Genomic DNA, 230,686 nt, shown 5'->3' with positions numbered 1-230,686 from the left:
GGCGAAAAACCTGCGCGCCCGTATGCGTCAGTACGTGACGCTGCAGGACGAGCGCCAGAAGATCCCACTGATGATGCAGCTGGTGGCGAGCTTTGACTATATCGTGGTGGAGACCGAGCACGAGGCGTTGGTGCTCGAGCGTAATTTGATTGGTCAGTACCATCCGTACTTTAATGTCGACCTCAAGGATGACAAGAGCTACCCCTTTATCGCCATTACAAAGGGTGACCTGTATCCCGCTATCAAATACACGCGTGAGCGTCATAAGCCGGGAACGCGCTATTTTGGACCTTATACCGATAGCCGCGCGGCACGTGAGACGATAGATACGCTGCGCAAGGTTATCCCCATCTGCTCCGCATCCTGTGCGGAGTGGCGTCGTTGTCGCCGTATCGTCGAGTCCCACAAGGGCGAGGAAGACATCGTCAATATGATTTGCGCGCAAAACGGGCGCCCCTGCTTCGACTATCATGTCGGGCGCGGCCCGGGTGCGTGTGTCGGCGCGATTTCCCCGGCAGACTATGCCAAGAACGTCAAACGTGTCGAACGTTTTTTGTCGGGCCATCGCAAGGACGTCGTCGACGAGCTGACATCCGAGATGACGGAGGCCGCCGAGGCGCTCGATTTTGAGCGCGCCGCCCGCGTCAAACGTCGTTTGGAGGTCATCAGGGGTCTGGACGATCGTCAGCAAGTCGTTTTTCCCTCCAGTGTCGATATCGATGTCATCGGTTTCTATCGCGAGGAGACCATCTCCGCCGCTTGCGTCTTCGTCGTTCGCGAGGGCCGAACAGTTCGCACCTGCGAGTTCATTCTCGACAAGGGTCTTGATGTTGACGAGGAAGAGCTCCAGTCGGGCTTTCTTAAGCGCTATTACGACGAGACGGCTGATATTCCAGCTGAGGTCAACCTTTCCGTCGAGCTTGAGGATGCGGAGGCGCTGGGGGAGTGGCTTGCGGGCAAGCGTGAGCGTTCCTGCCATCTCCATAGGCCGCAGCGTGGCGAAAAGCACCGTCTACTCGATATGGCATCCAAAAATGCGCGCCATGCCCTCATGCGCTACATGATGCGAACGGGGTACGCTGACGACCGCACCAATCAAGCGCTCCTGGAGCTCGAAAGTGCGTTGGCGCTGCCATCGCCGCCGTTGCGTATCGAGTGCTTCGATATCTCGACGCTGCATGGCACCTTTACGGTCGCCTCGATGGTGGTGTTTACCAACGGGCGTGCCGACAAGAGCCAGTATCGTCGTTTTAAAATTCAGGCCGAATTGGACGAGGCAAACGACTTCGTGTCGATGTCCGAGGTTTTGGGACGACGCTATGCTCCCGAGCGCATGGCCGACGAGCGCTTTGGCTCGCGCCCCGATTTGCTCGTTGTCGATGGCGGTAAGCCGCAATTGACCGCTGCGATCAAGCAACTTGAGGCTCTTGGGCTCGATATACCAGTTTGTGGCTTGGCAAAGGCCGATGAGGAAGTTTTTGTGCCTTGGGACGAGACTCCCGTCGTGCTGCCGACCGGGTCCGCGTCACTCTATCTAATTAAACAGGTGCGCGATGAATCGCACCGTTTTGCCATCACGTTCCATCGCGAATTGCGCGATAAAGCCATGACGGTTTCGGTACTCGATGACGTTCCAGGCGTGGGACCCACCAGAAAACGTGCCCTTTTGCGCCATTTTGGCTCGATGAAGCGTTTGCGCGCGGCGAGCGAGCAAGAGATCGCGGAAGTTCGCGGCATACCTGCCGATGTCGCCAAAGCGGTTCACGAGGCGCTCGTTGCATGGAATGCCGAGCGCGCCGAGGCGGCGGCTGGCCATTCCGATAGCTAAACACGAGCCTAAACAACTGATATACATGATTGCGCGATTTTCAACCATTTATTTCGCCATGATTGCCCGCTGGTTTCGGGTTTTATTAACGCTAAAACGTTTGACTAACCCAAGCGAAAACCCTGCTATCCTGCGGGTTGACGAAGACTGATATCTCACCTCGCCGATACATACTGTCTGGCGAATCGTTTGTCAATGAATTCGGTGAACGGTAGTAAATACCGTTCAAGCGTATGTATGTATCGGTCGCCGAGCGCGGCACCTCAGTTGGGCTCGTCGGTAGGTAAGGTATATATCGTCCGCAAGTTGCGCGGGGGCACGTCTAGGTGCTCCCGGGTAAGATTCTCTATTGATAGGAGAAGACATGGCCATCATCAACAAGGGTATGTCCAGGCGTTCGTTCCTCGGCCTCACCGGCAGCGTCGCTGCTGTCGCAGGGCTTGGTCTCACCGGCTGCGGTGGCAACTCCAGCGACGAGGGTTCCGCTTCTGGTTCCACCGATTCCGCCAACCGTGGCGGCGGCGTGATCACCGCTGGTTCCGCTTACGCTCCGTCCAGCTTCGATCCCGCCAGCACCGGCTCCGCTGTGGGCCTGGGTGCTAACTGGCACGTCGTCGAGGGCCTCTACGGCATCGATTACCACGACTACAGCACCTTCAACGAGCTCGCCACCGACGATCCCAAGTCTGTGGACGACACCACTTTCGAGGTCACCATCCGCAAGGGCGCCAAGTTCTCCGATGGCACCGAGGTCACCGCTGACGATGTCGTTGCCTCCTACACCGCTTGCGCCGCTTCCGCTACCTATGCTCCGTTCTTCCAGCCCTTCGAGTCCATCGAGGCCAAGGACGCCAGCACCGTGACGGTCAAGACCAAGGTTCCCAACTTCTCCCTGCTCAAGGATCGTCTGGCCATCGTCCGCGTTACCCCGGCCACCCAGACCGAGGAGGATCGCGCCAAGCAGCCGATCGGCTCCGGCCCCTGGATGTACGACTCTATCTCCGATACCGAGATCACCCTGGTTCCCAACCCCGAGTACAACGGTGAGTATGCTGCCGAGGATAAGAAGATCCAGTACAGCATCCTGACCGACCCCACCGCTCGCGTTACCGCTCAGCAGGAGGGCTCCACGCTCGTTATGGAGCTCGTTACCGCTGACGCCGTCGACCAGCTCGAGAGCGCCGGCTGCAAGATCGATAACGTTCAGGGTTTCGGCACCCGCTTCATCATGTTCAACGTCGCCAAGGAGCCTTGGAACAACGTCAAGGTCCGTCAGGCTGTCATGTATGCGCTCGACACCGAGAAGATGGTCAGCAACACCTTCGCCGGCCTTGCCACCGCTGCCAGCTGCTACCTGCCCAAGAGCTTCACCAACTATCATGAGGCTTCCACGGTGTACAAGACCGACGCCAAGAAGGCTAAGAAGCTCATCGAGGAGTCTGGCATCACCCCGGGTGCCATCACCCTGCGCACCACCGACAACGAGCAGATTAAGGGCATGGCCGCCCAGGTCAAGAACGACCTCGACGCTCTCGGCTTCGATGTGACCATCCAGACCGATACCTCGCCGGCCACCTACGCTGCCATCGACGGCGGCGAGGCCTACGATATCCTCCTTGCCCCTGGCGATCCTTCCTGCTTCGGCGCCGACCCCGACCTGCTGCTCAATTGGTGGTACGGCGACAACGTCTGGATGCAGACCCGTTGCCCGTGGAAGGAGTCCGCTGAGTGGCAGAAGCTCCACAGTCTCATGGACGAGGCTCTTGCCGCCGAGGGCGACGAGCAGCAGAAGAAGTGGAACGAGTGCTTCGACATCATTGCCGATAACGCCGTTCTGTACCCCGTTGTCCACGTCAAGACCGTCTCCGCTTCCTGGGACGATCCGTCCACTGCGCCCAACGGCGAGGCCCTCGATGGCTTCAAGGGCATCGGCACGACGAGCATGTCCTTCAGGGGCGTTGCGACCGTCAAGGCGTAAGACTCGCTTGAGTCTGTATGCAGGATGTCGGTCGTTGGGACCGTATCCTCATAGTTGAAACAAAGACCCGGGCGGCAACGATGTCGCTCGGGTCTTGTAATGAGTATCCGTACTCATATACCAGTTGGTCCTACCGACAAAAGAAAGGGGAGAGAACGTGAACAACTTGCTACGTTTGATTGGAAGGCGTCTTGTGGCGCTGCCGATCATGGCATTGGGCGTCACCGTCCTGGTGTTCTTCCTTATGTCGTTCTCCAAGACCGACCCCGCCTACACGGCGTTGGGTGACGGTGCCTCGCCCGAGGCGGTTGCCGAGTACCATGAGAAGTATGGTCTGGACGACCCCTGGCCCGTGCGCTACGTGCGCTATATGGGCGATCTGATTCATGGCGACATGGGCACCTATGGTGCTGCTCGCAACTCCGTTGCCAAGCGCATCTCCACGGCCCTGCCCGTCACGATGCAGCTGACCTTCATCGGTCTTGCCATCGGTGCGGTCGTTTCGTTTTTACTCGGCGTCATCGCGGCACTGTATCGCGATAAATGGCCGGACCAAGTGATCCGCGTCTTTTCCATCGCCGGCTTGGCAACCCCGTCGTTCTGGCTTGCCGTTCTGTTGATCCTGCTGTTCTCTTCCTACCTTAAGGTGCTCCCGGCATCGGGTGCTCTGCCTCACTTCACCACGAATCCGGTTGGCTATCTGGGACGTATGATCATGCCCGCTATCGCCTTGGCATTTCCGCTGACGGGCCAGATGACTCGTATCGTGCGTACCGCCATGGTCGAGGAGCTCGACAAGGACTATGTCCGTATGGCTCGCGGCGCCGGCGTTCCCGAGAAGGTTGTCGTCGGCATCAACGTTCTTCGCAATGCGCTGATCACCCCGGTCACCACCCTCGGTCTTAAGATCGGTTACCTCATGGGCGGCGCCGTCGTCATCGAGGTTATCTTCAACCTCCCCGGCATGGGCACCGCGATTCTGCAGGGCGTTCAGGGCAACGAGGCGAACCTGGTTCAGGGTGTCGTTATCGTCGTTGCTCTTGCCTTCATCATCATCAACATCGTGGTTGACATGCTCTACCTGCTCATCAACCCGCGCATCAGGACGGTGTAGATTATGGTAAAGATTCGAGAGAAGCAAACCGAGCAGCTCGAGAAGGCTGCCTCCAAGGGGCTCAAGCTCGGTGGCTGGAAGAAGATGACGCTGTCTTCTAAGATTGCCGCCGTCGTGCTGGTGCTGGTCGCCCTGACTGCGATTCTGGCGCCCCTTCTTGCCCCCTATAGCCCGGTCGAGATCTTTACGGCTCGCCAGGCTCCCGGCAACGGATTTATCTTCGGTACCGACGATAAGGGTCGCGATATTCTGTCGCGTATGCTCTACGGTGGTCGTTACTCGCTGATTATCGGCTTTGGCGCCACTGCCATGGCTCTGGTCTGCGGCTCGGTCGTGGGCGCCCTTGCAGCGGTTTCGCGCAAGGCCGTCTCCGAGACGATCATGCGTATCTTGGACATCATCATGTCCATCCCGGGCATCGCCCTCGCGGCCGTCTTCGTCTCCATCCTGGGCAACTCCGTTCCGTCGATCATCTTCGCCATCGGCTTTATGTACACTCCGCAGATTGCCCGTATCGTGCGCGCCAACATCGTGTCCGAGTACGGCGAGGACTATGTCCGCGCGGTCATCGTTTCCGGCGCCAAGGCTCCGTGGATTTTGATCAAGCATGTTCTGCGTAACTGCATCGCCCCGATCATGGTCTTCACCGTTACCCTGGTCGCCGACGCCATCATCTTCGAGGCCTCGCTGACCTTCATCGGCGCTGGTATCCAGGAGCCCACCGCTACCTGGGGCAACATCCTCGCCGACGCCCGCGGCGGCGTGCTCGCCGGCCGTTGGTGGCAGGCGCTGTTCCCGGGCCTGGCCATCATGATCACCTGCCTGGCGCTCAACATCCTCTCCGAGGGCATTACCGACGCCATGGCCGCTGCTCCCTCCGCCGCCCTGGATCCGACCGATTCCTCCAAGCGCCGCGAGGCCGACCTGCTGGTCTCCGACCCCGTTCGCGCCTATAAGGAGCAAGCCCAGTCCCTCTCCGCTCGCCTTGGCGCCCTGCGCGATGTCGAGCTCAAGCGTGACGATCGCCATGTGCCCGACGAGTCTGTCGAACCGATCCTTTCGGTCCGCGATTTCTGCATCCAGTTTGAGCACCACGGCGATATCAACGTCGTCGACCATGTCAACTTTGACGTGCGTCCTGGCCAGACTATGGGCCTGGTGGGCGAGTCCGGTTGCGGTAAGTCCATCACCACGCTGGCCATCATGGGCCTGACCGATGAGGACGAGCACCTTTCCGGCGAGGTCCTCTGGGAGGGCCGTGACCTGCTCAAGATGAGCAAGAAGGAGTGGTTCGGCCTGCGCGGTACCGATATCGCTATGGTCTATCAGGACGCCCTGTCCTCGCTCAACCCCTCCATGCTCATCTCTGCCCAGATGAAGCAGCTCACCAAGCGCGGCGGCACCCGCAGCGCCGAGGAACTCCTGGAGCTCGTGGGCCTCGACCCCAAGCGTACGCTCGAGAGCTACCCGCATGAGCTTTCCGGTGGCCAGCGTCAGCGTGTTCTGATCGCTATGGCCCTTACCCGCGACCCCAAGCTGGTCATCTGTGACGAGCCCACGACCGCTCTGGACGTTACCGTCCAGAAGCAGGTCATCAAGCTGCTCAACGACCTTCAGGCCAAGCTCGGCTTTGCCATGATTTTCGTCTCGCACGACCTGGCGCTGGTCGCCGAGGTCGCCCATAACATCACAGTTATGTACGCCGGTCAGGTTATCGAGCAGGCACCCACCAAGGAGCTGCTCACCAACCCGATTCACGAGTACACCCGCGGTCTTCTGGGTTCCGTTCTGTCCATCGAGAGCGGTTCGGGCCGCCTGCACCAGGTGCCCGGCGCCGTTCCGAGCCCGCGCGATTTCCCCAAGGGCGATCGCTTCGCGCCCCGCTCGAGCCATCCGCGTATTGGCCTGGACACCCGTCCGGTCTTCAAGCGCGTTCCCGGCACTGAGCACTTCTATTCCGAGCTCCCCGACGAGGTGCTCAAGGCAAATGGTTTGACCCCTCACGCGGAGGTGATGTAGATGAGCGAGACCGCAGTCAACGGCGTCGAGCCGATCATCTTCCTTGATGACGTCCACGTCACCTTTAGGACCCGTACCGGTTCGATTCTCCACCCTAACCTGGTTCACGCCGTCCAGGGTGTAACGATTAAGCTCATGCCCGGTCAGACGATCGGCATCGTCGGCGAGTCCGGTTGCGGTAAGTCCACCACCGCCAACGTCATGTGCGGCCTGCAGGCCCCCACGAGCGGCAAGGTCTACTTTAAGGGCAAGGACGTTACCAAACGTACCGCCGAGGACCGTCGCCACATGGGTCGCGTTATCTCGGTCGTGTTCCAGAACCCGGCCACGGCGCTCAACCCCCGCATGGTCGTTCGCGAGCAACTGCTCGACCCCATGCGCGTCCACAACCTGGGTACCGAGGCCGAGCAGGAGAAGCGCGTCAAGGAGCTCTTGGAGCTCACCGGTCTGCCCAGCTCTGCCGCTGAGGTTCTTCCCGGCCAGCTTTCGGGCGGCCAGCGCCAGCGCGTCGCAATTGCCCGTGCCCTGTCGCTGAACCCCGATGCCATCATCGCCGACGAGCCCACCTCGGCTCTGGACGTTTCGGTCCGCGCGCAGATTCTGAACCTGCTGACCGACCTTAAGAAGGAGCTCGGCCTGGCCATGGTGTTCATCAGCCATGACATCCAGACGGTCCGCTATATCTCTGATGACATCATCGTTATGAATGGCGGTAAGATCGTCGAGCAGGGCGAGGCCAAGCAGGTCTTCCAGCACCCCCAGGACCCCTACACCAAGATGCTGCTCGGCGCTGCGCCGTCGCTGCTGCATCCCAAGCTCGGCGAGTAGTCTCGCTTTCCCTCCCGTGCGCCCGGTTCCCTTGCCGGGCGCACCTCCGTTGCGATTTCGAAAGGTTGGGTTCACGAGCCATGCCAAGTGCTCAGGAGCTGCAACATCAATTTGGTGAATATCGAGGCGCCATGCCCCGTCCATCAGATTTCGATCTCTTTTGGAAGGACCGCATGGCCGAGGCCGACGCCGTCGGGCTTGACTATGCGATCGAGACGGCATCGGTCACCGATGCCGTGACCTGCCAGCTTTTCGACCTCTGGTATACCGGCATGTGTGGCGCTCGCCTGCATGCCAAGTACCTTAAACCCGTCTCGGACGAGCCCGTGCCATTGGTACTTCAGTTCCATGGGTATCCGGGTGCAAGCCGCAGCTGGTTTGAGCAGGCGTCGTTTGCGGGCATGGGCATGGCGCTCATCGCGCTTGACTGTCCTGGTCAGGGCGGTCCCTCCGAGGATATTGGCGGATTTGAGGGTACGACGGTCGCGGGCCATATTGTCGCCGGTATCGACGGCGATCCGGCCAACCTCTACTATGTCCGCTTGCACCAAGATATTCGCATCCTGTGCCGCATCGTTCGCGAGCTTGAGGGCATCGATCTTGCTCGTGTGTTTGTGAACGGCGCGTCGCAGGGCGGCGGTTTGGGCATTGCGACCTGTGCACTTAACAGCGAGCTTATCAATCGCGCCGCCATCCTCTATCCCTTCCTGTCAGATTTCCGCCTGGTCTGGGATTTGGATGCCGACGATATCGCCTATGAGGGCCTGCGCTATTGGTCGCGTTGGTTTGACGAGGATTCGACTCGTATCGACGAAGCCTATGCCAAACTGGCGTACTTCGATTCCAAGAACTTCGCCCCCATGGTCAAGTGCCCCGTCCTGTTTGGTACGGGCACGGCGGATATCGTCTGTCCGCCGGCAACGCAGTTTGCGGTCTATAACAACCTGACCTGTGAAAAGCGTCATGAGTTCTTTGAGGGCTTTGGCCACGAGGAGATACAGGACTTTGACGATATGATCATTCCGTTTTTCTGCGAGGGAGGGGAGGCTCATGTCTAAGTGCGAGAGCAATGTTGGCGAGCTGATTGTCCCCGACCTTGTGGGGATTCCCGGGACGGTCTCGTCAAGGCTCTCTGATTTCCGGGATTGGCGCGGCGACACTTCTGCGGATGTTTCCGAATTAGAGATAGCCGCTTCGGACCTTGAGGTTTGCGGGCCGAGTATTACGGCGATTGATTTCGCCAATCCGTGCGCGCGCTACTCCGAGGTTTCCTTTGAGCTTGGTGGCGATGTAGTCCACGCACGTTTGATCGAGCCTGCCGGTCGCGCCCGGGCATCCAAGCTTGTGCCGCTATGTCTGATGTTTCACGACATCGACCGACCCGTGCGGGGATGGCATCACATGACGAGGTTTGCGGCTATGGGATATGCCGTGCTTGCGCTGGACGATGAGGCGATTGGACCCAGCGATCTGCGGCAGGGGATTACCTCGCCTGCTTTTGTCAGGCGCGTCCGTTGGGGCTGCGCGTTGGCGGAGGTCGCGCGCAATCTTGATGGCATGGACCCCGACCGCATCTTTGCATGGGGCGAGGGTCTTGGCGGCGGAGTCGCGCTCGCGGTTTCCGCTCTGGACGAGCGGGGCCTCGCCTGCACGGCGGTTGCCAATCCGCTTCCTGGCGGCCTCGAGGCGCTGTCGTCTCGGGTGCGCGGATCGGTGCTCATGGGCACATCGCTTATGGATACCGTGAGCGATCCCAAGGATCAGTTTGCCGTATTCAACGGTCTTGAGTGTGACCGGAGGCATATCATCTATGCAAAATACGCTCACGAGCGCATCAATGCGTTCGAAAACGAAGTCGTAGACTTTTTTAACCAAACGTTCTACTCGTGTTCTTTGGCCTAGACGGCCTGGACACTGCCAACAAGAGTGGGTGGCATAGGGCCGCCCGCCAGACAACTAAGGAGATTCTTGTGACAACTCAGAAATTCACCGGCGTTATCCCTCCCGTCGTTGTTCCCGATACCGAAGATCACCAGCTCGACGTTGCCTCCTTTGAGCGCAGCATCAACCGCATGATCGATGCCGGCGTCGATGGCCTGTTCTTCTTGGGCTCTTCGGGTGAGGTCGTTTTCTCCACCGACGAGCGTCGTCGCCAGATCATCGCCGAGGCCGTCCGCATCGTCGACCACCGCGTGCCTGTTCTGGTCGGCATCATCGATACCGAGACCGAGCGCATGATTGAGCACGGCAAGGTCGCTCAGGAGCTGGGCGCCGATGCCCTCGTCGCCACCTGCCCGTTCTATGCCCTGCAGGGCATGACCGAGGTCGAGGAGCACTTCCGCATCCTGCACGAGGAGCTCGACCTGCCCATCTTTGCCTATGACATTCCCGTCTGCGTTCACACCAAGCTCCCCTGGAAGCTCCTTGCCAAGCTCGGCGCCGAGGGCGTCCTTGCTGGCGTCAAGGATTCCTCGGGTGATGACATCTCGTTCCGCTATCTCGTTCAGGAGAACGAGAAGAACGGCCATCCGATGAGCATCCTCACCGGTCACGAGGTTGTTGTCGACGGCGCTTACCTCGGTGGCGCCGACGGTTCTGTCCCGGGCCTTGCCAACGTTGAGCCCGAGGGCTACGTGCGCCAGTGGAAGGCCGCTCAGGCCGGTGACTGGGCTACCGTCAAGGCCGAGCAGGATCGCCTCAATGAGATTTCGCACATCTGGGATGTCACCTCGGGCGTCCAGGGCTATGCCGGTGGCGTCGGCGCTTTCAAGACCGCTATGAACCTCATGGGCATCTTCGACAGCCCGACCATGCCGCGCCCGGTGAAGGCCATGACCGGCGAGAACGTCGAGGCTATTAAGAAGGTCCTCCAGGACAACGGTCTCCTGTAAAGCTTTCCCAGGCACCCGACCTCGCCGTTCAACCGTGTGGCCATGACCCGTTAGGTCAATGGCCACACGGTTTCTCGGCAATCTCGGGCACCTGGATAACCTTTACCCGCGCTGTGACGGCTAGCCTGACGGCGCATTTCCTGTAGTTGTTTTTATCTCCGAAGGAGAGCGACATGGAGAACAAGTACGTCTGCTCTGTCGATATCGGCGGAACTAAGATCGCGACTGCCATCATGGAGTACCCGGCTGACGGTAGTGTGCCCCATCCCGTTTTTGAGGCCGAGGTTCCCACCGAGGCCCAAGAGGGCGGCGAGGCCGTCTTCCAGCGTATCGAGGCATCCATCAAGGCTGCTCTCGAGGCGAATCCCGATGTCGAGGTCCTTGGCGTCGGTATCGGTGCCGCCGGCGTCGTCGATCCCAAGACGGGCGCCATCGCGTATGCCAATGAGATCATGCCCGGCTGGTCCGGCGTTCAGTTGGGGCCGCGTCTGCGCGAGGATCTCGGTCTTCCCGTTGCCGTTGTAGGCGACGTGCAGGCTCATGCTCTGGGCGAGGCCCACTGGGGTGTCGGCAAGGGCAAGTTCTCCGTCTTGTGTCTTGGCATCGGTACGGGTATCGGCGGCGCATATGTCGAGAACGGCCGCGTGATGCAGGGCTTCCATGGTGCTGCTGGCCATATGGGCCACATCGAGTGCTCGGCTGCCGCCGGCATTCCCTGCGCCTGCGGGCGTTCCGGCCATCTGGAGTCGGTTGCTTCGGGCACTTCCATTGGTCGTATGTACGATGAGCGCTTTGGTCGCGTCGACCCCAGCCGTCCTTCGGTCGGTCGCGATGTGAACGACCTGTGCCGTGCAGGCGACGCAAAGGCGACCGAGGTCATCCATGATGCCGGCTTTGCGCTGGGTGCCAGCTTGGGCTCGCTCGCTAACATCCTGGACCCCGAGGTCATCGTGCTTTCGGGCGGCGTGATTCACCAAGGTCCCGATTGGCGTTCGCAGACGTGGAAGGATTCGGTGCACGAGGGCTATGCCAGCCAGGCGCTCGATCCGCTTCAGGACACGCCGATCCTCATCGGTTCTCTGGAGGGCGATGCTCCGCTCATCGGTGCCGCTGAGCATCTTCTTGCCTCGTTGAAGTAAACGTACCTGCTGTAGGAGCCTCCCGAGACAACACGCCTCGGGAGGCTGTTCTGAGAAAGGTTGCAGCCTTATGACCGTCGATCCTTTGATTCAATCCCTGAAGGGCAAGCTCGTCGTGAGCGTTCAGGCGTATATGGGCGAGCCGCTTCGTACGCCCGAGACCATGGCTCAAATGTCTCGCGCTTGCGAGCTCGGCGGCGCCGCCGCCATTCGCTGCCAGGGCCTTGCCGACATCGCCGCCATTAAGGGCCGCTGTGAGATCCCCGTCATCGGCTTGTGGAAGGATGGACACGAGGGCGTCTACATCACGCCGACGCTGCGCCATGCTCGCGCCTGCGTTGCCGCCGGTGCCGACATCGTGGCGATCGACGCCACCGATCGTCCGCGCCCCGATGGCAAGACGGTCGAGGACACCTTCCGTCCGCTGCACGAGGAGGGTGTGCTCCTGATGGCGGATTGTGCCACCATCGAGGACATTCGCCGTGCGGTTGATATGGGCTTCGATCTTGTATCCACCACGCTTTCTCATGGTGTCGCCGCCATCGACTGCACCATGGCCGATGGCCCCGATCTTCCGCTTCTGCGTCAGGCGACCGAGGAATTCCCCGGTCTTCCCATCATCTGCGAGGGCCGCGTGCACACGCCCGAGGAGGCTCGCGCCGCGATCGATGCTGGCGCCTGGGCCGTTGTCGTCGGCACCGCCATCACGCACCCCACGAGTATTACGAGTTGGTTCAAGGCTGCGCTTGAGGCGTAAGACAGGCTTCGTATCCGCTCGGGGCGGTATACTCAATATAGGCAATTGACCGCGCGGGATCCGGGTTGCTGGGTCCCGCGCTTGTTTTTGGGAGGCAGCACATGCAAAAGGGAGATGCCATGGATGCGGCGGAGCGCTCGGAGCGCATCCCCGATATCGTCATCATCACCGGAATGTCCGGATCGGGCCGCACACAGGCCATGCACGTGTTCGAGGACATGGGCTATTTTTGCATTGATAACCTGCCTCCGCGTCTCATCGCCCAGCTTGCCGAGCTCGTCGGCATCAATACGGGCGTGGGCAGGCATCTCGCCGTTACCTGCGATTTGCGTAGCCAGGGACTGTTTGACGAGTTGCTCGATGCGGTCGCCGCGCTCGAAGAACGCGAGATGAGCTGCGACATCGTGTTCCTGGAGGCTTCTGACGAGGTGCTGATTCGTCGCTACAGCGAAAATCGCCGCCGTCATCCCATTGCCAAGCCGGGGGAGACTACGGCCGATGCCATTCAGCGCGAGCGCCTTCAGCTGCAGGGCGTGCGCGATCGAGCCGATATGATTATCGACACGAGCCGTCTGCGCACCTCTGCGCTGCGCAACAAGCTACGTATGGCATTTTCCGAACTGTCCGACCAACAGCTCATGGACGTCCATGTGTTCTCGTTTGGCTTTAAGCACGGCATGCCCGTCGAGGCGGACATTATGATCGATGTCCGCTTCCTGCCCAATCCGTTCTACGATCCCGAGATGCGCACGATGACCGGTCTCGATAAAAAGGTCTCCGATTTTGTTCTGGACCATCCCAAGACGCAGGAGTTTTGGAAGGCCTGGACGCAGCTGCTCGATACGGTCATGCCCGGCTATATCGCGGAGGGTAAGCCGCAGCTTTCTATCGCCATCGGCTGCACGGGCGGCCAGCACCGCAGCGTTGCCATTGCCGAGGCCACGGCCCGTTACCTGGAAGGCGCTCAGTATCATGTGAGCATCTCCCACCGCGACCTGTCGCGCGCCAACACGAAGGCATAGGCCTGCATGTCGTTTACCGCTGAGGTGCGCGACGAGCTTGCGCGCTGCGAACCCGAATGTGAATACTGCGACTTGTCGACGCTTGCCGCCCTCACGCGCGTGAGTGGTACGCTCTCGCTTACCGGCTCTGGGCGGTATCGTTTGACGGTTGCGACTGAGACGGGAGCCGTCGCGCGCACGATGATCACGCTGACGCATCGCATCCTTAAGCTCAAAACGGAATTTACCGTTCGTAAATCAGTCTTGCATAAGGTCCGTAACTATCTCATTACCCTGCCCGATCAACCCGACCTGGACAAGGCTCTGGTGCTGCTGGGCATTCTAGACCGCAGGGGAGGGCTCGTCGCTGGTGTTCCCCGACACATCGTTGCTCGTCCCTGCTGCAGGCTTGCCTACATCCGCGGCGCGCTCATCGCGGGCGGCTTCGTGGCCGATCCACGCGGCGATTTCCATTTGGAGATCGCGGTGCAGGGCGAGCAATATGCCAAGGGGCTTTGCGACCTGTTGGGGCAGATTGGAGTCCATGCTCGTGTTAATGCGCGGCGGGGGTCATATGCCGTGTACATTAAGAGCGCTGAGGAAATCGAGCATCTATTAAAGCTGATTGGTGCCAAGCGCAGCGTTGCCGAGATTGAGGAGGCGCGCGCGGTCAAGTTGGTTAAGAACGATGTGAACCGTCGCGTGAATGCCGAGCTGGCCAACCAGACCAGAAGCGCCGGAGCTGCCCAACATCAGCTTGCGCTTATCGATGAGCTCGAGCAGCGCGGCCTTCGCGATGCGCTTCCGGATGCCTTGGCGGTCTTTTGCGACCTGCGCGAGCGCTATCCCGATCTGTCGCTGCGTGATTTAGGGGAGATGGCTGACCCTCCCTTGTCGAAGTCGGCCCTCTACCATCGTGTTTTACGGCTTGAAAAGCTCATTGAAGCAAACAGGTAGGTTGAAGTATCGACTTATATACGGATTTAGCTGCTATTTTATTCTTTAAAACGTTTTAACGTAAATTTGATTTTCAATTTCGAGCATTCTCGTGAAATTCAAGTCAAAAAAAAGGTATATTAGGCGAGTGGTTAGTTTGTGGGCCTCAACGGCGGGCGCTGTAGCTCGCGGGGGCCTTACGAAAGGAGACACAATGGCAGTAAAGGTTGCTATTAACGGCTTCGGTCGCATCGGTCGTCTGGCTTTCCGTCAGATGTTCGGTCATGAGGGCTCCGAGATCGTCGCTATCAACGACCTCACCTCTCCCGATATGCTCGCTTACCTGCTGAAGTACGACTCCACGCAGGGCAACTACGCTCGCGATCACGAGGTCGTTGCTGGCGAGGATTCCATCACCGTTGACGGCAAGGAGATCAAGATCTACAAGGAGGCCGACGCCAACAACCTGCCTTGGGGCGACCTCGACGTCGACGTCGTTCTCGAGTGCACCGGCTTCTACACCAGCAAGGCTAAGGCTCAGGCCCACATCAACGCTGGCGCCAAGAAGGTCGTCATCTCCGCTCCGGCCGGCAGCGATCTGCCCACCATCGTGTACAACGTCAACCATGAGACGCTGACCGCTGAGGACAACATCATCTCCGCTGCTTCCTGCACCACCAACTGCCTCGCCCCGATGGCCAAGGGTCTGAACGACTTCGCTCCCATCGTGTCCGGCATCATGACCACCATTCACGCCTGGACCGGCGACCAGATGCCGCTCGACGGCCCGCAGCGCAAGGGCAACAAGCGTCGTAGCCGCGCCTGCGCCGTCAACATCGTCCCCAACACCACCGGTGCTGCCAAGGCTATCGGCCTGGTTCTCCCCGAGCTCAACGGTAAGCTCATCGGTGCCGCCCAGCGCGTCCCGACGCCGACCGGCTCCATCACCAACCTCTACGCTGTCGTTGACAAGAAGGTCACCGTTGACGAGGTCAACGCCGCTATGAAGGCCTACGCTGCCACCATCTCCGAGACCTTCGGTTACAACGAGGACGACATCGTCTCCACCGACATCATCGGCGAGACCCACGGCTCCATCTTCGACGCCACTCAGACCATGTGCTCTGACCTCGGCAACGGCCAGACCCTCGTTCAGGTCACCTCTTGGTACGACAACGAGAACTCCTACACCTCTCAGATGGTCCGCACCATCAAGTACTTCGAGAAGTTCGTTGCTTAATTTAGCTTTTAGCGAATAGCTCGTTGAGCGTCTAAAGAAGGGCGCGGCCTCATAGGGCTTACACCCTAGGGTCGCGCCCTTTTTATAGGAAATCGTCTGCCGTAATGGGAGGCAGACACGTACGAAAGGTAGAAGCAAACATGGCCTTTACCAAGAAGACCGTCCGCGACATCGATGTCGACGGCAAGCGCGTTCTCGTCCGCGTTGACTTCAACGTGCCTATCAAGGATGGCGTCGTTGGCGACACCACCCGTATCAAGGCTGCCCTGCCCACCATCAACTATCTCGTTGAGCACAATGCTCGCGTCATCCTCATGAGCCACCTCGGCCGTCCCGAGGGCACTGGCTTCCAGCCTGAGCTCTCCCTTGAGCCTGTCGCCAAGAAGCTCGCTGAGCTCTCTGGTCTCGATGTTGCCTTTGTCGCCGACACCTACGGCGAGAAGGCCGCCGAGGCTGTTGCCGCCGTTGAGCCGGGCAAGGTCCTCGTTCTCGAGAACGTCCGCTTCGATAAGCGTGAGAAGAAGAACGATCCCGAGATCGCCAAGAAGCTCGCTTCCTATGGTGACGTCTTCGTTCTCGATGCCTTCGGCACCGCTCACCGCGCCCAGGGTTCCGTTGTGGGCCCCGCCGCTTACCTGCCTGCCGTCGCCGGCTTCCTGCTTGAGAAGGAGGTCGACACGCTGACCGGCATTTTCGCCGAGCCCGAGCGCCCCTTCGTCGCTATCGTCGGCGGTTCCAAGGTTTCCTCCAAGATCGGCGTTCTCGATCACCTCATTGACTCCGCTGACACCCTGATCATCGGTGGCGGCATGGCCTACACCTTCTTCCTGGCTCAGGGCCTGACCGTCGGTCAGTCCCTCAAGGAAGAGGACTGGGTCGAGCGCGCCGGCGAGATGCTTAAGAAGGCCGAGGAGAAGGGCGTCAAGATCCTGCTCCCCATCGACAACCGCGTTGCCGATCACTTTGGCGAGGACGCTGTCCCCGAGGTTGTCGCTTCCGACGCTATCCCCGACGATCGTGAGGGCATGGACATCGGCCCCAAGACCGAGGAGCTCTACGCCGAGGCCGTCAAGGGCGCCAAGACCGTGTTCTGGAACGGCCCCATGGGCGTCTTCGAGTTCGACAACTTCGCTCACGGCACCCAGGCTATCGCCGAGGCCGTCGCCGAGGCCGACTGCACCTCGATCATCGGCGGTGGTGACTCTGTCGCGGCTGTCAACAAGTTCAACCTGGCCGACAAGATGAGCTGGATCTCCACCGGTGGTGGCGCTTCCATGGAGCTCGTCGAGGGTAAGGCCCTGCCCGGAGTGGAGGCGCTTCTCGATGCCTAATCGCACCCTTCTTATCGCTGGTAACTGGAAGATGAATAACGACGTCGCCGAGGCCGCCAAGCTCGCCGACGAGCTGGCTCAGGCTCTGCCCGAGGTTCCGGCTGGCGTCGAGGTGCTCGTCTGCCCTCCGACCATTGACATCACCACGGTTCATGACCGCATTCAGGCTGCCCCCATCGCCCTCGGTGCACAGAACGTGTACTGGGAGGCCAAGGGTGCCTTCACCGGTGAGTCCTCTTGCGACATGCTCAAGTCCGCTGGCTGTACCTACTGCATCATCGGTCACTCCGAGCGTCGCGACTACTTCCACGAGACCGACGAGGATCAGAACAAGAAGGCCAAGGCTCTCGTTGCCGCCGGTCTTGTTCCCGTCTTCTGCTGCGGCGAGTCCCTCGAGGTCCGCGAGGCTGGCACCTATGTCGAGCACGTCGTGAACCAGGTCAAGGCTGGCCTTGCCGGTCTTGAGATCACCTGCCCCAAGCAGGTCGTCGTCGCTTACGAGCCCATCTGGGCCATCGGCACCGGCAAGACCGCTACCGCTGAGGACGCTCAGGAGGTCTGCGGCGCTATCCGTGAGACCCTCAAGGAGATGTTTGGCGAGGAGCTCGCTAACGGCATCCGCGTTCTCTATGGTGGCTCTGCCAAGCCCGGCAACATCGCCGAGCTCGTCGCCAAGCCTGACGTTGACGGCGCCCTCGTGGGCGGCGCTTCGCTCAAGGCTGCCGACTTCGCCTCTATGGTCGTCAAGGCAGGCGAGTAGGACATATGGCACAGCGTCATCTTCCTGCACTCCTGATCATCATGGATGGCTGCGGCCTTGCTCCGGCCGATGGCGAGAACGCCGTCGCCGCTGCCAAGACGCCCTTCCTTGATAGCCTGTACGAGAAGTATCCTCACACCACGCTCGGTGCTTCGGGCGAGGACGTGGGCCTTCCCGACGGCCAGATGGGCAACTCCGAGGTGGGTCACCTCAACATCGGTGCCGGCCGCATCGTGTTCCAGGAGCTTTCGCGCATCAACAACGCCATCAAGGACGGCTCCATCGCCAAGAACGAGGTCTTCGTCAAGGCTATGGACGACGTCAAGGCCGAAGGCAAGACTCTCCACCTCATGGGCCTTATGAGCCCTGGCGGTGTTCATTCTCACATGAACCACGTCGAGGCTCTGGTCAAGATGGCTGCCCAGCATGGCGTCAAGACCGTTCGCGTCCACGCCTTCATGGATGGCCGCGACGTCGACCCGCAGTCCGGTGCCGGCTACATGAGCGAGTTCTGCGCCTTCCTGGCTAAGATCTCCGGGGAGACCGGTTGCGACGCTCGCGTTGCCACCGTTTCGGGCCGCTATTGGGCCATGGACCGCGACAACCGTTGGGAGCGCATCCAGCGCGCCTACGACGTCATGGTCAACGCGTCCGATGCCGATACCGATCCCGTTGCCGGTATCAAGGCCTACTACGAGAAGGATCCGCGCGGCGACGAGTTCGTCGAGCCCTTCGCTGCCCACAACGAGGGCATTCACGAGGGCGACGCGGCCATCTTCTTCAACTTCCGTCCCGACCGCGCTCGTCAGATGACCCGCGTGTTCACGGACAAGGAGTTCGATGGCTTTGAGCGCGAGCAGATCAAGCTTTCACACTTTGTGACGATGACCGAGTACGATCCGACGTTTGACGTCGAGGTCGCCTTCCCCAAGACGTTCCCCGAGAACGTCCTGGCCGACGTTATCGCCGCCAATGGCCTGAAGCAGCTGCACACCGCCGAGACTGAGAAGTACGCCCATGTGACGTTCTTCCTCAACGGCGGCATCGAGGAGCCCAAGGAGGGCGAGGAGCGCGTGCTCGTCGCTTCCCCAAAGGTAGCTACCTACGATCTGCAGCCCGAGATGAGCGCTCCCGAGGTTACCGAGAAGCTCGTCGCCGCTATTAACGAGGATCGCGCTGATTTCTACATCGTGAACTTCGCGAACTGCGACATGGTTGGTCACACTGGTGTCTTCGACGCCGCCGTTAAGGCCGTCGAGGCTGTTGACGATGCTCTGTCCAAGGTTGTCCCGGCGATTCTCGCTAAGGGCGGCTTTGCGCTGATTACCGCCGACCATGGCAACGCCGATCACATGTTTGACGTTGCTTCCGACGGTTCCAAGCATCCGTTTACGGCCCACACCACCAACCGCGTGCCGTTCATCATCGTTGATGAGAAGGCACAGCTCACCGGTATCGAGGACGGCCGTCTTTCCGATATCGCTCCTACCATGCTCACCATGGCTGGTATTGAGCCTTCCGCCGAGATGACGGGCCGCGTACTCGCAACCGAGGCATAAGAGAAAACAAGTACCGTTTTCTAGTAAGGGGGTTGTCCACAATCGGACAACCCCCTTTTGGTGTTTCTGCCATTTCTGCCCCGTCCCCAAATGGCGGGTGGGGGAGCGTTGGGGGTTGTGGTACAGTACTGGAGTTTGAATTGTTCTATTAAGGAGCTTATCTATGGGTCCGTTCCAGATTCTTCTGTTTGTCGTTTGGGCTGTCTCTGCCGTTGCGCTGACGATACTCGTCCTGATGCATTCCGGTAAGGGTACCGGCGTTTCGGATATGATCGCTAGCTCGCTGTATAACTCCAGCTCTGCCACAGGCGTCATGGAGCAGAACCTTGACCGCCTGACCGTCATCATGGCTGTCGTTTTTGCCGTGTGTGTCGTCCTGTGCATGTTCTTCTTCCCGCAGGGCATCGTCGGCTACTAAGCATCGGCGTATATACGTTTGTAAAGGGTCCCTCATGTGCGGGGCCCTTTTTGTTTACAGACTTGTTACAGAGTCAAAATATCCCCACATACTTCGCCCAACTAAAGAAATTCTCGACCGTTAACCGGAATTAGCCCCAATTCATGAATAAAATGCGCTACTGTATTGCAAAACGTTGGCCTGTTGTGCATAACCAGCCATAGCAGCGGGCGGCGTTTTGATGGTTCGGATCGGATTGTCTCGACATATGTCCGACTGAACATTTCTTTGTCCTATCTCATAAGGAGGATGGCATGGCTGATTCTATGTTCCACCAGCCCGTTATGGGTCGTCGCGCCTTTGTCGGCGGTACCCTTGCTGCGAGCTCCATGGCTTTTCTTGCCGCATGCGGCAAGAAGGGCGGCGACGCTTCCGGTTCTGAGTCCGGTTCGACGCTGAACTTCTACATCAACAACCCGGTCTGCATCGACCCCTACAACGTCCAGGAAGATCAGGGTACTCAGGTCAACTACCAGCTGTTCGACGCTCTGACCTCTTATGACGCCGAGAAGGGCAAGATCGTCCCGCTGGCTTGCGAGTCGTTCGAGGCCAACGACGACGCCACCGAGTTCACCTTCAAGATCAAGAAGGCCAAGTTCCACAACGGTGACGACGTTACCTCCAAGTCCTTCAAGCTCGCTTGGGAGCGTCTGGTCAACACCAAGTCGGCCATCGCTACCGAGTACGGTCCTTCCGAGGTCTCCTATCACCTTTCCATGGTCGAGGGCTATGACGACCTGCTTGCCGGTAACGCTACCGAGCTCAGCGGTGTTACTTGCCCCGACGATGAGACCCTCGTCGTCAAGCTGTCTTCCGCTTACGCCGACTTCCCCTTCGTCGCCTCTCACCCGGCTCTGTCCCCGGTTCCCGAGTGCGCCGAGTCCGATGTCAAGAGCTTCTACATTGCCCCGATCGGTAACGGCCCGTTCATGATGGACGGCAAGTGGGAGGATGGTCAGGAGATCAACCTCAAGAAGTTCGACGATTACTATGGCGACAAGGCCAAGATCGATGGCATCCACTTCCAGGTCATCAAGGACATGGAGACCGCCTACAAGGAGTTCCAGGCCGGTAACCTCGATATCTGCGACGTTCCCGTTGCTCAGATCGACGCAGCCAAGAAGGATCGCGGCGTGTCCAAGGACGGCTACACCATGGGCGACGGCGAGCGCATGCTGCTCGGCGCCGAGCCTTCCACCTACTACCTGACCTGCAACAACACGGCCGAGCCGTTCAACAACGCCGACCTGCGCAGGGGTATCTCCCTGGCCATTAACCGTGAGGCCATCTGCAAGACCATCTTCAAGGGTACCCGTACCCCCGCCGACGGCATTGTTCCTCCGGGTATCGATGGCTACAAGGAGGGTGCATGGGAGTTCTGCGCCTACGACGTCGACAAGGCTAACGAGTACCTCGACAAGGTTGCTCCTGCCGGCGCCAACGGCGACCGCGGCATTAACGTGACGCTGTCCTACAACCAGGACGGTGGCCACAAGGAGATCATGGAGTCCATCATCGGTGACCTTGCCAAGGTTGGCGTTACCGCTGTCTCCGATACCCCCGAGTGGTCTGCCCTGCTCGAGCAGTACCAGAACTTCAACTATCAGTTCGGTCGTCTGGGCTGGATTGCCGACTACCCGATCATGGACAACTTCCTGTATCCGCTGTTCCACTCCGACTCCCTCGGTGGCGACAACCGCTCCGGTTACAACAACCCCGAGTTCGACGCCAAGGTCGACGAGGCCCGTACCACGGTTGACGACGAAGAGCGCGTCGCTAAGATGCAGGAGGCCGACGCAATGGTCGCTGCCGACTGCCCGGTCATCCCGGTGATGTTCTACACGCACACCATCGCCGGCTCCGATCGCATCAAGCACCTCTATGTCGATCCGCAGAAGCACGCCGATCTGGGTACCGCTGAGCTCGCCTAAGAGTTTGCAGCTTCCGTGAGGGTCAAGTATTTACGTAGACCTCATGGGAAACATACAGTTCTCCCTAACCTGGGGTAAACTGGCTGATGGTAATTTTGGGATGCCGGTCTGGCGATCGGCATCCCATTTAGGTTAATCCCTAGATAGGGGAGTGGTATGGGTAAGTACATCGTTAAACGTGTGCTTCAGTTCATCCCGGTATTTTTGGGCGTTACGCTGATTCTGTTCGCCCTTCAGAATATCGTGCCGGGAGATCCGATCAAGCTGATCGGTGGAGACAAGGCTCTGTCCCCCGAGGTGGAGCTTCAGCTTCGCGTCCGCTATCACCTGGTCCAGTCGGACGAGGACGGCAACGCGATCCTTGACGAGAACGGCGACCCCGTTCAAACGTCGCTCGTGGACCGTTACTTGTATTACATGAACGGCCTGCTTCATGGCGATCTGGGCAATTCGTATCAGCGCAAGCTGCCGGTTACGGAAATTTTTGCCCAGAAGTATCCGTATACGGTCAAACTTGCCGCGTGCGCCATCGTGCTCGAGGCAATCATGGGTATCGGTGCGGGTATCATTTCGGCGGTAAAGCGTTATTCCTTCTGGGATATTTTGGTAACGCTCACCACGTCGATCCTCGTTGCGGTCCCGGCCTTCTGGCTCGGTATGTTGCTGCAGCTGTTCTTTGGCGTCATCCTCAAGGACGCTACGGGCGGTGCAATCTCCATGCCGATCTCGGGTGCCGGCGGTTCCAGCTCTCAGTATCAGGATTGGATGCACTATGTGCTTCCGACCATTACGCTGGCTTCGGTTTCGACCGCTTATGCCGCCCGCATTATGCGCTCGCAGCTGCTTGACGTCATGAACCAGGATTACATCCGTACGGCAAAGGCCAAGGGTCTCTCCAATCGCGCGATCATCGTCAAGCATGCGCTTAAGAATGCACTCATCCCCGTCGTTACCTATATTGGTGTCGACTTTGGTGGCATGCTTTCGGGCGCCATCCTGACCGAGACGGTTTTTAACTGGCCCGGTATCGGCTATGAGGTCTATCGCGCCATTAGCATGCGTGACTGGCCCATCGTTATGGGCGGCGTTACGCTCATCGTCGTCGTCGTCATGGTGATTAACCTGCTCGTCGACATTAGCTATGCATTCCTCGACCCGCGCATCCGCCTTGGCGGTCCGTCGGATAAGGCCTAAGGGAGGTACGTCTCATGCAGGAAACTGATTCTCAGTCTCAGGAGCAGGCTACCGCCACCAAGGCCGCATCTGCTCCCGCCAAGTCCCGCACGCTGTGGGGTGACGCTTTTAAGCGTCTTCGCAAGAACAAGCTCGCCGTTATCGGTGTCTGCTGGATCATCATCGTCGTTTTGGTTGCCCTGACCGCAGATCTGTGGGCTAAGCCCTGGCTCGGTTCGCCGACGGCTTCCGACTCGACCACCATGGCCGAGACGTCGCTGTTGGCTCCGTGTGCAGAGCACCCGTTTGGCACCGACGCCCTTGGTCGCGACATTCTCGTCCGCGTTATCTACGGTGCACGCGTTTCGCTGTCCGTCGGCATTATGGCCACCGCGATCTCCACGGTGATCGGTCTGGTCATGGGTGCTCTGGCCGGTTTCTACGGCGGGATCTGGGATACGATCATCATGCGCTGTGCGGACATCTTCCTGGCGTTCCCGTACGTGCTGTTCGTTGTCGCCATGATCGCCGTTATCGGCCGTGGTCTTCAGAACGTCTTTATCGCCATCGGTATTCTCGGCTGGCCTTCGATTGCGCGCGTCTTCCGCTCTGCAATCTTGACGGTCAAAGAAAACGACTATGTTGACGCTGCGCGCGCGATGGGTGCATCTGATGCTCGTATCGTAGTGCGTCACATCTTCCCGAACTCCGTCGCCTCCATCGTGGTCTACGCGACCATGAACATTGGTGGCGCCATTCTGACCGAGTCCGCTCTGTCCTTCCTCGGCATGGGCGTTATTCCGCCTACGCCTTCGTGGGGCTCCATGATTCAGGACGGTCAGCAGTATCTTCTGACTGCTCCCTGGATGATGATCATGCCCGGTCTGGCAATTCTCTCGACGGTGCTCGCCTTCACCCTGCTGGGTGACGGTCTGCGCGACGCCCTCGACGTCAAGATGAAGGACGCATAAGGATGAAGAAGAACAAGAACTATGTGGACCTGAAGGACCAGCCGGTTCCCGAGGGCCAGCATCTGCTCGAGGTCGATGACCTTAAGATGTATTTCCATACCGAGGATGGTGTCGTTCGCGCTGTCGACGGTGTGTCCTACACGCTCGATCGCGGCGAGACCCTGGGTGTCGTCGGTGAGTCCGGCTCCGGTAAGTCCGTGACCGCCATGACCATCATGGGCCTCATCTCGATGCCTCCGGGAAAGATCGAGGGCGGCGACGTTCGCTATCGCGGTCGTTCTATCCTCGAGATGACCGAGGAAGAGATGCAGCACATTCGCGGAAACGACATCGCGATGATCTTCCAGGATCCTATGACCTCCTTGAACCCGGTCTATAAGATCGGCAAGCAGGTGGGCGAGGGCCTTCGTCTGCACCGTGGCTACTCCAAGCAGGAGGCGCTCAAGCGCGCTACCGAGCTTTTGGACCTCGTGGGTATCCCCGAGCCCGAGAAACGCGTCAATGAGTATCCGCACCAGTTCTCCGGCGGTATGCGTCAGCGTGTCATGATCGCTATGGCTCTTGCCTGCGATCCCGATATCCTGATTGCCGACGAGCCCACGACGGCTCTGGACGTTACCATTCAGGCTCAGATTATCGAGCTCATGCAGGAAATGCAGGAGAAGAACGGCAACGCCATCATCATGATTACCCATGACCTGGGCGTCGTTGCCGATATGGCCGATAAGATCATGGTTATGTACGCCGGCCGTCCCGTCGAGTTCGGTACTGCTGAGGAAATCTTCTACGAGAGTCGCCACCCCTACACCTGGGGTCTTATCCGCTCCATCCCGGAGCAGGCCATCGAAGAGAAGAAGCCGCTTACGCCGATTCACGGCAACCCGCCTTCGCTCATGAACCTGCCTGAGGGCTGCGTGTTCTCGCCTCGTTGTCCCTATGCGACGGACAAGTGCCGCAAGCAGCGCCCCGAGCGCGTTGTCACCGAGTCTGGTCATTACTCTGCGTGCCACTACTCCGGTGACCCCGAGTTCCTCAAGAACGCTCCTGAGACGTCCCGTACGCGCAAGGATTCCAAGAAGGGAGGCGAGGCGTAATGGCAGATACCAACGAGCGTACTCCGCTGCTGAAGGTCGAGCACCTCTCTAAGGAGTTCCCCGCTGAGTCCGGCATGTTCGCCAAGCGCTTCTCCAAGCGTGTTGTCTCTGCAGTAAATGACATTTCGTTCGAGATTTATCCGGGCGAGACCTTTGGTCTGGTTGGTGAGTCTGGTTGCGGTAAGTCCACGACGGGTCGCACCATCATGCGCCTGACCAAGCCGACCGCCGGTAAGGTGTTCTTCCAGGGTAAAGATGTTGCCGAGATGAGCAAGCATGAGATCAAGGACATGCGTCGCGAGATGCAGTTCATCTTCCAGGATCCCTATGCTTCGCTCAATCCCCGTATGACCATCGGCGAGATCGTCTCCGAGCCCATGACCATTCATGGCGTGGGTACCAAGGAGGAGCGTATCGAGCGCGTCCGCGAGCTGCTGGACGTCGTCGGTCTGAATCCCGAGCACATCAACCGTTATCCGCACGAGTTCTCGGGCGGCCAGCGCCAGCGTGTCGGCATCGCCCGCGCGTTCGCTCTGAAGCCCAAGCTGATTATCTGCGACGAGCCTGTCTCTGCACTTGACGTATCCATTCAGGCCCAGGTTCTGAACCTTCTTAAGGAGCTCCAGGACAAGTTCGGTACCGCGTATCTGTTTATCGCTCACGACCTGTCCGTCGTGCAGCACATTTCCGATCGCGTTGCCGTTATGTATCTGGGTAAGATGGTTGAGGTTTCGGACTGGAAGACGCTCTACAGCGAGCCTCACCATCCGTACACGCAGTCGCTGCTGTCTGCCGTGCCGGTTCCCGATCCTGATATCCAGAAGACCCGCAAGCGCATCATCCTCGCTGGCGATCCGCCGTCGCCGCTGGATCCGCCGACCGGTTGCCGTTTCCACACTCGCTGCCCGATCGCTCAGGGTATCTGCTCTGAGAAGCTTCCCGAGTTTAAGGAAGTTGCACCTGGTCACTGCTGCGCGTGCCACTTCGCGGAGCCGTTCCCGATCAAGGAATCGCACATCGACCTGTAGTCGGTTGTTATCGTTCGGGCCCGCCCTGAAGTTATTTTTCAGAACGTCCTCGGACATGCAAGAAACCCCCGCTGCGCACTTCGTGCGGCGGGGGTTTCTTGCGTCCTGCGGAGTGTTCTGAAAAATAACTTCAGGGCGGGCCCTGCGGCAACTCTGCAGGGGGAGTGCGATTCCTCGATCGCTCACTTAATCTGATGAGAAATTGAGTGAGGCCGGAGCTTTAGCTCCGGCCTCCTTATATAAGGGCTCGGCAAGGCCGAGCCACTAAATTCTTATCAGCCCCAGAACATGTTTGAGAACTGTGCTTGAAGTGCGTTAACGCAGGGTCGGAATGGGGGCAACTTCCCAACGCATTCCGCAGGGGGCGGTACATTTTGTAGCGCGAAGCGCGAATCAAAATGTACCGCATGCCCGAGGACGCGTTGGGAAGTTGCCCCCATTCCGACCCGGACATATGGATCTACCTGCGCATTTACAAATTCGTAAACTTTTTTGAAAAAAGTGCTTGCACAGTTCTCGAATCATAGGTTATTATCTTCCTCGTTGAACGCGCGGGTCTAACAAAACGAACCGCGAATCAACAACATAGCATGTCGGAGTGGCGGAATTGGCAGACGCGCTAGCTTGAGGTGCTAGTGACCGCTTTTTGGTCATGCGGGTTCAAGTCCCGCCTCCGACACCATCGCATTTGAGAAGCCTCTTCGGAGGCTTTTTTGTTACCGATAGACGGTGGGGTCCACGATGGAAACGCTTGAACGCAACGAGCGGGCAGACGTTGCCCAACTAGTCGAGATCACGAGCGATGCTGTCATCATCTGCGAGCTCGACGGAACCATTCTGCATGTGAATAATCGCTTACTTGGTTTGATGCGCGAGGAACGCGCCGACGTCATTGGTGGAGATGTTAAAGACGTCCTGTACTCGTCCGCTTTTGAACGTGCGACGGAACATCGTCTGCCATTTGAAACTGATGGCTCCGAGAACGAACTGATGCTCAAGCTGAGTGACGGCTCCTTTATCCCCGTCTTGGTTCGCGCGGGCTCCGTAACGCCTCCACGCATCTTTGGGCGCCGCGCGCCACGTGTCCTGGTGGCGCTCCATAGCATCGAAGAACAGTATTCGCACGACCGTCAGCTCAAGCGTGCTCTTTCGGAGCTTAGAGTGGCTAACAAGCGCCTCTCTGGCACGCTCTCGGTCATTATGAGTACCGTGGGCTCCGATGAGCTGCCCAGCCTACTTGATACCGTTTTGAACCAGCTTGTAGGAACGCTCGATGCTTCGGGTGCTGCTATCTATTTTTCTGAGAGCGGCGGTTTTAAACTTCGCGGTGTTTCCAAGGAGCTGTACGACAGCTACCTGCCTGAGTTTTTGCCGTATGGCGCTGGCATTCCGACGTATGTTCTTCGTGAGTCGCGTGCCTGTCGCTTGTCGATTCAACAGGACCTTAAGGGTGATAAGGCCGCCTCCGGTATGTTTATGGACCTGGACAATCGTTCTAAGCACCTGTTGCGCATGCAGGATATGCCTCCGTACCGCAGCGAGATCTGTCTTCCCGTTTTTTACGGTACGCAGATCCTTGGCGTGCTGGAAGTTGGTTGGAAACGCCCCCAGGCACCGCTCGCCTATGACGTTAATGTACTCGAGGTCATTTGCGATTACTTGTCTATCCAACTGGTCGGCATGGCATCGAGTCTTCGCTCTCGTCGCACGGCCGAGCTTGGCCGCTCGCTCAATGTCTTACGTGATGAGTTGTTTACCTTTCTAGACGATTCCGCCGCGGCTACCCAGGCGGTATCGTCCGAGATCTGCAATATGCTCAACTGCCATTTTTGCCCTATTGAGTATGACGCCAGTCTGGATTCCTACGTCATAGATTTTGAAGGCGGCAGTCGCGTTGCTTTGCCGGACGATCCCGAGAAGCTTTTCTTTTCTACGACGGCGCCGGCGGCACGTCTGGGAGCTGGCCCTGACGGCTTTGAGGCATCTGTTTTGGGCGGCACGAGTGCCGAGGGCCTTAAACACGTCCGTATAACTCGCGTTGACGAATCGATGCCTATGGGAGGCTGGCTTAGGGCGCATGGTCTGCCTTGTCAGGGCCTCTACGTCGACTCCGGCATCGAGGCGGGGCGCCCGCGCTCTGAGGGTGATGGCAAGCACAGTAACGACGCGATTGTTCCTGCTTCTGTTGCGAAGGGGCCGACGACGCGCGCGCTGCTGCTTCGTGATGGCAGCCAAGAGCCGATTGATGACCTTGAATATGACTACTTGGTGCACTTGGCGCATGACTTTGAACTGATCTACGAAGGCGAATCTCAAAAGCGCGAGGAGCGCCATATCGCTCAGACCCTCCAGATCGGCATGAGAAATTCCCTGGGGGATGTTCCGGGTATCGCAACCGATTCGGTGTACCTGTCGGCCACGAACTCGGCGTTGGTCGGCGGCGATTTCTATACGCTCATCCGACTTCCCGACGATTGCGCCGTCATGATTCTGGGTGATGTGTCTGGCAAAGGCATTGAGGCCGCATCGATGTCCGCGCTCGTCAAGACGGCCCTGACGGCATATGCCTGGGAGGGCGCTGGACCGGCCCGCATGGCACGCTCCCTTAACAGCATGCTCATGGGCTTTTCGAGGGTCGAGACGTTCGTGACGGCGTTTATCGCCAAGATTGACCTTAAAGCCGGACGCGCAACGTATTGTTCGGCGGGCCATCCTCCGACCATGGTCATTAGGCCAGAGTCGATGCCGCTGGGTGGCGGCGAGGCCCGTGGGGGAGAGGTCGAGCTGCTTGGATGCCAATCGGGCGTAATCGGTGCTTTTGAGAGCATGGTGTACGAGACAGGCGTGTTTACGTTCGCCCCCGGTGACATGCTCTTCATGTATACGGATGGAACGATTGAGGCCCGCGACCGCGCCGGAGCGTTCTTTGGCGAGCAGCGTTTGCGCGATCTTCTGCTTTCTGTTTCGGGGGAGGGCGTATCGGGAATCTGCGGCAAGGTCTTGGGCGAGCTTGACCGATTTACCGAATCAGCGCTGGACGATGACATCGCGCTGGTTTCCCTTGAGTTTTTACGGGGTCGATCGTAGACCGCGATGCTTGACGGGCAAAATCTGCGCTGTTGCAGATACGTATGCATCGAGCGAGCTCTTTTGGGGAACCATGGTCGTATGAATGAGTGGAATGACATAGCGGTTCTGACGCCACCAGGCGATATCGACATCGCCTCGGTGTCCGTGCTGCGCCGACGGTTGGATAATTTGATCGACCGGGGCGTGCGTCGTGTTGTCATCAATTGCCAGGCCGTAGGCTTTATCGACTCGACGGGTTTGGCGTTTTTGCTTACACGTGCAAGAGAGCTCATGAGGCGAGAGGGCCTGCTTTCGCTCGTTAACGCCTCCGATGAGGTCATTCGATTTTTGGAGATTGCCCGACTTGTCGACATCCTTCATGTTGCGGGTCCGGCGCGTGAGTCGATTCCCGCCATTCCGGTGGGAGAGTTGCCACGATGGGGCAAGAGCATCGAAGTGCAGCGAGGCATCGAGAATCTCCCGTATTATCGGCACCGTGTGGCCGAGCTTCTCGAATCACTTCCCCTGAGGCGTGATGAACGTTATGACGTCGCATTGGCGCTGGGGGAGGCATTGGGTAACGCATATGACCATGCGGGCGGTGTTGGCTGTATCCTGACGGTTCAGGCCTACGGGGACCGTGTTGTGCTCGAGGTGCTTGATCGGGGCGCTGGCTATTCTATCGATGGGGCGAGCGAGCCGGTGGCATCCGAGGAACGCGGACGTGGTATCAAGCTTATGCGCATGCTCGTCGATAATGTGGAGGTTGCCCGTCGTACGGATGGCGCCGGCACGCGCGTGCAGATGGTGAAGCTGTTTAGCGGAGCGCTCGAATCGTGTGCCTAGCCAATCGCTTTGGCGCGTTTAGCTACCAAGAACATGCGGCAGGCAACTTTTTTGAAAAAAGTACTTGCGTCTTTTGGACAACTCGCGTAAATTAATAACCCGCAAGCGGACATGGCTCAGTTGGTAGAGCACAACCTTGCCAAGGTTGGGGTCGCGGGTTCGAGCCCCGTTGTCCGCTCCATTGCATTTACGGACCGTTTAGGCGGTCCTTTTTCGGCGAAGTGGCCAAGTGGTAAGGCAGAGGCCTGCAAAGCCTTTACCCCCGGTTCGAATCCGGGCTTCGCCTCCAGGCAACATCCGGGCGCTCCGGCGCCCGTTTTGTTTTACATATGCGGACATGGCTCAGTTGGTAGAGCACAACCTTGCCAAGGTTGGGGTCGCGGGTTCGAGCCCCGTTGTCCGCTCCAAGCGCAACAGCCCGACTACTACGGTAGCCGGGCTTTTTCGTACCCATCGCCTGGGCTCGAACCCGAGAGGGAGCGAGCGTTAAGCAAACGCGGAGCGTTTGTAGCGAGCTGGCGAGGACGCCAGCAGGCGGCCGAAGCCGGTGCGGATCCGCGAAGCGGATACGCGGACGCCCCGTTGTCCGCTCCAAACGCAGCAGCCCGACTACTACGGTAGCCGGGCTTTTTTGTACCCGTCGCCTGGGCTCGAACCCGTGAGGGAGCGAGCGTTTGGGGCGTGGCTGTGGCGTTGTTTGCCGCGAATGTCCGCTTTGGGCGTATCATCGTGGGCATCTCGCAAAACCTCGTTGCAAGGGAGGCGCACCCCATGGCTACAGAAAAGTCCTCTTCGCGCTCATGGATGTCCGATGCCGCGATTTATCAAATCTACCCGCGCTCGTTTAAGGATTCGACTGGTTCGGGTCTGGGCGATATCGCGGGCATTACCCAGCAGATGGACTATCTTGAGCGGCTGGGTATCGAGGCCATCTGGCTGAGCCCGTTTTATCCATCACCTCTTGTTGATGGCGGCTATGATGTGGCGGACTACTGCGATGTCGACCCACGTCTCGGCTCACTTGACGACTTCGATGACATGATCGCTGCGGCTCACGCGCGCGGCATCAAGGTCATCGTCGACATCGTGCCCAACCATTCGTCCAACCAGCACCCCTGGTTCAAAGCCGCTCTTGCCGCCGGCCCTGGATCGCCCGAGCGCGCCCGTTATATCTTCCGCGATGGTCGCGGCGAGCACGGCGAGCTGCCTCCCACCAATTGGAATGCCAACTTTGGCGGCCCCGCCTGGACGCGCGTCGCGGACGGTCAATGGTATCTGCACATGTTTACGCCCGAGCAGCCGGACTTTGACTGGTCGTGCCCCGAGGTTCGCGCGTTCTTTTGCGACGTCCTGGCGTTTTGGAGCGATCGAGGCGTCGATGGCTTTCGCATTGATGTAGCGCACGGTCTCGCCAAGGATCTCGACCGCGATGATCTTGACCGGTGGCATCTCGCCGAGGGCGATGACATGGTTGAGGACGGCACCCATCCGCTGTGGGACCGCAACGAGGTCCACGAGATCTATCGCGAGTGGCGCCGCGTGTTCGACCGCTATGATCCGCCACGCAGCGCCGTTGCCGAGGCGTGGGTGCTGCCCGAGCGCCAGTATCTCTACGCGCGCCCCAGCGAGCTTGGCCAGACATTCAACTTTGAGTTCGCCAAGGCCACTTGGACCTATGATGACATGCATGCTGCAATCGAGGAGGGCTTGAAGGCGGCCATCGAATCCGACTCTGCCTCGACCTGGGTACTTTCCAACCACGACGTGCCGCGCGTGGCGACGCGCTATGCCCTGCCGCAGATCAAGGCGACGCGCTACCACCAGATTGCGCTCGACTGGCTCTTACGCGACGGGTCGTCTTATGACGAGGACCGTGAACTCGGCGAGCGCCGCGCGCGGGCGGCCCTTTTGCTCGAGCTGGCGCTTCCGGGCTCGGCATACGTGTATCAGGGTGAGGAGCTCGGCCTTTTTGAGGTGGCCGATATCCCGTGGGCCGCACTCGAAGATCCTACTGCGACCAATACGCACGGACCGAAGCGCGAGAAGGGGCGCGACGGCTGCCGCGTGCCCCTGCCGTGGGTGGCAGCGGACGATCCCACGCAGGGCGGATCGTTTGGGTTTTCACCGGCGGACGCCGATGCGGCGCCCCATCTGCCGCAGCCTGCATGGTTTTCCGATTACGCTGCCGATAGGGAAGAAGCGGACCCGACATCGATGCTTGCGCTCTATCGTGACGCCCTCTGGCTGCGGCGCAAGCTGCGCGGGTGCGCCAACGATCTTGCGTGGCTCGATCTTGACGGGCGCACCGGCCTTGCGGATGGTGCCGAGGGCGCTGAGGGCGGCGTCATCGCCTATCGCCGCGACAACGGCTGGGCGTGTGTGACGAACTTCGGTGCAGCACCCGTGGAGCTGCCGGCGGGCAAGGTCCTGCTCACCTCATCACCGCTTGCAGACGGCAGACTTGCGCAGGACAGCTCTGTCTGGATCATGCTCGGTGAGATGTAGAGGCCTCTTGCGGCGAGTTTGCGTTTGCCTGCGCCTTCCGTGGTGTCTGATGCCTTCATGAGGCTCGCGAGGGCGTCGCAAATCTTTTCAAAAAAAGTTCTTGCATAGGATGCGGGCATCACGTAAGATTAATCCTTGTAAGCGGACATGGCTCAGTTGGTAGAGCACAACCTTGCCAAGGTTGGGGTCGCGGGTTCGAGCCCCGTTGTCCGCTCCATTTGGGCGTTTAGCTCAGGGGGAGAGCGCTTCCCTGACACGGAAGAGGTCAGAAGTTCAAATCTTCTAACGCCCACCAAATGTTCGCAGCTCAGAGGCTATGTCCTCTGGGCTGTTTTGTTTTGCCACCAAGCACGCCGCCAAATAAGCCGCCAAATATTGATCCAAGGTCTGTACGCGATGGTCTTCGCATCCCGTAGAGGTGCCGGCAGATTGCATACGTCCTGGCCGATCGTGACCGCAACATGTTGGTCAAGCATAATCTTTTGGATTCTTTTGGCATGAGCGGCTTGGTTTTGGTAGGATTTGTCAGCGGCTTGACTAAGGGGGTTTTATAACTGCCATGCAGGTAGCCGTGTTGGTAACGTTTTACCGACTTGCCAAGAACCCCTCATTTTTAATGCGTCTGCAAAATGACTAATTGCTTTGACCTGCTGAAACACTATATGTTGTGTTTGATCTAAAAAAAGAATACAGGATATAGATGCCTCTTTGTCGTATGATAGATGGCGGACAGAGAACGAAGACCTTAACTGCCTCTTTTGAACGTGTCTTTGAGCCGCTTGATTGGCTCTAGGGAATGTCCGCATGGAGGCTTATGGTTTATCGAGAACACAGATTGCGCGACGGCGCCGCAAGACAGGGGCAAGCCCTGCCGGGCATCGTTTGGCTCTGAAGCGCGATGAGGCTACGAAGCGAAAGAGGCAAGAGGATGAAGATCATCAAGCGCAGCGGCACCGAGGTTGTCTTTGACATCGATAAGATCGTCAATGCCATCCGCGCCGCAAACTTGGAGGTCGAGGAGAGCTCTCGTCTTACCGACCGCCAGGTGGTTTACGCGGCACAAAACGTCGCCGAGGCATGCGAGAACGCGGGCCACACCGTGTCGGTCGAGGAGATTCAGGATCTGGTCGAGGACGAGATCATGCGTCTCGACTGCTACGAGGTTGCCCGCCATTACATCATCTATCGCTATGTTCAGAGCCTGAAGCGCCAGAAGAACACGACCGACGACAAGATTCTGTCGCTCATCGAGTGCAACAACGAAGAGGTTAAGCAGGAGAACTCCAACAAGAACCCGACCGTCAATTCCGTTCAGCGTGACTACATGGCCGGCGAGATTTCCAAGGACCTGACTCAGCGTGTGCTGCTGCCCCAGGAGATCGTGGATGCTCACAATGAGGGCCTGATCCACTTCCATGATTCGGACTACTTTGCCCAGCACATGCATAACTGCGACCTGGTGAACCTGGAGGATATGCTCCAGAACGGTACTGTTATCTCGGGTACGCTGATTGAGAAGCCGCACAGCTTCTCGACGGCTTGCAACATCGCGACGCAGATCATCGCCCAGGTTGCTTCCTCCCAGTACGGTGGCCAGTCGATTTCGCTGACCCATCTTGCCCCGTTCGTCGAGGTGAGCCGTCAGAAGATTCGCGGCGAGGTCGCCCGCGAGCTCGAGGAGCTCGGCGTTTCCGCATCTCCCGAAAAGGTCCGCGAGGTTGTTGAGGACCGCCTGCGTGACGAGATCCGTCGCGGCGTCCAGACGATCCAGTATCAGGTCGTGACCCTTATGACCACCAACGGCCAGGCGCCGTTCGTGACGGTCTTCATGTATCTCAACGAGGCTCGCTCAGCGCAGGAGAAGCACGACCTTGCCATGATCGTGGAGGAGACGCTCCGTCAGCGCTATGAGGGCGTTAAGAACGAGGCCGGTGTGTGGATTACCCCGGCATTCCCCAAGCTTATCTATGTACTCGAGGACGATAACGTTCACGAGAATTCCCCGTACTTCTACCTGACCCAGCTGGCTGCCAAGTGCACCGCCAAGCGCATGGTGCCCGACTACATCTCCGAGAAGAAGATGCGCGAGCTCAAGCTGTCTAAGGGCGAGACCGCTGGCAACGGCGATTGCTACACCTGCATGGGTTGCCGCAGCTTCTTGACGCCCGACCGCTCCGGTAACGGATTTAACAATGTGGCCAACGCGCTGAACTATGACCCGGACAAGCCCAAGTACTACGGTCGCTTTAACCAGGGCGTTGTGACCATCAACCTGCCCGATGTCGCGCTGAGCTCGCATCAGGACATGGACAAGTTCTGGAAAATCTTCGACGAGCGCCTCGAGCTGTGCCACCGCGCCCTGCTGTGCCGTCATGAGCGTCTGATGGGTACGCTTTCGGATGCCGCACCGATTCTTTGGCAGTACGGTGCCCTCGCCCGCCTGAAGAAGGGCGAGACGATCGACAAGCTGCTCGTGGGCGGCTATTCCACCATCAGCCTGGGGTATGCCGGCCTGTATGAGTGCGTCAAGTACATGACGGGCCACAGCCACACCGAGAAGGAGGGCACGCCCTTTGCCATGGCCGTCATGCAGCGTATGAACGATAAGTGCGCCGAGTGGAAGGCCGAAAGCGATATTGACTTCTCGCTGTACGGTACCCCGCTTGAGTCGACGACCTACAAGTTCGCCAAGTGCCTGCAGCGTCGTTTTGGCATCATCCCGGGCGTGACGGACAAGGGCTACATCACCAACAGCTACCACGTCCACGTGTCCGAGGAGATCGACGCATTCGACAAGCTCAAGTTCGAGGGCATGTTCCAGCAGCTTTCGCCGGGCGGTGCCATTTCCTACGTCGAGGTTCCCAACATGCAGGACAACCTCAAGGCTGTCATCCGCGTGATGCAGTACATCTACGACAACATCATGTACGCCGAGCTCAACACCAAGAGCGATTATTGCCAGGTGTGCGGCTACGATGGCGAGATCAAGATTGTCGAGGACGATGGCAAGCTGGTGTGGGAGTGCCCCAACTGCGGCAATCGTGACCAGGAGAAGATGAATGTCGCCCGTCGCACGTGCGGCTACATCGGTACCCAGTTCTGGAACCAGGGCCGAACCGAGGAGATCCGCGACCGCGTGCTGCATCTTTAATACCGCTCCGGGGCTGAGCCGGGAGGGCCGCTTGGGCATTTGCTCGCTATTTCGGACAGTCCTGCGCAAGACGAAGGCCACATTAAGTGGCCTTCTTTGCGTGCGGAACTCATATCGAGCAAATGCCCAAGCGGCCCTCTCGGTTCAGCCAAGTTGACGTAGCTGAGATGCAGCGCGCGGTCTGATCACCCCTCGAAGTTCTTAGCGGAAATGAGTTGACTCGCAACAATGCTTTGCTTGCGAAGTCGGTTGAGCTGCAGCAAAGTATTTATTGGACCTCGAACCCTATACTCGATGTTCGCTTCGTTCATTGAGTTACCCTTTGCATGAGGCCGGGACATATCGTCCCGCCCGCAGTTTCGCAGGCCGAAGGCCGAGAATGTTTGAGGACGGAATGATATACTCCAGACCCCCCAGGAAGGTTACTTATGAACTACGCGAACATTAAGTATTTCGACATTGCTGATGGGGAAGGCGTTCGTACTTCTCTGTTTGTGAGTGGGTGCCGTCGTGGGTGCAAGAATTGCTTTAACTCTGTCGCGTGGGACTTTGCCGCGGGCGAGCCCTTTGATCGCGCCGTCGAGGACAAGATTATCGAGAGCCTCGGCCATCCCTTTATCGATGGTCTGACGATTTTGGGCGGCGAGCCTATGGAACCTGAGAATCAGGCGGGACTCGTTGAGTTTGCCGAGCGTGTTCGTGCCGCTTATCCTGCGGGGTCAGGAAAGACCATTTGGTGTTTTACCGGCGATGTGCTCGAGGAGCTTATGCCGGGAGGACGCCACCATACCGAGGTCACGGACCGTATCCTTACCTGTCTTGATATGTTGGTGGACGGCCCGTTTGTTCAGGACCTGTACGATATCACGCTGCGCTTTAGGGGCTCGAGTAACCAGCGCGTGATCGATATGAACGCCACGCGTGCCCGTGCTGAGCGCGAGGGCGTTGCGCTTTGTGATGCGGTTGAACTTTGGCGTGATGATCCGGTCTATTCGACCCATACTATGTAGCTTGTGGTCGATGCCGGAGGGCGTGGTACCATAGCGCGAACGTGAAATCGGAAAAGTGAGGCCCAGATGGTCGATCAGGAAAAAGTCGAGGCCGCCATTAAGCTGTTGCTTGAGGGCATAGGCGAGGACCCAACTCGTGAGGGCCTGCTGGAGACCCCGGCGCGCGTTGCCCGTATGTATGGTGAGATCGCCGGCGGCATGGACCAGAGTGCCGAGGAGCACCTGTCCAAAACCTTTGCCGTCGCTTCGAACGATTTGGTTATCGAGCGCGACATTACGTTCTACTCGCTGTGCGAACATCATCTGCTGCCGTTTTATGGCAAGGCCGCCATTGGTTATATCCCTAACGGTCGGGTGGCTGGGCTTTCCAAGCTCGCCCGCACGGTTGAGGTTTATGCCCGCCGTCTTCAGCTGCAGGAGCAACTGTGCACACAGGTTGCCGATGCCCTCATGGATTATCTCGCTCCCCAGGGAGCGATTGTGTTGATGGAGGCCGAGCATATGTGCATGACGATGCGTGGCGTGCAAAAGCCCGGCACCAAGACCGTGACGCTTGCTCGCCGCGGCGTCTTTGAGACCGATCCCGCGCTCGAGGAGCGTTTCTTTAGGATGCTGGGCCGCTAACCATGAGAGTCGTCAACGACTTTACATCGAAGACCGATGAGGGGACGTCGCGTCGCGGCTTTATGGCTTCGGGCCTGGCCCCCTTTGGTGCCATGCCTCGCATTGATTACATTTGTGCCAACGGGCTGTTTCGGCGGCACCTGGGCAACATCGTACAGTTGGAATCGGGGCGCATCTTCTGCCGCCACGGTATTGACCATCTGCTCGATGTCGCTCGCATTATGTGGATCAAGAATCTCGAGGAGCAGCTCGAATTTGACCGCGAGGTCATCTACGCCACGGCACTTCTTCACGATATCGGCAAAGATGAACAGTATGAATCGGGTATATCCCATGATGTTGCAAGCGAACGCGTCGCTGATGCGATTCTCGGCGGCATGCCCGATGACGTGGCGTTTGAGCCGGCCGATGCCGCAGCCATTAAGACGGCCATTCTGGGCCATCGAAAGCTGCGCGTGAACAGCCAACCGCTCGAGCGTCTGCTCTATGCAGCCGACAAAGCGTCGCGCGCCTGCTTTGCATGCCCCGCGCGCAATGCTTGCAACTGGAGCGATGATAAAAAGAACCTGTCGATTCGCGTGTAGTTAGTTTGCGCGGTCGGGGTTCTAAACGAAGGAGACGATCGCGTTGAGTAACAAAAAACTGCCCGAGAATGCAACCAAGACTGAAGGTACTGAGCTCGCCCGCCGTGGAAGGGGCGAAATATCCACCGCAACGGCGGTGCCTCACGTGAGCTATGACGATCTGCGCCATGCCGATCGTATTGTTATTGACGGCCTTGAGGTTTTTGCCAACCATGGCGTGTATCCCGAGGAGAACGCGCTGGGTCAGAAGTTCATCGTTTCTCTGGTGCTCTATGCCGACCTGCGCGCGGCGGGGGAGCACGATAACCTGGACGCCTCGATTGACTACGGCTCGGTGTGCCACGATGTCGATGGCTATCTGCGCGAGCACACGTTTAAGCTCATCGAGGCGGCAGCCGAGGGGACAGCCCAGATGCTGCTGCGCCGTTATCCCTCGCTGCTTGGTGTGCGCATAAAGCTCGATAAGCCGTGGGCTCCTGTTGGCCTGCCCCTGGCAAGCTGCGGCGTCGAGATCGAGCGCGTGCGCTAGTCGACGCTAGAGCTTGTTGAGGGGTGGCTGCTTGAGCCGCTGCGACAGAGCTCTATTGTTAGGGCAGTACGTGTCGAGCAGGGCGTGAAACCGCTGATTGTGGCTTGGCTCGAGCAAGTGGACGAGCTCGTGGGCGACAACCATGTCGAGGCATTCGATGGGATAGGCGGCGAGCTCGCGCGCGATGCGAATGGCGCCGGTTTTGGGTGTGCAGGAGCCCCAACGCGTTTTCATGCTGCGCACGGAGACGCGGGCCACGGTGACGTCCATTGCGATTTCGTGCGCGTGCACGATGTCGCGTAGCGCTGCGGTGACCTCGGACGCGTAGAGCTGGTCGATGTGGGCTTGGAGCTCGTCGGACGTTAGGCCGTCGAGGATTGCGTGCCGCTTGGCCTGCGGGCCTTCGTCCGATTCATCGGTACCCATAAAACTTGCGAAGGTGGCCTGTTTGGGTCGCGGTGCGGGTGATGCAAAGTTGTGATCGAGTGCATCCTGTACCGTGATGGGCTTGCCCCAAAGTGCAGTGATGGACGAGGGGCTGAGCGGCTCTCGTGCCGTCGCCTGACGCTGCTCGCGCTGGGCAAGTCGGCTGATAATCCAGGCGCTGTTGCGCTTCACAAACGCTTCGATACGCTCGCGGCTGGCGCCGATCGGTGCGCTGGCGTGGACCTCGCCGCTCGATGTGACGCGTAGGTTGAAGTTCTTGACGCGCTTTTTGGTAACGACGACGGGGATGGTCGTCCCATCCGGTCGGGATGCGGAAATCGTAAACTGCTGCGTCAAAAGCGGTCCTTCAGATCGGGGACGGGCCGGCATGTCGACCGTTCGGCATGCCGGCCCGCTCAAGGGATGTGAAATTAATAACGCTCGAAGAAGGCAAGCGCGTTGTCGCTGCAGAGCTTTTGCATCACGGTCTTGCCAAAATGCTTGGAAAGCATGTTCTGGAACTCGGGCATCTTGCTGGCATCGGAGAGGAAAGCGGGCACAGTGGCACCGTCCCAGTCGCCGCCGAGCGCGATGACGTCCTCGCCGCCCAGGTCGAGCCAGTGCTCGATATGCGCCGCCAGCTGGTCGAAGGTGACGTCTGCGGCGGTCTTGTCGGTTGCGTCGTTGGAAAGGAACTCGCTGCAGTAGTTGAGGCCGACGATGCCACCCATATCGCGAATGGCGCGGAACTGGTCGTCGGTAAGGTTGCGTTTGGCGCCGCAAACCGCACGGGAGTTGGAGTGGCTGGCGACGAAGGGACGCGTGGCGCGGGCGGCGACCTCGTCAAAGCACTCATCGTTGAGGTGGGAGACGTCGAGCACCATGCCGGCGTGCTCCATCTGCGTAAGCGCCTCGATGCCGGCGGCGGTGAGGCCGGCGTGGGTGTCGTGGCCGCTCGCGAGCGGTCCCTGCGCGTTCCAGCTGAGTGACGACATAAGCACGCCCAGGCTCTTGAGCACCTCGATCAGCGCGGGGTCCTCGGCAAAGAACGTGGCGTTTTCGATGGTGTGGATGCAGGCGACCTTGCCGTCCTTGAGCGCAGGGCGAATGTCTGCCGCGCTGCGCACGTTGACCATACGGTCGTGGTTGAGCATCGCCTGGCCGCTCATGTGCGCCATGATCTGCGCCTGGAAGCGCGCGGCGTGGGCGGTGGGAATCTCGTCGGGGACAAATGTGGCGAAGCACTGTGCCCACGGCGTGTTGCCGATCTTTGTGAGCGAGATGGCGCAGGCGTTGCCCTCGATGAGGTCGAAATCTTGCGGATGCGTTTCGTCGCCGGGGAAATAACCGTCGGTGCCGGCGGTAAAGCGCAGGTCGAGATCGAGCGTGGCCCAGCCGATGCGGTCGGCGGTGTCACAGTGTAGGTCAAATACGGGATATGCCATAGTTCCTCCGGTTGCAGCGTTTCTTTGCAAACTGTCTTTGAATTGTATGACTAGGGTATAGTTAGCGCCATATGTTCACGGCGGCCCGCGTTGTGCGCCGCCCTTATCACGGAGGTTACCATGTCCAACCAGGGCAAGAAGGTCAAGACCCATTATCGTGGCACGCTCGACGACGGCACGCAGTTCGATAGCTCTTACGATCGCGGCGAGCCGCTGGAGTTCACCTGCGGCGCCGGTCAGATGATCAAGGGCTTCGACGCCGCTGTTGTCGACATGCAGGTGGGCGAGAAGAAGACCGTGCACATTCCCGCTGCCGATGCCTACGGCGAGCACAACCCCGAGATGGTCCTGACCTTCCCGGCGGAGCAGGTCCCCAATATCGAGCAGATCGAGAAGGGCATGAAGCTCTTCCTGTCCACGCCGAGCGGCATGCCCGTCCCTGCCGTCGTCATCGACGTGACGCCCGAGGCCGTGACGCTCGACGCCAACCACGAGCTCGCCGGCAAGGACCTCAACTTTGATATCGAGCTCGTCGAGGTCGAGGACTAGAGTATGCCTGAACGCTTGGTTTCGACGACATGCTTGGGAAATCTCAACGATCCGTCCTATGAACTCCTGCTTCGCCGGGAGCTGGGCGGTGTCTTTGAAGTTGACGAGCTACTGCTCGATTGGGACCAGGCTGATGCATGCGCGTTTGTGGGCGTGACGGAGCTGGGGCGCACGATCGATGTTCGGTTGGATACTGCCGACGGCGGTCGTCTTGCCGATGGCGACGTGCTCGCCATTGACCGTTCGGGCATGGTGCCCGTGGTGGTTGTCGTGCGCCTGCGCAGCGCCGAGGTCTATTTGGTCGAAGTCGATCGCATGGATCCGATTGCGCTCGCGCATGCGTGCTGGGAGATCGGCAACATGCATGCGCCGCTCTTCCGGGGTGACTCGGATGAGCATACCGTGCGCATGTATACGCCGGTGCAGCCGGTTTTGGGCCGTATGCTTCGCGGCGTCGAGGGAGCTCGAATCTCGATTGTTTCGCACGAGCTCGATGCGGGCCGACGCTTTGCGTCGAGCGCGGCCGATGTTGTCGTGAGCATGGCTCCGGACTTTACCATCGTTAAAAAGACGCGCGACTAAGCGCGCGTATGCGCAAGACGGGCTTTGAGGGGCGACCAATCAAAGTCCGTCTTGCTGTTGATAGGAGGCTTTGGGGGAAGCATATGGGTCTTGAGGGAATCAAGCTGATTGCATGCGATTTGGACGGCACGTTGCTGCATCCGGGGGAGCGCGAGCCGCGTTCCGAGGCCTTTGAGCTTATCGATGAGCTACATCGTCGCGGTATCGTGTTTATGCCGGCGAGTGGCCGTCAATATGCGAGCCTGCGCTACCTGTTTGCCCCGGTGGCCGATGAGCTCGTCTATGTATGCGAAAACGGAGCCCTGGTGATGAGCGAGGGGCGTGCCGTTGTCAAGCGTTCCATGGAGCGTAGCCTTGCTATGGATATCGCGAACGCCGTGGTTGCGTATCCCCATGCCGACGTGACCCTTTCGTGCGAGGGACACCTCTACACCATGAGCGGCAACGATGCGTTTGTTGATCACCTGCGCTATGAGGTCCATTGTGATGTGGCGATAGTCGACCGTCCCGAAGACATTGACGAGGATGTCATTAAGATTGCCTTCCAGACGCCCGAGGCAGAGCAGCCGGCGGCGCTGGAGTATTTCGAGCGCCTCTTTAGCGACCGTGTCGACGTGATGACGTCGGGAACCGAGTGGACGGACTTTATCGGCTTTGATTCGGGCAAGGGTTCCGCGCTTGCCGATTACGGTCGCGCTCTGGGGATTTCGCCCGATGAGATGATGGCGTTTGGCGACAATGAGAACGATCGCGACATGCTCAACGTCGTGGGCCATCCCTATCTGATGGAGAGCTGCAACCCCACCATGCGCGGCATCAACGACCGTGTCCGCTACACGCGCACGGTCGAAGAAGAGCTGCGTCGTCTACTTGCCGAGTAGGCATGTCCCAAACATCTACCGGCAGTCGGGGCAGAGACCCTCGAAGATGGTGTAGTGCGATGTGACGTGCCAGCCGATTTGCTCGGATGCCTTGGCGTCGAGCTGGGCATCGAAGGGGAGCGGTACGTCGATGACGCGGCTGCACGAGGTGCAGATGATATGCGCATGCGGCTCGATCGTGCGATCGAAGCGGCTGCCGCCCGGCGTCTTGATGGAGAGGATCTCGCCGGCGTCGGCCAAGAGATTGAGATTGCGGTAGACCGTACCGCGGCTGATTTTGTCATCCTGCGCGCGCACGACGTTGTAGATTTCGTCGGCGGTGGGATGGTTATAGCTTTGGCGCACGGCGTCAAGAACCAGCTTTCGCTGCCTGGTATTCCTTCTTTGCACCGCCATGCGCCTCGCCTCTTTTCTATCAACGGTCGTAGGTAAATGATACCGTATTTAGCACACAATACTAATAACGAGGACTGAAACCGTCTTCATCGGCAAGTGGGGCTCGGGCCTGGGCGTCTACGAGGCGAAAACGCGTTCCCATGCGCTCGTAGGAGGCATGAAGCGCCTCGAGATGAGATAAGATGTTTGCCGGAGCTCCCTGTATCTCCATCTCGACCGAGCCGTCTTCCATGTTGCGCACCCAGCCGGTGAGTGCGCGTGCCTGCGCGAGGTTGGTGTTGGTAAAGCGAAAACCAACGCCCTGGACTTGCCCCGCCCAGCGCAGGAAATAGCGCAGGGGAGTGTCTTGAGTGGCCTCGTCGCTTGCGAGCACGGTGAGCCTACGGCGCAGCTCGAGCTCGACGCCAGAGGGCTTTTGGGGTTCGCGGCCGCTGCCGGCGACGCCCGAGAAAAGCTTGTCGAAAAAACTCATCGCTATGCCTGCTTGTTAGAGTCAGCGGGGAAGGCGATGCCCGCCTGCTGACGTACGGCATCCATGATGCGCAGCGACACGAGCGTGACATCGCGGTAGTGTCCGAGCTCGTGGCGTCCTGCCGGCGTTTCCCAAATCTCATCTTTAACGTGATGAACGCCGTCGATGGCGGTGATAAAGTCGGCGAGCTCGTATTCCATGGTGTTGCTTGACTTGGGAAGGTCGAGCGCGCGTCCGTTGCCGCCTTGCTCGCGCGGCGCTTCGGTCGCCGATCCGCGCACGACCTCGCCGCGATAGTCGATGCGAACGTCGCGGGGCGTGGACAGATGGTCAATCTGGATAGTGCCACGCTCGCCTTCGATCTGCGAGGGCAGCAGGTCATTCGTAATTTTGGAGTGCGCGAGCTCGACGGAGATACGGCCACCGCCGTAGCTGGCGAGGATGGAACCGCAGCCATCGATGGGGCCGTGCGTGAGCTCTTGCGTTGAGGGGTCAAGCAGCGTGGTCATGCTGGTGAGACCGGAGGGCATGCCGAAGATCTCGACCATGGGCTCGACGGTGTAGACGCCGATGTCCATGAGGGAGCCCGAGGCCATGTGGCAGTCGAAGATATTGGTGGCGCGCCCCGCGAGAATCTCGTTGTAGCGCGAGGAATATTTGCCAAAGCGCAATGAGGCGCGGCGGATGGGGGCGATCTCGCCCAGGGCGTCCTCGATGGCGTGGAAGGCGGGATCGTGGAGGGGACGCATGGCCTCGAGGGCCACGACACCTGCTGCCTCGGCAGCGCGGAAGACTTCCAGCGCCTGCGCTTCGGTGGCGCAGAAGGGCTTCTCGACGATGACGTGCTTGCCACCGGCGATGCAGGCAAGGGCCTGCTCATAGTGAAGTGCGTTAGGGCTGCCGATATAGACGGCGTCGACGTCGGCGGCTGCCGTAAGCTCATCGAGTGAGGTAAAGTTTCGCTCGCCACCGCGCTCGGCGGTAAAGGCGGCACCGCGATTGGCATCGCGTGAAAGCGTGCCCACGAATACGGCCTGTTCGTTGGCATTGACGACTTGGGTAAAGTCGTCGGTGATCATGGATGTGCCGATGGTCGCTATGCGCAGCATGTGTCCCCCTTGCATTGTTTGGTCTACAGGACGAGTGTAGCGCGAGGGGGACGCAAAAACGTGCGAAAACGTCGTTACAGGTCGCTCTCGTTAAAGCCGGTGTCGATATCGAGGTTGCTGCCGTCGGCCGCCGTGGTGGCAAGCTCGTCGCAGCGCTCGTTGAGCTCGTGACCGGCGTGACCCTTAACCCAGATGAACTCAACCTTGTGCTTGCTTTTGGCGGTGAGTAGGCGCTCCCACAGGTCGCGGTTCTTGACGGGTTGCTTGTTGGCGGTTTTCCATCCGCGCTTTTTCCAGCCGTCGATCCAGTGCTTGTTAAAGGCGTTGACGACATACTGCGAATCGGAATGGACTTCGACCTCGCAGGGGCGGTTGAGCGCCTCGAGCGCCACGATGACAGCCATGAGTTCCATGCGGTTGTTGGTGGTCTTGGCGTAGCCGCGCGAAAGCTCGGAGGTGAAGGTCTTGCCGGCGGGGTTGGTGTATTTGAGCACGGCGCCGTAGCCACCGCGTCCCGGATTTGATCGGGCAGAGCCGTCGGTGTAGATGATGACCTTCACGGGCTTCCTTTCGTTGAGTGCGCTTCATGTGAGTGACCATTGTAGCGCCATGCCCGCCGGGGGCTAACAATCTACGATTTCTACCCCGTCTTCCGACAGTTAGTTGGCATGGATGATGCGGTTGAGCTCGTCGAGGTATTGCTGCAAGAGGGGAGAGGGTTTGCGCTCGTCGTGCATGATATAGCCTACGCGCATCGTTGGGGCGTCTGCTAACGGGATCGATGCCATACCCCATTGCATTTCATTGGAGAGGACGCCGGTCGACAGGGTGTAACCGTTCGACGTGATAAGTAAGTTAGTAAGTGTTCCGCGGTCCGAGATTCGTATGTTGCGGTCGCAAGGGATATAGCTAAAAGGTTCCTCGGCGTAATAGAAGGAGTTTGAGGTTCCCTGCTCAAAGCTGTAGCGCGTATAGGGCGTGAGGTCGGCAAGGGACAGCTGAGGGCGGCGGGCGAGCGGGTGGCGCTCGCTAACGAAGACGTGGACCGTCGCGTCGAATAGGGGATGGAAGCTTGCGCGGGAATCGGCGAAGGCCTTCTGCAGAACGCGGGCGTTAAAGTCATCCAGATACAGAATGCCGATATCGCTGCGAAACGCACGGACGTCATCGATGATCTGCGATGTGGTGGTCTCGCGCATGATGAACTCGAACTTGCTGTCGCGGCAGCGCTCGACTACGTTGACAAAGGCCTCGACCGAAAAGGCGTAGTGCTGGGCGGAAATGGCGAGGCGGGCTTGCGGTGTGCCACCGTCCTCGTAGCGTGCCTCGAGCATGTCGGCCTGCTCTACGACCTGGCGCGCATAGCCCAAAAGCTCGGTGCCGTCGTTGGTGAGCGTGACGCCGCGGCTGGAGCGCGTAAAGATCTCCAGATGGAGCTCTTGTTCTAGGCTTTTGACGGCGTTTGAGATGTTGGACTGAGCGGTATAGAGGCGCTGAGCTGCGGCGTTGATTGAGCCGGACTCTGCCACGGCGATAAGAAAACGAAGCTGCTGGAGGGTCATCGGTGCCCGTCCTTTCGATAGCTATCTAAAAAACCGATAACAGGTTAGCGCTTTTAAGTGATTGACCGAGCGAAACAATGCTCGTACTATTCAAAACACACAAAGGCGGTAGGTAATTAAGCCGACCACGGAACCGGGATGTCAAAAGGAGGACCGCATATGAACTGCTTGCCAAGACGAATGCCGGGCTCCTGTTTGCGCCCGTTGGCGTGATCAGGAGACAGCGACTTATTTTTCTCTTATTTATTTACCTTCGTTCGATCAAGGAGATCATCATGAGCCAGTTCATCAACAACCCCGAGCACACCTTTGGTTTCGATACCCTGCAGCTTCATGTTGGCCAGGAGAGCGCCGACCCCGCATCCGACTCCCGCGCCGTGCCTATCTACCAGACCACGAGCTATGTGTTCCGCAACTCCCAGCACGCCGCCGACCGCTTTGGTCTTGCCGACGCCGGTAACATCTACGGCCGTCTGACCAACTCCACCCAGGGTGTCTTTGAGGACCGTATCGCCGCGCTCGAGGGTGGCGTGGCCGGTCTTGCCGTTGCCTCCGGTGCCGCTGCCATCACCTATACCCTGCAGGCTCTTGCCCAGGCTGGTGACCACGTGGTGGCTCAGAAGACCATCTACGGTGGCTCCTACAACCTGCTGGAGCATACGCTCTCCCAGTTTGGCGTCGAGACCACGTTTGTCGATGCTCATAACCTGGAAGAGGTTGAGGGTGCCATCAAGGACAACACTACGGTCATCTACCTCGAGACGCTCGGCAACCCCAACTCTGACATCCCCAACATCGACGCCATCTCCGAGATCGCCAAGAGGCACGGTCTGCCGGTTGTCGTCGACAACACTTTCGGCACCCCGTATCTGTTCCGTCCGCTGGAGCATGGCGCCAACATCGTTGTCCACTCCGCAACCAAGTTCATCGGCGGCCACGGCACCTCGCTGGGCGGTGTGATCGTCGACGGCGGTAACTTCGATTGGAAGGCGAGCGGAAAGTACGCCCAGATCGCTGAGCCCAACCCCTCCTACCATGGTGTTTCGTTTGCCGAGGCTGCCGGTCCCGCCGCCTTCGCAACCTATGTCCGTGCCATCCTGCTGCGTGACGAGGGTGCCTGCATCAGCCCGTTCAACGCCTGGGTCCTGCTCCAGGGCACCGAGACCCTGTCGCTGCGCGTCGACCGCCATGTCGAGAACACCAAGAAGGTCGTTGAGTTCCTGGCTGGTGACAGCCATGTCGCCAAGGTGAACCACCCGAGCCTGCCTGAACACCCCGATCACGAGCTCTATCAGAAGTACTTCCCCAACGGCGGCGCTTCGATCTTCACCTTTGAGATTAAGGGTGGCCAGGAGGCTGCCTGGAAGTTCATCGATCATCTGCAGGTGTTCTCGCTGCTCGCCAACGTGGCCGACGTCAAGTCGCTCGTCGTGCACCCGGCTACCACCACGCACTCCCAGCTCTCTGCCGAGGAGCTCGCCGAGCAGAACATCACGCCCTCCACGATCCGTCTTTCCATCGGTACCGAGAACGCCGAGGACATCATTTGGGATCTGAAGCAGGCCTTCGCCGCGCTGGACGAGTAAGGCGACTTGTGCAAGGACCCCTTGCGACTCGATAGGTATAACTGCATAAATGCCTGCTCAAGGCGCCTGCGCAAGCAATGGTTGCGCAGGCGTCTTTTTTGCATAGGAAGGGCGCTATTACAGGGTTTTTGGCATGCTTTATGCATTTGAGTTGTGGAAAACTCCTGTTGAGAGGATGTGAGTTTTACGCAATTGACGTGCGCCTTTTGAGTAAAACCGCAGGTCGCGATTTGCTCGAGGTACTATGCAGCGCGATCGAATCACACGCAGCTCAAACGCAGCAAAAACGCACTACGGAGGTTTCCAGCTACATGAGGATCGATTCGCGAAAACCGAAAGCCGCCGCCCTTTCCGCCGCTCTGACCGTGGCGCTTTTGGCGGGCGCCGGCGCAACTGATGCCCACGCGGCAACACTGTCCGATACGGTTGGATCTACGCCGTCCGAGACGACGCTGGTACAGCCCGTTGATTATCGCGGCGATGGTTATGGTTCCATGCAGGAGTGGAACGCCTCGATGGAGGCCAAGCGCGATTCCCTTGAGATGCGTGCTCAGATTATCCTAAACATGTATGGTGACTATGCCACCGATGACGAGCGCGCTGTGCTGCAGGGTTGTATCGATGGTGCGGGCAGCCTTTTGACGATGGGGGAGGTCGACGCGAAGTCGACCGAGCTCGATGAGCTGCGCACTGCGCTTGAGAATGCCAAGCGCGAAGCGCTCGAGGCCGCTGCCGCCGAGGCAGAGGCTGCCGAGGCCGCCCAGGCTTCGTACTACAACGCCGGCTACACTCCGTCCTACGCGTCTGCCGCGTCCTACGCGAACGGATCGGGCCTGACGCGCTCTGCGGGTGTCAATAACTACAACGGGCGCCGCGAGACCTATTACAGCAGCAATGTGCTTTATCACTATCGCACGGGCGAATGGACTCAGGATTCTGAGGGCTTCTGGCGCGATTCCGACGGCTATTACGTTGTTGCCGCGGGCGATATGGCCCAGGGCTCGACCTTTACGGGCTCCAAGGGTGATTGCAAGGTCTATGACTCCGGCTGCGCCGCCGGAACCACCGACTACTACACCGGTTGGTAATCTGCCATCAGAGCAAAATAGGCACATGATGGGCGGGCGTCTTTACTGAGCTTTTAGGCAACGTAAAGCCGCCCTTTCTTTATGTGCGTTTGAGTTAACAGAGCCCTTACCGTGGCGGTACGCTGGGCGTATGCATGCGGGGCACACTGGTTCATGAGAAATAAGGTCTTTCTCGTGGAGGAAGTGGTCTCATGAACGCTCGAGATATCGCTATCGCCGCCGTCGCATTGGTACTTGGCTGTCTTGGCCCTACAGCTGCGTTTGTCGCAGGCATGCAGGGCTCGTGCGGGGCTGCTCCTATTGTGGTCGGCGTGCTCATCGCAGCAGCGCTGCTGGGAAGTGCGGGCGTGACCCTTTGCCGCGATGACGAGGACGAGACGCCGCAGGTGCGGCGCTAGCCGTTGTGAAGCTGGTTTTGCCCATAGATGAAGAAGGAAGCCGCCGCAAGGGGAGTGCCCTTTGCGGCGGCTTTTGCTATTGAGGCTGTTGGATGCGGTGCGGCGGCGTTACCAGCTGGCCTCGATTTCGAGGATGCGCGAATAGAGCCATTCGTTTTGCGGCACCTGGATACCGTGCTTGGCCGCGAGGCGGCAGATGGTACCCGCAAATTCCTCGACTTCGGTTCTGCGTTGAGCGATGCGGTCTTGCGCCATCGAGGGCATGCCGGCGGGATCGAGCCCTTTTATGAGACGCACCATCTGCGTCAGGTCTTCCTCGGTGAGCTCGATGCCCTCGGCATTGGCGACTGCAAGCGTCTCGCGCATGGCGGAGACAAAACTGCGGAGCTGCTCGGAGCCCTGCTCCGTAGCGCTTCCGTAGGTGCCGCCGTAGGCCATACAGGTCTGGTTGATGCCGTCGTTGAGCATGAGTTTGGCCCACATGCGATGTGCGATGTCGTGCTCGACGGTATGGGCGATGCCGCAGCGCGTGTAGAGCCCGTCGATAGCGGTGACGGTCGCGGGGTCGGTGCCGGCGGCCGCACCAAAGCGGATCTCGCCCGCATTGGTAAAGGTGAGCGCGCCGTTGAGAAACACAGCGTCCATGCCTTGGCAGATTCCGAGGACGGTGTGCCCCCAGCCAAAGCGCTCGGCAATCTTTTGCTCGCTGGTGATGCCGTTGCATAGGGATGCGATGAGCGTGTCGGGCCCTACGATGCGTTCCATAGTCTTGAGCGCCTGGTCGAGTCCGGTTGTCTTGACCGTGAGGATGACCAGGTCGACGGGCGTCGCCTCGCTCGCGCGGACGGATTTGAGCGCGCAGGGCTTGCCGTTGACGGTGAGCGCATCGCCCGCGTGGCGCTCAAAGCGCGCGTCGTCCATAACGTATTCGACGGCATCGTTGCCGAGTGCCTGGGCGATCATGCTGCCGTAGAGTAGCCCGACGCCGCCCTTGCCGATAAAGGCGACCTTGTTGATCTGCATGTGAATCATCTCCCCATAAAAAGGCGCCCGCGTATGGGGCGCCTGATGGATTGTATGCCGCCGGGCCATGTCGCGTGCACCGGATGGCCGTATTTAGAAGAACAAACGCATGGGAACTTATGACGCGGGGCAGACCGCAAAGACACGTGCGGGATATCCGACGCCATCACGCACCTTGGGGAAGGTGCAGAAGATGATGGCGCCCGTGGCGGGAAGCTCGTCCAGATGGTCCATGACCTCAATCTGGTAACGGTCGACCGAGAGGATGTACTGTTCGCCGGGGTAGGGGTAGGCATCCTCGCGTGTGGTCACGGTTGCGGGGTCGGTGTCTGCCGGTTCGTGGCCGATGGCACCGATGTTGCGCTCTTCTACAAGCCATTTGATGGCATCGAGGTCCCAGCCGGGGTAGTGGGGCTGGCCGTCTTCGTCCTTGTTTTCGAGGTCGGCGAGCTTGGACCAGTCGGAGCGGAAGGCGACAAAGGCGTCCTCGGGAATGCGGCCGTGCTCGTTCTCCCAGGTCTTGAGGTCATCGACGGTCAGAATAAAGTCGGGGTTTGCGGCGCACTCCTCGTGCTTGTCGATCACGCAGAGCGGATGCATAAACTCGATGGGTTCAATCTCTCCAAGGGAACGACCCTCGACATGGAAGTGGCGCGGCGCGTCGACATGCGTGCCGTACTGCGAGGCGACCGAATACTGGAAGCAGCGCATGGGCGCGAGCATGTCCTTGGGCGTGCCGGGCAGGTAGTCGAAGAGCTTTGTGGACTCAAAAGGCTTAAAGCCAAACCAGTGCGGGGTGTCGCACGAGAGCGTGTGGGTGAGGTCGACCCAGCGATAATCGGTGCTTTTGAGCTGGGATGCGAGATTCCAAAGGTCGAGAGCGGGCATGGGTGACTCCTTTCATCGGGCTTTTTGCTGATGTTAAAGCGGTGCCGTGACAGCTCGATTTCTGCTGCGTTACGATACGTTCTCGATTGCGATTCCACGATGTTTCGGCCGCGTGACCATTGTGTTTCGCCTTGCCGGGGCGCTGATGGCGAAAGGAGGGGCCGTGCAATACCGCGTTGACCCCAAAAGTGGTAACCGAATATCCGCTCTGGGTCTGGGCTGCATGAGATTTCCCGGTGCGCCGGGACACCCCGATGCGAAGACAGCCGATACCATCATTTCCCGTGCGGTGGAGCAGGGGATTAATTATCTGGATACCGCGTATCTCTATCCCGGTAACGAGGTGTGCGTGGGCGCCTCACTTGAGCGCTTGGGGCTGCGCGACCGGGTGTTGCTGGCGACTAAGTTGCCGCACGCTTCGTGCAAGTGCGCGGAGGATTTCGACCGGTTCTTCGGCGAGCAACTGCGCCGCCTGCGGACCGACCATATCGACTATTACCTTATGCACAACATCACCTCGCCCGCCCAGTGGGAGCGCGTGGTGGCGTTGGGCATCGAAGACTGGATTGCGCACCAAAAGGCGACGGGGCGCATTCGCCAGATTGGTTTTTCGTACCACGGCAGCGCCGCGGACTTCCTGACGATGCTTGACGCGTATGACTGGGACTTTTGCCAGATCCAGTACAACTACGCTGGAGAGCGCTACCAAGCGGGAACGGCGGGGCTCATGGCGGCTGCGGAGCGCGGGCTCGCGGTGTTTGTGATGGAGCCGCTTTTGGGTGGACGCCTGGCGGGCAAGCTGCCTCCGCGGGCCCGCGCTGTGCTCGATGGCGCCCGTGACCCGCATTTGCGCACTCCTGCCGCCTGGGGACTTTCGTGGGTGTGGAACCATCCTCAGGTCACGATGCTGCTTTCGGGCATGACCGATACCGCACAGGTGGACGAGAACGCGGCATTGGCGGATCGCGCACTGCCGAATTCGATGACGACAGAGCAGCTCGATACCATCGCACGTGTGCTAGGAGAGTTTGAGAAATCGAATCGCGTACCCTGTACGGGGTGCGGCTACTGCATGCCATGCCCCAAGGGCATCAATATTCCCGGCTGCTTTGCCGCCTACAACGCGAGCTACGCGCATAGTTGGTTTACGGGGCTGTCTCAATACTTTACGGCGAGCGCGGTGCGGACGAACGAGCCCAAGCTGGTGAGCAATTGCGTCAAGTGCGGCAAATGCGCACGTCACTGCCCGCAGCACATCGATATTCCCGAGCGTCTCGACGATGTGCGCCGACGTTTCCAGCCTGGCCCCGTAACGGCTGCGCTTAAAGCCTTTTGCAAAACGCGCTCCTCATGACCCTTTTATAACTTGCGGTGGAATAGTTCCTGTTTGCGGCAGAATGGGGCTTAAACAGGAACTATTCCACCGCAACTGAAGGGGGCCGTCGTGGGCCATCGGGATTCATGTGATGATTTGCGCGAGGTTCGTTGGGGCGTTTTGGGCGCTGGGCGCATTTCGCATCGATTTGCATCGTCGCTCAAGGAGGTGGACGGGGCACGGCTTGTGGCTGCCGCCGGTCGCACCCCTTCGCATGTTGAGGAGTTTTGCAGGACGTTTTCGATTGATGCCGCGCACAGTTATGCCACGGCTGACGATAGCGGCGATGCGGCTTATGATGCGCTGATTGCCGATCCCGATGTCGACGCAATCTACTTGGCTCTTCCACATGGTATGCATGCGCATTGGGTCTGTCGGGCACTGCGCGCGGGAAAGGCCGTGCTGTGCGAAAAGCCGGCCGTTTTGAGTGAGGAAGAGGCCCATGCGATTGCCTCCGTTTCCCGTGAGTGCGGCGTGCCGTTTATGGAGGCGATGAAAAATCGGTTTTGTCCGATGCATACTTGCGTGAAGGGTTTGCTTGCGTCGGGCGAGCTCGGCCGTATCGTCTCGATTGAAAGCGTGCAAAAACTCGATTATGGTGAGTCGCCTTCAAGTTATCTGCTCGATCCGTTGCAGGGTGGCTGTCTATATGACATGGGCTGCTACGCGGTCGGGTGGTTTGAGGATCTGCTTGCGGGTGTGTGCGATGTTTCGTCTCGTGAAGTTCGCTGGCGTGACGTATCGGGCGGCCGCGTGGATTGGGCCGATGAGATCCATATGAGTGTCGGCGGTATACCCATTCATATGGTGTGCGATGGCAAAGCAGCATATGAAAGCCGCTTAACGATTGCCTGCGAGCGGGGTTTGTTGGAAATCGAGCGCCTCCATCGCCCCGAGCTTGCCCATGTGAAGTACTCCGACGGACGAATGCTCGAAATAAATGCCCCGTTTGAGGTCGATGATTTCTACGGCGAAATTCAGCATGCGACCCAGCTCATCCGGGCGGGGAAACTCGAGAGTCCCGTCATGCCCCTTGCCGCCACACAGCGCTGTGCGCAGATCATTGATGCGATTCGCTTGACGCTCTAGGTTGCGGTGCTGCTGCTCAAGGGGGCTCGGCGGACCGTGCCCCTGATGCCCCTTTTATATCTTGCGGTGGAATACGGTCTGTTTGCGCCAAAATAAGGCACCAATAGACCGTATTTCACCGCAACTGATGAGGGGGAGCTGGAGATGCTGACGATCGGGTGTCATCTTTCGACGACGAAGGGCTATCGGGCAATGGGGGAGACGGCGCTATCCATTGGCGCCAATACCTTTGCGTTCTTTACGCGCAACCCGCGCGGTGGCAAGGCAAAAGAACTTGACATGGATGACGTGGCGGCTCTGCGCGAGCTTATGGCACAAAACGACTTTGGACCGCTGGTGGCGCATGCCCCGTATACCTACAACCCCTGTTCTGCCAAAGAGCGGGCGCGCGAGTTTGCCTTGGAGGCAATGGCCGAGGACTTGCAGCGTCTGGAAGCACTGCCCGGCAACTACTACAACTTCCATCCCGGTGCGCATGTGGGACAGGGCTCCGACGTCGGCATTCAGATGATTGTCGACACGCTGTGCCAGGTGATGTTTGAGGGGCAGCAGACGACGGTATTACTCGAGACCATGGCAGGCAAGGGCACCGAGGTGGGCCGTAGCTTTGAAGAACTGGCGTGTATTATCGAGGGCGTTGCCGCCAAGCGCCCAGAGCTGTCCGATAAGCTGGGCGTTTGTTTGGACACCTGCCATGTGAGCGATGCCGGCTACGACATCATCCATGATCTGGACGGCGTACTCGACGAGTTCGACCGCGTGGTGGGTATCGATCGCTTGCATGCCGTACATATCAACGATTCGAAGAACCCTTGTGGCGCCCATAAAGATCGTCACGAGTGCATCGGCAAGGGATACCTTGGCAGCGAGGAATTTGGTGGCGGTATGCAGGTTATGCAGAATATTGTATCGAATAGCCGCTTGCGTGCACTTCCATTTATTTTGGAGACGCCGAACGAACTTGCAGGTTATGCAGCTGAAATTAGACTATTAAGGTCATTGCAGCAGTAATGACTGTCACAAAGTAGAGTATTCCATTCACGTTATGGGTTTGTTTCAATCAGTTTTCTCATTGCAGATTCGTAATTCCGGGTGCATAATAGCCAACAGTTTTTGCAGACCTCTGAATCAAACGAGGTCACCGGAAGGAGACTGATTATGAAGCTGAAGAAGCTCGGCGCATTTGCCGCCACGGGTGCTATGGCGCTCGCCCTTGCTCTGACGGGCTGCGGCTCGTCCAACGCCACCTCTGGTTCTGATGCTGGTTCCAGCAGCTCTGACGACGCTAAGGTCGAGAAGGTCGACGGCTCCAAGGAGTACGCGCTCGTCAAGGACGGTACGCTGACCGTCGGCACCTCTGCCGAGTACGCTCCGTTTGAGTACAAGGATGACAACGGCGATTATCAGGGCTTTGACCTTGAGCTCATCAAGGCTATCGGCGACAAGCTGGGCCTGGATGTCGAGTATATCAACAATGACTTTGACACGCTGGTTCCGGGCGTCGCTTCGGGCGCCAAGTATGACGTTTCCATCGCGGCTATCACCGACACGCCCGAGCGTGAGAAGGAAGTCACTTTCTCTGATTCCTACTACATGGACGATCAGGCTATCGTGACCAAGGTCGATAACACCGACATCACGGCCGATAACTTCAGCGAGAAGCTCAACAACGCCGACGCTACCATCATCGTCCAGTCTGGCTCGACCGCCGAGGCCTTTGCCCAGGAGAACTTCCCGAAGGCCAAGATCGTCCCCTACAAGGACGCCACCGAGTGCTTCAGCGCCCTGCAGTCCGATAAGGGCGACGCCGTAGTCACCAACCGCTCCGTTGCCAGCCAGCTGACCGCCGAGCAGTTCAACACCTGCCAGACCATCAAGCAGATCAGCACCGGCGAGGAGTACGCCATCGCCATCAACCAGGGCAACACCAAGCTCAAGGACGACATCAACCAGGCTATCAAGGACCTGACCGATGACGGTACCGTTGATGCCCTCATGGCTAAGTACAACATCAAGTAAAATAGCTACTTGATTGCGCGCGGGCCCTTTCCGTTTTGCGGAGAGGGCCTTTGCGCTTCTCTTGACGGAGAGCGTTTCCGTCTCGTTTTGCCGGCAACTTCTACGATAGGAGCCACCTTGTCTCGACTGAACAAAGGGGCCGCGGAGCAGCGTTTTCCACTGCCCGCCTTGCTCCAAAAGCTAGCCTGCGTCATGGCCGTGGCGCTCGCGCTGGTGTGCGCGGGGGCATATGCGCCCACGACCGCCCAGGCGCTTGAGACCGCAAAGATTACCGCCCGACCCAACACCGGTTCGGGCAGCGATGTGGTCGGCGGCACCGAGACGCGCATTACCTGGGAAGTTCAGGCCGATGCCGACGAGGAGCTGAGCGGTCTTTCGCTGACGTTTGTTGACGGTACGACGTTTGGTACCGATGACACGCGATTGACGATGCTCTCGGGCGAGGACCTCATGGATCGTACGCCCATGAAGCCCACGTGCAAGGCTGACGGCCAGACGCTCAAGATCGACTTTGGCGAGACGGCGCCTGCCGGCGGCTTTTTCCGTGTCGAGGTTTACGGCGTGACGTTTCCCGTCGAGGGCGGCGAAGAGGCCTTTAGCGGCACCTATACGCTCGCCGACGGTTCGACCAAGAAGATTTCTAAGATTCCTTCCGTCGAGATTAAGGGCGTGACGGCTTTCGATAACTTCCTGGCCGATCTTAAGGAGCAGCCGTGGGTCGAGGCCTGGAACTCCAATATGTTCCTGCGCTTGTTCTTGAACCCGGTCATTTTGGTCCAAAGCCTGCCGATCGTCTTCAAGGGCTTCCTTATGTCGCTCTCGATCGTGCTCGTGGCGTTTCCGCTGGCAATTCCCTTTGGCTTTGCCTTGTCGCTCATGCGCATCTCCAAGTCACGCATCCTGCGTTGCCTTGCCGGCATCTATGTGAATATCATCCGTGGTACGCCGGCGTTCCTGCAGATCTATATCGCGTTCTTCGGTCTGCCGTTGGCCGGCGTCAAGGTGGACGACTATGTCTTGGGCGTTATCGTCATGGCCATGAACTCGTCTGCGTACCTGTGCGAGATCTTCCGTGCCGGTATTCAATCAATCCCCAAGGGCCAAAACGAGGCTGCTCGCTCTCTGGGCATGAATGCCTTCCAGACGCTGCTCTACGTTATGATTCCGCAGACGTTCCGCAATGTTTTGCCTACGCTGACCAGCGAGTTTATCTTGCTTTACAAGGATACGTCGCTGCTTGCCGCCGTGGGTGTGGTCGAGATCGTCATGAACGCCCGTACCATCGTGGCCACGACGGGCTCCATCACGCCGTATGTGGTTGCCGCCCTGTTCTATCTGGTCATCACCCTGCCACTCGCTCGCTTGGTGAGCGGCCTTGAGGCGAGGCTTTTGGGTACGGCCGAAACCAAGAAGAAGCGTCCCGCCAAGAGCGCCGGGCAGGTCGTCGCGACGCCCGCCGATCACATCGCCGGTCTGTAAGGAGGTCCTATCATGAGCGAAACCAATAACTCGAACGAGGTTGTCGTCAGCATCAAGAACCTCCAGAAGGCCTTTGGCGATAACGTGGTCCTGCGCGATATCGATCTGGATGTGCATAAGGGCGAGGTCGTCGTAGTTCTGGGTCCCTCGGGCTCGGGTAAGTCGACGATGCTTCGCTGCATCAACCGCCTGGAGCATCCCACGAGTGGCTCGATTGTCGTTGAGGGTGTGGACGTGTGCGCCAAGGGCGTCGACCTTAACAAGGTGCGCACGCATCTGGGTATGGTGTTCCAGCAGTTCAATTTGTTCCCGCACCTGTCAGTCAAAAAGAACGTCATGCTTGCGCAGCAGAAGGTGCTCAAGCGCAGCAAGGAAGAGGCCGAGAAGATTGCCGTCGAGGAGCTGACCAAGGTCGGTCTTGCCGAGCGTATCGACTTTATGCCGAGCCAGCTCTCGGGCGGCCAGCAGCAGCGCGTTGCCATCGCCCGCGCCCTGTCGATGAACCCGCACGTCATGCTCTTTGACGAGGCCACCTCGGCGCTCGACCCCGAGCTCGTGCGCGACGTCCTGGGCGTCATGCGCGACTTGGCGCGCGAAGGCATGACCATGATCGTCGTGACGCACGAGATGGGCTTTGCCCGCGATGTCGCCGACCGCGTCGTCTTTATGGACGGCGGCGTCATTGTGGAAGAGGGTACGCCGAGCGAGGTCTTCGACCACCCCAAGAGCGAGCGCACCAAGGCGTTCTTGGGCAATATCTCGTAGCCGGTTGATGTAACTGCCGTTACAAAAGAGCGGGGGCTGGACTTGAATCCAGCCCCCGCTCTTTTGTAGGGATGGGGATGCGCTGTGATACAGGCTCTTTTGGAGGCCTGGTTTCGTTACGCGAGCTCGGCTCCGAGAGCCTTGCAGGCGGCCTCGCCCTCGTCGTCGGGCGCGTCGTAGCAGATGGCGGAGTCCACGACGTTGACGCCGGCCTCGTCGGCGTCGGCCTTCCAGTTGTCCATCCACTCGCCCTCGGCCCACGAATAGGAGCCAAAGAGGACGACCTTCTTGTCGCCGAGAGTCTCCTTGACCTCATCCCACATAGGCTGAAACTCGTCATACTCAAGCTCCTCGGAGCCCATGGCGGGGCAGCCGAAGGCGAAGGCATCATATTCGGCGGCCTTGTCGGCAGAGAAGTCGGCGCAGGGGATGACCTCAGTCTCGGCCCCCGCGGACGTGGCGCCTTCGGCGACAAGGTTTGCCATGGCCTCGGTGTTGCCCGTGCCGCTCCAGTAAACGACGGCGATCTTGCTCATGTTGAGTCCTTTCGGTTGTGCGGCGTAGCGTCGCGGTTTGTACGTTCTATCGGGTCGCCTGGGCAAGTTGTGCCAGGCTGCAGCCCTGCTGATAGACAAAAGTGAAGTATTGGGTGCAGGCACGGTAGGCATCAAACGTCGCAAGCGCCTGCTCGACATTTGCGTAGACCTTCCAGGCCCCAAAGACCTTGTAGTTCTCGCCGCGCTGGACGATAAACTCGTGCACGTCGTCGTAGGGATATCCAAGGAAGTAGCCTATTTCGTGCGGAAACTCGCAGGTGCAGTCTTTGCTGCAGCTAGCTTGCTGGGGTAGTGCGCATCGAGTCTGGCTGCAGGCGCATTCCGCGACGTTATTGCTCGCGAGCGTGATGCGTGATGCCAAATGCACAAGGCATGTCGAAAGGTCTCTCGTGTCGTAGCCTTCCGAGGTGAGCGCCGTTTGGGCGCGAGGGTCTGCGAAATAGGTGGTGAGGCTTTTGGCTCGGTACGCGTACACGAGCGCTCCGCAGGGCCGCCAGACCAAAACACTCAGGTGGATGCCGAGCGGGTCAAGCTCGCGATTGCACTGGGCGATAACGTTGAGCAGGCGTGCTCGGCGTTCTGCGATGGTTTCGGTTGTGGTCGAGCCGTCCCCGTGGGCGTAGGTGCCTGGATAGGTAAAGAGCGATGCCGGCTTGATGCCCGCGAGCGTGGGAGAGCAGTTGCGCACGACTGCTGCCTGAAACGTTGGGATGTCTATGGTTCGAGTCACGTCGCTCCTTACGGATCTAAACTGTTAGCCTAGGAAAACTTATACACGAAAGTAAGCCATGGTCAACAAAAAAGTTTGAAGAGGGAAACTAATTGACCGAACAGACATGATTTTGGGTTAAGATGGGGACACCCCATGGGGGTATCTAGATAGTGCTACTTGAAAGGGGAGCGCATGAGTGACTTGCTCAACCCTGCGAATCTCATCGTGCTGGCCGTCATTGCCGTCGGCATGTTTTTTGGACTGCGTCGCATTGCCGCTTCGACACGCGGGAAGAGTTGCTGCAGCGATGGTACGAGCGGCAAGAAGGCCAAAAAGGTTGTTGTGGTGGATACCGATGCGTCACACTATCCCTATAGCGATGAGCTGCTCATCGGCGGCATGAGCTGTGACGGTTGCGCTCAGAACGTAGCCAATGCCCTCAATGCGCTGGATGGCGTGTGGGCAACGGTGACGTATGCGGACCACACGGCACGCGTGCGCTCTAAGCAGCCGGTTGATCGTGGTGTCCTCGAGACAGCCGTGAAAGACGCGGGCTACTACGTCATGACGCTGTAAGCGCCGCCCTGGATGCGCTTCCTTGGCTAGGCTCGTCCGCGCAGTTCGATGTCTTGGATGTCGTCGAAGTCGATGGCGATGTCTCGGAGTTTGAGGAGCTTGAAGGCGGGGAGCGCCTCGTCGAGGATGCCGGTGCGGCTGCGATAGCCGTATGTATCGTAATAGGTGACACGAACCAAGTCGCCACGTTTGAGACCCTCGAGCTTTTTAGAAAGCGCGAGGGCTTTTTCTTCCGTGAGCTCACGTTTTGGCTCGACGGTGATTTCCTGCTTGCGCACGAGTTCGTAGTATCCCGTGAGGGCGGCAAAGGGCATAAACTGTGCGGCGCGGTTGGCGCGCACGGCACCGTTGGCAGTGAGCTTGGGGTCGGCGGCGCGGCGTCTGCCCTCGGGGTCCGCCAGGCGCTCGAAGGCGGTCGGCGGGCGCACGGGCTGCTGCTTGGGTTTAGGCACGATGTCCTCCAACTTGGTCGTTGCGTTCGCGCGCGGTGGCGCCGGCGGTAAAGCTTAATCCCTTGACGAGCGCATTCTTGCCGTATTTGCCTTTAACGGCTAACACGGCGCGTGCCAGGTCGCGCTCGCGCTCATCGGCCTCGATATCGCTGAACAGATCGATGGTGGCAAATTCCTCGGGCATGAGGTTGCCAAATCCCAGGTTGATGCGCTTGACCGGTCGTTTGGGATCGACCGTTTGTGCCCAAAGGTCATCGAAATACCCCATGATCTTCTTAAACGAATTAGTGCGCTCGGGCAGCTTTCGCGAGGCGTTGGAGTGCGCAAAGAGCGCGGCATAGCCACCGCGCGGTTTGCCGCCATGCTCCCCCACAAAGATGCCATCGATTGCCTGCGCTTCGCGCACCAGGCGACGCCTTTCGTCATCGCGCTGGACGGGCTTGGGAGCGCGGGGCGCGAGCTCGGGGCCGGCGGTTGCGGTGGGTTCGATGCTCGATGTGCTCGAGCGCAGGTGCCCGCATCCGTCCACATATTGCGCTGTGCCGCTGGCGTCGAGGCGGCGTATGTCGGCGCGCTCGCTCGCGTAGCCTACAAAGAGTGAGATGCTGTCGCAGACCACGTGCTTATCGACCAAGTCCAGCACGGCGGCATCGACCATCTCGCGCAAGACGGTGTAGGCCTGCTCGTAGGCATAACCCTTCGAGAGCACCTGTCCTGTGGTGGTCGAAGTTGCTTGCGGGCGATAGGCTTGGATATCGGCGATGGTTGTCGGCTCGCGCCCGAAGGCGTGGTCGATGAGATATTCGGCATTGACGCCGAGCTCGTCGTAAAGCAGGTTTTCGTTGAGCGCCGCGACGCCCATCAGATCGTAGACGCCGTATTTCTCGAGACGGGCCGCCACGCCGGGGCCGATGCCCCAGATATCGGTAATGGGACGATGAGGCCAGATCTCCTTGCGAAAGGTCTCGTCGTCGAGTATGCCGATGCGGCTGGGTGCGTGCTTGGCGGTAATGTCGAGCGCTACCTTGGCCTGGAATAGGTTGGGGCCGATGCCGACCGTCGCCGTGATGCCGGTGCGCGCGAGGACCTCGTCGCGCAGCGTGCAGGCGAACCCTTCCGCATCTGTGTGATAGAGGTCCAGATAGGGCGTCACGTCGATAAAGCACTCATCGATGGAGTAGACGTGCACGTCCTGGGGGCTGACGTATTCCAGATAGATACCGTAGATTTTCGCCGACACCTCCATGTAATGCTGCATGCGCGGTACGGCCGTGATGTAGTCGATGCCATCGGGAATCTCAAATAGGCGGCAGCGGTTGTGAATCCCTAAGTCCTTCATAGCCTGTGTGATGGCGAGGCAGATGGTCGTGCGCCCGCGCGATTCGTCGGCAACGACCAGGTTGGTGGTGAGCGGATCGAGCCCACGGTCGACGCACTCGACGCTGGCATAAAACGTCTTGAGGTCGATGCAGATGTAGGTGTGCTGCTCGTGCGCCACGCTTCCTCCCATCAAACACATGTTCTTATCGAATACATGTTCGATAATACCCGCTTGCGCGGACATCGTCAAAACCTGTCCCTCTTTGGCGGGTATGGTCGTGCGGTTGCATCGGTTTTTTAACGCAGCTCTAAAGAGTGCGAAACAGCTCGGAAAACCTCGCTTCGTAGCATGAGCCTAACGATTGATGCCGCCTATACGCACGGAAGGGTTGTGGGGATAATGGTCAACTATGGGTTTGGTATGCCGACGCGTCTTGTTGCGGATGGAGACGTGGCTCGATGGTGCGGACGATTGGTCGCTCACTACGGTGGCACCAAGGCGTTGGTCGTACTGGGCGGTGACAAGTATACGCGCGATGAGCTTGTCTCAGCGGCACTTGGCTCGCTTGATCGAGCTCTGCTCGAGCGCGTGCTTTTCCGCTGCGGCTTGGTCGGGGGCGACGGGGGAGACGATTTGGTCGGTGAGGCCGTAGCCCTGGCGACCGATGAGGGCGTGGACTTTGTCCTGGCGATCGGCGATGCCGATACGGCGAGCTTTGCGCGCGAACTCGCTCGTCGCATGGCCGTGCTCGATGCCGGCGAGGACGGCTTTGTTCCCTACGGGTGCATCGTCTCAGAGGGAAAAGTGCCCGCCGTCGTGGGTGCCGGCGAGGCTCCCGTTTTCGCCATCATCGCTCCCGAACTGCTGGAGGGCATTGGGTCTCCTCTGCGTGAGTTGCTCGGCAGCGTGTGCGCCGCGGCCTAATATTTGGCATAAAGGGATAGGTTCTTTTTGATTGGTAAAGCGTTTGACCTGCCAAATTAAACCTGTCCCTTTTTGGTCGGTTGCCGTTTGGGGGCCGATTGGCAACGCTCGCTGATTATAGTCTTGACCTGCGCTAGAATAGTGGCATCTGAATGTCCGGGCGCATGGAGGCGTGCGCCCGTATGCTGAGGAGGACTCTATGGCAACTGTTGCCGCACCTATCGATGCTACGTCGACTGCCGCTTGGAAGGCGCTCGAGGCCCATCAGGAGAAGCTCGAGGCCGAGGGTATCGACCTCAAGGCCTGGTTCGCCGCCGATGCCGAGCGCGTGAACAAGCTGAGCTTTGACGCCGGTGACCTGCACTTCGACCTGTCCAAGAACCTGGTGACTGATGAGACCGTCAAGCTGCTGTGCGATCTTGCCCGCGAGGTGAAGCTCGAGGAGCGCCGCGACGCCATGTTCTCCGGCGAGCACATCAACACCACCGAGGACCGCGCCGTCCTGCACACCGCGCTGCGCCGCCCGGCAAGCGAGAAGGGCCAGCTCATCGTCGACGGCCAGGACGTCGTCGCCGACGTGCACGAGGTTCTCGACCGCATGTATGCCTTCGCCGAGCGCGTGCGCTCCGGTGAGTGGAAGGGTGTTACCGGCAAAAAGATCGAGCACCTGGTGTCCATCGGCATCGGCGGCTCCGATCTGGGCCCGGTCATGGCTTACGAGGCCCTGCGTCCCTATGCCGACGCCGGTATCGATTGCCGCTATATCTCCAACATCGATCCCAACGACCAGGCCGAGAAGCTCAAGGGTCTGGATCCCGAGACCACGCTCGTGATCATCGTCTCTAAGACCTTCACCACGCTCGAGACCCTCACCAACGCTCGCGAGGTCAAGACCTGGATGCTCGAGCAGCTCAAGGCTCAGGGCGCCATCGACGGCTCCGATGAGCAGAACGCCGAGGCCGTGGCCAAGCACTTTGTCGCCGTTTCCACCGCACTCGAGAAGGTCGAGGCCTTCGGCATCGACCCCGCTAACGCTTTTGGTTTCTGGAACTGGGTCGGCGGCCGCTACTCTGTCGACTCCGCCGTGGGCTTGTCGCTGATCGTCGTGCTCGGCCCCGAGCGCTTCCAGCAGTTCCTCGAGGGCTTCCACGCCATCGACGAGTACTTCTGCAACACGCCGCTCGAGAACAACGCCGTCGCGCTGATGGGCCTGCTCAACGTCTGGTACGTCAACTTCTTCGGTTCCAAGAGCCACGCCGTGCTGCCGTACTGCCAGTACCTGCACCGTTTCCCGGCCTACCTGCAGCAGCTCACCATGGAGTCCAACGGCAAGCACGTCCGCTGGGACGGCAGCGCTGTGACCTCCGATACCGGTGAGATCTTCTGGGGCGAGCCCGGCACCAACGGTCAGCACGCCTTCTACCAGCTGCTGCACCAGGGCACCGTGGTGGTTCCGGCCGACTTTATCGCTTTCGCCAACACCGCCAACCCCGCAACCGACAGCGGTCAGGACGTGCACGAGCTGTTCCTGGGCAACTTCCTGGCCCAGACCAAGGCGCTCGCCTTTGGTAAGACGGCCGATGAGGTTCGTGCCGAGGGCACGCCCGAGCAGATCGTCCCGGCCCGTTGCTTTGAGGGCAACCGTCCGACGACCTCGATCTTCGGCGACACGCTGACCCCGTTCGCACTCGGCGAGCTCATCGCCCTGTACGAGCACATCACGTTTGTTGAGGGCACGGTCTGGGGCATCGACTCCTACGACCAGTGGGGCGTCGAGCTGGGTAAGCAGCTTGCCAAGCAGATCACCCCGGCCTTCCACGACGACGCCGCCAAGGCCGAGCAGGACGCTTCGACCCAGGCGCTCATCGAGTTCTATCGCGCTCATCGCAAGTAGTTTTTACGGCCGAGTTGGCTTATGGCTGAAAGGGGCCCGTATCCGTTGGGATACGGGCCCCTTGCTGTTTGTGGTCGAGCGTGGCGGACTGCACGGCGTTGTTAATGGGCGAATTCGACCCGGGTGGTGTCTCGCTGCGCTTCGGGCAGTTCCCCGTACAGCGGATGGTCTTCGAGCCTAAAGCGTTCGACCTGCTCGGGGGCGCGACCGCGCACAAAGAGCCATGAGCGATCGATCGGCGTCGCCATAAGCGTGCTGGGCAATGCGTCGGCTCGGTCGGAAAACACTCGGGCGCTCTCGGGGTCTTGGAACGCCAGCACCAGATGCGTGTCGCAGTTGCCCATGATGGAGCGTGCGCGTGCCTCGCCATAGAGCGCATCGAGCTGGTTGGTCGACTGCAGCAGCAGCGTTGCCCAGATGTTGCGGCTTCGGATAATCGAGAGCACGTTGTCGATCTGGGGGATCTGCAGATTTGCGAAGTCATCGAGCGTAAAGCGCACGGGCACGGGCAGGCTGCCGTCGGGCTGCCTATCGGCCTCACGAATGAGGCCCATAAACGCCTGCGAAATAAAGAGGCCGGTCAGCGGATCGAGATTGCGGTCAATATCGCTCACGGTTACAAACAGGGCGCAGGGGGTGTGTCCCATGGAAGCGAAGTCCACCTGATGGCATTCCTGATAGAGCTGTGCCGCACCGTCGAATCCCAGACACATGACCTTTTCGGCAAGGATGCCGACGATGCTCGCGTGCATGCGCTCGGCATTTTGCGTAATGGCATAGCGGCGCCAGAGCGATAGGGCATAGCTTTGGGGGTCGGTCGTGATCAGGTCGTCAAGCAGTCGACCCGTGGCACCGTCCTGCAGGTGCTCGATGAGCTTGATGACCGAGCAGATCGTCTGCTCGTCGGCGGGCAGCTGCTCTGTGACGTAGGCGATGAAGCACGACAACAGGTTTGCTGCCGCATGGTCCCAAAATGGCTGGTTGTTGTCCTCGATGGGGCAGATTGCCTTTGCCACCGAGAGGATGTCCTGCTGGTTGGGCCTGCCGTCCGCCTTGCGGCGAATATGCCTCAGGGGGTTGTAGCCGCAGCGCTCGATGCCATGCGCAAGGGTTGGGGCGTTGTTGAGGTCGGCAAAGTTGAGACATTGCACGCGGTAACCGTGGGCTGCCAGCACGGGTCCCACTTCGCGACAGAGCGTGCCTTTGGTGTCGAGCACGATGTAGCTTGCGTTCATTTGCAGCAGGTTGGGCTTGAGGACGTTTCGGGTCTTGCCGGCTCCCGAGGGGCCGATTACAAGTGCGTTGTTGTTGAGTCCCGTTTGGCGGGTGTCGCAGGAAAGCGTTCGATCCTTGGCGAGGATGGTGGTCGATGCGGACTCGGGTGCGGTGAGTCGGCTGGCGAGGTTAGACATGGGCGACCTCCTTGGTGGCCGAGAGGATTCCGTGGGCAAAGCCGAGCTCAACGGCGCGCTCGGCCGAAAGGTACGTATCCTTTGCCGTGAGTGTTTGGATACGCTTGGCCGAAAGGCCGCTGCGATCAGACAGGATTTGCGTCAGGGCCTTGCGGGTCTGCATGAGACGCCGGCTTGTTTCCTGGAGTGCTAGGGCCGAGCCCCCAGCTCCTTGCGGGATGAGTGGGTCGTGAATCATGAGTTCTGCATGAGGCGCCATACGGCGCTCGTCGCCGCCCATAAAGATCACGGCGCCCATGGACGCGGCGAATTCCAGGCAGACGGTGCGGATGGGGCACGATGCGAGGCGCATGGCGTCATAGATCGCAAGACCCGATCGCACGCTTCCGCCGGCGCTGGCGACAAATATGGTGATGGGGCGGCTGGGGTCGGTGGCATCGAGCAGGCGGATCTGCTGGCATAGGTCGTGGGCCATCGGGGTTTCGATGTTTCCCATGACGGAGAGCTCGCGATGGGCGAGCATCTCATCGTAAATGCTGGTGAGCGTGATACCTCGGGCGGATTCACGCATGGTGAGGGGGCTGATGATGGGGGAATGATTGGTGTCCATGAGGACTCCTTTCTGTTGGTTGTGTTGTGGAATAGGATTGTTGTCCGCGGAGGGGCTGGCGAGCTACAGGGTTCGTCCGAGCCTGAGATCGAGCTCGGTTGTGGGGCAGGCTGCCTGTTCGTGCGGCTCGCAAGCGCCAAGGGCTCCAAAGCGATAGAGCGTTGCGGCGGGCGTGGTGTAGGCGAGCCGCAGCTGATGCTCGACAGGGGCACATCCGTCATTTTTGTAATGAGCTGCGTAGTACTGCGCGATGCTGGCGTTCATCTCGCTGCCATTGCGATGGCGCTCAAACTGGCGTCTGCAGGTCTCGATGATCTTTGCTACCGACTTGGGTGCCGTCGCGGGAACAAGGGCGAGATAGCCCTCAAATAGCTCGTTGATGCTCAGGAGGCACAGCAGGTCGATCAGCGTCCTTATGGCTGCTCCCTCGGCGGAAAAGTGCGCGGTCATGCGGTTATATCGGTTGCGGTCGACGATGGCCGCATGGGGTCTTGGAGTTTTCTGCCCCGTGGTCCCGGGCTTTTGCCGCGCCTGTGTATTGAGCTCGACGTTGCAGCGCTTGAGGCCGTCCAATGGAAGGAACAGTGCGGTGCGCAGGGTGTTCCGCTTGCTTTCGAGTTCATGACGCTCGTCGGGTTCCCATTCGAGCTTGAGTTTCGTGTCGAGCGCCGTAAGCATATGGGCTAGGCAGCCTACGGTAAGAACGTACGAATCGTTGTCGCGTTTTGGGGCATAGGGGTCCGTCAGCTTGCGAATGTCGGGGTCGCCCATGATCTTTGTGCAGCGCTTCAGCAGTTGAGGCTTGCCGGCCAAGATCGTCGCGAGCGGTAGCGACGCGTAGTTCTTGATGGTCGCGGCGGCAAAGGCGGCGTCATATTCGTTTGCATATGCTCTCTCAATGCGGGCATCCAGAATGCTTTTCTTATCGCCGTCTTCAGCGTGGTGGTTTGTCATAGCTTCTCCAATCGGTTGATGTTCGTGCTGTTTGTTGATGTGTTGGTTGTCGTGAGTGATGTGCTTGCCGTGGGTGATGTGCTGACGTTGGGGTGCTATGCGGTTTTCAATGTGCCCGTGAGGCAGTTGCTGCAGGGGCGGGATAGGACGGCCCATGCAAGGCAGAAGGCATCGTGCTCAAAATCGAGACAGCAATGCCCGGGGTACCTCACATGTGGCAGTTACCTCATTAAGTTGTCATTGCGTTTGGGGTTGTACTTTGCCGATCTTCCTTCTCTTACACGCTAAAACTCAAACTTCATATGCTCGATCTACTTAAAACCGCAACGGCGGTCTTTTATCAACTTATATGTCGGAACGCGTCTTTGCAAGTACTTTTTTGCCTTTGTTTCAAATGGGGTGGTTTTGCAACCGTCATGCGCGCGCTGTGTGAACGTGCCCCGGCTCGGATAAGATAGTGCGCGATAAAAACGATGCAAGGAGGCATATATGGCAATCAAAGCCATCGCAATGGATATCGACGGTACGCTCACCAACGACCAAAAGGTCATCAGCCCGCGTACGCGCGAGAAGCTGCTCGCGGCGCAGGAGTCGGGCATTAAGCTCATCTTGGCTTCGGGTCGTCCCGCATGGGGGCTGCACGCCTTGGCGCAGGAGCTCGACCTTCAAAACCATGACGGTCTGCTAGTTGCCTTTAATGGCGCACATGTGGTCGACGCTCAGACCGATGAGGTTCTTTTTGACCAGGCCATGCCGGCTGACGAACTGCACCGTCTGATTGATCATCTGCGCAATTTCGACGTGATCCCCATCATCTCGCTCGGTCGCGATCTGCATGTCGAGGACTCGTATCGCTGCATGATCACACTGCCGGACGGTTCGCAGAAGAATATCGTCAAGTATGAGCGCGATGCGTGCGACCTTAAGATCCGTGAGGTCGAGAGCTTGCATGAGGTCGTGGACGCTTGTCCCGTGGACAAGCTGCTGACGGCGGGCGATCCAGCCTACCTGCAGGCGCATTACGAGGAGATGTATGCGCCCTTTAAGCAGACGCTTTCGGGCATGTTTACGGCCGACTGGTACTTTGAGTACACGGCGCCCGGTATCGACAAGGCCCGTGCGCTCGAGGGTGCCCTGCCCAAGCTCGGCATCGATGCCAGTGAGGTCGTATCGTTTGGCGACGGCCAGAACGACAAGTCCATGATTGAGTGGGCCGGCACAGGTGTAGCCATGGGCAACGCCGTCGATGAGGTTAAGGCAGTTGCCCAGATGGTGACCGCCAATAACAACGAAGACGGTATCGCGGTGGCACTCGATAAGCTACTGGGCTAGAATCGCCGATAATGCATGGTTCGGGCGCCTGCTTACAGGCGCCCTTTTGTTAGGGAGGGTGCCGTGTCCGCATTTCCGTTCGACGCCGTTATCTTTGACATGGACGGCGTCATTGTCGATACCGAGTATTACTACCTGGGCGAGACTGCCGCGTTTGCCAAGGAGCTTGGGTTGAACCTGACCCAAGAGGAGCTGAACGGGCAGGTCGGTACCTCGCATCAGTTCTTTCTCCGCATGCTGGTCGATTGGTTTGAGCGTGCCGGTAAGGGGCATTTTACTGGCGAGGAAGCGTTGGCCCGTTGGGATGAGTGGGCGCATAAACGTCCGCGCGACTATCAGGCTTTGATTAACCCAGGCGCTGTGGATACGATTCGAGAGCTGCCCCGCCGCGGCGTTCGCGTGGCGCTTGCCAGCTCGTCGCCCATGGATAGCATCGAGGAAGTACTCAATGCGTGCGGGCTGTCGGATGCCTTTGAGTATGTGGTGAGTGGCGAGCAGTTTAAGGAGAGCAAGCCCGAGCCCGACATCTACCTGCATGCGCTGGACCTGCTGGGGCTGCCCGCGAATCGCTGTTGCTGCGTTGAGGATTCGGTGCCTGGCATCACTGCCGGCAAGCGCGCCGGTCTGACAGTAATCGCCAAGCGTGAGGAGCGCTTTGGCTTTAGCCAGGATGCCGCGGACAAGATTATCGACCAGCTGCCGGATTTGCTGGAACTCGCGTAGGGCCAGGGTGGCACGGCAGCCATTACAGCGATCTCGTTAGGACGAGAGGGGAGCGGTGCTATGACATTTAACGTTAGCGCTCTTGGGTTTGGCGATAACGTCGTCGATCGCTACGAGCATATCCACACTATGTATCCGGGTGGCAATGCGGTGAACTTTGCCGTGTATGCCAAGAAGTGCGGGGCTGCGCGCTCCGCGTATGTGGGTATCTTTGGAAACGACGCCGCGGCCGAGCATGTCATCGCGAGCCTTGAGGACGAGGGCGTCGAGCTCGCCAAATGTAAACAACTCATCGGCGAGAACGGCGCGGCTCGTGTTACCGTGGTCGATGGTGACCGCGTGTTTCTGGGATCTAACGAGGGCGGCATCCGTGGTGATGCGCGCTATGTGCTCGATCGTTTTGATCTGGCATATATGAAGCAGTTCGATGTGGTCCATTCGGGTAACTACTGCTTTACCGAGCGTGAGCTGCCTAAGCTGAAGGCGTCGGGTATTACCGTTTCGTTTGACTTCTCGGATGATTCGACCGATGAGTACTACGAGCAGATTGCTCCCTACGTTGACTTCGCGTTCTTTAGCGCGGCAGACGCTGCGAGCGAGGATGAGATTCGCGAGCGTCTGGCATGGGTGAAGAGCCTAGGTCCGCGTTTTGTATCGGCAACGGCTGGCGCTGAGGGCTGCATTGCCTACGATGGCGAGCGTTATTACCGCCAACTGGCTAAACCGGTAACGGATATGAAGGACACCATGGGTGCGGGTGACTCGTTCCTCACCTCGTTTTTGATGTGCTATCTCGATTCCGCCAAGCGTGGTGAGGATGGCGCCGAGGCCATCGAGCGCGCGCTCGACTTTGCTGCCGGGTTTGCCTCGACCGTGTGCGGCATGGAAGGCTCTTGGGGCCACGGAGCGCCGATTTTTGAATAGTTGAGCGGTCCCGGGAAGTCGAATTGTTGTCTTCCCGGGACCCTGTGGGCAAAAAATGCCAAATATGAGTACTGTAACTATTTTAGTAACAGCAAAATCAAGCCTTTGAGGCCCTAGCTGAGTGCCTGGGAGCGATAAAAGCCTGGATTAGACGGCTTTCGACATGTTAAAACGCCCTGATCATGAACGGCTGTACATTATCAGGGCGTTCTTTTACCGCAAAATAATGCTACTAGCATTGAAACAGTACTCATATTTGATGTTTTTTGCCCACCGGGGTCAGCGGAAGTCAAATATGAAGCGCGAATTTTCCAAAACGATCGATTCGGCGCTCTCCACGACGCAGTTTTTAAGTTCGGCGATGTGTAGGGAGGCGCTTTTTAGCGATGTGATGAGCTGTCGCGCGCTTGCATCTGCTTGCGGTTCGGCTGGAGCGTCGGTTTCGAGCAGCAGACGGTCGAGTGGGATCTGTCGGGCGTATTCGCGACCGCGCTTGGTAGCGAGCATCCGCTCGTTCACGGAAAAATAGCAGCCTGCGTTTCGCGCGCGGACGAACTCGTTCGAGGTGCCGCTAAACCAGTGGAAGATGATGGCGGGGGAGTTGGGGCTTAGGGTGAGTAATCCAAATGACTCAAGGGCGTCCAGTACGGTTCCTGCCGAACGAACAGCGTGAATTGATATCACGCGCCCGGCGAGAGGGTGCTGCACGAGCGCATCGCAGAGCCGGTCAAATGCCTGTATTTGTAGCGGCTCGCTTCCGGCAAAGCGCGCGGAAAAGTCGAGTCCAACCTCGCCAATTAAGCGTTCTTGCGCAGCGACCTCGCAAAGCAGATTGATTTCGGCGGTTCCGCATCGCCCGTCGGCGAGCCACCAGGGGTGGAGGCCGATGCCGACAAAGATATTTGAACGGTTGCAAGCGCGCTTCTTGGCGCGCGCAAAGTCGCGCGGATCGACGCCGCAGTCAAAGAGACCCATGCCCAGTGCCGTCGCCTCGTCGGCAACGGCGTCCGGGTGAGCCATTAAATCAAGGTGACAGTGCGCGTCAAATAACTGCGGTGCCATTGCTGCGCGTCTCGTTAATCTAGGCGCTGGCCATCGGCGCGCACGTGCTCGGTGCCGCGCCCGCTGATCTGGCGGATAACCTCGCCGGCAATCATCTGACCCATGATGGGCGGCATAAAGCTGGCGGTTCCGAGCTCGGTACGCTCGTGGATATTGGAAGGGTCGCGGGGCTGTGTCTTAACCGATTCCTCACAGCTAAACAGTACATGCAGGCTCTTGATTCCTCGTTTCTTACATTCTTTGCGCATAATGCGGCTCATGGGGTCACGTACCGTATCGAAAATATCGGCAAAGCGGAGGCACTCGGGATGGAGCTTGTTGGCCCCGCCCATGGAGCTAACCAAACGAATGTCGTGGTCCTGAGCAAATTTGGCAATGGTGAGCTTGGCCGAGATGGTGTCGATGGCGTCGACGACGTAGTCGAGCTTGCCGTCCGTCTGCTCCAAAACGCTCGAAAAGAACTCGTCGATGTTGTCGCTCAGCAGGTATTCAGTGCGCTTGATGACGGTGGCGGCAGGATTGATATCGTGGATCATGGCTTCCATCACGTCAACCTTGCGCTTGCCGACGGTGCTGTGAAAGGCGATGGCTTGGCGATTGATATTGCTGGGCGCGATGATGTCCTTGTCCAGAATGACGAAATGACCGATGCCGCCGCGGGCGAGTGCCTCGCAGCAGTTGGAGCCCACGCCTCCGCAGCCGAGCACCAACACCGTAGCATCGGCGAGCTTATCGAGTGCCTCGCGGCCCATGATGATCTCGAGCTTGGTGTCGCGTGTCTCGATGGCGGCTGCGGCAGTGGTTTCGGTCATAAATATCCTCCGATGGGGAAGCAGGTCGTGTTTTAGCTATCGCCATTATAGGTATTATTACGATTCCATTTGAACCCTTGGGGTTTGTTGAAATGGGATCGGGATTCGCATAAGATAAAGCAGATGGCACCCGTTGCAGCGGGTTGGCCAACTCCCAAACACGTTTGTAGCGTGAGAAGTGGCCGTCTTCGCATTACGCGGAGGCGGCTTTTTTTTGAGTACAAGATTAGACAATTAGACAAACATCTAAATATCGAGTATAGTGTGCGCGTCGAACGAAATGCTGAGAGGAGGTCCTATGCCGGGAGAGGGTTTTAAGGCGCTGGCCGATCCTACACGGCGTCACATTTTGGAACTGCTGCGCGAGGGCAATCGCACGGCTGGGGAGCTTGCCGAGCATTTTGACATCAGCAAGCCGTCATTGAGCCATCACTTGGCGACGCTCAAAAACGCCGGGTTGGTGACCGATGAGCGCCATGGACAAAACATCGTTTACAGCTTAAACACCACCGTCATGCAGGACTTGATCGGTTGGTTTATGGGCTTTACAAACACGGAAGGTGATAAGGATGAATAACGAAAACAAGGGCATTCACGCCACGGGGGTATCGTCGCGCGCGTGGGCCATGCTTGTTGTGGTCTGCGCTATTAATGTTGCCGCGCATCTCTGGGTGATGCCGAGCCTGCCTGCGCAGATTCCTACGCACTGGGGCGCGAACGGCGCCGTCGACGGTTGGGGTCCTAGCTGGATGGCCTCCGCGCTCGGCGTGCTGCCTCTGGTGCTTCTCGCAATGTTCTGCGTGGTGCCGCGCATCGATCCCAAAGGTGAGGCATATCGAACCTCGGGCAAGTTCTATCAGGGCTTCGTAATCGCCTTCACCTTGTTCATGTGCGCCGTAAGCTGGTTGGGTGAGCTTACAGTCTGGGGCGTGGTGCCGGCGGTCGGTTCGGTCAACGTGCTGATTTCCGGTGCTATCGGTTTGCTGTTCATCGGCGTAGGCAACTACTTGCCGCGTGTGAAGCAGAACTATACGCTCGGTATCAAGACGCCTTGGGCGCTTGCCGACCCCGAGAACTGGCGCCGTACGCAGCGCTTTGGCGGTGCCTGCTTTATGGTGTTGGGCATTGGCCTCATCGCAATGGGCGTGGCAGGTGCGGTGCTTTCGAGTGAGGTCACGGCTGCGGTGATTGCGGTGTTGGCGTTTGGTTCGGTCGGAGCCGTCTACGTCTACTCGTATCTGCTGTGGCGCAAATCTCAGCGGGCTGTTCGTTAAGGTTGCGGAAAACTAGCGTACGCAGTTCATAGTGTGTCCCGGGGGACTTTTCCCAGGTAGTATTAGGGGGTGTGGGCAACCATGCCCCTTTTCGTTAAGTTTCAGAGCTGGTTTCCTCATTTCGTTTCCACTAAAGCGAATCAAGAATAGGGAAACAGCAGGTAGAAAGGATAGAACAGGCATATGGCAGAGTTTATCTACCAGATGTATCAGGCTCGTAAGGCCCATGGCGACAAGGTAATCCTTGACGACGTGACTCTGAGCTTCTACCCCGGTGCCAAGATCGGCGTCGTGGGTCCTAACGGCATGGGTAAGTCGACCCTGCTCAAGATCATGGCCGGCATCGAGGAGGTCTCCAACGGCGATGCCAGGCTCACCCCCGGCTACACCGTGGGCATCCTGCAGCAGGAGCCGCCGCTCGACGATGACAAGACCGTCATCGAGAACGTGCGCATGGCGTTTGGCGACATGATCGCCAAGGTCGATCGCTTCAATAAGATCGGCGAGGAGATGTGCGACCCGGATTGCGACATGGACGCCCTCATGGCCGAGATGGGTAAGCTCCAGGACGAGATCGACGCCGCCGACGGCTGGGATATCGATTCCAAGCTCGGCCAGGCCATGGACGCCCTGCAGCTGCCCGATTCCGACATGCCGGTCAACGTGCTTTCCGGTGGCGAGCGCCGCCGCGTGGCCCTGTGCAAGCTGCTGCTCGAGGCTCCCGACCTGCTGCTGCTCGACGAGCCCACGAACCACCTGGACGCCGAGTCGATCCTGTGGCTCGAGCACTTCCTGCACAACTACCAGGGCGCGGTGCTTGCCGTCACGCACGATCGCTACTTCCTGGATAACGTTGCCGAGTGGATCTGCGAGGTCGACCGCGGTCACCTTTATCCCTACAAGGGCAACTACTCCACGTATCTGGAGACCAAGGCCGCGCGTATCGAGGCGCAGGGCAACCGCGACGCCAAGCTCGCCAAGCGCATGGAGGCCGAGCTCGAGTGGGTACGCAGCTCGCCCAAGGCTCGCCAGGCCAAGAACAAGGCCCGTCTGGCTCGCTACGAGGAGATGGAGGCCGAGGCCCGCGCAAGCCAGAAGCTCGACTGGACCGACATCCGCATCCCCGTGGGCCCGCGTCTGGGCAACAAGGTGCTCGAGGCCCATCATCTGCACAAGGAGTTCGATGGCCGCGTGCTCATTGACGACCTTTCGTTCACCCTGCCGCGCAACGGCATCGTGGGCGTCATCGGCCCCAACGGCGTGGGTAAGACTACGCTCTTCAAGACCATCGTGGGTCTGGAGCCGCTGACTTCGGGCGAGCTCGAGGTGGGCGAGACCGTCAAGATCTCCTATGTCGACCAGAACCGTTCCGGCATCGACCCCGACAAGAACCTGTGGGAGGTCGTCTCGGACGGCCTGGACCACATGATGGTGGGCGAGACCGAGGTCCCCAGCCGCGCGTACGTGGCGAGTTTTGGCTTTAAGGGCCAGGACCAGCAGAAGCGCGCTGGCGTACTCTCCGGTGGCGAGCGCAACCGTCTGAACCTGGCGCTCACGCTCAAGCAGGGCGGCAACCTGCTGCTCCTCGACGAGCCCACGAACGACCTCGACGTCGAGACGCTGTCCTCGCTCGAAGCGGCGCTGCTCGAGTTCCCGGGCTGCTCGGTGGTCATTAGCCACGACCGTATGTTCCTGGACCGCGTTGCCACGCACATCCTGGCGTGGGAGGGCACCGACGAGAATCCGGGCAACTGGTATTGGTTTGAGGGTAACTTCGAGGCCTATCAGGCCAACCGCATCGAGCGCCTGGGCGAGGACGCAGCCCAGCCGCATCGTATCCACAGGAAACTTACCAGGGACTAGTTTGATGTGGCAAAGGGGCAGCCCCTTTGCCACACGAACTTATGCTCAACCTGGGAAAATAAAAAACGCGGCGAACGTTTTTGTGACGTTCGCCGCGTTTTGCTATTCGTTGGATTCTTCAACCTTGTCGATGGTCCAGGTGGCTCCGAGGCCTCCGGTGGTGTTGCGGCGGATGCGCACGGTGACTTCGTGGCGCTCGCCGGCCTGCGTGTAGCGCAGGGGGAAGATTGCGCGGTTTCGCGCGGCCTCGATGGTGCCGCGTTCGCGGGCGATCCAGTAGTACTCGCCGACGATGCCGAGCGTGTCGGCGCCGTAGGGGAGATAGGTCGACAGCTGGTGTAGCAACGGGCCGGGGCAGAAGACCTCGGTTGCGAAATCGACGGGGAAGTCCTCGGGGATGGCGGGCGCTGCGGGTGCAGGTGCCGGTACTGCAACGGGGGCCGGAGCCGGTGCGGGAATCTGGTCATAGACAGGTTCGGATGCGGACTCGATGACGGGTGCAGACTCAGGCACCGGTTCCGGCTTAGCTGCGGAATCTGTCGGTTCCACGGAGACGGATGTGTCTCCAGTCTCGGTTTTGGCATCGGCTTGCGGGGCGTCCTCTGCCTCGACAGACAGCTTTGCCTCGATGGGCGTGGAGGCCATGGTGGTGATGCCGGCGTTTGCGTTCTCGGGGTCATAGACGACCGTGAGCGAGATGGCGGGCTGCGGTGTCTCGGGCTCCGGCGTCGACTCGGTAGCGTCTTGATCGGCGGGCTCGTCGGACTGATCGTCCTCGGCCTCGTTGCCAAAGACATCGCTGTTTTGGAGCGCAGACGTCTCGGGCTGGTCAGCGGCTTCTTCGGTTGTCGACTTGGGAGCCTCGTTGAGCTCCGCAGTGGCTTCCTGCTCTGATGTGACTTCGGGATCGGTCGTGGCGGCGATTTCGGTTTCGGCTTCTGCTGTTACCTCAATAGCGACTTCGATCTCTGACTCGGGCTCGGGTTCCGGTACGGCTTCAACCATAGCTTCGGGCTCGGGATGCTTAACGTGCTTGGGACGCACGGCCTTGAGGTCCTTCTCGCCGCGCTTTTTCTTTTTGTAGGACTGCTTGGCTCCCTTGGCTGCCTTGGGCTTGTCCTCGCCCTTGGCAAGGGCGGTATCCCAGGCCTCGTTGGCGATGACGGTGGCATACAGGCGACCGCCCTTAAAGACGGTCAGCTTAATGCAGTCGTCAAGCTCCTCGAGCAGCTCGCGCGTGGATTCGAAGCCCAGGTCATAAGCGGTCATGTCGCCAGCGGTGAGCGCCTCCTCGACCTGTGTCATAAACGTTTGCTTGCCACACCCAATCGCATCGCGCAGCAGGCGATACAGATAGATGTGGTTGCCCAGCGATAGCGTGGGCGTAACTATTGTCTTGCTCATGGCAAATCTCCTCTTTACACACCAAAGCATCTTACCATCGCATGGGGCTTGCCACCTCGGCGCCCAAAGCAAACGGGCGCGACCGTTGCCGGTTCGCGCCCGTTATGCAGGTCGGTTATCTATGAGGGACCGTCGTGCTTAATTGCCGGATGCCGTGTCTTGGCTCGAGCTGTCAGATGCCGTGCCGGATGCGGTTCCGCTCGAGCTGTTGGTGTTGCTGTTGTCGGTAGATCCCGTACTCGATGTATTGCCATTCGCCTGGTCGCCCGCGCTCGGTTGAGAGCCGTCAGTCGTTTGGCTTGAGTCAGCCGTGCCGGATTGCGTGCCGCTGTTGTTCGCAGAGGAATCGACGCCCTTCGATTGATCGGGGGCGTTCGAGGACGAGTCGGCGGATGCGGGGGTGCCCTGCGGGTCGTCCTGCTGGCTTTGTGATTGATCGGGGCTATCCGCGTCGTGCTCGGTCGTGCGCGACGAAAGGATTGGCTCGGGTCGCTCGCCCAGACCCTCACCGGCGGTGGTGATAAGGATGGCACCGGTGCAGGCGATGACCGCGACGATGGCGATGGCGACCGAGAAAACGATGACCTTCTTTTGCGTCTGGCTGCGCTCTGCCGCCGCCTTGGCGCGCAGGCTGTTGGGGGCGACGCGCGCCGTGGTCGCGCGCCCCGCAATCTGGCGCATCTCCTGCGTAGTCGCGGCGCCGCCCAGGTGCTCCTCGGCATCAAACTCAACGGGCTCATAGGCGCCGGCGGGGTAGTCGACGGCGGTGTGCGTGCCTTTGAGGGCTTCGGCGCTGGCAGAGATAAAGTGGCGGTAGACCTGCGAGGACACAACGGTGATAACCGAGCTTACGGCTGCGCCGATCACCGATCCAGCGATGCCGATCTTGGAAGCAAGCGCGACGCTTGTGGCGGCAGCTGCGGCGCCGGCGATGATTTGGGGAATGGAGATATCGTCGAACAGGCCCTTTTTAGGCGCGATGGCCATGGTCTGTCCGATGGAATGGTTCTCGTGCACGCCGTTGTTGAGCGCGGCCGGTGTCATGACGCGCGTGCGCGGCGCGTCGGTGTACTTGGTTGTCATACGGGGTCCTCCCGGTTCGTTTAGTGCTACAACAAGTTGTTTAGCCCCAAGGGTACCCATCTCGTGTGGACCGAAGATGGTCTCGCCCGCAACATCACCAACTCACCAAAGCCGCGAAGCTTCTCCTCAAGCTTGTCAAATGAAGACGGGGAGACGGGGAGAATCGTCCGGTTGTCGGAAGGAAGGTTGACCGGATTTGAATTCCCGTGGAATAATCGAGCTCGCGGCGCTGGTGCTTGCGCCGGGTAGGGAGCGTCATGAAAATCCTCAAGCGGATCAACAATAATACGGTTATCTGCGTCAATGCAAAAGGGCGCGAGCTCGTTGCGCTCGGCCGCGGTATCGGGTTTCCCGGTGGTCCCGACGAGGTCGCGCTCGACAAGATTGACCGAACCTTCTACGGTGTCGACTCGCGCTACCTGGCGCTGCTCGACGAGATCGACCCTCAGGTGATGGAGTTCTCCGCTCAGATCGCGGATATCGCCCGTTCCAACATCTCGCGTGAGCTCTCGGCAAACCTTCCCTTTACCATGGCCGACCATGTCGCTTTTGCCATCAAGCGCTGCCGCGAGCATATGTTTGTGCAGATGCCGCTCTCCTATGACGTTCAGCAGATGTATCCCATCGAGTATAAGATCGCCAAGTTCGCGCTCGAGGGCATCAATCGCGGCTTCAACATCAAGATGCCGCCAGGGGAGGCGAGCGGTATCGCGCTCTGCATCGTCAACAGCGTGGTCGCCTCGTCTTCAAAGGCCAAATCCAATACGGTGCGCAAGGACGAGGCGATGCTCGAGAAGTTCACCAAGATCATCGAGTCCGAGCTGGGAGTTTGCGTGGACCGTGACGGTTTTGACTTTTGCCGCTATGCCACGCACGTCCGCTACCTGCTGGAACGCGTACAGACAGGAGAGCCCCTCAACACGGATAACGGCGCGCTCTATGGGCCGCTCTGTGAGCAGCATCCCGATGTGGCTGTGTGCGTCGATCGCATGGCTGCGCTTATCGCAGAGCGTTTTGGCGCCGCGCTTGCCGATGAAGAGAAAGTCTACCTGATGCTTCACGTCAATCGCGTCTGTGCGGGATCCAGGCCTTAATCGACCGCTCGCCGCTGAGATTCGACCGTTTGCCGGTTTTGACTTTCGTAAAGGCATCCGTTGGATGTAGTTTCATAGTCACATAAGGTGTTATTCGAGAAGAGCCTCGAAGCATGACGTAGACAGTTCCCTTGTCCGCATTGTGCTTCGGGGCTCTTCTGTTTATGTTGCCCTTCCCGCCCCCTCGATTCGCCTTGTGCCAGGCCTGCCGTAATCGGACCTCGTGCATGCGCAGGCGCGAGGCGGAAAAGCAAGGGAGTTCAGTTATGGCTGATAACAAGAAAATCGCAGCCGATGTGCTCGAAGCCGTCGGAGGCAAGGAAAACGTGACGTTTGTGGCGCATTGCATGACGCGTCTGCGCTTTAATCTTAAGGATATCGATATGCCCGATATCAAGGAGATAAAGAAGATTAACGGCGTGCTGGGCGCCCAGATTTCGGGAACGCAGTTTCAGGTGATCGTGGGCCAAAACGTGCCCAAGGTCTACGATGAGCTCTGTAAGCTTGGTGGGTTTGCCAAGCAGGATGCCATCGATGAGAACCTCGACACCCCTAAGCAAAAGCTCACGCCTAAGGTCATAGGCAATAACATCCTCAACTATCTCTCGAGCTCCATGGTGCCTATGATCCCCGTGCTCATGTGCGCCGGCCTCTTCAAGACCGTCGCCGTGGTGCTGGGCCCCACGATGGCGGGCGTGCTGACCGAGACGAACGACCTCTACGTTCTCATGAACATGGTCTACGACGCTGCGTTCTACTTCATTCCCATTTACCTCGGTTACAACGCGGCCAAGAATATCGGTGTGACACCGGTTCTCGGTGCCTTTATGGGCGGCATCCTCATCGACCCGACCATGATCCAGATGGCAACGGATGGGGCGCAGTTCTCCGTATACGGCATCCCTTGCGTTGCGGCAAACTACACCAAGACGGTTTTGCCCATTCTTCTTTCTGTTTGGGCGATGAGCTATATTGAGCGCTTTTTCCGCAAATATGTGCCAGATACCCTTTCAACGGTTTTCGCGCCTTTCCTCACCATGGTCGTTGCCGTTCCTGTATCTCTCTGCGCTCTTGCCCCTGTTGGTTCGTGGGCAGGCAACGCCCTTGCCGCTGGTTTTGAGTTTCTCGGAACTTCCGGTGGTGTCGTCGCCATTATCGGAGGAGGTATTCTGGCGGGTCTTTGGTGCCCAATGATTATTACTGGCATGCATGTGGCGGTTGCGATGATTGCCATTGCCAACTATATGACCGTGGGGTCCGATGGCTTTGTTTTGGTCGCGACGGGCGTCAGTCTTTGGGCGACCTTCGGTTGCGAGGTGGCGACATGGCTCAAACTGCGTGATAAAGACGAGAAGAATATGGCATTCGGTTATTTGGTTGCAAACATTGTCGGAGGCGTCGGTGAGCCTTTCATCTACGGCATGATGCTGCGCTATCGCCGCGTGTTTGTCTGGAAGATTATCGGCTCCTTTGTTGCCGGTGCACTAGCAATCGCTCTCGGGGCCACGGTTTATACTGCCGGCGCGGCATCTAACTTCCTAGAGTTCCTCGCGTTTGCGGGCGGTGGGACCCAGAACCTCATCAACTTTGGAATCGCCGCCGCTGCAGGCTTCCTTGTAAGCGCCTTGGGCACGTATTTCTTTGGCTTTACTGAAGACGAACTCGAGAACGGTCCCGTTTCGGAGCGCTAACGCTTAGATGTGTTGCACCTGATAAGGATGCGAAACGGGAGGGGCGTCAACTGGGCGTCCCTCCTGTTATCAATAGCTGTTGACGGTCGCATAGCGTTTGGTGCTGATGGGCGAGCGTCTATAGGGGCGCTCGCTCTCATCCTGATATCAATTGGGAAAACAGGCGCCTTTTTGGAAAGGATTATGGCTACATGAAGGTCGAGTTTGGGATCGAAAAGGTTAACGTGACGCCTGAGTCGTCCTGTCGTATGGGGGGTTACAACCGAAGTGAAACATGGACGGATGTTCTAGACGATATTGAGGTCAATGCATGCTCTCTTCGTATCGATGCTGTCCCGTTCATTCTTATTGAGCTTGACTCGATTATGGTATCAAGGGAGTTTGCACTTTCGGTTAAAGCCTCCGTTTCGGCTAAGACGGGTGTCGATGCAGGCAATATTACCGTCGCCTGTATCCATACGCACTCCGCTCCCTGCTACTTCAAGCTTGCCTTTGAGGAAACCTTGCCCGAGGCTCAGCTGACGGAGCGTCTCGCTATCTCTGCGGTAGATGCCGGTGTATCTGCATGGGTCAACAGGAAAAACGCGATCGTTTCCATGGAGACGCTCGAGGTTGACGGGCTGTACGGAAATCGCAACGTAAAAAACGGGCCCGCAGACAAGAGCGTGACGCTGTTCTCCTTTCTGTCTGCAGACGGAGGGACGCCTCTTGGCAGTGTCATGTTCATTTCGGCCCATCCAACCATTCTCAACGGGAAGAGCAGGGCTTTGTCTGCAGACTTAATCGGCCAGGTTAGATTACGATTGGAAAGCAAGCGCGGGTGCCCCGTGCTCTGTATAAACGGAGCCTGCGGCGATGTTTCGACTCGTTTTTACCGTCAGGGCGATGGAGCTGCGGAGCTCATGCGGACGGCCGACGAGCTCTGCGATCAAATCGAATTAAAGCGCAAGAAGCTTGATTTGCGCGTAGATACCCCTAGATGGGGCTCGATTGCCATGCGGAGCGTCTACGATGCGGCCAGCGATCCAGATTGGAAATGGATGACGGACCGGGTAGAAAACAGCGAGGCAAATCCCATGAAGGATTTTCTTCTTAAACGCCAGCAGCTTAAGCGTTCCATGGGCAAAATCGAGCTCGAATTGCCGAGCCAATTTGCTGTGATAGGAAACTGTATTTTTATTACTATGCCTTGCGACACTTGTAGCGCTTTGGGCCTTGACTTTAAGAGGGCCTTTGTTGGCTATAACGTTTTTATTATTGGCTATGCAAATACATACTGCAATTATTTGGTCCCCCGAGAAGATTACGGCAAGTATTTTGAGACGTTTAACTCCAGAACGCCGCGAGGGCTTGCTGACGAGTTTGTCTCAAGGGTCATTCGTGCGGTTGGGGCACTGCTGTAGGAAGTAGGTGAAAGCGCCGGTCGGTTGGTGCTGTGGGGCCGACTTTGGTTGTGGTATCGGGCGTACTGGATGATTTTTTGGAGTGTCTAATTTGTCAATTGTGGGACCTCTTATTCAACAAGTTCTTATCATGTTTTTGCTCATGGGCGTGGGGTTTTGCCTTACCCGGGGAAAGATATTGGATGCGCGTTCAGCAAGGGATTTTGGCAAGCTGCTGATAAACCTCGTGCTTCCCGTCATTATCTTTAAATCGTTTTGGACTGAGTTTTCTTTTGCCAAGCTGAACGAGCTGGCCGTGACGTTCTTTCTGTCTGCCACGTTGCTTCTGCTCGCCGCTGTGGTTTCTCATATGCTGTTTAGAAAGTGGCCAATCGATAACTTTGCCTCCGCGTTTTCAAATGCGGGCTTTATCGGCATTCCTCTTGTTGGGGCTGTCCTTGGGGAAGACGCCGTTTTTTTAATTGCGTGCATGATTGCGCTGCTCAATGCAGCGCAGTGGACATACGGGCAGTATCTCTTGTCGGGCTCGAAGGACTGCGTAAACCTCCGAGCTATCATGACGAGTCCGATGGTCCTCTCCCTTATAGCCGGCGTTGTCGTTTTTGTTGCACGTATACCGATGATTCCTATCGCCGACTCCTTGCTTTCCCTGATTGCGGCTCTCAATAGCCCGTTGGCGATGCTGACGCTCGGAATCTATTTGGCTCGATCCGATTTACGTGCGCTCGCGGGGACAAAGAGCCTGTATCGGGTCTCGGCGGTGCGACTGTTTGCCATCCCTCTTCTCTCCCTGCTTCTTTTAGGTATCGTCCCCTGCGGCAAGGGCATAAAACTGGCGTTACTGATAGCAGCGGCGACGCCCACTGGTGCGAATGTGGCGATCTTTTCTCAACAGCTTGATAAGGACTATCGATATGCATGCGGAACGGTTTGTATAACCACGCTTCTATCCATGCTTTCTATGCCGTTGATGATTGCTGTTGGCCAGTTAGTACTCTAAATCCGCCTACCGGTGGGCCCTGGTTATCGCTCGCCTATGTCCTGTCGCTCCACGCGACGCCGGATGAACGCTTCGTAGCGGTCGATTATCGGAAGAATCCAAAAACTGAGTCTCCGTGGTCAGCGTCGCTCCCTGCACGGCAGAGCTCGGGGTGTTCGTGCAAGTTGACATCATCCACGAGTAAGCTATAGGGACTCATAGGCGGGCCACTGTCGACTGTGTTGGGATAGCCGCCCTCATGCATAAAGCATATGCCGTCGTAGGGAGCAATGATGCCGAGACAATGGTCGCGGAGGCAGGCACGCCGTCTTACTGATTCACAATGCGGTACTCACCGAAGGGTGCCCGCCTGAAGGCGAGCCGACCAGTACAAGCCTGTCGGAGTTGATATCAAAGTGCCTAGCGTGGGGCATGTTGGGGTTATAACGGCAGACATTTTCCTCGCCCGTCGCGCCTTGGACCTCGGCGTCTTTGACCGTGCGTATGGACTCGGGAAGCTCCTCGTGCGTTCATGCGCTCGGCTCCATGGGCGTTTCATTTTTCAAAGGGTTGACGAGGGCTGTCGAATCCCCCTCGTTTAGCGAGAGTTGTGGAGCACTTCGATTATGCACTTTGATTGGGCAAGATCATCGATTAGCCTGTCCTGGGCTGTTCGCGCTTTTTCGTCAAGGTTGGCGTCCCACTCATCTAAGAGAGCCACGTCGCAGTCCTTTTCTAGATAACCAGACTCCAAGAGTTTGAGTATTCGAGCGACCGCTTGTCTGCTTGAAGCCTCTTTCGTGTCAAGCTCAGTGAAATAAAGCTCCGAATGGGCGGGAAGAAGAAAAGTCCTGTCTTCCAATCTTTCTTTGGGCAGTGCCAAGAGAGTGCTTTTGCCGCTGCCATTGGCTCCTCGTAGCGTCGTTCTCCCCAGGGAGAAATTTCGAGTGGCGGCTTCAATATCTGCCATATTCTTGGGAACAGCGCCGCTCTTTTCCTCTTCTGCTGGGATAATCCGCAGCTTGCCCCATTCAATGAGTCCATGTTGGCGTTTTTCTTCATTGGTGAGAATCAGGTTGTTTCGAACTAATGTGGTCCTCGTTGTCCTTTCGGAGAGCTGGATTGCATATACAACTATCACGTTGATGTTTTGAAGAATCGATACCCGCCTTGGGAGAATGGCTATAAGGGTTGTTAACAGGACGGGGCCGTCTGCGTGGGCAAGGCAGTAATGGATTGTCGTAACGATAAACGGGATGGTGCTTACCACTGCTGTGAGGGTGGAGAGCCTGCCTCGAGCGAGCGTAAGGCAGACCTGCGCCCACTTTGAGGCGTTTTCTCTTGCGAGATTAATACGTGCTCCAGTCTCTAAAGCAGCGGGAGTTTCCAATCCACGAATTTGAGGTGCACTTTCGTATTGCAGAAAAGAGGCTCGCCGTGCAGCCTGAGAGCGTGAGGCTCCTTTTCCGTTTTAATGCGCTTGTTAAAGAAAGCGCCAGTTGCGCCATAGTTTGAAGTTGCGGCATGGCTTACGGCCTTATTGAGAAACCAGTACTTTGACCATTCTTTTCCGAATTCGATTAACATCTCAGGGATACTGACGGAAGCTAGCAGGACGCAGAACACAATCAACGAATGAGTGGGGTCAATGCATGCAGATACGTCGCCAGCGGCATGCGCGATGGCGATGGTGGTAAGGGCAACTATTCTCTTCTGGGTAAGGATGCCGATGATACAAAGGACTACCGGCATGACTGAGAACCTCCAAAGGGATTGCGAAGCAACTCGTGGATTCGCGGCATGGTTACGCAATCAACGAATTGATAGAAGGTCTCAGCTTGTCTTCGAGCATCGATTTGTTTCGGATGCCTATCAATGAGCATAACCAGTTCCATGGCGCCTCTCGTAATATGGGGCATGACGACAATAGACTCAGATTGTATGAGTGGCCACTTGGGCTAAGAGGTTAGTAGCGGATGAGAGTCAAATCCTGCTCGCCCTTATGCTTTTTGGCATAAGAAGCTCCGGGAACGTTATTTAAAAGAGAATCAGATGCACCGATTCCATATTTAGACAAATAGAGCGCAAATCATCAGTTGACATAATAAAACCTCCCTGTGGGGGCCTATCATCGCCGTGCCGAATGGACTACCCTTTTTTAAGGCTTAAATTGAATTGCCGAATTGTCTATTGGAAAACTACAATGGACTAGTCCAATCTGCGAGAACTAAACTGAGCATCTTTTATTGCATTTTAGTGTTAAGCGAGATTCTTCAAGAGAGATTATCAAATTTTGTCGCTCGGTTCACGTCTGTTATCCAGGTTGCCTATCTAGGGATGCGGCACCTAGTTGTCCGAAGCCGTGCCCTGGTTTGAGCTGTCGGATGCCGTGCCAGATGCGGAACCGCTCGAGCTACTGTTGCTGCTGTCGGCTGTGCCCGGTCCCGACGCATTGCCGTTTGCCTTGTCGTCCATGCTCGGTTGCAAGCCATCGGTTGTCTGGCTTGAGTCGGTAACAGATGCCATCAACTTATCAAAGATCAACTCATCAAGGGGGCTCGCTGTCTTTGGTGTAATAGCTTGATGCTAAACTGGATTTACGATTGCGAGGTGGTTTACGTGATGTACCCGTATATGACATTCGAAGACGGTACCGAGGTCATTCATTCTGACCTGATTGCGGATGGCGATATCGAAAAGGTTATCGTGCATTTTGAACGACCGACGGCAGAGGGCTTCGACTCCGCTCGTTGTGAGTTACCTTCTTACAATTGGACTATGTGGGAAGGGCGTTTCACCGACGAGGAGAAGCGAGGATTTGAGACTTTTCTGAGCAATAACGCCCATCTACTGTATCGCTACGCCGCAAACGGAGGAGCTAAAGTTGCCTAGCCTTTTTCTTATTGGCGGCTATAGGGTCTTCTTTTGGTCCAACGAAGCGGGCGAGCCAATCCATGTCCATGTTTGCAAGGGAGCGCCTTCAGATAACTCGGCCAAAATCTGGCTGACTCGCAGGGGAGGTTGCATTGTCGCTAATAACAAAGCGAAGATTCCCCGGAGCACGCTTGACGACCTCTGTGAAATTATCGCCGCTCAGCATGAATTGATTTGCTCTAAATGGAAGGCATTTTTCCTTGTGGACGAGATCTCGTTCTACTGCTAAACGCCATTCTGACTTCTCTTTTCAATTTTTATCATGAGTCTGCCCCACCAGCGCTGATTGAACTTGACAGTACAATGGAGGCGGACTTTATCGCCGCCGCTCGTTGCGGCTAAACGGATGTGTTGGAGCTCGCATGAACGATTTTCTAAACGGTCAAGTTAAGAACGATGGCTTTTTGCGTGTGGCGGCGGCGTCGCCGCAGATTCGCGTTGCCGATGTCGAGGGCAATGCCGAGGTTGCGCTGGCGGCTGTTCGCGATGCTGCCGAGCGCGGCGTTCGTGCGCTGGCGCTGCCCGAGCTTAACCTGACCGGCTATACCGCGGCCGACCTGTTCCATAACCGCACACTGCTGCATGCCTGCGAGGCGGCGCTTGAGTTTATCCTCGATGAAACCCGTGAGCTGCCGATCGTCTTTACCGTCGGCCTTCCCGTTGCGGTGGCCGAAAACATCTACAACTGCGCGGCCGTGTGCTGCGCGGGCGAGCTTTTGGGCCTTACGGCTAAGAAATATTTGCCCAACTACGGTGAGTTTTATGAGCGCCGCTGGTTTGCTCCGGCGCCTGCCGATCCCGTGTGGGTTGAATTTGCCGGTCAGGGTCCGGTGCCGCTTGGCTCGGGGCTTGTCTACCGCTGCTGTGATGAGGGCGCCGAGGACCTGGTGCTGGGCGTTGAGGTCTGTGAGGACCTGTGGGTGCCGGCGCCCCCTTCGACCGAGATGGCGCTTGCCGGTGCGACGGTGATTCTCAACCCGTCGGCCTCGGACGAGATTATCGGTAAGGCAGATTACCGCCGCAGCCTTATCTCTAACCAAAGCGCGCGCCTGTACTGTGCCTATGCCTACGCGGATGCGAGTGAGGGCGAGTCCACGACCGACATGGTCTTTGCGGGCGAGAACCTCGTCTACGAAAACGGCTCGAAGCTCGCCGCGACCAAACTGCTTACCTGCGACATGGCCATCGCCGACGTCGATCTTGACCGTCTGGTTGCCGAGCGCCGCCGCTCGACGACGTGGACGCGCGCGGACGATGCACCGGAGGCCACGACCGTTGAGTTCTCTTTTGAGGGCGTGCTGACAGACGAACCTGTCCTGCGCGATGCACTCGGCATCGACCGTGTCTTCCCCCGCGCGCCCTTTGTGCCGGCCGACCATGGTGACCTGGCCGAGCGTTGCGAGACCATTCTCGACCTGCAGACCGCCGGCCTCAAGACCCGCCTGGCCCATACGGGCACCAAGGCTGCAGTCATCGGTCTTTCGGGCGGCCTGGACTCCACGCTGGCACTGCTTGTGACCGTGCGCGCCTTCGATGCACTGGGGCTGCCGCGCACCGGTATCACGGCCGTGTCCATGCCCGGCTTTGGCACGACGCATCGCACCAAGTCGAATGCCGAGTCGCTCGCTCGCGACCTTGGCGTGAGCTTCCGCGAGGTTTCGATCCACGCGGCCGTGGAGCAGCACTTCAAGGACATTGAGCACGATCCGGCCGTGCAGGACGTGACCTACGAGAACAGCCAGGCCCGCGAGCGTACGCAGATTCTGATGGATCTGGCCAATCAGGCCGGCGGTTTTGTCATCGGCACGGGCGACCTGTCGGAGCTGGCGCTCGGCTGGGCTACCTACAACGGCGACCACATGAGCATGTACGCCGTCAATGCGAGCGTGCCCAAGACGCTTGTGCGCCATCTGGTGCGCTATGCCGCTGATGTTTTTGGCGGGCGTATTGCCGAGGTCTTGCTCGATATCCTCGATACGCCGGTGTCCCCCGAGCTTCTGCCGCCCACGGGCGACGGCGAGATTGCGCAGAAGACTGAGGATTTGGTGGGCCCGTACGAGCTGCACGATTACTTCCTCTATTACCTGCTGCGTTTTGGCTTTGAGCCGGGCAAGATCTACCGCATGGCGCTCAAGAGTTTCGAGGGTGTCTACGACGCCAAGACCGTCCACACGTGGCTGCGTACGTTCTATCGTCGCTTCTTTGCCCAGCAGTTTAAGCGCAGCTGCCTGCCCGATGGCCCCAAGGTTGGTTCGGTGACGCTCAGCCCGCGCGGCGATTGGCGTATGCCGAGTGACGCCAGCTCGCGTCTGTGGCTTGCGCAGATCGACGCGCTCAATCCAGTTGACTAAGGTTGGCTAAATTGAACCAATACGGGGGTTGCAAGCGTTACACTTTTGCAATCTGATGGCCCGTATCGCGCGGCGCTCTTGTCGGAGCGCCGCGTTTTTATATCGGAAGGTGGCACCATGCAGGCATCGCAGCGTCTCGACCGCTTTGGCGCGGAGGTCTTCGCCTCGCTCAACAACAAGCTGCTCGCGCTGAAGGCTCAGGGCAAGACCATTTACAACATGAGCGTGGGCACGCCCGACTTTAAGCCGTACGGCCACGTGGTCGAGGCGCTCACGCAAGCGGCCCAGGATCCCGAGATGTGGAAGTACGCCTTGCGCGACCTGCCCGAACTCAAGCAGGCCGTGTGCGATTACTATGAGCGTCGCTTTGGCGTTTCGGGCATTACACCGTCCATGGTGCAGTCGTGCAACGGCACGCAGGAGGGCGTGGGCCATTTGGGCCTGGCCCTGCTCGATCCGGGTGACACCATCCTGGTTCCCGATCCGTGCTACCCGGTCTTTGAGGCGGGTGCGAAGATTGCCGATGCCAAGCTCGAGTACTATCCGCTGGTTGCCGAGCATAATTACCTGCCCTATGTGGCGGGCATCGATCCCGAGGTGGCCGATCGTGCCAAGTATATGATCGTGTCGCTGCCCGCCAACCCGGTGGGTTCGGTGGGCACGCCCGAGGTCTACGAGGAGATCATCGCTTTTGCCCGCGAGCACGACCTGCTGATCGTTCACGACAACGCATACTCCGACATCGTGTTTGACGGTGAGCCGGGCGGCAGCTTCTTGCAGTATCCCGGTGCGCTCGAGGTGGGCGTGGAGTTCTTCTCGCTCTCCAAGTCGTTTAACGTCACCGGTGCGCGTATCGGCTTTTTGGTCGGCCGCGAGGATGTGGTCTCGGCCTTTGCCAAGCTGCGCGGCCAGATCGACTTTGGCATGTTCTTCCCGATCCAGAAGGCTGCTATCGCCTGCCTGAACGGTCCGCGCTATGAGGTCGAGGCGCAGCGTCTGAAGTACCAGGAGCGCCGCGATGCCCTGTGCGACGGTCTTGAGGGCGTGGGCTGGGAGCGTCCCAACGCGCATGGCTCTATGTTTGTGTGGGCCAAGCTTCCCGGTGGTCGCACCGATTCCATGGCGTTTTGCGAGGAGCTCATGGAGAAGGCCGGCGTTGTGGTGACGCCGGGCGCGAGCTTTGGTCCTTCGGGCGAGGGGCACGTGCGCATGGCGCTGGTCTTGCCGCCCGACCAGATTGCTTTGGCTGTCGAGGCCATTCGCGAGGCGGGCCTGTATTAGAAAGCTATTCCGCTCGTCAATAGCTCGAAACCGATTTCGTGCAGTTATTTTACGATTTCTGCAAACAATTTCGGTAAACGGTCGATTTTTGGCTGCGAATAGGAGCATAATCAAAGTCCCGATTGGATGTATTGGGATTACGGCAAGCCGCTCGGGTCGTTCCCGGGCGGCTTGTTTGTGGAGAGAGATGGGAGTTTCTAATGGTTAACGAGAAGAAGGTCGCTATTGTCGGCTGCGGTTTCGTCGGCTCGTCGTCGGCGTTCGCGTTGATGCAGAGTGGTCTGTTCTCCGAGATGGTTCTCATCGACGTGGACAAGAACCGCGCCGAGGGTGAGGCCCTGGATATTGCGCACGGCATGACGTTTGCCGAGCCGATGAAGATCTACGCCGGCGATTATTCCGATGTCGCCGACGCCGCCATGATCGTCGTCACCGCTGGTGCTGCCCAGAAGCCCGGTGAGACCCGCCTGGACCTGGTCAACAAGAACGTCAGCATCTTTAAGTCCATTATTCCCGAGATTAAGAAGTCCGGCTTCGACGGCATTCTGCTCATCGTCTCCAACCCGGTCGATGTTCTGACCTACGCCGCCATCAAGATGTCCGGCCTGCCCGAGGGCCACGTCATCGGTTCCGGTACCGTGCTCGACACCGGCCGTCTGCAGCAGATGCTTGGTGCCCATGTCGAGGTCGACCCGCGCGATGTCCAGGCCTATGTCATGGGTGAGCACGGCGATTCCGAGTTTGTCGCTTGGTCCAGCGCTCAGGTTGCCGGCGTTCCGCTGAACACCTTCTGCGAGCTTCACGGTCATCTGGAGCATGAGGCTGCCGAGAAGCGCATCGCCGAGGACGTCAAGAACTCCGCCTACACCATCATCGAGAAGAAGCACGCCACCTACTATGGCGTCGCCATGGCCGTCAAGCGCATCTGCACCGCCGTCATGCGCGATGAGCAGACCGTTCTGCCCGTCTCCTCGCTCATGGTGGGCGAGTATGGCCTGTCCGATCTTGCCATCTCCATGCCGACGGTCGTTGGCCGCGACGGCGTTGTCTGCCGCGTCCCCGTGCCGCTGAACGATGACGAGCAGCATGAGCTTACCGCCTCCGCCAAGGCCCTCAAGGACATCATCGACAGCGTCGACTTCTCCTGCTAAATCAAGCTCGCTAAAGCGAAAAGCTACAATGAAGGCGTCCGGTCCACACGGTCCGGGCGCCTTTTTGGTGCAAAGTAACCTGACCCCAATGCGCCATAGTTGATGGGAACGCCATGTCGGATTCGCCTAATGTTTTGACCTATGCGCAGACGGCGTTTGACCCGTTTGAGGAACGGCCGTTCTGCGCTGTGGATAGCCTCGTCTTTGCGTGGTTGTCCTATTTGCGTTTGCCGGGTGATATGGCGGAGCTGACGAACTGGCAGGGCCTAGACGTACGCGAGCTGCTTCGTGCCGAGTGCTATCGGGACATGATTGGCGACCTGTGGGATCCAGAGGGGAGCAGGGCCTTGTTGGAGGCCGTGGCAGCAAGCCCTCGCTACCGTGGCGTGCACGTTTGCGGCTATCGTGCCGTGAGCGATGTGGTGGCGACAGAGCAGTTTGCAGCCATGGCGTTCCGGTTTCCGGCGGGGTTTAGCTATCTTTCCTTCCGTGGGACCGACAGTACGATTGTGGGCTGGAAAGAGGACTTTAACATGGCGTTCCGGTGTCCTGTGCCGGCCCAGGAATCCGCGGCGCGCTATGTGGACGAGGCGGCGGATGCGATTGACGGGCCGCTTTTGTGCGGAGGTCATTCCAAGGGTGGAAACCTTGCGGTGTACGGTGCGGCGATGTGCTCCGATGTCGCCCGTGAGCGAATCGAACGGGTGTATTCCCATGATGGTCCTGGCTTCGTCGAGGAGTTTCTGAACGGCAACGCTTTTGCCGATCTTTCCGGCCGCATCGATAAGACGCTGCCTCGGTCGTCGATCTTTGGCATGATGTTCGAGACACAGGAGGACTATGCCATCGTTGAGAGCACCGAGTTCAGCCTGCTGCAGCACAATCCCTTTAGCTGGGTGGTTGATGGTCGCGACTTCGTGTACTGTGAGCGCCTGTCCGCCGGTGCTCGATACGTTGATGGCTCCATTCGCGAGATGCTGCTTGCGGTGTCACCTAGCGAACGCGAGCGTTTTGTAGATGCATTGTTCTCCGTGTTTGAGGCTACGGGTGCTGAGCGGTTTGCGGATATCGCTGGGAATCTGCGCGAGAGCCTGCCCGTGATGCTCCAGGCTGCACAAGGCTTTGACAAGGATACGCGACGCTTTGTCTCGCAGACCATCGTGGCAATCCTTAAATGCGCACTGCTGCCCAAGCGACCCCAGATCGACATGCCCGCTGCCGGCAAGAGTTTGGCAGAACAGCTCGAGGCTTGGCAGTCCGAGCTCCTGCGCTAGCCATTGGTGCAAAGCAACCTGTCCCCGATGTACCAATCTTCGATGCGCTTGGGGAGGGCTCGACCGCTATACTGGTTCGTGCCGAAATCGATCTAGAACGGAATGCCGTATATGAAAATCAATCACGCGATTCTGCATATCCTGGACTTTGACTCTGCCGTCAACGTTATGAGCCAGCGCGAGCTCGATATCGAGAGCCGCACCGTGCGCAACTTCGTGACCACGCATCTGCGCCGCGCACGTACCTCGGCCGACAATAAACGCGCCACATTTGCCGAGAACTCTGCGTTTGGCGGCGAGCTCAAGGGCTATTTCTTTGGCGAGCGCGAGTTCGTGGAACTGTCGCAGCAGATTGCAGAGTTTATCTCCTCCGAGCTCACCAAAGCCGAGAAAGCCGAGTCCACCGACGTGCTCGTGGCCGATTTTGACGACGATGAGGATGCCCGCTGGTTTGCCGTGATGCTGCTGGGCTCCAAGCAGGCTTTTATGCACGAAGTGGGCCGCGAGGAGGGAGAGGTGCGCAACGACATCGCGCGCCACTACGCCATTCTGCCGAACCCCTCGCAAAAGGTGCCGAGCTATGCCATCGTGCGCGCGAGTACCATGGAGATCGGCTACGTGGACAAGAAGCGCAAGATTGCCGGCGAGGACCGTATGCTTATCCCCGATGGCCTGCTGCAGTGCGACACGGGCGTATCGGGCAAGGAGGTCATCGACACCGTGACGCGCGTGGTCGAGGAGGTCGCCGAGGAGCACGGTGCCAATACGGCCGTGGCGCTCGCCAAGGTTAAGGCCGCTGTGGCCGAGAAGGTCGAGGATGACGAGGAGCTTCCGCCTTGGGATATCGTCGATGAGGTCTTTGAGGACGAACCGGTTATCAAGGAGAGCGTACGTGCGGCGCTGACCGAAGAGAAGGTGCCCGAGCGTGTGCCCGTGGAGCGCAAGCAGGTCGAGCGTGCGGCCGTGCGCAACCACAAGATTCGTACCGACACGGGCATCGAGATCAGCTTTCCGGCCGAGATGGGCTCGAACTCCGAGTACATCGAGTTCGTCAACGAACCCAACGGCCTCATCTCCATCGAGCTCAAAAACATCGGCAGCATCGAGAATCGATAAACTGCGCCTGGACGCTGCAAAAAACAAAGGCCGAAGCCTCGGATGAGGGCTTCGGCCCTTTTTACTCGGGGCTTAATTACGCTACTGGTTGAGCATAAATCAGCGAAAACGCCCCAGAGCGAGCAAGGTGACGTGAAAGAGGAGGGCATTGACCTTTTGGTCATGCCCGACGATTGAACGTCAGATTGCCGCTCTGGGGCGTTTGTAGCGTCGAGTCGTTACGGCGTTTGGTAAAACGCCGTAACTATTACAGTTGGCGCAGGCCCTCTTCCAGGCCGGTCTTGCTGTCGGTCTTCTCGTCGCGCATCTTGATGACGCGGGCGGGGACACCGGCCACGACGGCACCAGCGGGGACGTCCTCGACGCACACGGCGCCGGCGGCAACGACAGCGCCCTTGCCTACGTGCACGCCTTCCAGGACCACGGCGTTGGCGCCGATCATGACATCGTCCTCGATGATGACGGGCGTGGCGCTGGCGGGCTCCACGACGCCTGCCAGCACGGTACCAGCGCCGATGTGGCAGTTCTTGCCCACGGTTGCGCGGCCGCCCAGCACGGCGCCCATATCGATCATGGAGCCTTCGCCAATGACGGAGCCGATGTTGATGATGGCACCCATCATGATGACGGCGCGATCGCCGATCTCGACGCGGTCACGGATGATCGCGCCCGGCTCGATGCGGGCGTTGATGCCCTTAAGGTCGAGCATGGGCACGGCGGAGTTGCGGCAATCGTTCTCCACATCGTAGTAATCGATGGAATCGGCATTGGCATCGAGGATGGCTTTGAGCTCATCCCAGTCACCAAAGACGGTCTTGCCACGACGACCGCCGTAGACGTGCGCATTGCTCCACTGGACCTTCATGCCGGGCTTCTCGCGCACGTACAGTTTGACGGGCGTCTTTTTGGGCGCTGTGGCGATGTAGTTGATAATCTCCTGGGCATCCATCTCGGCTGCATTGCTCATTTGCTGTCTCTCCTTTGGGTGGATCCGGTTGATACCTGGTTAGGCAAACATGACCTGGTCGAAGGTGTAGAAGCCGGGGTCGCGGGTGATGAGCTTCTGGGCGGCGGCTAGGGCGCCGTTGACAAAGATCTGGCGGCTCGTGGCACGGTGTGTGAGCGTGACCTCCTCGTCCTGGCCAAAGAAACTCACCTCGTGCACGCCGGCGACAGTGCCACCGCGCAGCGAGTGCATGCCGATCTCCTTGGGGTCGCGTGCACCGCACATGCCCTCGCGGCCATAGACGGGGTGGTAACCTGCCTCGGGCTCGGCTTCGACGACGGCGTCGAGCAGCAGCTTCGCGGTGCCGCTGGGGGCGTCGGCCTTTTGGTTGTGGTGCGTCTCGACAATCTCGCAGTCAAAGCCGGGCAGCTCACGCGTGGCCTGTGCCACCAGATGACGCAGGGCCGCGATGCCGATGGAGTAATTGCCGGAGTGCATGACGCGGGCGTTCTGACCCAGCTCGCGCAGGCGATCCATCTGCTCGGGCGTGTAGCCCGTGGTGCCCGAGACCAACGCCGCGCCCGTGCACTCGACATAGGCGACGACGGCATCGAAGGTCACGACGTTCGAGAAGTCGATGATGACGTCGGCTGCCGGGGCGCTCTCGAGCTCGGACAGATCAAAACCGATCTGGGCCACGATATCAAAAACGGGCTGCCCGGCGGCGTCGATAATGCCTTCGGCGGTAGTGCGGATGAGCGAGCCCATGCGGCCCGTTCCCATAATGACGGTCTTAATCAAGCAGACCAGCTCCCTTCAGAGCATCGGTAAGTGCGGCACGTGTGTCGTTGGCCATGGGGCACAGCGGCATACGGTAGTTTGCCTCGATCATGCCCATCTGAGCGAGCGCTTCCTTAACGGGGATGGGGTTGACCTCGCTAAAGAGGGCATTGATGAGCGGCTGGCCGGCAATCTGGATATCGCGGGCGCGCGCTACGTCGCCGTCCAGGTAGGCGCGGCACATGTCATGCACGAGCTGTGGCTGAACATCTGCCCACACGCTGATGGTGCCCGAGGCGCCCAGGCTCATGAGCGGCACGGTGAGGGCGTCCTCGCCCGAGTACATGCGGAAGTCATCGGACAGCAGGTGGGCGATCTTGGCTGCGTAGGCGACGTTGCCCGAGGCCTCCTTGATACCCATGATGTTGGGGTGCGCGGCCAAGCGCTCCACGTTGCGCACGCTGATGCCGCAGCCGCAGCGGCCGGGGATGTTGTACAGGATGCAGGGGATATCTACGGCGTCGGCCACGGTCTTAAAGTGCTGGTAGATGCCCTCTTCGTTAGACTTGTTGTAGTAGGGGGTAATGAGCAACAGACCATCGGCGCCCAGGCCCTGGTAAGTGAGCGACTTGGTGAGCATGGTCTGCGTGGAGTTAGAGCCCGAGCCGGCAATAACGGGGACGCGGCCTGCAACCTTCTTGACCACCGCGGCGACAACGGAGTTGTCCTCGTCATCGGTCATCGTGGCGCTCTCGCCGGTGGTGCCCAGGGCGAGGATGGCGTCGGTACCGTTTTGCAGGTGGAAATCGATAAGGCGCTCGAGTGCGTCAAAGTCGACACTGCCGTCCTTTTTAAACGGCGTGACAAGGGCGACGATTGAGCCCTCGAGGTTGCGGATGTCCATGTTCTTCTCCTTCGCTTCCGCGATCTGGATGCGTTTGTTCCATTGGGCGGCGACTGCCAGGCGCTCGTCCTGGGCGCGACGGCGGGCGCTTTCGGCGCGCGACTTGGCCAGCAGCTCACGACCGCACGGCAGCACGTCGAGCGTGGCAAAGTAATCACCCGGGCGCTCGGCGCGGCGGATAAGGTCGGCCGAGCCATCGGGACGCAGCAGGACCTCGGCGGAGCGCAGACGTCCGTTGTAGTTGTAGCCCATGGAGTAGCCATGCGCGCCGGTATCGTGGATCACGAGCAAGTCGCCCATGTCGATCCGCGGTAGCTCGCGGTCGATGGCGAACTTGTCGTTGTTCTCGCACAGATTGCCCGTAATGTCGTACGTGTTTGTGGCAGGCGCCGCGGTCTTGTCGGAGCCACCCGGCTGGCCCATCACCGTAATGTGGTGGTAGGCGCCATACATGGCAGGGCGGACCAGATCGACGGCACTGGCGTCGACACCGATATAGTCCTTGTAGATCTGCTTCTCGTGGATGGCCTTGGTGACCAGGCAGCCGTAGGGGCCCATCATAAAGCGGCCCATCTCGGTGCAGATGGCCACATCGCCCATGCCGGCAGGAACCAAGATCTCGTCGTATGCCGCGTGCACCCCCTCGCCGATGGCGTGAATGTCGTTGGCCTGCTGCTCGGGCAGATAAGGGATGCCGACGCCGCCAGACAGATTGATGAAGGCGACGTGTGCGTCGGTCTCGCGCTCCAGGCGCACGGCAAGCTCAAAGAGGATGCGCGCAAGCTTGGGGTAGTAGTCGTTGGTGACGGTATTGCTGGCGAGGAAGGCGTGGATACCAAAGTCCTCGGCGCCCTTGGCCTTGAGCATGCGGAAGGCCTCGAAGAGCTGCTCGGTGGTCATACCGTATTTGGAGTCGCCGGGGTTATCCATGATGCCGTTGGAGAGCTGGAACAGGCCGCCCGGATTAAAGCGGCAGCTGACCGTCTTGGGGATGGGCCCTGCGACGCGCTCAAAGAACTCGATGTGGCTGATGTCGTCAAAGTTGACGATGGCACCCAGCTTGTCGGCGAGCTCAAAGTCCGCCGCCGGCGTGTCGTTAGACGAGAACATGATGTCGTGTCCGGTGATGCCCAGCGAGCAGGCGATCATGAGCTCGGTATAGCTCGAGCAATCGCAGCCGCAGCCGTATTCGTTGAGAATGGAGATGAGCGCCGGGTTGGGGTTGGCCTTGACGGCAAAGTATTCCTTAAAGCCCGGGTTCCATGCAAAGGCATCGCGCACTTCTTGCATGTTGCGGCGGATGCCCGCCTCGTCGTATAGATGAAACGGCGTGGGGAACTGCTCGACGATATGCTCGAGTGTCTCCTTGTCCACAAACGGCTGCTTGGCCGCATACGCCTCGTTGGGGGTCAATGCCATGTCCCGTAAACCTCGCTATCCAGACGGCGCCATCTGCGCATCGAATCCGCATAGCGTGGACCCAATGTCCGGATAGCGCTCCCGCATTGCTGCAGACAGTCCTGCGGGTGTTTCCCGCAGGCCCACCAGGTTGTTCGTGCCCGAAAAACCCAGTTCGGCGGGTTTCGCCTCCCCGCGGGGTCAAAGCCTGCCGGCTCGCCCGCGGCTCTTCGTGCCCGCGCCTCTATCAAGTGGTAACTGACCCTACCACGTTGCACTTTACCAAACAAGAGTATTCGTATATAACGTTTAAAAAATGCAGGGATATGCTGGAAACATGTGTGCCACAATCCTGTATCACAATTAGTTGCAACAGGTGTGTCTCACGAAAGGATCCCCTATGACCGAGCTCCAAGAACTCCGTCGCTATCGCCGCGATCTTCATCGCATTCCGGAGCTCGACTTCGATCTTCCGAAGACCATCGCCTATATCGAGGGTGTGCTCGCTCCGCTCGCCTGCGAGGTGACCCATCCGTGCCCCAGCTGCGTCTGTGCTTTCTTCGATGCCGGCACGGGCGCCGCGCATGCCACGGCGATTCGCGCCGATATGGATGCGCTGCCCATTGCCGAGGCAACGGGGGCAGTGTTCGCTTCGACCTATCCCGGCAAGATGCATGCTTGCGGCCACGATGGACACATGGCCATGGCGCTTGCGGCGGCAACCTTTGTCGACCGTGCGATCCGTGAGCAGCCGGGCGCCATTAAGCGCAATGTGCTCTTTGTGTTTCAGCCGGCCGAGGAAACGACCGGTGGTGCTAAGACGGTGTGCGAGAGCGGCGTGTTCGAGCGCTACGGGGTGGATCGAATCTTCGGCTTCCACGTGTGGCCCGATCTGCCCGCCGGCACGTTGGCGAGCTGCTCTGGCCCATTGCTGGCGCGTTCGAGTGAGACACACATTCATATCCATGGCACGAGCATCCATATCGCTAAGACCTATGGCGTTCCGGTCGAGGAGTCGCACGATGCGGCGCTGGCGGCTGCCAAGTTCTTGGTTTCCGAGCGCGAGCTCATGGACGAGTTGGGTGTCGACGAGCCCTGCATTGGTAAGTTCGGCCTGCTGCAGGCCGGCACCGTCTGCAATGCGGTGGCGGGGGAGGCCCATGTTGCCGGCAGCCTACGTGTGTTTACGGACGACATGTTCGACCGCGCGCGCGAGGGCGTGCGCCGCGTGCTGGACGATGCCTGCGTCGCAACGGGCTGCACATATGACCTCGATTTTGCCGAGGGCTATCCGCCGGTCGATAACGACCCCGAGCTATTCGCCCACATTGCGCCTGTCTTGTCCGAGCTGCAACTCGTGGATGAGCCTTTGCTGATTGCCGAGGACTTCGCTTTCTATCAGCGCCATCTGCCAGGCGTGTTCTTCCTCCTGGGTACGGGCGTGCCGGAGGGACAAGATAATCCGATCGATTCGGATGGCTGTCCCGCCTATGCCACGAGCGCCCTTCACACTGATACCATGCTCTTTGACGAGGAAATCCTACTCAAAGGCCTCGATGTCTACAAACGATTGCTTGGCTTGGAGTGACGATGGAACGACGCCGACAGTCTGCCGTATATAGTCCGGGTGGATGCGGATGCGGTTTGCTGCTGCTTCCGGTCATCGCTGTGAGCATTGGCGTGATGTTTGTGTTTGCTGGGCTGGCTGCGGCGGCACTCGTACTGTTTATCACCGCCATCGGCGTGACGGTCTGGCTGTGCCGTTCTCGCGAGCAGCGCCGCGCCGACGGTAAGACCAATGTCGGCTGGGTCGTCTTCCTGATCATTGCGTACCTATTGAGCATCAGCTACCTGGTGTTCTTTGTCCTAATGATGATCAGTGCCTTTACCGGGAAATCCGTCACGGTGGGTTGATGCGCTGCCAGCAGACGGTCACGCAAAGTGCGTTTGCTCGGCGTCTGGATAGCTGCATTGGCCGTTTACCGCAACCTTAGCCCTCAGCTAATGAATTCAAGTTCAATCCTTTCTACGATGTGCTGTGTGCCGGCACGGTAGCCGGATCGTAGGAAGGATGAATAATGGCAAAAGAGGGAAAGAAGCCGATCGGCAAGATTGTCCTAGGCGTCATCGTGGTGCTGGTTATCGTCGGTGCCGTGGGCTCCATGGGTGGCAATTCAACCGATTCGTCTGCGAGCGATTCGGCAAAACCTGCCGAGGCGACACAGCAGGCTGAGGAGCAAAAAGAATCGCAAGAACCGTATACCATTGCTGACGAGGCTGAAGACACCTCCAGTCAGTTTGCCTATAAGATCACGGGCACGCTTACCAATAACACGGACAAGGAAAAGAGCTACATTCAGATTGAGTATGTTCTGTATGATGCCGATGGCAACCAGGTTGGAACGGCTCTTGCAAACACCAATCATCTGAAGGCGGGCGGCTCCTGGAAGTTCGAGGCGCTGGGTACGGTGTCTCCCGACCAGGTTGCTAGCTGGGAGCGTTCGGACGTAAGCGGTTTCTAGCATGTTGCATGCACTGGGGGAGGTGAAGTCGTATGCCCGATAAAAAGCTGACCGAGGAGCTGCTCAATGAGCTTCTCGATGCGCCGAACATCGATGGCTATATCAGGGAGCACGACTTTGCCGCCCCGTCGCTTTCGGACTACCTGAAGCAGCTGCTGCAGGAAAAGGGCTTGGAGCGCTCGCGCGTGGTTCGTATGGCCGATCTCAATGAGACCTTTGGCTATCAGATCTTTACCGGTGCGCGTCACCCGAGTCGCAATAAGGTGCTGCAGATTGCCTTTGCGATGGCGCTGACGCTCAAAGAGGCCAACCGTGCACTGACGGCTGCCGGGGTAAGCGTCCTCAACTGCAAGGATCGCCGTGATGCGATTATCATCTTTTGCATCGATCGCGGGTGCAGCCTCCAAAAGGTCAACGAGGAGCTGTATCGCTTTGGCGAGGAGACGGTGAGTTAGCGGCTGATATCTGAGCCGGCGGAGCTGCCGAACAACGATGCAAGCGAACGGGGCGCGGATGCCATGGGGTGTCTGCGCCCTGCGCTATGATGGAGGCTATGGATACTCAGACCACAACATATTCCGATGACGAGCTGACCGCAGCGCTTGCCGAACATCTGGCGTCGCTCGATCGCGACGACAGCTATCGCGTGGAGCGTGTACTTAAGCGCTCGTCCGTTGAAACAACCGAGCTCGTGTACTTTGAAGGAACCGGCGGTGGTTCGCTCGGCCCCTTTGTCCGTAAACGCATCGATGCTTCGGCTCAAATCGGCGGGGCATACGAGCGTCTGTTTGCCGCCCAGCGGGCAGGCAGGCGTTTTGAGCACCTGCCCAGAATCGTCGATTGTCGTCGTGTGGGCGACGAGCTCAACGTGGTTATGGAATACATCGAAGGGGAGACGCTCGGGGTGCTGGTGGACCGTCTGGGAGCCACCCCCGATTATGCGCGTGAATTGTATCCTGCCCTATGCGATGCCGTGGGCGAGCTCCACGCCGGTTTTGCAATGGCGGGGGAGACGTCGGCGCCGGTGATCCATCGCGACCTCAAACCGTCGAATATCATCGTGACGGGTGCGAACTGTACGCTCGATGAGGGCCTGACGTTTTCGTCGCTGGTGATTATCGACTTGGGGATCGCGCGCGTATGGCGCGATGGCGCCGATGCCGACACCGTCAAGTTTGGCACGCGACCCTATGCGCCGCCCGAGCAGTATGGGTTTGGGCAGACGAGTGTGCGCAGCGACGTCTACGCACTTGGCGCCCTGTTGTTCTTCTGCTTGACGGGAGTCGACCCTAAACCAGGGCTCGACATGCGCGAGCAATGCGAGGCGCGTGGCATTCCCACTCCACTTGCCGATGCCGTCTGCATGTCGATGGCGCTCGACCCGGCCAAGCGTTTTGCGAGTGCGGAAGCGTTGGGACGGGCGACGCGCTCGGCATACGATCTGAGCCGCCCCGTACGGCCTCCTACACCTGCGCCTGTCCGTACTCCGGCCTCGGAGACGGTGTTGACGCTCCAAGGGCTCCAGAACCCCGCAGGGCTTCCTAGGCCTGCCGCCTCCGCTGCATGCGGTCCGCTCTCTCGCGTTCCGGAGTCTCTGGGGCGCATTTGGAATACGCTTGTCTGCTTCTCCCTACTTGTGTTCTTTGCCGGAAGTCACTTTGCCGTCTTTCACCCCACGGGAGCAAACCAAAGCTACCCGACGTGGTTTCTCATAATCGAGTATTTTTTCTTTGTCGATGGCCTTATGGTGCTTATGCATTTTGCGCTGCTCGATAAGCGCCGTCTTCGTCGGCGATTCGCACTGCTCGACAGCTATCGCGGCAAGAAACTCGCGAAACTCTGGCTCAAGGCATTGGGCGTGCTGCTCCTATGCATGATCGTCATAGTCGCGGTTGCCAATGCGACCGGCGTCGTCGATACTTCCGCTACCTAAAAGAAAAGGGCCCCATTGGGGCCCTTTGCAGTTGCACTTAGATGCGGTTCATCTGAGCGGCGACTTTGTTGTACCAGTCCTGCCACGTGGGCGGGCAGTACTTTTTGGCCGCAGCCGGGGTAAGGGTGGAGCCGTAGTTGGCGCCCAGATAGGCAACGTGAGCGGAGATGCCCTCGCTCCAGCTGCCAAAGCTGCGCCAACCGCCGCCACGTGCACTCCAGCCCCAGGCGTTGTAAGAATTGGCGCAATAAGCACCCTTGGTGCTCTCGATGCAGGCGATGGCGGGGGACCAACGGGGGTCGACACCGGTATTCCAAGCGGCGACGGCAAAGTTATAGCCCTGGCCTGCCATGGGGGAGCCGGCGAGATAATTGTCGATGCGGCTCGTCCACTCATTAATGAACGAATCGTAATCGGAGCTACCGGTATTGGCGTTGTTCACCGTGGTGTCAATGGTGGTGTTGGTGTTGGTGGCCTGGCTGCTGGAATTGCTGCCGCTTACGCCCTCGCCCGAGAGCTTCTCGGCGGCAGCGGCCTTATCGGCCTCAAGCTTGGCAAGCTCGGCGGCATTTTCCTGCTCGGCTTTTGCCTGCGCCTCGCTGCGGAGCTGCTGGGCCTGAGCCAACGCATCCTCGGCGTTTTTCTGCTCTGCCTCAAGCTGAGACTTGGCCTGCTGGAGCTCAGCCTTGTTCTGCTCGAGTTCGGTTTGCATGTTATTGAGCTGTTCGATCTCGTCGACGCTCGAGCTCGTGATCTGGTTGGTGTATTTGCAGGTCGTGATGAACTCACCCAGGCTCTGCGCGTTGACCAGGAAGCTCACGATGGGGTTGGTGCCCTTCTGATACTTGTACAGATCGCGCATGGCGGAGCTTGCCTTGGCCTGCTGCTCGGGAAGCTTAGCCTCGATTTCCTCGATGCTTGCCTCATTGGAGTCAATCTGCTTTTGCAGGTCATCGAGTTTGGTGCGGGCGTCGTTGTAGGCGCTCGTGGCGGCTTCGATCTTCTGCTGGGCTGCGGAAAGCTGGTCCTGCGTTGCCTGCGAGGCGGCATACGCCACAACGGGGGAGAGCATCGGCGTGGCCGTCAGCGCAACGGCGAGCGCGGCGCTCGTGATGATACGAGCCGGCTTCGACGCAATGAGCGCTGCGGCGCGATGATTCGAATGCTGCATCCAGTCCCTCTGCAATCAATCGTAGGTTATGGTTCGAACGGTATTCTACTACTGCTTTCGACCTCAACTTGAACCTTAAAGGTTCCAAAGGGTCAAGTTGAACTTGAGGCTTTGGCTTTGACCTGCAGTTATGATGAATTGTTGAGAAACCATAGAGTTCAACTTTAACGTTACGGAGCCCTGTTTGAGAGGTGTTTTGGGCTGTAAAAGCTATCTCAACGTGGGGTTTTACAACTACAGCGTGCCCTCCTGACGAGCCCGATCAATCTCTTCGAGGGCCTCGGCAGGGGTGAACGAGCAGGTGCCGTCGCCGAGCTTGACCACCTGGATGTCGTCGCCGATATGGACCTCTCCGCCCTTTAGCACCACGCCAAAAACGCCCTCGTGGGGAAAGATGCAGTCGCCGGCGAGATAGTAGATGGCACAGCGTGTGTGGCAGACCTTGCCGATTTGGCTGATTTCGACAAGCACCTCGCTGCCAAGCTTGAGCTGCGTGCCCATGGGGAGCGAGAGTAGATTGATGCCTTGCGTGGTGAAATTCTCCCCAAAGTCACCCTCGTGCACATCGAGCCCGCGCTCCTGCGCCGTCTGGATGGACTCTGCAGCTAAAAAGGAAACCTGGCGGTGCCAATGCCCGGCGTGTGCGTCGGAGGCGAGGCCAAATTGTTCTATAACGGTGTCGTGTCCATCCGCGACGGGCGACTTGCGTGTGCCCTTGTGCGCCGACGTGTTGATCGAGACGATGCGGGCGGGCCTGTCGTAGGCATCGTCTGCCGTGCGTAGGGGAACGGCCGTTTGTGCACGTTCCGCCAGCTCGCGTTTCGCGGCATTGAGGATGGGGTTATCGGTTGGATGGTCTTGGGGCACGTGCGCGCCTTTCGTTTGAGGACGTCAATACGCTGAATCCTACAACAATGGTAGGTTCATTGCCCATTGTCATACAACGGTGAGCGCCGTCTTCGTGCTGGCCTTCGTGCTGGACGATTACGTCGATTGCCATAGATACGGTGGAGCTTTGGGCGCCGGCGGCTTGGCACGCTAGAATAAACCAGTTGCGCAAAGACCGCCCGTTGTGTGGGCAGTTCATGATAGGAAGTTTCCATGGCATTGCAGTTTACAGAGCGCGAGTTCATTCCCGTGCTGCTCGGTGGCGACATCAACGCCTATTCGGTGGCGCGCGCCTTCTACGAGGAGTACCAGGTCAAGAGTCTGGTCTTTGGCAAGTACCAGACGGGTCCCGCGTACCGCAGCCAGATTATCGACTACACGCCCAACGTGGATATCGACACCATGCCCGTGATGCTCAAAACCGTCAACGGCATTGCCCAAGCGCATGCCGATAAGACGATTGTCCTTGTGGGCTGTGGCGATAACTATGTTGCCCTCGTGGCTCAGGCCAAGGATGCCCATGAGTTGGCGGATAACATCGTCGCGCCTTACGCTCCCTATAGCATGCTTGAGCAGTGTCAGAAGAAGGAGATCTTCTACGAGCTGTGCGAGAAGCATGGCGTGCCCTATCCGCATACCTTTACCTTCACCATGGCGATGCTCAACGCCCAAGGCGAGGCGCCTGCCGAAGTGCTCGACCAGATCGATTTTCCCTACCCGATGATTCTGAAGCCTTCTGACGGCATCATGTGGTGGCAGCACGAGTTCGAGGGCCAGAAAAAGGCCTATGAGATTGCCGACCGTGCCGAGCTGGAACAGGTCATTCGCGACTCGTATGCCAGCGGCTACACCGACGACCTGATCTTGCAGGATCGCGTGCCCGGCAACGACGAGTACATGCGCGTGCTCACCAGTTATTCCGACCGCAACGGCAAGGTACGCATGATGTGCCTGGGTCACGTGCTGCTCGAGGAGCATCAGCCTCACGGTGTCGGCAACCACGCCTGTATCATCACCGAGCCCAATGACGAGTTCATGGGCGGCGTGCGCAAGTTGCTCGAGGACCTTCACTTTGTGGGCTATTCCAACTTTGACGTTAAGTACGACGAGCGCGACGGCTCGTTTAAGTTCTTCGATTTCAACACGCGACAAGGTCGCAGCAACTACTACGTCACTAACAGCGGCTTTAACGTTGCCAAGTATGTGGTGGACGAGTATGTGTTCAACCGCCCGTTTGAGCCGGAGTTTGTGACGGCGCAGGACGAGGCGCTGTGGATGGTCGTCCCCATGGGCGTCGTCGACAAGTACGTCAAGGATCCCGAGCTGCGCGCTAAGGTGCATCGCCTGGACAAGGAAGGCAAGGGCGCCGACCCTTCGTTTATGAAGGGCGACTTTGTCTTTAACCGCTGGCTGCGCATGTGGCACACCAAGCTGCGCCACTTTAAGCTGTTCAAGACGTATTACAAGTAGATGAGTGCGGCGCCCGTCCGGTTTACATCGGGCGGGCGCGGGTATGATACGCGCAATTGCGCAAGCGTCACCAAGGAGGCGGCGATGGAAAAGCTGGGAGTTATCGGCGGCATGGGCGCCGAGGCCACGTCGTATTACTACGACCAGGTAGTGCGTCATACGGCTGCTGCCTGCGATCAGGAGCATATCGACATGGTGGTGCTCTCCAAGTCGACCATGCCCGACCGCACGCTTGCCATTAAGACCGGCGAGCATGCCAAGCTGCTGGCGACCATGAAAGAGTGTGCCCAGGCACTCGAGTCGCTGGGCTGTGCGCACATTGCCATTCCCTGCAACACGTCGCACTACTTCTACGACCAGATCCAGTCGTTTACGAAGGTGCCGATTATTCACATGCCGCGTGAGTCGGTGCGCTATGCCCTTGCGGGTGCGGTGATGGGGGAGTGCGAGTTCGACCCCAACCTGAGTATGCCGGCCGAGCCGGTGCACAAGATTGGCATTATGGGCACCGACGGAACCGTGGGCGCGGGCGTCTACGGCCGCGAATGCGAGGCTGCGGGTGTTGAGGTCGTCTATCCCAGCGAGAAACGTCAGAACGATGTGATGTCACTTATCTACGATGATGTGAAGGCCGGACGTGAGCCCGATATGGATAAGTTCGACCGCGTGATGTGGGAGTTCGCCCGTAGCGGCTGCGACCGTGTCATTCTGGCCTGCACCGAGCTATCGGTGCTGCAGAAGTATCGAGAGATGCCCGAGATCACCCTCGATGCCATGGATGTCCTGGTGCGCGAATCCATCATCCGCAGCGGCGCCTCCTACCGCCTCTAGCTTCCGACCTGTCAATAAGGGACAGGTTAATTTTGGTAGGTTTTATCTGGTGAAGCAGTAAAGGCCTCGGCTCGTTTGGTGCGAGCCGAGGCCTTTTGCGTTGGGCGGTTGCTGTCGGTGGCGAACTAGAACAGGAAGCCGATGGCGATGAGGGCGATGCTGACGATGAGCACGGCGATGTCCAGGCCCTTGATGGGGTAGCGCTTGTACGAGCTGGCGCGTGTACGCAGATAGAAGCCGCGCTGTTCTGCCGCCAAGGCTGTGGCATCGGTCTTGCCCACGCTCGAGATGAGCAGTGGCACGCACAGTGGCAGCATGAGCTTAAGCTTCTTGATGGGGTTCTTGGTGTCGTACTCGACGCCGCGTGCGGTCTGCGCTTCCATGATGGCGTTCATCTCCTGACCAAACACCGGAACAAAGCGCAGCGCCGTGGTAAAGGTGAAGGCATAGCGATACGGTACGTGCAGCACCTCGACGCAGGCGTTGGCAAGGTCGTTGAGCTTGGTCACCATGAGCATGAGGATGAGTGGTAACGCCACACCCAGCAGGCGCAGACAGGCCTTCGATCCTGTGATGAGGCCCGTGTCGGTGATAAAGCCCCACACCACGTTGCCATCGCGCATAAAGGCTAGCTGGAGTACCAGCATGATAAGCGCGAGCGGAATCAGCAACTTGAGCAACGAGAGCAGACGGTCGACGACACCGGCATAGGCACCCAGCGCAAGGGTGAGTGCCAAAAAGCCCAGCAGCGCCACGTAGGTGTCGGACAAGAAGATGCCGACGATGATGGCGGCGGCGAGGCCCAATTTGACGACGGGGTTCAGGCGATGCAGTAGCGTATCGCCTGGCATGTAGTCGATGACGTTAACCACGGCGGACCATCTCCTTGGTAATGCGAACGACATCGGTGACCTCGCTCACCTGCGCAAAAGCGGGCGAGACGGAAGATGCCAGACGGCGCGAGAGTTCAATAACCTGGGGCGGCTCAACATAGGCACGCTGCATGAGATCGATGTTCGAAAATAGCTCGTGCGTGCGGCCGCGGTCGAGGATGCGACCGTCGGCCATTACCACAATGCGCTCGGCAAAATCCGAGACGACTTCCATATCGTGGCAGACCATAATCACGGCGCAGCCGCGCTCGGCCATGGTGCGCACCGTTTCCATGACGGTCATGCACTCGCGGTAATCAAGGCCGCTCGTGGGCTCGTCGAGCACGACGATCTTGGGCTCAACCACTACGACGGAGGCAAGCGCCACCATTTGTCGCTGGCCGCGCGAAAGTGAGAAAGGTGCCTCATCGGCAGGCAGGCCAAAGCGGTCGATAACAAGTTGAGCACGGCGCAGAGCCTCGGCACGGTCGATGCCGGCAAGCTCCAGGCCAAAAGCGACCTCGTCGAGTACGGTATCCTTGCAGATCTGGCGGTCGGGGTTTTGGAAGAGCGTTGCGACCTCGCGGGCAATGCGGCTCGTGGGAACGGCTGCGGTATCCAACCCCGTGACGCGCACGCTGCCCGAGGCGGGCTTAAGCAGGCCTGTGAGCAGCTTGGTGAGCGTGGTCTTGCCGGCACCGTTTTGGCCGACGATGCCCACGAGCTCGCCAGGATAGAGCGTCAGGCTTAGGTCGTGGACGGCGGCGCCGCCATTGGGATAGGCAAACTCAACGTGATCGAAGGTGAGCACGGGCTCGGCGTCCTTGGCATGAGGGCGCAACGACGGTGCATGCGGGGAGCCGGCGGGCGCCTGAATGTCGTTGCTTGCGTGTGCGGGGTCGACGATGCCCGAAATCAGGCGCTCGGCCTCGTCGACATCCAAGCAAGGGGTACCGCTTACCAGGCCATCGGCCTCGAGGCTATTGAAGATACGCGTGACGCGAGGGCAGTCGACGCCGATGGCACGGAGCTCGTCGGTATGCGCGAAGACCTCGTGTGGTTCGCCCTGCAGCGCGATTTCGCCATGGTTGAGCACGAGCACGCGGTTGCAGTACTCCGAGAGCAGGGCGACCTTTTGCTCAACGACGACGATGGTAATTCCAAGTGTGCGGTTTGCCTCACGCAGCGTCTCGAAGACCAATGTGGAGCTGGCGGGGTCGAGTGCCGCGGTGGGCTCGTCGAGAACCAAGACGCGCGGACGCATGGCGAGGATGGCGGCGATGGCTACCTTTTGCTTCTGTCCGCCCGAGAGGGTGGCGATCTCGCGGTCGCGCAGGTCGCTGATGCCGACGGTCTCGAGCGTTTCGCTCACGCGCTGCTCGATCTGGTCGTGGGGAACGTCAAAGTTCTCGAGGCCAAAGAGCATCTCGTCCTCGACGACTGAGGCGACCATCTGCGTGTCGATATCCTGCAGCACGCTGCCGACGATTTGCGACACGTCGGTGAGCGAGGCTTCGCAGGTGTCGTGGCCGTCAACCATGACGGACCCAAAGAACGTGCCGGTGTAGTGGTGGGGCACGGCACCTGACAGGCAGGCGGCAAGCGTGGACTTGCCGGCGCCCGAGGGTCCGATGATGCCGATGAAATCTCCCTTGTTCACGCTGAGCGAGATGTGGCTGAGCGCCCGCTCGGTTTGCGTGCCATAGGAGAACGAGACATCGTCGACGTTGATGATCGTTTCCATGGATACCTTTCATAGTCATTGGGGACGTTCTTACATGACTAGTCGTTTAAGAACGTCCCCAAGAGCTAGTTGTCTGGGACAGTCTTTGATGACGGGGCCGTGGAGTTGCGGCCCCGTCCATCATATCAGGCTATTTGTTGAGCACCTTGCGGAGGGGGAAGAAGAGGGTCTGGACCACAACGGCGTTGAAGACGGCAGTACCGAGCACGATGGGCACCTTGGCGAGCGCTGTGGGCAGCGCGGCACCCATGATGACGGTGCCCAGGACGGCGAAGAGGGCACCCGAAACCAGGGTGGTGAGCAGACCGGCGATGAAGGGGTTGACCTTGCTGCCGCCGATGTTTGACTTGACGAGGGCAGTCATGGTCAGTGCGCCGGCAAGCTCGGTGACAAAGTTGAGGCCAGGGATTGACGTGGTGATCTGGATAACGGCGGCCGACAGGATGCCAAAGATGGCGGCCTGGGCAAAGCTCGCCTGCGTGAGCGCGATGGCTAGGGCATAGGCGGCGATGATGAACTGAGGTTTAATTCCCGTAACCGCCAGAGCGTTGCCTACGGTCATGTTGAGGATAAAGCCAGCGGCAAGCAGGACGGCGAGCAGGACCAACGAGGTGATATCGAGGATGCCTTTGTCTGAGGTGGCGTTGGCTGAGATGGTGCGGGCTTGGGTGTTGCTGGCCATGATGTTCTCCTTAAGGTGAGATTTGAGATAAGAGTGCCCTGGACCCCCACGAAAGGGGCTAAATCGGAAAGGGGATCAATTTTGAATAATGGAGCACGGAGACGGCTTTACGAGGGGCCCAGGTTGGCGCGAAAGAGGAGCGAAGCGTACTTGGGTACGCGAGCGACGAATGAACGCCAAGATGGGGTGGCTCGTAAAGCCGAGCGGGTTAGTTGAGCTTCAGGGCCTTCTGGATGGGCAGGTAGAGGGCACCGACCAGAATGGCGTTAAAGACGGCGGTCATGGCGACGACGGGCAGCATGGCGGCGGCGAGCTCGCCTACCACGCCGAGCATGGCCATCTTGATGACCATGAAGATGACACCTGAGACAAAGGTGGTCAGGAAGGTTGCGACAATGGCGATGGCGGGCTTGACCTGACCGTTCTTGTCGGCGGCGTTGACGATGCCGGCCATGAGCATGGCGGCGATGCCCTCGGCGGCAAAATCGACGAACGGCGAAGTGGTGGTGATCTGGATCACGGCAGCCGAGATGAGGCCAATGACGAGCGCCTGGCCGATATTGGGGCGAACGACCAGGATGGTGAGGCAGAAGGCCGAGATGATGAACTCGGGGCTGATCATGCCGCCCGAGATGCCCGAGATTGCCTTGCCGACGGTGAAGTTGAGGATGAAGCCGGCGGCGAGCAGGATGGCGAGCAGGACGAGGGCGCGGACATCGAGTTTGCCACGGTCGGCGGTCTGGACGGTGCGGGGCTGGGTGGCGGTGGTGTTCTGAGACATGGTGAAAATCCTTTCGGAAGGGGATTGCAAGAGAAAAGCGGAGGCGCGTGATGCGAATGCGATCGGGCTCGAGATAGAAAAAGGCCCCCGGTCGAAACCGGAGGCCTTCCAATCACCTAGAGCGCAAAAAACAGGCGTGAGGGACTCACTGTCGACCGATCGTATTCGCATCACGCCACCACCAGTTGTTAAGAGAGTTCATCGTGTTCTTCATGTTGGTGGCTCCTTTCGTGATGCCGTGGCGCGGTCGCACCTTGTTGCTGTTGCGCTGCACTATAGCACAGCGAAGTGTGTGCGGGGAAATCTTTTTTAAAAAGATTTCAGGCGGGTTTCCCGTCGGTCAAAAAGGCGGGTTAAGCGGGCGAGGCTGCCATTGCTGCCTTGCCCACTCAGCTAGGACGCTACTCCTTATTGCGACGGTAGAGGAAGTAACCACCTGCGGAGATGACGGCAACGCCAGCGATGGCGAATGCAGCCACCATGCGGCCATCAAAACGATCGCCAGTGGTGGGCAGGCCGCCCTTGGTGTTCGTCTTGTTGGTGGTTACTGTGGTCGTGGTGTCCGACTTGCCAGGCTTCTCGGGCTTGGTGGTGGGCTGCTCGGGCTTAGCGGGCTGCTCGGGGGTACCGGGCTGCTCAGGAGTGCCAGGCTGCTCGGGAGTTCCGGGCTGATCCGGGGTCACCGGGTCGGTGGCAAGAGCGTCCTTGGCGTAGGTGATGGACTCCTTGAGGCCGTTGGTCTCGGTGTTCAGGTCGCTCGGGGTGAAGGGCTCGTCGAAGTTCTCGGCTTTCAGGTAAGCGCGCATCTCCTGGAGCAGGGCCTTGCACTTGACGTAGGTGTTCTCGGTGGCAGCCTTGCCGGCCTTGTTGGCCAGAGCGGTGCGGCCCTCGGTGGTCGTCTCGGCCAGCATGGCGGCGTCAACTTCCTTGTTCTGCTCGATGAGCTCGTTCTGGAGCGCATCGAGGTAGGAGCGCACGCTGGTGGCGAATTGTGCGCGGTTCGCGAAGCATAGCGAGTTGATGTCCATCAGGACGTAGTTAATGGAGTTCTCGGGCTCCTCGTTGTTCACGATGTCCGTCTCGCTGCAGTGACCATAATCAACGGTCTGGTCGCTGAAGTAGGGGCTGACTTCGGTCATCAGAGCGGAGTATAGCGGGATAGCGACGGAGAACTCGGCGCAGGAGAGCATCTCCCACTGGATGGTTGCAATCTCGGGGTCATAGCCCTTTCGAATCTGGAAGAGGTTGGCCTCGGCGTTGCGGTCGGAACCGATGCTGCTGACACCGTCAGTATTGGCATTAAGGCCGGGGACATTTTCACCGCGGTTGCCGAAGGCGCGAATCAGCTCAAACGTGTTCCAGTCGGACTTGCCGGGCTGGAAGAACAGCGGCTGCATCTCATGAACCATGGCACCGAGCGTGGCGTCATTCTTGTCCTTGTCCTTGACGATCTCGTAGTCGGTGCCCTCGGTCAGCGGAGCCATAAAGTAGTCGCGGCCCTGGATATAACGCGCCCAAGAGCCCATGCCCGTATTGTTGATAGACGCACCGTAGGTCTGGGCAACATCGAACTGTCCGTCTTCAAAGTACTTGGCGAAGCCCTTCTCTTCGGGCATAGTCCGGATTCCCTCAGAGTGGAGGCAGTTCTCAGCATCGTCAAGATTGACCTGGAAATTGAGGTTACTAATGTTGGGGTTGACCGAAGCGACGTCGTCGGTCAGCTTCATAGCGATCCACTGGTGGCCGGAAAGCGCGGCGAACAGCCAAGTCTCGGTGTTGTCGGCGATGATGAGCTGATCGTTGGAGTAGACACCCTGCTCGTCGATCAGGGTGCCGATGAGCTCGACGCCCTCGCGGGCCGTTGCGCTCTCGCCCAAGATGACGCCCGCGTAGCTGTACTCGCCGATGCCGGTATTTTTGACCTCGGGATTTGCTTTGTGGGCATGCCTGGTCGTGGGATCCGCTGCCTTGGCATCGTCGTTGTAGGAGGTGCTCAGCGTTGCGGAGCAGGAGACGCCCTTCTCATTGATGCCGGCCTCGGAGTAGGCATCCCAGCGTCCATCCCACTCAGCAGGATGGTCGCGCACGTAGCTGTAACGATACGTAGTCTTGGTCGAGGTGTAGGAGAATTCGGACTCGTTCGAGCTGTAGGTATGACCAGGGCCATGAGAGGGCTCGATGCCATAGTGTTTGAGGTAACGAGTGCCAATGTCCTCGGTGCGGCCATAGTACGTGTTACCGTCGGCCGTAAGGTTCTTGCCCATGTACATTTGCGTGCAGGCGAGCGCAGATGTCGGCATGGACATGATGGTTGCAGCTCCAAAGGCGAGGCCTATGCCTAGCTTCTTGAGCGCGTTGACGGGGTGAGTTTTCCTCATTTTCCCTCCCAGCGTGCGAAAGCCCTCTGTCGCCAGAGGGCTTCAGCCAATAAAGACACCCCATTAGCGTAACGAATTGGAAACAATATTCATCTATGAAAGAAACCTACTCGATAAGCGTGATGAAATATGCGATGAGCGGTTAATTGTACTCAGTTTGTAGCTTTACTTTAATAAAGACGCCCTGCAATTACTGTAGACGAATAAAGTAGCTGGGAATGCCCGAAATGAAAATCCCCCGCTGTTTGGCAAATGCATAAACAACGGGGGGAGACGATAATTGGATGAATATCATACCAATGTGGAATTACTTCTTCCGGCGGTGGATCACGTTAATCGCATAGCCGATGAGCATGGCCAGAACGATGACGATAAAGCCGAGCAGGGGATTGTCGTTCATGGGGTCCTCCTATTTTCCGAGCGGGGAGAATTCGTCGACGATGAGGTCGAGGCATTGCGGAAGTGCGCGGGCACCAAAGACGCCCGAGTTGCTGGAGATGATCTCGCCATCGAACTGCATGCCAAGCGACGGCGTGCAGGTGATCTTGGCTTCTTTGGTCTGGATGATCTTGAACTGCGGACGGCCGAGCACCTTGCCGGCGGGGTCGAGTGCGGCGGTGATCACGGTGGGCAGGAGCTGCACGGTGCGCACGGGTTCTATGACCGCAATGTCGACCATGCCATCGTTCATGCGGCAGTCGGGGAACAGGTTGATGTCGTTTTGGATGACCGAGGTGTTGCCGGCCATGCAGCAGATGCCATCGAGCTCCTCGACAATGCCGTCATGCTCAATCGTAAAGTGCGCCACCGTGGGGTTGGGTGTGGCGAGCGCCGACAGGAAATAGGCGATCTCGCCGATGTCGTTTTTGGTGGGGGCGGCCTTCATCATGATCTCGGCATCGTAGCCCGATCCGGCGATGATAATAAAGCCGTGACGCTTTTCGTTGCCGTTCTCGTCAAGCCAAAAGAGCTCGCCCATATCCGCCTTGACGGTACGGCCGACGCGGCAGGCCTTGGCGAGCGCCGCGGCCTCGGGGGCATTGCCGATGTTGTTAAAGAACAGGCAGGCCGTGCCGGAGGGGAAGACGAGCGTGGGGACACCGCATCCGCGCATCTGGTCGAGCACGTTGGAGACGGTACCGTCGCCGCCAGAAATCACCACGCGATCGAATTCGCGCACGTCTGCCACGGCGTCCTCAGGTTCCATACCATCGCCGATAAAACGCATCACGACCTCGTCGCCGCCCTGCGCGAGGGCGTGCGTGAATGCGTAGATTTCATCTGAGCTGGGGCCCGATGCCGGGTTGTGGATGATAAGGCAGCGCATACTTACGTTCCCGTTCTGTGACTAACCGAGTATAGTTGTAGGGCAATGCCGATATCCTACCCGTGTTTTTCGGGCCTAACCTTATTCGATGGGTTGATATGTACATTTCCACACATCAGGCTCTACTCGACTTTTGCCAGCGCGCCCGCGAGTTCGACGCGATTGCCGTCGATACCGAGTTTTTGCGCGAGCGCACGTTCCATCCGCGTCTGTGTCTGGTTCAGATAGCCACCCCTGCCGAGAGCGTCGCGGTCGATCCTCTGGTGATCGACGACCTGTCGCCGCTGGCCGAGCTTATGGCCGACGAGAGCGTGACCAAAGTCTTCCACGCCTGCTCGCAGGATATGGAGGTCATGCTCCATACCGTGGGCGTGCTGCCGCGTCCGATTTTTGACACGCAGGTGGCCGCCGCCTTTTTGGGCGAGCGCCAGCAGATTTCCTACGGCGCGCTCGTGCAGACGTTTTGCGGCGTCTCGCTGCCCAAGACTGAGTCACTGACCGACTGGTCGCGTCGCCCACTGACCGATAAGCAGATTGAGTACGCGATCGATGACGTCAAGTACCTGATCGTCGCCTATACCGAGATGATGAGCCGCCTGCGCGAGCTGGGCCGCGTGGACTGGGTGCTCGACGAGCTGCGCCCGCTGGCTGACGAGTCGCACTATCGCGCCGATCGCCACGAGGCGTTCCGTAAGGTCAAACGCATCAATTCGTGCAGCCGTCACCAGTTGGGCATCGCGCGCGAGCTCGCCGCCTGGCGCGAGGACCGCGCCGAGCGCCGTAACATCCCGCGCAAGTGGGTCATGTCCGACGACACGCTGCTTGCGCTCGTTAAGCGCAATCCTGTGCGCGTTGAGGAGTTCCGTAGCATTCGCGGTACCGACCAGTTGGGGGAGCGCGACGTGGACGGTGCGCTCATGGCCATCAAGCGTGGCGCAAGCTGCCCGCACGATCGTCTGCCGCTCATGGTGCGTGGGCATCGCCAGATCTCGCCGGAGCTGGAGAGCGTGACGGACCTCATGTATGCGCTTATTCGCCTGGTTGCCGAACGCTCGGGCGTGGCGACCTCGGTCATTGCCTCGCGCGATGACCTGGCTGACTACATTGAGCATCCCGAGCAGAGCCCCCTGCGTGAAGGCTGGCGTTTTGAGCTCGTGGGCTCGCGTCTGGACGATCTGCTTTCCGGCAATATGGGACTCACCGTGAAGGACGGCAAAATCGAGCTCCTGTAAGGAAGCCTAGCCGCTTGAGTGGGTAGAATGCCTCCAACGTGTAACTCGATTCGGAGGAATTCGCATGCCTTATTACTATGGATACGGCTTTGGTATCGACCCGCTGTACCTGCTGGTTGTTCTTGTCTGCACGGTGCTTGGCCTTGCCGCGCAGAGCTATATCAATTCGACGTACAAGACGTGGTCCAAGGTTCGCTCGGACGGCGACACGGGCGCCACGGTCGCTCGCCGCATGCTCGACGTCAACGGCTGCAATGCCGTGGGTATCAAGGGCGTCGCTGGTGAGCTTACCGACCACTACAACCCGCAGGACAACAATTTGTATCTGTCGGATTCCAACCGTTCGGGCGGCTCGGTCGCAAGCGTTGCTGTCGCTTGTCACGAGGCAGGCCATGCCGCGCAGCGTCAAAGCGGCTATGCCATGATGAAGGTACGCACCGCCCTCGTGCCGGTCGTCAACTTTACCCAGAACACTTGGACCATCGTGCTGCTCATGGGCCTGTTCATGAACATCGCGGGGCTCACGACTCTCGCACTGATCTTCTTCTCGTTTAGCGTGCTGTTCCAGCTCGTTACGCTGCCGGTCGAGATCGATGCCAGTCGCCGCGCCGTGGCGTATATCGAGCAGTCGGGCATGAGTTCCAAGCAGGTCAACGGTGCCAAGAAGGTGCTGACGGCAGCCGCGCTCACCTACGTGGCGGCGGCGCTCACCTCGATCGTTCAGCTGCTCTACCTGATGGCTCGCTACAACAGAAACTCCAACCGATAACAAATAGGACAGGCAGGCGCCGCGGGGATTCGTGTCCACGCGGCGCTGTACTATGTGTTGGACTTAAATATGCACGGGGCCGGAGCCTCTGTGCGCGATAACGAAAGGAGGCTGCGTGGCAGGCTGGAATCTGACCGGCAATACCGTTTCCGCCGAGTTCGACGGATCGGACGAGCAAGAGCGCAAAGAGCTCAGCGTGAGCCAAGCGGTGGAGATCGCCGCCGGCGCGCTCGATGCCATTCCGCAGCTGAGCGTTTTGGGTGAGGTCACGGGTTTTCGTGGTCCCAATGCCCGAAGCGGCCACTGCTACTTCCAAATCAAGGACGACTCGGCGGCCGTCGACTGCATCATCTGGAAGGGCGCCTACCTTAAGCGCACCTTCGATCTGCGCGACGGCATGCAGGTGAGCTTTAAGGGCAGCTTCAATCTCTACAAGCCCACGGGTCGCATGAGCTTTGTCGCTCGCTCGTTTTCGCTGGCGGGGGAGGGTCTGCTGCGTCAACAAGTGGCGCAACTGGCCGAAAAGCTGCGTCGCGAGGGCCTGATGGACGAAGCGCGCAAGCGCCGCATTCCGGTGTTTTGCTCGCGTGTGGCGGTCGTCACCTCGCTTTCGGGTGCCGTAATCGACGACGTCAAGCGTACCTTGCGCCGTCGCAACCCGCTCGTCGAGCTTGTCTGCGTGGGCGCAAAGGTCCAGGGCGAGGGTGCGCCGGCAGAGCTTATTGAAGGCTTGCGCCGCGCCGCTGCCATTACGCCGGCGCCCGATTGTATTTTGCTCGTGCGTGGCGGCGGTTCCTTTGAGGACCTCATGACCTTTAACGACGAGGAGCTTGCCCGCGCGGTGGCGGCTTGTCCTGTGCCCGTGGTGACCGGCATTGGCCATGAGCCCGATACCTCGATTTGCGACATGGTGAGCGACCGCCGCGCTTCCACGCCCACGGCGGCGGCCGAATCGGTGGCGCCGGCTATGACGGAGCTGGCAGATGTGCTCGAGGCGCGCCATCAGCGTCTGGGTGCCGCGATGGCATCGATGATTGGGTCGGCCCAGGTCGACCTGGAGATGCTCGATCAGCGCGGTCGCCGTGCCTGGGATACCTATACGGCTCGCTTGGGCGATGCACTCGACGCCGCCGCATGCCGCCCGTGCCTCAACGACCCCACATTTATGGTTGAGCGTCGCGAATCGGAGCTTGCGCTGACTGCCGATCGCCTGTCAGGCGCCATAGTACGCTCGGTCGGGACATTCCGCTCCAACTTTGAGCGCCTGCCCGAGCGTCTGGTTGCAAGCATCTCGGGGCTCGATGGCAAGCGCCATGCGCTCACACTTGCGAGTTCCCGTCTGGAGCATCAGGGGCGCACGATGCTCAACAAACCCGCGTCCGACCTGGGCCGTGCGGCAGCCTCGCTCGATGCCCTGTCGCCGCTCAAGGTGCTTGCTCGCGGCTATTCCATCGCGTACAGCGATGATGGTGTGGCTACGAGTGCCAAGACCTTTAAGCCTGGCGACGCCATTCGCGTCCGCATGGCAGACGGCAACGTGGCGGCAACGGTCGATACGGTCGAGTAACCCGCGTTTCATTGCGATAAACCTTTAGGAAAGGAAACAGATATGGCAGAGAAGACCCCGGTCGAGCAGCTTACGTACAAGCAGGCCTCGCAGGAGCTGGAGCTCATCATCCGCAGCCTGGAGTCGGGCGATATGGAGCTCGAGGAGTCGCTCGAGAGCTACACCCGCGGCGTCGAGCTCCTCAAGAGCCTGCGCACCCGCTTGTCCGATGCCGAGCAGAAGGTCTCGGTACTCCTTAAGGACGTCGACGGCAACGACGTGCTCGCCGACGGCGAGGCCGCCAACACGGACGACAACCTCTCGTTCTAAGCATCTCGACCAAATATAATTACCTTGGTCTGTAAGAAAGGAACCAACCATGTGCGATTGCATCTTCTGCAAAATTGCCAACCACGAGATCCCCTCGACCGTTGTCTATGAGGACGACCAGGTCATCGCCTTCGACGACCTCAACCCACAGGCGCCGGTCCACACGCTCGTGATCCCCAAGAAGCACTACAGCGACATCGCCGACAACGTACCTGCCGAGACCATGGGCGCCATGGCTCACGCCATCCAAGAGGTCGCCAAGGCCAAGGGTCTGGAGGACGGTTTCCGCGTCATCTCCAACAAGGGTGTCAACGCCGGCCAGACCGTCATGCACTTCCACATGCACGTCCTCGGCGGCAAAAACCTGGGCGAGAACCTCATCTGAGGACGCGTAGCCCGTCGACTTGGCTGCCTTTGGAGTAATCTATGCAGCTTTCTCAACTCGAATACCTTCAAGCGGTAGCGAACTATGGCGGCGTGCGTAAAGCAGCTCGCGCCGTTCATGTGAGCCCGCAGGCCGTTTCGTCGGCAATCAAAAAGTTGGAATCTGAGTATCAGATTGTTTTGCTCGACCGATCGGCGGGGGAGGCTGTTTTGTCTCCGTCGGGCAGAGAATTTGCGCGTCGTGCACGCGTGATCCTGGCACAAGTCGACGATCTCAAAAAGTACGCCCAATCGAGGGACGACGGCGTCTCGCCCGATGGCCACTTTCGTCTTTACGCCCCCTGCCTTCATGGGCGGGGGCGCCTTTTTGCCGAAAACTGGTACGACTCGTTTGAAAGCTCGCACCCTCAGATTCACCTTGATGTGTGGCATCAGCCAACGGCAACATGCTTTGAATCACTTATACTTGGAATTTCGGACGCGGCTATCTCATTCGAGGAACCACGGGACAGCGTCCTTTCTTCAAAATATTTGGGTGAAAAGGAGCTCAAGGTTCTTTCATGCCCAGCGGGCCATCAATCTGTGGGCGCCATGACCATTCGCGAGTTACTGGGCGGCAGGCTCGCTGTTCCCATTAATTTGTCACCCTGTCTCAATGCGATCAACCAATGCCCTGAAGCCCAGCTCGTCAATTTTCGCTTCCGTGATGTTGAATACGGAAGCAGGGCTCAGACTGAGTTTCTTCAAGCCGGGGGATTGATATTGAGTTTGTCTGGGTCCTCTCTCGCATCGGATGGGTCAGAAGTGAGTGAGTGCTCCATTGAGGGTTCGCGTGATGTAACCTTGCCTATCTACTTTTGCTATCGGCAAAATTCCTGGACTGATCGACACCAGACGGTTTTTCTGCACCTATTGCGTCATCTTGCTTCGTGAGATTAATTGGCTTCGAGGCATCAAGTGATTATTGACGCCTTGTAACACATAGCTGACAGCTTTGCCCTCATGCTTTTCCAAGATTCCGATTTAGATTGCTGACTCTTGGAGGGCGGAGCATGAAAAACCGTACGGTTTTGCTTTATATGACGTTCGTTTTTCTGTCGAACTTCAGCACCATTTTGTATTTTCTGACGGTTTACCTTGAATTCGTCGGATTCTCGATGGTGGCGATTTCTAGCATGATGATTGCATACCAAGTGAGCAAGTTCATTCTTGAGGTTCCTACTGGTTATATTGCTGACAGGTTTGGACGAAAAGTGAGCGGTCTCGTTGGCGTCGTGGGGATGCTTGGATACTACGCTGCCCTGCTTCTTGTCCGTTCTCCTCTGCTTTTAATCGGTGCGTTCGCTCTCAAGGGTTTTGCCGTTGCATGTGTGAGCGGATCCATCGAAGCGATTTACATTGACAGCGTCTCTCAGGACCAGCTCATAAGACTTAATGTCGTTGAGCGATTTGTTTTCTATGCCTCTTATGCCATCTCCGCTTGCGTGGGCGGTTTCATTTCGTCCGCTGGTGCGTATCTCATTGGTCTTTCGGCAGATATCATCGCAATGGTGTTGACGTTGGTTGTCGTTGTCTGCATTCCTGAGATGCGAAGAGGGGGCACTGCGGGGACACCTGAGCGTGGAATTAGCCCGAAGATGATCGGTGCCGCTATTGCGGGTGATGGCATTCTTCGTTCAGCGTTCATCATGGACTGTTCTCAGGCATTTGCTTTTGTCGCCCTGGAAGACTTTTTCTCACTGTTGCTTGCGGGTCGCGGAATGAATGCCGTCGCTTCGGGTGTGATCATTGCGGTCCAGCTCCTTGCCTCGGCCTCCATGGGGCTTATTGTGCCCAGTGCGATTGCTCATGTCGACAAGGGCCGTTTTGCGCGTATTTGCGGCATCGTGCGCCTTTTCCTGACTGCTCTATTTTTGATTCCCTTTACTCCGGTCTATTTGCTGCCCGTGTTCTATGTGTTGCAGACGGTCGCCTACTCGTTATTTGCTCCAATTAAATACTCAATTTTTCAAAATGCTGCCGATTCTTCGATGCGCTGTTCACTGATTTCGGTTCAAAGCCAGATGGTGGCGGTGGGTGCCATCCTTTTCTATCTGTTCAATGCTGCGTTGAGCAGCATCGCGGACATTCGAGTCATATTGCTTGTCGCGCTCGGGATTTCTTCTTTGGCGTATATCCCCGCGCTCTTTCGTCTTACAAGCTAAAGGACATGAGCATTTAGGCGCCGATAACTTATATATCAACGCAATAAACCCGAGCGCGAGGGCGTTTGGGTTTATTATTGAAGCGTATGTAACCTGGCGGCGCCACACCGCCTGTTAGTAGGGAGACACATGAACGTTCTGGTCGTCAACGCAGGATCTTCGACCCTTAAGTATCAGGTCATCGATACCAAGTCCCACAAGGTGTCCGCAAAGGGCTCCTGCGAGCGCGTCTGCTTTACCGGCGGTACCTTCACCCACGCTGCCAACGGCTCCAAGAAGGTGACCGAGAACATCGAGTTCCCCGACCACAAGGTCGCCATCGAGGTCGTCCTGAAGGACCTCGAGGCCAACGGCGTCAAGATCGAGGGTATCGGCCACCGTATCGTTCAGGGCGGTTGGTACTTTGGCGATTCCTCCCTCGTCGACGAGGACGTCCTCGCCAAGATCCGCGAGGTCGCTCCGCTCGCCCCGCTGCACAACAACCCCGAGGCCAATGTTATCGAGTACTGCCTGGAGCAGTATCCCGACCTGCCCAACGTCACGGTTTACGACACCGCTTTCCACTTCAACATGCCCGAGGTCGCCAAGACCTACGCCCTGCCCAAGGATGTTTGCGACAAGCTGCACATCCGTAAGTACGGCGCCCACGGCACCAGCTATCGCTACATCTCCAAGAAGGTCGCCGAGATGACCAACGGCGAGGCCCGCAAGGTCGTCGTGTGCCATATCGGTTCCGGCGCTTCCCTGTGCGCCATCGAGGACGGCAAGTGCATGGACACCACCATGGGCTTGACGCCGCTCGACGGTGTCATGATGGGCACCCGCTGCGGCTCTATCGACCCGGCCACCGTGTGCTACCTGCAGCGCGAGGGCGGCTACACCTTCGACGAGGTCGACGAGATGATGAACAAGAAGTCCGGCCTTTTGGCTGTGACCGGCGGCAAGACCAACGACTGCCGCAACGTCGAGGAGCTCGCCGCCGCTGGTGACCCCGAGGCCCAGCTCGCCTTCGATATGTTCGTCTACAAGATTGCCGCCAAGGCTGCCGAGATGGCCACCTCCATGTGCGGTATGGACACCCTGGTCTTCACTGCCGGCATCGGCGAGCACGCTCCGGCCGTCCGCGCCGGCGTGGCCGATCGTCTGGCCTTTATGGGCGTCAAGATGGATCATGCCCGCAACGCTCTGCGTGGCGACGGCGCTTGGTGCCTGTCTGCCAAGGATTCCAAGGTCAAGATCTTCGTTATCCCCACGGACGAGGAATTCATGATCGCTTCCGACGTCGAGCGCATCGTCAACGGCAAGTAATTGCAAAAGGGGAGGGGCTGGACGACCGAGCGCCGTTCGGCCCCTCTTTTGTGCTCGTTGGGCGATATGCCTGATAGTTATTTATTAAGCTGTGATAACTTCTTATTAACATGCGGCCGCCTTAAGGGGTCTGCGCCGACCGTATCGCACTGCAAAGGAGTCTCATGAACGTACTTGTTGTCAACGCCGGTAGCTCAAGCCTTAAATATCAGCTTTTGGATACCGATACCCGCGAGGTTTTCGCCAAGGGCAACTGCGAACGTATCGGTTCGGACATGGGCATCTTTGGCCACTCCGAGAACGGTGGCGCCAAGCAAACCGAGGAGGTCCCCTTCCCGGACCACCGTTCGGCTATCGCACGTGTGCTCGAGGAGCTCGAGAAGACCGACTTTACGATCGATGGCATTGGGCATCGTATCGTTCAGGGTGGCTGGTACTTCGATGATTCCGCGGTCGTCGACGATGAGGTCATGGCTAAGATCCTCGAGGTGGCACCGCTTGCTCCGCTGCACAACTACGGCGAGGCAGCGGCAATCGAGTATTGTCGCGAGAAGTATCCGGAGCTGCCCAACGTGGCCGTCTTCGACACCTCGTTCCACATGACTATGCCCGAGGTCGCCTACACCTACGCCCTGCCCAAGGACGTGTGTGACAAGTACCACGTGCGCAAGTACGGCGCCCACGGTACGAGCCACCGCTACGAGTGGATGATGGCCAAGGAGATCCTGGGCTCGCGCTGCCACCGTCTGCTTTCGTGCCATCTGGGCAACGGTGCCTCGCTTGCCGCCATCGAGGACGGTGTATGCCGCGATACCACGATGGGCCTCACGCCGCTCGACGGCCTGATGATGGGCACCCGTTGTGGTTCCATTGACCCGGCCACCGTGTGCTACCTGCAGCGCGAGGGCGGCTACAGCTACCAGGAAGTCGATGACATGATGAACAAGCAGTCCGGCCTGCTTGCCATCTCGGGCATCTCCAACGACGCCCGCGACATCCGTACGCGCGCCTCCGAGGGCGACGAGCGTTGCCTACTCGCCTTCGATATGTTCGCCTACAAGGCCATGCAGCAGGCCGGCTCCATGATCGCTTCCATGGCGGGCGTGGACACCATTACCTTTACCGCCGGCATTGGCGAGAATGACTGGTCGATCCGCAAGGCCTTCTGCGACTGCTTCGAGTGGCTGGGCGTGCGCATCGACAACAACAAGAACCGCGAGGCCGTGGGTAACGGCCCGCAGGTCATCAGCGCCGCCGGCTCTTCCGTCATGGTCATGGTCATCCCCACCGACGAGGAATACATGATCGCCCACGACGTCGAGCGCCTGACCAAGAACAACTAGTGCGTTCGCTTGCGATTGAACGAAAGGCCTCCTGGGCAGCAGCTCCGGAGGCCTTTTTGCTGACAGGCGGAAATTCCAGTCCCAAAGTGATCATCATCAGTAACGCCTGCGCTCCCAGCAACGACACCCATCCATTCAGATCCTCAGCCCCAGCTCGTAGCCAAGCCGCCGTCCACCCCAGATCCCCTGAATGCCACGTGACGGTAGAAGGCCGTACGGGCTAACCCCTGAAAACATTCCGCAGACCAGAAACGCCCCCGTTCGTAGCTCCGAAGGAGCAGAACGGGGGCGTTTCATTGGTCGAGGACGTTTTCAGGGGTTAGCCCGTACGGCCTTCGGGCGAGTGCGGACGCTACTCAGCCATCTGAGCCTGGACGGCGGTGATGGCCACGACACCCACGATGTCGTCGGCAGAGCAGCCGCGCGAAAGGTCGTTGACCGGCTTGGCGATGCCCTGCAGGATGGGGCCGTAGGCGTCGGCACCGGCGAAGCGCTGGACCAGCTTGTAGCCGATGTTGCCGGCCTCGAGGTCGGGGAACACGAGCACGTTGGCCTTGCCGGCGACAGAGGAGCCGGGAGCCTTGAGCTGAGCGACGGTGGGGACGATAGCGGCGTCGAGCTGCAGGTCGCCATCGATGGCGAGCTCGGGAGCCTTCTCCTTGCAGAACTTCACGGCCTCTTGGACCTTCTTGGCGACCTCGCCGCCGGCGGAGCCCATGGTGGAGTAGGAGAGCATGGCCACGTGCGGCTCAACGTTGCCCATGAAGGTGGACCAGGAGTGAGCGGAGGCGATGGCGATCTCGGAGAGCTCGTCGGAGGACGGGTTGATGTTGAGGCCGCAGTCGGCGAAGATCAGCGTGCCGTCGGTGCCGAACTGCGGGGTGTCGGTGCACATCACGAAGAAGGCCGAGACCAGCTTGGTACCCGGGGCGGTCTTGAGGATCTGAAGCGCGGGGCGCAGGGTGTCGGCGGTGGAGTGGCAGGCGCCGGAGACCAGGCCGTCGGCATCGCCCATCTTGACCATCATGGTGCCAAAGTAGGTGGCATCCATCACCTGGGCGCGAGCCTGCTCGATGGTAACGCCCTTCTTGGCGCGGAGCTCGGCAAACTTCTGTGCGTACTCCTCGTGCTTCTCGGCGTTGCGCGGATCGATGACGGTGGCGCCGGGGACGTTGATCTCGTTGGGATCGCCCAGGATGACGATGTTGGCCAGGCCTTCCTCGATGATCTTGTTGGCCGCGACGATGGTGCGCGGATCCTCGCCCTCGGGCAGGACGATGGTCTTAAGGTCGGCCTTGGCGGCAGACTTCATACGGTTTAGGAATTCGCTCATGTTACTCCTTGCAAGCGTTTCGCTAAGCTCCAGGCGCCCGGCTGTTCACGAATAAACCCGCTGCTAGCGGGTTTACCTTTCAATTATGTACGCCGCGGTGCTTGAGCTTTCCTTGTGTGGCAAGCTCATTATAGGACGCATTAGCGCTATAATCGCTCTGATAAATATGTCTCGAAGAATGTTCGAGAAAAGCCCAGCTAACGAGCCCGTGGCTTTTGACAAGGAGTATCGATGCAGATTACCTCAGGCCTGCCTGAAGGCTTTAACGCCGGCGCGTACGACATGATTGTCGTCGGTGCTGGATATGCCGGTGCCGTTTGCGCCCGCCGTCTTGCCGAGACCATCGGCTATCGTGTTGCCGTTTTGGAGCGCCGTAGCCACATTGCGGGCAATGCCTATGACTGCACTGACGAGGCCGGAATCCTGATCCACGAGTACGGTCCGCATATCTATCACACCTTTAACGAGCGCGTGCACAATTTCCTGTCGCGCTTTACCAAGTGGACGGATTATCAGCACAAGGTGCTCGCCAACATCAACGGCACCCTTATGCCCGTGCCCTTCAACCATGCGAGTCTCAAGCTCGCCTTTGGTGATGAGCGCGGCGAGGGGCTGTATCAGAAGCTCGTGGAGACCTTTGGCAAGGATGTCAAGGTGCCCATTATGGAGCTGCGTAAGAAGAACGACCCCGACTTGGCCGAGGTCGCCGATTACGTCTACGAGAACGTCTTTTTGCATTACACCATGAAGCAGTGGGGCCAGACGCCCGACCAGATCGATCCCTCGATCACCGGTCGCGTTCCCGTCTTTGTGGGCGACGATGACCGCTATTTCCCGCAGGCTCCCTTCCAGGGTATGCCGCAGGACGGCTACACGGCGCTGTTCGAGCATATGCTCGACCACGACCTGATCGACGTGTTCTGCGACGTGGACGCCCGCGATCTCTTCGAGATCGACGAGACAACCGTCAAGGTCGACGGTAAGGTCTACGGCGGCGAGATTGTCTATACCGGTCCGCTCGATGAGCTGTTCAACCTCGACCTGGGCGCGCTGCCGTACCGCACGCTCGACATGAAGTTCGAGACGCTCGATATGGACCAGTTCCAGCCCGTGGGCACCGTCAACTACACCACGAGCGAGGATTACACGCGCATCACCGAGTTCAAGAACATGACCGGTCAGGTCCTGCCCGGCAAGACCACCATCATGAAGGAGTACTCCAAGGCCTATACGCCCGGCTCGGGCGAGACGCCCTATTACGCCATTCTTGAGCCCGAGAACCGCGAGCTCTATGAGCGCTATCTTGAGCGCGTCCAGAACCTGACAAACTTCCACCCGGTGGGTCGTCTGGCCGAGTATCGTTACTACGATATGGATGCCGTGACCAATTCCGCCCTCGATCTTTCGGATGAGATTATCGCCTGCCATGCATAAAGTCATAACATTCGGTATTCCCTCGTATAACGCCGCTAAGGACATGGACCATTGCATCACCTCCATCTTGGAGGGGAGCAATTATGCCACCGATATCGAGATTATCGTGGTGGACGACGGCTCCAAGGATGAGACGGCCGCCAAGGCCGACGAGTGGGAGGCCCGTTATCCTGGAATCATCCGCGCGGTGCACCAGGAGAATGGCGGCCACGGTATTGCCGTCCTTTCGGGTCTGCGCGAGGCGCAGGGCACCTACTACAAGGTTGTCGACTCGGACGACTGGCTTGACGGCGCTGCCCTTTCGACCATGCTGTCGATTCTGCGCGGCTTTGAAGAGCGCGACCAGCGCGTTGACCTGTTTATCTCGAACTACGTGTACGAGAAGGTTTACGAGGGTACGCATACGGCCATTGGTTACAAGTTTGCCCTGGCTCGAAAAAAGATCTTTACCTGGGACCAGATCGGCCATTTCCGCCTGGACCAGAATCTGCTCATGCACAGCCTGTGCTATCGCACGGATGTGCTGCGCGAGTCCAACCTTCCCATGCCGCCGCACACGTTCTATGTGGACAACATCTACGCCTACGTGCCGCTGCCGCGTTGCAAGACCATGTACTACGCCGACATCGACCTCTATCGCTACTTTATCGGTCGCGAGGGCCAGAGTGTCAACGAGGCCACGATGGTCAAGCGTCTGGACCAGCAGTTCCGTGTTACGCGTATCATGATGGAGTCGTACCACCTGTACAGCGATGTCGAGTCGTCGCGTCTGCGTTCGTACATGATGGGTTATTTCACCATGATGATGGCGATCTGCTCGGTGCTTACTAAGCTTTCCGAGGAAGATTGCGCCGACGAGCGCCTAAAGACGCTGTGGAATGATTTGAAGGCCTATGACGAGCGTATGTATCGTCGTGCACGTTACGGTGTGGTCGGCTTCTTCACTAACCTCCGCGGTCGTGCCGGAGACAAAACCACACTCGGCCTATACCGTCTTGCCTCAAAGATCTTCAAATTCAACTAGCTGCTGAGTAATCGCTGCTGATAGGTTGACTGGGCCCCTTGGCCTTTAGTTTGCTACTGCGAACAGTCCTGCTCGCACGGAAAGCACATTAAGTGCTTTCCGGCTCGTGCGGAACTTGTATCAAACTAAAGGCCAAGGGGCCTCTGCTATAAGAATCGATTGTCAGGTTATTTGAATTTGAAGATCTTCGACGCGCGGTACACAGGGGCCTGGGCTGAAAAGATTTTGGTTGGTAGGTTGCCCGGTGGGTCTTGGTTATGTTTGTCGCGAGTTCCGCACGAGCCGAAGAGCACTTAATGTGCTCTTCGTGCGAGCCAGGACTGTAGAGCAGCAAACATAACCAAGACCCACCGGGCAACCGGACGAGCTAGTTTACTTCGCGGCGCCGGGGATGCCGTGGGAGGTTTTGGCGGTTTTGGCTCCGTTTACGATGGCGGTTTGCAAAGCCCTTACGGCGAGCATGCCCAGCAGGTCTAGGGGAACGGCGGCGCTTGCCTGGGCGCCCAGTTTGCCGCTGGCGAGGGTGTAGATGGTGTCGCCATCGTTGGTGGTGTGCGTGGGACGGATGGCGTGTGCGTAGGCGTCTGCGGCCATCTGAGAGACCTTGGTGGCCTGGGCCTTAGTGAGCTCCACGTTGGTGACGATGCAGCTGATGGTGGTGTTGGTGCGGTCGAGCGGCATCTGCATGGATCCGGCGGCGGCAAAGGCTGCGAGTTCCATGTCGACGATCTGGTCGCTATCGGCTGCGGCGCGCATACCGGCGACCCACTCGCCGGTGAAGGGGTCGACAACGTTGCCGCAGGCGTTGACCGAGACCACGGCGCCCACCTTGACGGGGCCGAGTGCCACGGCGGCGGCTCCAAGGCCAGCCTTCATGCAGGTGGCAGGTCCCATGAGCTTACCTACGGTGGCGCCGGTGCCGGCGCCCACGTTGCCCTGCTCGAGCGAGGCAGGGGTGTGGTCGAGCGCCTCGCGCACGGCGGCGATGCCGGCCTCAATGTCGGGGCGAACGGTGGGGTTACCAAAGGCGAGGTCGAAGATACAGCTGGAGCACACGATAGGCACCTGCGTGGGGCCGACGGGCAGACCAATGCCGCGGCTCTCGAGTTCGCGGGCCACGCCGCTTGCGGCTTCGAGGCCAAAGGCCGATCCGCCCGAAAGGCAGACGGCGTGGACCTTATCAACGGTGTTTTCGGGACGCAGCAGGTCGGTCTCACGCGAAGCGGGAGCGCCACCACGTACGTCAACGCCACCGGTGGCACCCTCGGGCGCCACGATTACGGTGCAGCCGGTGCCAGCCTCCTCGTCCGTATAGTTGCCAAAGCAAAAGCCATCGACATTGCAAACATCGATGGCTTCGAGCAGTGTGTCCATGTTTTCTCCTATCGGTTTTCCGCCGGGCCTTATGCCCGGTCGGGATCCGTACGGTACGGCAAAATTGTAGGCGCCGGGGGATACCCAGCGCCAGATGCAATTACGAGAGTTTTTGAATCGCGCGTGCGACGCGAGCGATGGGCAAGCCCACCACGTTGTAGAAGTCACCCGAAATACCGTGCACAAGCATGCGGCCGCCTGTGCCTTGGATGCCGTAGGCCCCGGCCTTGTCCATGGGTTCGCCGGAGGCAACATAGCGCTCGATCTGCTCTTCGGTAAGCTCATAGAACGTCACGTCGGTCACATCGACAAACGACAGGCTCTCGGCGGCATGCGGAGCTGTAGCGTCGCCGGCTTTAACAATGCAGACGCCGGTTGCGACCTGGTGCGTGCGGCCCGAAAGCTCGCGGAGCATGGTGCGCGCCTCGTCCTCGGTTGCCGGCTTGCCCAGAATCTTGCCATCGAAGGTGACAATAGTATCGGCCGCGACGGTCAGTTCGTTGGGCTCGGCATGCTCGGCGGCAATGGCGGCGGCTTTGGCGCGTGCTAAGCGTTCAACGAGCGTAAGCGGGGCCTCGCCATCAAAAGGCGTTTCGTCGATATCTGCGGGAATCACGCGAATGTCATAGCCCGCCTCGCGCATCAACTCGATGCGGCGCGGTGATTGCGAAGCCAAAATCATAGCTGAATGCCCTCGGCGACCTTCTCGACGGCCTTGTCGCCGGCGAGCGTACGCAGCAGCTCAAGCGCAAAGGGGAGCGACTGGGCCATGCCGCTGGCGGTGATGATGTTGCCGTCTTGCGTAACCTTCTCGCCGGTATAGGCGCCTTCGGGGAAGCTTTTCTCAAAGCCAGGGAAGCACGTGGCGTGGCGCCCCTCGAGTAGGTCGAGCTCGCCCAGGATAAACGGGGCGGCGCAGATGGCGGCAACGTGCTTGGTCGCGGCGAACTCGCAGACTACGTCGCAGACGCGCTGATCGGCGCGCAGGTTGGTGGCACCGGGCAGGCCGCCGGGCAGCACGACGCAGTCGTACTCGTCAAAGTTGATCTCATCAAAGAGCGCATCGCAGGTCACGGGGATCTGCAGCGAGCTTACGACCTCACGCGTGGGCATGATCGAGACGAGCGTGGCACGCACGCCGCCGCGACGCATGACATCGACCATGGTCAAGCATTCAATAGTTTCAAAGCCATCGGCGGCGAGAACGGCAACGCTGGGCATGAGGGTTCCTTTCATAGGCGGCATACAATTAGCCGTCTTATACCCCGAAGACCTCCGCTTGCCACGCTCGATTTCCCAATGATTTTTCTGAGCAATGATTAAGTGGCTAGTTGCGCCTAAGGTGGACGACGGTCTCGCAGTGGAAGGTTTGTGGGAACAGGTCGACTGGCGTGATCTTTACGGGGGAGAAGGTGCCTTCTTCGACAAAGCGTTTGAGATCGCGCGCCAGGGTGGCCGGGTCGCAGCTCACGTAGGCGACATCGCGAGCACTCGTGCTGGCGATAAGGTCGATCGCCTCGGGGGCGAGGCCTGCGCGCGGCGGGTCGACCACCAAGACGTCGGCATCCTGGTCGGGGAACTCGCGCACCGCGTCTCCGCCAATGACGTCGACGTTATCGAGCTTGTTGATCTCCAGGTTACGGCGTAGATCGCGCACGGCGGGGCCGTAGGCCTCGACGGCGGCGACAAAGTCGCAGCGGCGGGCGAGCGGCAGGGTAAAGGTTCCGGCGCCGCAGTACAGGTCCACGGCAAGCTCGTCTTCCTGCGGGTCGAGCGCTTCCATGACAAGCTCGATCAAAATCTCGGCACCCTTGGTGTTGACCTGGAAAAAAGACGGGGCAGACAAGCGCATCTGGCCGTTAGCGATGTTCTCGGTCCACGAGCCCTCTCCGGCGAGCATCTCCACCTTGGAAACGCGGCGGGCCTTCTTTTCGCCCTTGCTCATCACACGCACGATGCTCGTGGGATGAGCGGCGTCCGCCAGCACGCGGGAGACTTGCGAGCGCGGAAAAGAGCCTGTGGGTGTCCAGAGCGCGACCTCGAGTGCCTTGGTGCGGCGTGATGCGCGAATGCCCACGCGTTCGAGCCCTAAGTCATGGCCGCCGCTTAGATAGTTGAGTGCGCCGACGACCGATTTGAGCGCCTTCGGGAAGCGCTTATCGAACAGCGGGCACGCATCGACGGTCACGATTTTGCTGGGGTCGACACCGTGCATGCCAAGGCGCACGCGACCGTTGACGACGGTCGGTTCGAGCTCGATTTTATTGCGGTAGCCCCAGTCGTCCTTGGTGTGGCAGATGGGCTGTACCAACTTATCGACCTGCTCAGGAGCGAACTTGCCGATGCGCTCGAGCGCGGAGCGCAGGTTTTGCTCCTTGGCGGCGAGCTGCGCCGTGCGTGAGAGATTGCCCCACGAACAACCGCCGCAGATGCCAACGAAGGGGCAGGGGGGCTGAATGCGATCGGGGCTCGGCTCCAGAATCTCGGTCGTGCGGGCGCGCATGAACGACTTGCCGTCCTGTACGACCTCGGCCTCGACGGTGTCGCCTGCCACGGCGCCCTGCACAAAGACGGCCTTGCCGTTGTCGGCGTGCGCCAGCCCGTCTGCGCCGTACGTCATCGATTCTATAGTGAGCTTCATATCCCTGCCTGTCATTCGTGTTGTTGTTCGCACCATGGTAGCAGGGAAAAGCGCCCCGCATCCGAGGCTTTCCTCAAATGCGGGGCGCTTCTACAAACTGCTTCTACAAACGACTATTTCGTCTTGCCGGTAATGAGCGTCTTAAGACCCAGGCCGATCAGGCCCAGGCCCATGCGCACACGACCGGGGCGATGGCGCTCGATGGCCTTGGTCTTGCCGGCGGGCTTATCGCGACGGGCGCTCGTCTCGGGTGCGGGCTTGGTGATCTGCGGCTCGGGCTGAGGTACAGGTGCGGGCTCGGGCTCAATGACGGTCGCCTGGACCTTTTGGACCTTGGGTGCTACCGGCTGCGGCTCGGGCTCGGGGGCGGGTTTCGCCTCAATGACGGGCTCGGGCGCGGCCTCGGCGTTGCGATAGGCACGCTCCAGCAGGGCTTCCTGCGAGTTGAAGGGTTTCTCACCCCCTGTACGCTCCACGGGGACCCAGGTGCCGTCGCTCGTGAGGCTGCGGGCCTTCACGTTGTCGCGCAGCTGCATGCCCATGTACTCGTGTACCAGGGCGCGGCAGGTGGGGTCGAGCACGGGGAAGGCGATCTCCACGCGGTGCTCGGTGTTGCGTGTCATCATGTCTGCCGAGCTCAGGTAAATCATGTCCGAGTCCACGCCAAAAGCGTAAACACGGGCGTGCTCCAAAAAGCGTCCGACGATGGAGCGGACATGCACGTTCTCGGTCTTGCCCGGAACACCGGGCTTGAGGCACGAGATGCCGCGGATGATCATGTCCACGCGGACTCCAGCGCACGATGCCTCGGCGATCTTGTCGATGACCTCGCGGTCGGTGAGCGAGTTGAGCTTAAAGAACACGCGGGCGGGCTCGCCAGCGAGAGCGCGCTGAATCTCTCGATCCAGACCGCGCATGATGAGCGGCTTGAGGCCTACGGGCGCCACGCCCAGGAAGCGGTAATCGCCGCGCAGATTGCCCAGCGACAGGTTGCGGAAGAACAGGTTGGCGTCCTCGCCGATGCCGGGGTGGGCGGTCATGAGCATAAAGTCGCTGTAGAGTTTGGCCGTCTTCTCGTTAAAGTTGCCGGTGCCCAGCAGCGTCAGGCGCGTTAGCGCCATGCCCTCGCGATAGGTGAGCTGGCAGATCTTGGAGTGGCACTTAAAGCCCTCGGAGCCGTAGATGACGGTGCAGCCGGCCTCTTCCAGGCGCTCGGCCCACTCGATGTTGTTCTGCTCGTCAAAGCGCGCGCGGAGCTCCATGAGCACCGTGACCTCTTTGCCGTTCTCGGCGGCATCGATCAGCGACTCGCACAGACGGCTCTGCTTGGCCACGCGGTAGAGCGTGATGCGCAGTGAGATGCACTCGGGGTCGTAGGCGGCCTCGTGCACCAGATCCAGGAAGGGGTTCATGGCCTCATAAGGATAAAAGAGCAGCTTGTCGTGCTGAAGTACCTGCTCGCGGATGGAGCGGGTCATATCGATGGTGGGGTTGGGCTGCGGCTTAAACGGCGTAAAGAGCAGCTCGTTGCGCAGGTGCTCGGGAATCTTACCCTCAATGCCGAAGACGTAGCCCAGGTCGAGCGGGATATCGCAGGTAAAGACAGAGCGGCGCGAAAGCTCGAGCGCCTTGCGGATGGTCTTGAGCGTTGCTTTTTCGAGTGAGCCCGAGACGGCGAGTACCACCGGCTGCAGACGCAGGCGCTTCTTGAGGATGCGCTTCATGTGCTGGCGGTAATCCTCTTCCTCCTCGACGCCCTCGCCGTCCGGGTCGATATCGGCATTACGAGTGACGCGGATCAGCGCGCGGTCGAGCGGCTTATAAGATCCAAAGCAGCTATCCAGGCAGGCGAGAATGACGTCCTCGAGCAAGATGTAGGAGTAGGTGCCGGTGGGCGAGGGGATTTCGACCACGCGGTTCATCGAGGCGGGAATCTCGATAAGGCCAAGCAGGCTCTCCTCGTCGGTGACGCCGTCCAGGCCACAAGCCAGATAGAGCGCGCCGTTGCGCAGGTTGGGGAAGGGGTGGCGCGGGTCGATGACCAACGGCGAGATGACCGGCGATACGTAGGCCTGGAAGTAGCGGGTTACAAAGGTATGTTCCTCGGGCGTAAGCGAATCGATGCGGGCGCGATGAACGCCCAGAGTGTTGAGATTGCCCTCGATGCTCTTAAAGATCGACTCCCAGCGGGTAAGGAGCCCGGGCAGCTCTGCCATGACGGCATCGACCTGCTCGGAGGCGGTCATATTGCTCTTGTTGTCGACAGGCTGTTTTTTGAGTTCTGCCAGGTCGGACAGGCCGCCCACGCGCACCATAAGGAATTCGTCGAGGTTGGACTCGAAGATCGAGACGAACTTTAGACGCTCGAACAGCGGCACGGACTCATCGAAGGCCTCGTCGAGCACACGGTTGTCAAAGCGCAGCCAGCTGAGCTCTCGATTTTGCGTGTACGAGAAGTCGCGCGGCGGCTTGCGCAGCTTAGCGGCCTTTTGCTTCTTTTCGATTTTGCTCGGCATATGCATCTGTCCGTTCAGTCCCCACAGGGGACGATAGCCTAACACTATTCACTATTGTCTCAATTTAGTCGACCTATGGCACGGACGTATCGCGTGAACGGTATCTTTACCTACTTCTTACGCTGACAAGCCATGGAGCTGACGCCCGTCGCGTTGTGAAAAACGGTCTATATCCTCACTCAACTGGTGAGTATGTGTGAATAAGAATGATAGGTAGCTGAATATCATCGAATACAGACAGAAACACGAACAAGCGTCATTTATATACATAAAACCGTTGTAGATATGCAATTCTTAAGCGAAAGATTGGAGTTGTAATTGCGAATGATTTTTGAGAAAAAAGAGCGTTGACCTTAGAAAAGTTACTTTAGAACGCCGAAGTACATCATGGGGGAATCACATGCGATATACCGTTCATCGCACTTTGTTGACCGTTCGGGGGCGAGGTGGAATTGCGGGTGATTTTTGGATATAACTAGAGCTGTCAGCAAGCAGCGTCCCATATGGAGGGGCGCTGATACATTCGGCCAGTAAGGCCCGAAAGAAAGGTAGGAGGCCATGACGAAAGGTCTGCACGTGCCTTCCGAGATCGGCAAGCTCAGGAAGGTCTGCCTGCACCGTCCCGGCGACGAGCTCCTCAACCTGCCGCCCGACGAGCTCGAGCGACTCCTGTTCGACGACGTCCCGTTCCTGGAGGTCGCACAGCAGGAGCACGACACCTTCGCCCAGATCCTGAGGGACCAGGGCGTGGAGGTCCTCTACCTCGAGAACCTCGTCGCGGAGGTGTTCGACCAGGTCCCCGGCGCCCGCGCCGAGTTCACCGACCAGTACATCGCCGAGGCCGGCATCCGCGGCCAGCACATGCCGCAGATCGTCCGCGAGAAGCTGGACTCCATCGAGGACAACCTCGAGTTCGTCAAGAAGACCATGGCCGGCATGACCAAGGCCGAGATCGACATGCCCCTCACGGCGTCCACGACCCTCGACTCCCTGGTCAACTCCGAGTCCGAGTCCGACCTGATCATCGACCCGATGCCCAACCTCTACTTCACCCGCGACCCGTTCGCGGTCGTCGGCGAGGGCGTCAACCTCAACCGCATGTACTCGGTCACCCGCAACCGCGAGACCCTGTACGGCAAGTACGTCTTCAAGTACCACCCCGACTACAAGGACGTCTCCCTGTACTTCCGCCGCGACTGCCAGTTCCACACCGAGGGCGGCGACGTGCTGAACATCAACGAGAAGACCCTCGCCGTCGGCATCTCCCAGCGCACCCAGGCCGCCGCTATCGACGTCATGGCCCAGAACATCTTCTGGAACTCCGACTCCAAGGTCGAGCGCATCCTGGCCTTCGACATCCCGGTCTCGCGCGCCTTCATGCACCTCGACACGGTCTTCACCCAGATCGACGTCGATAAGTTCACGATCCACCCCGCCATCATGGGCACCCTGCGCGTCTACGAGCTGACCGCCGGCAAGAACCCGGGCGACGTGAACATCCGCCTGATCGAGGACACCCTCGAGCACGTCCTGGAGGACGCCACCGGCGTCGACCAGGTCAAGCTGATCCCCTGCGGCGGCGGCGACCCGATCGCGGCCTCCCGCGAGCAGTGGAACGACGGCTCCAACACCCTGTGCGTCGAGCCCGGCAAGATCTGCGTCTACGCCCGCAACACCGTCACCAACGACGTGCTGTACAAGGAGGGCCTGGACCTTCTCGTCGTGCCCTCCGCCGAGCTCTCCCGCGGCCGCGGCGGCCCGCGCTGCATGAGCATGCCCTTCTGGCGCGAGGACCTCTAAGGTCTTCAAGGGCCCGTACAGGTCATAATACATACATCTAGCTGCCATTAGATGTCTCTCATTGGGGCGGTGCGGGTTTTCGCACCGCCCCAATCTTGTATGAGGAACGTTAACATGATTGGATGACTGCTTTTGTAAGGAGCTTGGCCATGGACATCAAGACGATTGGCGTTGAGGAATGGCTCAACGTTTGGGAGAAGAGCGCCACGTGGGACATCGCCCAGTCGACGATCTCGTCGCTCACCATGGGCGAGCTACGTGAGCTCGACGAGCAGGACGGTGCCACGTTCTACGAGCGCCTGGACCGCGAGAAGATGAACTACGGCTGGATCGAGGGTTCGCCGGAGTTTAAGGCCGAGGTCGCCAAGCTCTATCGTCGTGAGGCCAATCCCGACCATATCCTGCAGACCAACGGCTGCACGGGCGCTAACCTCAACGCCATCATGGCTGTTGTCGAGCCCGGCGACCATGTTATCGCCGAGTGGCCCACCTACGCGCCGCTCTACGAGATCCCGCGCACGCTGGGCGCCGAGGTCGAGTATTGGGAGCTTCGCGAGGAACTCGGCTGGAAGCCCGATATCGAGCAGCTCAAGCGCTTGGTTCGCCCCACCACCAAGCTCATCTGCATCAACAACGCATCGAACCCCATCGGTACGGTGCTCGATGCCGATATGCTCGGCCAGATTGCCGAGATCGCCCGTTCGGTGGGCGCCTACGTGTTGTGCGATGAGGTGTATCTACCGCTCGAAAACACTGACTCCTTTATGTCGATGGTCGACGTGTACGAGAAGGCCATCGTCACCAACTCGGTGTCCAAGACCTATTCGACGCCTGCGGCCCGCGTGGGCTGGGTCGTGGCCGACGAAGAGGTGTCCAACCGTATCCGCACCTTTCGCGACTACACCATGATCTGCGGCGGCGTGTTCAACGACGCCCTGGCGACCTACGTGCTCGAGCACAAGGACAAGATTCTCGAGCGCAACCGCAAGATCGTGTTTGGCAACCGCGATATCGCGCAGGCTTGGATCGATACGCAGCATCGCGTGTCCTGGACGGCCCCGCAGGGCGTGTCCACCTCGTTTATCCAGCTGGATATTCCCGAGGACGACGAGGAGTTCTGCAAGCGCCTGTTGGCTGAGAGGGGAGTGCTGCTGGTTCCCGGCAGCCGCTTTGAGCTCCCCAGCGGCGCACGCCTGGGCTACTGCGCGAGCGAGGACGTTCTTCGCGAGGGCCTGAGGCTTTTGGGCGAGGCGCTGGCGGAGTTCGATCGCTAGGATTCCGATGATCTTCGAGGGCCTTATCCAAATAGGACGAAGATAATCGAAAACGGACCCGTTTCCCTAGGGGAAGCGGGTTCGTTTTTCTATACCGAGAAGTCAAGTTGTTACAAATGGGGCCGTAAAGCGATCCAGTATCCGCTGGGCCTTATACTGAGCTTCCGGTGAACGGTATCAAGCGTCTGGTAAACGGTAATTTGTTTACCAGAAATGAATAGGACAAACTTTTTTCTGAATAAAAATGAAAATGGTTGAGACGCGGCATGAATCGCTAATTCTATTCATAGCTTTATTAGAAATATGCAATTTGAGGGTGGTTTAATAAAGTTAAGTTCCATTTGCTATTTGGATTGAAAACGCGTTTTAGCACGTAAATACACTTTATTAAATCAAAGTGTGCCATGCGTGAAGTATATGTGTATGCCGTTCACCCCTCATATAAAACCGTTCGGGGGCGAGGTGGAAGTATGGACTGATTTTGGATATAAATATGTCGTCAGCAATAACGCCTCACACGGAGGGGCGCTAACGAATTGGCCCTGACAGGGGCCCGAAAGAAAGGTAGGAGGCCATGACGAAAGGTCTGCACGTGCCTTCCGAGATCGGCAAGCTCAGGAAGGTCTGCCTGCACCGTCCCGGCGACGAGCTCCTCAACCTGCCGCCCGACGAGCTCGAGCGACTCCTGTTCGACGACGTCCCGTTCCTGGAGGTCGCACAGCAGGAGCACGACACCTTCGCCCAGATCCTGAGGGACCAGGGCGTGGAGGTCCTCTACCTCGAGAACCTCGTCGCGGAGGTGTTCGACCAGGTCCCCGGCGCCCGCGCCGAGTTCACCGACCAGTACATCGCCGAGGCCGGCATCCGCGGCCAGCACATGCCGCAGATCGTCCGCGAGAAGCTGGACTCCATCGAGGACAACCTCGAGTTCGTCAAGAAGACCATGGCCGGCATGACCAAGGCCGAGATCGACATGCCCCTCACGGCGTCCACGACCCTCGACTCCCTGGTCAACTCCGAGTCCGAGTCCGACCTGATCATCGACCCGATGCCCAACCTCTACTTCACCCGCGACCCGTTCGCGGTCGTCGGCGAGGGCGTCAACCTCAACCGCATGTACTCGGTCACCCGCAACCGCGAGACCCTGTACGGCAAGTACGTCTTCAAGTACCACCCCGACTACAAGGACGTCTCCCTGTACTTCCGCCGCGACTGCCAGTTCCACACCGAGGGCGGCGACGTGCTGAACATCAACGAGAAGACCCTCGCCGTCGGCATCTCCCAGCGCACCCAGGCCGCCGCTATCGACGTCATGGCCCAGAACATCTTCTGGAACTCCGACTCCAAGGTCGAGCGCATCCTGGCCTTCGACATCCCGGTCTCGCGCGCCTTCATGCACCTCGACACGGTCTTCACCCAGATCGACGTCGATAAGTTCACGATCCACCCCGCCATCATGGGCACCCTGCGCGTCTACGAGCTGACCGCCGGCAAGAACCCGGGCGACGTGAACATCCGCCTGATCGAGGACACCCTCGAGCACGTCCTGGAGGACGCCACCGGCGTCGACCAGGTCAAGCTGATCCCCTGCGGCGGCGGCGACCCGATCGCGGCCTCCCGCGAGCAGTGGAACGACGGCTCCAACACCCTGTGCGTCGAGCCCGGCAAGATCTGCGTCTACGCCCGCAACACCGTCACCAACGACGTGCTGTACAAGGAGGGCCTGGACCTTCTCGTCGTGCCCTCCGCCGAGCTCTCCCGCGGCCGCGGCGGCCCGCGCTGCATGAGCATGCCCTTCTGGCGCGAGGACCTCTAAGTCTTTCCGTTTCCGGTGCGGTCCCCCTACAACCGCACCGGTTTCGCCCGTCAAACGGGCAACACTAATACTTACGTAATTCATTTCTTCGAAAGGATTCGAACCATGGGTGTTAACCTCTCCGGCCGTAGCTTCCTCAAGCTCCTCGACCTCACCACCGAGGAGATCGAGTACCTGCTCAAGCTCTCCAAGAACTTCAAGGACATGAAGCGCGCTGGCGTTCCGCACCGTTATCTCGAGGGCAAGAACATCGTTCTGCTCTTCCAGAAGACCTCCACTCGTACCCGCTGCGCCTTCGAGGTCGGCGGCATGGATCTTGGCATGGGCGTCACCTACCTCGATCCCGGTTCGTCCCAGATGGGCAAGAAGGAGTCCATCGAGGACACCGCCCGCGTTCTCGGCCGCATGTATGACGGCATCGAGTTCCGTGGCTTTGCCCAGGACGACGTCGAGGAGCTCGCTGCTAAGTCTGGCGTGCCCGTATGGAATGGCCTGACCACCGAGTGGCACCCCACTCAGATGCTCGCCGACATCCTGACCGTCCAGGAGAACTTCAATTACGACATCAAGGGCAAGACCCTCGTCTTCATGGGCGACTGCAAGAACAACGTTGCTCGCTCCCTCATGGTCGTCTGCTCCAAGCTCGGCATGAACTTCGTGGCCTGCGGCCCCGAGGAGTGTATGCCCGCTGACGACGTCATCGAGGCCTGCAAGCCCATCGCCGAGGCCAACGGCTGCACCATCAAGCTGACCACCGACGTCAAGGACGGCGTCACCGGTGCCGACGTTATCTACACCGACGTGTGGGTCTCCATGGGCGAGCCTGACGAGGTCTGGGCCGAGCGCATCGCTCAGCTCACCCCGTATCGTGTTACCTCCGAGGTCATGGCTATGGCCAACCCGGGCGCCATCTTCCTGCACTGCCTGCCCAGCTTCCACGACACCAACACCACGATTGGCGCCGAGAAGTGCGAGCAGTTCGGCATCACCGAGCAGGAGGTCACTGACGAGGTCTTCGAGAGCCCCGCTTCCAAGGTCTTCGACGAGGCCGAGAACCGCATGCACACCATCAAGGCTGTCATGTACGCCACGCTCAAGTAAGAGCGTCTAGCATCTCGCTCGGGGTGTATTGCTGCACACCCCGAGCGGTTTTATCTGGTAATAATCTCGCATCAAGCGGCAGGCACGGCACGGAAGAGCCGCTTCGGGCGAGATCAGTAAATGATTTATGAAGGGGGGATGAGAACTATGACTGAGACCGCTAAGAAAAAGCGCGGTATGCCTTCATCGTTCACCATTCTTCTTGCTCTGCTGGCAATTGTCGCAGTGATTACCGTTATCGTCTCCGGCACGTCCGGCGGCGCGGTTACTGCCGCCCGTCTGAGCGATTTCTGCACCGCCCCGATCCTGGGCTTCGCTGACGCTCTGCCCGTCTGCCTCTTCGTTATGATCCTGGGCGGCTTCCTCGGCATGATGACCGAGACCGGCGCCCTGGACAACGGCATCGCCGTTCTGGTGCAGAAGCTTAAGGGCAACGAGATTATGCTCATTCCCGTGCTGATGCTCATCTTCTCCCTCGGTGGTACCACCTATGGTATGTGCGAGGAGACCGTTCCCTTCTACGCCCTGCTCGCTGCTACCATGATGGCCGCTGGCTTCGACCCTATGGTCGGCGCCGCTACCGTCCTGCTCGGCGCTGGCTGCGGCTGCCTCGGCTCCACGGTTAACCCGTTCGCCGTCGGCGCTGCCGTCGACGCTCTGACCGGCGTTGACATTGCCGTGAATCAGTCCATCATCATCGGCCTCGGTGCCGTCCTGTGGATTGTCACTACCGCTATGTCCATCGTCTTCGTGATGAACTATGCCAAGAAGGTCAAGGCTGATAAGGGTTCCACCATCCTGTCGATGCAGGAGCTCAAGGACGCCGAAGAGGCTCACGGCAAGGCTGCTTCCGAGGTTCACAAGGAGGTCAAGCTCACCGGTCGTCAGAAGGGTGTTCTGATCGCCTTCGCCTTCACCTTCGTCGTCATGATCGTCGGCTTCATTCCGCTGGCCGACCTCAACGAGGGCGTCGCCAACTTCTTCGACGCCGGCGCTGTCTACGATGCCGACGGTAACACCGTCGTCCAGGGCTGGTCTGCCCTGATCACCGGCCTGCCCATTGGTCAGTGGTACTTCGACGAGGCTTCCACCTGGTTCTTCCTTATGGCCGTCCTGATCGGTATCATCGGTGGCCTGTCCGAGAAGCAGATCGTCAACACCTTCATCACCGGTGCTGCCGACATGATGTCCGTTGTTCTCGTCATCGCTCTCGCCCGTGGTATCTCCGTCCTCATGGCTAACACCGGCCTCGACGTCTACGTCCTCGACGCTGCCGCCAATGCTCTGGCTGGCCTGTCCGGCGTGATCTTCGCTCCCATGAGCTTCCTGGTCTACTTCGGCCTGTCCTTCCTGATTCCCTCGACCTCTGGTATGGCTACCGTCTCCATGCCCATCATGGGACCGCTGGCTGTTAAGCTCGGCTTCTCGCCTGAGGTCATGGTCATGATCTTCTCCGCCGCCATCGGTGTCGTGAACCTGTTCACCCCGACCTCCGGCGCCATCATGGGCGGTCTCGCCCTGGCCAAGATCGAGTGGACGACCTGGCTCAAGTTTGCCCTTAAGCTCATCGTCGCGCTCTCCGTCGTCTGCGCCATCATCCTGACCGTCGCCTGCGTGTTGATCTAAGTACCCCACGGGTACCCCACGGAAACCTTGACGATCCTGTAAAGGATCACCTGGTCATCGTCTGTCCGGTGGGGTCAACCCACCGGTAGACTCCTACCTTTAGCCCCCTCCCGTTCCGTGCGCGGGAGGGGGCGCTTTTTTGTTCCGCGGTTTTACCAAACCGCGGAACCGGTCGACGCTGCAAGCCCGCCAGAGCGGCAATCTGACGTTCAATCGTCGGGCATGGCCAAAAGGCCTATGCCCTCCTCTTTCACGTCACCTTGCTCGCTCTGGCGGGCTTTCGCTGACTTTTGCTCCACCTGCGGCGCTGCCATTGTTGGTGCAGGGGGGCAGCTTGCTCGCTCTGGTGCCCGTTCGCTGACTTATGCTCCACCTGCGATGTTGCCGTTGTTGGTGTAATGGGGCGGTGCAATGGGGTCAGGTTAGTTTGCACCAAATATGTCCGACAAGATGTTTGACGGATGTTTGGTTGGTGCCTGTTGATGGCCTGGGCATCGGGGAGGGTCTGCTCCGTTATAATCGCGTAGGAACTTAATTTACGAAACGGGACGGGAGCCATACATGCGCCAGGGTTTCGACAACGCGAAATATATCGAGCTGCAGGCCGCTCATATTAAAGAGCGCATCTCGCAGTTTGGCGGCAAGCTGTATTTGGAGTTTGGCGGCAAGCTGTTTGACGACTATCACGCGAGCCGCGTGCTGCCGGGTTTTGAGCCGGACAGCAAGTTTCGCATGCTCAAGAGCATAGCCGACGATGTCGAGGTTATCATCGCGATCAACGCGAACCACATCGAGAAAAACAAGGCTCGTGGTGACCTTGGCATTACCTATGACGAGGATGTGCTGCGCTTGGTTGACCTGTTCCGCGGCAACGGCTTTGCCGTCGCGGCCGTGGTCATCACCCAGTACGCCGGCCAGCCCGCTGCCGATGTGTTCCGCAACCGCCTGAACGCGCTCGGTATTCCCGCCAAGCTGCACTATCCCATCGAGGGGTATCCGCACGATGTCGATCTGATCGTGTCCGACGATGGCTATGGCAAGAACGAGTTTGTCGAGACCACCCGACCGCTCGTTGTCGTGACGGCGCCCGGCCCTGGCTCGGGCAAGCTCGCCACTTGCCTGTCTCAGCTCTATCACGAGCACAAGCATGGCACGGCCGCCGGCTATGCCAAATTCGAGACCTTCCCGGTTTGGAATCTGCCCCTTACGCATCCGGTCAATATTGCCTACGAGGCCGCCACGGCAGACCTCGATGACGCCAACATCATCGACTCCTTCCACTTGGAGGCCTACAACAAGACCACGGTCAACTACAACCGCGACGTCGAGGCCTTCCCGGTAGTCCGTGCCCTGATGGAAAAGATCCTGGGCAAGAGCCCCTACCAGAGCCCTACGGACATGGGCGTCAATATGGTCGGCTTTGCCATCACCGATGACGATGCCTGCCGCGACGCTTCCAAGATGGAGATCGTCCGCCGCTACTTTACCGCGGTCGAAAATGTGCGCCGTACCGGCGTGGGCGATGAGCAAGTCGACCGTCTCAAGATTATTATGAAGAAAGCCGGCATCGATAAGAACTACTCACCGGCGCGCTCGGCGGCCCTCACCAGGGAGCAGCTGACGGGTGGTCCCGTGGGTGCCATGGTCATGCCCGATGGCTCCGTGGTGACCGGTAAGACCTCCACGCGCCTGGGCGCCGCAAGTTCGCTCATTATGAACGCCCTCAAGCATGTCTCGGGCGTCGACCTTGAGCTCGAGGTCATTAGCGATGAGGCGATCGAGCCCATCAGCAAGCTCAAGACGCATTTCCTGGGCAGCAAAAACCCGCGCCTCCACACCGACGAGACGCTTATGGCGCTGTCGATCACCTCGGCCACGAGTGAGACGGCCGCTCGCGTCCTTTCGGGCCTGGAACAGCTGCGCGGTTGCGATGCCTTCTTTAGCGTGATTATCTCGCCGACGGACGAGACGGTACTGCGCAAGTTGGGCATCAACGTGTGCTGCGAGCCCAAGTTTGAGCGCCGCGGTTTCTTCCATCGCTAAGTTTGAAGCACTGCGGTAATTGCATTGCATTTTGGCCGTATCGGGTTAGCGCCCGGTACGGCTTTTTGATCAATAAAGCGTCTATTTCGGCGAAAAATAGCTGTTTACCTGCCTAGAAACAATTTGAGCGGTATACAATAACCGTAACTGTTTCATCCTTAGCGGGATGCCGCATGATGGATATTACCTGCCATCGTGAGGTGTGTCGGTCGCGCACGGCGCGTTAGATGCTCGTGCTCGGTTTGAGGAGGCTGCTATGGCGGGCAAGGGTCGTGCGAGTGTTAACGATATGAAGCGTGTCGAGGTGCTGGTGTTGATGGAGATCGACCAGCAAACCGAAGACAATGGCGGGCCGTATGGTTTCTCGCGCAAAACGCTTGCCGAGCGCGTGGGGGTTTCGCCGTATCGTGCCCGCGCCGCAATCGATCGCTTGGATTCCGAAGGTATGATTGATGTCGTCTCGCGTTATAGCGACAATGGCGGTCAGCTTGCAAATGGCATTTGCCTCACCGAACGTGGTGAGTGGTATCTTGAGGGCGTCCGTACCGGCATGCTCGTTCAAGAAATGCTTGAGGACGAGGTTGCTGATCGATAGCAGCATGTAACCCTTGCCATAACGACGCCGCCTGGGAAACCGGGCGGCGTTTTGTTTCAAGATTGAGAAATGCAATCGCACGCGAGAAAAATTGCGGACGGTCCGCGGCGCGAGTATTACAATGAAGACCCGTAAGATGTGGATAAACAACTTCTACGGGAAGCGCAGGTAACTCAATATGACCAAGCATGTGTTCGTAACCGGTGGCGTGGTTTCGTCCCTGGGCAAGGGTATCACCGCGGCCTCGCTGGGCCGTCTGCTCAAGTCGCGTGGCTACAAAGTAACGATGCAGAAGGCCGACCCGTATCTGAACGTCGACCCCGGTACCATGAGCCCGTTCCAGCATGGTGAGGTCTTTGTAACCGAGGATGGTTACGAGTCCGACCTGGACCTGGGTCATTACGAGCGCTTTATTGATGAGAACCTGACCCGCGATTCCAACTTTACGACCGGTGCCATCTACAAAAGCCTCATCGCCCGCGAGCGTCGCGGCGACTTTTTGGGCGGTACCGTGCAGGTGATTCCTCACGTCACCAATGCCATTAAGGATAAGTTCCGCCGCATCGAGGAGCAGACCGGCTCCGATGTAGTCATCACCGAGCTGGGCGGCACGATCGGCGACATCGAGTCCCAACCGTTTGTCGAGGCCATTCGTCAGTACCGCAAGGAGGCCGGCCCCGAGAACGTCTGCTACATCCACGTGTCGCTCGTTCCCTATATCGCCGCCGCCCACGAGGTCAAGACCAAGCCCACGCAGCATTCCGTCAAGGAGCTCCGCAGCTTTGGCATCCAGCCCGATATTATCGTGTTGCGCTCCGACCACCATATCGATGACGCTATCCGCGGAAAGATCGCAAGCTTCTGCGACGTCGACACCGATTGCGTCTTTACCAATGAGGACTGCGCGAGCATTTACGATGTTCCGCAGCTGCTTGCCGAGCAGGACTTTGACCTGCGCATTTGCGAGCGCCTGGGTCTGGACCCGCGTGAGCGCGACATGAGCGAGTGGAACGAGTTCCTGCGTAAACAGAATCACGCCAACCATCACGCCGACAAGGTGAAGATCGCCGTCGTTGGCAAGTACACGCAGCTGCCCGATGCGTACCTGTCGGTTATCGAGGCCCTGCACCATGCGGGCGTCTTCTACGATCGCCATGTGGACGTCCAGCTGGTCGACGGCGAGAGCCTCGACGAGCAGAATGTCTCCGAAGTTCTGGGCGACGCTTCGGGCATCCTGGTCCCCGGCGGCTTTGGCAAGCGCGCCCTGGAGGGCAAGATCCTCGCGGCCGAGTTTGCCCGCGAGCACAAGATTCCGTATCTGGGCATTTGCCTGGGTATGCAGGTGGCCGTGTGCGAGTTCGCCCGCAACGTCGTCGGCCTTGCCGGCGCCAGCTCCTCCGAGTTCGACCCGGACGGTCCGTTTAGCGTCATCGATCTGATGAGCTCGCAGGAGGATGTGACCGAGAAGGGCGGCACCATGCGTCTGGGCGCCTATCCGTGCAAGCTCGCCGCCGATACCCTCGCTCGCGAGGCATATGGCGAGGATCTCGTCTACGAGCGTCACCGTCACCGCTTTGAGTTTAACAACGCCTTCCGCGACCAGCTCGAGGACGCCGGCTTGGTTATCTCTGGCCTCTCGCCCGACGAGCGCCTGGTCGAGATGGTCGAGCTGCCGCGCGACGTGCATCCGTGGTATGTGGCAACCCAGGCTCACCCCGAGTTCAAGAGCCGTCCGACCAACCCGCAGCCGCTGTTCCGAGAGTTCGTGCGTGCCTCGATCGGTCAGCACGAGGGCGTCGATCGCCTGCAGGTGACGCCCATGAACCTCGCTACGGACTAAGGGTGCCGGCGAACAAAGAACATACCGAAGCTACTCCCTCGTCGCTCGCCGTGGCGGCGGGGGAGTATCTCGATTACCTCGCGGTCGAGCGGGGTTTGGCGCGCAACACGATTGCGGCCTATCGTCGTGACCTGACGACGTACTGCGCCTATCTGGAGCGGGCGGGCATCATGTCTTTTGATGAGGTGACTCGTCAGGTCGTGGAGGGCTTTGTCGCCGACCGTCGCGATGGGGGCTATTCCGATGCCTCGGTGGAGCGTGCGCTTGCGGCCGTGAAGGGCCTGCATGCCTTTTTGGTGCGCGATGGGGCTGTGGCCCAAAATCCAACGGCGGCGTTGCGCCTGCCTAAAAAGGCTGAGCGTTTGCCGGAGTATCTATCGGTGGAGGATGTCTCGGCGCTGCTCGATCAAGACTTCCCCGAGGGCGAGATGGGCTTGCGCGACCATGCCATCTTGGAAGTGCTCTACGGATGCGGTTTGCGTGTGAGCGAGTTGGTGGGGCTCGATGTGGGCGATATCCATATCGACGATGGTTTTGTACTCGTTCGCGGTAAGGGCTCAAAGGAACGCCTGTCCCCGTTGGTGGGAAGCGCGGCGCGAGCTCTGACGCTCTATGTAGCTGAGGGGCGTTCTCGCTTGGCGGCCCATGCCCGCGGAACCGAGACCTCGGCGGTCTTTTTAAATAAGAACGGCCGCCGTCTGTCGCGCCAGGGCATCCATGCCATCTGTGAGCGCTACGGGCGCCAGGTAGGGCTGGTGGGGCTCCATCCCCATACGCTGCGCCACTCCTTTGCCACCCATATGCTTGCGGGCGGCGCAGACCTCCGTGTGCTACAGGAGATCTTGGGACATGCCGATATATCGACCACGCAGGTCTACACGCATGTCGATCGTACGCAACTGACCGAGGTCTATCTGGCGGCGCACCCGCTGGCACATCGTTAACACATCGCTGGCCTGCATATCTATAGGTATTTGGGGACGGGCCCCAGATTGCCGCTGCGTGCTTTTGCGCGCGCATGGGCAATCTGGGGCCCGTCCCATTTTTCGCCACTTGTCGTCGCGGTGGTGGGCCGCACGTGCCTTGGGTGGGGGAGTTTGGGGGCGATGTGAACGCCATGTAAAGGGACGCAAAAATCGCCTCAAGGTCAACTTGAAGGTTGAGGTTGAAAGGCGGGGTGCCACAGGTGGCATCCCGCCGTTGCTGTAAACACAACATATTGTGTTTACGAACATATGATTGGGGGTGTTTTGCAATATATGGTGGGTGGAGTGGTGGGGCGGGGTGGGGGAAGGGGTGGGGAAAGGTGTTGAAAAATGGGGCGGTTCCCCATATTATTAATGACGTCGACAGGCGGGGTGGTTCCCCGCGTACGTGCCATCTGAGTAACCGAGGGGAGGGCGCACATGGGAATGACTGGTGCATACGAGCGCAATCTCGATGCAAAAGGTCGTCTGTCCCTGCCTGCACCCCTTCGCGAGGAGCTTGGAGAGCACGTTCGCGTGTTCAAAGCCCTGGATGTCGATGCTCTGTACGTGTTCTCTGCCGAGGCCTTCGATAAGTGGGTCGAAGGACTCTTCGCGGGTCGTGAGGGCCACGAGGGTTTTAACCCGCGTGACATTAACGACCAGAAGCTCATGAGGGCGATCAACAAGCGCACCACGTCGATGGACGTGGACAGCGCCGGTCGTATCGGTCTTTCCGAGTCTCTCCGCAAGCAGGCGAACCTCGACCGCGAGGTCACGGTTGTGGGCAACTACGACCACCTTGAGGTTTGGGATCGCGCCGCGGCCGATGAGGACGATGACGATGAGGCCCTGCTGGACCTCTTCTTCTCGTAAGGGCAAGGCACGGGTAACGGATGGAGCGTGGGATCTTGACACAAGAATATCGGCATGAACCTGTCATGCTCAGCGAAGTGCTTGAGTCGCTGCGGCTAAAGAGCGGCTCCGTTGTCTGCGATTGCACCCTTGGTGGTGCCGGCCATTCGGTAAAGATGGCCGCGCAGGTGGGGGAGACGGGCCTTTTGCTCGGCGTCGATCAGGACGACATGGCCCTCGAGGCCGCTGGCGCTCGTCTGGACCGCGAGGTTCCCGGCGTTCCGCACCAGCTGCTGAAGGGCAACTTCGGCGACTTGGACGAGCTGCTTTGCTCGGCCGAGGTGCCCGGGGTCGATGGCTTCCTGTTCGATTTGGGCGTTTCGTCACCGCAACTCGATATCCCTGGCAGGGGCTTTTCGTATAACGAGGACGCCCCATTGGACATGCGGATGGATCCGGGTAATAACACCTTAAACGCAGCTGAGGTCATCAACACCTATAACGAACACGACCTCGCCCGGATTCTACGCGTCTACGGCGAAGAGAAGTTCGCCTCGCAGATCGCGCGCGAGATCGTGCACCGCCGCGAGCAAGAACCGATCGAAACCACCGGCCAATTTGTCGAGATCATCAAGGCGGGTATCCCGGCTGCCGCTCGTCGGCATGGCGGACATCCGGCCAAGAAAAGTTTCCAGGCCATTCGCATCGAGGTCAATCACGAGCTCGATGTGCTCGAACGAGGGCTTGATGCCGCCACCAGGTGGCTCAACCCGGGCGGACGTATCTGCGTCATCTCGTATCACTCGCTCGAGGACCGTATCGTAAAGAATCACTTTAAGGAGATGAGCCAGGGGTGCACGTGTCCGCCGGAGATTCCGGTGTGCGTGTGCGGCAACGTGCCGATACTCAAGGTCATCACCCGCAAACCCTTGGTTGCCCAGCCTGATGAGGTTGAGCGCAACCCTCGGGCGAGATCGGCCAAAATCCGCGTGGCGCAGCGTCTGTAGGCGCGACCGCGCGATATTGGACCTCCCGCTCGCACCATAAACGAAGCTTAAACACACTACCAACGTACTCGGGATGGGAGGCGGCATATCATGGGCTACAACACTTCAAGCGCAGCACTCGCCTATGATATGAACGCCATGCCCGCCTATCGTGAGACGCCGCAGGCCCCCGTTGCTCCCCGTGAGCAGCGTACGCCGCGCTTTGATGTCTACACGGGCGCGGGCCGTCAGGCAAACCAGGCGGTAAGCCCGGTTTTCATGAGCGTTCTTAAAACGTTTTGCATCATTGCGGCTATCTTCATGACGATCGGCGTCGCCCGCGTGGCGCTCGCCGGCGTTACGGCCCAGGTGCTCAACAGCAACGCCGAGCTTACTAACACGCTCGAAAAGGCGACCGATGAGAGCTCCGACCTGGAGGTCATGCATTCGGTCTATGGCGCCGACACGCGCATTCGCGACCTTGCGGGTGCTTATGGCATGGTGGGGCCCGGCGAGAGCGTTACACTTGACTTTTCGCAGGATGCAGCCGCGGGCGCCAACGCGACCGCGACCGCTCAGTAGCAAGACGGTAGCTGAGTATGACAAATGACTATCGCCGCGGTTCCGATGGGGGCCGCGGTTCTGGACGTCCCTCGTCGCGGGGACGTTCTGGTTATCAAGGAACGGGTCGGCAATCTTACAACGCCGGGCAGTCCCGTGGCAACGACCCGGCGTCGCGACTTCGCGGCTCGGGCGGCCCTCAAGTGCATAACACCAGGTCTCGCAAGAGTTCATCGACCGAATGGCTCACAGGCACGCCTCTGCCTCGCCGCAAGGCCGTCATGGGCTTCATTGGGCTTGGCTTGGGCTTGGGCGTCTTTCGCCTTGCCGACTATCAAATTGTCGAAGCCGATAAACTGCGTGAGCGTGCCGATGCGCGCCGCCTGCTTGCGCAGACCCTCTATGCCAAACGCGGCACCATCTACGACCGCAACGGTAACGTGCTGGCGTCGTCGGTCGAATGTCGCAACATCGCCGTGAACCCGCAACTTGTCGAGGATGTTGACAAGACGGTGTCGGCGCTGGTCAAGGCAACTGGAATCGATAAAAAGACCTGCCGCAAGCTCGTTGAGTCCGATGGAACCTGGGTGTATATCAAGCGCCAGGTGGACGAAGACGATGCTGCGGCGCTGGAGAAGAAGAACCTGCCCGGCGTGCTTTTTGAGCAGGCCATGAAGCGCGTATATCCATACGGCAATCTGGCATCGCAGGTGCTGGGTGTAGCGAATGTAGACAACGACGGCTTGACTGGTCTCGAAAAGCAATACAACAAGCTTCTGACCGGCACGAACGGTTCTCTCGTGCGCGAGCGCGCGAGGGACGGCAGCTATATCGCGGGCGGTGCCTATAAAAAGGTGGCTGCGGTCGACGGCGTTGACATCGTGACGACGCTCGACGTCAATATCCAGCGAGCGGCCGAGGATGCCCTGGCAGAGGCTGTCGAGAAGACAAAGGCCAAGAACGGCTCGGCTTTGGTCACCGACCCCACGACCGGTGAAATTCTCGCCGCCTGCTCGTACCCGACCTACGACCAGACCGATCTGGAGAACGCCAAGACCGAGGATATGAACCTGCGCCTGGTCACCGACGCCTACGAGCCCGGCTCGGTCTTTAAGACGCTCGTGGCGGGCGCTGGCTTCGACTTGGGCGTCGTGCGATCGAGTACGTCGTTTGAAGTGCCGGCGAGCATCAAGGTGGGCGACGATACCGTCACCGATGCCGACAAGCGCGACTATGCCATGACCATGGATGTGCGCGAGATGATGCGTCGTTCGTCCAACGTGGGTTTTGTCCTGGTGGGGCGCAAGATCGGTGCCGACGACTTTGCCGCCTATGTGGACAAGTGGGGCATCGGTCACAGCTCGGGTGTCGATTTTCCGGGCGAGAGCCTGGGCATCGTCAAGGAGCGTGACCAGTATGACGGCGCCACGCTGGGATCGATGAGCTTTGGACAGGCGTTGTCTGTCTCGCCGATTGAGATCGCACGTGCCGTGGGCGGCATCGCCAACGGCGGTGTGATGATGACCCCGCACTTCTATAAGTCCAGCAAAGGCGACGAGAAGGACTGGGGCGAAGGCGAGCGCGCGATTTCGGAGGACGCCGCATCCCAGGTGACATCGTGCATGCAGACGGTCGTGTCGGAGGGAACGGGCGTTGGCGGCGCGGTTGACGGCTATGACGTGGCGGGTAAGACCGGTACGGCCGAACGTGCCGACGAGAACGGCGGCTACCTCAAGGAGAACTACATGTCGTCCTTTATGGGCTTTGCACCGGCACAATCGCCCAAGGTGCTGTGCTATATCACGCTCGACGGAACGCCGAGCGGCTCAGATGCCGCTGCGGTGCCGTTCCAGTCCATTATGGCCAACGCGCTCGACGTGCTGGGTATCCCGCACACGAAGTAGGGGGTTACAATCTTTGGGGCGTGGTTTGTTGTCCCATATGAGGGGTGTTCACATGCCCTGCACCACGCATGCGCGGCGCTGGGATACAATACGCCGATAGCATTATTTTGGTTTACAGGGGAGCTGCAATGATAGAGATCGCCGTCAACAACCTCGCGGCCGCAACAGGGGCCCGAACCGTGACGGGAGAAGTCGATCGGGTATGCCGCGGGTGCGTTATCGACTCGCGCCAGGTCGAGGAAGGGACGATTTTCGTCGCCTTTCCCGGTGAAAACGTCGACGGCAATGATTTTGCTTCCCGTGCCGTCCAGTCGGGTGCCGGCGCCGTCGTGATGACGCGTGAGCCCGAGGCCGAGCTGGTCTCGCTGGCGCAGGACAAGGGCTGTGCCATCTTGCTGACCGATGATCCCGAGGAGTTTCTGCTGCGTTTGGCGCACGCGTATCGCCTGGAGCTTGGCTGCCTGGTCGTTGGCATTACCGGTTCCATCGGCAAGACGACGACCAAGGACGTGCTCGCCGCTGTGCTCGCCAAGCGCTATCGTGTCTGGGCCACAAAGGGCAATTTCAATAACCTGATCGGCATGCCGCTCACGGTGCTTTCCGCTCCGGCCGATACCGAGGTCCTGGTGCTCGAGATGGGCATGAACCATTTCCACGAGATCGAGCGCCTGTCTCTGTCTGCCAATCCCAACCTTGCCATCGTGAGCAAGATCGGCACCTCTCATATCGGCATTTTGGGCAGCCGCGAGAACATCGCCCGCGCTAAGGCCGAGATCGTTCAGGGCATGTGCGCCGCCGGCGACTATTTGCCGCTGCTGGTTTTGGGCGGCGAGGACGATTTTACGCCGTTCATTCGCGATACGTTCGCCCAGCCTGCTGGTATCGACGTGATGCTGGCCGGTGTCTCTGACGATGATGAGGTCCGCGCCCGCGACGTTCGCGTTGATGACGAGGGCCGTCCGGTCTTTACGCTCGATTTTGGTCAGGGCGAGACAATCGATACCATGCTTGCCATCCCCGGCGTGCAGTCCGTTCCTAATGCCGTTAAGGCCGCCGCGGTTGCCTATCGCCTGGGCGTGACGCCCGAGCAGATCGATGCTGCCTTTAGGGGTCTCACGATCACCGGACACCGCCAGGAGATCAAGCGCGCCAAGAGCGGTGCACGCGTCATCGATGACTCATATAACGCCAGTGCCGAATCCATGGCTGCTGGCCTCGATCTGCTGTGCTCGCTTTCGTGTACGGGGTCTCGCATGGCGATCCTGGGCGAGATGGGCGAGATGGGCGATGAGGCTCCTCGCATGCATGAGCTCGTGGGCGCCTATGCCGCCGCCAAGAAGCTCGACATGCTGGCGTGCGTGGGTGGTGAGCTGGCCCAGCTTATGGCCGATGCCGCACGCATGATGGGCATGGACGAGGACCGCATCCAGGTGTTCTCCGATTATCAGCAGGTGCTCGACCGCATGGGCGGCGCGCTTGAAAAACATGATGTTGTACTGGTCAAGGGTTCCCGCTTTGTTGAGCTCGACCGCTTTGTGGAAGGTGTGTGCTAGCCCATGTTCGGCAATCCCTCGTATCCAACGTATCAGGCTTTTTTGGGGCTTGGCATCGCCGCCGCCATTGCGCTGCTGCTCATGCCGTGGTGGATCAAGCTGCTTAAGGTCGAGGGTATCGGCCAGCAGGTTCGTGCCGACGGCCCCAAGCGTCATTTGGTTAAGCAGGGAACCCCCACCATGGGTGGCGTTGTCATCCTCGTCGCGATCTCGCTGACCTGCCTGCTGATGGGCAAGCTCACCACCGAGCTCGTACTCGTACTGCTCGCCACGCTGGCGACCGGCGTGCTGGGCCTGATCGACGACCTGACCTCCGTTACGCATGGGCGCTCGCTCGGTCTGACGCCTCATGCCAAGATGATCGGCCTAACCATTATCTGTGTCACCTTTACGGTACTTGCCGTCAACTGGTGCGGCGTCGCCCCCGAGATTCGTTTTCCCGGTGGGTTGACGATCGACCTTGGCGTGCTTTCGACCACCATCTGCGGCTATTCGTTCCCGTGGCTCTATATTGTCTTTTGTTGGCTGATGATTGCCGGTCTTTCTAATGCCGTGAACCTGACCGATGGCCTTGACGGTCTTGCTGGCGGCACCTCCATGATCGCCATGCTCGCCATGGCTGCCATGGCGTTTTTGCACGGAGACGTGAACCTGTCCATCTTCTGCACCGCGTGTGCCGGTGCCTGCTTGGGCTTTCTGTGGTTCAACTGCTATCCGGCGAGCATCTTTATGGGTGATACCGGCTCGCTTGCTCTGGGCGCCGCGTTTGCCTGTACGTCCATCATGACTAACACCGAGGTCGTCTCCCTCATCATCGGCGGCCTGTTTATCGTTGAGACCCTGTCGGTCATGATTCAGGTTGTCTACTTCCACTTTACGCACAAGCGCGTCTTCCTTATGGCGCCCATCCATCATCATTTCGAAAAGAAGGGTTGGGCCGAGACCAAGGTCGTCATCCGTTTTTGGATTATCGCTGCGGCATTTGGTGCCGTTGGCCTTGCTCTGTTCTTCCAGTTGGGATAGTGGTCTTTCATGCCTCTTGCTGATGTCTTTAGCCTGCTCGTTTTGGGTCAGGGCAAATCCGGTCTCGATGTCGCCCGCTGGGCGCTGGCACATCCCGAGCGCGTAAGCGCCGTTACCGTGTATGGCGGCGGTACCTCTGAGCCCAATGATGCCACGCGTGCGCTCGAGGCTGCTGGTGCGTCGTTTGTCTATGGGACCGAACAGGTCGAGGGCGCCTATGACGTATGCGTGACATGCCCGGGCATCTCGGAGTTCTCGGGCTTCTTTAAGGCCGGGCGCGAGCATGCCGCCCAGATTATGGGTGAGCCAGAGTTTGCCTATCGCCTGTCGCCCGATAACTGGATTGCCATCACGGGCACCAACGGCAAGACGACCACCACGTCGCTGACTGATTATCTGCTCAAGGCTTCCGGCGAGGCCAGTGTAGCTGTCGGCAACATCGGCGAGCCGCCTATCAACGAGATTGACGGCCGAGCCCACAACGAGTGGTTTGTGGCTGAGCTCTCGAGCTATCAGATTGCTACGACCACCGAGCTCCACCCTCGCGTTGCGGTACTGCTCAACATCACTCCCGACCACTTGGGCTGGCATAAGAGCCATAAGAACTATGCGCTTGCCAAGATCAAACTGTTTGACAATATGGTCGATGACGATCTGGTGGTTGTCGACGTCGAAGACGCCGGCATTCACGAGTTCGATGAGTACATCTACACGCCGGGTCGTCGCATCTGCAAGGTTGCCTTTGACGAGCCTGAGGGTGAGGATGCCGCCTTTGTACGCGATGGCAAGATGATCGTGCGTCTGAAAGGCGTCGAGACCCCGCTCATCGCTACATCCGAGCTCAAGATCTCGGGCCATCATAATGTTATCAATGCCCTGTGCGCTGCCACAGCTGCCCTGGCAGTCGGTGCCGATGTCGATGGTGTCTGCCGCGGTCTGGCCTCGTTCCAGCCGCTCGAACACCGCGTGGAGCCGTGTGGCGAGATTGACGGCGTGCGCTACGTCAACGATTCCAAGGCGACCAACACCGATGCGGTCGAGAAGGCACTGACGGCATTTCCCGATGACGACGTGATCCTGCTGCTCGGCGGCCACGATAAGGGCACGCCGCTCACGGACTTCGCGCGCGTTGTTATGGATAACGTGCGCTCGGTCGTCTGCTTTGGCGATGCGCGCGAGCGCTTCACCGTCGCTATGGACGAGGCCGATGTCGATGGCGATGTGGATATCGCCCAGGCGGATGACCTACGCGACGCCGTGGACGTCGCCCGTTCGCTGTCGAGCCGTGGTGACGTGATCTTACTTTCTCCTGCCTGCTCTTCGTTCGATGAGTTCTCGGGCTATGAGGAGCGCGGCCGCGTGTTTAAGGACTATGTGGCCCAGCTTGCCGCTGCGGCGAAATCGCAAATGGAATAGGGGTTGCCGGTGAGAGAGGAGAGCCCCCGACAAGGTATGAGGAGGCCCGACTCGGACCGTGCTTCCTCGCAGCGCAGCACACCGCGTTCCGGCCGCGGCGGGCAGACGTTTAGCGAACGCTATATTGCCGGCGTTCCCGCCCGTATCATGCGCCCCCGTCTGATATTTATGGCCTGCCTGTTTACTTTGGTGTGCTTTGGTCTGCTGATGGTGTACTCGGCGTCTTCGGTCGAGGCGCTGCACGAGAATGGCTCGGCGACGTTTTTCCTGGGTCGACAGGCCGCGTTTGCCGTGGTTGGTGTTCTGGCGCTGATTGCCATCGTGCGCGTTTTGCCGGACAGCTGGTTTGGGGAGGATGTGCTCAGGATCTTCCTCATAGGCATGATAGGGCTACTGTTTCTGGTGTTCTTGGTGGGCAGCGGCAGCCGTGGCGCCACGCGCTGGCTCAACATCGCCGGCATTCAGTTCCAGCCTTCCGAGTTTTTAAAGCCATTTGCCATTGCGTATTCGGCCATCATGCTTGATCGCTTCTTTTCGCCCGGTGGCAACATCAACGAATTCCTTCGCAAGATGGGCATCTACCTGGGAATTTCGCTCTTTCTGATCTTTATCCAGCCCGATTTCGGTACCGTCCTGATCATCCTGTTGACCCTCATGTGCATGGCGTTGTTTGCGGGTCTCGACCCCAGATTTATCATCGGCGTGATAATCTTCGGCATTCTCGTGATCGTGATTGCGCTTGTCGCAGAGCCGTACCGTATGGTGCGTATTCAGGTTGCCTTGAACCCTTGGGCCGACGAGTATGGTGACGGCTATCAGGCCACGCTTGCCATCATGGCCTTTGCCTCGGGCGGTCTGTTCGGCCGTGGCATCGGCAACTCAACCATGAAGTACTCGTATCTTCCCGAGGCGCACAATGACTACATCCTGGCCATCATTGGCGAGGAAGTCGGTTTTGTCGGAACCGTGCTGTTCTTCTTGGTGTTTGCGATGCTGATCTACTCGGCGTTTCGCATTGCCGAGCAGGCGACCGATCGTCGGGGCGCGCTCATGGCGTCTGGCTCTGCGGTCATTCTCGCGGTGCAGTTTTTGATCAATGCGCTGGGCATCCTCAACGTGTTTCCCATGACGGGCAAACCGTTGCCGTTTATTAGCTACGGCGGTTCGTCGATTATTGTGTCGCTTATGCTTGCCGGTCTGATCCTGCGCGTTTCGTACGAGAGCGCCCGTCGCGATGAGTACGACCGTCGCCGCGAGAGCTTTGCCGTTATGGATGAGAGTACCGCCGGCGTGCCCCACGTGCGCGGCGAGCGATCTTCGCGTAACGGCTTTACCGTTCTGGATGGCTCTGCGACCGAGCCGGCAGCCCGTCCACGCCCGCGAACGGCTCCGCAAGGTCGTCCGCAGCGCCCCAGCCCTCGCAGCGCGGGCGGCGGATATAATCGAATCGATTTGAACTCGGACCCGTCGGCACGTCTGCGCACCGACGACCAGGGACCGCGTGTACGAAGGGACTACCATGACCGATAAGATGACCGTTGCTATTGCAGCCGGCGGCACGGCGGGACATATCAACCCCGCGCTTGCCTTGGCCGAAGAGCTGCGTGACCGTGGCCACCACGTTGTGTTCGTGGGCCAGTCGCGCAAGCTCGAGGGTCGTCTGGTCCCCGAGGCTGGGTTTGATTTTGTGCCCATTACGGTCACGGGCTTCGACCGCTCCCGTCCTTGGACGGCGCTGACCTCGCTGTGGCGTGTCAACAAGGCCAAGCGTGCGCTCGCCAGTCATTTCTCAAAGGTCGGCAAGCCCGATGCCGCCATCGGTTTTGGTGCCTATGTCGAGGTTCCGCTGCTGGGGTGGTGCAAGGGCGCGGGCGTTCCGTATCTGCTGCATGAACAGAACTCTGTTCCGGGCCTGGCCAACAAGATGATGAACTCCCACGCCGCCCGCGTGTGCATCTCGGTGCCGGCAGCGCGCGCGGTCTTTGAGCGCGAAGGTGACCCTGACCACGTGCTCATGACCGGCAACCCCGTACGTCGCTCGGTGATCGAGGGCGATCGCGCTCGCGGCCGCAAGGCACTTGGCGTTCCCGAGGACGCTACGCTGCTGCTCGTCTTTGGCGGTTCACTTGGCGCCCAGCACCTCAACGAGCGCGTGGCTTCGCTCAAAAACGAGCTGCTTTCGCGCAAGAACCTCTATGTGTTGCATTCGACGGGTGCCGACGGCTTTGAGGAGACCGAGCGCGCTTTGGCGCTGACGCCCGAGGAGGCGAAGCGTTATCGCGTCCAGCCTTACATCGACAACATGGGCGATATGCTGGCTGCTGCCGATTTGGTGCTCTCGCGTTCGGGCGCATCGAGCGTGGCCGAGATCGCTGCGCTCGCCGTGCCCTCGGTGCTCGTGCCGTATCCGCATGCGACGGCCGACCACCAAACCACCAATGCCCGTTATCTGGTCGACGCCGGGGCCGGCGTGCTCTGCGCCGATGCCGATATCGACGGTTCTGCCTTTGCCGATGAGCTGCTGCACCTGGTCGATGACGCGGCGGCGCGCGACGCCATGCGTCAGGCGGCGCGTGGTCTGGCTCAGGATAGGGCCGCCGCTCTTCTGGCCGATGCGGTAGAGGGTTTGCGTTAGTTAGACGGGATATCGTCGGTCGCCCTCGCGCTGATGCGGTAGGTGCGGTACAGTTAACGGGTTACAGGCAGTGTTTACGCAAGGAGTACACGAGCACATGGCTGATTCCCAGACTGCAACCTCCGCGCCCGAGTTTAAGAGCGCCCACTTTATCGGTATCGGCGGCGCCGGCATGAGCGGCATCGCCCTCGTTCTGCACGAGCGCGGTTATGCCGTTACCGGCTCCGACCTTAAGACGTCACGGTATATCCGCCAGCTTACCCGCGCTGGTGTGAAGGTGCACGTGGGCCATGAGGCAGCTACGATCGACGAGGTCAAGCCCGACGTGGTTGTTGTCTCCACCGCTATTCCGGAGTCCAACCCTGAGCTCGTGCGCGCTCGCGAGCTGGGCATTCCCGTGTGGCCCCGTGCTAAGATGCTCTCTGCTTTGGGCCACGGCTACACTACCGTCGCCGTTGCCGGCACGCATGGCAAGACCACCACGTCTTCGATGTGCGCCACCATGCTCGACCGCATGGGTCTGGATCCGAGCTTCTTGATCGGCGGCATCGTCGAGGGCTATGACACGAACGGCAAGAACGGCTCGGGCGACTACTTTGTCGCCGAGGCCGACGAGTCCGACAGCTCCTTCCTGTTCCTGAACCCCAACGTGGTCATTGTGACCAACGTCGAGGCCGACCACCTCGATCACTATTCGGGTATCGAGGAGATCGAGGCAACTTTCGCCAAATTCATGAGCCTGGTGGGCGAGGACGGTACCGTCATCGTCTGCGGCGAGGACCCGCATCTGGTCGAGCTCGCCAAGTCGACGGGCCGTCACGTGCTTTCCTACGGCTTTGCCGAGAGCAACGACATCGTCTGCGTGCACCCGGATGTCAAGGGCATCCAGAGTGACTTTATCGTTCGCTTTGAGGACGGCACTGAGCACGCTGTGGAGATCAAGAGCAACCCCGGTCGCCACAACATGCTCAACGCCACGGCTGTGCTCACCGTCGCCCATGTCCTGGGCCTTGACATCGACGCCGCCGCCAAGGCGCTCTCGAGCTTTGAAGGCGTCCGCCGTCGCTTTACCCACGTGGGCGATATCGATGGCATCACCGTGGTCGATGATTACGGCCATCACCCCACCGAGATCAAGGCGACGCTTGCTGCCGCTTCGTCGCTGGGCTACAAGCACGTCGACGTCGTGTTCCAGCCGCACCGCTATTCGCGCCTGCAGGCCCTGTGCGACGACTTTGCCGATGCATTTGCCAATGCCGATAAGCTGCTGCTGATTGATGTGTTCTCGGCTGGCGAGATGCCCATTCCGGGTGTCACCTCTAAGATGCTCGCCGATACCGTGCGCGCCAAGCATCCTGGCAAGGAGGTCGTGTACTGCTCCAGCCGTCTTGAGCTCAATCAGGAGCTCGAGCAGATGGTGGGCGAGGGCGACCTGCTGCTCACCATGGGTGCCGGTGACGTTACGACCGTCGGTCCCGAGTTCATTGAGTATCTGACTGCCAAGAAAGACGCTTAAGTCTAATGGGTCTGTTTAACGCCGTCATGGCGCTCTCGGGCATGATCGACACGGATGTGATCGAGGACGAGCGCCTTGCGCGTCATACGAGCTATCGTATCGGCGGCAAGGCCGACCTCTTCGTGACGTGCCATAGCTATCATGCCCTCCGCCGCGCCGTGGCGGTGCTCGATCGCGAGCAGGTGCCGTGGGTCATCATCGGCAAGGGCTCCAATCTGCTGGTTGCCGATGGCGGTTATCGCGGTGCCGTCATTTCGCTCGGACGTGAGTTTCAGCGCACGGTTGTTGCCGATGACGGTTGTACGCTGACGGTCGGTGCGGGCGTGATGTTTGCGCGCCTGGTCAACGATGCCCTGTCGCGTAGCCTCTCGGGCCTTGAATTTGCCGTTGGCATCCCTGGTTCGGTCGGCGGTGCGATATCTATGAATGCCGGCACACGGACCGAGTGGATTGGCTCGTTGGTTGAGGATGTTGTAATGTTTGACCCGGCATCCGGTATCAAGCATTATGCGGGGTCCGAGATCACTTGGGGCTACCGCGAATGTAGCCTTCCGCGCAATGAGATCATCCTCGAGTGCGTGCTCAAGCTTAAGCCGGCGCCCAAGGCCGACATTCGCGAGCGCATGGAACGGTACCTGACGAGGCGCAAGCGTACGCAGCCCATGGGTCGCGCATCCTGCGGGTCGGTCTTTCGCAACCCGCCCGATGCGAGTGTGGGCAAGCTTATCGAGGATTGTGGATTAAAGGGTTTTTCGATTGGCGGCGCGGAAGTTTCGCCCGTTCACGCTAATTTTATCGTTAATAACGGAACTGCCTCGGCCGATGACGTTGCCGCGGTTATCAGACATGTGCACGGAAAGGTGAGGGAGGCGTATGGCATCGAGCTCAGACCGGAAGTTAAATTCCTCGGCTTCTAGAGCATCGAAACCCACCTTCCGCCGCGCCGGAGGGCGTTCCGGCGCGCCTGCCAAACCTCAACGCAATACCGTCGCGCACTCTAAGTCTGTCGGGCATGCTCGACAGGCCGGTCGTCCGGTCGTCGGCTCTCAGCTCGGTAATCGTCCGGCCGCAAAAAAGTCCTTGCGTCCCTCGGTGACGTCAAAGCCTGTTATGGGCGCCAAGCCTGCCCGTCCCATGGCAACTCCTAAGCCCTCGACGGGAACTAAGGCGGCGCGTCCGGGTCGCACGCTGGGCGCATCGAAACCGCGCTCGCTGACATCGGTGCCGGCTACCGCCAAGAAGCCTTCGGGTAAAAAAGGCGTCAACCCGTTGTCTTCACTTGGGGCGATGGCAAATAAAACATCAGACGCCGCTTCTGTCGTTACAGGCAAAGGCAAAATCGTGGGCGGCGTTCTGGCCGTCTTGGCCGTGCTCGTCGTCGTTGCCGTCGTGGTGATCAACTCTGGATTGTTTACCGCCACTGATATTCAGATTCAAGGCAGCGAGCATGTGACGAAGCACGATGCTATCCAGCTGATCGATTTGCCCGAGGGAACGTCGCTTTTTAATGTCGATCCCGACCAGATTACCGAGGACCTCAAGCAGAACCCGTGGGTCTCGGGCGTGGATGTCCAGCGTCAGTTCCCGCATACGCTCATCATTACGCCCATGGAGCGCAAGGTCATCGCAATTGCCTATATCAGCTCCGACGACCTTGCCTGGGCTATCGGAGACGATGACACCTGGATCGCCCCGCTGTCGACGTCGGTCGAAGTGGACGACCAGGGCAACGTCATCACGACAGGGCAGGGCTCAAATACCTTGACCGGAATCGATGCCGCGCTGGCGCTCGCCAAGCATTATGGCGCGGTGTTGTTGACTGATGTCTCGGCGGATGTCGCTCCGGTTTCCGGCCAGGCGGTGAACTCCAAAGCTGTTAAGGCCGGCCTGGATTATGTGCGTGGTTTTTCGAGCGAGTTCTTGGGACAAGTTAAGGATATTTCCACGCCTTCGGTCGAAGCCATCTCGGCAAACCTCAATAACGGCATTGAGGTGTCGCTGGGCGATTCGGACGATATCGCCAAGAAGGAACGCGTAGTCACTAAGTTGCTTTCGCAGGTAGAGGGCGTAACGTATATCAATGTGCGCTCTCCGGGCAACTACACATTTAGGAATGCTCCGACCTCGTAGCGCTGGTTGATGCTTTGTTGAGGGGCCATACCACGCCGTTTATCTGGTTTGTTTGGTTTTCACGGTCAATTATTTGACTGATACGTTCATAATGTGCAAACATAATACGGTTTACCTTTGCATTTACTTTCAACCTGAAGGTTAATGTGCGCAGGGGTCGACCCATGCTATGGCTATAACCTTTGTTCGGAGGACCGACATGCACGAGACAGAGATCAACAACTACCTTGCCGTCATTAAGGTGGTCGGCGTCGGCGGCGGCGGTACCAACGCGGTCAATCGAATGATCGAAGAGGGCATCCGCGGCGTCGAGTTTGTTGCCATCAACACCGATGCTCAGGCGCTCGCGATCTCTGATGCCGATATCAAGGTGCACATCGGCACCGACCTTACCCGCGGCCTGGGCGCCGGCGCCAACCCCGAGGTTGGCCGCAAGGCTGCCGATGAGTCCCGCGACGACATTGCCGAGGCGCTCGCTGGCGCCGACATGGTGTTTATCACCTGCGGTGAGGGCGGTGGCACCGGTACCGGCGCTGCTCCCATCGTTGCCGATATCGCGATGAACGAGGTCGGCGCACTGACCGTCGCCGTCGTGACCAAGCCCTTCACCTTCGAGGGCCGCAAGCGCAAGAAGAGCGCCGAGGAGGGCATCAAGACCCTCTCCGATTGCGTCGACACCATGATCGTCATCCCTAACGATAAGCTGCTCGACATCGCCGAGAAGAAGACCACCATGCTCGAGGCCTTCGCGATTGCCGATGGCGTCCTTTCCCAGGGCACCCAGGGCATTACCGACCTCATCACCGTCCCCGGTATCATCAACCTGGACTTCGCCGATGTTAAGACCATCATGAAGCAGGCCGGTACCGCCATGATGGGTATCGGTACCTCTTCTGGGGATACTCGTGCCGTCGACGCTGCCCAGCAGGCCATCTCCAGCCCGCTGCTCGAGAGCTCCATCGATGGTGCCACGCGCGTGCTGCTCTCCATCGCTGGTTCCAAGGACCTGGGCATCCAGGAGATCAGCGACGCCGCCGACGTTGTCGCCAACGCCGTCGACCCCGAGGCGAACATCATCTTCGGTACCGTTGTCGACGAGTCCCTGGGTGATCAGGTGCGTATCACCGTCATCGCTACGGGCTTCTCCGATTCCAACGTCAACCGTCAGGACGAGCTCTTTGCTGCTCAGCAGTCTCAGAGCAAGGCCGCTGCCTCCGCTGAGCCGCAGCGCACCGCTCCGGCTGCCAGCCCGGCTCAGGCCGCTCCGACCCGCAACGTCGGTGGTACCGAGCTGCCCAACTTTGGCAACGACCAGTTCGAGCTTCCCGACTTCCTGAAGCGCGGTAGCTTCTAGTTCGTTTTTCTCAACGACCTGCACGGGGTGTGTCCATTTGGATGCACCCCGTTTTGTTTCTCGTTTGTAAACGAAAGCCTCCAATCTCCTTACGTTCCCTTTACGTTTGGTCCCTACCGCTGCGGGTATCCTTTTAGGGAAGTATGACAGCCGTATAAACGCGGACTGCGCGGCGACGCCGCGGTACTTGTGTTATTAGGAGGCTTTAGTATGGCAGCACGTGCGGACAACGTTTCGCGTGTCGACCATGATGGAGTTACGTTGGTGGAGGGCGCGACATCCGATGTCCGCTTTGCCTTTACCGAGCGCACCGGTGGCGTTTCTGAAGATGCGTACTCCTCGCTCAACCTGGGCTCGCATGTAGGCGATGACCCCTTTGCTGTTCAAGAGAATCGTCGTCGAGCGCTCGAAGCTATGGGCGCCACTGAGTGCGAGCATAATCTGCTCGTGCCCAATCAGGTACATGGTGACCATATCGTTACGGTGACTTCGAACGGCGCCGACGATCTTGAGGCTGTTCGCGAGCAGATTGCCGAGGGCTGCGATGCCATCGTCTGTACGGCCCATGACGTGCCCGTGCTGCTCTGCTTTGCCGACTGCGTTCCCGTGGTGCTGGTGGCCCCCGGTGGATTTGCCGTGGTGCACTCCGGTTGGAAGGGCACGATTGCACGTATTTCTGCCAAGGCGTGCCAGGCGCTTTGCGATGCTGCCGGCTGCGATGCGAGCGACGTTTCCGCCTATATCGGCCCCCATATCTTGGCTGATGAATATGAGGTATCCCAGGAGCTCATGGATCGCTTTGCCGCCGAGTTCTCTTGCATCGATGCGAGTATCTCTCGCATGCTCGATCTTTCCGCTGCCATTTGTGAGGCGCTGGTAGATGCCGGTGTGGATGCGGATAATATCGTGGATACCCAGCTTTCGACTGTGCGTCAGAACGACCGCTTTTATTCCTACCGTAACGAGAGCGGCACCTGTGGGCGCCATGCTGCGATCGGCGTGATGCTATGAGAAAGATCGTATCGGTCCTGAGCGCCGCTGTGCTTACGCTTACGCTGTGCGCCTGTTCTTCGGGATCTTCTACCTCTTCCATTACCGTGGCCGGCTCCACGACCTGCCTTCCTATCGCCGAGATTGCGGCAGAGGGCTTTAAGGAGGAGACCGGCATCGACGTGCTCGTTTCCGGTTTGGGTTCTTCCGCTGGCATCGAAGCCGTCAGCGCTGGCACGGCCGATATCGCCAGCTCCTCCCGTGGACTCAGTGCCGACGAACAGGATCTGGGCCTGACTCCCATCGTCATTGCCCACGACGGTATCGCGGTCATCGTGAACGAAGGCAACCCCGTCGATAACCTCTCGACCGAGCAGCTCCGCGATATCTATGCCGGCAAGATTACTAACTGGAAAGAGGTCGGTGGCGAGGACCTGAAGATTCAGGTCATCAACCGAGACGAGGCGTCTGGCACGCGTGAGGCCTTCCGCACCATCGTGATGGACGGCACCCCGTTCGATCGCCGGTCCGCCGTTCTTTCGGGCACGGGCCAGGTGCGCGACGTGGTATCTCGTTCGCGCGGTGCCATCGGCTACATTTCGCTGGGCTTCGTCGAGAGCCTCAATGCAAAGACTTCGGTCAAGGCCGTCTCGGTCAATCATGTCGAGGCGTCCGAGAAGACAGTCGCGAGTGGCGGCTATCCCATCTCGCGTGACCTTTACTTCTTTGTGAAGGGGACGCCTTCGCAGCAAGCGCAGGATTACATCGACTACGTGACGTCCGAGAAGATGGACAAGCAGATTCGCGAGGCGGGCTTTATCCCCGTCACCAACGACGAGAAGGGGAGTGAGTAGCATGGAAGCACAGGAAAACTCCCAGACTGGGCAGAATGTTCAGACGCCCAAGAAGCGCGAGCTGGCGCTCGTTTCGCGCAGCACCTATATCAAGGAGAAGGCGCTGCAGTGGATCTTCTTTGCCTGCGCGTTCTTGGCAGTCGTCACCGTCATCCTGATTTTTGTCTTTACCACGTACTCGGCGCTGCCCGTCTTTACCGACATCGGTCTGGCGGACTTCTTTAGCTTTACGTGGGCGCCCTCCGAGGGCCACTACGGCATCATGTCGCTGCTGGCCGGATCGGGTCTGGTGACCGTCGGTGCCCTTGCCATGGGTGTGCCCCTGGGTGTGGGCACGGCTGTGTATCTGGTCGAGATTGCCAGCAAGCGCGTGCGCAAGCTCATCAGCCCTGCCGTCGACCTGCTGGCGGGCATCCCTTCCATCATCTACGGCTTCTTCGGCATGATCATCATCCGTCCGTTTATCGCGCAACTGACCGGTGGTCTTGGTTTTGGTGCGCTGACGGCGTGGTTCGTGCTTGCCATCATGATCGTCCCTACCATCACCACGCTCACCATCGATGCCCTCAATTCTATTCCCATGGGTATTCGCGAGGCATCGTATGCCATGGGTGCTACTAAGTGGCAGACCATCTATAAGGTCGTGCTACCTGCCGCCAAGCTGGGTATCGTGGATGCGATCGTGCTGGGTATGGGCCGTGCCATCGGCGAGACCATGGCCGTGCTCATGGTCGTGGGTAACGCCCCGGTTATTCCCGACAGCATTGCGAGCCCCATCTCGACGCTCACGAGCCAGATCGCGCTCGACATGAGCTATTCCTCGGGTCTGCACCGCTCGGCGCTGTTCGGCATGGGCGTGGTCCTGTTTATCATCTCCGCCACGCTGGTGGGCGTCGTCCGTCTGATTTCCAAGAAGAAGAGGGGGTAGGCTATGTCCGATTCCGTTGACACGACGGTCGATACGACCTCGTCGCGCGAGCGCATCAAGCGTGCCCTTTCCCACGGCAAGAAGGGCCGCATCAACAAGGACCTGTCCAACAAGATCATGCTTGGCGTGTTTCGTGCCGCGGCATACATCACCACACTGGTGCTGGTTGCTATCATCGCCTACGTGGTCATTAACGGTCTGCCGCATATCTCGCTCGACTTTATCTTCGGTTGGCCCCAGGGCGTCAACGCCGAGGGCGGAATTTGGCCCACGATCGTCTCGACCGTCTATGTGACGGCGCTCGCCATGCTTATCTGCACGCCGATTGCTGTGCTGGCAGCCGTCTATCTGGCCGAGTACGCCAAGCAGGGCAAGGTCGTCGAGCTCATTCGCTACGCTGCTGACGCTTTGGCCTCGGTGCCCTCTATCGTTATGGGCCTGTTTGGCTACGCCTTGTTTGTCGAGGCCATGGGCCTGGGCCTTTCGATGGTCTCTGCCGCTCTGGCACTCGCGCTCTTGATGCTTCCCATCGTCATGCGCACCACCGAAGAGGCCATTCGCGCCGTTCCGCGCTATATCCGTTGGGGCGCGTACGGCCTGGGCGCCACCAAGTGGCAGGTCGTTTCCAAGATCGTGCTTCCTTCTGCCTTTGGCCGTATTGCCACGGGCATCGTCCTCGCCATCGGCCGTGCCATTGGCGAGACCGCGGTGGTGCTCTACACCATGGGCCAAGCCATCAATCTACCTATTTCGCCGCTCGATTCCGGCCGTCCCATGACGGTTCACCTGTACCTGCTTGCAAACGACGGCATCAACATGAACGCAGCCTACGGCACCGCGCTCTTGCTGATGGTGATCATTCTGGCCTTCAACCTGTTTGCGCGCTTCCTGTCGCGCAAGCGTCGCTAGTTAAGGAGTCCCATGTCCGTTTATCAGTCCGCTCCCACGCTGGAGCAAGCGGCCATTACGGCCAAGGATTTCAACTTTTGGTACGGTGACTTTCATGCGCTGACAGGGCTTGACCTCAACATCGCCAAAAACGCCATCACCTCCTTCATTGGCCCTTCGGGCTGCGGCAAGTCGACGTTTTTGCGCTGCATCAACCGCATGAATGATCTGATCGAGGGTACGCGCGTCGAGGGCACCATGACGCTCGACGGCAATGATATCTATGCCGAGGGCGTCGACCCGGTCGACCTCCGTCGTCGCGTGGGCATGATCTTTCAGCAGCCCAACCCGTTTCCCAAATCCATCTACGAGAATGTCGCCTTTGGCCCTCGTCTGCAGGGCGTGACTAGCAAAAGCGACCTCGATGACATCGTGGAAGAATCGCTCAAGCGCGCCAACCTCTGGAAAGAGGTATCCAATCAGCTCAACAAGGATGGTTTGGCGCTCTCGGGCGGTCAGCAGCAGCGTCTGTGCATCGCGCGCGTGCTTGCGGTGCAACCCGATGTCCTCCTGATGGACGAGCCCTGCTCCGCCATCGATCCCACATCCGTCTCTAAGGTCGAGGATCTGATGGCCGAGCTGGCGCCCGAGATGACGATCATCATCGTCACGCATTCAATGCAGCAGGCGGCTCGTATCAGCGACTACACCGCATTCTTCTTGCAGGAAGTTGCCGGCGAGCCCGCCACGCTCATCGAGTATGGTCAAACCGACGCGATCTTCACCAGCCCGGTGGACTCGCGGACGGAAGACTATATCACCGGCCGCTTTGGCTGATCGGTGCGACTAGTCCCAAGCCGATCGGACCTGGTCCGGTGCGTATTCACTGTGCGGGCGGCATGACCGCACCCAACTGATTGGAGTGAACCATGCGCAAACTGTTTTCCCGTCAGCTCATCGAGGCCCGTCACGAGATGCTGAGCATCTATGAGGCCGTCGATCTGGCTCTCCACGATGCCGTGAAGGCCCATGTGACCGACGACCGCAAGCTCGCCACCAAGACCAAGAAACGAACGCTTTCGATTGACGCGCGCTGCGCCAACCTGGAGGCCGTCTGCTACAACCTGATCGCCACGCAGTCACCGGTCGCCTCCGACTTCCGCCTGCTTCAGACGATCATCTACGTCGACTTTAACCTGCAGCGCATGACCGATAAGGTCCGTCAGATCTGCCGTGCCACGCGTCATATGATCAAGGCCGACATCTCGCTGCCCAAGGAGCTTGTCGGCACGGTCAAGGCCGAGGCTGAGGCCGTCTACCAGGTGCTGGGCTCTTCGCTTTCTGCACTCGTCACCAATGATATGTCCATCATCTGCAACCTGGCCGTCGAGGACGAGCCAGTGCACGCCGCCTACGAGAAGTTCTTCCGCACCTTTAACCGTATGGATACGGGCGACTTTATGGACGACGACAGCAACTATGACGACCTGCGCCGCGCTATCATGGTTTCGCGCTACCTCGATCGCATCGCTTCGATTTCCATCGATGCCGCTTGCCGTCTGACCTTCCTGTTGACTGGTCAGCGTATGAACGCCGGCGATATCGCCCGTGTGGACGAGGATGAGCTCGAGAGCATGCGCGTGCCTTCGGGCGAGGGCGTTATCATGAGGCCCGCCGTCGACGCGCGCTACGTTGCCAAGGTGCCCGTTAACGAGGTCAGCGAGGGTCTTCGCTACCTGCTCGATCATCTTGAGGACGAGGATGATGGCGAGGACGACGAGGAGTAAGTAGCCCCGTTCGTCGAAAGATTGTAAATACCTAAGTGAGCGCGGCCTTGCACATGCGGGGCCGCGCTCTTGCGTTAGCATGGGACTACTTGTTTGGCTGTCAGCGGAGGCGATTAGCAATGGATAACTATTTGGACTTGATGCGCGCTCGCCGCGAGCAGATTCTGGAACGTTTTTATGCGGCGCTCGATAGCGCGGGCCGCCCCCACGACGCCGCGCGCCTCATTGCCGTGTCCAAGACCGTTGGTGTCGATGAGACCGTTGCTGCCATCCAGGCGGGGTATCGCCATTTTGCCGAGAACCGCCCGCAGGAGCTGGTTCGCAAGCTCACGGGTCTGGCGGAGCATCCGGAGCTGCCCGAGGTGCGCTTCGATATGATCGGCAACCTGCAGACCAATAAGATCAATGCGGTGCTGGGCTCAGCCGAGCTGATTCACTCGGTGGGTTCGCTGCATCTGGCGCAGGCGATCTCGAGCCGTGCTGTCCGCAAGATTGAGGCAGGCGAGCTCGCCGGCCCCCAGCGTGTGCTCATCGAGGTCAATGTGAGTGGTGAGGAGTCGAAGGGAGGCTTTTCGCCCGATGAGATTCGCGCCGCCGCGGGTGAGCTTGCGGAGCTTGAGGGAATTTGCGTGCAGGGGCTTATGACTATGGCGCCCCGGGGGAATAAGGATGTGGCACGCCGCACCTTTGCGGGGCTTCGTGAGCTGAGGGATGAGCTGGAGACGGCACATCCCGATTTGAACCTGCCTGAGCTTTCCTGCGGCATGAGCGAGGACTTTGAGCCTGCCCTTGAGGAGGGCTCTACGCTCGTTCGCCTGGGCAGGGTAGTATTTAGCCCGGAGTTTGCAGTAAAATAAGGCTCTGAAGTGCGCACTGATTATCGGGGCGCCTGCACTAAACCGCGAGAGGACACAACCATGGGCTTCCTTGACGAGATTAAAAATAAGATGCACCTGGGCGGCCAGCAGGGTTACGACCAGGGTTATGGCCAGGACGACGACTACGGCTACGATGACGGCTATGACGATGGTTATCAGGGCAACGGCTACAGCGGTGCTTCGGGCGAGGGCTTCTACACCCAAGACGAGCCGAGCAACGGCCTGCTTGGTCAGACGCGCCGTGGTGAAGCTGAGTCGGTTGCCGTGTATACGCGCTCCGGTCAGCTGGTCGGCGATGACTCCCGCCATGCCACGACGTATAACCCGCCTTCGCGCTCGCAGGACAGTGTTGCGAGCGGTTATCGTCCTGGTGCCTATGACACGCCGTCGAGCTACGCCGAGAACACCCGCGCCCGTGCCGCCGCTGCGCCCGCGCCTGCACCGAGCGATGCCTCGGCCTATGCGAGCAACATCATCAACGCCACGCCGCAGCTGCCGGCTTATGTCCTGCGCCCCGAGAGCTATGACGACGTGGAGACCGTGGTGCGCCGCGTTCGCACCAAGCAGCCTGTCGCACTGATTTTCGTGGGCGTACGCACCGAAGTTGCCAAGCGCGTCTTGGACTTCTCTTACGGCTTTGCCTGCGGTCTGGGTGCCACGGTCAAGGAGGTGGGCGACCGCGTGTTCATGGTGCTGCCCGCCGGCTGCGAGGTCAAAGATTCCGATCTCAAGAAGCTTCGTGCCGACGGCTACCTTAAGTAAAGACAAGACGAGGAGATTCCCATCAACATCTACACTATCGTCCAGCTGGTCAACACACTGTTCAACTTCTATTCCACGCTCATTGTCGTCTACTGCTTTATGACGTGGATTCCCATGAAGCAGGGTGGTTTGCTTCAGGATATTGCCGCGGTGCTTGATAGCGTGTGCGGTCCGTGGCTCAACCTGTTCCGTCGTTTCATCCCGCCGATGGGCGGTATCGATTTTTCGCCGGTCGTTGCGATTATTGCGTTGCAGTTGGTGCAGAGGCTGGTTCTGCAGCTTCTTATAGGTATACTCGTGTAGAACTGACTTAGTAACTTACGTCGGGCGTGTAGCGCCGAGGCGATGAAAAAGGAGACTTGTTATGGCTATTACCCCTGCAGACATCCAGGCTCAGACTTTCTCTGAGGCCAAGCGTGGCTACGATCCTGCCGAGGTCGACGTCTTCTTGGAGACGCTGTCCTCCGAGGTCGACGCTATGCTCGCTAAGATCGTCGACCTTAAGGGTCGTCTGACTGCTACCGAGCAGCAGCTTGCCGATGCCCAGGCTCAGCTTGCCCAGGCTCAGGATGCCACCGCCCAGGCCGTTCCTGCCGCCCCCGTGGCTGCTCCCGCCCCTGACTTCTCCGCTCAGGAGCGCCAGATTTCCGCTGCCCTGATCGCTGCCCAGCAGACCGCTGAGACCATCGTCAACGATGCCAACGAGAACGCTGAGCGTATCCGCAACGAGGCTGACGCCAAGGCCCGCGAGGTTATCCGCCAGGCTCTGACCGAGAAGCAGGCCGAGCTCGAGGAGATCGATCGTCTCAAGGCTTCCCGTGAGGAGTTCAAGGCCGAGTATCTCAAGCTCATCCAGCACTTCATGGACGATGCCCAAAACTCCTTCCCGGCCGACCTCATGGCCTCCACGCCGGTCGGTTCTGCCGCTTCTCCTGCGGTGACTGTTCCCGCCGAGCCGCTGCCCGTTGCTGACCCGGTTGTCCCCGTGGCCGATCCCTTCGCCCCGATCGACAACTTTGCCGCCGACGACTTGGACTAACATTCGTCCTACAATTTAGTATCTCGAAAGGACCCGCAGCTTGCGGGTCCTTTTTTATGACTGTGCAGGGTGTGCAGGGGCGCGCAACATAAAAAACCGAGCCCTGCGCATAGTGGCGCAGAACTCGGCGAATGGGTGAGCGGTAAAAGGTAGGTTTTAGGGCATGTGCCAAAAACTACTTGAGGAGGAAGTTGGGGAGGGGAATGGTGCGGGCCTCGCGATGCTCGGGATCGGCGATGTGGTCGGCAGGATAGCCACAGACGAGCATGTGATAGGGATAGACGCCCTTGGGCAGGTCGAACTGCTCCTGTGCCACCTCGGGCTTAAAATGGCATACCCAGCACGTTCCCAGGCCCTGCTCGGTGGCCTCCATCATCATCTGGTCGCACACGATGGACGTATCGATTTCACTGGAATTCATCTGGTCATACGGACGCACCCAAGCATCATCGGTAACGCTGCAAATAAGGAAGACAAGCGGAGCCCCAAAGATAGACCCATCACGAGCAAACCGAGGCTGACAAGCAGCAGCCTTCTCCAGAAGCTCAGGCGTATCCAGCACCATCACACGGGTTGGATGATTATTACAAGCAGAAGGAGCAATCCGCCCCGCCTCAACAATGGCATCCACTACCGACTGCTCAACAGGACGGTCCTCAAACTCGCGACAAGAATAACGACCCCGAGCCAGATCCAAATAAGACATACAAGCCCTCCAACAATTTAATAACGAAATAAAAGACAACCAAAGGGTACCCAGAGCAACATTCAGCCAAACGCTCAGCGCTGCCCAAAGTCATGACTGATGCCAAAGACGCTTTCAACCAAAGCCACCATGCATTCCGCCTATTAGCCCAGGTTCCCAATGGTGATACGTAAGGCGAAGGCCCGACACCTATTTACTTTCGAACGACTCTGCCACGCAGCCGGAGTGAGAAAGCAAATAGGTGCCGGGCCTTCGCCGGTGGGACGCGTACCACTAATTAACCGCTTTTGAACGACTCTGCTTGCAGCCGGAGTGAAAAAGGTTATTAGTGGCCGGGCCCGCGACCGGTGGGACATGTACCCCCAATTAACTGTTCTTCATGACAATCGAATCCACGACATCGGCCACATTCTCGCAGCAGTCGGCGCAGTACTCCAGGAAGGCGTACACGTCACGCCAAGCGATGACCTCGAGCGGGTCCTTGCCGTTAACGTGCAGGTTACGCATGGCGTTGATATAGAGCTCGTCGGCCTCGGACTCGATGGTGTTGATCTGGATGACGAGCTCGCGCAGCGTTTTGGACTTGCGGTAGTTAGGCAGCTCGACCATCAGGTCTTTCATGGCGCGGCAGGCGTCGGTCACCTTGTGGGCGATCACGATGGCATCGGGATGGATGCTCTGGATGTTGGTGAAGTAGACGCGCTGCACGACGCCCTCGATACGGTCGAGCACGGTGTCGAGCGAGCAGCTCATCAGGTCCAGGTCCTCGCGCTCAAGCGGGGTGATAAAGGCCGTGAGCAAGGCGTCTTCGAGCTCGTGGTGCTTCTTGTCGGCCGCATGCTCGATCGCATGCATCATGTCGAGCATATCGTGAATCTTTGCGGGATCGAAGTTCTCGAAAATCTTGGTAAGCAGCTCGGCGGCCTGGACGGCTAGGTCGGCGCAGGCGACGTAGTTGTCAAAGTAGAACGAATCGGGTTTCTTTGCCATGAGTGGGTCCTTTCGAGGCGAAGACGGGTGGGCGAGGTGTTACGGTCCGGATGGACGTTCGGTTTGACTAGATGAACATCATGAACAGCTTGGCCATGACAAAGCTGATGAGTCCGCAGGCGGGGAAGGTGAAGAACCAGGTGAACATCATGTCCTTGACGACGCCGAAGTTGATGGCCGAGAGGCGTTTGACGGCACCGACGCCCATGATGGCGCAGGTCTTGATGTGCGTGGAGGACACGGGGATGCCGGTAAGGGTGGCAAGCAGCAGGTTCGCGGCGCCCGCCAGGTCGGCGGAGAAGCCCTGGTACTTTTCGAGCTTGACCATGCTCTGGCCAACGGACTTGATGATGCGCTCGCCGCCCACGCTGGTGCCGATGCCCATGGTGGCCGAGCATAGCAGCATAATCCAGATGGGGATGCCGGCATCGCCGACGCTCGTCTGGCCGCTGGCAAAGGCCACGCCTAAAAAGAGCACGCCGATGAACTTCTGTCCATCCTGCGCGCCGTGCATAAAGCTCATGGCCGCAGCGCTCGCGATCTGAGCGTATTTAAAGAAGACATTGGCACGTCGCCTGTTGGCGGCGGCGAAAAGAATCGAGACGAGCTTGCACAGGACCCAGCCCATGACAAAGCCCAGACCGATGGAGAGCGCCAGGCCGTAGATGACCTTCATCCACTCGTGGACGTTGACGCTGCTCGCACCGCCGAGGGCGATGGCGGCACCGGTCAGGCCGGCGATAAGGCTGTGGCTTTGCGAGGTGGGGATGCCAAAACGCGACGCTGTGGCGCCGTAGACGACGATGGAGAACAGCGCCGCGCATAGACAGGCGAGCGCCATGGTGCTGTTTCCGCCAAAGTCGACAATATGGGAGATGGTGTTGGCGACGCTCGCGTTAAAGTGCGTCATGATGAGCACGCCAAGGAAGTTGAATGCGGCACTCATGAGAATAGCGGCGCGGGCGGGCATGCAACGCGTAGTGACGCAGGTCGCGATGGCGTTGGGTGCGTCGGTCCATCCATTGACGAAGATGGCGCCGAGCGCGAGGATCACGGTGACGGCAAGGACTGGGTTCGACACAAGTTGGCCGAGGAAGGTTGAGAACGTTACGTCCATATATGGGCTTTCTCGAAGTTTGCAGGCACGTTACAGAAACATGATAAATCGTATCACCTCCTGCGGGTTTCTTTACCGAGTTCTGATGGGAGCAGTGAATTTTTTGGCACTAAAATTGAATATTATCCCTGTTGACCGCGGGTGTTCTTTTTGCTAACACGCCATGCGGACACATGCGATCGCTCCGACACCCCAAAACCACAGCCTGTTCGCTTTACAACATGCAAACATGCGTTCGATAATAGGAGGCATGGAATATCGACAGACAGACGGCAAAACTCGGCGCGTGCACAAGCAGTATGTGGACGTCGTGGCTCGCATTCTCGCGGGCGGACAGGTTGTGCCGGTTACCGTCTGCTGGGTTGACGGTCGCTGCTTTACGATTGACGAGATTGTCTCGTCCACCGGTTTTGGCCTGACGGTTCACGGCATTCGTACGGCGACTTATAAGGTGCGTTTTGGCGGACATGCGACCGAACTGTATCTGGAAGAACAGGCACGCGAGCGACCGGATGGCTCGCAGACTCATCTGATGCGTTGGTGGGTGTGGGCGTTCGACCGAACACTCGAGAGCGAGCGCCGCAGGTAAGAACGCGTGACGTTCGGGTACAATGGCAGGAAACTTGTCAGCTACGGCGCCGTCGCGGTGCTTTTTGAAAGGACGAAATTATGAACGATATTCAGGGCTATCAGAATGGCCCCATCGAGACCGGCGCAAGCCGTGCCAAGGAGATGTCGCCGCGCGCGTACAACCTTGTCATGTCTGCTCTGATCTTTTTGGGCTTTTGCGCCATGGGCGCCGGTGCTTACTTTACGAGCACCATGTCGTTTGCGCGCATGATGATGAGCGGCGCCGCTTTGCCGCTGGTCTTTGGCTCATTTATTTTGACCATCGTCGGCATGGTCATGATGTCGGCTGCTGCCAGCAAACAGTCCGTGGGCCTGTCACTCGTGGGCTACGTGGTCTTTGCGAGCACCTTTGGCCTGACGGCGTCGTTTGGTCTTGCCAACTACGACCTGCCTACCATTAACACCGCCTTTATCGCCACGGCCGCCATTACCTTTGTCTTTGGTGCGCTGGGCGTGACCTTCCCCAAGTTCTTCCAGCGTGTGTATGGCATTGGTTTTGGCATCCTGCTTGCCACGATTCTGGTCGAGATCGTGCTGATGTTCATGGGCGTTTCGCAGTCCATCACCGACCTGATCGTGATCGTGGTGTTCGCCGGCTTCATCGGCTACGACACCTATGTGGCAACGACGGTGCCGCCCACGCTGCCCAACGCCGTGCTCATGGCATCCAACCTGTTCGTGGACATCATCAACGTGTTCCTGCGCATTCTGAACATCCTCGGCCGTCGCGATTAAAGCGCGGCATTGCGATGCTTCCTGCCGGACACGGTAAAACGATGCGAAAGGCGGTCCTTCGGGGCCGTCTTTTTTGTGCGCGGCGGGGTATCATGGATGGGAAAAGCCGATAGCGGCAGCGACAGGAAAGGTGACCACGTATGGCAGACGTCGACAACAGGAACCGTAACCGCAGGTCCAACCGAGCGGGTCAGCCCAATCCCAAGCGCGAGGCCCGTGCCAAGGCCGCCGAGCGCCATGTGATGACTGTGTCCGAGGCCTGCGCCAAGGATATCGAGCGTTCGCTTGCTGGTGTTCGCGAGTTTGACGGCATGCCTGCCGGCTTTGTCGCGGCGATGAAGGCCAAGGTTCAGACTGCTGTGGCCCCCGAAGAGCAGGTCGCCGAGGACGTCGAGAACGCGGAGACTGCCGAGGTCGAGGCAGCGCCCGAGACCGAGGCGGCGCCCGAGCCCGTCGAGGAGCCTGCCGAGGAAATCGCCGAAGCTGAGTCCGCGCCTGCTGAGGAGCCCGCTTCGGTCCTGCCCGAGGTCACTGTGCTTGATGCCTCCGCCACGCAGGCAATCCTCGATAACGGTCGCGGCTATGCGCAGTTCTGCGACATGGCCGTGCTCGCCTTTGCCTCGTTTACCAATCCGGGCGGTGGATATATTCAGGGTTATCTGGGCCAGGAGGCCACGCTGTGCGCCGATTCGTATCTGTACAACGTCCTCGATAAGCAGCGTAAATGGTACGGTGAGAACCGTCGCCGCAACATCAACTGTGAGCTGTACCGCAACCGTGCGCTGGTGGTGCCCGCGGTGCGCTTCGAGCGCAAGCATGTGCACGCCTATGCCGACGTGATCGTCGCCGCTGCACCCAACGCCAAGCGTGCTCGCCAGGAGTACCGCGTGAGCGACGATGCTCTGCTGGATGCCCTGCGCGACCGCATCCGCTTTGTGCTCGCCATCTGCGACGAGTTGGGTCGCGAGAAGCTCGTAGTGGGTGCTTGGGGCTGCGAGAACAACGGCTTTGACGCCGAGGCCGTGGCCGAGCTCTTCCGCAAGGAGCTCGCATCGGGCGACTTCAAGGTCAAGCAGGTCTTCTTTGCCGTGCCCTCTACGCGCTGGGACGAGGACTTCGCCAAATTCGAGCACGTGCTGGCAAACTTCCCCGAGCGAAACGAGGAGTCCTATGCTCAGGTTGCCGCCCGCGCCGCAGCCGCCCGTGCCGCCGAGCAGGCTCAGGCCGCTGCCGAGGATGACGAGGATGACGACGACTGGCGCAAGTACCTGTAAACGGTGCTCGTGATGCGATATACCGAGCCGACGGGAGAGGCTGCTCCTGTCGGCTTTTTATTGAGTGGGGAGCTTACGATGAAAAACGTTCTGTGCTTTGGTGACAGCAACACCTATGGTTACGATCCGGCGGGCATGCGCGACGGTACCGCGGTGCGCTATGCGCAGGATGTGCGCTGGTGTGGCGTGGTCCAACGTGACTTAGGCGAGGGCTGGCATGTAATTGAAGAAGGCCTCAACGGCCGCACGACGGTACGCGACGACATGTGCCATCTGGACACTAACCTCAACGGCATTCGCGCGCTTCCGATGCTGCTCGAGGCTCATAAGCCGCTGGACGCCATTGTGATCATGCTGGGCACCAACGACTGTAAGACGGTCTTTAACGTGACAGCTTCCGATATCGCCCGTGGCGCCATGGCGCTGATTCGCGCCGTCCGCGCGTTTCCGTGGACCGACGCCGCGCCTTGCCCGCGCATCCTGCTGATGGCTCCTATCAAGATCAAGCCGCAGATCGCCGATGTATATATGACCGATTTTGACGAGCGTTCCGTCGAGGCATCTGAACATTTTGGCGAGTACTATGCGCACGTGGCCGAGCAGTTTGGCTGCGACTTTTTGAATGCCGCCGAGTTTGCCGAGCCGGGCGATATTGACTATCTGCATATGATGCCCGAAAGCCACGAGAGCTTGGGACATGCCGTGGCAGCCAAGCTCCAAGAGATGCTCGGTGAGTAGCGCGACCCCAAGCCACCACAAAGGTACCCTTGTGGTGGCTTGTTTCGTTGATTTGTCTTGATCTGTAACAGCTGTAAGGCCGAAAACGGGCTAGATGTTACAGATTGAGATTATTAAGGTCGATATCGGTCGTTTGTCTCGATCTGTAACATCTAGGGTCGATTTAGCCGAGTTACTGTTACAGATCAAGACTATCTTCTCGGTGGAATTTGAATGTCTCGATCTATAACAGGTGGGCTGAAAAATGGGCTCTAACTGTTACAGATCGAGATGTTTGTGGGAGCCACCGCAAAGGTGCCTGTCCCCTTTGCGGCGGTTTTGGGCTGCGAATCTTAATACTGCCACATGTGGTTGACGGGGCCGGAGCCTTTGCCCATGTCAAAGCCGGCGGCGAGAGCGCCGGTTAGGTAGGCCTTACCGGCGTTGACGGCGTCGGCAAGATCCATGCCCTGGGCCAGCGCGCAGGCGATGGCGGACGAGAGCGTGCAGCCGGTGCCGTGCGTGTTGTCGGTCTCGATGCGCTTGTGGCGGAACCACGTGGTGAGCGGATCGCCCAGATGGTTGCCCTCGTCATCGAGTGGCGCGGGTTCGGCCAATACATCGTTGGCCTCGTTGACAAGATGCCCACCCTTAACGAGGGATGCGCAACCAAAGCGGCGGGTGAGGAGCATGGCAGCATTTTGCTGTGTGCGCTCGGAGTCGACCTCGTAGTCAAGCAGGGCCATGGCCTCGGGAATATTGGGCGTGATGACGGTTGCCAGTGGGAACAGGCGGCGGGTGAGCGCCTCGGCGGCATCTTCGGCAATCAGCCGTGCGCCCGAGGTGGCTACCATGACGGGGTCGACGACCATGTTTGTCGCGTTCCAGGCGCTCAGGCGGTCGGCGATAACCTCGATAATCTCGGCAGAGGAAACCATGCCGATCTTGACGGCGCTGGGGCGGATATCGTCAAATACGGCGTCGATCTGCGCAGCGACGATATCAGGGGAGATATTCTGCACGGCGGTGACACCGAGCGTGTTTTGTGCGGTGATGGCGGTGATGGCCGTCTCGGCATACAAGCGGTGCGCCGTGATGGTCTTGATGTCGGCCTGAATGCCGGCGCCACCGCTGGAATCGGATCCTGCGATGGACAGGACGGCAGGTACCTTACTGCGATCCATGTTTGCTCCCTTGTTCGGTCGGAATCAAATGGGTCTTTAAGCCAGCATTATAAAGATGCCCGGGCCGACTCTATGTCGAACCCGGGCGGGCGATGCAATCTTTACGCAAATGTAAGCAAATGTTCACACGTCAACAATTGACGAACACCATGTTACCGATTGTGGCTCCGGTGACGAGTTAGTCCTCCATGCCGAGGTCGATCGTCGTGCCTTCGAACACCTTGTTGACGGTGCGGACGGCGCACATCTTGCCGCACATGGTGCAGGTGCCCTCGGTGGCGGCGGGGGACTCCTCGTAGCGCTTCTTGCCCGTAATCGGGTCGAGAGCACACTTCCACATGGCATCCCAGTCGAGCTTGCGGCGTGCTTGGCCCATCTTGTCGTCCATGTCGCGGGCGTGCGGCACCTTCTTGGCGATATCGGCGGCGTGTGCGGCGATCTTGGTGGCCATGAGACCATCGAGTACGTCCTGGGCGTTGGGCAGGCACAGGTGCTCGGCCGGCGTCACATAGCACAGGAAGTCGGCGCCGGAGCTGGCGGAGATGGCGCCACCGATGGCGGCGGTGATGTGGTCGTAGCCCACGCCGATATCGGTCACCAGCGGACCCAGCACATAGAACGGGGCGTTGTGGCACAGGCGCTTTTGCAGTTTCATGTTGGCGGCGATCTCGTCGAGTGCCATGTGACCCGGGCCCTCGACCATGACCTGGACGCCGGCGGCCCAAGCGCGCTTGCACAGCTTGCCCAGCTCGATCATCTCGGCGGTCTCGGTGGCATCGTTGGAGTCGTAGAGGCAGCCCGGGCGGCAGGAGTCGCCGAGCGAAATCGTCACGTCGTACTCGTGGCAAATCTCGAGCAGCTCGTCAAAGTACTCGTAGAAGGGGTTTTCGTTGCCGGTGACCTCCATCCAGCCAAACAGCAGCGAGCCGCCGCGGCTGACGATGTTCATGAGACGGCCGGTCTCCTTAAAGGTCTTGGTGACCGACTTGTTGATGCCGCAGTGGATGGTCATAAAGTCCACGCCGTCCTCGGCGTGCGCGCGCACGACCTCGAACAGGTCATCCTTGGTCAGCTTGACCAGCGGCTTTTCCATATAGCCGATGGCGTCGTACATGGGGACGGTGCCCACCATAAGCGGTGTCTCGTCGATGAGCTGCTGGCGGAACTGGCGCGTCTTGCCCGAGTTGGAAAGGTCCATGATGGCGTCGGCGCCAAAGTCTTCGGCGATCTTGACCTTCTTCCATTCCTCGGCGGCATCGGCCTTGTCGCCCGAGATGCCCAAGTTCACGTTGACCTTGGTGGATAGGCCCTCACCGACGCCAAAGGCGCGCATGCCTTTTTTGATGTGCACGATGTTGGCGGGAATGGCGATGCGGCCGTCGGCCACGCGCTCGCGGATGTACTCGGGGTCGCGATGCTCGCGCTCGGCGACTTCCTTCATCTGCGGCGTGATCTGCCCGGCACGGGCGAAGTCGATTTGCGTGACGAGCTTGGGCTCGGTCTGTGTGCTCATTGGCACGGCTCCCTTCGTTGGCATTACCCATATCAGGTTTGCGGGTCAGGGCGGGCGCGCCCAATCTCAGCCTGCCGTCTTGTCCCGCAAGCTCCCCATTATGTCATGGGCTCAAGTATAGCCTGAATGGGTACGATTGGGCCAACAAGCGTGCCTGTGGGGAGGCGAACATGGAAGACAAGCATCTATATCGAGAGACGCAATGGGACGTATCGGCCGAGGAAAGCCGTGCGCACCATGGTCTTGTTGCGATTGGTTTTGCGGTGCTTGCCGTGCTGGTGATTGCCTTTTGTATCTGGACGTTTGGTGGTCGCGGCGGCGCTGCATGGGAGTTCGAGGCCGACGATGCCCTGCCGATCATGACAGTGAAGGTTACGGGCGGCAATACCGTTGCCGCGCCGGGAGACTATTGGTATCCGCGCGACGAGTTTGTGCAGCTGCAGTTGAGCGGCGGGTCTATTCCGGGTGAAGAAATCGAACGCGTGACGTTTGATGAGGCACTCAAAACGCTCATGGTGAAGCTCAAAGATCAGGGCGATGTGCCCACGACCATGGATATCGCTCTGACGGAGTGGCGTCTGGAACCTCCGTCGGGCGTTGCGGTATCCGACGTAGAGCACATTAAGATTACCTACCAAGATGGCTCGACGAGCGAGATTGCAAAGGCCGATGGCTTGGCGGAGTAACGGGGTATTTGGAAACGGCGGGTCTATTGTGCCTGCGCGTTCATGAAAACCAGGGTGTTTTTGTCTGAAAGCTCGGGGATGTGCCGATAGCCGATGTTGAATGCGGAAAGTTCGCTTGCATCCTCGAGCTTGTTTTCTGCCATCCACCGCACCATGGAGCCGCGCGCCTTTTTGCTGGCGGTCGAGCGCTGGATGGGCTTGCCGTTGCGGATATCTTCGCCAAAGAGGCATGTGACGACCGTGACATCGGTGGTGAGGCGGGGCAGAACGGCTTTGGCATACTCTACGCTGGCGAGGTTGACGATCGTGGTGTTTGAGCCTGCCGGGGCGATAGCCCGCGCGAGCTTGTCGCTCCAAAACGCGTAGAGGTCTCGGGCATCGTCAACGGCGAGCTTCGAGCCCATTTCCAGTCGATACGGTTCGACGGCATGAAAGGGACGAACGCACCCGTAGAGGCCGGAGAGGATCCATAGATGGTCTTGCAGCCATGCGAGCTGCGCTGAATCCATCACCTCGGGCGCCATGCTCTGGTATTGAATGCCGTGATAGGACATGACGGCAGGGGAGAGGTGACGGGCGAGTGCGGGATTGTCGAGATTGCCGTTTCCCAAGATGGGCCTAAACTCATGCAGGGTGTTGAGGCAAGGCCCCAGCAGTTTGTCACTCACGTTCCATAGCGCCTGCAGACCGCCGCTGCCCTCATTCCGCTCGATATCTAGCAGTGCGCGGTGGAGGCGAGCCGTCTCGTGCACAAAAGGTGGAATCCCCTGAACTTCAAAAGCATCTTGTGCCGCGCGCATCTGCTTGGCGGGCGAAATGATGACCTGCAGCATGGACTCTCCTCTGCCAAAAAGGAAGTTGCGGTGGAATACGGTCTGTTTTGGCCGTTTATGGGCCAGTTTAGTCTGTATTTCACCGCAACTGATAAAGGGTTGGTTACGCGCGCTCGATGAAGGCTTTGTAGCCGCGATAGGCCTCGTAGATATCGGCCTTGTTGGCGACCTCCCACAGGGCGTGCATGGACAGGACGGCAACGCCGGAGTCGATGACGTTCATGCCATACTTGGCCATGATGTAGGCAATGGTGCCGCCGCCGCCCGCGTTGACGCGACCGAGCTCACAGGTCTGGAAGTCCACGCCGGCCTCGTCCATGATGTCGCGGATGAGGGCCACGTACTCGGCGTCGGCGTCGTTGGAGCCGCCCTTGCCACGGCTGCCCGTGTACTTGTTAAAGCACAGGCCGCGACCCATAAAGGCGGCGTTCTTGGTCTCGAACTTGCCGGCATAGCCCGGGTCGAAGCCGGCAGACACGTCAGAGGAAAGCATGCGGCTGCGGGCGAGTGCGCGGCGCAGGGCCAGCGGGCTATTCTCGCCGGCGAGCGTCATGATCTCGGCGACGGTGTTCTCGAAGAAGCGGCTCGTCATGCCGGTGGCGCCCACGGAACCGATTTCCTCCTTGTCGACGATGAGCGTGATGCTCGTGCGCTCCACGTTGGCGACGTTGATCTGGGCGAGCATGGAGGGGTAGGCGCAGACGCGGTCGTCGTGGCCATAGCCCAAGATCATGGAGCGGTCGAGGCCCATGTCGCGGGCCGGGCCAGCGGGCACGACCTCGATCTCGGCGGAGAGGAAGTCCTCCTCCTCGACGTCATACTGCTCCTTGAGGATGTCCAGGAACATCTGCTTGACGGGCTCCTTGGGGGCGTCCTTGTCGTCCTCATCGAACTTGACGGGGCGGCCGCCCACGATCACGTCGAGGATCTCGGCGTCGACGGCGTCCTTGGCGGGCTTGGACATCTGCTCGCTCGAGAGGTGGATCAGCAGGTCGGAGATGGTAAAGACCGGATCGTCTGCCTTGTCGCCGATGTTGATGTCGACGGTGGTGCCGTCCTTTTTGCAGATGACGCCCACGAGTGCAAGCGGGGAGGCCACCCAGTGGTAGCTCTTGACGCCGCCGTAGTAGTGCGTGTCGAGGTAGGCCATGTCGCCAGCCTCAAAGGCGGGATTCTGCTTGAGGTCCAGGCGCGGCGAGTCCACGTGGGCGCCCAAGATGTTAAAGCCCTGCTCGAGCGGGGCGGTGCCCAGGTTGACGAGCATGAGGTCCTTGCCGTGATTGGCGGCGTACACCTTGTCGCCAGCCTTGAGCGCGCGGCCCTCGGCGATCACGGTCTCCAGATTGACGTAGCCCGCCTCCTCGGCCATCTTGATGCCGGTCTTGACGCACAGACGCTCGGTCTTGTTCTCGCTCAAAAACTGCTTATAGCCGCGGCAAAGCTCCTCGAGCTCCTCGATTTGCTGTGGCGTGTACTTTTTCCATGCGCAGGGACGCTCCATAACGCAGGCTCCTTTCGGATCGATCGTGCTGGTTGATGTACCGTGAGCCATCGTATCACGCGCAGGCTTACGGTGGCGGGGGAGCTTGATGTGTGGTGGCCGCAGGGCGGGGAGCGTGTAAACTGATGTGAGCAAACCGTGCCCAGCCCAAAGCGAGGTATTCAATATGTCTGACAAGCGCCGTACCTTTGCCGTTATCGACGGCAACTCGCTCATGCACCGCGCCTTCCACGCCGTGCCGCCCACCATGAACGCGCCGGACGGTCGCCCCACCAACGCGATCTTTGGCTTTTTGAATATGTTTCTCAAGATGATCGACGCCTTTAACCCCGACGGTGTGGTCGTGGCGTTCGATAAGGGCAAACCGCGCGTGCGCATGGAGATGCTGCCGCAGTATAAGGCGCAGCGCCCACCCATGGACCCCGATCTGCACGCGCAGTTTCCGATGATCAAGGAGCTGCTCGGTGCGCTCAATGTGCCGATTCTGCAGTCCGAGGGCTGGGAAGGCGACGATATCCTGGGAACCATGGCTCGCCTGGGCGAGGAGGCCGGCTGCGACATGCTGCTGGTGACCGGCGACCGCGACATGTATCAACTTGTGACTGAGCACGTTAACGTGGTCTCGACTCGCAAGGGCCTGTCCGACGTGGCGATCATGACGCCCGAGAGCGTGGACGACCTGTATCACGGCATTACGCCGGCCCTCGTACCCGATTTTTACGGTCTGAAGGGCGATACGTCGGACAACATTCCTGGCGTACCGGGCATCGGCCCCAAAAAGGCGAGTGCGCTCATCGCGCAGTACGGTAGCTTGGACGAGGTCATCGCGCATGCTGACGAGGTCAAGGGCAAGATGGGAGAAAACCTGCGTGCGCATATCGACGATGCCCTGTTGAGCCGCAAGGTCGCAACCATTCGCACCGATGCGCCTGTCGAGCTTGACTTTGACGCGACATCCTTCCCGGCGTTTTCTGCCGACGAAGTCTCCGCGGCGCTGGGCACACTCGGCATTACGGCCATGCAGAACCGTTTCTTGTCGCTAATCGGTGGCGAGGGTGGGGCTGCGGCCGCCGCCAGCACGTTTGAGATTCCCCCCGTTATGCGCGCTGCCGCCGGCGATGCCGAGGCGTTCGCTGCCGCTGCCGACGAAATCGCTCGTGCGATCGAGGCAGGCGAGTGGATTGCCGCCGTGGTGGACGACGACAAGGAGGAGGGCGCGCTTTTTGGCCTGACACGCACGCTGTGGCTGGCGACGTCCAAGGGGCTGCTTGCGCTTGAGGAGGGCGACGGCGGCACCACTGCCGTGGGTGATGGCTTCAACTTCGCCCACGGCGTGATCGCCGGTGTGCTTGCGCGCCTGTTTATGGAGGGCCGCGTGGCGAGCCCGGATATGAAGGCGCTGCTGCATGAGCTTTCGCCCATCGATTCTTCCGAGTCCGAGCTCATGGATCCGCTGGCAGTCGATTCCACGCGCATCTTCGATACCGTGGTTGCCGCCTACCTGTTGGATTCCGACCGCTCCGAGTTCGATGAGGCATATCTGGCCGATACGTATCTGCAGATGGCGCTGCCTGCGGTGCGCGGTGCGGAGGATGCCGGCGAGGACGCTCCTGCGCCCGCCGCTCGCACGGCGGCCTTGTCGCTGGCGCTAGTCGCACCGCTGCGTAACCGCATGGCCCGCGAGAACGCCGCCAACGTGTTCGACGGGATCGAGATGCCGCTCGTGCCGGTGCTTGCCAAGATGGAGCGCGCGGGCATGCTTGTAGACCCCGACCGTCTGCATAGTCTGTCCGAGGGCCTGGCGACTCAGATTGCCGAGGCCGAGCGCAGCATTCGTGACCTGGCCGGCGACGAGACCTTTAATATCGGCAGCCCTATGCAGCTCTCGCACGTGCTGTTTGACGTTATGGGGCTTCCGACCAAGGGCCTCAAAAAGACCAAGCGCGGCTACTATTCGACCAACGCCAAGGTGCTGAGCGACCTTGCCCGTGACCACGAAATCGTGCGTCTGATCTTGGACTGGCGTGAGAAGTCCAAGATCAAGTCCACCTATCTGGACACGCTGGGCCCGCTGCGCCGTGGTGACGGTCGCGTGCACACCACGTACAACCAGACCATCACGGCAACGGGTCGCCTGTCCTCGAGCGACCCGAACTTGCAGAACATCCCGACGCGCTCGGAGCTGGGCCGTACCGTCAAGACGGCGTTCTCGGCAGGCGAGGGAAGCGTCTTTTTGGCGGTGGACTACTCGCAGATCGAGCTGCGTCTGCTGGCACATCTCTCGGGTGACGAGCACCTGGTGCGCGCCTTTAACGAAGGCGAGGACTTCCATGCCGAGACGGCCGCGCGCGTGTTTGGCGTGCCGGTGTCCGAGGTAACGCCCAACTTGCGCAGTCGCGCCAAGGCCGTGAACTTTGGCATTGTGTATGGCCAGCAGGCCTACGGCCTGTCGCAGTCGCTGCATATCTCGATGGCCGAGGCGCGCGACATGATCGACCGCTACTACGAGGCCTACCCGGGTGTGCGCACGTTCCTCGACAATGTGGTGGCGCGAGCCAAGCAGACGGGCTATGCCGAGACCATGTATGGCCGCAGACGTCATATTCCCGAGCTCAAGGCCAAAAACCCGCAACTCCGCGGCTTTGGCGAGCGCACGGCCATGAACCACCCCATGCAGGGCACCGCCGCCGACATCATCAAGATTGCGATGGCCCGAGTAAGCCGCCGTCTGGAAGAAGAGGGCTTTGCCGCCCACATGATCTTACAGGTGCACGACGAACTGGACTTTGAGTGCCCCGTCGACGAAGTCGAGCGCCTCACCGCCATGGTCCGCGACGTCATGGAACACGTAGTAGACCTCCGCGTACCGTTGATCGCCGAAGCCAGCACCGGCATAACCTGGGCCGATGCGAAATAGGGAAGCACTCCGTAAGGCAAGCTCGCCCAAGACGCAAGCCCCCACATACTTAAGATTTGGGACAAACACTACTGATTAATTTGTCCCACAGTAACCAAAACAGAGGGGAGCCCCTTCCAACAAAGAGCTCCCCTCTGCTCAAATCATTTCAGCTAAGTATCTAGACACTCAAGACGCCATCTTGGCGGCAGGAAAGTAAACCTAGGGCCTGGCCGGGCGGCACGGGTTAACTTTTCGTAGATTCCGCACGCAAAGAAAGCCACTTAATGTGGCTTTCGTCTTGCGCAGGACCTGACCGAGCGAAAAGTTATCCCGTGCCGCCCGGCCAGGCCCGATGGGACGGCTACCGAGCCGCCAAGATGGCGTCGATGAGCGTCAGTACGCCCCCGTCGTTGTTGCTCGGAATGCGCCACTTGGCGTGCGCGTTCATGTGCTCCTCGGCATTGTCCACGATGAAGCTGTGCCCGACGCGCTCCAGCATGGGGATATCGTTGTAAGTATCGCCCACGGCGGCGGCGTCGGCGATATCGATCCCGAGCTGCTCGCACAGGTGCGCGACGCCAGCGCCCTTGTCGACGCCCAGGTTCATGAAGTCGATCCACTCGCGCCCGGCGTTGGTGACGTAGAGCTTGTCCGAGAACTCGGGGCTATAGGTCTCTCGGAATGCGGGCTCGGCATCGTAAGCGGGGAAGAAGATCGAGATCTTGTTGGACTCGATATCAATGCCCTCAAAGCTGTCGACGTAGTTGATTGTGTTGTAGTAGACGCTGATCTCGTCGTGGTATTGATGGTCGCGGGCAAGCACGTAGAACTCGTCGAAGCAACACAGGACGGGGACAGCGCGAGGATCCTCCGAGGCGCGGCTCAAGACCTGCTGGTACAGCTCCACGTCGATAATGCTCTTATAGATATAGCTGCCACGATAGATCACGCATGCGCCGTTGTCGGGACAAAAGGCGAGGCGGTTCTTGATGCCCTCAAACATCTCCTCGAGTTTGGGGGCGGGACGTCCGCTGGCGGGGCAGAACACGATGCCAGCCTCGGCGAGCTTGTCCAGGCGCTCGTCAAGGCCCTGAGGCAGAACGCGCTCGTCGGTCAGCAGCGTCTTGTCCATGTCGACGGCGATGAGCTTAATGTTTCCGATATTGGCGTCCGATTCGTAAGTTTGCATAAAAGCGAGCCTTTCGTTTCGAAATTGTTTCAGACGTTATAACCATCAACTCGTAGTCAGGCGTATTTTCTCAGGATTGGCGCGCGTTTGCATCTTCATTCACAAAGTAATGAAAAAACTTTTTAGAAATTTGAATTTGTCGCTTGTGCAGCAGGCACTTTAGCGTAATATAGCGACCATCGAAAACGGAGACGGAAGAACAACCGCTTACCGAGGAAAAGGTACCGTTTACGATATTTGAATTGCGCCCGGCGATAGGTGAAAGGAGAGGCAGATGCAGTTCGTAAAGATCATCACTACTGCAGACAATGTCATCCGACGCCAGCGCGCAATTTCCCGACGACGATAACAATCGTCTCTGTCCGTATGGGGCGAATTGCCTCAACAGAGTCATTTTGAGGTCGTTGGGTTTTAGCACGACATTGCTGCATGTTTCTAGGGCATGTATGTGCTGATTTTTGCTATTTAACCTGATATTGCACGGTTTTTGACCTTGAAATGACTTGCACCTGACCGATGTTTTAATTAGCTACCAAGGGCGAAAGGAAACAGCCATGAGCAAGGAAAAAGTCGTTCTCGCATATTCCGGTGGTCTTGATACATCCGTATGTGTCAAGTGGCTCCAGGACGAGAAGAATCTCGATGTCGTTTGCGTCTGCGGCAACGTGGGCCAGGAGGAGACCGGCCTGGATGCCAAGAAGCAGAAGGCGCTCGACCTGGGCGTTCTCGATTGTCAGGTGCTCGACCTGCGCGACGAGTTCTCCGATGAGTTCCTGACCAAGGCCATCGCTGCCAACTCCATGTACGAGAACAAGTATCCGCTGCTCTCTGCTCTGTCCCGTCCGCTGCTTGCCAAGAAGCTCGTCGAGGTCGCTCACGAGTTTGGCGCCACGTATGTCGCCCACGGCTGCACCGGCAAGGGCAACGACCAGGTTCGTTTTGAGGCTGCCGTCAAGGCCCTCGACCCTGGGCTCAAGGTTATCGCCCCGGTTCGCGAGTGGGATCTGAAGTGCCGTCCCGACGAGGTCGCCTATGCCCACGCCCACAACGTGCCGGTTCCCGAGGGTGCCAACGACAACCCCTATTCCATCGACGACAACCTGTGGGGTCGCGCCATCGAGTGCGGTCACCTGGAGGATCCCTGGAACGAGCCGCTCGACGACGCCTGGGTTATGACCAAGAACCCCGAGGACACGCCCGACACCCCGACCTACACCGAGATTGAGTTTGAGGCCGGCAAGCCCGTCGCCGTCGACGGCAAGAAGATGAAACTCTCCGAGATCGTCATCGCGCTCAACAAGATTTCGGGCGACAACGGCTTTGGCCGTCTCGACCTGGTTGAGGATCGTCTGGTGGGCCTCAAGAGCCGCGAGTGCTATGAGGTTCCCGGCGCCCTGACGCTCATCACCGCCCACAAGGCACTCGAGGATATTTGCGTTGAGGGCGACCTGCTCAAGACTAAGATTAAGCTCGAGCAGGATTGGGCCACCGCCGTGTACAACGGCCAGTGGTACAGCCCGCTCAAAAACGCGCTCGACGCCTTTATGGCCGACACCCAGAAGTTCGTGACCGGCACCGTCCGTCTGAAGTTCTTTAAGGGCAACTGCCATGTCGTCGGCCGCAAGAGCCCCTTCAGCCTCTACGATTACGGCCTGGCCACCTACGACCGCGACACCACGTTTGACGAGAAGGCCAGCGCCGGCTTTATCGAGATCGATACGCTGTCGCTCAAGACGTGGGCTAAGGTCCAGGGTCCCAGCTCCGCTGCCGTCCAGGCTTAAGCCTTCCTTCCCTTGGTATCCGCGCGGCCCATCCGCGTGATACATAACGGGTGCACGGGGTCCCTACCTTTCGTTATGCTTGCTGACACTTCTTAACATCGGTGGCCCCTACGTTCCGCCCGCATATATGATGCCGCGTCTGCGGCTGAGTCCGAGCCCCGCCGGGGTTGTCCGGCGGGGCTCCTTCTATCAATTTGGCGGCCCTGCGCCTATATATATGAGGAGTATCCATTATGTTCAGTGCTATCGCGCATGCCTTACTTGCCCTCGCGCCCGAGTTCGATGCTGCAAAGGTCGAGGATGTCCCTATGAGCCTGAAGGCCTGGATCGATGGTTCGCAGGGCAACATCCGGAGGGAAACGTTGGGCGCCAAGTGCATGGCGCGTCACTTCTTTGCAAATTAGCTACATGGCCCCGCGCACGGCAGGGAGTGTGTAAAACTAGCGGTTGAAAAATCGCTTTAGCGACAGGGCGCATTGCTTTGGGCGCTTGTTTTGGTATTTGATGAAAGGGGACGGTTCCATGGCTCTTTGGGGCGGTCGTTTTGAGGCAGGCGTGGCTGAGGTCACGCAGGAGTTTGGCGCGTCGTTGCCGGTCGACAAACATCTCTATAAGCAGGATATCGCCGGCTCTAAGGCACATGCCAAGATGCTGGCGACCCAGGGCGTTATCAGCGCCGAGGACGAGCAGGCGATTGCCGAGGGTCTGACCGGAATCGAGCAGGATATCGATGCCGGCAACTTCACCTTCGACATCAACGACGAGGACATTCATATGTCCATCGAGAGCGAGCTGACGCGCCGCATCGGCGAGGCCGGTAAGCGCCTGCATACCGGGCGTTCGCGCAACGACCAGGTGGCGACCGATACGCGCCTGGGCGTCAAGGCGCTGGCCAAGGAGCTCATAGAGGCCAATCTTGAGCTGCGCCATGTGCTGGTGGATGCGGCCAAGAAGTATGACAAGGTGATTCTGCCGGGCTACACGCACATGCAGCATGCTCAGCCCGTGCTGCTGTCGCATCATCTGCTGGCGTATTCCTGGATGTTCGCGCGCGACTTTACACGCCTGAAGGCCGCCTTTGATGCTGCCGACAACTGCCCGCTGGGCGCTGCCGCGCTTGCCGGTACGAGCTATCCGCTCGATCGTCAGATGACGGCCGCCGAACTTGGCTTTGCGGGCGTGATCCCCAACTCGCTCGATGCGGTTTCCGACCGTGATTTCCTCCTCGACCTGCATTACGCCGGCTCCGTCATGGCGATGCACCTGTCGCGTCTTTCCGAGGAGATCGTGCTGTGGTCGAGCTCCGAATTCGGCTTTATCACGCTTTCCGACTCCTACTCCACTGGGTCGTCCATCATGCCGCAGAAGAAGAACCCCGATTTTGCCGAGCTTATCCGCGGCAAGAGTGGCCGAGTCTATGGCAACCTGGTGCAGCTGCTTGTGACTATGAAGGGCCTGCCGCTGGCCTATAACAAGGACTTGCAGGAGGACAAGGAGGGCGCGCTCGATACCGCCCATACGCTTATGCAGTGCCTGTCCGTTATGGCGGGCATGATCTCGACCTGGACTGTCAACGAGGATGCCATGGCGCGCGAGTGCGGCGTGGGGCACCTTGCCGCCACCGATGTTGCCGATTACCTGGCTAAGCGTGGCCTGCCGTTCCGTGAGGCGCATGCCGTGGTGGGCCATCTGGTCCTGATGTGTGAGAAGCGCGGCTGCAATCTTGAGGACCTGCCGTTTGAGGTGTTCCAGGAGGCAAGCCCGCTCTTTGAGCGCGATATTACCGAGGCGCTCGACATCCCGTCGATTGTCGCCGCGCGCACGACCGAGGGCGGCACCGCTCCTGCCGCCGTTGCCGTGCAGCTGCAGCGTGCCGAGGCACAACTCATTGCCGACGAAGGTGTGTTTGGCTCGTTAACCAAGGTCGTCGAGATGGGCCACGGAGCTAATTAGCTTATAGGATGCGTCTGTCTGGTGCGTTCATCATATCTTGCCTTTACGGGTGCTCGCTACGGTGGGCGCCCGTTTTGTTATAGGGAAGGAAGGAGCTTGTCGAGAACTTTTGTAGGACCTTTGGGCAGGTTGTGATGGGGGTGCGTTCACGGGCGGCAATCGACCGTCCGTTCTGTTCGTTGCAGTTGGAAGTGGGGCGGATGGTACTCTAGTCGGGCTTCGGAACAGAAGTGACACATATGGAGCGCTTCAATTAATAATAACGCTTCAATAAACGGCTTTTTGTTTAACTGCAGCTAGAACTCTGTTACGATGCAGTCCAGGCGGGTGCCGGAATGGGACTTGGGCACGCGCGAACCTACTTGAAAGGCTACCTTATGGCTATCGAGAAGACCTTCATCATGATTAAGCCCGACGCTGTGCGCGATCGCAAGATCGGCGAGATCGTTGCTCGCATTGAGCGCAGCGGTCTTGTCATCGAGCGCATGGAGATGACCACGCTCGAGCGCGCTACCGTCGAGGAGCACTACGCCCATCTGGCCGACAAACCCTTCTTTGGCTGTCTGTGCGACTTTATGACGAGCGGTCCGGTCGTCAAGATGGTTGTTTCCGGTCTTTCCGCCGTCTCCAAGATGCGCACCCTTATGGGCGCCACCAACCCGCTTGATGCTGCCCCCGGCACCATCCGCGGTGACTTCGCCGTCGATGTCAACGCCAACGTGATTCATGGCTCCGACTGCCTGGAGAACGCCGAGATCGAGATCAAGCGTTTCTTTGGCTAAACCAGCTTTGACTCCTTAAAGCTGTTAGCGTGTGGCTTGGGCGCCGCGGAACTCCATCCGCAGCGCCCTTTTATTCCAAAATCTATGAAGGGGCCCGCTCGGACATGTGTTCCGAGCGGGCCCCTGCTGTTAGCTTGTGGCGCTAAGTGGTTTAGGCCTCGTCGACAACCTTGAGGCCGCGCGTGTGGTCGATCTCGTTGAGGAGGTTAACGCGACGCTCGTGACGGCCGCCCTCAAATTCGGCGTCGAGCCACTCGTCGACAATCATCTTGGCGAGCTCGGAGCCCACGACGCGGGCACCAAAGGCGAGCACGTTGGTGTTGTTGTGCATGCGGGAGAGCTTGGCGCTGAAGGGCTCGGAGCATACGACGGCGCGTACGCCCTCGACCTTGTTGGCAGCCAGGCTAATCCCGACGCCGGTGCCACAGATCAGGATACCCAGGTCGACGTCGCCGTTGGCAACGGCCTTACCAACCTTGTAGCCGGCGATGGGGTAGTCAAAGCTCTCGGAGGAGTCGGTGCCAAAGTTCACGACCTCGCAGCCGCGCTCCTTTAGGTGCTCGGAAATGATGTTCTTGAGCTCGACGGCGGCGTGGTCGTTACCGATACCGATCTTCATGGATGGTTCCTCTCTGGTCTATGCGGCGCAAATGCTAAAGGTGTTTACCGCGTTCGACTGCATGATAGCGCGACTTTTGTGTAAACGCTCGGGCGTTTTTTGGTCAAACGCTTTAGCAGGCAATAAGACCTGCTTTTCATGAATGAATGCCGCCAGTTTGTGCTTGAGCGCCGTCCGCCGGAACCATGGTTGCGGTTTTTGATGCATTGTTATCAAATAAAAGGGCTAATTATTTTCGAGAGCCCAGCCCGTTATGCAAGCAGGAGATACCTATGCCTACCGATTCCCTTCGTGATGCCGCGTTTTGCGATGTTTTGAACCGCGAGCTTGTCTGTGCGCTCGGCTGCACCGAGCCTATTGCCGTTGCCTATGCAGCGGCGTTGGCGAGCCAGACGCTCTGTTGCGAACCCGATCATATGGACGTTGCCTGCTCGGGCAACATCATCAAGAACGTTAAGAGCGTGACCGTGCCCAACTCGGGCGGTATGCACGGTATTGAAGCTGCGGCCGTGTTGGGTGCCGTGGGCGGCGACGCCAAGAGCGCGCTCGAGGTGCTCGAGAGCGTTAACGACGAAGATCGTGCTCGCGTGACCGAGCTCCTCGCTGACGCCGGCTACTGCGATGTGTCGCTTGTCGAGGGTGTGCCCAACCTCTACATCAAGGTGACCGCCACGGCCGGGGGCCATACCGCGGTCGTCGAGATTACCGACCACCACACCAATGTCACGTGCCATACGCTCGACGGTATTCCGGTGTGCGGCAAGTCGGCGGGGGAGTGCGCCGCCTGCGCCGAGCGCGTCGTGGCTGAGCGGGCGGCAGATAAGGCCGACACGCCCATGTCGATTGAGTCCATCATCGACTTTATCGAGGGCGGCGACATTGAGGGCGCCCGCGCTGCCGTTGAGCGTCAGATTGAGCTGAACGGCGCGATCAGTGCCGAGGGCCTCGCGCACGCTTGGGGCGCCGAGGTGGGCCGTACGCTGCTGGGCGCTCGTGCCGATGACATCGCCTGCCGGGCCCGTGCCCGTGCGGCCGCCGGGTCCGACGCTCGCATGAACGGCTGCGCGCTGCCGGTCGCTATTGTGTGCGGCTCGGGCAATCAGGGCATTACCTGCGCCTTGCCCGTCATGGAGTATGCCGAATACCTGCGCTGCGACCACGAGCGCCTGGTGCGCGCCGTGATGCTGTCCGATCTTATCGCCGTGCATATCAAGAGCTATATTGGTGCGCTCTCGGCGTTTTGCGGTGCTATCTGCGCCGCGTGCGGCGCCGGCGCTGCGATTACCTGGCTGTGCGGTGGCACGCGCGAGCAGATTGGCGCGACGGTTTCGAACACGCTCGGTAACGTTGGCGGCATCGTGTGCGATGGCGCCAAGGCGAGCTGTGCCGCCAAGATTTCGGCTGCCGTCGATGCGGCGATTCTGGGACATGATATGGCCATGCAGGGTCGCGGCTTCCGTGCCGGCGAGGGCCTGATCCAAGATACCGTTGAGCAGACGATCGCCAGCATGGGCTACGTAGGCCGCGTGGGCATGAAGGACACCGACGTCGAGATCCTCAACATCATGATCGGCAAGACTCGAGTCTGTTAAGACAGTTCGTCGGCTACTTGGTGTTCGTAGAAGGCTTCTACTACGGCGTTGAAGTCGCGGGCGAAGTCTTCCATGGTTCCGCGCCAGGTGGCTCGGCCGGGTTTTCCCTGACCAACATAGGCAGTCTGAATGCCACAGGCGGGGCTGGGGAAGTCACGCTTGGGGTCGTTGCCCACCATAAGGACCTCGTGCGGCTCGAGCCCCATCACCTGAAGCTGCTCTAGATAGTAGGTGGCATCGGGCTTGCAGCGGGTGGTGTTTCCCATGTGCGTGACGAGCTCAAAGGGGGCGTCGGCCAGGTCGCCCCAACCCATGCGGCACTCGATGGCCCCCTGCGGAAAGCTGGGGTTTGTGAAGAGCGCGCAGCGCAGCCCTGCGTCCTGTACGGCCTGAAGCGCGGCGTGTGCGCCCGGCATGGCGTGGGCGTTGATGACGTCGTCGTTCTTATGCGGAAGAACTTCGCGGTCGTAGTAGGTAAATGCCTCGTAGATGATGGGATCGGAGAGGCAGATGCCGCACCTGCGCTCGACCTCGGTGCGGTAAAACTCAAGATTGGTGCGGTTGTCCGTGCCGCTTCGACGGTTGGCGTTGAGGTCGACCAGGATGGTGCCGAGGCGTGCCATCGTGCCACCGCGGCTGCGGCGCCCGATATCCGCGAGCATCGACGAGACATCCTTAAAATAACGAAGGATGAACGCGTTGAGGTTGATGCTAAGAAGCGTCTCGTCCATATCGAAAACGACTGCTTTGAGCACGCGGGCACCTTTCTCGAAATAACGTTCCAGAATCGTTGGTTCCGGATACTTTACCCCAAAGCCGTATGCCTAACGGCCTATCGTCAACTTACGGAGACGGTCGTCCACAAGATTGCGAAAAAGTCTCCATACGAGTAAAAAATCGCAGTTCGCGCTTGAAATCGAAGTAATTTCCCCGTAATCTATACGAACGTGATTGCATAAGCGTCACATTAGTATCTGTCGGCTCCCGAGTGTTCCTAAACGTTGTGTGCTTGTCGCACCCTTCTGTAGGTCCTAGCAATCGGGGCCCCGTAGTTCGAAAGGGGTCCACCTTTGAGTGAGATTCAGAACTCGTCCATTTTCTCTCTTGACGATGTCAACGAGGAGGAGATGAACAACCTCATCGACGGTACGATTACCGATTTTGATGAGGGCGATCTCGTTAACGGCACTGTCGTTAAGATCGAGCATGACGAGGTGCTCGTTGACATCGGATTCAAGTCCGAGGGCGTTATCCCGGTCCGCGAGCTGTCCATCCGCAAGGACGCTAACCCTGCAGACATCGTTGCACTCGGTGATCCCATCGAGGCCCTGGTTCTCCAGAAGGAGGACAAGGACGGTCGTCTGGTCCTCTCCAAGAAGCGTGCTGAGTACGAGCGTGCTTGGAACCGCATCGAGGAGAAGTTCAACTCCGGCGAGAACGTCGAGGGCGAGGTTATCGAGGTTGTCAAGGGCGGCCTGATCCTCGACATCGGCCTGCGTGGCTTCCTGCCCGCTTCCCTCGTCGACCTCCGTCGTGTTAAGGACCTCACCTCCTACATGGGCACCCGCATCGAGGCCCGCGTCATCGAGATGGACCGCAACCGTAACAACGTTGTCCTCTCCCGTCGCGTCGTGCTCGAGGAGTCCCGTAAGGCCGAGCGCTCTGAGATCCTTTCCAAGCTCAAGTCTGGCATGCGTCTCCAGGGCACCGTTTCCTCCATCGTCGACTTCGGCGCCTTCGTCGACCTCGGCGGTATCGACGGCCTCATCCACATCTCCGAGCTCTCTTGGAACCACGTCAACCATCCTTCCGAGGTTGTCAAGGTCGGCCAGGAGGTCGAGGTCGAGGTTCTCGACGTCGATCTCAACCGCGAGCGCATCTCCCTGGGTCTCAAGCAGACCACCGAGGATCCGTGGCGCGCACTGGTCAAGAAGTACCCCGTCGGCGCTATCGTCGAGGGCACTGTGACCAAGCTTGTCCCGTTTGGCGCTTTCGTCGACCTGGGCGAGGGCATCGAGGGCCTGGTGCACATCTCCGAGATGGCCAACAAGCACGTCGATCAGCCTTCTCAGGTCACCCACGTGGGCGACAAGGTTCAGGTCAAGGTCATGGAGATCGACCTCGACCGTCGTCGTATCTCCCTGTCCATGAAGTCCGCTGCTGAGACTCTGGGCGTCGAGATCGAGGTTACTCCGCTGCCTTCCGAGAAGAAGGACGAGGAGACCGACGCCGAGTAAATCGGTTTGACGATCACTTGTTTTAAGGGATCCGTCCGCAATGGACGGGTCCCTTTTTGCATTTGCTGCTGAGGTGTTCGGTAGTGCCCGCGCGTAATGCTGTTTGGGTTATTCGCTTGCTATTGAGTTGACGGCGCATGAAAAAATGCCGACATCCCGCCTCGGGGAGGAGGCGGGAACGCACCGAGTAGACGGAGGGGTGCGGAGCGCGGTCGCGTCTCGACTGACGACGTTGCCCATCGACGGGACTATTGTAGCGCATGGGTGGTTCTTGGTTTATCGTGCGAGCGCTTGCGTTGTGCCATTGTGTGTGCTGGCGGTGTGCTACACTCTTGCACTGCTGAGTGGGCCAGACGGTCGCGCGATGTGCTGCTTGCAGCACGCGTGAGGAAAGTCCGGGCTCCAGAGGGCGGGATGCCGGCTAACGGCCGGGCGGAGTGATCCGACGGAAAGCGCCGCAGAAAAGAAGACTCCCACCTGCGCCGCAAGGCGTAAAGGGAAAAGCTGAAACGGTGGTGTAAGAGACCACCAGCGTCGTGGCAACACGGCGGCTTGGCAAGCCCCATCCGGAGCAAGCGCGAATAGGAACGCTATGGGCCGGCCCGGTCCGCGTTCGGGTAGCGTGCGTGGAGCTGCGCGGTAACGTGCAGACAAGATAAATGATCGTTCACGACAGAACCCGGCTTATAGGCCCACTCAGCTTTCTTGTTGACGCTGCGACGACGTCAGCTGGCCGATTTGGCGCTCATTCGTCGGTCGCCGCCATAAGGCGTGCTCCCTCCTCTTTCGGGCCAAATCGACTCAGCTGACGCCTTCTCGCTGTTGGTGACGGCATCATTGGCGTTTCCGTTCTTGTTGGCGAGGGCAACGGTACACCCTTTGCCGTATTATTGAGGCTGTTTGTTGCTTTGCTTGTTGTTGAGGGGCTTTGTTGGACAGCTATTTTACTTTGCAATCGAATATTGAGGCTACGGGTGAGTTCGTCGATCGCAAGAGTCGGTTTATTGCCCAGCTGGTCCATATTGAGTCCGAGGACGAGGCGAATGCCTTTATCGAGATGGTTCGCAAACGTCATTACGACGCTCGACACAATGTTCCCGCGTGGATTTTGGTCGATGGACGCGAGCGCCAGAGCGATGATGGTGAGCCGAGCCGCACGAGCGGTATGCCGACGCTAGAGGTTTTGCGCGGCGCGGAGCTCAAAAATGTTTGCTGCGTAGTGACGCGCTATTTTGGTGGCACGCTGTTGGGGCCTGGTGGCTTGGTACGCGCCTATACCGCGGCGACGCAGGCGGCGGTGGCCGCGGCTCAGGAGGCCGGGCAGATCGTTGAGATGACAAGCGTCGTGCCGGTTGACGTGCATGTGGCCTATCCGCAGTACGAGCAGGTGCTTCGCTTGGCGCAGGATTCGGGTGCCAAGGTTTCGGATACCGATTACGCGGATGCCGTGACACTTCATTTGGTGTTTAAGGCGGGGGAGCAGGAGCCATTTTGTGCCAAGACGCGCGAGCTTATGGCGGGGCGCGAGGAGATTGAGGTCGGCGCTCCCGAATTTGCCGAGTTCTAACGGCGACGGCCGGCGTGCTTTTGGGTGGATTCCAAGCGCGCCGGCCGTCGTTTTGCTGTTGCTGCCGTTTACTCGGCGAGCTGCTTTAGCATATCGCAGGCGATCTCGATGGCATCGTCGATGCAGCCGGGGCAGCTGCGGAGCGGACCCTTGTCCGATCCGATGCCCTTGAGCGTGCCACAGACGGTCGTGGTGTTCTTCTCGCCAAAGCGCTTGGCAATCTCGCGCGACAGTTTGTAGGTCTGGCCCTTGGTCTTGGGGTTTTCCATGCCGTCGCTCATTACAAATCCCATGATGGCCACGGCGCCCGAGGTGGCGCCGCAGGTTTCGGTCATGCCGCCCATGCCGGCGCCAAAGCCTTCGGTGAGGGTAAAGGCGACCTGGGGGTCGAGCCCCACAGCGGGCGCGAGCGTGCAAGCGACAGCCTGGGCGCAGTTAAAGCCGCGGGCGTGGTACTCGGCAGCCTGAGCCTGGCAGGCGGCAGTGTTGAGCTGGGTGGTATCGATCTGCTTCATCGGTGTCTCCTTGATTGCGGTGTACCCGCCTATGGTACCCTTGCCGGCGCATTCGCTTATCGAGACCGCAGTGCATATCTCATTGTTTTTCGCCATCGAACACTTTCTTAAGATTTGGGACAAATAAACCTGATTAAATTGTCCCATAACCTATCGGCGGGATGGGTTGAGAGGGGTGCGCGGTAGCGGTATCGTGAACCGAATAAAAACAAAACCCAAGTAAGGGAGTTGGATATGAGCGAGCAGACCATCGGTACCACGTGTGTTCAGGGCGGTTATCGCCCGGGTGATGCAGAGCCGCGTCAGGTGCCTATCTACCAGTCAACCACGTGGAAGTATGACACGTCCGAGCACATGGGCAAGCTGTTTGACCTGGAGGAGTCGGGCTACTTCTACAGCCGTCTGCAGAACCCCACGTGTGATTTGGTTGCCGCCAAGATCTGCGAGATGGAGGGCGGCACCGCTGCAATGCTCACGAGCTCGGGCATGGCGGCGAACTTCCTTGCGATCTTTAACGTTGCCGGTGCCGGCGATCACGTGGTCGCCAGCTCTGCCATCTACGGCGGTACCTACAACCTGCTCGCCCATACCATGGAGCGCATGGGCTTGACCTGCACGTTCGTTGCCCCCGACTGCACCGACGAGGAGCTCGAGGCGGCATTTGAGCCCAATACCAAGCTCGTCTTTGGCGAGACGATCGCCAACCCCGCCCTCGCCGTGCTCGATATTGAGCGCTTTGCCAAGGCCGCACATGACCACGGCGTGCCGCTGATGGTCGACAACACCTTCCCGACGCCCGTGATGTGCCGTCCCTTTGAGTGGGGCGCCGACATCGTTACGCACTCCACCACCAAGTACATGGATGGACATGCTGCCTACCTGGGCGGCGTGATCGTCGACCACGGTCAGTTTGACTGGATGGCCCATGCAGACAAGTTCCCGGGTCTCACCACGCCCGACGAGAGCTACCACGGCGTGACGTATGCCGAGAAGTTTGGTCGCGAGGGTGCCTTCATTACCAAGGCCACCGCGCAGCTCATGCGCGATCTTGGCCCCATGCAGAACCCGCAGGCGGCATTCTTCTTGAACAGCTCGCTCGAGAGCCTGCATGTGCGCATGCCGCGTCATTGCGAGAACGGCCTGGCCGTTGCCAAGTTCCTGCAGAGCCATCCCAAGGTGCGCTTCGTGAGCTATCCGGGCCTGGAGGGCGACAAGTACTATGACCTGGCTCAGAAGTACATGCCCAACGGTACCTGCGGCGTCGTGAGCTTTGGCTTTAACGGTGGTCGCGCGGCGGCCGAGACCTTTATGAAGAGCCTCAAGCTCGCCCAGATCGCCACGCACGTGGCCGATGCTCGCACCTGCTGCCTGCATCCCGCTAACGCCACGCACCGTCAGATGAACGATGAAGAGCTCATCGCCTGTGGCATCTCTGCCGACATGGTGCGCCTGTCGTGCGGCCTCGAGGACACGGCCGATCTGATTGCCGACCTTGAGCAGGCGCTCGAGCAGTGCTAGGCTAGCGTTCGCACAAGGCGCCGATGCTGGCAGAAAGCTTCGGTGACCTTCCGTTCCGATTCCGTAGGCGGGACCCCAATCGCAACTGTTCGCAGGCGATGGGGCCCCGTTTTTTGTGTTGCGCCACTCGAAAGGATGGATATGGAGAAAACCGCAGAGCAGCTGCGCCGCGAGCACATTGCCCTAGAGGGCGACACCCACGGCAAGAACAAGTGGGCGATTCTGTTTACCGTGCTCATCATGACGTTTATGTCGTGTCTGGATTCGACCGTCGTGACCGTGGCGTTGCCCGTGATGCAAAAGGAGCTGGGCGTGGGCCTCGACCGCATCCAGCTGGTGAGCTCGGTGTATCTGCTTGCGACATGCGTGGCCATGCTGCCGTTTGGCCGCCTGGGCGACGTGCGCGGCAAGGTGGGTGTATTCCAGCTGGGCGTAATCGTCTTTACGGCCGGCTCGCTGCTTTGTGGCCTTTCGGCCTCGCTCGAAGTTCTTATTCTGGCACGCATCGTTCAGGGCGTCGGTTGCGCGGCGGCCATGGCCAACAACATGGGTATCATCACCGAGTCGTTTCCGGCTCGCGAGCGCGGTCGTGCCATGGGTATTCTTGCGACCTTCGTGGCCCTCGGCATGATGTGTGGCCCCGTGCTGGGTGGCATGCTGGTGGCAAGCTTTCCCTGGGAGAGCATCTTCCTCATCAACCTGCCCATTGGCGTCATCTCGTTTATCGTGGGGCTCTACACGCTACCGCATGTTAAGCCGGAGGCCGGCGAGCGCCCCATGTCCCTGATCGAGGCTGCTCGTCGCTGCTTTGCAAATTCGGCCTTCACCATCAACCTTGCCTGCATGCTCATCGTGTTCGTTGGTATTGGCGCATCTGAGTTTATCCTGCCGTTTTATTTTCAGGACGCCCACGGCTTTGGTTCTGACATTTCCGGATTGCTCTTTTTGGCGTTACCGATGGTGAATGCCTTTATCGGCCCGCTTTCGGGTACGGTTTCGGACCGTGTTGGCTGCGAGGGCCCCACGGCGGTCGGCCTGGGCGTGTACGTATGCGGTCTTTTTGCGGTAAGCACGCTCGACGAGCACTCTTCCATCCCTGTAATCGTGTGCTGCGTCGCGTTTATGTCGTGCGGTACGTCGATTTTCCAGAGCCCCAATAACTCGCTGTACATGGGCTCGGCTCCGCGCGAAGCGCTCGGCTTTGCTGGCAGTCTGGGTGGCCTGGCGCGCTATGCGGGTATGGCAGTGGGCATTACGGCGGCATCGCATATCCTGCATGGGCAGATGAGCGTGGCGATGGGCGAGGCCGTGACCAGTTTCGTTGCAGGCCGTCCGGATGTATTCCTATTCGGCTTTCGCTCGGTGTTCTACGTGCTCATGGCTGTGGCCGCTGTGGGCTTTGCGCTCGCCATGGTGCGTTTGGTGAAGATGCGCGCCCGCCATTAGCGTGTTGGGAGGCTTTCTGCCACGATTCGCGCCGTCCTAAAAAGACTGGTTTGTGGTGCGATGCGGCTTGTGGGACGGGCGGGGGTCGGTCCGTGGTAGACTATCGAGCAACGTTTATTAATCGCGCGGTATCGTTGCCGCGAGAAGGGGTTGCGCCATGCAGGAGCTTGAGGATCGTATTCGCCATGACGGCATCGTAAAGGCCGGTAACGTCCTTAAGGTTGATGCTTTCCTCAACCACCAGTGCGACGTTGAGCTGTTTGACCACATGGGTGCCGAGTGGGCCCGTCTGTTCGAGGGCGTTGAGATCAACAAGATCCTGACGATCGAGGCTTCGGGCATTGGCATGGCCTGCATCGCGGCTCAGCATTTTGGCGGCGTGCCGGTGGTCTTTGCCAAGAAGGCGCAGTCCATCAACCTCGACGGCGAGCAGTATGCCACGACCATCTACTCCTTTACCAAGCAAAAGGAGTACCCGGTCATCGTTGGCAAGCGTTTCCTGTCCGAGGGCGACAAGGTTCTTATCATCGATGACTTTTTGGCCAACGGCTGCGCGCTCGAGGGTCTTATCAAGATCTGCGAGGCTGCAGGTGCCGAGGTATCCGGCATTGGCATTGCGGTGGAGAAGGGCTTCCAGGGCGGCGGCGATAAGCTCCGCGAGCGCGGCTTCCGCGTCGAGAGCTTGGCCCGTATCGCCGATATGGACTGCGAGACCGGCGAGATCACCTTCGCCTAAGCGCGCAACACAAGCGATTGGTATGCGATGTGACAAAGGGACTGTCCCTTTGTCACATTTTTTGTATGAGGGGAGGTGTTGATATGGATGAGAACAAGATGGGATGGCGCGAGTATGCGCGCTATGCCGAGATGTCGACCGAGGAGTTGGCGCGCGATTGCGAGGTGCAGGTGTTTCGCGCGACGGGTCCGGGCGGACAAGGCGTCAACACGACGGACTCGGCGGTGCGCATGAAACATATCCCTTCGGGAATTACCGTGACGGCGCGAGAGAGCCGCAGCCAGTTCCAAAACCGTAGTAGCTGCCTGCGTAAGCTGCGCGCTGAGCTTGGGCGTCGCGGGCGTCCACCGCGCCGACGCGTAAAGACCAAGGTGCCTCAGCGCTCTCGCCAGCGCAGGCTCAATGATAAGCACTTCAACGCCATTAAAAAGGCCAACCGTCGCAAACCGGGCAGCGACGAATAGCCTCCTCATAAGTTGCGGTGAAATAGGGGTGGCTAGCGGGTGGGGTGCCAGACGTGGAGGGCGCCGCCGAGGACGTCGACTTCGATGTGCGAGGCGACAACGGGCTCGCCGTCGGCCTGGATGGGGTAGTCTGGCTCCTCAAAGGTGAGCTCGGCATGGCGGCAGCGGCGCATGCGAACCGGCGGCAACTTGGTATGGTGGCCGTCCTTGGCCGAAAGGAACATGGGTAGGGCGACCGCACGGGGGACGGGGCCGCAGGCGTAGCAAACGTCGAGGATGCCGTCGCAGGGGTCGGCATCGGGGCAGATGCGATAGCCCGAACCATAGGTGGGCCCCAACTGGATGGCCATGATAATCGCGCGCACGCGCTCGGCGGGCGCGCGATCAAAGCTGATGGTCATGGGGTAGTTGCGATAGCGCAGGCCAAACTGCTCAAGTCCCGATAGGGTGTAGAGCGGAGCGCCGGCGAGGCCCGTCTTTTTGCGCAGCTCGGTGGTGCCAAGGCCGATGGCGGCATCGATGCCGACCGAAAGCGTCTGGTCGTAGTACTCAACGGTAGCCTCGCCGTTACCGCTTGCGGGGTTCCAAGAGCGAATGCGCCCGATGTCCTGACGCTGCAGCTCACAGGTAAGCAGCGCGCCAAAATCCTTGCCGGAGAAATCTTCGATTCCGAGCGTTTGGGCAAAATCGTTGCCGGAGCCAACGGGCAGGACGGCAAGGGCGGGACGGACCGCCTCGTTCTGCGTCATGAGTCCATTGACGACCTCGTGGATCACGCCGTCGCCGCCAAGGGCGATAACGGTGCGATAGCCCTGGGCCCGCGCGGCCAGCTCCTTGGCGTGTCCCATGCGCTCGGTCAACACCAGGTCAAACTGGGATGCGCGTGCAGTCATATCCAAAAAGCGTTGCAGGCGCTCGGCAACTTCGCGCGCCGCACCCGACTGGGCGGCTGGGTTGGCGATGATGAGCGTGCGACCAAAATCAGTTGCGTGCATGGGGCGACTCCCGGCGTGTGGCATGACGGTGCGGTCGCGCCCGGGTCGAATTTCCCCGATTGTGGCTGCACGGCGATTATTACATCTACTCTATCAGGTCGTTGTGGCGCTCGATAGCATCCGCTACCGTACCGCCCTCATCCACAATAAGCGAACGGCGCTTAGGGGACACAATGCGCTGTGCGGGATACACGCCACGGTGGCCGCCGGCAAGGTAGCTAATAAACGAAACGATGACAAAGAACCCGGCGGCCGTGCCGTGGAACAGGTCGATGGCCATCATGCAGGTGGTGATGGGCACGTTGAGGCCGGCGCAGAACACGCCGAGCATGCCGAGAGCCGCCAGAAAACTGGGGTCAAGCCCGGTAAGGCAACCGATCCAGCCACCGAGTGCCGCACCGATGCCAAACAGGGGCGTGACCTCGCCGCCTTGGAAGCCCGCGCCCAGGGTAAGCGCTGTGACGACCAACTTGATGACTGCGTCCGCCAGGGTGGTGTTGCCGGCAAATCCGGCGCCGGAAAGCCACGTGGAAAGGCCGGCGTAGTTCCAGGCGTCGAGGAGGGCATAGGCGGCCAAAACCACGAGTGCGCCTATGAGTGCGCGAACGAGGTAATTGGTGATAAAGCGACCGTACAAGCTCTTGACGGTTCGAACCGACCAGGCAAAGAGGCGTGCCGTCAGGCCGAAGAAAACGGCGCTGATAACAACGATAATGACCGTTTTGGGCGTCATGGCGGGAACGCTGGCGATGACATTCGCTTCGTACTCGGTACCCAGAGCGAGTGATGTAAAGTAGCCGGTAAACGAGGCGACCAGGCAGTAGATACCTGCGGTGTAGTCGATCTTGCCGATAAAGCACATTTCCATACCAAAGAAAGCTCCGGCAAGGGGCGAACCGAATACGGCGCCAAAGGCCGACGAGATGCCGGCGAGCATGAGGTCGTGGTGGTCATGCTTTTTGAGGTGGGCGAGGTTCGAAACATTGCTGGCGATGGTGCCGCCGATCTGTACCGCGGCGCCCTCACGGCCGGCCGAGCCGCCTGTCAGGTGCGTGAGCGTGGAGCAGACGAAGGTGAGAACGGCCATGCGCATATGGATGAGGCGTGTGCCCAGAGCGGAGTCGATGACCAGGTTGTTTCCGCGTTTGGCGGCAAGGCCGTGGTTTTTGTACACCCATGCGGTGGCAATGCCCACAACGGGAAGCAGCGCGTAGACCCACGCATGGTGCTCGCGATAGTCGGTCGCGATATTCAGCGAGGCCAAAAACGCCCAAGCGGCAACGCCCATGGCGAGCGAGACGATGACGACGAGCACGAGCAACTTGGCGCTCGCGAGTAGGTTGCGAGCGTTGCGGCGCGTGTCGGCAGCCAAGAGATGCTCGGAGCGGGTGAGCTGTTGCCTGCCTGCCATGATGACGTCATTAAGGGAGAAAAAGCCGCCGTCGTCGAGTGACTGGGAATGATCCTGCGCCTCGTTTGCGCTTTCGGGTTTGTCGTTATGAGCCATACGTTCCTCTTTTAGGTTGCAACGCAAGCATTATAAAACGCGGTAAACGCGACGAGCCGGTGGGTTGGTTTCCATTCTGTTTCGCGGCTTGCAACCGACAGGTGTATTTGCGGGTATAGGCCGAGTCGCGGTCGTGCGTCGGGGGATTATACTGAGACAAGCATAAAGAATCGGCGCTCCTGTTGTGCGCTGTGGCATTAAGAGGTGCATATGGCAGAGAAACTCATTCCGCTGGAGGACGCGCAGTCGATTGTTCTGTCGCACGTTGCTCCGACCGATGTCGTCGAGATCCCGGTATGGCAGGCGGCCGGTCTTCCCCTTGCCGAGGACGCCACGGCCGATATCGACATCTCGCCGTTTGCCAACAGCGCTATGGATGGATATGCCGTGCGTGCCGCCGACCTCGCCAAAGCGTCCACCGATGCGCCCGTGACGCTTTCTGTCGTGGGGCACGAGGCCGCGGGCCATGTGTTTGAGGGCGCAATCGGCGTGGGCGAGACCGTCCGCATCATGACGGGCGCGCCAGTGCCCGAGGGTGCGGATGCCGTGGTGAAATACGAGATCGTCGAGGTGCTTGACGGCGATGGCAACGAGGGCTCACACGTGAGCTTCTCGACGCCTGCCAAGGTGGGGGAGAACGTTCGCTCTGCCGCCGAGGAGGCCCATGCCGGCGACGTCGTGATGCGCGCCGGCGAGGTTGTGGCCCCGGCCGGTGCTGGCCTGCTGGCAAGCGCTGGTTACGCGAGCGTGAAGGTTCATGCCGCTCCGCGCGTGGGCATTATCTCGCTGGGCACGGAGCTGGTCGCGCCGGGTGAACTGCCGGCGCGCGGTCAGATTCGCGATTCCAACTCCTCGGCGCTGATGGCCGAAGCGCTCGATGCCGGCGCCGAGCCGGTGTTCTTTGGCATTGCGCCCGATGATGAGCAGGTGATTGCCGAGCTGGTACATCGTGCCGTGCAGGAGTGCGATTTTGTCATTACGAGCGGTGGCGCCTCGGCGGGCGATTACGACTACGTGACGGCGCTCGTTCGGCGCGAGGGCGAGGTACTCTTCGATCGTATCTCGATGCGTCCCGGCAAGGCCATCACGTTTGGCTTGCTCGGGGGTAAGCCGTATTTGGGGCTTTCGGGCAATCCCGCGGCGGCGTATGTGGGCTTTGAGATGCTCGCCCGCCCCGCGATTCGCAAGATGCGCGGCTTTACCGAGGGTGCGCGTCCCGTGCAGCAGGCGATATTGACGCACGGTGTGAAGAAGCGCCAGGACCGACGCTTCTTCGATCGCGCGACGGTTTTGCGCGACCCCGAGACCGGTGAGCTGCTGGTGACCGAGGCCAAGACGCAGAATTCGGCGCTGCTCGGCACGATGCAGCGGGCCAACTGCCTGCTGCGTATTGACGAAGGGCCGTGTGAGCTCAAGCCGGGCGACGTCGTGGACGTTGTGCGTGTCGATCTGCCTGAGGATGTCGTGTTGTAGGAGGAACGCTATGGAGTTGAAGATTTCGATCGTGACGTGCTCGGATACGCGCGACCTTGCCCAGGACGAGGCGGGTGCCGCACTCGAGGAACTTATCGAGGCGCAGGGATGGACGGTCGTCTCACATGTGGTCGTGTGCGACGACGTCAGCGAAATCGGTGATGCCATTGTGGAAGCTGCCGATGAGTGCCATGCCAATGTCGTGCTCACCTGCGGCGGCACGGGTCTTTCGATGCGCGATGTGACGCCCGAGGCTACGCGCGCCGTCTGCGACCGCGATGTGCCGGGTATTGCAGAGGCAATCCGTGCATACTCCATGACCAAGACGCGCCGCGCCATGCTCTCGCGCGCCGTGTGCATGCAGCGTGGGCATACGCTTGTCATCAACTTTCCGGGATCCACGAAAGCGGCCCGCGAAAGCTGGGAGGCCGTGAGCGATCAGCTGGAGCATGCGGCCCAAATGACGGCGGGCGGCGGGCACGCCAAATAAGCGCACTACCTGCGGCGGAGCGACCTTGCGAGTCGCTCCGCCTTTTTATGCAGCGACAGCGCGGAACGTCCTGAGACTATCGGCAAAAGAAAATTATCAGACGAGAAATCTTTATCACTGATATTATTCGCACGGAAGTATAATCTAATTACAGAATAAAGCTCGCGGCGGGGCGCCCGGGCGTAGCCTTCGAAAGGGTTGAACATGTTCGATATGGTTTCTCGCCGTGGATTCGTCTCGCTTTCTGCTGTCGCCGCTGCCGGCCTTGGCCTTGCTGGCTGCTCCGGCAACAAGGAGCCTGAGTCGACCGGCTCCGATGCCAGCTCCGCTAAGATTTCGTCCAAGAAGGCTGTCGAGCTGCAGGTCTTTGCCGCCAACTCGCTCGAGAAGGCTCTGCCCGAGGTTCAAAAGCTTTACACCGAGCAGACCGGTACCACGTTTGCCGACACGCAGTTTAAGGCGTCTGGCGACCTTGTCGAGCAGATGCGCGCCGGTGCCACGGTCGACGTGCTCATCACAGCCTCCAAGGGCACCATGGACGACGCCGAGGCCGCCGAGCTCGTCGATGCCGACACGCGTGAGGACATGTTCGTCAACGACCTCGTGATCGTTCGCGCCGAGGGCTCCGACACCAAGATCGAGGATATCGCCGACGTCGCGAATCTGGACGGTAAGATCGCCATTGGCGACGCCGAGACCGTCCCCGCCGGCAAGTACGCCAACCAGGCTCTGGCCTCCGTGGGCCTCTATACCGGCGCCGAGGGCGACGACGGCGAGTATGCGCCCGAGATCGCCGATAAGGTCGCACTGGCCGATAAGGTGGGCACCGCCGCCGCCTATGTGTCCACAGGCGACTGCGTGGCCGGTTTTGTCTACAGCTCCGATATCTTCCGCTACGACGGCATCGAGGAGGCCTTCGTGTGCCCCGAGGATTCGCACAAGCCCATCGTGTACCCGGGCGCCGTTGCCGAGAGCTCCGAGCACGCCGATGAGGCCAAGGCGTTTATCGACTTCTGTCTGACCAACAAGAAGGCTCAGAAGATTTGGGCTAAGTACGGCTTTGAGCTTTCCGAGTAGTGCGGCTTGGCGCGATAATTCCATCGTTTTGTGTTTCACTCCGTCCTTGTATTCGCTTGGAGCTTTTCGTGCTTAATAGATTCCGCATGCTTGTCGCCTGTGCTTTGACCTTCGCGCTTTGCTGGGTGCCGGGATTTGCGTTTGCTGGGGACGCTGAGGACGGGGCCCAGGTTGCTGCGACCGCTCATGGGCTTTCTTATGGGATCGAGGGATTTGAGCGGTTGGCCAAGGGGACCGCTCGTGCCATGGAGGGCCAGCCTGAGGGCTACCGGTTTCCCGTTGACGAGGACGTGGACCTTGTAGTGGCGCCTGCTGCCGATCGCGTTGTGGTGTGGATATCGTCCAAAGCGGTCGAGAAGTATGGATTGGATCCGCAGGACAACGAGTGCGTATCGGGTCTCAAGGCCCTCGTCTGTAAGCTCGACAGCGCAAACTGCATGGGAGGTGCGCAGCTGGGGGACGTGGATCTTCCTTGGTATGTCACGGTGGAAACAACGTTTGATGTCGGCGGGTATACCTATGGCTTTGACGAGCGCGGTGCGGATGGGGACCGCTATGTGGTGATTGCATCAGCCTCGGGTGATGCCAGGGGCGGCGCGCGTTGGCTTGATAGCGCTCAAATGGTAGAGGCATCGTCTGTCGTGTTGCGGGATGAGCAGGGGCCCTTGACCTCTCTGGCCTCCTTTTTAGGCGGCATCGACTACCGCCCGTTTTGGGTGTCCATTAAAACGAGTGGCCTTGCCCTGGTGATTGCCTTTGCACTGGGCCTGTTTGCCGCGTGGAAGACTATGGGTACCTCGAGTCGCATCAAGGGCCTGCTCGATTCAGTCTTTACGATTCCTATGGTGCTGCCGCCCACGGTCTGCGGCTTTCTGCTCCTCATGCTGTTTGGCCGCTCGACCGGGGTGGGCCAGTGGCTCATCGCGCATGGCGTCTCGATTGTCTTTACGTGGCCCGCGGCGGTGATATCTGCCGTGGTGGTGTCGTTTCCCCTGGTCTACCGTACGGCGCTCGGTGCCTTTGAGAGCCTTGACACGCAGATGCTCGATGCCGCGCGAACCCTGGGATGGTCCGAGCGTCGCATCTTTACTAAGCTTATGATGCCGCTTGGCTGGCCCTCGATTGCCGCCGGCGCGGTGCTTGCCTTCGCGCGTGCCATGGGCGAGTTTGGCTGCACGCTGTTCTTTGCGGGCAACTACGCCGGCATTACCCAGACCATCCCCATCGCCATCTACTTTGAGTGGATGGGCGGCAATACGTCGGTGGCCCTCTTTTGGGTCGTGGTCGTAATTGCGTTCAGCTTCCTGGTCATTCTGTTCATCAACATGTATACGGCGCATTCGCAAAAGTATCGCGAGCGTGGTCTCTCCCGTGCAGAGCGCAAACAGGCCAAAGATCTCGCCGGACAGGGCGATTCGCTCGACCCGGCGGGCGGCGATGCCTTGCGTATCGATCGCGAGGCGCTGGCCGAGCTTATGCGCGATGACGCCGTCTCGAAGGGAGGTCGATAGACCATGTCGCTTGTCCTGGATATCAAAAAGCGCTATCCCGGCTTTACCCTCGAAATTCAGCTCGATGCCGGCGAGGAGCGTGTGGCGCTGCTCGGCGCCTCCGGATGCGGCAAGAGCTGCACCTTGCGCTGTATTGCCGGCGTGGAGGCACCCGACGAGGGCAAGATCGTCGTCAACGGCGTGACCTTTTTTGACTCTGCGACGGGCATCAACCTTTCGCCCCAGGAGCGAAAATGCGCCCTGATGTTTCAAAGCTATCAGCTGTTTCCAAACATGACGGTGGCCGATAACGTATGTGCCGGCGTTGAGGGTGCAGGCGACGCCGCAGCGCGCAGACAACTTGCCGAGCGCTACTTGGGTATCTTTGGACTGGCCGACTTTGCCGACCGTTATCCCGCGCGCCTCTCGGGCGGCCAGCAGCAGCGTGTGGCGCTTGCTCGCATGGTGGCGGCACACCCGGGCATTTTTATGTTCGACGAGCCCATGAGCGCGCTCGACGCGTATCTCAAGAGCGCGCTTGAGCAGAACATGCTCGACCTGTTCGACGTCTGTAACCGTACCGTGCTCTACGTGAGCCACGATATTGACGAGGCATGCCGCCTGTGCGAGCGCATTTGCGTGATGCATAACGGGCATGTGGAGGAGATCGGCTCCGTCGAGGACGTGGTCCGCCGGCCGCAAACCTTGGCTGCGCTGCGCCTGACGGGCTGCAAGAACACAAGCCGGGCGCGCAAGATCGGCGACGAGGAAGTCGAGGCCCTCGACTGGGGCATGACCTTTAACGTGGGTCGCGAAGTTCCCGATGGCGTGGCGTACCTCGGTATTCGTGCGAGCTACTTCCATATGGACAACCGCGCAGAGCGGGGTCGTAACAGCTACGACCTGCATGTGGCTCGCGTGAGCGATTCGCGTTTTGAGCGCTTGGTGCTGTTGGACGTGCCACGTGTCGATGCGCCGACGCGCCTGCAGTGGAAGGTCAACAAAGTGAACGTAGCTGCCGACGGGCTGCCGCAGGCCGACGAGACCCTGCGCATGCACTTCGATGCGAGTAAGATCCACTTGGTTTGTCGATAGCGCCGGGTAATGCCGTCGGGGATATAAGCCTCGGCGGCTTTGTCTTGCCGTTCGCCGAATGAAGGATGAAAAACTCTTATCAATCAAGATAATTATTTATTAAACGACGGCACACGAGGCTGTCGTACGAATGTCAACGGTGTTCGCAGGGGCGATGACCGTTGATATAGTTGACCTCGACTGGTTAAGGAGGGTGCGCACATGCCGCAGACGACATACATTCGCCGCGTTGCCGCGCGCGCCCAGCATATGGCTCGGAGTCGCATATGAGCAGGTATGTTCACGGCTCCGGGAGAGACGACGCACAACTAAATCATCGACCGCAAAGCAGGTTCCCTAAAATTCCGGGTTTGAGCACGGCCGGGCAATCGCCGTCCGTCGTGCATCGATACCGCTGTTATCCGTTTTTGGTTCGAGAGGGGAACCGTTATGGCTGAAGAATTCGATTTTCATCCGATGTGGGAGAGCCTCGGCATGAATCTTGCCGACCACGATATGCTGCTGGGCGCCGTGGGCCAGATGTACGGGGACATGTTCCTGTCGCAGAACAACCGCCCCAAGTCCACGTCCTACTTGGACTTTGTGGCCACCAACATCCATAGCGGCCGCATTAAGGAGATGCTCGACAAGAAGGAGGCTGGCGAGGCCACCAAAATCGTGGGCTCGTTCTGCGTGTACGTGCCCGAGGAGATCGTGCTTGCCTGTGACGGCATTCCCGTTGGTCTGTGCTCGGGTGCCGATTGGGCAACGGACAAGGTCGAGGAGCACTTGCCGCGCAACACTTGTCCGCTTATCAAGAGCTTTGCCGGCTTTAAGCTGGGTGAGGTCTGCCCCTACATCGAGTCGAGTGACTTGGTGGTAGGCGAGAACACCTGTGATGGCAAGAAGAAGGCCTACGAGTTTTTTGCCACGCAAAAGAACATGTACGTCATGGATATTCCCAACGTGCACGACGAGTCGACGCTCGTGACCTGGAAGGCCGAGGTTAAAAAGCTTGCCGCCAAGATTGAGGAAGAGTGCGGCGTCACGATTACGCCTGAGCGTCTGAAGGCCGCCATCCGCGCCGTCAATGAGAAGCGTCGCGCCCTGCAGCGCCTCGCTGCCACGCGCGCTGCCGACCCAGCGCCCATTAGCGGTCTCGACAGCCTGCTGACCGTTCAGGCCGCCTTTATGGACGACACGCCGCGTCTGACCGGAGCCATCAACGATATGGCGGCCGAGTGTGAGCAGCGTGTCGAGGCCGGAGAGGGCGTGGCGCCCAAGGGAACCAAGCGCATCCTGTACACCGGCACGCCCATGGCTGTGCCCAACTGGAAGCTGTTCAACCTCATCGAGAAGGCCGGCGGCGTTGTGGTGGGCGAGGAGTCCTGCACGGGTTCGCGCTATTACAAGGACTTGGTCGATGAGTCCGGTGAGACGGTTGACGAGATGCTCGATGCTATCGCCGAGCGCTACTTTAAGATCAACTGTGCCGTCTTTACGCCCAACGACCAGCGTATGAAGGACATTGTTCAGATGGCCAAGGACCTGCATGCCGACGGCATTGTCGACGTGGCCCTGCAGTTCTGCACGCTCTACGAGATGGAGTCGTTTGCCGTGGAGAAGGCCGCCGAGGAGGCCGGCATTCCGTTTATGCACATCACGACCGACTACGCCGGCGAGGACGCAGGCCAACTGCAAACCAGGATTGAGGCTTTCTTGGAAACCATTTAGGACTATCCGTCCCGATGGCTTCCCCAGGCACCCGATCTTGCCGTTCAAACCGTCGCTTGCGTATCAGAAGTACGCGGCGCTCCTCTTTCACGGCAACCTCGGGCACCTGGGAAAGCCGTCTCCTTGGTTGGTTAAAAGGTTTAGGAGTTATATGTCGGAAAATATTGAGCAGCCGTTGCCGCGCACGTTTGAGGAGTTCAACGAGCAACGCGAGGCGGCGTTTATTCGCGTCAAGGATTATAAGCGGGCGGGTAATCGCCTGGTCGGCTTTTTGTGCAGCTATACGCCGCTCGAGATTATCGATGCCGCGGGGGCTGCGAGCGTGGCTCTGTGTGGTACGTCCGATGAGGTGATTCCCGAGGCCGAGAAGGTGCTGCCGGCAAACCTGTGCCCGCTCATCAAGTCGACCTACGGTTTTGCCTACTCGCAAAAGTGCCCGTTTACGTACTTTAGCGACATGATCATCGGCGAGACCACCTGCGACGGCAAGAAGAAGATGTACGAGCTACTCAACGAGCTCAAGCGCACGCACATTCTGCATCTTCCGCAGGGTCGCGATCGTGCCTACGAGCGTGAAGGGTGGTACGAGGAGTGCCGCCTGCTCAAGGAGGAGCTCGAGGGCTTCTACGGCATCACGATTACCGACGATGACCTGCGCGCTGCCGTCCGTCGTCGCAACCGCTTGCGTGCGGCCCAGCTCGAGATGTTTGCACTGCAGGCTAACCAGCCGGCGGCCATGAGCGGCGTCGACCTGATGAGCACCATGTTTGCCGGTACGTTCAGCTTTGATATCGAGGCCTATACGCAGCAGCTGGAGCAAAAGGTCGCCAAGCTGCGCGAGGCCTACGACGCGGGCGAGCGCCCGGTTGCGGCGGATGCCAAGCGCATTCTGATCACCGGCTGCCCGGTGGGCGGCGTGATTAACAAGATCGGTCGCACCATCGAGTCCAACGGCGGCGTTGTCGTGTGCATGGACGACTGCTCGGGCGAGCGCACGGCGGCCATGATGATCGACCCGGAGGCTCCCGACATCCTGCGCGCCATCGCCGACCGCTACCTGGATATCAATTGCTCGGTCATGACGCCCAACGACGGTCGTATGGAAAACACGCTGGCCATGTGCGAGAAGTATCACGTCGATGGCGTAGTGGAGAGCGTGCTGCAGGCCTGCCACACCTTTAACGTGGAGAGTGCGCACATGCAGGAGGTTGTCGAGGGTGCGGGTATTCCGTATATGAAGATCGAGACCGACTACAGCAACGGCGACATGGGTCAGATCGAGACGCGCATCGCCGCCTTCATCGAAACCCTGTAGGACAAATGCGGCAAAGGGATAGCTGCATTGCCGCATAGAAGGAGGATGCCGTGGTTGGCATTGGTATCGACATAGGCTCGACGGCCGCGAAGGCTGCGGTGTTGGAGACGGACAGCGCCATTGCGTTGACCTGCGTCATGCCGACGGGGTATTCGTCGGTCGATGCGGCCGAGCGCCTACGCGGTGAGCTCGCCGTAGCCGGCTATGACGTGACGGGCGACGATGTTCGCGTGGTCGCGACTGGCTACGGCCGTGTCGCCGTGCCCTATGCGCACAAGGTCGTGACCGAGATCACCTGCCACGGCACCGGTGCCGTGCGCCTGTTTGGCGACCATGGCACGGTGATTGACGTGGGCGGCCAGGACACCAAAGTCATTCAGCTTAAGGGCGGCCGCGTGGCCAAGTTCGCCATGAACGACAAGTGCGCCGCCGGCACGGGGCGCTTTCTGGAGATCATGGCCGACCGCTTGGGCATTACCCAGCAGCAGATGGCAGACCTCGCCCGCACCGGAGAACCTACCAAGATTTCCAGCATGTGCACCGTGTTTGCCGAAAGCGAGGTTATCAGCCTGATCGGTCGCGGTGAGCCGCGCGAGAACATTGCGCGTGGCGTGATCGACAGCGTGGTCTCGCGCGTGGCGACCATGGCCGGGCAGGCCGCGGGCGCCCCGTACTACCTGACCGGCGGCCTGTGCGAGAACGCCTTCGTAGTGGAGCGGTTGGGCGAGCTACTGGGGTCGCCGGTGACCACCTCGCCCCAGGCTCGCTTTGCCGGAGCGATCGGCGCGGCTGTCCGCGCCGCGGCCTTGGCCTAGGGGCGTACCGCGACATGCGCATCCTCAATATTTCGGCACAAAAACCAGATAGCACCGGCAGCGGCACCTACCTTGCCGCGCTCGTGCGCGAGCAGATCGAGACGGGGCATCGCGCCGCCGTGCTTTGCGGCGCGGCACCGGGTGATACCCAAGGCGAGCTGGACCGGCGTGCTGCCGTGTTTGCCGTACCGTTCGAGTCGCCCGAGCTGCCGTTTCCCATCTGTGGCATGTCCGATGTCATGCCCTATCCCTCCACACGTTATCGTGATCTGACGCCTTCGATGCTCAAGGCATTTGAGCGGGCATTTGCTGCTGCAATCGATCGGGCGGTGGCTGAGTTTCGGCCCGATCTGGTGCTCTGCCATCACCTGTATCTGGTGACCGCATTGGCGCGCGAGTGCGTCCGAGGCGTGCCGGTTGTTGCCGTGTGTCATTCGACCGACCTGCGCCAGCTGCGTTCGCATACGCTCGAACGCGATCGCATCGTAAGTGCGGTTCGTCGGCTCGATGCCATCTTTGCGCTCCATGCTGAGCAGGCTAAGCAGATTGGCCTGGTGTGCGGCGTCGATGGCGATCGCATCCACGTGATTGGGACGGGCTACGACCATCGCGTCTTCTGCCGCGACGCAAGCGTGGCGAGGCAGCCGGGGTCGCTTGTGTACGTGGGTAAGATTTGCTTTAAAAAGGGCGTCGAGTCGCTGGTTCGAGCCGTGTCATTGCCGATTGACGATGGCGTCCGCCCATCTGGCTTGGTACTTGTGGGCGGCCGCGGGGACGATGCCGAGTACGCGCGTATCGAGCGCTTGACCGCGGCCTCGGATGTGCCGGTGACGCTGGCGGGGCGCCTGGATAGCGATGGACTCGTGCGTGCCTACCGCAGTTCCGACGTCTTTGTGCTGCCTTCGTTTTACGAGGGTCTGCCGCTCGTGACGATCGAGGCCCTCGCGTGCGGCTGCAAAGTTGTGGCGACCGATTTGCCCGGCGTGCGTCCCTGGATGGAGGCGATGCTTCCCGGTGCTCCCGTGACGTGGGTGGCGTCGCCGCGTATGACGGATGTCGACACGCCCGTGGCGGTCGACCTTCCGTTGTTTGAGCGCGCACTGGCAGATGCTATCGCGCAGGCGCTTGCGGCGCCGCCTTCGACGTTCGAGTCGTCGGCGGTCTCTTGGGAAGCGTGCCTGGCGCGTATACTTAAAGTCGTTGATTTGTTGGAAGGGGGTTCGTATGGCTAAGGACACCATGAGGCTCACGTCTATGACTGCCGCGAGCGGTTGAGCCGCTAAGTTGGCTCCTGGAGCCCTCGCCCAGGTCCTGGGCGACTTGCCCAATGTGCATAACGACAACCTGCTCGTGGGGTTCGATACCTCCGACGATGCGAGCGTTTTTCGCGTTGGCGAGAACTTGGGTCTCGTGCAGTCCATCGACTTCTTCCCGCCGATGGTCGACGACCCATTCCTGTTTGGCCAGATCGCGGCGGCCAACTCGCTGTCGGACATCTACGCCATGGGCGGGCGGCCGAGCCATGCCATGAACCTGCTCTGCATACCCAGTTGCCTGGGTGTTGAGGTTGCCGGCCAGATTCTGGCGGGCGGTGCCGACAAGTGCGTCGAGGCGGGCTGCTCCATCGCGGGCGGCCATACCATCAACGACGACGAGCCCAAGTACGGCCTGTCCGTGAGCGGCTTTGTCTCGCTCGACCGCATGCTCGCCAACAGCGGCGCGCGCGCTGGCGATGTCCTGCTGCTGACCAAGGCGATCGGCTCGGGCATCATCACCACGGCCATTAAGGGCGAGCTCATCGAGCAGGACGAGGCCACAGCCATGTTTGGCTCGATGCGCACCCTCAACGAGGCGCCGATTCGTCTGGCCGAGGGACTTGAGCTTCACGGCTGCACCGATGTCACGGGCTTTGGCCTGATCGGGCACGCGTGCGAGATGGCCGAGGGCTCGGGCGTGCAGGTTGAGCTTGCGTCGGGGGCGGTTCCGCTCTTTGATCAGGTGCTCGACATGGCACGTCTGGGCATTATCCCCGCGGGCTCCTACCGCAACCAGGACTTTTTTGGCCCGCGTGTGGCTGCCGACGAGGACCTGGAGCCGGGCATGCTCGACGCGCTGTACGATCCGCAGACGTCTGGTGGCCTGCTTATCGCGGCGCCCGCGGCGGATGTGGATGAGCTTGCGCGTCGTTTACATGCCGAGGGGCGCGTTGCCGCCACAATCGGTCGCGTGTGCGAGCCGGTGCCGGGCGGTCCTGCTGTTCGCGTTGTGCATTAAGGAAAACCGTTTATGCGACCGCCTGCTGTTCTGGGCGGTCCCTTTTGAAAGGATGTAGCTATGTCTACCAAAATTGAAGTCAATGCCATGGGCGATGCCTGCCCGCTGCCCGTTGTCAAGACGCTTAAGGCGCTCAAACAGCTTGACGGCGAGGGTGCCGTGGTGACCTCGGTCGATAACGAGACCGCCGTCAAGAACATCTCCAAGATGGCGCAGGAGAAGGGCTGCACGGCCTCGGTCGAGAAGGTTTCTGACGCTGAGTGGCACGTGACCGTGGCGACCTCTGGCGCCATTGCCGTGGCCGATCCCGAGCAGGATGGCGCTGCCTTCTGTGGTGCCAGCACCGGCAAGGGCGAGCTCGTCATTTCCGTCTACACCGACTGCATGGGCCGCGGCGACGACGAGCTGGGCCACAAGCTCATGAAGGCCTTCATCTTTGCCGTGACGCAGCAGGAGGAGCTGCCCGCGACCATGCTGTTCTACAACGGCGGAGCCAAGCTCACCGTCGAGGGCTCTCCGGTGCTCGACGACCTGAAGGGGCTGGCTGAGCAGGGCGTCGAAATCCTCACCTGTGGCACCTGCCTCGACCACTATGGCATTAAGGACCAGCTTGCCGTGGGCGAGGTCACGAACATGTATGTGATCGTGGAGAAGATGGAGCAGGCCGTGCGCGTCGTGCGCCCGTAGCGTATTGGTTGGAGTTGCCATGAGGGAGAAGCGCCCGGCGCTTGTCATCACGTTTCCCACCACGGCGGCCGCCATGGGCTGCGAGTCCCTGTGCATCGAGCGCGGCCTTCCCGGGCGAACGATTCCCGTGCCCGGGGAGGTCGCTGCCGGCTGTGGTCTGGCGTGGAAAGCGTTGCCTGCCGATGAGGAGCTGCTGCGCGGCGAACTCGCCGCGGCGGGCGTTCCCACCGAGGGCTATACCGTGATTGATATGTGGGAGGTCGTGCGATGATCTACCTGGATAACGCGGCGACGACCATGCACAAGCCGCAGACGGTCATCGATGCCGTGACGCAGGCGATGTGCTCGCTCGGCAATGCCGGGCGCGGCGCCACGTCGGGTGCCCTCGATGCCGCTCGTACGATTCACGGTTGCCGTGCCAAGCTCGCGCGCTTGCTGGGCTGCCCGCGGGCTGATCATGTGTGCTTTACGCCCAACTCTACGGCGGCGCTCAACACCGCCATCTGTGGCGTGGTGCGCCCCGGCGACCGTGTGGTCACGACGGTGCTCGAGCACAACTCCGTGCTGCGTCCGCTCAACCGCCTGGCAGCGGAGCGGGGTGTGACCGTTGAGCATGCGGGCTGTGACGTAAGCGGCGCGCTCGACTACGACGAGCTCGAGCGGCTAGTCACGCCCGGTACGCGTGCCGTGGTTGTGACGCACGCCTCAAATGTGACCGGCAACGCGGTCGACATTGCGCGCGTGGCGGCCATGGCCCATGCGGCCGGTGCGCTGGTGATCGTCGATGCCTCTCAGTCTGCCGGCACGGCGCGTATCGATATGCATGCCATGGGGCTCGACATTGTGTGCTTTACCGGCCACAAGGGGCTCATGGGACCCCAAGGCACCGGCGGCCTGGCCGTGGCGGAGGGCATTGACGTGTCTCCGTGGGCCATGGGCGGCACGGGCGTGCACAGCTTTGACCCACTGCAGCCACTTGAGTGGCCCACGCGTCTTGAGGCGGGCACGCTCAACGGTCACGGCATCGCGGGACTTTCTGCCGGTCTCGACTTTATCGAGGCGCAAGGCGGGGTCGAGGCGATTGCGGCGCATGAGCGCTCGCTTGCAGAGCGCTTCCTCGCCGGTGCTCGCGAAATCCCCGGCATTGTGCTCTACGGTGCGTTTGACCAGCCCGTGCGCTCGGCGATCGTCTCACTCAACGTGGGCGATATCGACTCTGCCGAGATCTCGGACGCGCTCATGCAAGGGTGGGGGATTGCGACGCGCCCCGGTGCCCATTGCGCTCCGCTCATGCACCGTGCGCTGGGGACCGAGCGCCAGGGTGTCGTCCGCTTCTCGTTTGGGTATTTCAACACGACCGAAGAAGTCGACACGGCTATCGATGCTCTGCGCAATTTAGCCTGCTAAAGCTGCTGGACCGTTTATACTTGCGGGACGGGTATTTTGCCCGTCCCGTTTTTGTTTCGACCCGAAAGGTGTGCCTATGCCCTCATCTGCACCGCGCGGTCTGCGCTCCGACCATGTCGTTACCGTCGGCATCGCCCTGTTCTCGATGCTCTTTGGCGCCGGCAACCTCATCATTCCGCCGTTGCTGGCGCTCCAGGCCGGCACGGCCACACCGCTTGCCATGGTTGGCTTTTTGATTGCCGCCATCGGCCTGCCCGTCATGGGCTTTATCGCCGTGGCGCTCGCCGGCACGGCGCGTGAGCTTGCCAGCCGCGTGCACCCCAAGTTTGGCGAGTTCTTTGTCGCGGCGGTGTATCTGGCCATTGGCCCGTGCCTGGCCATTCCGCGTACGAGTTCCACGGCCTTCGAGATGCTGGTGCCGCTGTTGCCCGAGGGCGTCTCGCTCGGCACGGCGCGCCTGGTGTTTGCCATTGGCTTCTTTGTCGTCGCGTTTGCGCTCACGCTGCGCCCGGGCGTCATCACGCGCGTGCTCGGCCGCATTACGGGCCCCGCGCTCATCGCCCTAATCGTATTGGTCGTGGGCGCCGCCGTGGTCTCGCCGCTGGGTCCCGCTGCCGCGCCGCAGGCTCCCTATGATGCCGGTGCCGCCGTTCAGGGCTTTTTGACCGGCTACCAGACCATGGACCTGCTCGCGTCGCTCGCCTTTGGCATCATCATCGCCGAGACCATTCACGAGCTGGGCGTGACCGACGACAAGCGCGTGGCCTTCGAGATCTCGCGCTCCGGCGTGATCGCCGGCGTGCTCATGGCCATCATCTACTGCGGTCTGGCCCTTGCCGGTATGCAACTCGGCACTGTGATGCCCGACGCCACCAACGGCGCTGCCATCCTTGCTCGCTCGGCCTCCATGCACTTTGGCCTTGCCGGCACGGTTGTGGTCTTTGCGATCTTTTTCCTCGCCTGCATGAACGTGTGCATCGGCCTCATCAGCTGCTGCTCGCGTTACTTCTGCGAGACGTATGTGGTCGAAGGGGGAGCGGAGGTGTCCGAGGAGGCCATGCGCCGTCCCTTTGCGGTTCTCGCCTTTGTGTTCGCGGCGTTTTCGTGTGTGCTTTCCAACGTGGGTCTCGACATGATCCTTATGTTCTCGGTGCCCATGCTCAACGCCTTGTATCCCGTCGCCATCGTACTGGTGCTTATGGGCCTGGTGCACGGTTTTTGCGACGCGCATCCGCAGGTGTGGGTTTGGGTCGGCGGCGTGGTCGCGGTGCAGAGCGTGATCACCTCGATCCGTGACGCGTTCTTTACGGGCGCGTGGCTGCCGTTCGATGCATTGCCCCTGGCGGATATCGGTGCCGCGTGGGCGCCAGTCGCCGTGGTGGCGTTTGCGATCGGCCTGGCCCATAGCCAGTTTGTCGCACATTCGAGGAGCTAAGGCATCAATGCTTGCACAGGCGGGGAGTCTCCCCTATAATTTCCTTCGCTTTGGGACACGCAAGGTTTAGACCTTAGCTGCTCAACACCTTCGGGACGTGGCGCAGTTTGGTAGCGCGCCTGCTTTGGGAGCAGGATGTCGCAGGTTCAAATCCTGTCGTCCCGACCATATCTTGCGGGCGTAGTTCAATGGTAGAACCCCAGCCTTCCAAGCTGATGACGCGGGTTCGATTCCCGTCGCCCGCTCCATAAGAATTGTTTTAACGGCTTTGGTTTCCTTTGGGGATCAGAGCTGTTTTCGTTTACGCGCCGGGCGACGGGAATCGAACCCGCACCGCAACTTAGGTGGGGCATGGGGTTAGCTGCGGGGGCGATGGCGGAGCTTGTCGATGGCGGAGTCGATGCTTCGGCTGCGGGCTTCGGCTGCGGTTTGGCGCTTGCGGCGGTAATCTATCATGCCTTGGATGATGGGCTTGCCAAAGCTCACGACATCATCGTTGTAGATGGCGGTTCGGGCTGCGAGGAGGCAGTCGGTAAAGTCCATATGGGTCTTGCCAAAGAGTTTGATGGCAAGGGCGACAACGGTGGGCTCGTCGACCATGACGTCATCGAGCAGCCTTTTCATGGCCGCAGCAATCTCAACGCGGGGAACCTTATAGACGTCGCGCAGCGTGACCACGACGCGCGTGATGATTTCGGGGTAGACACGAGCGGTGCGGGTGGCGATGACCTTGGCGGCGCGCGGTGACAGAACTTCGTCGTCGTCAAGCAGGTAGCGTAGGATGACGGTCTCGTCGATGATGGTGCTACTCATGGATATCTATTTCCTCGGGACCCAAAATCGTATCGTCGCTTTCTGTAGCAAGGTATTCAATCCAGGCATTGCGCTCCTTGGAGCGGCGATTGGGGTCCCCATATGCTTTGAGCGATCCATAGGCGGCGGTGCCGTCCTTTGAGCGCACGGCGACCGGCTGAAAGGGGAGCTTGCGCATCAAAATGCTCTGCGCGACAAATAGACGGACAGCCTCGGCGAGCGATGTGCCCATGGCGTCGTAGAGACGCTCGGCATGCTGCTTGTCTTCCTCGCGAATGCGCACCTGCAGGATGGCTCGTTTTTGAGTCGATGACATCACTGGCCTCCCTTAATGAGCGTGCAACATGAATAGTCAAATATAGCTTCGGCTAGTAATAGCCAATCTTACAACTACTGCTTTATTGCACTAGAGTTATTGAGCGCAATCAACATTACAAACGTACTGCATCCTGCATAAACGAGCGTGAAATCTTTCTTGGCGTACGCGTGTAATACACTTATCTTTATAGCTACCCAAGAATAATCCTAACCAGCCCAAACCCCTGCAATACACCCGTATTGCAGGGGTTACGCTCAAGTTTGCCCCCCGCAACTGCGTATATTTAACCTGTATATCGTTGGAGGAATTCTATCGAAGTGCCTGTTTCGCCGCATGCACTCGATACGCCGATGCCGGACCACGGGCGGTCCGGGGCAACGTCGGCAGGGTCTCTCCGGCATGGGATTCAGGAGGGAGTGAACAACATGGGCAATAAACGAGTCGTGGCTGATTCCTCACGCTGCATTGGGTGCCAAACCTGTATGGCGGCGTGCATCGAGGCACACGATATTCCCGGCAACATCGCCGCACCTCGCTTGCGCGTAACGCGCACCTACGAGATCTCCGCGCCGGTGGCATGTCACCACTGCGAGGACGCTCCGTGCGCGAAGGCCTGTCCTACGGGCGCCTTGTTCTTTGATCCAAAGAACCATCGTATCGGCGTCAACGAGGACAACTGCATCGGCTGCAAGAGCTGCGTCATGGCATGCCCCTTTGGCGCCGTGAGCGTGGCGACCACGCAGGTCCCCGTCTTGATGGGTGACGTTCGCGTGGGTTTGCAGACTAAGAGCTTCGTGCTCAAGTGCGACCTGTGCGTGGACCGTCCCGGCGGTCCGGCGTGTGCCGAGGCGTGTCCGACCAAGGGCCTCACCCTGGTGGACGAGGAGCGTCTGGCAGAACTGACTGCCGAGCGTGCCCGCGCCACCATCGAAAACGAGGCGTAAGCGTCGGGCGACAGGCCCAATGATTGTCAAATAAGTACCGAGTATTCGGTAGCAGAGAAAGGAAGGAGGGTGTCATGGAGAAGCATAAAGTGATCTGCCCGTATTGCGGCGCCGGTTGCCAGTTTAACCTCTTGGTCCAAAACGGCCAGGTCGTGGGTACCGAACCGCTCAACGGCATCACCAATCAGGGCGAGCTGTGCCTTAAGGGCATGAGCGGCTACGACTTCATCAACGACACCAAGATCTTGACTCCTCGCGTACTGCACCCGATGATCCGCCGCACCAAGGGCGCGGATCTTGAGCGCGTAAGCTGGGACGAGGCACTGGATTTCACCGCATCTAAGATGCAGGCCATAATTGACGAATATGGTCCTAACGCTGTCATGACCACCGGCTCCTCTCGAGGCGGCGGCAATGAGGCGAACTACGTCATGCAGAAGTTTACGCGTGCGTGCATCGGCACCCACAGCGTGGACAACTGCGCCCGTACTTGACACGGCCCTACTGTCCTCGGTCTGATGGACACGGTTGGTTCAGGTTGCATGTCATGCTCCATCCCCGGTATGGAGGATGCGGGCTGCATTTTCCTCTTCGGCTATAACCCTGCCGATTCGCACCCCATCGTCGCAAGGCGTATCGTGCGAGCCAAAGAAAAGGGTTGCAAGATCATCGTCGCCGACCCGCGCCATATCGAAACCGCGCGTATCGCCGATCTCTACCTTCCGATCAAGAACGGTTGCAACGTCGCGTTCCTCAACGCCTTTGCCAACTGTCTGGTCAACGATGGCCTCTACGACAAGGAATTCGTCGCCGAGCATACGAACGGCTTTGACGAGTGGTGGGAGACCATCAAGAACTACACTCCCGAATCCGTACAGGACATCACGGGTGTCGAGCCCGCGCTGATCCACCAAGCTGCCGAGATGTACGCCACGGCGAAGCCCTCTGCCATCATTGGCTGGGGTATGGGCGTATGCCAGCAGAAGCAGAACCTGAAGACGGTGCACACCATCGCCTCCATCGCCTGCGTTGCCGGCCAGATCGGCAAACCCAACTCCGGCCTCGCGCCCGTGCGTGGCCAGAATAACGTCCAGGGCTCCTGCGATATGGGCATGCTGCCCAACCTGTACCCTGGCTACCAGAAGGTCACCGACCCGGCAGTGCGTGCCAAGTTTGCCAAGGCTTGGGGCGTGCCCGAGGAAAAGCTCCCGCTCGAGGAGGGCTACAAGCTCACCGACCTGGGCCACCTGGTCGACGAGGGCAAGGTGCACTGCTTCTACAACTACGGCGAGGACCCGGTGCAGACCGAGCCCGATTCGGCCGGCATGCGCAAGACGCTCTCCGAGCTGGATCTGTTCATTTGCCAGGACATCTTTATGACGCAGACGACTATGCTCGCCGACGTCATCCTGCCCGCTACCTCTTGGGGCGAGCACGAGGGTGTCTTTACCGCATCCGACCGTAGCTTCCAGCACTTTGACGCGGCCGTTCCACCCAAGGGCGAGTGCCGCCACGACTGGGAGATCTTCGCGGACCTGTCCACGCGCATGGGCTACCCCATGCACTACGACAACACCGAGCAGATCTGGAACGAGTGCATTAGCCTGTGCCCCAATTTTGTGGGCGCGACCTACGAGAAGATGGCTCCCGAGGGCGGTTACGCCCAGTGGCCCGTCAAGAGCACCGATGTGAACGACCACGGCACGGCCGACATGTTCGCTGGTGGCAAGTTCACCACCAAGGACGGCCGCGCCAACCTGATGGCGCACGACTGGGAGGCGCCCTCCGAGCTTCCCGACGATGAGTACCCGCTCATCCTGTGCACCGTCCGCGAGGTCGGCCACTACAGCTGCCGTTCGATGACCGGCAACTGCAAGACGCTGGCGCTGCTTGCCGACGAGCCCGGCTTTGTCCGCATGAATCCCGCGGACGCCCAGGCGCGCGGCATCAAGAACGGCGACATCGTCTCGATTCACAGCCGCCGCGGCCAGGTATACAGCCGCGCCGACGTGAGCGACCGTATCAACAAGGGCACGGTCTATATGACCTACCAGTGGTGGATCGGCAAGTGCAACGAGCTGACCATGCACAAGGTCGACCCGGTCTCGCACACGCCCGAGGACAAGTTCTCCGCCTGCCAGGTCGACGCTATCGCCGACCAGGTCTGGGCCGAGGGCGAGGTCGAGCGTCAGTACACCGAGCTCAAGCAGGCTCTGGTCGACGCCGCCGCTCCCCAGGACGTTGAGCCCGGCGCCGCCAAGTTCGACGACGAGACGCACGTGAATCAAATCGTGTAGTCCCGTTCTCGTTGGCTTTTTGGGCCGGGCGTCCCGTACGTTCGGGAGCCCGGCCCGTTATTTTGAAAGGAAGTGGGGATGAACCGCTTCATCGACATCAACCCGGAGAGGTGCATCGGCTGCGGAACATGCCAGTCCGCCTGTGCCGACGCCCACCGGATGCAGGGTCTTCAGGATACGCCGCGTCTGGCGCTCGTGAAGACCGGCGGTATTTCGGCCGCCCTTGCCTGCCACCATTGCGAGGGTGCCCCCTGCGCCGAGGTTTGCCCGGTGAATGCCATCGAGCACGATGGCGACCGCATCCACGTCAAGGAGCAGGAGTGCATCGGGTGCAGGCTGTGCGCCATCGCGTGCCCCTTCGGAGCCATCCATCCCGATGGCACGTCTATCGCCGGTGTCGCAGGCATGTGCGATCCGACGCCTTCGTATCCTAAGTCCCTGAGCAGCCTGCTTACGTGGGCTCCCGGCCAGTACACCTGCGCTGTCAAGTGCGACCTGTGCGCCTTCGATCCGGACGGCCCGCATTGTGTGGCGGCGTGCCCCACCAAGGCGCTGGCCGTCATGGGCGGCGCAGCCGATCGCGAGCTCGACGAGGCCAAGCGCCTGCGCTCGATCGAAAACGGTCCGGCCGTCGACGCGGCCGCTGTGTCTCAGGGCCTGTCCGAGAAAGCAGAAGGGAGCGTAAACAATGGATAGCATGACGCTGTTTATCGCATCGCTTGCCGTCTCGTGCATCGGTGCGCTCGCCTCGGTTCTGCTGATCAAGGCCGATAACGCCGCCAAGACCGCCGGCTGCCTTATCGGCGCCGTCGCGGCCGTGCTGTCGTTCATCGCGGGCCTCGAGGCCGTGCTTGGCGACGTTTCGTCCCTCAACACGGTCTTCTTCTTCCCGTTCGCCCGTCTCGAGCTCTTGCTCAACGGCCTTGCGGGCCTGATCGTGGTCCTCATCTCGATTCTCGCCTTTGCGGGCTTCATCTACGGTCTGTCCTACTTCGACGAGTACCCGGGCAAGGTCGGGCGCGCCGGCTTCTTTATGAACACCTTCGTCGCCTCGATGATGCTCGTCATCACCGCCGACAACGTGTTCTGGTTCCTGGTCGCCTTTGAGCTCATGTCCCTTACGAGCTACTTCCTTGTCGTTATCGAGGAGAACAAGAACTCCATTAGGGGCGGTTGGCTCTACTTCGTCATCGCGCACGTGGGCTTCGTTCTCATCATGGCGAGCTTCCTGCTCATGACCAACGGCGTGGGCGGTTCCTTCAGCTTCAGTGATTTCCGTACGCATGACTTTGGACCCGCCGTCTCCTCCGCGTGCTTCGTCCTCGCGTTCTTCGGATTTGGCGCGAAGGCCGGTATCATCCCGCTGCACTCCTGGCTGCCCCAGGCGCACCCCGAGGCGCCGTCCAACGTGTCCGCCCTCATGTCCGGCGGCATGATCAAGATCGGCATCCTGGGAATCCTCAAGGTCGGTCTCGACCTGCTCGCGGGTTCGGGCGTCCAGCTCTGGTGGGGCCTCATGGTCCTGGTCTTCGGATCCATCTCGTCGGTCCTGGGTGTCGTCTACGCCCTCCACGAGCACGACATCAAGCGCCTGCTTGCCTATCACTCCGTCGAGAACATCGGCATCATCTTGCTCGGTGTCGGCGCGTCCATGACGGCGCACGCCCTGGGCAACGACGTCATCGCGACGATCGCGCTCATGGCCGCCCTCTACCACACGCTCAACCACGCCATGTTCAAGGGCGAGCTGTTCCTCGGCGCGGGCTCCCTGCTCTATGCCACGGGTACGCGCAACATGGAGAAGATGGGCGGTCTGTTCCGCCGCATGCCGGTCACGGCCGTCTGCTTCCTCATCGGTGCCCTTGCCATCTCGGCCATCCCGCCGCTCAACGGCTTCGTTTCCGAGTGGTTCACCTACCAGTCCCTGTTCAACATCTCGACGCTCTCCGACCCGGTCGTCATGGTGTTCGCCGTCGCCTCCGCGGCCGCCCTCGCCATCACCGGTGCCCTGGCCGTCACGTGCTTCGTGAAGGCCTACGGCGTCTCGTTCGCGAGCAGCCCTCGTTCCCAGGAGGCCGCGAACGCCAAGGAGTCCCCGGCTCCGATGTTGTTCTCGCAGATGCTCCTCGCGGCCATCTGCGTGGTACTGGGAATCGGCTCCCCGGTCATCGCCCCGGTTCTGGGCGACGTCGCCCAGAGCGTGCTTGCCGGCTCCGCCGTCACAGCCACCTCGGGCGTGTCTCTCGTGAACGAGATTTCCGGTGCCGCCACCTCCACCCCCGCGATCGCCATCGCGCTCGTGGTTCTCACCGGCCTCGCGTTCGCGCTGAGGTCCTGCCTCGGCGCCAAGGCCCCCGCTAAGAAGACCGACCCTTGGGCGTGCGGCTACGAGCCCAACGAGCACATGCCCGTCGTCGCCACGAGCTTCGCGTCCGACGTCGAACTCTTCATGGGCCCGCTCTACACCCTGCGCGAGGTATGCACCAAGATCTGCTGGTCCATCGCGCACGTGTTCCAGAAGCTCACCGGTGTCGCCCAGGGCGTCGAGCCCCTGCCCGACCGTTTCCTGGTCGATGCACCGAGCGAGGGTGCCGACAAGCTGGCCGGCCTCGCCTCCAAGATCGAGGGCGGCAACTACTCCGTATACATCTGCTACATCGTCGCGGCGCTCGTGGTCTTCCTCGTGCTCGCCGTGGTCATGGTCTAGAGAGGGGAGAGGATATTATGAACATCGTTCTTGCGATGGCGCAGGGCCTCGTGGTCATGCTGGTCGCGCCCTTCTTCTCCGGCCTCGCCCGTGTGATTCGCGCGAAGATGCACAATCGCCGCGGTCCGTCCATCCTTCAGGATTACCGGGACCTCGCGAAGCTCATGGCGCGTCCCGAGTCCGTGAGTTCCGACTCGAGCTTCGTGCTGCGCATCATGCCGCCGCTGTTCCTCGCGGTGTCGTTTATGCTCGCCATGGGCCTGCCCATGTTCACGCTCCAGAGCCCCATGCCCGTCTTTGGTGACGCCATCACCATCATGTACGCGCTCGCGCTGTCCCGCTTCTTCTTCGCGCTGTCCGGCGTGGATTCCTCCAACGCCTACGCGGGCTTCGGCGGTATCCGCGAGCTCCTCATGAGCGTGCTCATCGAGCCGTCCATGCTCATCGCGCTGTTCACCGTCGCCATCGTGTGCGGCTCCACGGACATTGCGACCATGGGTCAGCACATCGTTACGGGCAACGTCTCGAGCGTCGTCGCCGTTATCCTCGCCGGCGTCGCCTTCGCGGCCGCCTGTTACATGGAGCTCGGCAAGCTTCCGTTCGATCAGGCCGAAGCCGAGCAGGAGCTCCAGGAGGGCCCGCTCGCCGAGCTCTCCGGCCCGTCCCTGGCCATGATGAAGCTCGCCATGGGCATGAAGCAGGTCGTGGTCGTCGCTTGGTTCACCTCCATCTTCATCCCCTGGGGAGAGCCCGCGACCATCGGCGTCACCGCTCTCGTGGGCGCCGTCGTCTTCCTCGTCAAGTGCCTGGTCGATTTCGTCGTCTGCGGCGTGCTCGAGAACTCCGTTTCCCGTTCGCGCTTCAAGGTGCTCGGTAACCAGACCTGGGCCGTCGTCGGCATCGCGGTCCTCGCGTTCGTCTTCGTCGTCGTAGGCGTGTAGGGAGAAGGGAGAAACTATGTCAATCGAATCGAGCTTGTCCCTCTTTGCCATGGTGGCGATCGCCGTCCCCATGCTGGGCTCCCTGCTCATCGTCATGCTGCCGCGTCCCTACGCTAAATGGATCTGCGCCTTTGCCGGCGGCATCGCCACGGTCGCTTCCGTTGGCTTGGCCGCGACGTTTGCCGGAAACGGCATGAACGCGGTCGATGTAACCTGGGCGAGTATGGGCCAGACCTTGGTCATGGGCTTCATATTCGACCGGATGAGCACGCTGCTCGCACCCGCGTTCGTCGCTATCGGCCTGCTCGTCGTCATCTATTCGTTCCCGTACATGAGCGATAAGAATAAGGAGCATCCCGACGCGCCCCGTCGTCGCTTCTACGTGTACTTCTCCACGTTCATCGGCGCCATGGCCGGTCTCGCCTACAGCTCCACCATCGTCGGCCAGCTCGTTTTCTTCGAGATCACCGGTGTGTGCTCCTGGGGCCTCATCAGCTACTACATGACGCCCACGGCCAAGAAGGCCGGTATGAAGGCGCTCATCATCACCCATATCGGCGCTCTGGGACTCTACATCGGCGCGGCCTTCCTGTTCGCCGGAACCGGCACGTTCGCGCTGAGCGCGATCTCCCAGCTCGATTCCGGTATGAAGACCGTCGTGCTGCTGCTCATCCTGTTCGCTGCTTGGGCCAAGTCCGCCCAGTTCCCGCTCTACATGTGGCTGCCCTCCGCAATGGAGGCCCCCACGCCCGTTTCCGCCTACCTTCATGGCGCGTCCATGGTTAAGGTCGGCGTGTGCGTGTTCGCCCGCGCTCTTGCGAGCGCCGGCGATATCCCCGAGATCGTCGGTTGGGTCGCCATCATCGACGCCGTCGTGACCATGCTCTTCGGCTTCCTCATGTACCTGCCCCAGAAGGATATGAAGCGCCTGCTCGCCTTCTCGACGATCGCGCAGCTCGCCTACGTGTTCTTCGGCCTGGGCCTCTCCGTGTTCGGAAGCCAGATGGCGTTTAACGGCGCCGTCGAGCACATCTTCAACCACGCGTTCACCAAGACCCTGTTCTTCCTCATCGCTGGCTCTCTCAGCTTCACGCTGGGAACCCGTATGCTGCCCAAGATCCAGGGCCTCATGAAGAAGTACCCGGTCACGGGCGTGGGCTTTGCGGTCGCCGCGACCGCTATCGCCGGCGTGCCCCCCATGAGCACGTTCTTTTCCAAGTTCCAGATCATTTCCGGTGGCTTCGCGGTTGGTGCTACCAACACGGTCATCTTTGTCCTCGTGTGCGTCATGGTCGTCGAGACCGTCGCCACCTTCGCATGGTTCCTGCGTTGGATGGGTAAGGTCCTGCCCGGTGAGCCGAGCGAGACCGTGGCCGCCGGCCAGCCCCTTCCGCGCGCCATGGCGTTCGTGTTCGTCGTCCTCATGATCATGGTCGTCGTCGCCGGTCCTCTGTCCTCTAGTTGGATGGGTTAGGAGGTAGGACATGGGTTATTCGTTAGTCAATATCCTGGGCGGTCTTCTGATCGTGACCTCCACCATGGTGGTCGTCTCGAAGACCATCCCGTCCGCCATCAAGTGGTACGCGATCCAGTCGGTTGTCCTGGTGGGCGTGCTGCTCACCCTGGGCCTCACCACCGGTGCCACCGAGCTTCTCATGTGGGCCGCGTCGGCCTTCGTCACCAAGGTGATCCTCGTTCCGTTCATTCTCAACCGTGCCTACAAGAAGATGGGTTCGCCTGCCGATAGCACGCTGACCTCCTCCATCAAGCCGGCCTGGACCATCATCCTCACTGGTCTGGAGGTGGCCGTCTGCTTCGCGGTGGTCACGCGCCTGAGCCTGCCCACCGCCGAGGTGGCCACTCCGGCCCTCGCCATCAGCTTCGCGCACTTCTTCGTCGGCCTCACGTGCATCATCTCCCAGCGCAACATCCTCAAGCAGATCTTCGGGTACTGCCTTATGGAGAACGGTAGCCACGTGACGCTCGCTCTGCTCGCGCCCACGGCCCCCGAGATCATCGAGATCGGCATCGCCACCGACGCCATCTTCGCCGTCATCATCATGTCCGCCGTCGTCGTGAGGATTTGGAACGACACCAAGTCGCTCGACTCCCACGACCTGACCGAATTGAAGGGGTAGGCCATGGATGTTTCAATGCTGACGGTCGCCCTGCTCGCTTGTCCTCTCGTGTTCTCCCTGATTATGGCTGCGCTCCCCAAGACGACGTCCTACAACGTCTTCGCGGGGCTCAACACCATCTCCGTCGCGGCGACCCTTGTCCTTTCGGTCGTCACCGCGGGAACCATGCTCTCGAGCGGGCAGAATATCGACGCTTTGGGCCTGTGGCTCCATCTCGATTCGCTCTCGTCGATCTTCGTCCTTCTGGTAGGCATCATCGGGTTCATCACCGGCGTGTACTCCATCTCCTATATCAAGATCGATATCGAGGAGAAGACCATGCCGGCCGAGCGCACCAAGCAGTACTACGCGCTGTTCAGCCTGTTCGTCTTCACGATGCTGCTCGCCTGCCTGTCCAACAACATCATCCTCACCTGGGCGGCGGTCGAGGCCACTACGCTGTCGACCGTGTTCCTCGTGGGCATCTACAAGAACAAGCAGGCGCTCGAGGCGTCTTGGAAGTACGCGATGGTCTGCACCGCCGGTGTGGCCTTCGGCCTGTTCGGCACGCTGCTCATCTACGCGAACGCCGCCGATATCATGCCCAACGCGCATGAGGCCGCCTTCCTCACCTCCATCATGCCCTACGCCGACCAGTTCGACCCGATGCTCGTGCGCCTCGCGTTCGCGTTCATCGTCATCGGCTTCGGCACCAAGGCGGGCCTGTTCCCCATGCACACCTGGCTGCCCGACGCGCACTCCCAGGCTCCGAGCCCGGTCTCCGCGCTGCTCTCGGGCGTGCTGCTCAAGTGCGCCATGCTGGTGATCATCCGCTTCTACTCCCTGTCCATCATCACGGTGGGCGACACCTATCCGCGAACGCTCCTGCTCATCCTGGGCACGCTGTCCATCCTGGTGGCTGCCCTGTGCATCTTCAAGCAGGACGATATCAAGCGCCGCTTCGCGTACTCCTCCGTCGACAACGTCGGCGTGGTCGCGCTGTGCCTGGGTATCGGTGGCCCGCTCGGTATCGCCGCCTGCCTGCTGCACTGCATCTTCCACGGCTTCACGAAGGCGCTCGCCTTCTGCATGGCCGGTAACATCCAGCACATCTACCACACCCGCGACCTGAACAAGATCAAGGGCGTCGTCGAGATCGCTCCCGTCACGGCAGCGCTCACCATCATCGCCCTGCTCGCGCTCGCCGCCTTCCCGCCGTTCGCCCTGTTCATCTCCGAGTTCCTCACCTTCGTGGCCGGCGTTCAGTCCGGTCCTATCTGGGTGGTCGTGCTCGTGGCCATCGGCCTCACCGGCGTGTACTTCGCCCTTACCGGCATCGCGCTCAAGTCCATCTTCGGCAAGGCGCCCGAGGGCATGAAGCGCCACGAGGTGCCCGCCCTCATGATCATCCCCGAGATCGCCCTCGCGATCGTGGTCATGTGGTTCGGTATCGCCACCCCGGTCGCCATCACGAGCGGCGTCGAGGATGCAACGTCCGTCGTTTTGAACCAGAGCGTCGAAGAGCTCCACGAGGCCCCTCTCTACCGCATGGTGTTCAGTTCCCAGACCAAGACAAGTGAGGTGAATTAGCACCATGGCAGAACCTGAAAAGAAGGACTACGCTCGTCGCTGCGAAAGCCACGTCGAGGCCCTGCGCGCTGCAGTGCCGGGCGCTATCGAGAAGGTCGAATGGCAGTGCGAGGACCAGCTGACGATCACCGTCAAGCTGGACCGTCTGCCCGAGGCCGTCCACTACCTG

Annotated in this window: 206 protein-coding genes, 8 tRNA genes, 1 other RNA gene and 1 riboswitch (2 of these 216 only partly in view); of the genes, 161 read left to right on the top strand and 54 right to left on the bottom strand. The window is 59.6% G+C overall.

Annotation, left to right across the window (positions count from 1 at the left end):
- From uvrC to folB, 36 genes are all read left to right on the top strand, one after another.
- Positions 1–1,828: the 3' portion of an excinuclease ABC subunit UvrC gene (uvrC, locus tag ACEG18_RS03405; RefSeq protein WP_372541229.1), read on the top strand. 113 nt of this gene lie to the left of the window's left edge; only the last 1,828 of its 1,941 coding nucleotides appear in the window; its start codon lies beyond the left edge, outside the window; the stop codon is at positions 1,826–1,828.
- Between the two features lie 364 nt (positions 1,829–2,192).
- A complete protein-coding gene (locus ACEG18_RS03400; RefSeq protein ID WP_099431431.1) occupies positions 2,193–3,806 on the top strand; it encodes an ABC transporter substrate-binding protein in 1,614 nt (537 codons plus the stop codon).
- Between the two features lie 157 nt (positions 3,807–3,963).
- Positions 3,964–4,920: an ABC transporter permease gene (locus tag ACEG18_RS03395; RefSeq protein ID WP_035138896.1), complete on the top strand. Its 957-nt coding sequence runs from the start codon at positions 3,964–3,966 to the stop codon at positions 4,918–4,920.
- A 3-nt stretch (positions 4,921–4,923) separates the two neighbouring features.
- Positions 4,924–6,939 carry a dipeptide/oligopeptide/nickel ABC transporter permease/ATP-binding protein gene (locus ACEG18_RS03390; RefSeq protein WP_099431432.1) on the top strand — a complete coding sequence of 672 codons (2,016 nt, stop codon included), beginning with the start codon at positions 4,924–4,926 and terminating at the stop codon, positions 6,937–6,939.
- Complete coding sequence (locus ACEG18_RS03385; RefSeq protein WP_006236159.1) at positions 6,940–7,767, top strand: ABC transporter ATP-binding protein; 828 nt, start codon at positions 6,940–6,942, stop codon at positions 7,765–7,767.
- An 80-nt stretch (positions 7,768–7,847) separates the two neighbouring features.
- Entirely contained in the window at positions 7,848–8,825 is a 978-nt protein-coding gene (locus ACEG18_RS03380; protein WP_372541228.1) for an acetylxylan esterase, read from the top strand.
- Positions 8,818–9,669 carry an acetylxylan esterase gene (locus tag ACEG18_RS03375; RefSeq protein ID WP_372541227.1) on the top strand — a complete coding sequence of 284 codons (852 nt, stop codon included), beginning with the start codon at positions 8,818–8,820 and terminating at the stop codon, positions 9,667–9,669. Before ACEG18_RS03380 ends, ACEG18_RS03375 begins: the two co-directional genes overlap by 8 nt.
- Positions 9,670–9,737: 68 nt before the next feature.
- A complete protein-coding gene (locus ACEG18_RS03370; protein ID WP_372541226.1) occupies positions 9,738–10,658 on the top strand; it encodes a dihydrodipicolinate synthase family protein in 921 nt (306 codons plus the stop codon).
- A 173-nt stretch (positions 10,659–10,831) separates the two neighbouring features.
- A complete protein-coding gene (locus tag ACEG18_RS03365; protein WP_022094876.1) occupies positions 10,832–11,797 on the top strand; it encodes an ROK family protein in 966 nt (321 codons plus the stop codon).
- A gap of 70 nt (positions 11,798–11,867) precedes the next feature.
- Positions 11,868–12,554 carry an N-acetylmannosamine-6-phosphate 2-epimerase gene (locus ACEG18_RS03360; RefSeq protein ID WP_195361754.1) on the top strand — a complete coding sequence of 229 codons (687 nt, stop codon included), beginning with the start codon at positions 11,868–11,870 and terminating at the stop codon, positions 12,552–12,554.
- A gap of 101 nt (positions 12,555–12,655) precedes the next feature.
- Entirely contained in the window at positions 12,656–13,576 is a 921-nt protein-coding gene (gene rapZ, locus ACEG18_RS03355; RefSeq protein WP_022094878.1) for an RNase adapter RapZ, read from the top strand.
- Positions 13,577–13,582: 6 nt separating this feature from the next.
- Positions 13,583–14,512: a DNA-binding protein WhiA gene (gene whiA, locus ACEG18_RS03350; protein ID WP_117820739.1), complete on the top strand. Its 930-nt coding sequence runs from the start codon at positions 13,583–13,585 to the stop codon at positions 14,510–14,512.
- A 193-nt stretch (positions 14,513–14,705) separates the two neighbouring features.
- Positions 14,706–15,731 (top strand): type I glyceraldehyde-3-phosphate dehydrogenase, encoded by a 1,026-nt coding sequence (gene gap, locus ACEG18_RS03345; protein ID WP_022094880.1) that lies wholly within the window; start codon positions 14,706–14,708, stop codon positions 15,729–15,731.
- Positions 15,732–15,871: 140 nt separating this feature from the next.
- Positions 15,872–17,062, top strand: a complete 1,191-nt coding sequence (locus ACEG18_RS03340) for a phosphoglycerate kinase (RefSeq protein WP_099431437.1) — start codon at positions 15,872–15,874, stop codon at positions 17,060–17,062.
- A complete protein-coding gene (gene tpiA / locus ACEG18_RS03335) occupies positions 17,055–17,822 on the top strand; it encodes a triose-phosphate isomerase (RefSeq protein ID WP_022094882.1) in 768 nt (255 codons plus the stop codon). The genes ACEG18_RS03340 and tpiA overlap by 8 nt, the downstream gene beginning before the upstream one ends.
- 5 nt (positions 17,823–17,827) lie before the next feature.
- The gene (gpmI, locus tag ACEG18_RS03330; RefSeq protein WP_372541225.1) at positions 17,828–19,381 is read left to right on the top strand and encodes a 2,3-bisphosphoglycerate-independent phosphoglycerate mutase; all 1,554 of its coding nucleotides are present in this window, start codon (positions 17,828–17,830) and stop codon (positions 19,379–19,381) included.
- Between the two features lie 163 nt (positions 19,382–19,544).
- Entirely contained in the window at positions 19,545–19,799 is a 255-nt protein-coding gene (gene secG, locus ACEG18_RS03325) for a preprotein translocase subunit SecG (protein WP_006236144.1), read from the top strand.
- Between the two features lie 293 nt (positions 19,800–20,092).
- Positions 20,093–21,769, top strand: a complete 1,677-nt coding sequence (locus ACEG18_RS03320; protein ID WP_372541224.1) for a peptide ABC transporter substrate-binding protein — start codon at positions 20,093–20,095, stop codon at positions 21,767–21,769.
- A 156-nt stretch (positions 21,770–21,925) separates the two neighbouring features.
- The gene (locus tag ACEG18_RS03315; protein ID WP_022094885.1) at positions 21,926–22,963 is read left to right on the top strand and encodes an ABC transporter permease; all 1,038 of its coding nucleotides are present in this window, start codon (positions 21,926–21,928) and stop codon (positions 22,961–22,963) included.
- 14 nt (positions 22,964–22,977) lie between these two features.
- Positions 22,978–23,913, top strand: coding sequence for an ABC transporter permease (locus tag ACEG18_RS03310; protein WP_055310513.1), 936 nt, complete (start codon positions 22,978–22,980; stop codon positions 23,911–23,913).
- 2 nt (positions 23,914–23,915) lie between these two features.
- Positions 23,916–25,007 (top strand): ABC transporter ATP-binding protein, encoded by a 1,092-nt coding sequence (locus ACEG18_RS03305; protein WP_022094887.1) that lies wholly within the window; start codon positions 23,916–23,918, stop codon positions 25,005–25,007.
- Positions 25,007–26,035, top strand: a complete 1,029-nt coding sequence (locus tag ACEG18_RS03300; protein ID WP_022094888.1) for an ABC transporter ATP-binding protein — start codon at positions 25,007–25,009, stop codon at positions 26,033–26,035. Before ACEG18_RS03305 ends, ACEG18_RS03300 begins: the two co-directional genes overlap by 1 nt.
- A gap of 592 nt (positions 26,036–26,627) precedes the next feature.
- Positions 26,628–26,717 (top strand) — tRNA-Leu (locus ACEG18_RS03295).
- A 59-nt stretch (positions 26,718–26,776) separates the two neighbouring features.
- Complete coding sequence (locus ACEG18_RS03290) at positions 26,777–29,122, top strand: GAF domain-containing SpoIIE family protein phosphatase (protein WP_372541223.1); 2,346 nt, start codon at positions 26,777–26,779, stop codon at positions 29,120–29,122.
- 81 nt (positions 29,123–29,203) lie between these two features.
- A complete protein-coding gene (locus tag ACEG18_RS03285; protein WP_372541222.1) occupies positions 29,204–29,950 on the top strand; it encodes an anti-sigma factor antagonist in 747 nt (248 codons plus the stop codon).
- Between the two features lie 105 nt (positions 29,951–30,055).
- A tRNA-Gly gene (locus ACEG18_RS03280) sits at positions 30,056–30,131 on the top strand.
- Positions 30,132–30,165: 34 nt separating this feature from the next.
- Positions 30,166–30,239, top strand: a tRNA-Cys gene (locus tag ACEG18_RS03275).
- 42 nt (positions 30,240–30,281) lie between these two features.
- Positions 30,282–30,357 (top strand) — tRNA-Gly (locus tag ACEG18_RS03270).
- Positions 30,358–30,721: 364 nt separating this feature from the next.
- Complete coding sequence (locus ACEG18_RS03265; protein ID WP_372541221.1) at positions 30,722–32,455, top strand: glycoside hydrolase family 13 protein; 1,734 nt, start codon at positions 30,722–30,724, stop codon at positions 32,453–32,455.
- A gap of 141 nt (positions 32,456–32,596) precedes the next feature.
- A tRNA-Gly gene (locus ACEG18_RS03260) sits at positions 32,597–32,672 on the top strand.
- A gap of 3 nt (positions 32,673–32,675) precedes the next feature.
- Positions 32,676–32,750, top strand: a tRNA-Val gene (locus ACEG18_RS03255).
- Between the two features lie 633 nt (positions 32,751–33,383).
- A complete protein-coding gene (gene nrdD, locus ACEG18_RS03250; RefSeq protein ID WP_372541220.1) occupies positions 33,384–35,606 on the top strand; it encodes an anaerobic ribonucleoside-triphosphate reductase in 2,223 nt (740 codons plus the stop codon).
- Between the two features lie 428 nt (positions 35,607–36,034).
- Positions 36,035–36,616 (top strand): anaerobic ribonucleoside-triphosphate reductase activating protein, encoded by a 582-nt coding sequence (gene nrdG / locus ACEG18_RS03245; protein ID WP_372541219.1) that lies wholly within the window; start codon positions 36,035–36,037, stop codon positions 36,614–36,616.
- 66 nt (positions 36,617–36,682) lie between these two features.
- A complete protein-coding gene (folE, locus tag ACEG18_RS03240) occupies positions 36,683–37,240 on the top strand; it encodes a GTP cyclohydrolase I FolE (protein WP_055251394.1) in 558 nt (185 codons plus the stop codon).
- A 2-nt stretch (positions 37,241–37,242) separates the two neighbouring features.
- A complete protein-coding gene (locus ACEG18_RS03235; RefSeq protein WP_172622418.1) occupies positions 37,243–37,824 on the top strand; it encodes an HD domain-containing protein in 582 nt (193 codons plus the stop codon).
- A gap of 43 nt (positions 37,825–37,867) precedes the next feature.
- Positions 37,868–38,353, top strand: coding sequence for a dihydroneopterin aldolase (folB, locus tag ACEG18_RS03230; RefSeq protein WP_117637452.1), 486 nt, complete (start codon positions 37,868–37,870; stop codon positions 38,351–38,353).
- A 6-nt stretch (positions 38,354–38,359) separates the two neighbouring features.
- Here the strand turns inward: folB and ACEG18_RS03225 are convergent, their stop codons facing one another.
- Both ACEG18_RS03225 and ACEG18_RS03220 read right to left on the bottom strand, forming a co-directional pair.
- Positions 38,360–39,136, bottom strand: a complete 777-nt coding sequence (locus tag ACEG18_RS03225) for a M48 family metallopeptidase (RefSeq protein WP_372541218.1) — start codon at positions 39,134–39,136, stop codon at positions 38,360–38,362.
- A 74-nt stretch (positions 39,137–39,210) separates the two neighbouring features.
- Positions 39,211–40,224 (bottom strand): dipeptidase, encoded by a 1,014-nt coding sequence (locus ACEG18_RS03220; RefSeq protein ID WP_372541217.1) that lies wholly within the window; start codon positions 40,222–40,224, stop codon positions 39,211–39,213.
- A 120-nt stretch (positions 40,225–40,344) separates the two neighbouring features.
- On the opposite strand from ACEG18_RS03220, the gene ACEG18_RS03215 reads away from it, so the two are divergent.
- The 3 genes from ACEG18_RS03215 (at position 40,345) to ACEG18_RS03205 (ending at position 42,236) form a co-directional block, all read left to right on the top strand.
- Positions 40,345–40,773, top strand: coding sequence for an FKBP-type peptidyl-prolyl cis-trans isomerase (locus tag ACEG18_RS03215; protein ID WP_117817160.1), 429 nt, complete (start codon positions 40,345–40,347; stop codon positions 40,771–40,773).
- 3 nt (positions 40,774–40,776) lie between these two features.
- A complete protein-coding gene (locus tag ACEG18_RS03210) occupies positions 40,777–41,355 on the top strand; it encodes an urease accessory protein UreE (RefSeq protein ID WP_372541216.1) in 579 nt (192 codons plus the stop codon).
- Positions 41,356–41,438: 83 nt separating this feature from the next.
- Positions 41,439–42,236 (top strand): HAD-IIB family hydrolase, encoded by a 798-nt coding sequence (locus tag ACEG18_RS03205; protein WP_372541215.1) that lies wholly within the window; start codon positions 41,439–41,441, stop codon positions 42,234–42,236.
- Positions 42,237–42,251: 15 nt separating this feature from the next.
- Here the strand turns inward: ACEG18_RS03205 and ACEG18_RS03200 are convergent, their stop codons facing one another.
- The 5 genes from ACEG18_RS03200 to ACEG18_RS03180 form a co-directional block, all read right to left on the bottom strand.
- Positions 42,252–42,632 carry a Fur family transcriptional regulator gene (locus ACEG18_RS03200; protein WP_172677978.1) on the bottom strand — a complete coding sequence of 127 codons (381 nt, stop codon included), beginning with the start codon at positions 42,630–42,632 and terminating at the stop codon, positions 42,252–42,254.
- Positions 42,633–42,693: 61 nt separating this feature from the next.
- Entirely contained in the window at positions 42,694–43,104 is a 411-nt protein-coding gene (locus ACEG18_RS03195) for an acylphosphatase (RefSeq protein WP_372541214.1), read from the bottom strand.
- A 2-nt stretch (positions 43,105–43,106) separates the two neighbouring features.
- A complete protein-coding gene (locus ACEG18_RS03190) occupies positions 43,107–44,213 on the bottom strand; it encodes a Gfo/Idh/MocA family protein (RefSeq protein WP_372541213.1) in 1,107 nt (368 codons plus the stop codon).
- 74 nt (positions 44,214–44,287) lie between these two features.
- Entirely contained in the window at positions 44,288–44,773 is a 486-nt protein-coding gene (rnhA, locus tag ACEG18_RS03185; protein ID WP_117564440.1) for a ribonuclease HI, read from the bottom strand.
- 99 nt (positions 44,774–44,872) lie between these two features.
- Positions 44,873–45,775 (bottom strand): LysR family transcriptional regulator, encoded by a 903-nt coding sequence (locus ACEG18_RS03180; protein ID WP_372541212.1) that lies wholly within the window; start codon positions 45,773–45,775, stop codon positions 44,873–44,875.
- Between the two features lie 275 nt (positions 45,776–46,050).
- On the opposite strand from ACEG18_RS03180, the gene ACEG18_RS03175 reads away from it, so the two are divergent.
- The 3 genes from ACEG18_RS03175 (at position 46,051) to ACEG18_RS03165 (ending at position 48,847) form a co-directional block, all read left to right on the top strand.
- Positions 46,051–47,361 carry an O-acetylhomoserine aminocarboxypropyltransferase/cysteine synthase family protein gene (locus tag ACEG18_RS03175; protein ID WP_372541211.1) on the top strand — a complete coding sequence of 437 codons (1,311 nt, stop codon included), beginning with the start codon at positions 46,051–46,053 and terminating at the stop codon, positions 47,359–47,361.
- A gap of 311 nt (positions 47,362–47,672) precedes the next feature.
- Positions 47,673–48,449, top strand: coding sequence for a hypothetical protein (locus ACEG18_RS03170; RefSeq protein ID WP_099431462.1), 777 nt, complete (start codon positions 47,673–47,675; stop codon positions 48,447–48,449).
- Between the two features lie 191 nt (positions 48,450–48,640).
- Positions 48,641–48,847, top strand: a complete 207-nt coding sequence (locus ACEG18_RS03165) for a hypothetical protein (protein WP_372541210.1) — start codon at positions 48,641–48,643, stop codon at positions 48,845–48,847.
- Between the two features lie 108 nt (positions 48,848–48,955).
- Here the strand turns inward: ACEG18_RS03165 and ACEG18_RS03160 are convergent, their stop codons facing one another.
- Both ACEG18_RS03160 and ACEG18_RS03155 read right to left on the bottom strand, forming a co-directional pair.
- Positions 48,956–49,870 (bottom strand): ketopantoate reductase family protein, encoded by a 915-nt coding sequence (locus tag ACEG18_RS03160; RefSeq protein WP_372541209.1) that lies wholly within the window; start codon positions 49,868–49,870, stop codon positions 48,956–48,958.
- 117 nt (positions 49,871–49,987) lie between these two features.
- Positions 49,988–50,758, bottom strand: coding sequence for a cyclase family protein (locus ACEG18_RS03155; protein ID WP_372541208.1), 771 nt, complete (start codon positions 50,756–50,758; stop codon positions 49,988–49,990).
- Positions 50,759–50,921: 163 nt separating this feature from the next.
- On the opposite strand from ACEG18_RS03155, the gene ACEG18_RS03150 reads away from it, so the two are divergent.
- The 6 genes from ACEG18_RS03150 to ACEG18_RS03125 all read left to right on the top strand — a co-directional run bounded on the left by ACEG18_RS03150 (position 50,922) and on the right by ACEG18_RS03125 (position 57,485).
- Entirely contained in the window at positions 50,922–52,112 is a 1,191-nt protein-coding gene (locus ACEG18_RS03150; protein WP_372541207.1) for an aldo/keto reductase, read from the top strand.
- 90 nt (positions 52,113–52,202) lie between these two features.
- On the top strand, positions 52,203–53,222 hold the full coding sequence (locus tag ACEG18_RS03145) for a Gfo/Idh/MocA family protein (RefSeq protein ID WP_372541206.1): 1,020 nt from the start codon (positions 52,203–52,205) through the stop codon (positions 53,220–53,222).
- A gap of 144 nt (positions 53,223–53,366) precedes the next feature.
- A complete protein-coding gene (locus tag ACEG18_RS03140) occupies positions 53,367–54,233 on the top strand; it encodes a deoxyribonuclease IV (RefSeq protein WP_372541205.1) in 867 nt (288 codons plus the stop codon).
- Positions 54,234–54,380: 147 nt separating this feature from the next.
- Positions 54,381–55,241 carry an ABC transporter substrate-binding protein gene (locus ACEG18_RS03135; RefSeq protein ID WP_372541204.1) on the top strand — a complete coding sequence of 287 codons (861 nt, stop codon included), beginning with the start codon at positions 54,381–54,383 and terminating at the stop codon, positions 55,239–55,241.
- Positions 55,242–55,358: 117 nt separating this feature from the next.
- On the top strand, positions 55,359–56,720 hold the full coding sequence (locus ACEG18_RS03130) for an ABC transporter permease subunit (RefSeq protein ID WP_372541203.1): 1,362 nt from the start codon (positions 55,359–55,361) through the stop codon (positions 56,718–56,720).
- Positions 56,721–56,732: 12 nt separating this feature from the next.
- Entirely contained in the window at positions 56,733–57,485 is a 753-nt protein-coding gene (locus ACEG18_RS03125; RefSeq protein ID WP_099431470.1) for an amino acid ABC transporter ATP-binding protein, read from the top strand.
- A 116-nt stretch (positions 57,486–57,601) separates the two neighbouring features.
- Here the strand turns inward: ACEG18_RS03125 and ACEG18_RS03120 are convergent, their stop codons facing one another.
- The gene (locus ACEG18_RS03120) at positions 57,602–58,021 is read right to left on the bottom strand and encodes a flavodoxin (protein ID WP_372541202.1); all 420 of its coding nucleotides are present in this window, start codon (positions 58,019–58,021) and stop codon (positions 57,602–57,604) included.
- Between the two features lie 46 nt (positions 58,022–58,067).
- Entirely contained in the window at positions 58,068–58,772 is a 705-nt protein-coding gene (locus ACEG18_RS03115) for a DUF3793 family protein (protein WP_372541201.1), read from the bottom strand.
- 174 nt (positions 58,773–58,946) lie between these two features.
- Between ACEG18_RS03115 and ACEG18_RS03110 the strand changes: the two genes are divergently transcribed.
- Positions 58,947–59,330 (top strand): heavy-metal-associated domain-containing protein, encoded by a 384-nt coding sequence (locus ACEG18_RS03110; protein WP_117655290.1) that lies wholly within the window; start codon positions 58,947–58,949, stop codon positions 59,328–59,330.
- A 26-nt stretch (positions 59,331–59,356) separates the two neighbouring features.
- Here ACEG18_RS03110 and ACEG18_RS03105 read toward each other — a convergent pair whose 3' ends face one another.
- Complete coding sequence (locus ACEG18_RS03105) at positions 59,357–59,782, bottom strand: hypothetical protein (protein WP_372541200.1); 426 nt, start codon at positions 59,780–59,782, stop codon at positions 59,357–59,359.
- Positions 59,775–61,301 (bottom strand): Y-family DNA polymerase, encoded by a 1,527-nt coding sequence (locus ACEG18_RS03100; protein WP_372541250.1) that lies wholly within the window; start codon positions 61,299–61,301, stop codon positions 59,775–59,777. Before ACEG18_RS03100 ends, ACEG18_RS03105 begins: the two co-directional genes overlap by 8 nt.
- 201 nt (positions 61,302–61,502) lie before the next feature.
- On the opposite strand from ACEG18_RS03100, the gene ACEG18_RS03095 reads away from it, so the two are divergent.
- Together ACEG18_RS03095 and pgi are read left to right on the top strand one after the other, a co-directional pair.
- On the top strand, positions 61,503–62,027 hold the full coding sequence (locus ACEG18_RS03095; RefSeq protein ID WP_372541199.1) for a dehydroquinate synthase/iron-containing alcohol dehydrogenase family protein: 525 nt from the start codon (positions 61,503–61,505) through the stop codon (positions 62,025–62,027).
- A 199-nt stretch (positions 62,028–62,226) separates the two neighbouring features.
- Positions 62,227–63,921: a glucose-6-phosphate isomerase gene (pgi, locus tag ACEG18_RS03090; RefSeq protein WP_117564424.1), complete on the top strand. Its 1,695-nt coding sequence runs from the start codon at positions 62,227–62,229 to the stop codon at positions 63,919–63,921.
- A 101-nt stretch (positions 63,922–64,022) separates the two neighbouring features.
- Here the strand turns inward: pgi and ACEG18_RS03085 are convergent, their stop codons facing one another.
- From ACEG18_RS03085 to ACEG18_RS03075, 3 genes are all read right to left on the bottom strand, one after another.
- On the bottom strand, positions 64,023–65,333 hold the full coding sequence (locus ACEG18_RS03085) for a type IV secretory system conjugative DNA transfer family protein (protein ID WP_372541198.1): 1,311 nt from the start codon (positions 65,331–65,333) through the stop codon (positions 64,023–64,025).
- Positions 65,326–65,943: an ATP-dependent Clp protease proteolytic subunit gene (locus ACEG18_RS03080; RefSeq protein WP_372541197.1), complete on the bottom strand. Its 618-nt coding sequence runs from the start codon at positions 65,941–65,943 to the stop codon at positions 65,326–65,328. Before ACEG18_RS03080 ends, ACEG18_RS03085 begins: the two co-directional genes overlap by 8 nt.
- Before the next feature lie 63 nt (positions 65,944–66,006).
- Positions 66,007–66,897, bottom strand: a complete 891-nt coding sequence (locus ACEG18_RS03075; RefSeq protein WP_372541196.1) for a hypothetical protein — start codon at positions 66,895–66,897, stop codon at positions 66,007–66,009.
- Positions 66,898–67,386: 489 nt separating this feature from the next.
- Here ACEG18_RS03075 and ACEG18_RS03070 point away from each other — a divergent pair, with 489 nt between their 5' ends.
- From ACEG18_RS03070 to ACEG18_RS03060, 3 genes are all read left to right on the top strand, one after another.
- Positions 67,387–68,229, top strand: a complete 843-nt coding sequence (locus ACEG18_RS03070; protein ID WP_117820709.1) for a Cof-type HAD-IIB family hydrolase — start codon at positions 67,387–67,389, stop codon at positions 68,227–68,229.
- A 63-nt stretch (positions 68,230–68,292) separates the two neighbouring features.
- On the top strand, positions 68,293–68,952 hold the full coding sequence (locus ACEG18_RS03065; protein ID WP_269148488.1) for an HAD family hydrolase: 660 nt from the start codon (positions 68,293–68,295) through the stop codon (positions 68,950–68,952).
- A gap of 60 nt (positions 68,953–69,012) precedes the next feature.
- Positions 69,013–69,876: a PfkB family carbohydrate kinase gene (locus tag ACEG18_RS03060; protein ID WP_099431482.1), complete on the top strand. Its 864-nt coding sequence runs from the start codon at positions 69,013–69,015 to the stop codon at positions 69,874–69,876.
- Between the two features lie 279 nt (positions 69,877–70,155).
- Here the strand turns inward: ACEG18_RS03060 and ACEG18_RS03055 are convergent, their stop codons facing one another.
- Positions 70,156–70,938 carry a TatD family hydrolase gene (locus ACEG18_RS03055; protein WP_372541195.1) on the bottom strand — a complete coding sequence of 261 codons (783 nt, stop codon included), beginning with the start codon at positions 70,936–70,938 and terminating at the stop codon, positions 70,156–70,158.
- 14 nt (positions 70,939–70,952) lie between these two features.
- A complete protein-coding gene (locus ACEG18_RS03050; RefSeq protein ID WP_372541194.1) occupies positions 70,953–71,750 on the bottom strand; it encodes a tRNA threonylcarbamoyladenosine dehydratase in 798 nt (265 codons plus the stop codon).
- Positions 71,751–72,048: 298 nt separating this feature from the next.
- Here ACEG18_RS03050 and ACEG18_RS03045 point away from each other — a divergent pair, with 298 nt between their 5' ends.
- From ACEG18_RS03045 to ettA, 3 genes are all read left to right on the top strand, one after another.
- The gene (locus tag ACEG18_RS03045; RefSeq protein ID WP_147332646.1) at positions 72,049–72,327 is read left to right on the top strand and encodes an autorepressor SdpR family transcription factor; all 279 of its coding nucleotides are present in this window, start codon (positions 72,049–72,051) and stop codon (positions 72,325–72,327) included.
- Complete coding sequence (locus tag ACEG18_RS03040; RefSeq protein ID WP_372541193.1) at positions 72,320–73,024, top strand: SdpI family protein; 705 nt, start codon at positions 72,320–72,322, stop codon at positions 73,022–73,024. Before ACEG18_RS03045 ends, ACEG18_RS03040 begins: the two co-directional genes overlap by 8 nt.
- A 183-nt stretch (positions 73,025–73,207) precedes the next feature.
- Complete coding sequence (ettA, locus tag ACEG18_RS03035; protein WP_055251458.1) at positions 73,208–74,887, top strand: energy-dependent translational throttle protein EttA; 1,680 nt, start codon at positions 73,208–73,210, stop codon at positions 74,885–74,887.
- A gap of 102 nt (positions 74,888–74,989) precedes the next feature.
- Here the strand turns inward: ettA and ACEG18_RS03030 are convergent, their stop codons facing one another.
- Complete coding sequence (locus ACEG18_RS03030; protein WP_372541192.1) at positions 74,990–76,291, bottom strand: hypothetical protein; 1,302 nt, start codon at positions 76,289–76,291, stop codon at positions 74,990–74,992.
- Between the two features lie 138 nt (positions 76,292–76,429).
- On the bottom strand, positions 76,430–77,374 hold the full coding sequence (locus tag ACEG18_RS03025; protein WP_372541191.1) for a hypothetical protein: 945 nt from the start codon (positions 77,372–77,374) through the stop codon (positions 76,430–76,432).
- Positions 77,375–77,631: 257 nt separating this feature from the next.
- Here ACEG18_RS03025 and ACEG18_RS03020 point away from each other — a divergent pair, with 257 nt between their 5' ends.
- From ACEG18_RS03020 to ACEG18_RS03005, 4 genes are all read left to right on the top strand, one after another.
- Positions 77,632–78,468 (top strand): PRD domain-containing protein, encoded by an 837-nt coding sequence (locus ACEG18_RS03020; protein WP_372541190.1) that lies wholly within the window; start codon positions 77,632–77,634, stop codon positions 78,466–78,468.
- A gap of 266 nt (positions 78,469–78,734) precedes the next feature.
- A complete protein-coding gene (locus tag ACEG18_RS03015; protein WP_372541189.1) occupies positions 78,735–80,159 on the top strand; it encodes a PTS transporter subunit EIIC in 1,425 nt (474 codons plus the stop codon).
- A 191-nt stretch (positions 80,160–80,350) separates the two neighbouring features.
- Positions 80,351–81,562 (top strand): hypothetical protein, encoded by a 1,212-nt coding sequence (locus ACEG18_RS03010; protein ID WP_372541188.1) that lies wholly within the window; start codon positions 80,351–80,353, stop codon positions 81,560–81,562.
- 100 nt (positions 81,563–81,662) lie between these two features.
- Complete coding sequence (locus ACEG18_RS03005) at positions 81,663–82,562, top strand: AEC family transporter (protein WP_372541249.1); 900 nt, start codon at positions 81,663–81,665, stop codon at positions 82,560–82,562.
- A 577-nt stretch (positions 82,563–83,139) separates the two neighbouring features.
- Here the strand turns inward: ACEG18_RS03005 and ACEG18_RS03000 are convergent.
- Both ACEG18_RS03000 and ACEG18_RS02995 read right to left on the bottom strand, forming a co-directional pair.
- Positions 83,140–83,931, bottom strand: coding sequence for an ATP-binding cassette domain-containing protein (locus tag ACEG18_RS03000; RefSeq protein WP_372541187.1), 792 nt, complete (start codon positions 83,929–83,931; stop codon positions 83,140–83,142).
- On the bottom strand, positions 83,910–84,293 hold the full coding sequence (locus ACEG18_RS02995) for a hypothetical protein (protein ID WP_372541186.1): 384 nt from the start codon (positions 84,291–84,293) through the stop codon (positions 83,910–83,912). The genes ACEG18_RS03000 and ACEG18_RS02995 overlap by 22 nt, the downstream gene beginning before the upstream one ends.
- An 870-nt stretch (positions 84,294–85,163) precedes the next feature.
- On the opposite strand from ACEG18_RS02995, the gene ACEG18_RS02990 reads away from it, so the two are divergent.
- The 7 genes from ACEG18_RS02990 to ACEG18_RS02960 all read left to right on the top strand — a co-directional run bounded on the left by ACEG18_RS02990 (position 85,164) and on the right by ACEG18_RS02960 (position 92,648).
- The gene (locus tag ACEG18_RS02990) at positions 85,164–85,433 is read left to right on the top strand and encodes a hypothetical protein (RefSeq protein WP_372541248.1); all 270 of its coding nucleotides are present in this window, start codon (positions 85,164–85,166) and stop codon (positions 85,431–85,433) included.
- Positions 85,426–85,704 (top strand): DUF4160 domain-containing protein, encoded by a 279-nt coding sequence (locus tag ACEG18_RS02985; RefSeq protein WP_117635420.1) that lies wholly within the window; start codon positions 85,426–85,428, stop codon positions 85,702–85,704. The genes ACEG18_RS02990 and ACEG18_RS02985 overlap by 8 nt, the downstream gene beginning before the upstream one ends.
- 133 nt (positions 85,705–85,837) lie before the next feature.
- On the top strand, positions 85,838–87,826 hold the full coding sequence (locus tag ACEG18_RS02980) for an NAD(+) synthase (RefSeq protein WP_372541185.1): 1,989 nt from the start codon (positions 85,838–85,840) through the stop codon (positions 87,824–87,826).
- Positions 87,827–87,943: 117 nt separating this feature from the next.
- Complete coding sequence (locus ACEG18_RS02975; protein ID WP_372541184.1) at positions 87,944–89,107, top strand: pyridoxal phosphate-dependent aminotransferase; 1,164 nt, start codon at positions 87,944–87,946, stop codon at positions 89,105–89,107.
- Positions 89,108–89,307: 200 nt separating this feature from the next.
- Positions 89,308–90,258 carry an L-lactate dehydrogenase gene (locus tag ACEG18_RS02970; protein WP_089573042.1) on the top strand — a complete coding sequence of 317 codons (951 nt, stop codon included), beginning with the start codon at positions 89,308–89,310 and terminating at the stop codon, positions 90,256–90,258.
- Positions 90,259–90,371: 113 nt separating this feature from the next.
- On the top strand, positions 90,372–91,532 hold the full coding sequence (locus tag ACEG18_RS02965) for a DUF2974 domain-containing protein (RefSeq protein ID WP_372541183.1): 1,161 nt from the start codon (positions 90,372–90,374) through the stop codon (positions 91,530–91,532).
- Positions 91,533–91,643: 111 nt separating this feature from the next.
- A complete protein-coding gene (locus tag ACEG18_RS02960; protein WP_372541182.1) occupies positions 91,644–92,648 on the top strand; it encodes a nucleoid-associated protein in 1,005 nt (334 codons plus the stop codon).
- A gap of 247 nt (positions 92,649–92,895) precedes the next feature.
- Here the strand turns inward: ACEG18_RS02960 and dapD are convergent, their stop codons facing one another.
- Genes dapD through dapA form a run of 3 tightly spaced genes read right to left on the bottom strand, consistent with a single transcriptional unit; the run spans position 92,896 to position 96,697 of the window.
- The gene (dapD, locus tag ACEG18_RS02955; protein ID WP_372541181.1) at positions 92,896–93,615 is read right to left on the bottom strand and encodes a 2,3,4,5-tetrahydropyridine-2,6-dicarboxylate N-acetyltransferase; all 720 of its coding nucleotides are present in this window, start codon (positions 93,613–93,615) and stop codon (positions 92,896–92,898) included.
- A 39-nt stretch (positions 93,616–93,654) separates the two neighbouring features.
- Positions 93,655–94,395 carry a 4-hydroxy-tetrahydrodipicolinate reductase gene (dapB, locus tag ACEG18_RS02950; RefSeq protein ID WP_372541180.1) on the bottom strand — a complete coding sequence of 247 codons (741 nt, stop codon included), beginning with the start codon at positions 94,393–94,395 and terminating at the stop codon, positions 93,655–93,657.
- Complete coding sequence (gene dapA, locus ACEG18_RS02945) at positions 94,388–96,697, bottom strand: 4-hydroxy-tetrahydrodipicolinate synthase (protein ID WP_372541179.1); 2,310 nt, start codon at positions 96,695–96,697, stop codon at positions 94,388–94,390. Before dapA ends, dapB begins: the two co-directional genes overlap by 8 nt.
- Before the next feature lie 65 nt (positions 96,698–96,762).
- Positions 96,763–96,931: riboswitch (Lysine riboswitch) on the bottom strand.
- Between the two features lie 145 nt (positions 96,932–97,076).
- On the opposite strand from dapA, the gene ACEG18_RS02940 reads away from it, so the two are divergent.
- The 5 genes from ACEG18_RS02940 (at position 97,077) to ACEG18_RS02920 (ending at position 101,131) form a co-directional block, all read left to right on the top strand.
- Positions 97,077–98,264 (top strand): amidohydrolase, encoded by a 1,188-nt coding sequence (locus ACEG18_RS02940; protein WP_372541178.1) that lies wholly within the window; start codon positions 97,077–97,079, stop codon positions 98,262–98,264.
- Positions 98,265–98,266: 2 nt separating this feature from the next.
- Positions 98,267–98,590, top strand: a complete 324-nt coding sequence (locus ACEG18_RS02935) for a hypothetical protein (RefSeq protein WP_143759215.1) — start codon at positions 98,267–98,269, stop codon at positions 98,588–98,590.
- 164 nt (positions 98,591–98,754) lie between these two features.
- Entirely contained in the window at positions 98,755–99,198 is a 444-nt protein-coding gene (locus ACEG18_RS02930) for an FxLYD domain-containing protein (RefSeq protein WP_117637493.1), read from the top strand.
- A 32-nt stretch (positions 99,199–99,230) separates the two neighbouring features.
- The gene (locus ACEG18_RS02925; RefSeq protein ID WP_117637494.1) at positions 99,231–99,653 is read left to right on the top strand and encodes an XRE family transcriptional regulator; all 423 of its coding nucleotides are present in this window, start codon (positions 99,231–99,233) and stop codon (positions 99,651–99,653) included.
- Positions 99,654–99,751: 98 nt separating this feature from the next.
- Positions 99,752–101,131: a serine/threonine protein kinase gene (locus ACEG18_RS02920; RefSeq protein ID WP_372541177.1), complete on the top strand. Its 1,380-nt coding sequence runs from the start codon at positions 99,752–99,754 to the stop codon at positions 101,129–101,131.
- A 37-nt stretch (positions 101,132–101,168) separates the two neighbouring features.
- Here the strand turns inward: ACEG18_RS02920 and ACEG18_RS02915 are convergent, their stop codons facing one another.
- A complete protein-coding gene (locus ACEG18_RS02915; RefSeq protein ID WP_372541176.1) occupies positions 101,169–102,302 on the bottom strand; it encodes a coiled-coil domain-containing protein in 1,134 nt (377 codons plus the stop codon).
- 234 nt (positions 102,303–102,536) lie between these two features.
- Complete coding sequence (locus ACEG18_RS02910) at positions 102,537–103,169, bottom strand: MOSC domain-containing protein (protein WP_372541175.1); 633 nt, start codon at positions 103,167–103,169, stop codon at positions 102,537–102,539.
- 234 nt (positions 103,170–103,403) lie between these two features.
- On the opposite strand from ACEG18_RS02910, the gene ACEG18_RS02905 reads away from it, so the two are divergent.
- Entirely contained in the window at positions 103,404–104,660 is a 1,257-nt protein-coding gene (locus tag ACEG18_RS02905; RefSeq protein ID WP_372541174.1) for a carboxylate--amine ligase, read from the top strand.
- Positions 104,661–104,744: 84 nt separating this feature from the next.
- A complete protein-coding gene (locus ACEG18_RS02900) occupies positions 104,745–105,491 on the top strand; it encodes an aspartate/glutamate racemase family protein (RefSeq protein WP_372541173.1) in 747 nt (248 codons plus the stop codon).
- 125 nt (positions 105,492–105,616) lie between these two features.
- Here the strand turns inward: ACEG18_RS02900 and ACEG18_RS02895 are convergent, their stop codons facing one another.
- The 6 genes from ACEG18_RS02895 to ACEG18_RS02870 all read right to left on the bottom strand — a co-directional run bounded on the left by ACEG18_RS02895 (position 105,617) and on the right by ACEG18_RS02870 (position 113,275).
- The gene (locus tag ACEG18_RS02895; RefSeq protein WP_117773924.1) at positions 105,617–106,363 is read right to left on the bottom strand and encodes an energy-coupling factor transporter transmembrane component T family protein; all 747 of its coding nucleotides are present in this window, start codon (positions 106,361–106,363) and stop codon (positions 105,617–105,619) included.
- Positions 106,356–108,107: an ABC transporter ATP-binding protein gene (locus ACEG18_RS02890; protein WP_372541172.1), complete on the bottom strand. Its 1,752-nt coding sequence runs from the start codon at positions 108,105–108,107 to the stop codon at positions 106,356–106,358. Before ACEG18_RS02890 ends, ACEG18_RS02895 begins: the two co-directional genes overlap by 8 nt.
- A gap of 130 nt (positions 108,108–108,237) precedes the next feature.
- Entirely contained in the window at positions 108,238–108,789 is a 552-nt protein-coding gene (locus ACEG18_RS02885) for a hypothetical protein (protein WP_372541171.1), read from the bottom strand.
- Positions 108,790–108,997: 208 nt separating this feature from the next.
- On the bottom strand, positions 108,998–109,570 hold the full coding sequence (locus ACEG18_RS02880; protein WP_372541170.1) for a hypothetical protein: 573 nt from the start codon (positions 109,568–109,570) through the stop codon (positions 108,998–109,000).
- A gap of 401 nt (positions 109,571–109,971) precedes the next feature.
- Complete coding sequence (locus ACEG18_RS02875) at positions 109,972–111,948, bottom strand: C69 family dipeptidase (protein WP_372541169.1); 1,977 nt, start codon at positions 111,946–111,948, stop codon at positions 109,972–109,974.
- 409 nt (positions 111,949–112,357) lie between these two features.
- The gene (locus tag ACEG18_RS02870) at positions 112,358–113,275 is read right to left on the bottom strand and encodes a diacylglycerol/lipid kinase family protein (protein ID WP_372541168.1); all 918 of its coding nucleotides are present in this window, start codon (positions 113,273–113,275) and stop codon (positions 112,358–112,360) included.
- Positions 113,276–113,373: 98 nt separating this feature from the next.
- Between ACEG18_RS02870 and rnd the strand changes: the two genes are divergently transcribed.
- From rnd to ACEG18_RS02825, 9 genes are all read left to right on the top strand, one after another.
- The gene (rnd, locus tag ACEG18_RS02865; RefSeq protein ID WP_006234315.1) at positions 113,374–114,507 is read left to right on the top strand and encodes a ribonuclease D; all 1,134 of its coding nucleotides are present in this window, start codon (positions 113,374–113,376) and stop codon (positions 114,505–114,507) included.
- A 64-nt stretch (positions 114,508–114,571) separates the two neighbouring features.
- A complete protein-coding gene (locus tag ACEG18_RS02860) occupies positions 114,572–115,276 on the top strand; it encodes a zinc metallopeptidase (RefSeq protein WP_372541167.1) in 705 nt (234 codons plus the stop codon).
- A 115-nt stretch (positions 115,277–115,391) separates the two neighbouring features.
- A complete protein-coding gene (gene xseA / locus ACEG18_RS02855) occupies positions 115,392–116,843 on the top strand; it encodes an exodeoxyribonuclease VII large subunit (protein ID WP_372541166.1) in 1,452 nt (483 codons plus the stop codon).
- Positions 116,844–116,885: 42 nt separating this feature from the next.
- Positions 116,886–117,152 carry an exodeoxyribonuclease VII small subunit gene (gene xseB, locus ACEG18_RS02850; protein ID WP_006234311.1) on the top strand — a complete coding sequence of 89 codons (267 nt, stop codon included), beginning with the start codon at positions 116,886–116,888 and terminating at the stop codon, positions 117,150–117,152.
- Positions 117,153–117,201: 49 nt separating this feature from the next.
- Positions 117,202–117,537: a histidine triad nucleotide-binding protein gene (locus tag ACEG18_RS02845; protein WP_035137921.1), complete on the top strand. Its 336-nt coding sequence runs from the start codon at positions 117,202–117,204 to the stop codon at positions 117,535–117,537.
- A 41-nt stretch (positions 117,538–117,578) separates the two neighbouring features.
- On the top strand, positions 117,579–118,469 hold the full coding sequence (locus tag ACEG18_RS02840) for a LysR family transcriptional regulator (protein WP_372541165.1): 891 nt from the start codon (positions 117,579–117,581) through the stop codon (positions 118,467–118,469).
- Between the two features lie 119 nt (positions 118,470–118,588).
- Positions 118,589–119,740 carry an MFS transporter gene (locus ACEG18_RS02835; protein ID WP_372541164.1) on the top strand — a complete coding sequence of 384 codons (1,152 nt, stop codon included), beginning with the start codon at positions 118,589–118,591 and terminating at the stop codon, positions 119,738–119,740.
- Positions 119,741–119,869: 129 nt separating this feature from the next.
- On the top strand, positions 119,870–121,048 hold the full coding sequence (locus ACEG18_RS02830; RefSeq protein WP_006234305.1) for an acetate/propionate family kinase: 1,179 nt from the start codon (positions 119,870–119,872) through the stop codon (positions 121,046–121,048).
- 164 nt (positions 121,049–121,212) lie between these two features.
- Positions 121,213–122,391, top strand: coding sequence for an acetate/propionate family kinase (locus tag ACEG18_RS02825; RefSeq protein ID WP_372541163.1), 1,179 nt, complete (start codon positions 121,213–121,215; stop codon positions 122,389–122,391).
- Positions 122,392–122,743: 352 nt separating this feature from the next.
- On the opposite strand, the gene pta is transcribed toward ACEG18_RS02825, so the two are convergent.
- Positions 122,744–123,724, bottom strand: coding sequence for a phosphate acetyltransferase (pta, locus tag ACEG18_RS02820; protein WP_372541162.1), 981 nt, complete (start codon positions 123,722–123,724; stop codon positions 122,744–122,746).
- A gap of 231 nt (positions 123,725–123,955) precedes the next feature.
- On the opposite strand from pta, the gene glf reads away from it, so the two are divergent.
- Entirely contained in the window at positions 123,956–125,158 is a 1,203-nt protein-coding gene (gene glf, locus ACEG18_RS02815) for a UDP-galactopyranose mutase (protein ID WP_372541161.1), read from the top strand.
- The gene (locus ACEG18_RS02810) at positions 125,151–126,182 is read left to right on the top strand and encodes a glycosyltransferase family 2 protein (protein ID WP_372541160.1); all 1,032 of its coding nucleotides are present in this window, start codon (positions 125,151–125,153) and stop codon (positions 126,180–126,182) included. The genes glf and ACEG18_RS02810 overlap by 8 nt, the downstream gene beginning before the upstream one ends.
- 372 nt (positions 126,183–126,554) lie before the next feature.
- On the opposite strand, the gene ACEG18_RS02805 is transcribed toward ACEG18_RS02810, so the two are convergent.
- The 5 genes from ACEG18_RS02805 to ppk1 form a co-directional block, all read right to left on the bottom strand.
- Positions 126,555–127,556 carry a P1 family peptidase gene (locus ACEG18_RS02805; protein WP_372541159.1) on the bottom strand — a complete coding sequence of 334 codons (1,002 nt, stop codon included), beginning with the start codon at positions 127,554–127,556 and terminating at the stop codon, positions 126,555–126,557.
- Between the two features lie 100 nt (positions 127,557–127,656).
- Entirely contained in the window at positions 127,657–128,238 is a 582-nt protein-coding gene (locus ACEG18_RS02800; RefSeq protein ID WP_372541158.1) for a Maf family protein, read from the bottom strand.
- On the bottom strand, positions 128,235–128,777 hold the full coding sequence (locus tag ACEG18_RS02795; RefSeq protein WP_055287259.1) for a DJ-1 family glyoxalase III: 543 nt from the start codon (positions 128,775–128,777) through the stop codon (positions 128,235–128,237). The genes ACEG18_RS02800 and ACEG18_RS02795 overlap by 4 nt, the downstream gene beginning before the upstream one ends.
- A 106-nt stretch (positions 128,778–128,883) precedes the next feature.
- Positions 128,884–130,212, bottom strand: a complete 1,329-nt coding sequence (gene rlmD, locus ACEG18_RS02790) for a 23S rRNA (uracil(1939)-C(5))-methyltransferase RlmD (RefSeq protein ID WP_372541157.1) — start codon at positions 130,210–130,212, stop codon at positions 128,884–128,886.
- A 98-nt stretch (positions 130,213–130,310) separates the two neighbouring features.
- Positions 130,311–132,719 (bottom strand): polyphosphate kinase 1, encoded by a 2,409-nt coding sequence (gene ppk1 / locus ACEG18_RS02785; RefSeq protein WP_372541156.1) that lies wholly within the window; start codon positions 132,717–132,719, stop codon positions 130,311–130,313.
- Positions 132,720–133,271: 552 nt separating this feature from the next.
- On the opposite strand from ppk1, the gene arcA (ACEG18_RS02780) reads away from it, so the two are divergent.
- From arcA (ACEG18_RS02780) to ACEG18_RS02625, 32 genes are all read left to right on the top strand, one after another.
- Positions 133,272–134,513, top strand: coding sequence for an arginine deiminase (arcA, locus tag ACEG18_RS02780; RefSeq protein ID WP_099431519.1), 1,242 nt, complete (start codon positions 133,272–133,274; stop codon positions 134,511–134,513).
- 149 nt (positions 134,514–134,662) lie between these two features.
- Positions 134,663–135,787, top strand: coding sequence for an aminotransferase (locus ACEG18_RS02775; protein ID WP_372541155.1), 1,125 nt, complete (start codon positions 134,663–134,665; stop codon positions 135,785–135,787).
- 574 nt (positions 135,788–136,361) lie between these two features.
- Positions 136,362–137,603, top strand: coding sequence for an arginine deiminase (gene arcA / locus ACEG18_RS02770; RefSeq protein WP_099431519.1), 1,242 nt, complete (start codon positions 136,362–136,364; stop codon positions 137,601–137,603).
- A gap of 105 nt (positions 137,604–137,708) precedes the next feature.
- Positions 137,709–138,704 carry an ornithine carbamoyltransferase gene (gene argF, locus ACEG18_RS02765; RefSeq protein ID WP_006234279.1) on the top strand — a complete coding sequence of 332 codons (996 nt, stop codon included), beginning with the start codon at positions 137,709–137,711 and terminating at the stop codon, positions 138,702–138,704.
- A 138-nt stretch (positions 138,705–138,842) separates the two neighbouring features.
- The gene (locus tag ACEG18_RS02760) at positions 138,843–140,330 is read left to right on the top strand and encodes a YfcC family protein (RefSeq protein WP_372541154.1); all 1,488 of its coding nucleotides are present in this window, start codon (positions 138,843–138,845) and stop codon (positions 140,328–140,330) included.
- A gap of 561 nt (positions 140,331–140,891) precedes the next feature.
- On the top strand, positions 140,892–142,373 hold the full coding sequence (locus ACEG18_RS02755; protein ID WP_006234276.1) for a DUF1846 domain-containing protein: 1,482 nt from the start codon (positions 140,892–140,894) through the stop codon (positions 142,371–142,373).
- A 256-nt stretch (positions 142,374–142,629) separates the two neighbouring features.
- The gene (locus ACEG18_RS02750; RefSeq protein ID WP_372541153.1) at positions 142,630–142,968 is read left to right on the top strand and encodes a helix-turn-helix domain-containing protein; all 339 of its coding nucleotides are present in this window, start codon (positions 142,630–142,632) and stop codon (positions 142,966–142,968) included.
- Between the two features lie 178 nt (positions 142,969–143,146).
- Complete coding sequence (pyrG, locus tag ACEG18_RS02745; protein WP_055252564.1) at positions 143,147–144,808, top strand: CTP synthase; 1,662 nt, start codon at positions 143,147–143,149, stop codon at positions 144,806–144,808.
- Positions 144,809–144,810: 2 nt separating this feature from the next.
- A complete protein-coding gene (gene xerD, locus ACEG18_RS02740; RefSeq protein ID WP_197032823.1) occupies positions 144,811–145,752 on the top strand; it encodes a site-specific tyrosine recombinase XerD in 942 nt (313 codons plus the stop codon).
- Positions 145,753–146,214: 462 nt separating this feature from the next.
- Positions 146,215–146,649, top strand: a complete 435-nt coding sequence (locus tag ACEG18_RS02735; protein WP_006234269.1) for a division/cell wall cluster transcriptional repressor MraZ — start codon at positions 146,215–146,217, stop codon at positions 146,647–146,649.
- A gap of 20 nt (positions 146,650–146,669) precedes the next feature.
- On the top strand, positions 146,670–147,635 hold the full coding sequence (gene rsmH / locus ACEG18_RS02730; protein ID WP_372541152.1) for a 16S rRNA (cytosine(1402)-N(4))-methyltransferase RsmH: 966 nt from the start codon (positions 146,670–146,672) through the stop codon (positions 147,633–147,635).
- A 90-nt stretch (positions 147,636–147,725) separates the two neighbouring features.
- Complete coding sequence (locus ACEG18_RS02725; protein ID WP_372541151.1) at positions 147,726–148,196, top strand: hypothetical protein; 471 nt, start codon at positions 147,726–147,728, stop codon at positions 148,194–148,196.
- Positions 148,197–148,456: 260 nt separating this feature from the next.
- Complete coding sequence (locus ACEG18_RS02720) at positions 148,457–150,079, top strand: peptidoglycan D,D-transpeptidase FtsI family protein (RefSeq protein ID WP_372541150.1); 1,623 nt, start codon at positions 148,457–148,459, stop codon at positions 150,077–150,079.
- Between the two features lie 128 nt (positions 150,080–150,207).
- On the top strand, positions 150,208–151,632 hold the full coding sequence (locus ACEG18_RS02715; protein WP_089571578.1) for a UDP-N-acetylmuramoyl-tripeptide--D-alanyl-D-alanine ligase: 1,425 nt from the start codon (positions 150,208–150,210) through the stop codon (positions 151,630–151,632).
- A 3-nt stretch (positions 151,633–151,635) separates the two neighbouring features.
- The gene (gene mraY, locus ACEG18_RS02710; protein WP_089571579.1) at positions 151,636–152,655 is read left to right on the top strand and encodes a phospho-N-acetylmuramoyl-pentapeptide-transferase; all 1,020 of its coding nucleotides are present in this window, start codon (positions 151,636–151,638) and stop codon (positions 152,653–152,655) included.
- Between the two features lie 9 nt (positions 152,656–152,664).
- Positions 152,665–154,071 carry a UDP-N-acetylmuramoyl-L-alanine--D-glutamate ligase gene (murD, locus tag ACEG18_RS02705; RefSeq protein WP_372541149.1) on the top strand — a complete coding sequence of 469 codons (1,407 nt, stop codon included), beginning with the start codon at positions 152,665–152,667 and terminating at the stop codon, positions 154,069–154,071.
- Between the two features lie 36 nt (positions 154,072–154,107).
- Positions 154,108–155,601, top strand: coding sequence for a putative lipid II flippase FtsW (gene ftsW, locus ACEG18_RS02700; RefSeq protein WP_372541148.1), 1,494 nt, complete (start codon positions 154,108–154,110; stop codon positions 155,599–155,601).
- On the top strand, positions 155,591–156,706 hold the full coding sequence (murG, locus tag ACEG18_RS02695) for an undecaprenyldiphospho-muramoylpentapeptide beta-N-acetylglucosaminyltransferase (RefSeq protein WP_372541147.1): 1,116 nt from the start codon (positions 155,591–155,593) through the stop codon (positions 156,704–156,706). The genes ftsW and murG overlap by 11 nt, the downstream gene beginning before the upstream one ends.
- 97 nt (positions 156,707–156,803) lie before the next feature.
- On the top strand, positions 156,804–158,222 hold the full coding sequence (gene murC / locus ACEG18_RS02690; protein WP_099431529.1) for a UDP-N-acetylmuramate--L-alanine ligase: 1,419 nt from the start codon (positions 156,804–156,806) through the stop codon (positions 158,220–158,222).
- A gap of 5 nt (positions 158,223–158,227) precedes the next feature.
- Positions 158,228–159,139 carry a UDP-N-acetylmuramate dehydrogenase gene (gene murB / locus ACEG18_RS02685; protein WP_372541146.1) on the top strand — a complete coding sequence of 304 codons (912 nt, stop codon included), beginning with the start codon at positions 158,228–158,230 and terminating at the stop codon, positions 159,137–159,139.
- A gap of 217 nt (positions 159,140–159,356) precedes the next feature.
- Positions 159,357–160,352, top strand: a complete 996-nt coding sequence (locus ACEG18_RS02680) for a cell division protein FtsQ/DivIB (protein ID WP_372541145.1) — start codon at positions 159,357–159,359, stop codon at positions 160,350–160,352.
- 199 nt (positions 160,353–160,551) lie between these two features.
- Positions 160,552–161,706, top strand: coding sequence for a cell division protein FtsZ (gene ftsZ / locus ACEG18_RS02675; protein ID WP_055251674.1), 1,155 nt, complete (start codon positions 160,552–160,554; stop codon positions 161,704–161,706).
- Between the two features lie 210 nt (positions 161,707–161,916).
- A complete protein-coding gene (locus ACEG18_RS02670; protein ID WP_372541144.1) occupies positions 161,917–162,717 on the top strand; it encodes a purine nucleoside phosphorylase YfiH/LACC1 family protein in 801 nt (266 codons plus the stop codon).
- A complete protein-coding gene (locus ACEG18_RS02665; RefSeq protein ID WP_372541143.1) occupies positions 162,714–163,550 on the top strand; it encodes a phosphate ABC transporter substrate-binding protein in 837 nt (278 codons plus the stop codon). Before ACEG18_RS02670 ends, ACEG18_RS02665 begins: the two co-directional genes overlap by 4 nt.
- Before the next feature lies 1 nt (position 163,551).
- Positions 163,552–164,478: a phosphate ABC transporter permease subunit PstC gene (gene pstC, locus ACEG18_RS02660; RefSeq protein ID WP_372541142.1), complete on the top strand. Its 927-nt coding sequence runs from the start codon at positions 163,552–163,554 to the stop codon at positions 164,476–164,478.
- A 3-nt stretch (positions 164,479–164,481) separates the two neighbouring features.
- Entirely contained in the window at positions 164,482–165,387 is a 906-nt protein-coding gene (pstA, locus tag ACEG18_RS02655; RefSeq protein ID WP_006234250.1) for a phosphate ABC transporter permease PstA, read from the top strand.
- A 12-nt stretch (positions 165,388–165,399) separates the two neighbouring features.
- Entirely contained in the window at positions 165,400–166,203 is an 804-nt protein-coding gene (gene pstB / locus ACEG18_RS02650; protein WP_089571588.1) for a phosphate ABC transporter ATP-binding protein PstB, read from the top strand.
- A 92-nt stretch (positions 166,204–166,295) separates the two neighbouring features.
- Positions 166,296–167,153, top strand: coding sequence for a phosphate signaling complex PhoU family protein (locus ACEG18_RS02645; protein ID WP_372541141.1), 858 nt, complete (start codon positions 166,296–166,298; stop codon positions 167,151–167,153).
- A 119-nt stretch (positions 167,154–167,272) separates the two neighbouring features.
- Positions 167,273–168,010, top strand: a complete 738-nt coding sequence (locus tag ACEG18_RS02640) for a YggS family pyridoxal phosphate-dependent enzyme (protein ID WP_372541140.1) — start codon at positions 167,273–167,275, stop codon at positions 168,008–168,010.
- 60 nt (positions 168,011–168,070) lie between these two features.
- The gene (locus ACEG18_RS02635) at positions 168,071–168,793 is read left to right on the top strand and encodes a cell division protein SepF (RefSeq protein ID WP_022094497.1); all 723 of its coding nucleotides are present in this window, start codon (positions 168,071–168,073) and stop codon (positions 168,791–168,793) included.
- A gap of 15 nt (positions 168,794–168,808) precedes the next feature.
- A complete protein-coding gene (locus tag ACEG18_RS02630) occupies positions 168,809–169,096 on the top strand; it encodes a YggT family protein (protein WP_040358293.1) in 288 nt (95 codons plus the stop codon).
- 61 nt (positions 169,097–169,157) lie between these two features.
- Positions 169,158–169,832, top strand: a complete 675-nt coding sequence (locus ACEG18_RS02625) for a DivIVA domain-containing protein (RefSeq protein ID WP_006234242.1) — start codon at positions 169,158–169,160, stop codon at positions 169,830–169,832.
- Between the two features lie 175 nt (positions 169,833–170,007).
- Here ACEG18_RS02625 and ACEG18_RS02620 read toward each other — a convergent pair whose 3' ends face one another.
- The 3 genes from ACEG18_RS02620 to ACEG18_RS02610 form a co-directional block, all read right to left on the bottom strand.
- The gene (locus ACEG18_RS02620; RefSeq protein WP_372541139.1) at positions 170,008–170,538 is read right to left on the bottom strand and encodes a nitroreductase family protein; all 531 of its coding nucleotides are present in this window, start codon (positions 170,536–170,538) and stop codon (positions 170,008–170,010) included.
- Positions 170,539–170,904: 366 nt separating this feature from the next.
- Positions 170,905–171,528: a DUF47 domain-containing protein gene (locus ACEG18_RS02615; protein WP_372541138.1), complete on the bottom strand. Its 624-nt coding sequence runs from the start codon at positions 171,526–171,528 to the stop codon at positions 170,905–170,907.
- Between the two features lie 67 nt (positions 171,529–171,595).
- Positions 171,596–172,645: an inorganic phosphate transporter gene (locus ACEG18_RS02610; protein WP_055251696.1), complete on the bottom strand. Its 1,050-nt coding sequence runs from the start codon at positions 172,643–172,645 to the stop codon at positions 171,596–171,598.
- A gap of 250 nt (positions 172,646–172,895) precedes the next feature.
- Between ACEG18_RS02610 and ACEG18_RS02605 the strand changes: the two genes are divergently transcribed.
- From ACEG18_RS02605 to ACEG18_RS02590, 4 genes are all read left to right on the top strand, one after another.
- Positions 172,896–173,234, top strand: coding sequence for a hypothetical protein (locus ACEG18_RS02605; protein ID WP_118377353.1), 339 nt, complete (start codon positions 172,896–172,898; stop codon positions 173,232–173,234).
- Between the two features lie 80 nt (positions 173,235–173,314).
- Positions 173,315–174,010: a Bax inhibitor-1 family protein gene (locus ACEG18_RS02600; RefSeq protein ID WP_117757011.1), complete on the top strand. Its 696-nt coding sequence runs from the start codon at positions 173,315–173,317 to the stop codon at positions 174,008–174,010.
- 140 nt (positions 174,011–174,150) lie between these two features.
- Positions 174,151–175,284, top strand: a complete 1,134-nt coding sequence (locus tag ACEG18_RS02595; protein ID WP_372541137.1) for a TIGR02452 family protein — start codon at positions 174,151–174,153, stop codon at positions 175,282–175,284.
- Positions 175,285–175,362: 78 nt separating this feature from the next.
- On the top strand, positions 175,363–176,022 hold the full coding sequence (locus ACEG18_RS02590) for an SGNH/GDSL hydrolase family protein (RefSeq protein WP_117584214.1): 660 nt from the start codon (positions 175,363–175,365) through the stop codon (positions 176,020–176,022).
- A gap of 332 nt (positions 176,023–176,354) precedes the next feature.
- Here ACEG18_RS02590 and thiD read toward each other — a convergent pair whose 3' ends face one another.
- Together thiD and thiC are read right to left on the bottom strand one after the other, a co-directional pair.
- Entirely contained in the window at positions 176,355–177,185 is an 831-nt protein-coding gene (gene thiD / locus ACEG18_RS02585) for a bifunctional hydroxymethylpyrimidine kinase/phosphomethylpyrimidine kinase (protein ID WP_372541136.1), read from the bottom strand.
- Positions 177,186–177,363: 178 nt separating this feature from the next.
- Positions 177,364–178,698: a phosphomethylpyrimidine synthase ThiC gene (gene thiC, locus ACEG18_RS02580; protein WP_372541135.1), complete on the bottom strand. Its 1,335-nt coding sequence runs from the start codon at positions 178,696–178,698 to the stop codon at positions 177,364–177,366.
- 170 nt (positions 178,699–178,868) lie between these two features.
- Between thiC and ACEG18_RS02575 the strand changes: the two genes are divergently transcribed.
- Positions 178,869–179,384: a hypothetical protein gene (locus ACEG18_RS02575; protein WP_372541134.1), complete on the top strand. Its 516-nt coding sequence runs from the start codon at positions 178,869–178,871 to the stop codon at positions 179,382–179,384.
- A gap of 23 nt (positions 179,385–179,407) precedes the next feature.
- On the opposite strand, the gene ACEG18_RS02570 is transcribed toward ACEG18_RS02575, so the two are convergent.
- Both ACEG18_RS02570 and ACEG18_RS02565 read right to left on the bottom strand, forming a co-directional pair.
- A complete protein-coding gene (locus ACEG18_RS02570) occupies positions 179,408–180,217 on the bottom strand; it encodes a YaaA family protein (RefSeq protein WP_372541133.1) in 810 nt (269 codons plus the stop codon).
- A 103-nt stretch (positions 180,218–180,320) separates the two neighbouring features.
- Complete coding sequence (locus ACEG18_RS02565; RefSeq protein ID WP_372541132.1) at positions 180,321–181,718, bottom strand: aminopeptidase; 1,398 nt, start codon at positions 181,716–181,718, stop codon at positions 180,321–180,323.
- A gap of 166 nt (positions 181,719–181,884) precedes the next feature.
- Here ACEG18_RS02565 and polA point away from each other — a divergent pair, with 166 nt between their 5' ends.
- The gene (gene polA, locus ACEG18_RS02560) at positions 181,885–184,635 is read left to right on the top strand and encodes a DNA polymerase I (protein ID WP_372541131.1); all 2,751 of its coding nucleotides are present in this window, start codon (positions 181,885–181,887) and stop codon (positions 184,633–184,635) included.
- Between the two features lie 343 nt (positions 184,636–184,978).
- Here polA and ACEG18_RS02555 read toward each other — a convergent pair whose 3' ends face one another.
- Positions 184,979–185,806 (bottom strand): Cof-type HAD-IIB family hydrolase, encoded by an 828-nt coding sequence (locus tag ACEG18_RS02555; protein ID WP_372541130.1) that lies wholly within the window; start codon positions 185,804–185,806, stop codon positions 184,979–184,981.
- Positions 185,807–186,360: 554 nt separating this feature from the next.
- On the opposite strand from ACEG18_RS02555, the gene ACEG18_RS02550 reads away from it, so the two are divergent.
- The 4 genes from ACEG18_RS02550 to ndk all read left to right on the top strand — a co-directional run bounded on the left by ACEG18_RS02550 (position 186,361) and on the right by ndk (position 190,322).
- Complete coding sequence (locus ACEG18_RS02550; RefSeq protein WP_372541129.1) at positions 186,361–187,587, top strand: argininosuccinate synthase; 1,227 nt, start codon at positions 186,361–186,363, stop codon at positions 187,585–187,587.
- Between the two features lie 233 nt (positions 187,588–187,820).
- A complete protein-coding gene (locus tag ACEG18_RS02545; RefSeq protein WP_372541128.1) occupies positions 187,821–187,991 on the top strand; it encodes a hypothetical protein in 171 nt (56 codons plus the stop codon).
- Between the two features lie 118 nt (positions 187,992–188,109).
- A complete protein-coding gene (gene argH, locus ACEG18_RS02540) occupies positions 188,110–189,540 on the top strand; it encodes an argininosuccinate lyase (RefSeq protein WP_372541127.1) in 1,431 nt (476 codons plus the stop codon).
- Between the two features lie 377 nt (positions 189,541–189,917).
- Complete coding sequence (gene ndk / locus ACEG18_RS02535; protein ID WP_368130167.1) at positions 189,918–190,322, top strand: nucleoside-diphosphate kinase; 405 nt, start codon at positions 189,918–189,920, stop codon at positions 190,320–190,322.
- Positions 190,323–190,473: 151 nt separating this feature from the next.
- On the opposite strand, the gene rpiB is transcribed toward ndk, so the two are convergent.
- Positions 190,474–190,941, bottom strand: a complete 468-nt coding sequence (rpiB, locus tag ACEG18_RS02530) for a ribose 5-phosphate isomerase B (protein ID WP_372541126.1) — start codon at positions 190,939–190,941, stop codon at positions 190,474–190,476.
- Between the two features lie 272 nt (positions 190,942–191,213).
- On the opposite strand from rpiB, the gene ACEG18_RS02525 reads away from it, so the two are divergent.
- Positions 191,214–192,533, top strand: a complete 1,320-nt coding sequence (locus ACEG18_RS02525; RefSeq protein WP_372541125.1) for an L-cysteine desulfidase family protein — start codon at positions 191,214–191,216, stop codon at positions 192,531–192,533.
- On the opposite strand, the gene ACEG18_RS02520 is transcribed toward ACEG18_RS02525, so the two are convergent.
- Complete coding sequence (locus tag ACEG18_RS02520; RefSeq protein WP_195644689.1) at positions 192,530–193,288, bottom strand: HAD family hydrolase; 759 nt, start codon at positions 193,286–193,288, stop codon at positions 192,530–192,532. The genes ACEG18_RS02525 and ACEG18_RS02520 overlap by 4 nt on opposite strands.
- A 315-nt stretch (positions 193,289–193,603) precedes the next feature.
- Here ACEG18_RS02520 and rpsA point away from each other — a divergent pair, with 315 nt between their 5' ends.
- The 3 genes from rpsA (at position 193,604) to ACEG18_RS02505 (ending at position 196,337) form a co-directional block, all read left to right on the top strand.
- Positions 193,604–194,770 (top strand): 30S ribosomal protein S1, encoded by a 1,167-nt coding sequence (gene rpsA / locus ACEG18_RS02515; protein WP_022095232.1) that lies wholly within the window; start codon positions 193,604–193,606, stop codon positions 194,768–194,770.
- Positions 194,771–195,111: 341 nt separating this feature from the next.
- An RNA gene (rnpB, locus tag ACEG18_RS02510) (RNase P RNA component class A) lies at positions 195,112–195,473 on the top strand.
- 225 nt (positions 195,474–195,698) lie between these two features.
- Positions 195,699–196,337 (top strand): YigZ family protein, encoded by a 639-nt coding sequence (locus tag ACEG18_RS02505; RefSeq protein WP_372541124.1) that lies wholly within the window; start codon positions 195,699–195,701, stop codon positions 196,335–196,337.
- 68 nt (positions 196,338–196,405) lie between these two features.
- Here ACEG18_RS02505 and ACEG18_RS02500 read toward each other — a convergent pair whose 3' ends face one another.
- A complete protein-coding gene (locus ACEG18_RS02500) occupies positions 196,406–196,852 on the bottom strand; it encodes a C-GCAxxG-C-C family protein (protein WP_372541123.1) in 447 nt (148 codons plus the stop codon).
- A 234-nt stretch (positions 196,853–197,086) separates the two neighbouring features.
- Here ACEG18_RS02500 and ACEG18_RS02495 point away from each other — a divergent pair, with 234 nt between their 5' ends.
- The 4 genes from ACEG18_RS02495 to ACEG18_RS02480 all read left to right on the top strand — a co-directional run bounded on the left by ACEG18_RS02495 (position 197,087) and on the right by ACEG18_RS02480 (position 201,016).
- On the top strand, positions 197,087–198,370 hold the full coding sequence (locus tag ACEG18_RS02495; protein WP_022095229.1) for an O-acetylhomoserine aminocarboxypropyltransferase/cysteine synthase family protein: 1,284 nt from the start codon (positions 197,087–197,089) through the stop codon (positions 198,368–198,370).
- Positions 198,371–198,511: 141 nt separating this feature from the next.
- Positions 198,512–199,816 (top strand): MFS transporter, encoded by a 1,305-nt coding sequence (locus ACEG18_RS02490; protein WP_372541122.1) that lies wholly within the window; start codon positions 198,512–198,514, stop codon positions 199,814–199,816.
- Positions 199,817–199,973: 157 nt separating this feature from the next.
- Positions 199,974–200,552: a xanthine phosphoribosyltransferase gene (locus ACEG18_RS02485; RefSeq protein ID WP_022095227.1), complete on the top strand. Its 579-nt coding sequence runs from the start codon at positions 199,974–199,976 to the stop codon at positions 200,550–200,552.
- A gap of 83 nt (positions 200,553–200,635) precedes the next feature.
- Complete coding sequence (locus ACEG18_RS02480; RefSeq protein ID WP_372541121.1) at positions 200,636–201,016, top strand: peptide chain release factor family protein; 381 nt, start codon at positions 200,636–200,638, stop codon at positions 201,014–201,016.
- A gap of 32 nt (positions 201,017–201,048) precedes the next feature.
- On the opposite strand, the gene ACEG18_RS02475 is transcribed toward ACEG18_RS02480, so the two are convergent.
- Both ACEG18_RS02475 and ACEG18_RS02470 read right to left on the bottom strand, forming a co-directional pair.
- Positions 201,049–202,011 carry a diacylglycerol/lipid kinase family protein gene (locus ACEG18_RS02475; RefSeq protein ID WP_372541120.1) on the bottom strand — a complete coding sequence of 321 codons (963 nt, stop codon included), beginning with the start codon at positions 202,009–202,011 and terminating at the stop codon, positions 201,049–201,051.
- A gap of 85 nt (positions 202,012–202,096) precedes the next feature.
- A complete protein-coding gene (locus ACEG18_RS02470) occupies positions 202,097–203,518 on the bottom strand; it encodes a chloride channel protein (protein ID WP_372541119.1) in 1,422 nt (473 codons plus the stop codon).
- A gap of 210 nt (positions 203,519–203,728) precedes the next feature.
- On the opposite strand from ACEG18_RS02470, the gene ACEG18_RS02465 reads away from it, so the two are divergent.
- The 16 genes from ACEG18_RS02465 to ACEG18_RS02390 all read left to right on the top strand — a co-directional run bounded on the left by ACEG18_RS02465 (position 203,729) and on the right by ACEG18_RS02390 (position 219,037).
- Positions 203,729–204,991, top strand: a complete 1,263-nt coding sequence (locus ACEG18_RS02465) for a molybdopterin molybdotransferase MoeA (protein ID WP_372541118.1) — start codon at positions 203,729–203,731, stop codon at positions 204,989–204,991.
- Positions 204,992–205,001: 10 nt separating this feature from the next.
- Complete coding sequence (locus ACEG18_RS02460) at positions 205,002–205,481, top strand: MogA/MoaB family molybdenum cofactor biosynthesis protein (protein ID WP_372541117.1); 480 nt, start codon at positions 205,002–205,004, stop codon at positions 205,479–205,481.
- A 204-nt stretch (positions 205,482–205,685) separates the two neighbouring features.
- Complete coding sequence (gene modA / locus ACEG18_RS02455; RefSeq protein ID WP_372541116.1) at positions 205,686–206,558, top strand: molybdate ABC transporter substrate-binding protein; 873 nt, start codon at positions 205,686–205,688, stop codon at positions 206,556–206,558.
- A gap of 68 nt (positions 206,559–206,626) precedes the next feature.
- Positions 206,627–208,069: a molybdate ABC transporter permease subunit gene (gene modB / locus ACEG18_RS02450; protein WP_372541115.1), complete on the top strand. Its 1,443-nt coding sequence runs from the start codon at positions 206,627–206,629 to the stop codon at positions 208,067–208,069.
- A gap of 3 nt (positions 208,070–208,072) precedes the next feature.
- Positions 208,073–209,143, top strand: coding sequence for a sulfate/molybdate ABC transporter ATP-binding protein (locus ACEG18_RS02445; protein WP_372541114.1), 1,071 nt, complete (start codon positions 208,073–208,075; stop codon positions 209,141–209,143).
- 429 nt (positions 209,144–209,572) lie between these two features.
- On the top strand, positions 209,573–210,856 hold the full coding sequence (locus tag ACEG18_RS02440; protein ID WP_195644679.1) for a double-cubane-cluster-containing anaerobic reductase: 1,284 nt from the start codon (positions 209,573–209,575) through the stop codon (positions 210,854–210,856).
- A 151-nt stretch (positions 210,857–211,007) separates the two neighbouring features.
- Complete coding sequence (locus ACEG18_RS02435) at positions 211,008–212,171, top strand: double-cubane-cluster-containing anaerobic reductase (protein WP_372541113.1); 1,164 nt, start codon at positions 211,008–211,010, stop codon at positions 212,169–212,171.
- Between the two features lie 50 nt (positions 212,172–212,221).
- Entirely contained in the window at positions 212,222–212,986 is a 765-nt protein-coding gene (locus ACEG18_RS02430) for an acyl-CoA dehydratase activase (protein WP_372541112.1), read from the top strand.
- Between the two features lie 14 nt (positions 212,987–213,000).
- On the top strand, positions 213,001–214,218 hold the full coding sequence (locus ACEG18_RS02425) for a glycosyltransferase family 4 protein (protein WP_372541111.1): 1,218 nt from the start codon (positions 213,001–213,003) through the stop codon (positions 214,216–214,218).
- Complete coding sequence (gene selD, locus ACEG18_RS02420) at positions 214,211–215,260, top strand: selenide, water dikinase SelD (protein WP_372541110.1); 1,050 nt, start codon at positions 214,211–214,213, stop codon at positions 215,258–215,260. Before ACEG18_RS02425 ends, selD begins: the two co-directional genes overlap by 8 nt.
- Before the next feature lie 60 nt (positions 215,261–215,320).
- Positions 215,321–215,947, top strand: a complete 627-nt coding sequence (gene yedF, locus ACEG18_RS02415; protein WP_118387729.1) for a sulfurtransferase-like selenium metabolism protein YedF — start codon at positions 215,321–215,323, stop codon at positions 215,945–215,947.
- A 19-nt stretch (positions 215,948–215,966) separates the two neighbouring features.
- Positions 215,967–216,218: a putative Se/S carrier protein gene (locus ACEG18_RS02410; protein WP_022095212.1), complete on the top strand. Its 252-nt coding sequence runs from the start codon at positions 215,967–215,969 to the stop codon at positions 216,216–216,218.
- Entirely contained in the window at positions 216,215–217,354 is a 1,140-nt protein-coding gene (locus tag ACEG18_RS02405; RefSeq protein ID WP_372541109.1) for an aminotransferase class V-fold PLP-dependent enzyme, read from the top strand. Before ACEG18_RS02410 ends, ACEG18_RS02405 begins: the two co-directional genes overlap by 4 nt.
- Before the next feature lie 76 nt (positions 217,355–217,430).
- A complete protein-coding gene (gene brnQ / locus ACEG18_RS02400) occupies positions 217,431–218,789 on the top strand; it encodes a branched-chain amino acid transport system II carrier protein (protein WP_372541108.1) in 1,359 nt (452 codons plus the stop codon).
- A 91-nt stretch (positions 218,790–218,880) separates the two neighbouring features.
- Positions 218,881–218,957: transfer RNA gene (locus ACEG18_RS02395), tRNA-Pro, on the top strand.
- Positions 218,958–218,963: 6 nt separating this feature from the next.
- Positions 218,964–219,037: transfer RNA gene (locus tag ACEG18_RS02390), tRNA-Gly, on the top strand.
- Between the two features lie 109 nt (positions 219,038–219,146).
- Here ACEG18_RS02390 and ACEG18_RS02385 read toward each other — a convergent pair.
- Positions 219,147–219,602, bottom strand: coding sequence for a type II toxin-antitoxin system VapC family toxin (locus ACEG18_RS02385; protein ID WP_372541107.1), 456 nt, complete (start codon positions 219,600–219,602; stop codon positions 219,147–219,149).
- A complete protein-coding gene (locus ACEG18_RS02380) occupies positions 219,595–219,918 on the bottom strand; it encodes a type II toxin-antitoxin system RelB/DinJ family antitoxin (protein ID WP_372541106.1) in 324 nt (107 codons plus the stop codon). The genes ACEG18_RS02385 and ACEG18_RS02380 overlap by 8 nt, the downstream gene beginning before the upstream one ends.
- A 428-nt stretch (positions 219,919–220,346) precedes the next feature.
- On the opposite strand from ACEG18_RS02380, the gene ACEG18_RS02375 reads away from it, so the two are divergent.
- From ACEG18_RS02375 to ACEG18_RS02335, 9 genes are all read left to right on the top strand, one after another.
- A complete protein-coding gene (locus ACEG18_RS02375) occupies positions 220,347–220,865 on the top strand; it encodes a 4Fe-4S dicluster domain-containing protein (protein ID WP_372541105.1) in 519 nt (172 codons plus the stop codon).
- A 74-nt stretch (positions 220,866–220,939) separates the two neighbouring features.
- Entirely contained in the window at positions 220,940–223,162 is a 2,223-nt protein-coding gene (gene fdhF / locus ACEG18_RS02370) for a formate dehydrogenase subunit alpha (protein WP_226790557.1), read from the top strand.
- Positions 223,163–223,240: 78 nt separating this feature from the next.
- Positions 223,241–223,858 (top strand): 4Fe-4S dicluster domain-containing protein, encoded by a 618-nt coding sequence (locus ACEG18_RS02365; protein ID WP_372541104.1) that lies wholly within the window; start codon positions 223,241–223,243, stop codon positions 223,856–223,858.
- Entirely contained in the window at positions 223,851–225,869 is a 2,019-nt protein-coding gene (gene hyfB, locus ACEG18_RS02360) for a hydrogenase 4 subunit B (RefSeq protein ID WP_099431573.1), read from the top strand. The genes ACEG18_RS02365 and hyfB overlap by 8 nt, the downstream gene beginning before the upstream one ends.
- 17 nt (positions 225,870–225,886) lie before the next feature.
- Positions 225,887–226,810: a respiratory chain complex I subunit 1 family protein gene (locus ACEG18_RS02355; protein ID WP_006234113.1), complete on the top strand. Its 924-nt coding sequence runs from the start codon at positions 225,887–225,889 to the stop codon at positions 226,808–226,810.
- Between the two features lie 16 nt (positions 226,811–226,826).
- Positions 226,827–228,284 (top strand): hydrogenase 4 subunit D, encoded by a 1,458-nt coding sequence (locus tag ACEG18_RS02350; protein WP_006234112.1) that lies wholly within the window; start codon positions 226,827–226,829, stop codon positions 228,282–228,284.
- 10 nt (positions 228,285–228,294) lie between these two features.
- On the top strand, positions 228,295–228,948 hold the full coding sequence (gene hyfE, locus ACEG18_RS02345) for a hydrogenase 4 membrane subunit (RefSeq protein ID WP_099431574.1): 654 nt from the start codon (positions 228,295–228,297) through the stop codon (positions 228,946–228,948).
- A 3-nt stretch (positions 228,949–228,951) separates the two neighbouring features.
- Positions 228,952–230,517 carry a hydrogenase 4 subunit F gene (locus ACEG18_RS02340; RefSeq protein ID WP_099431575.1) on the top strand — a complete coding sequence of 522 codons (1,566 nt, stop codon included), beginning with the start codon at positions 228,952–228,954 and terminating at the stop codon, positions 230,515–230,517.
- A gap of 4 nt (positions 230,518–230,521) precedes the next feature.
- Positions 230,522–230,686, top strand: partial view of a hydrogenase large subunit gene (locus ACEG18_RS02335; RefSeq protein WP_372541103.1) — the 5' end (the start) only. The gene runs 1,608 nt beyond the window's last position; 165 of the gene's 1,773 nt are visible here — the first part of the coding sequence; it begins with the start codon at positions 230,522–230,524; its stop codon lies off the right edge, out of view.

Source organism: Collinsella aerofaciens, assembly GCF_041537385.1.
GTDB classification, from domain to species: domain Bacteria; phylum Actinomycetota; class Coriobacteriia; order Coriobacteriales; family Coriobacteriaceae; genus Collinsella; species Collinsella aerofaciens_BV.
Note: the sequence above shows the minus strand (reverse complement) of the source record. Positions and strands in the feature narration are given on the sequence as shown.

What these genes read in the sequence shown, in the direction of transcription:
- ACEG18_RS03400 (WP_099431431.1), top strand. Translation starts at nt 2,193, where the DNA reads ATGGCCATCATCAACAAGGGTATGTCCAGGCGTTCGTTCCTCGGCCTC.
- ACEG18_RS03390 (WP_099431432.1), top strand. Translation starts at nt 4,924, where the DNA reads ATGGTAAAGATTCGAGAGAAGCAAACCGAGCAGCTCGAGAAGGCTGCC.
- ACEG18_RS03385 (WP_006236159.1), top strand. Translation starts at nt 6,940, where the DNA reads ATGAGCGAGACCGCAGTCAACGGCGTCGAGCCGATCATCTTCCTTGAT.
- ACEG18_RS03380 (WP_372541228.1), top strand. Translation starts at nt 7,848, where the DNA reads ATGCCAAGTGCTCAGGAGCTGCAACATCAATTTGGTGAATATCGAGGC.
- ACEG18_RS03375 (WP_372541227.1), top strand. Translation starts at nt 8,818, where the DNA reads ATGTCTAAGTGCGAGAGCAATGTTGGCGAGCTGATTGTCCCCGACCTT.
- ACEG18_RS03365 (WP_022094876.1), top strand. Translation starts at nt 10,832, where the DNA reads ATGGAGAACAAGTACGTCTGCTCTGTCGATATCGGCGGAACTAAGATC.
- ACEG18_RS03360 (WP_195361754.1), top strand. Translation starts at nt 11,868, where the DNA reads ATGACCGTCGATCCTTTGATTCAATCCCTGAAGGGCAAGCTCGTCGTG.
- rapZ (WP_022094878.1), top strand. Translation starts at nt 12,656, where the DNA reads ATGCAAAAGGGAGATGCCATGGATGCGGCGGAGCGCTCGGAGCGCATC.
- whiA (WP_117820739.1), top strand. Translation starts at nt 13,583, where the DNA reads ATGTCGTTTACCGCTGAGGTGCGCGACGAGCTTGCGCGCTGCGAACCC.
- gap (WP_022094880.1), top strand. Translation starts at nt 14,706, where the DNA reads ATGGCAGTAAAGGTTGCTATTAACGGCTTCGGTCGCATCGGTCGTCTG.
- ACEG18_RS03340 (WP_099431437.1), top strand. Translation starts at nt 15,872, where the DNA reads ATGGCCTTTACCAAGAAGACCGTCCGCGACATCGATGTCGACGGCAAG.
- tpiA (WP_022094882.1), top strand. Translation starts at nt 17,055, where the DNA reads ATGCCTAATCGCACCCTTCTTATCGCTGGTAACTGGAAGATGAATAAC.
- gpmI (WP_372541225.1), top strand. Translation starts at nt 17,828, where the DNA reads ATGGCACAGCGTCATCTTCCTGCACTCCTGATCATCATGGATGGCTGC.
- secG (WP_006236144.1), top strand. Translation starts at nt 19,545, where the DNA reads ATGGGTCCGTTCCAGATTCTTCTGTTTGTCGTTTGGGCTGTCTCTGCC.
- ACEG18_RS03320 (WP_372541224.1), top strand. Translation starts at nt 20,093, where the DNA reads ATGGCTGATTCTATGTTCCACCAGCCCGTTATGGGTCGTCGCGCCTTT.
- ACEG18_RS03315 (WP_022094885.1), top strand. Translation starts at nt 21,926, where the DNA reads ATGGGTAAGTACATCGTTAAACGTGTGCTTCAGTTCATCCCGGTATTT.
- ACEG18_RS03310 (WP_055310513.1), top strand. Translation starts at nt 22,978, where the DNA reads ATGCAGGAAACTGATTCTCAGTCTCAGGAGCAGGCTACCGCCACCAAG.
- ACEG18_RS03305 (WP_022094887.1), top strand. Translation starts at nt 23,916, where the DNA reads ATGAAGAAGAACAAGAACTATGTGGACCTGAAGGACCAGCCGGTTCCC.
- ACEG18_RS03300 (WP_022094888.1), top strand. Translation starts at nt 25,007, where the DNA reads ATGGCAGATACCAACGAGCGTACTCCGCTGCTGAAGGTCGAGCACCTC.
- ACEG18_RS03290 (WP_372541223.1), top strand. Translation starts at nt 26,777, where the DNA reads ATGGAAACGCTTGAACGCAACGAGCGGGCAGACGTTGCCCAACTAGTC.
- ACEG18_RS03285 (WP_372541222.1), top strand. Translation starts at nt 29,204, where the DNA reads ATGAATGAGTGGAATGACATAGCGGTTCTGACGCCACCAGGCGATATC.
- ACEG18_RS03265 (WP_372541221.1), top strand. Translation starts at nt 30,722, where the DNA reads ATGGCTACAGAAAAGTCCTCTTCGCGCTCATGGATGTCCGATGCCGCG.
- nrdD (WP_372541220.1), top strand. Translation starts at nt 33,384, where the DNA reads ATGAAGATCATCAAGCGCAGCGGCACCGAGGTTGTCTTTGACATCGAT.
- nrdG (WP_372541219.1), top strand. Translation starts at nt 36,035, where the DNA reads ATGAACTACGCGAACATTAAGTATTTCGACATTGCTGATGGGGAAGGC.
- folE (WP_055251394.1), top strand. Translation starts at nt 36,683, where the DNA reads ATGGTCGATCAGGAAAAAGTCGAGGCCGCCATTAAGCTGTTGCTTGAG.
- ACEG18_RS03235 (WP_172622418.1), top strand. Translation starts at nt 37,243, where the DNA reads ATGAGAGTCGTCAACGACTTTACATCGAAGACCGATGAGGGGACGTCG.
- ACEG18_RS03220 (WP_372541217.1), bottom strand. Translation starts at nt 40,224, where the DNA reads ATGGCATATCCCGTATTTGACCTACACTGTGACACCGCCGACCGCATC.
- ACEG18_RS03215 (WP_117817160.1), top strand. Translation starts at nt 40,345, where the DNA reads ATGTCCAACCAGGGCAAGAAGGTCAAGACCCATTATCGTGGCACGCTC.
- ACEG18_RS03210 (WP_372541216.1), top strand. Translation starts at nt 40,777, where the DNA reads ATGCCTGAACGCTTGGTTTCGACGACATGCTTGGGAAATCTCAACGAT.
- ACEG18_RS03205 (WP_372541215.1), top strand. Translation starts at nt 41,439, where the DNA reads ATGGGTCTTGAGGGAATCAAGCTGATTGCATGCGATTTGGACGGCACG.
- ACEG18_RS03200 (WP_172677978.1), bottom strand. Translation starts at nt 42,632, where the DNA reads ATGGCGGTGCAAAGAAGGAATACCAGGCAGCGAAAGCTGGTTCTTGAC.
- ACEG18_RS03195 (WP_372541214.1), bottom strand. Translation starts at nt 43,104, where the DNA reads ATGAGTTTTTTCGACAAGCTTTTCTCGGGCGTCGCCGGCAGCGGCCGC.
- ACEG18_RS03190 (WP_372541213.1), bottom strand. Translation starts at nt 44,213, where the DNA reads ATGCTGCGCATAGCGACCATCGGCACATCCATGATCACCGACGACTTT.
- ACEG18_RS03180 (WP_372541212.1), bottom strand. Translation starts at nt 45,775, where the DNA reads ATGACCCTCCAGCAGCTTCGTTTTCTTATCGCCGTGGCAGAGTCCGGC.
- ACEG18_RS03175 (WP_372541211.1), top strand. Translation starts at nt 46,051, where the DNA reads ATGAGCCAGTTCATCAACAACCCCGAGCACACCTTTGGTTTCGATACC.
- ACEG18_RS03170 (WP_099431462.1), top strand. Translation starts at nt 47,673, where the DNA reads ATGAGGATCGATTCGCGAAAACCGAAAGCCGCCGCCCTTTCCGCCGCT.
- ACEG18_RS03165 (WP_372541210.1), top strand. Translation starts at nt 48,641, where the DNA reads ATGAACGCTCGAGATATCGCTATCGCCGCCGTCGCATTGGTACTTGGC.
- ACEG18_RS03160 (WP_372541209.1), bottom strand. Translation starts at nt 49,870, where the DNA reads ATGCAGATCAACAAGGTCGCCTTTATCGGCAAGGGCGGCGTCGGGCTA.
- ACEG18_RS03155 (WP_372541208.1), bottom strand. Translation starts at nt 50,758, where the DNA reads ATGCCCGCTCTCGACCTTTGGAATCTCGCATCCCAGCTCAAAAGCACC.
- ACEG18_RS03140 (WP_372541205.1), top strand. Translation starts at nt 53,367, where the DNA reads ATGCTGACGATCGGGTGTCATCTTTCGACGACGAAGGGCTATCGGGCA.
- ACEG18_RS03135 (WP_372541204.1), top strand. Translation starts at nt 54,381, where the DNA reads ATGAAGCTGAAGAAGCTCGGCGCATTTGCCGCCACGGGTGCTATGGCG.
- ACEG18_RS03125 (WP_099431470.1), top strand. Translation starts at nt 56,733, where the DNA reads ATGAGCGAAACCAATAACTCGAACGAGGTTGTCGTCAGCATCAAGAAC.
- ACEG18_RS03120 (WP_372541202.1), bottom strand. Translation starts at nt 58,021, where the DNA reads ATGAGCAAGATCGCCGTCGTTTACTGGAGCGGCACGGGCAACACCGAG.
- ACEG18_RS03110 (WP_117655290.1), top strand. Translation starts at nt 58,947, where the DNA reads ATGAGTGACTTGCTCAACCCTGCGAATCTCATCGTGCTGGCCGTCATT.
- ACEG18_RS03100 (WP_372541250.1), bottom strand. Translation starts at nt 61,301, where the DNA reads ATGTGTTTGATGGGAGGAAGCGTGGCGCACGAGCAGCACACCTACATC.
- ACEG18_RS03095 (WP_372541199.1), top strand. Translation starts at nt 61,503, where the DNA reads ATGGTCAACTATGGGTTTGGTATGCCGACGCGTCTTGTTGCGGATGGA.
- pgi (WP_117564424.1), top strand. Translation starts at nt 62,227, where the DNA reads ATGGCAACTGTTGCCGCACCTATCGATGCTACGTCGACTGCCGCTTGG.
- ACEG18_RS03085 (WP_372541198.1), bottom strand. Translation starts at nt 65,333, where the DNA reads ATGTCTAACCTCGCCAGCCGACTCACCGCACCCGAGTCCGCATCGACC.
- ACEG18_RS03080 (WP_372541197.1), bottom strand. Translation starts at nt 65,943, where the DNA reads ATGGACACCAATCATTCCCCCATCATCAGCCCCCTCACCATGCGTGAA.
- ACEG18_RS03075 (WP_372541196.1), bottom strand. Translation starts at nt 66,897, where the DNA reads ATGACAAACCACCACGCTGAAGACGGCGATAAGAAAAGCATTCTGGAT.
- ACEG18_RS03070 (WP_117820709.1), top strand. Translation starts at nt 67,387, where the DNA reads ATGGCAATCAAAGCCATCGCAATGGATATCGACGGTACGCTCACCAAC.
- ACEG18_RS03060 (WP_099431482.1), top strand. Translation starts at nt 69,013, where the DNA reads ATGACATTTAACGTTAGCGCTCTTGGGTTTGGCGATAACGTCGTCGAT.
- ACEG18_RS03055 (WP_372541195.1), bottom strand. Translation starts at nt 70,938, where the DNA reads ATGGCACCGCAGTTATTTGACGCGCACTGTCACCTTGATTTAATGGCT.
- ACEG18_RS03050 (WP_372541194.1), bottom strand. Translation starts at nt 71,750, where the DNA reads ATGACCGAAACCACTGCCGCAGCCGCCATCGAGACACGCGACACCAAG.
- ACEG18_RS03045 (WP_147332646.1), top strand. Translation starts at nt 72,049, where the DNA reads ATGCCGGGAGAGGGTTTTAAGGCGCTGGCCGATCCTACACGGCGTCAC.
- ACEG18_RS03040 (WP_372541193.1), top strand. Translation starts at nt 72,320, where the DNA reads ATGAATAACGAAAACAAGGGCATTCACGCCACGGGGGTATCGTCGCGC.
- ettA (WP_055251458.1), top strand. Translation starts at nt 73,208, where the DNA reads ATGGCAGAGTTTATCTACCAGATGTATCAGGCTCGTAAGGCCCATGGC.
- ACEG18_RS03030 (WP_372541192.1), bottom strand. Translation starts at nt 76,291, where the DNA reads ATGAGCAAGACAATAGTTACGCCCACGCTATCGCTGGGCAACCACATC.
- ACEG18_RS03025 (WP_372541191.1), bottom strand. Translation starts at nt 77,374, where the DNA reads ATGACAACCAAGTACACCGACGCGCCGCGCACGCGCGTCATGACACCG.
- ACEG18_RS03020 (WP_372541190.1), top strand. Translation starts at nt 77,632, where the DNA reads ATGAAAATCCTCAAGCGGATCAACAATAATACGGTTATCTGCGTCAAT.
- ACEG18_RS03015 (WP_372541189.1), top strand. Translation starts at nt 78,735, where the DNA reads ATGGCTGATAACAAGAAAATCGCAGCCGATGTGCTCGAAGCCGTCGGA.
- ACEG18_RS03010 (WP_372541188.1), top strand. Translation starts at nt 80,351, where the DNA reads ATGAAGGTCGAGTTTGGGATCGAAAAGGTTAACGTGACGCCTGAGTCG.
- ACEG18_RS02995 (WP_372541186.1), bottom strand. Translation starts at nt 84,293, where the DNA reads ATGCCGGTAGTCCTTTGTATCATCGGCATCCTTACCCAGAAGAGAATA.
- ACEG18_RS02990 (WP_372541248.1), top strand. Translation starts at nt 85,164, where the DNA reads ATGTACCCGTATATGACATTCGAAGACGGTACCGAGGTCATTCATTCT.
- ACEG18_RS02980 (WP_372541185.1), top strand. Translation starts at nt 85,838, where the DNA reads ATGAACGATTTTCTAAACGGTCAAGTTAAGAACGATGGCTTTTTGCGT.
- ACEG18_RS02975 (WP_372541184.1), top strand. Translation starts at nt 87,944, where the DNA reads ATGCAGGCATCGCAGCGTCTCGACCGCTTTGGCGCGGAGGTCTTCGCC.
- ACEG18_RS02970 (WP_089573042.1), top strand. Translation starts at nt 89,308, where the DNA reads ATGGTTAACGAGAAGAAGGTCGCTATTGTCGGCTGCGGTTTCGTCGGC.
- ACEG18_RS02965 (WP_372541183.1), top strand. Translation starts at nt 90,372, where the DNA reads ATGTCGGATTCGCCTAATGTTTTGACCTATGCGCAGACGGCGTTTGAC.
- ACEG18_RS02960 (WP_372541182.1), top strand. Translation starts at nt 91,644, where the DNA reads ATGAAAATCAATCACGCGATTCTGCATATCCTGGACTTTGACTCTGCC.
- dapD (WP_372541181.1), bottom strand. Translation starts at nt 93,615, where the DNA reads ATGAGCAATGCAGCCGAGATGGATGCCCAGGAGATTATCAACTACATC.
- dapA (WP_372541179.1), bottom strand. Translation starts at nt 96,697, where the DNA reads ATGGCATTGACCCCCAACGAGGCGTATGCGGCCAAGCAGCCGTTTGTG.
- ACEG18_RS02940 (WP_372541178.1), top strand. Translation starts at nt 97,077, where the DNA reads ATGACCGAGCTCCAAGAACTCCGTCGCTATCGCCGCGATCTTCATCGC.
- ACEG18_RS02935 (WP_143759215.1), top strand. Translation starts at nt 98,267, where the DNA reads ATGGAACGACGCCGACAGTCTGCCGTATATAGTCCGGGTGGATGCGGA.
- ACEG18_RS02930 (WP_117637493.1), top strand. Translation starts at nt 98,755, where the DNA reads ATGGCAAAAGAGGGAAAGAAGCCGATCGGCAAGATTGTCCTAGGCGTC.
- ACEG18_RS02925 (WP_117637494.1), top strand. Translation starts at nt 99,231, where the DNA reads ATGCCCGATAAAAAGCTGACCGAGGAGCTGCTCAATGAGCTTCTCGAT.
- ACEG18_RS02920 (WP_372541177.1), top strand. Translation starts at nt 99,752, where the DNA reads ATGGATACTCAGACCACAACATATTCCGATGACGAGCTGACCGCAGCG.
- ACEG18_RS02915 (WP_372541176.1), bottom strand. Translation starts at nt 102,302, where the DNA reads ATGCAGCATTCGAATCATCGCGCCGCAGCGCTCATTGCGTCGAAGCCG.
- ACEG18_RS02905 (WP_372541174.1), top strand. Translation starts at nt 103,404, where the DNA reads ATGGCATTGCAGTTTACAGAGCGCGAGTTCATTCCCGTGCTGCTCGGT.
- ACEG18_RS02900 (WP_372541173.1), top strand. Translation starts at nt 104,745, where the DNA reads ATGGAAAAGCTGGGAGTTATCGGCGGCATGGGCGCCGAGGCCACGTCG.
- ACEG18_RS02890 (WP_372541172.1), bottom strand. Translation starts at nt 108,107, where the DNA reads ATGGAAACGATCATCAACGTCGACGATGTCTCGTTCTCCTATGGCACG.
- ACEG18_RS02885 (WP_372541171.1), bottom strand. Translation starts at nt 108,789, where the DNA reads ATGGCCAGCAACACCCAAGCCCGCACCATCTCAGCCAACGCCACCTCA.
- ACEG18_RS02880 (WP_372541170.1), bottom strand. Translation starts at nt 109,570, where the DNA reads ATGTCTCAGAACACCACCGCCACCCAGCCCCGCACCGTCCAGACCGCC.
- ACEG18_RS02875 (WP_372541169.1), bottom strand. Translation starts at nt 111,948, where the DNA reads ATGAGGAAAACTCACCCCGTCAACGCGCTCAAGAAGCTAGGCATAGGC.
- ACEG18_RS02870 (WP_372541168.1), bottom strand. Translation starts at nt 113,275, where the DNA reads ATGCGCTGCCTTATCATCCACAACCCGGCATCGGGCCCCAGCTCAGAT.
- rnd (WP_006234315.1), top strand. Translation starts at nt 113,374, where the DNA reads ATGTACATTTCCACACATCAGGCTCTACTCGACTTTTGCCAGCGCGCC.
- ACEG18_RS02860 (WP_372541167.1), top strand. Translation starts at nt 114,572, where the DNA reads ATGCCTTATTACTATGGATACGGCTTTGGTATCGACCCGCTGTACCTG.
- xseB (WP_006234311.1), top strand. Translation starts at nt 116,886, where the DNA reads ATGGCAGAGAAGACCCCGGTCGAGCAGCTTACGTACAAGCAGGCCTCG.
- ACEG18_RS02845 (WP_035137921.1), top strand. Translation starts at nt 117,202, where the DNA reads ATGTGCGATTGCATCTTCTGCAAAATTGCCAACCACGAGATCCCCTCG.
- ACEG18_RS02840 (WP_372541165.1), top strand. Translation starts at nt 117,579, where the DNA reads ATGCAGCTTTCTCAACTCGAATACCTTCAAGCGGTAGCGAACTATGGC.
- ACEG18_RS02835 (WP_372541164.1), top strand. Translation starts at nt 118,589, where the DNA reads ATGAAAAACCGTACGGTTTTGCTTTATATGACGTTCGTTTTTCTGTCG.
- ACEG18_RS02830 (WP_006234305.1), top strand. Translation starts at nt 119,870, where the DNA reads ATGAACGTTCTGGTCGTCAACGCAGGATCTTCGACCCTTAAGTATCAG.
- ACEG18_RS02825 (WP_372541163.1), top strand. Translation starts at nt 121,213, where the DNA reads ATGAACGTACTTGTTGTCAACGCCGGTAGCTCAAGCCTTAAATATCAG.
- pta (WP_372541162.1), bottom strand. Translation starts at nt 123,724, where the DNA reads ATGAGCGAATTCCTAAACCGTATGAAGTCTGCCGCCAAGGCCGACCTT.
- glf (WP_372541161.1), top strand. Translation starts at nt 123,956, where the DNA reads ATGCAGATTACCTCAGGCCTGCCTGAAGGCTTTAACGCCGGCGCGTAC.
- ACEG18_RS02810 (WP_372541160.1), top strand. Translation starts at nt 125,151, where the DNA reads ATGCATAAAGTCATAACATTCGGTATTCCCTCGTATAACGCCGCTAAG.
- ACEG18_RS02805 (WP_372541159.1), bottom strand. Translation starts at nt 127,556, where the DNA reads ATGGACACACTGCTCGAAGCCATCGATGTTTGCAATGTCGATGGCTTT.
- ACEG18_RS02800 (WP_372541158.1), bottom strand. Translation starts at nt 128,238, where the DNA reads ATGATTTTGGCTTCGCAATCACCGCGCCGCATCGAGTTGATGCGCGAG.
- ACEG18_RS02795 (WP_055287259.1), bottom strand. Translation starts at nt 128,777, where the DNA reads ATGCCCAGCGTTGCCGTTCTCGCCGCCGATGGCTTTGAAACTATTGAA.
- rlmD (WP_372541157.1), bottom strand. Translation starts at nt 130,212, where the DNA reads ATGACAGGCAGGGATATGAAGCTCACTATAGAATCGATGACGTACGGC.
- ppk1 (WP_372541156.1), bottom strand. Translation starts at nt 132,719, where the DNA reads ATGCATATGCCGAGCAAAATCGAAAAGAAGCAAAAGGCCGCTAAGCTG.
- arcA (WP_099431519.1), top strand. Translation starts at nt 133,272, where the DNA reads ATGACGAAAGGTCTGCACGTGCCTTCCGAGATCGGCAAGCTCAGGAAG.
- ACEG18_RS02775 (WP_372541155.1), top strand. Translation starts at nt 134,663, where the DNA reads ATGGACATCAAGACGATTGGCGTTGAGGAATGGCTCAACGTTTGGGAG.
- arcA (WP_099431519.1), top strand. Translation starts at nt 136,362, where the DNA reads ATGACGAAAGGTCTGCACGTGCCTTCCGAGATCGGCAAGCTCAGGAAG.
- argF (WP_006234279.1), top strand. Translation starts at nt 137,709, where the DNA reads ATGGGTGTTAACCTCTCCGGCCGTAGCTTCCTCAAGCTCCTCGACCTC.
- ACEG18_RS02760 (WP_372541154.1), top strand. Translation starts at nt 138,843, where the DNA reads ATGAGAACTATGACTGAGACCGCTAAGAAAAAGCGCGGTATGCCTTCA.
- ACEG18_RS02755 (WP_006234276.1), top strand. Translation starts at nt 140,892, where the DNA reads ATGCGCCAGGGTTTCGACAACGCGAAATATATCGAGCTGCAGGCCGCT.
- ACEG18_RS02750 (WP_372541153.1), top strand. Translation starts at nt 142,630, where the DNA reads ATGGCGGGCAAGGGTCGTGCGAGTGTTAACGATATGAAGCGTGTCGAG.
- pyrG (WP_055252564.1), top strand. Translation starts at nt 143,147, where the DNA reads ATGACCAAGCATGTGTTCGTAACCGGTGGCGTGGTTTCGTCCCTGGGC.
- ACEG18_RS02735 (WP_006234269.1), top strand. Translation starts at nt 146,215, where the DNA reads ATGGGAATGACTGGTGCATACGAGCGCAATCTCGATGCAAAAGGTCGT.
- rsmH (WP_372541152.1), top strand. Translation starts at nt 146,670, where the DNA reads ATGGAGCGTGGGATCTTGACACAAGAATATCGGCATGAACCTGTCATG.
- ACEG18_RS02725 (WP_372541151.1), top strand. Translation starts at nt 147,726, where the DNA reads ATGGGCTACAACACTTCAAGCGCAGCACTCGCCTATGATATGAACGCC.
- ACEG18_RS02720 (WP_372541150.1), top strand. Translation starts at nt 148,457, where the DNA reads ATGGGCTTCATTGGGCTTGGCTTGGGCTTGGGCGTCTTTCGCCTTGCC.
- ACEG18_RS02715 (WP_089571578.1), top strand. Translation starts at nt 150,208, where the DNA reads ATGATAGAGATCGCCGTCAACAACCTCGCGGCCGCAACAGGGGCCCGA.
- mraY (WP_089571579.1), top strand. Translation starts at nt 151,636, where the DNA reads ATGTTCGGCAATCCCTCGTATCCAACGTATCAGGCTTTTTTGGGGCTT.
- murD (WP_372541149.1), top strand. Translation starts at nt 152,665, where the DNA reads ATGCCTCTTGCTGATGTCTTTAGCCTGCTCGTTTTGGGTCAGGGCAAA.
- ftsW (WP_372541148.1), top strand. Translation starts at nt 154,108, where the DNA reads ATGAGGAGGCCCGACTCGGACCGTGCTTCCTCGCAGCGCAGCACACCG.
- murG (WP_372541147.1), top strand. Translation starts at nt 155,591, where the DNA reads ATGACCGATAAGATGACCGTTGCTATTGCAGCCGGCGGCACGGCGGGA.
- murC (WP_099431529.1), top strand. Translation starts at nt 156,804, where the DNA reads ATGGCTGATTCCCAGACTGCAACCTCCGCGCCCGAGTTTAAGAGCGCC.
- murB (WP_372541146.1), top strand. Translation starts at nt 158,228, where the DNA reads ATGGGTCTGTTTAACGCCGTCATGGCGCTCTCGGGCATGATCGACACG.
- ACEG18_RS02680 (WP_372541145.1), top strand. Translation starts at nt 159,357, where the DNA reads ATGGCAACTCCTAAGCCCTCGACGGGAACTAAGGCGGCGCGTCCGGGT.
- ftsZ (WP_055251674.1), top strand. Translation starts at nt 160,552, where the DNA reads ATGCACGAGACAGAGATCAACAACTACCTTGCCGTCATTAAGGTGGTC.
- ACEG18_RS02670 (WP_372541144.1), top strand. Translation starts at nt 161,917, where the DNA reads ATGGCAGCACGTGCGGACAACGTTTCGCGTGTCGACCATGATGGAGTT.
- ACEG18_RS02665 (WP_372541143.1), top strand. Translation starts at nt 162,714, where the DNA reads ATGAGAAAGATCGTATCGGTCCTGAGCGCCGCTGTGCTTACGCTTACG.
- pstC (WP_372541142.1), top strand. Translation starts at nt 163,552, where the DNA reads ATGGAAGCACAGGAAAACTCCCAGACTGGGCAGAATGTTCAGACGCCC.
- pstA (WP_006234250.1), top strand. Translation starts at nt 164,482, where the DNA reads ATGTCCGATTCCGTTGACACGACGGTCGATACGACCTCGTCGCGCGAG.
- pstB (WP_089571588.1), top strand. Translation starts at nt 165,400, where the DNA reads ATGTCCGTTTATCAGTCCGCTCCCACGCTGGAGCAAGCGGCCATTACG.
- ACEG18_RS02645 (WP_372541141.1), top strand. Translation starts at nt 166,296, where the DNA reads ATGCGCAAACTGTTTTCCCGTCAGCTCATCGAGGCCCGTCACGAGATG.
- ACEG18_RS02640 (WP_372541140.1), top strand. Translation starts at nt 167,273, where the DNA reads ATGGATAACTATTTGGACTTGATGCGCGCTCGCCGCGAGCAGATTCTG.
- ACEG18_RS02635 (WP_022094497.1), top strand. Translation starts at nt 168,071, where the DNA reads ATGGGCTTCCTTGACGAGATTAAAAATAAGATGCACCTGGGCGGCCAG.
- ACEG18_RS02625 (WP_006234242.1), top strand. Translation starts at nt 169,158, where the DNA reads ATGGCTATTACCCCTGCAGACATCCAGGCTCAGACTTTCTCTGAGGCC.
- ACEG18_RS02620 (WP_372541139.1), bottom strand. Translation starts at nt 170,538, where the DNA reads ATGTCTTATTTGGATCTGGCTCGGGGTCGTTATTCTTGTCGCGAGTTT.
- ACEG18_RS02615 (WP_372541138.1), bottom strand. Translation starts at nt 171,528, where the DNA reads ATGGCAAAGAAACCCGATTCGTTCTACTTTGACAACTACGTCGCCTGC.
- ACEG18_RS02610 (WP_055251696.1), bottom strand. Translation starts at nt 172,645, where the DNA reads ATGGACGTAACGTTCTCAACCTTCCTCGGCCAACTTGTGTCGAACCCA.
- ACEG18_RS02605 (WP_118377353.1), top strand. Translation starts at nt 172,896, where the DNA reads ATGGAATATCGACAGACAGACGGCAAAACTCGGCGCGTGCACAAGCAG.
- ACEG18_RS02600 (WP_117757011.1), top strand. Translation starts at nt 173,315, where the DNA reads ATGAACGATATTCAGGGCTATCAGAATGGCCCCATCGAGACCGGCGCA.
- ACEG18_RS02595 (WP_372541137.1), top strand. Translation starts at nt 174,151, where the DNA reads ATGGCAGACGTCGACAACAGGAACCGTAACCGCAGGTCCAACCGAGCG.
- ACEG18_RS02590 (WP_117584214.1), top strand. Translation starts at nt 175,363, where the DNA reads ATGAAAAACGTTCTGTGCTTTGGTGACAGCAACACCTATGGTTACGAT.
- thiD (WP_372541136.1), bottom strand. Translation starts at nt 177,185, where the DNA reads ATGGATCGCAGTAAGGTACCTGCCGTCCTGTCCATCGCAGGATCCGAT.
- thiC (WP_372541135.1), bottom strand. Translation starts at nt 178,698, where the DNA reads ATGAGCACACAGACCGAGCCCAAGCTCGTCACGCAAATCGACTTCGCC.
- ACEG18_RS02575 (WP_372541134.1), top strand. Translation starts at nt 178,869, where the DNA reads ATGGAAGACAAGCATCTATATCGAGAGACGCAATGGGACGTATCGGCC.
- ACEG18_RS02570 (WP_372541133.1), bottom strand. Translation starts at nt 180,217, where the DNA reads ATGCTGCAGGTCATCATTTCGCCCGCCAAGCAGATGCGCGCGGCACAA.
- ACEG18_RS02565 (WP_372541132.1), bottom strand. Translation starts at nt 181,718, where the DNA reads ATGGAGCGTCCCTGCGCATGGAAAAAGTACACGCCACAGCAAATCGAG.
- polA (WP_372541131.1), top strand. Translation starts at nt 181,885, where the DNA reads ATGTCTGACAAGCGCCGTACCTTTGCCGTTATCGACGGCAACTCGCTC.
- ACEG18_RS02555 (WP_372541130.1), bottom strand. Translation starts at nt 185,806, where the DNA reads ATGCAAACTTACGAATCGGACGCCAATATCGGAAACATTAAGCTCATC.
- ACEG18_RS02550 (WP_372541129.1), top strand. Translation starts at nt 186,361, where the DNA reads ATGAGCAAGGAAAAAGTCGTTCTCGCATATTCCGGTGGTCTTGATACA.
- ACEG18_RS02545 (WP_372541128.1), top strand. Translation starts at nt 187,821, where the DNA reads ATGTTCAGTGCTATCGCGCATGCCTTACTTGCCCTCGCGCCCGAGTTC.
- argH (WP_372541127.1), top strand. Translation starts at nt 188,110, where the DNA reads ATGGCTCTTTGGGGCGGTCGTTTTGAGGCAGGCGTGGCTGAGGTCACG.
- ndk (WP_368130167.1), top strand. Translation starts at nt 189,918, where the DNA reads ATGGCTATCGAGAAGACCTTCATCATGATTAAGCCCGACGCTGTGCGC.
- rpiB (WP_372541126.1), bottom strand. Translation starts at nt 190,941, where the DNA reads ATGAAGATCGGTATCGGTAACGACCACGCCGCCGTCGAGCTCAAGAAC.
- ACEG18_RS02525 (WP_372541125.1), top strand. Translation starts at nt 191,214, where the DNA reads ATGCCTACCGATTCCCTTCGTGATGCCGCGTTTTGCGATGTTTTGAAC.
- ACEG18_RS02500 (WP_372541123.1), bottom strand. Translation starts at nt 196,852, where the DNA reads ATGAAGCAGATCGATACCACCCAGCTCAACACTGCCGCCTGCCAGGCT.
- ACEG18_RS02495 (WP_022095229.1), top strand. Translation starts at nt 197,087, where the DNA reads ATGAGCGAGCAGACCATCGGTACCACGTGTGTTCAGGGCGGTTATCGC.
- ACEG18_RS02490 (WP_372541122.1), top strand. Translation starts at nt 198,512, where the DNA reads ATGGAGAAAACCGCAGAGCAGCTGCGCCGCGAGCACATTGCCCTAGAG.
- ACEG18_RS02485 (WP_022095227.1), top strand. Translation starts at nt 199,974, where the DNA reads ATGCAGGAGCTTGAGGATCGTATTCGCCATGACGGCATCGTAAAGGCC.
- ACEG18_RS02480 (WP_372541121.1), top strand. Translation starts at nt 200,636, where the DNA reads ATGGATGAGAACAAGATGGGATGGCGCGAGTATGCGCGCTATGCCGAG.
- ACEG18_RS02475 (WP_372541120.1), bottom strand. Translation starts at nt 202,011, where the DNA reads ATGCACGCAACTGATTTTGGTCGCACGCTCATCATCGCCAACCCAGCC.
- ACEG18_RS02470 (WP_372541119.1), bottom strand. Translation starts at nt 203,518, where the DNA reads ATGGCTCATAACGACAAACCCGAAAGCGCAAACGAGGCGCAGGATCAT.
- ACEG18_RS02465 (WP_372541118.1), top strand. Translation starts at nt 203,729, where the DNA reads ATGGCAGAGAAACTCATTCCGCTGGAGGACGCGCAGTCGATTGTTCTG.
- ACEG18_RS02460 (WP_372541117.1), top strand. Translation starts at nt 205,002, where the DNA reads ATGGAGTTGAAGATTTCGATCGTGACGTGCTCGGATACGCGCGACCTT.
- modA (WP_372541116.1), top strand. Translation starts at nt 205,686, where the DNA reads ATGTTCGATATGGTTTCTCGCCGTGGATTCGTCTCGCTTTCTGCTGTC.
- ACEG18_RS02445 (WP_372541114.1), top strand. Translation starts at nt 208,073, where the DNA reads ATGTCGCTTGTCCTGGATATCAAAAAGCGCTATCCCGGCTTTACCCTC.
- ACEG18_RS02440 (WP_195644679.1), top strand. Translation starts at nt 209,573, where the DNA reads ATGGCTGAAGAATTCGATTTTCATCCGATGTGGGAGAGCCTCGGCATG.
- ACEG18_RS02435 (WP_372541113.1), top strand. Translation starts at nt 211,008, where the DNA reads ATGTCGGAAAATATTGAGCAGCCGTTGCCGCGCACGTTTGAGGAGTTC.
- ACEG18_RS02425 (WP_372541111.1), top strand. Translation starts at nt 213,001, where the DNA reads ATGCGCATCCTCAATATTTCGGCACAAAAACCAGATAGCACCGGCAGC.
- yedF (WP_118387729.1), top strand. Translation starts at nt 215,321, where the DNA reads ATGTCTACCAAAATTGAAGTCAATGCCATGGGCGATGCCTGCCCGCTG.
- ACEG18_RS02410 (WP_022095212.1), top strand. Translation starts at nt 215,967, where the DNA reads ATGAGGGAGAAGCGCCCGGCGCTTGTCATCACGTTTCCCACCACGGCG.
- ACEG18_RS02405 (WP_372541109.1), top strand. Translation starts at nt 216,215, where the DNA reads ATGATCTACCTGGATAACGCGGCGACGACCATGCACAAGCCGCAGACG.
- brnQ (WP_372541108.1), top strand. Translation starts at nt 217,431, where the DNA reads ATGCCCTCATCTGCACCGCGCGGTCTGCGCTCCGACCATGTCGTTACC.
- ACEG18_RS02385 (WP_372541107.1), bottom strand. Translation starts at nt 219,602, where the DNA reads ATGAGTAGCACCATCATCGACGAGACCGTCATCCTACGCTACCTGCTT.
- ACEG18_RS02380 (WP_372541106.1), bottom strand. Translation starts at nt 219,918, where the DNA reads ATGTCATCGACTCAAAAACGAGCCATCCTGCAGGTGCGCATTCGCGAG.
- ACEG18_RS02375 (WP_372541105.1), top strand. Translation starts at nt 220,347, where the DNA reads ATGGGCAATAAACGAGTCGTGGCTGATTCCTCACGCTGCATTGGGTGC.
- ACEG18_RS02365 (WP_372541104.1), top strand. Translation starts at nt 223,241, where the DNA reads ATGAACCGCTTCATCGACATCAACCCGGAGAGGTGCATCGGCTGCGGA.
- hyfB (WP_099431573.1), top strand. Translation starts at nt 223,851, where the DNA reads ATGGATAGCATGACGCTGTTTATCGCATCGCTTGCCGTCTCGTGCATC.
- ACEG18_RS02355 (WP_006234113.1), top strand. Translation starts at nt 225,887, where the DNA reads ATGAACATCGTTCTTGCGATGGCGCAGGGCCTCGTGGTCATGCTGGTC.
- ACEG18_RS02350 (WP_006234112.1), top strand. Translation starts at nt 226,827, where the DNA reads ATGTCAATCGAATCGAGCTTGTCCCTCTTTGCCATGGTGGCGATCGCC.
- hyfE (WP_099431574.1), top strand. Translation starts at nt 228,295, where the DNA reads ATGGGTTATTCGTTAGTCAATATCCTGGGCGGTCTTCTGATCGTGACC.
- ACEG18_RS02340 (WP_099431575.1), top strand. Translation starts at nt 228,952, where the DNA reads ATGGATGTTTCAATGCTGACGGTCGCCCTGCTCGCTTGTCCTCTCGTG.